The organism is Flavobacterium sp. 103 (genome assembly GCF_003096795.1).
GTDB lineage: Bacteria > Bacteroidota > Bacteroidia > Flavobacteriales > Flavobacteriaceae > Flavobacterium.
The window spans coordinates 3,840,242-4,025,000 of the sequence record NZ_QENX01000001.1; the positions used below are offsets into that span (position 1 = coordinate 3,840,242).

The following is a 184,759-nucleotide window of genomic DNA, read 5'->3' on the forward strand; positions in this document are numbered from 1 at the left end:
CATACTATCCAAGATGAAAAGGAAGTAAAAAACGAGTTAAAATATTGTTTATTAATACTTTAACTCGTTTGTTTGTTGTTTTTTTGTGATGTTTTGTTTTGCTATTTTCCGATGCAGAAAATAACATTCCTTATTTTAATAGGGTTTTCAACTTTAGTGGTACAATTATGGTACAATTTAAAGCAAACTATCGCAAAACAAAACAAAGTATCCTTATCAAGATAACATAAACTCATAGGAGTTGTTTACACAAAAATAGTTATAAACTTTTAATATTGATTATATCATTGATATAAAAAAAGCTGAGTAATATATGATTAGAGTACTTACACATGAAGGTTAAAAAGTAAAAAGGTCAAAAATCTAAATATTAGATTTTTGACCTTTTTTCAATATCGTTTTGGATTTCTAAATAAGTTTTTACCCGACCAGACTTAATCCATTTCATTAACTCATGTCTATAAAAATAAATACGTTTACCTTGTTTATTAACTGGGATTTCCCTTTTACACACTTTACTATAAATTGTTGATACCGATAGATCCAAAAGTTTTGATGCTTCTTGAATGTTTAGAACTTCTTCTTTATTTTCTTCTACATTGGAAATTCTTACAATAAGTTTTTCTAAATGCTCTAATTTATCATGAATTTTGTTCATCATTATAGGTATTTGGTCAAAAGTAAATGGCTTCATGGTGATCGGTTATTTAAATCTCATGTAAAAGTATTTATTACCGACTTTGAAGATATAAGATGTCCTTAAAAAGGGGAGTTTGGCTTTTAATTTCTAATCATTATAGGTTATAGGACTATAAGAAATCTAATCCATTAAGGAGAAATGTTGGCTCTAATATTTGGTTTATTAGCCCCATCCGAATAAATTTGAACTATTGCATCGAAGATTTGTAAAAATTGAAAAATATTTCCAAGTAGTATTTGTTCTTATCTTTAGTTACTGTTAAGTTATCTTATTCAGTATTTTAAAATTTTTAATTTCAAAAGCATAAAATAAAAAAAAACTATTTTTACAGTCTTGAAACTTACAAACACCATATTGTCAATTATAATTCTGATTCTTTCCTGTATGCCTTGTGCAGATAAGGAACAAGATGTATCGTTTGAAAAAATGACTATAAACAATACTTCAAAGCAACATCACAATAAAGATATTTGCTCCCCTTTATGTGTTTGTAGTTGCTGTGGATGTCAAGGTTACGTTCACAACACTATTTGTTCTTATAATATCTTTTCGGTTAAAACTATAATTGATAAAAATCTTCCTGAATACAAATCAATTATTACTTCCAATTTCTTCGGGAGTATTTGGCTGCCCCCACAAATTATTGCTTAATTTTTTTGATGATTAAAAGAATACAATTCTACTTGATAGAGTTAGTTACAAAGTTTTCTTTATTTAAATTAATTACAGTTATAGATATAATAATGGCAATGCAAAAAACAAAAAGACCGAACAACCCTAAACCTAAATCCAAAAAGCCAATAACGGTTTACACTGTTATTCGTACTATAATGATAATACTACTTTTGTTGCTTTTGTTATTGGGAGTTGCTGCAAAATATTGGTACTACTACAATAAATATTACAAATAATTAATAATCATTATAAATAATTTATTAATTATAAAAATAAAAATCATATTTTTACAGTCTTGAAATTTACAAACATCATATTGTCAATTATCATCGTAGTACTTTCCTGTATGCCTTGTGCAGACAAGGAACAAGGCGTTTCGTCTGTAAAAGTAACTATAACCAATAGTTCAAAACAGCACCAAGATAAAGACAGCTGTTCTCCTTTATGCATTTGTAACTGTTGTGGCTGTCAAGGTTTCGCATACAATTCAATATGTAATTACAATTTTTTGGCCGTCAAAAACATAATTGACAAAAAACTACCTGCATACAAATCAATTTTCACTTCCAATTTCTACGGAAGCATTTGGCAACCGCCTCAAATTAATGCTTAATAATTTATCGATTAATGAATAAATAAAGTGAATAAATGCCATGCGCATTCATTTTGCTATTGTTTTACATTAATCATTTCGCAGTATTTGAATTTATCATTACCGTGAATTATAATTTATTATTAAACATTAATCATTACAAATAGTGTTAAACAAAATCATTCATTTTAGTATAAACAATAAATTCATCATTGGGTTGATGACTTTATTCTTGATCATTTGGGGAGGGTGGAGTGCTTCCAAATTACCTATTGATGCAGTACCGGATATTACAAACAATCAAGTACAAATTATTACGCTTTGCCCCACTTTGGCAGGGCAGGAAGTAGAACAATTGGTAACTTTCCCAATAGAACAAAGTATTGCAAATCTTCCCGATTTGGAAGAAACCCGAAGTATTTCACGCTTTGGTTTATCAGTAATCACAGTCGTTTTTGATGATGATGTCAATATTTATTTTGCACGACAACTTATTAGTGAACGCCTTAAAGAAGCGATTAGTCAAATACCACAAGGAATAGGAACACCCGAATTAGGTCCCGTTAGTACAGGACTTGGCGAAGTGTACCAATATATTTTACATCCAAAAAAAGGAAGTGAAAATAAATATTCGGCAATGGATTTGCGTTCTATGCAAGATTGGATAGTAGCAAGACAACTAAACGGAACTCCCGGAATTGCTGAAATAAATAGTTTTGGTGGTAAATTAAAACAATATGAAGTTGGGGTGAATCCAAATCGCTTAAAAGCAATGGGAGTAACTATTCCTGATATTTTCAACGCTTTAGAAAAAAACAATCAAAATACAGGTGGCGCATACATTGACAAAAAACCAAGTGCCTACTTTATTCGTGGTGTTGGATTAGTCACTTCTTTGGAAGATGTAAAAAATATTGTTGTAAAAAGCAATCCAAACAGCGTTCCGATTTTTATAAAAGATGTTGCCGATGTAAAGTTTGGCAGTGCTGTACGTTATGGAGCAATGACTTATAACGGAAAAGTTGATGCAGTTGGTGGTATTGTGATGATGCTAAAAGGGGCAAACAGTAATGAAGTCGTACAAAGAATAAAAGACAAAATGATTGTCATACAAAAATCATTACCTGATGATGTAATCGTTGAACCATTTATTGATCGAAGCACCTTTGTAAACCGTGCCATTTCTACGGTTGAAAAAAACCTAATCGAAGGAGCATTAATAGTAATTTTTGTATTGGTTTTATTTCTTGGAAATCTTCGTGCAGGACTTATAGTAGCTTCGGCTATACCGCTTTCTATGTTGTTTGCTTTGGGATTGATGAAAGTTTTTGGAGTAAGTGCAAACCTAATGAGTTTGGGAGCTATAGATTTTGGATTAATTGTAGATGGTGCCGTAATTATAGTGGAAGCTTCTCTCTATTTTTTAGAACACAATAAAACTAAGGTAAAGCTGACCCAACCACAAATGGATCACGCCGTAGAATATAGTGCTAAAAAAATGATGAGTAGTGCAGCTTTTGGTCAAATCATTATCATGATTGTTTATTTCCCTATTTTATCTTTAGTGGGAATTGAAGGGAAAATGTTTGGACCAATGGCAAAAACAGTTTCGTTTGCCATTATTGGAGCAATGATCCTTTCATTGACCTATATTCCTATGATGAGTGCCTTGTTTTTACCTAAGCTTATCAGTCATAAAAAAACATTTTCAGACAAGATGATGGACTTTTTGTATAAAAAATACGAGCCTCTTTTGGTAAAGGTTATTGAGATAAAATACAAAATAGTTGGAATTACTGTTGCATTACTATTAGTTACCTTTTTTATTTTCAGCAAAATGGGCGGAGAGTTTATCCCAAATTTAGCGGAAGGAGATTATGCGTTTGAATTTAAAATGCCTCTCGAAACTTCTTTATCCCAAAGTATTGAAACCTCGATGCAAGGCGCAAGAATTGCAAAACAATTCGACGAAGTAAAAATTGTAGTGGGAAAAACGGGAGCTGGTGAAGTACCTACTGACCCAATGCCACCTGGAGCAACAGATATGATGATTATTCTAAAGCCGCAAGACGAATGGAAATCAGGTAGAACTTATGATGAATTGGGTGATGCAATAGAAGAAAAATTAAGTGTGATACCTGGTGTTTTTATCGAAAAAAGTCAACCGATTCAAATGCGTTTCAATGAATTAATGACTGGAATCAAACAAGATGTCGCTATAAAAATATTTGGAGAAAACTTGGACAGCCTTTCCGTATATGCAAAAAAAGTCGAAAATGTGATTGTAAATGTAAAAGGGGTTTCATCTCCTCAAGTAGAACAAGTAGATGGTTTGCCACAAATCAATATAGAATATGACCGTTTGCGAATTGCTAATTATGGTCTAAATGTAGAAGACATAAATAGTATTGTAAGTACTGCTTTTGCAGGAAAAGCTGCAGGTGTAGTTTACGAAAACGAGCGAAAATTTGATTTAGTGGTGCGGTTGGACAGTACATCAAGAAGAAGTATTGAGGACGTGAATAATTTATTGATACCGACACCTTCAGGAAATCAAATACCATTATCACAAGTGGCAAAAGTTGATTTTAAATTAGGCCCTGCGCAAATTAGTAGAGAAGCTGGAAAACGTAGAATCGTTATTGGTTTCAATATACAGGATAGAGATGTACAAAGTGTTGTAAAAGAAATTCAAGACAAATTAGCAACAAAAGTAAAATTACCATCTGGTTATTATTTTACTTATGGAGGAACATTTGAGAACTTACAAAAAGCGTCTAATCGATTGATGATTGCAGTTCCTATTTCCCTATTATTGATTTTTATGCTTTTGTACTTTACATTCAATTCTATGAAACAAGCCAGTTTAATATTTTCTGCAATTCCAATGAGTGCAATTGGAGGAGTATTCGCATTAATCCTTCGCGGAATGCCTTTTAGTATTTCAGCAGGAATAGGTTTTATTGCATTGTTTGGAGTAGCTGTATTGAATGGAATTGTACTTATAGGTACATTCAACCAACTCGAAAAAGAGGGCTGGGATGACGTTATCAAACGCGTTATTGAAGGAACAAAAATCAGACTGCGCCCCGTTTTAATGACGGCTACCGTTGCCTCATTAGGTTTCTTACCAATGGCAATGTCACACAGTGCAGGTGCCGAGGTGCAAAAACCATTGGCAACTGTAGTAATTGGCGGACTGCTCTCAGCAACATTTTTGACTTTATTTGTGTTGCCTTTACTATATATCATATTCAATACAAAAATTAAAATAAAAGGAAAATCGATAACAACCATTTTAGTTGTCGGACTGTTTCTTTCATTCAGCAATGGTCAGGCACAATCACGCAAATCTATCGATGAAGTCTTGAATTTGGGTCTAAAGGATAATTTGCAATACAATATCAATCAGTCACAAATAACAAAAAACCAGCTTTTGATAAAAGGAAATAAGGAGTTTCCTAAAACTGGCATATTTGTCGAGAACGAAGATCTTCGCCCTTCGGATAAAACCGGTATTTGGAAAATTGGTTTACAACAAGCTTTCTATATGCCGCAAGTAAACCAAGCCAAGAAGAATTACTATAGTGAGCAAACCAAGTACTACGAGGTTAACAAAGAAGTAATCAATACAGAGCTGAAAAAAAACATCCGTTCTGTTTATTACCAATTATGGTATTTGCAAGACAAGGCAGCTTTATATCAGCAATTAGACACTATTTATGCAGGCTTACTAAAAACGACCACCATAAAAGTAAAAACTGGAGAAAGCGCTGGTATTGAGAAGATTTCAGCAAACGTGAAGTTGAAAGAAATTGAAACAAACATCACGCAGCTTCAAAAAGAAATGGTAGTGCAACAGCAAGTACTAATGCAATTATTAAATAGCTCAGAAGCCATTTTGCCTCTTTCAAAATCTTTAGAAAAGTTGGAATATGGTTTGCAGAATTCAACCGAAAATCATCCAAGTCTTCTGTTATTGCAACAAAACATAGCGATTGCCAATAGTGAAATTGCTATTCAAAAAAGCAATAATTTACCTGAATTTTCCGGTCGTATTTTTTCACAGAAATTATATGGTGTAGATGACCCGTATAGTGGTTTTTCATTTTCAACATTATTCCCAATATTCGGAAGCGGTGCCAATCATAATAAAATAAAAGCCGCCAGAACCGAAAAGGAAGTACAAGAACAACAACTGCAATACAAAACGCAAATACTTAAATCTGACCTGACTCAACGTCAAACCGAAGTGGAAAAAAGCTTATCTGGTTTACAATTTTATGAAACTTTGGGTTTGCAGCAAGCTGATGAAATTATCAAAGCCGCTAACCAATCCTACCGAGCTGGAGAAACAAGTTATGCTGATTTCTCATTGTATTTGAGTCAAGCCATCGAAATACGGAAAAATTATTTAGACAATCTAAATGCCTACAACCACGCCATAATTGAATTCAATTATTTCACAAATAAATAAATTAAAAAAAAAATGAAATCTTTAAAAGTATATAAGAATCCCCTTTTGTTATTTGCCTCTTGTCTTTTGCTTGTTTCTTGCGGTAAGACCGAAACTAAGCCAGAAGAAGAACAAAAAGCAACAACAGAAGAAGCTGCTCCTACAATCGCATCACTCACAGCCGAGCAAATAAAAACGGTAGACATACAATTCGGGACTATAGAACAAAAACAATTAACGGCAACACTCAGAGCCAATGGTGCATTGCGAGTGCCTAACAATAACAAAGCCAATGCAACTTCGCTGTACGGCGGTGTAATAAGAACCATTAATGTACAGTTAGGTGATTTTGTGAAAAAAGGTCAAGTAATTGCTACAATCGCCAATCCGCAATTTATACAACTACAGGAAGAATATTTGAGTACTTCCAGTAAAATAGTCTTTGCCGAACAAGAATTAGCGAGACAGAAAGAACTCAATGCAGGGAATGCGGGGGCACTAAAAAACTATCAAAATGCAGATGCAGAACTAAAATCAATTAGAACTCGCCGCGCTTCTTTACAACAACAAATCCAGTTAATGGGTATCAATCCAAATAGTTTAAATAATAGTAATTTGCGTTCTGCATTGTCAGTGACCAGTCCAATAACTGGCACCATCAGCAATGTGTTTTCTAAAATTGGAAGTTATGTTGATGTGTCTTCACCCGTTGCCGAAATTGTAGACAACTCACAATTGCATTTGGATTTGAATATTTTCGAAAAAGATTTACCTATGCTAAAGGTGGGGCAAATTATACATTTTAGAATTACCAATAACTCAGGACAAGATTACAATGCTAAAGTGTATTCAATAGGTGCAGCCTTTGAGAATGACAGTAAAAGTATTCCTGTGCACGCTACTGTTCAAGGGAATAAAACGGGACTGATAGACGGAATGAATATAACTGCAATTGTAAGTTTAAATAATGTTACTACTGACGCAGTCCCTACTGATGCCATTGTAAGTGCAGATGGAAAGGAATATATTTTCGTTGTAACCGATAAAAAAGCGGAAGAAGAACCACAAGAAGAAGAAAACAAATCCGAAGAACCAAAAAGCAAGGAACCGACAACAAATTTTGAAAAAATTGAAGTGGCAATAGGCGTTTCTAATATGGGATATACCGCTATAACATTGGTAAAAGAGATTCCTACTAATGCGAAAATTGTAACAAAAGGCGCATTCTTTGTAAATGCAAAATTGACCAACAAGGGAGAAGAATAAAGAGTAAACAACCCATTGGTGTAATTATTATAAATAGCAGTTCACTAAAATTTTAAAAACTAATTACCCTAATGGGTTAATAAATCAAAAAAAATGAAACACCAACACAAATACGATGCAAACGGCAAACAGCTTTGTTGCACATTGGAAGAAAAAATAAATCACAAAACCGACAAACGAACTGGCTGTTGTACAACTCACAATGAACCTGAAAATCATTCGGACGATGATGGACACGACCATGATCATTCAACCGAAGGAAAGTCTACTTTTCAATTGTTCTTGCCAGCAATAATAAGTTTTGCGTTATTACTCATTGCTATTGGTTTTGACAGCTATTTTCCTCAATCGTGGTTCACAGGATGGGTGCGTATTGCTTGGTATGGAGTAGCTTATGTACCTGTGGGTTTTCCTGTAATAAAAGAAGCTTTTGAAAGCATTCGTAATGGCGAAATATTTTCAGAATTTTTATTAATGGTAATTGCAACTATTGGAGCATTTGCCATTGGTGAATATCCCGAAGGTGTTGCTGTTATGTTATTTTATGCTGTTGGTGAAGTATTTCAAACATTAGCTGTTCAAAGAGCAAAAAGTAACATCAAATTATTATTGGATCAAAGACCTGATACCGCTACAGTAATCAAAGATGGAAATACTATTGATAAAAAAGCATCTGAAATTACTATCGGCGAAATCATCCAATTAAAACCTGGAGAAAAATTAGCTCTCGACGGAAAATTACTTTCTGACAATGCTTCCTTGAATACATCTGCTTTAACGGGTGAAAGTAAACCCGATACGAAACAAAAAGGAGAAACTGTTCTTGCCGGAATGATTAATCTAAATACTGTTGTTCAGGTGGAAGTTACAACTGCCTATTCTGATAGTAAGCTCTCAAAAATCTTGGAAATGGTTCAGGATGCAACAGCGAAAAAAGCACCAACAGAACTATTCATCCGAAAGTTTGCTAAAATTTATACGCCTATAGTTGTTTTTTTAGCAATTGCAATTTGTGTGTTACCTATGCTTTTTGTCGATAATTATGTGTTTAGAGAGTGGTTATACAGAGCATTAGTTTTCTTGGTTATTTCTTGTCCTTGTGCGTTAGTAATTTCGATTCCTTTAGGATACTTTGGTGGAATTGGTTCAGCCAGTAAAAACGGAATCTTATTCAAAGGTTCTACTTTTCTCGATATAATGGCATCCATTCAAGTAGTGGTAATGGATAAAACAGGAACGTTGACCAAAGGTGTTTTCAAAGTTCAAAAAGTAGTAGCCGTTGATATTCCCGAAGCCGATTTAGTAAAATATACATCGGCACTCGAAACCAAATCTACTCATCCTGTTGGAACTGCTATTATTGAATATGCAAAAGGTGCTGAAAAAAATGTAAACGTTACCGATGTGGAAGAAATCGCAGGACATGGACTAAAAGGGAAAGTAGATGGAAAAGAAATTCTAGCGGGAAATGTAAAATTGATGAAGAAATTCAACATCAGTTACGATGCAGAAATTGACAATACGCCATTTACAATAATCGTTATTGCCATCAATCAAAAATATGCAGGTTACTTTCTCATTGCTGATGAAATCAAAGAAGATGCTAAACAAGCTATCGAAAGTTTGCATAAAATAAATGTAAAAACAGTAATGCTTTCAGGTGATAAACAAGCTGTTGTTGATGCTGTGGCCAAAGAGTTAAATATAGATCAGGCTTATGGTGATTTATTGCCTGAAAACAAAGTCGAAAAAGTCGAGGAATTAAAATCTCAAAACTTAAAAATTGCCTTTGTGGGCGATGGTGTAAACGATGCCCCTGTCGTTGCTCTTGCTGATGCAGGAATTGCAATGGGAGGTTTAGGCAGTGATGCCACTATTGAGACCGCTGATATTGTAATACAAAATGACCAGCCTTATAAAATATTTACAGCGATAAATATTGGTAAAAAAACCAAACAAATAGTTTATCAAAACATTGGACTGGCATTTGCAGTAAAAGCGATTGTTCTTGTTCTTGGGGCTGGCGGTCTGGCAACAATGTGGGAAGCCGTTTTTGCAGATGTAGGTGTAGCATTGCTTGCCATTTTAAACGCAGTTAGAATACAACGAATGAAGTTTTAAAAATTCGATTAAAATAATGCTCTTTTCAACGAGAAGCATTCAATATTTCAAGAAAAGAACAAATCGAATAAAAAATAAAAGGATTCAAACTATAATTAATAAAAAATCAGATATAACGGTTCAAAAACTTACAAATTGAGTTGATCTATAATAGCATTCATATAAATACTTTTTCCTGCTCAAATAAATCTATTTAAGCAGGAAATTTTTATATGCTATTTGAAAGACGTCAAATCTGAGATATACACCTGATAACAATATTAAATAAAATATTTTTAACATTACCAATGATTCAAACAAAGAAAAATATTTACAGCTTACTTTTTACATTGATGGGAATTGCAACATTTGCACAACAAATCAGCACCAGTAGTACTAACCAATTCTCATTTGACAACTCTTTATTAACTTTTAATTCTAGTATTGATAAATTAGAAAATGACAATACTAACAGTTATCCTTTTGACAAAGAGGATTCATTTCAATTAGACTCTTCTTTTTATGTTAAAGATTCCCTTGTATATCCACCTACAACAAAAGATTATAGAAAATTAGGATATAATACCGCTCTTTTCGCAGGTACTACTGTTGTTATTTACGGTGTTTTATTGTTGCTTCCTGAAAGCGTAACGAAATGGGACAAAGAAGAAATGAGAAAAAACGGAATTACAACCAAATGGAAAGAGAATGTGAAAGCGGGTCCTGTAGTAGATAGTGACAACTTTTTTTTTAATTATGTTACCCATCCCTATGCTGGAGCGGTGTACTATATGACAGCTCGTAGTTGTGGCTTTAATATCTTTGAATCCTTTACTTATTCGGCTATAATGTCAACTTTCTTCTGGGAATACGGTGTTGAAGCTTTTGCAGAGATTCCTTCAGTGCAAGATTTAATTATTACGCCTATTGTTGGTTCTGCAATGGGTGAGGGATTTTTTTATGCGAAGAAAAGCATTCTTAAAAATGATTCCAGAGTTTTAAATTCGCGATTCTTAGGCAAAACGTCTTTATTTTTTATGGATCCGTTTAATACTATAATGGATAGTTTTGGCTACAAGCAGAAGATCAAAACAAAGCTAAATGTTGCCCCTGTAGGATTCAATCCATATACAAAAAATACCGCATGGGGACTTAGTTTTTCGGCAAGCTTTTAGTGTTCAAGTTGGCTGTTTTTTTTGAAGGTACTTAACATGACTGCAATATAATATATTATGCAAATTTTTCATGAAATATGTTATAAGTAAGAGCGCTAAATTTGAGCACTCTTTTAATTAATTAATTCTTTTTCGGAGCAGTTTTAGATCCTCTACAATAATATCCATATGGTTTGCAGGACTTGGGTAAAGCTTTAGATTTCGCTTTTTCATCTGTAGTGCAAAGCCTAATTTATATTAATAAATTGTTAAGTTATGAAATATTGTTTTTTTATAATTAATATATCGTAATATTGCAATATAAATATAATACTATGGGGGCAACAAAAACAGACAGCTTTACAGATAAACAAAATGAGTTGGCCATTTTAGCCAAAGCATTAGGACATCCTGCGCGTATCGCTATTATTGAATATTTACTCAAAGTGGACTCTTGTATCTGTGGAGATATTGTAAATGAGTTGCCATTGGCACAACCTACGGTTTCACAACACTTAAAAGAGCTAAAAAATGCTGGGATAATCAAGGGAAACTTTGAAGGAAATTCAATTTGCTATTGTATCAACGAACCGGGTTTTGAACAAATAAAAGGTTTCTTCCAAGACATCACAAAACATTTGGATAAAAAGAAAAACGACTGTTGTTAAATTTTTAAATTAAAATATTATGAAACTATCACAAGTAAAAAACATCTTGAAATCGGTTGAAGCTGTAAACTTCATCTTGGATGACGGAACTTCAGTACCGGAACATTTTCATGTAACCGAAGTAGGTTTAATTACCAAAAACTTTATTGATTGCGGAGGAACAGTTCGAAAAGAAACTGTGGTCAACTTCCAATTATGGGATGCCAACGATTTTGAACATCGATTGAAACCTCAAAAATTACTCAATATCATTGAGTTATCGGAGAAAGTGCTGGGGATAGAAGATTTTGAAATCGAAGTGGAATATCAGGCACAAACCATCGGTAAATACGATTTGGATTTCAACGGAAATGATTTTGTTTTATTAGACAAGAAAACGGCTTGTTTGGCTCAAGACCAATGTGGCATTCCATCAGAAAAGCCAAAAGTGAGATTATCCGATATGAATAATGAAGCTAGTTGTTGTACTCCCGGTGGAAGCTGTTGCTAATGTTAAACTATAAAAATTGATATAATAATGACCTTAACCAAAACAAACGTTTTTACTGAGATTGCAGCTGTGATCAATACTTTTAATTTCGAAAGCATTACTGCAGAACGTAAAATTATTTTGCAGCCACTTGTAGATTATATACAAGGTAAAGCGACTAATCAACAAGAAATAAGACTAAACTTAATTTGTACTCACAATTCAAGAAGAAGCCATTTGTCTCAAGTCTGGGCACAAACAGCTGCTGCATATTATGATATAAAAAATGTATTTTGTTATTCTGGCGGTACTGAAGCGACAGCTATGTTTCCTATGGTATCTAAAACACTTACTAAACAAGGGTTTGAAATAAAAACTATTGCAGAAGGAAGCAATCCAATATATACTATAAAATATGCTGAGAATGAGCATCCGATTATTGGCTTTTCTAAAACTTATGATGACGATTTTAATCCGCAAGATGAATTTGTTGCCATTATGACCTGTTCACAAGCCGATGGAGGTTGTCCTTTTATTGCCGGAGCTGAAAAGCGTATTCCAATCACTTTTGAAGATCCAAAAGCATTTGACAATACACCTCAACAAGAAGAAAAGTATGAAGAGAGAAGTTTGCAGATAGCAACCGAAATGTTTTACGTTTTTTCACAAATTAAATAATAAGTATGTCAGCAAATAATTGTGCTCCGGTTGTGGGGCGAAAAAAATTAAGTTTTTTAGATAGTTATCTTACGCTCTGGATATTCTTGGCAATGGCAATTGGAGTTTCAATAGGTTATTTAATTCCATCAAGTAGCGGTTTTATCAACTCCTTTTCAAGTGGTACGACTAATATTCCATTGGCCATCGGATTAATCCTGATGATGTATCCTCCATTAGCAAAGGTAAAATATGAGCAAATGGGAGAAGTATTCAAAAACACAAAAGTGTTGGGCGCCTCATTATTTCTAAATTGGATTGTTGGTCCAATATTAATGTTTTCTTTGGCATTATTGTTTCTTAACGGTTATCCGGAATATATGATTGGTGTTATCCTTATTGGATTGGCACGTTGTATCGCTATGGTTGTCGTTTGGAATGATTTAGCCGACGGAAATAGAGAATATGCAGCAGGTTTGATTGCCTTGAACAGTATTTTTCAGGTATTGCTTTACAGTGTTTATGCCTATGTTTTCATTACAATTTTGCCTCCTTATTTTGGATATACTGGTTTTGAAGTTAACATCAGCATTGGACAAATTGCTGAAAGTGTAGGTATTTATTTAGGAATCCCTTTTGCACTTGGAATTATAAGCCGTTACGCTTTAATTGCTCTTAAAGGAGCCGAATGGTTTGAGACCAAATATGTTCCTTTTATTTCGCCAATAACATTAATATCATTGTTGTTTACCATCATTTTAATGTTCAGCCTCAAGGGAGAATTGATTATACAAATACCTATGGATGTAGTGCGAATAGCCATTCCATTAGTTATCTATTTTGTAATAATGTTTGTCATTAGTTTTTTCATCGGGAAATATTTTGGTGCAGATTATTCAAAATCTACAGCTATTGCTTTTACCGCTACAGGAAACAACTTCGAATTGGCCATTGCAGTTGCAATCGGAGTTTTTGGAATTAATAGCGGTCAAGCCTTTGCTGGTGTAATTGGACCATTAGTTGAAGTGCCTGCACTTATTGCATTAGTAAATGTTGCTTTTTGGTTTAGAAGGAAATACTATACTGTAAAAGCATAATTTTTTTTAAAGTGAATAAATAATTGTCTTAACAGTATAACATGAGAATTGCAATAATATCAGATATTCATGCCAATTTCCCTGCATTGGAAGAAACATTAAAAAGCATAGAACAACAGAATATTGATGCAGTTTATTGCTTAGGGGATTTGGTCGGTTATAATTTATGGCCAAATGAGGTCATCAATGAAATCCGTAAGAGGCATATACCTACTCTGGAAGGCAATCATGACGTAAAAGCTGTGGATATACATAGTATGGCATCAAAAGATTCTGATAGTTATGCGTATCAAATCGTTGGTAAAGAGCAAATAGAGTACCTTTCAACGCTACCGGCACATATAAAATTGGAATATCAAGTTATTAATAAACTGATTATGATATTAATGGTGCATGGTAGTCCTTACAGCAATAGGGAATACTTACTTGAAGATAAGGATGAAAAAGACTTCACTGATATTTTCCTCGATAGTGGAGCTGATGTCATTCTTTGTGGACATTCCCACAAGCCCTATCATCGGGTAATGAAAAATCCCGATAAATTAGGCGGTTATTTTCATGCTATTAATGTTGGATCTGTGGGTAAGCCCAAAGATGGAAATCCAAAATGTTGCTATGCAGTAATCACCATAAATAAAGACAGTGATTTTTCAAAAAAAGAGAGCATAGAAGTAGAATTTGTCCGAGTGGCATATGATATTGAAAAAGTAGCTAAAGCCATTGAAGATAGTGAATTGCCAAATAGTTATGCGCAAATGTTAAGAGAGGCATACTAACTTTACCCATATAAAATTAGCATGGAAAGCTTAAAAATGTTTTTGCGTACTATTACCAATATTAGCGATGCTGACTTTGAAAATACAATTAAGTATTTTCAAAGTCAGCATTTAGCTAAAAACAGCTATTTTGTATTACCCGGAAAAATATGCCAACAGGTTGCTTTTATAAAGAAAGGAACGCTTAGAACATATTATTTAAATGAAAATGCCGAGGAGGTAACGTCTTGTTTTTGCATTGAGAATAGCTTGACGACTTCATATAAAAGTTTCATTTTACAACAACCTTCAGAACTTGCTATTCAAGCCATTGAAGATACTGAGCTTTTAGTTATTGATTACGCTGATTTACAGAATCTATACCAGCAAAGCGTGGTTTGGCAGAAAATCGGAAGAACAATAGCAGAAAGACAATATATTGTAATGGAACAATATGCTAGTGTTCTATGCAATGAAACGGCAAAAGAGAAGTATTTACGTCTGCTCAAAGAACAGCCATCTATTTTAAACAAAGCATCTATAGCGGATATTGCCACTTATCTTGGCGTAACCCGCAGAACACTCAGTCGGATTAGAAAAGAAGTTACACAATAACATTTGAGGACAAATGTCCTCAAAGATATAATCGCTGTCCATTACTTTTGCTTTATAATAAAATCAAAAACAAATGGAAACAGCAATTGTCATTACATCTATTTCACTAATACTATTTTCAATTCTGGCTCTCTATGACGGTTTTTATCTACATATTTTCAAGTATAAGCTTCACAATCAATCTGAAAGTAAAGCAGAACATTACACACATACCATAAGAGCAGTCTTATTTCCTGCAATTCTATATTTCTTATTCTTAAAACAGGACTGTATTATGAGTTTTATAATTGGTTTGACAATTGTAGCTCTTGATATTTTTGTTATGGCAGTTGATGCTTTTATAGAAAAAGACAGTAGGGAATTTATGGGAGGACTTCCACGCTGGGAATATATACTTCATCTATTTGTCAATGGATTCCATTTTGCTTCAATTGCAGTTTTTCTATCCATTAAGGTAAATGTTAAAAATGATAAAATAGCAATTTTATCTAATTTTGACCAATATCAAAACTATCAAATTTTTGATGCAATAGTAATTAATCTTTTGCCAGGTGCTATTCTAATTGCACTTCTACATCTATTTTTATGCATACCAAAAACAAGATATGTTTGGGATAACTTAAGAGCCAAAATTCAATGTTGTTGATCTTTTTAAAAGAGATAGCTCCTATACAATCACAGTCTGGAATGATTTAAGTATCATAAGTACTTCTCATCATTTAGCTCTTCTTCATCGGGTTTTTTAAAGTAGTTTAATTCCCGTTCCAATTTTTTTTCATCTTTTATGTTTTGCTTTATTAGTGCTATAATTAATAGAATAGCACCAATAAAGACTATCGATAATATTAGCCAGTTGATTTGCATAATATTTGTATTTAAGCGTAATAGTATATTTTGTCAAGTATTAAACGAAACTAAATAAGTTGTTTCGTTCTCAATTTAATAAAGCTCTTCATTTAGGAGTGTGGCTTGGGGAGCGGTCTTATTTTAGCGGTTACTTTTCATTTTTGAGTAGTATAGTTTTTTTATTCTTAGCAATCAGTAATCATGAGAATTTAGATGTCATAAAGATAAGTATAATAGTCAATGTTTAGTCATAATGTATTGATAATAAGATGTTTGTTGTGTGCTAATGATAAGTTAAAAATCAAAATTAATCTTTTGAGTAATAGAAGATTTGTATGCAGTAAATATGAAAACATTCATCTTCGATAGGTAAATTTGTATTCTTGATGGGTAATTATATTCTTCCGTGTATAATCTTAAAATAGAAGTTAAAAAGGAGTGACATTTTTTTGTAATTTGTAGTATATTTACCTTGATATAGGAGTTTTTTCAAAAGAACATTTTTAAAATAGTATAATATGTTATCAAGAACAATTGAAACGCTAAAATACATACTACAGGAATATCGTTTTTATTTCTGCATTATTATATTTTTATTATCTCTCTTAGTTTATAATCGATATGAGATTTTAATTGTAGAGAAAAAACGTCTTGAGATAGACAAAGAACTGTATCAGCTTGAAGTCAAGTCCGAAAGAAGACAAAAGGAATATGATGAAAAAATGAAACAGCAGCAGGCAGAAATTGAGCGTATGATTAAAGAGATCAAGTCGCATGAGTAGAACTTGTAATCGATTTCGTTCAACACAGATTTTTTGCCAGCTACACTCCATAATATGATAGATTACTAAAGCCTAAACTTTCGGTTAAACTATTTTCAAGTACAAAACCAATTTTTCATTAAGTCTACTGCTCAAATCCGTTATAACAGATATTGTGCATTATTGCTTTAATTATTCTATTTTTATAAGGCAATATTTAAAGTTTGTTTTCTCAACTATTGAAAAATTTTTCCAAGTTATTTTATAATCTTTTAATAAATCCAATTTATAAAAATGTTGTTTTTTGCATGTCCAGTGTTCTTTTGATTGAATGTTACACCAAATATTATTTTCGTTTAATGTGAATTTCGTTTTATCAATTTTACTATAATTCCAACTTGAATCAATACGATTAAGAAGAACCCCATTATGAAAGGAAAAATGTTTATCAATATTTTCTTTTTCAAAAACATTTTTTTCAAAATAGGATTTATCATTTGTTAAAATAAATACATACCCGCATTTATAATTCAAATTCTTTAACTTATAATTTTCAATTCTAAAGATATCTTTTCTAAAACTAAATCTTCCAACATCGGCAGCTCCATGCTCCGTTAAAATGTAATTTTCTTCATTAAACAAAGTGTTTGTTTTTTTCGTTTTGTATTTTAATTCGATAGGATAATAATTGCCATATGTATCGATAACTATTATATCTATTGGAGCCCTAACAGTTGTTTTCATACCATTTCTATTTACCATTTCTAATTCTACAGGTCTTTCGAGACGAATTTCAAACTCAGGATTAATTTCTTTAATTTTAAATGCTAAAGCTAATTTTAAATCATCTTCAGAATGAAATATTGGTCTCTGTTTTTGTAGTTCAATAACTGATTTTTCAAAAAAATCCATATTTATATTTTAGTTGTTTTTTTTGCAATTATACACAAAATCAGTCTGTTTTAAAAAAAAACACAAACCTCGTGAGAATACTATAATTGAGTTTTTTTCTTTGGTAGCTTTGCAAATACTTTCTGAATTTAAAGTTGATTTTTTACAGTCTGACTTTTAGCTGTAGGCTTTGGGACTAAAGTAAGCCCATTCGGTGTATTTTTCACCTGATCGCGAATTGAAGAAGCAAATCATTCCAAATACAGAACCAGCTTTACATTAAGTTAGCAGCTGTATGCACAGTTTTTTTTATTTCTTATTCAAATTAGGTTCCGTATTTGTTACTTCTTTTATATATGCTAATAAGTAATATTCTAATCGACATATATCTCCCATAATTCTTAAATCGTTCGGAGTTCGACTAAGTTTGTTCACATCACATTTAAAAGTTGAACTGATTATATAAAATTTTTCAAGATGATTACATTCTGAAAATGCAATCCCTTTTGAATTTTCTTTGTAAAAACGCATTCCAGCACTATGACTACCGTTTTTTTCTATACCATTAATAAATTGCTGAACTCGGCTTGTCAATCCTTTTCTAGCATTACTCATACCTACATAAAAAATGTCACTGGGTTTAACTACTTCTCCCTCAAGATTTCTGTCAGAAAATGCTAAAAGATATATTCCAGGATAATTTCCATCTTCAATATTTTTACAATTTTCAAGAAGTGGCTTCCATTTCTTACCTAAAATTTGTTGGATTTTCTCTTCCATAAATTAGGATCTCTTTTTTTAGTTTTTTTTATTGAAATTATATATTAGGTTCTGGTAATCAGTAAGTTTGTGTTAAAATAAGCCCATTCTTCGGATTTGCCCAATCATACCAAATACAAAACCAACACCTTATTAAGCCAAATGCCCAAATCCGTTGTAGCTGTTGTAGGATGTTTTATTTATGCGCAACAAATTTTTCACTCGTTGCAAATACAGGTTCAATATTAGCTCTATAAATTACTTTTTGATTACCGGTAACTTTTAGTTCAGAACTCTTCACCATAGATATATAATGAATTGAATAATCTTCGTTTAACGAAACAAAAACTAACAAGTCAAAATTGCAAGTCTTTACATTTCCTAAATGTGGCGCTCCTTTTTGCCAATAACGAGTTTTTACTTCTACACCAACAGATTTTGGTAATTCCCATTTGTTAGAAAACTCATCTTTCAATATTCCATTTAGATCGCACTCACTAACGCGATTTTTTGAAAATTCTAGTTTTTCAAAGAAATATTCTACGTTTTTCTTGGCATGATATTCTCCGAGATCTGCAATTAGTTTTTTGTAACTAAATCCCAAGTTTTCTTCTTTTATAATCTCCGTAATTTTTTTATCGATAGAAAGTTTTTGTTCTGCGAGAGCAATAATTTCATCATTGTCAACTTTCGGCTTTATAATCATTTAGTTTCTTTTTAAGCATTATTGTCACAAAATATCGCACGTCTTGGCACTAGCGGGTTTGGGACTAAATTAAGCCCATTCTTCGGATTTGCCAAATCATCCCAAATACAAGACCAACTTTCTATTAAGCCAAATGCCCAAATCATAGGAGTGGCTGTTGTGAGCTGGCTATTTTATGGACTGTAATTCAGTTAAATATTGTCTGCAGTATTTTCTTTCGTGATTGTTATTAATATTCTTAACTATGTTTTTTCCAGCACATATTACTAAACCTACTTCTAAAGCTTCTTTTATATATTCTAAGTTGGTTGCATTAGCATTTTCTAAAAGGATATATGCAGATAATCCACAAGCAACAGTTTCAATGCCATATTCTGTTAATTCTCCTGACCAATCCGCAAAGTTTTTTTTATAAGAATCACTAAACTCATTCGGACTTATACCTTTTCCAATTTTATCATATATTTTATCCAATTCACTTTGAAAAGTAGACCGTTTGACTTTAAAATCAGGTTTGTTTCTTATTTCAATTACTTTATCAATACTAATTTTAGAAAAGTCTAATGGTAAATTATATTGAATTATGCTTTTAGCAACTTCTATTTTATTGTCATTAGCGACATCTTTTGACCTTATTGTCATAGATAAATTATCTAAATATCTGTTGTCAGTTATTGGTGAAGCCTCTTTTTCGTAAGCTTCTTCTTGAGCTAAAAAAGTCATATATACTTCACCTAAACTTTTGGAAATATCAATTCCGTATTTAGAATCTTTTGCTAATCCGTTTTGTTGACAAAACCATTTCCAATTCGAAACATATTTTTCGTCAAATAGGGTATAGGTTTGTTGTTCTTTATTCATCCAATTTCTAACAATATTTGGTGAATGTAATTCATCAGCAAATGAATGAGGATTTTCCAAAACTTTAGTTACATAATCAATTGCTTTGTTTGTTGCTCTCATTCCAGCTCCAACGCCAAGTCTTTGTAAATTCAATAAATCTGTTTCAGATTGCAATTTTTTATATAATTCTGATAGAAAATCTATTCCAGTGTCTGGAATTATTGGACTAAAGTTGTCTATATACAAAAGTGCAAACTTGAGCCAATTTAAATCACTAGATTCAAAATTTGGATAATATATTAGGTTTTTCATTTATTAGTTAGGTTTTTCTTTAGCTTGCTCACAACGGTTTGAAGCTACCCGAAGGTGGCGATTACGAAGCACTTCACTGTCAGCCAAGCACAAACTTTGATAGATGCACAAAGCTTGATTTAACCACTGAACCGCCACTTTTGGGTAGGTGCTGTTAGGTGCTGCCCTTCTTTTCTGTCGTGTTGTTGTCTGCCTATTTTACTCCTGTCTTGGTGCGTTGGCTTGGTGGCTCTTTTGCAAAACTTGGCTTTAGTGGGGGGGTGTGCGGTTTTGCAAATGTGCCACCAAATGCGTTGGCTAAAATTAATGAACTATTGTTTGATTTTTACAACTCATATTGTACAAGATAGTTTAAAATATCAAATGCGTAAACAATTCTTTCTGCTCGTTCAGATGCTGATAATTTATTTTTTTAGTTTTCATTTTTTGTTCCATACTATCTAAATCTGAGCTGTGTTTTAATTCTACTCCAACTACCGCTGGGCCTTCTTCTCTATTATTTTTTTTGGTAAACTGGAAATAGGTAATATCATCATTTTCTCCTAAAACATCATTTACAAATTCTTTTAATGCTCCTGGTCGTTGTGGAAAGTTAATGATGAAATAATGCTTCAATCCTTCAAACATCAAGGATCGCTCTTTTATTTCTTCCATTCTTGTGATGTCATTGTTGCTTCCGCTAACAATGCACACCACATTTTTACCTTTGATTTGGTCTTTATACGAATCCAACGCTGCAATACTCAATGCACCGGCTGGTTCTACAACAATGGCTTCTTCGTTGTACAATTGCAAAATTGTGGTGCAAACTTTCCCTTCGGGGGCTAAAACGATATCATCTAAAGAGTTTTTACAGATTTCAAATGTTTTGTCGCCCACTCGTTTTACGGCTGCTCCATCTACAAATTTATCAATGTCCGTCAATGCAGTATTTTTACCGTTTTCCAACGATGTTTTCATAGAGGCTGCTCCTTGTGGTTCTACGCCGATAAGTTTAGTTTCTGGACTCAATTGTTTAAAAACCGAAACGACTCCTGCAGCCAAACCGCCACCACCAATTGGAAAGAATAAAAAATCAATCTTACATTTGCTGTCTTCCACAATTTCCAATCCTACAGTTCCTTGTCCGGAAATAACCAATTCATCATCAAACGGATGAACGAAAACCGCCTTATTCTTCTGGCTGAAAAGAAGGGCTTCATTGAAGGCATCGTCAAAAGTATCACCTTTCAACACAACCTCTACATTTTCTTTTCCAAAGAGTTTTACCTGCTTTATTTTTTGTGCAGGCGTAGTAATAGGCATATAAATAACGGCTTTTATGTTCAGTTTTCTACACGCAAAAGCCACTCCCTGAGCGTGATTTCCGGCACTTGCACATACCACGCCTAGTTTTATATCATTTTCGGAAAGCGAACTGATTTTATGATACGCACCACGCAATTTATAGGATCGTACAGGTTGTAAATCTTCCCGTTTCAAATAAACCTGAGCAGCAAATCGCTCGCTCAGGTTTTCGTTTTTTACAAGAGGCGTATGCACCGCCACACCTTTCAGATTTTCGGCTGCCTTTTGTATTTGTGCTAAATGTATCATTTGGTTTGAGGTCTTAATTTTCGTACTTGCATTCCAGTTTGCCACAACTCACTTTGTTGTATTTCTTTAAGTTCTGCGTTGAGTTTTTCTCTGTAATCAGGCTTGCTGTTGGCTTCGATAACGATGGCTGCTTCTTTACCTGAAAGCACGTCATCATACAGTTCATTAAAAACAGGCGTGGTAGCTTCTCTAAATTTACCTTTCCAATCCAATGCTCCTCGTTGTGCAGTGGTACTGCAATTGGCAAACATCCAATCCATTCCGTTTTCAGCTACCAAAGGCATTAAACTTTGGGTCAATTCTTCTACGGTTTCGTTAAACGCTTCACTTGGCGAATGTCCTCGCTGACGAAGCACATTGTATTGTGCTTCAAAAATACCTGCGATAGCTCCCATCAAAACGCCTCGTTCGCCAGTCAAATCGCTGTACACTTCTTTTTGAAATGTGGTTTCAAACAAATAGCCAGAACCGATAGCGATGCCTAATGCCAATGCTTTTTCTTCAGCTTTTCCGGTTGCATTTTGAAAAACGGCATAACTGGAATTTAAACCCTGCCCTTTTAAAAATAAGGTTCTTAACGAAGTTCCCGAACCTTTGGGAGCCACCAAAAACACATCTACATCTTTAGGTGGCACGATACCTGTTTTTTCATGAAAAGTAACGCCAAAACCATGTGAAAAATACAGGGCTTTTCCTGTTGTCAAATTTTTTTTCATCGTTTCCCATGCTTGTATTTGCCCTGCATCTGATAATAAATTCATGAGTAAAGTGCCTTTTTCGCAAGCGGTTTCCACTTCGAAAAGGGTTTCATTTTCTACCCAACCATCAGCAAGTGCTTTGTCCCAACTCTTTGTCCCTTTTCGTTGTCCTACAATTACTTTTACGCCATTATCTTTCAAATTTAAGGCTTGTCCCGGACCTTGCACGCCGTATCCAATGACTGCAACAGTTTCGTTTTTTAATATTTCTCTTGCTTTCTCTAATGAAAACTCTTCTCGTGTTACGACATTTTCCATTACGCCGCCAAAATTTAATTGTGCCATTTTTTATTGTATTATTTGTTTATTATTTTTTTTCAAATTCTTTTAAATAAGAAGTTAAGTCTTTCATAGGTTTGGTAACTGCCACTCGACCTGAACGGGCAAATTCCAGAATGCCAAATGTTTTCAGTTTTTCAAACAAAACTTGTATTTCTTCTTTGTGCCCTGTTTTTTCAATGACGATAAAGTCGGGATCTACGGTGAGAACTTTGGCACTATTTTCTCTAACCACTTGCTCTACATTGTTAGATTTAAGTTCTGTTGTTTTGATTTTATATAGCGCAATTTCCTGATGTACTACTTCATTATCTTCATGTACAAAGGCTTTCAGAACATCAATTAATTTATCGATTTGCCCAACAACTTTATCTATTTGTTCTCTGTTTGTTCTCAAAACGATAGTGTAACGATGCACATTTTTAACCTCTGTTTCAGAAGCTGTGATGCTGTCAATATTCAAATGTCGTCTTGTAAATATGATGGTGATGCGGTTGAGCATTCCGATTGTATTTTCCGTAAATATGGATACGGTAAATGTTGTGTCAATTGTTTTCATTTTTTATTTTTAATTATTGCAATCGTATTTCAGCTACCGAAGCTCCTGTGGGAATCATTGGGAATACATTGTCTTCTCTAGCCACTTTCACTTCCAACAGGTACGCATTTTCTGTGTTTAAAAGTTGGTCTAATGCGTTGTTCAACTCCTCCTGTCTTTCAACTTTTTGACCTTTGATATTGTAAGAGGCTGCTAATGCAACGAAATCAGGACTTTGTATGTCGGTAAACGAATATCTTTTTTCAAAGAACATTTGTTGCCATTGCCGCACCATTCCCAAGTAGCCATTGTTCAAAATAATGATTTTAACGCCAATGTTATTTTGCATCATCGTTCCCAATTCCTGCAAAGTCATTTGGAAACCACCATCGCCAATAATGGCCACCACTTGTTTTTCGGGATTAGCCATTTTCGCTCCAATTGCTGCCGGTAGCGCAAAGCCCATCGTTCCCAATCCACCAGAAGTAACATTGCTTTTGGTTTGGTTATACTGATAGAACTGTGCCGCCATCATTTGGTGTTGCCCCACATCGGTTACAACGATTGCATTGCCCTTGGTTTTTTGAGAAAGTAAATCGATCACCAAATCCATTCTAAGTTCATCTGAAAATTCTTTTTCTCTATTTTCTGAAAGTACCTTCAATTCATTTTGCTTAGCCTGATGAAATTCATCCAACCATTGTTGATGATTTTGTTTTTCTACCAAATCCGTTAAAACGGTTAGTGCTTCTTTGGCATCGGCTACAACAGGAGCATCGGCTTTTATGATTTTATTGATTTCGGCAGTGTCTATATCAACATGAACCACTTTTGCTTGTGTTGCATACCGGGAAACATCACCTGTAACACGGTCGTCAAAACGCATTCCCACGGCAAGCAACACATCGCACTCATTGGTTTTTACATTGGGTGCATAATTGCCATGCATGCCTACCATTCCAACAAATAAAGGGTGATGACTTGGAAAAGCTCCTAATCCCAAAAGCGTAGAAGCCACCGGAATACCCGTTTTTTCAACAAAATCCAATAGTTCTTCTTCCGCATTGGAAAGCATAATTCCTTGTCCGACAATCATCAAAGGTTTTTTTGCCTCGTTCAGTAAATTTGCAGCAACTTGCACTTGTTCTTCATTCAATTTTGGCCTTGGCTGATAACTTCTGACAGAGTTACATTTCTGATAAGAAAACTCAATCGCTTCAAACTGAGCATCTTTGGTGATGTCCACGAGTACTGGACCAGGACGACCGGATGAGGCAATGTAAAATGCTTTCGCCAATGTTGTTGCTATGTCTTCTGCTTTAGTTACCTGAAAATTCCATTTGGTTACTGGCATCGAAATACCCATGACATCGGTTTCCTGAAAAGCATCCGTTCCCAAGAGGTGAGAAGCCACTTGTCCGGTGATGCAAACCAGTGGTGTAGAATCGATTAAAGCATCGGCTAAACCTGTAATTAAATTGGTAGCTCCAGGGCCCGACGTAGCAAATACAACCCCTGTTTTCCCTGAGGTTCTGGCATAGCCTTGAGCTGCGTGTACAGCACCTTGCTCGTGTCGTGTCAAGATGTGATTTACTTCTTCAAGATGATGAAATAAGGCATCATAAATTGGCATGATAGCACCGCCTGGATAACCAAATATCGTTTTTACTCCTTCAGCTTTCAGGCTTTGTATCACCGCTTCTGCACCTGTTATTTTTAATTCCGTTGTTTTCATTTTTTAATTATTTATCGGTTACACACCCCAATGAAGCACTCGAAACGCATTGTGCATATTTGTACAAAACCCCTTTACTTGCTTTCAATGGAGGTTGTTTCCATTCTGCTTTTCGTTTTTCCAATTCCTGTTCAGATACTTTTAAATTGATCGTATTATTTTTTGTGTCAATCGCAATTAAATCTCCATCATTTACCAAGGCAATTGTTCCACCTACAAAAGCTTCCGGAGTGATGTGTCCTACCACAAAACCATGCGTTCCACCCGAAAATCTACCGTCGGTAATTAAAGCCACTGAATTTCCCAATCCTGCACCCATAATGGCGGAAGTAGGTTTTAGCATTTCGGGCATTCCCGGTCCGCCTTTTGGTCCGCAATAACGGATTACTACCACATTACCGGGTTTTACTTCTCCGTTTCTCACACCATCAATCACTGCATATTCATCGTCAAATACTTTGGCTGTTCCTTCAAAATAATCGCCCTCTTTGCCACTTATTTTAGCTACACTTCCCTCGGTAGCTAAATTTCCGTAGAGCATTTGCAGATGTCCATTTGCTTTCACTGGATTTTCCAATGGAAGAAATACTTCCTGACCTTCGGTTAAATCTTCCACAGCTTCCAAATTTTCAACAATTGTTTTTCCTGTAACAGTTAAACAATCTCTATGTAATAAGTTGTGTTTCAATAAATATTTCATTACTGCTGGAACACCACCTGCTTCGTGCAAATCTTCCATGAGGTATTTTCCACTCGGTTTTAAATCTGCTAACACTGGAACACGGTTACTTACCTTTTGGAAATCATCCAAAGTCAATTCCAAATCCACCGAATGTGCCATAGCTATCAGGTGCATTACGGCATTGGTAGAGCCGCCCAAAACCGTTACCATGGTCATGGCATTTTCAAAGGCTTTTCGGGTCATGATGTCTTTGGGTTTAATATCTTTTGCCAACAACACTTTGATGGCTTTTCCTGTATCAAAACATTCCATTTTTTTATTGCTGCTCAACGCAGGATTGGATGAACTGTAAGGTAAACTCATTCCCAAAGCTTCAATAGCCGAAGCCATCGTATTTGCTGTGTACATACCGCCACAAGCACCCGCGCCAGGACAAGCGTTTTTGATTATACCTTTGTAATCTTCATCGGAAATGGTGTTGCTGAATTTTTTACCTAAAGCTTCAAAAGCTGAAACGATATTGAGCGATTCTCCTTTCCATTTTCCAGAATGGATCGTTCCGCCATAAACCATGATTGCAGGACGATTTAATCTTCCCATGGCGATGATAGAACCAGGCATATTTTTATCGCAACCTACTACCGCCAATACTGCATCGTACCATTGGGCACTCACCACCGTTTCTATGGAATCGGCAATCACATCTCTGGAAACCAAAGAAAAACGCATACCGTCAGTTCCGTTTGATATACCGTCACTCACACCAATGGTGTTAAATATCAATCCTACTAAATCCTCTTGTTGCACACCAGCTTTTACTTCTTTAGCCAAATCGTTGAGGTGCATGTTGCAGGGATTTCCTTCGTAGCCCATACTCACAATTCCCACTTGTGCTTTTTGCAAATCGTCTTCGGTTAAACCTATTCCATAAAGCATGGCTTGTGCTGCAGGTTGGGTTTCATCTTGTGTGATGGTTCTACTGTATTTGTTGAGTGTTTTCATTAGTTTAAATTGAGCTGTTTTAAAGGTTCTCGTACCAAAAGTGAATAAGCATCTTGAAGTTTTTTACCTAAGGAATCATTCCATTTTTTTGGAAATTGATAAGTGTCCACCGATAATATACCCACTACCTCGGCAGCCGTTCCGCAGTAAAAGGCACTATCAGCTTGAAAAAGATCTTTTCTGGTAAATTTTCCTTGATGCAGTTCCAGACCTAATTGCTCGGCTAACTCCAAAACAGTGGCTCTGGTGATGCCCGGAAGGATGTTTCCTAATTGAGGCGTGAATAATTTTCCGTCTTTTTCAAAGAACAAATTCGCACCCGGACCTTCGGCTAAAAATCCATCGCTATCCAAAAGAAAGGCTTCGTCGAATCCATTGTCTTTTGCTTCGTTGGTTGCCAAAATCGAATTGACATAATGACCGCAGACTTTCGCTTCAATGTGGATGGATTTTGGATGTGGACGGCAATAGGAGGAAACCGTTAATCGTAGTAATTTTTCTCCCAAATACGCTCCCCAGTCCCAAGCGGCAATCATCACCGAAACGCTGGTAGGTTTTGACAAACTCATATTTTGTCCACAATACACCAATGGTCGGATGTAAGCATTTTTTAAATTGTTTTTTTCCAGTAACTCGTAAGTAGCTAGGACTAATTCTTGAACAGTGTAATCGAAAGGGATTTTTACCAATTCGCAGGATTTTTTCAAGCGTTCATAATGTTCTTCGGCTTTAAATACTTTAGTTCCATTTTTGGTTTCATAAGAACGAATACCTTCAAATGCACCGTAGCCATAATGAAGCGTTTGACTGTACAAATCGGTTGTAGATTCGTTAGCCTTTACAAATTTTCCGTCCAAAAAAAGGACTGTTTCGCTGTTTGAATACATATTTATATTTTTTATTGAGTTGATAATTGATTTTTGGGAATAAAAAAAGCCTTTCCCGAAATGAGAAAGGCTTACAATTTGGCATAAAGCAGCATCTCTCACGGTGGCGAGCTAATAATAATGCTGATAATAATAGTGTTGTTATATGATTTCATTTTGTTCTTTTTAGTTTAATGTCAATAAAAAAAGCCTCCTGATTTCTCGGGAGGCTTTCAAATATATCTTTTAGATTATATCAAAATTATTCCTCCCCAATATGTGAAATCACATCCGCAATAATAATAGAAGAAATAATAATTGAATTGTACATTTTTTTCTGTTTTCAGGTGCAAATTTAAGTGTTTTTTTTTGATTTGCAAATTTTTTATACCTTTTTTGAAAGTCGTTAAAATTCTGAAGTCAGATATAGGTGTGGGTGAGGTTGGGCAAAATAAAATGTGCTGTTTTGTGTAGGCTTATGGTTGGGGAAACAGCTCTTTTAATTTTGCGAAGCGTTGGCATTTTGTCTGTCGGTTTGTTGTCGGTTGAGTCTTCTTTTAGGGTTGCACCTAACTTGTATATACACGAAACAATACTTCGTATATACATCTCCATATTGAGTGGATTAGCGAAGGTTTTGCGTGTTTTTTTATACAAAATCAAACTTACAAAATAGATTCAATTATTCACTATCTTTTCTTGCATTACTATTATCATAAAATAAAAAAGACGCCATCACAGCATCTCCTTATTTCCAATTCCTCCAGCTTACATTATAACCTCTATTCTTCAATCTCTCATAAAACCTGCCTTTTACGTAAATTCCCTATAAACCATAATACAATAAACCCTACTATTTCATACCATTTCATCCCTCAAAGATAAAACGGCAACTCCAGTAATAATGTAGGCTAAATTCAAATACTCCTGAATTAACAACTTTTACTCCCAAATTGACAAGTCATTGTCATAAAACAAAAAAAGATGCTGTAAAGCATCTTCTTGGTGGTATTGGATTTAGGTCAAATCTTATTTTTGGTTATTTATCTTTATTTATCTATCAATTTAAAAAACTCTGAAAGTTTTACATTTCTAGATACACAAATTTTATTTAAAGTATAAAGAGTTATTGTGTAGTTTTTATCATTAGAAATTCTTCGAGCAGTTTTTTCGTCAATATTATGATTTAAAGCAAACTCCGTTTTAGGTTGAATATCTCCAATCCACTCAGTTGCTATATAGTCACATATTTTCCTATTTAAATCACTCATAGTAACAAATTAACATAGTAATAATTAAAATTAATCGGACAGCTATCCGATTGTAAAAAAAAATTCTTATATTTGTTTTGAATTTTTATATTTGCGATTCTTCATATTAAAATATTTGAAGCATTCGCTTAGAATCTAGCTCTTGAAAACTGGTAATTTTTGCAACTAGATAATAAGTATGATGCTCACGCCCCATGGCGTGGGCTCACTTATTGTTGCACGGTATACCAGTACCTCAAGGGCAGTAAGCTGAGTTCCATGCCATTTTTTTGTCCATTATTTAGGCAAAACTCAACTTCAATTCTTAGCACAGCTTCCTTTTTTAAGTTTCGCAATACCATTATTTATAATGAATTAGTTGGGAAAGGCACTGCCAGCGTCTGGCTGCAACAGGCAACGGCAGTAGGCTTTCCTGTTTAAAAATCTTTTAAAAAATTGCCAATGAATTAAAAAAAACACAAAAAAAACTTTGTGCCTTAGTGGCATTACAAAAAAAATGGCCCTCTAACTCGTCGGCAAAACTAGACTAGAGGACCGTAGCTAAATTAACTAACGTTTCACTTAACCAACCCAATATTATGAATAATTTTTCATTATCTATGGGTGGAAGGGCTTTTTGTTTCCTGTTTTTAATGGGTAACATCCTGTCTTTTTCCCCTATACAAGCCAAAAATTCACTACGCCATAATCTAAGAACTGCTCAACAGTTTCAAGTTCAGGGAACTGTCACAGATGGTGGCAATCCTTTAGCTGGTGTAAGCATTTCGATAAAAGGGAAATCAATTGCCACCGTAACGGATTATAATGGTCATTACACCCTTTCTGCCTCACCACAAGACATTTTAGTTTTTTCGTATATCGGATACCGAACACAACAGGTTTCCGTGCAAGGGCGAACCACAATCAACATCAGCTTACAGGAAAACACGACCAAACTTCAGGAGGTGAAGATTAATGCGGGATATTATTCGGTAAAGAACAGCGAACGAACTGGTAGCATTTCCAAAATAACTACCAAAGACATCGAGAAACAACCTGTTACCAATGTATTGGCCACGATGCAGGGGCGTATGGCGGGAGTAGATATCACGCAAGACACAGGAACTCCCGGCGGTGGGTTTCAAATAAAGATACGAGGACTCAACAGTCTTCGTGAAGAAGGCAATGAGCCACTGTATATTATTGATGGCGTGCCGTATTCGTCGGAAGTCATCGGATACAGCAATACTACTAGTGGAATACCTACACCCACCAGTCCGTTAAACAGTATTAATCCCAACGATATTGAGAGCATAGAAGTCCTCAAAGATGCCGATGCAACGGCTATCTACGGTTCACGCGGTGCCAATGGTGTGGTACTGATTACCACCAAAAAAGGTAAGGCAGGAAAAACCAATGTAACAGTTTCTGCCTCCTCAGGAATTGGAAAAGTTACCAAAATGATAGACCTGATGGATACCCAGCAGTATCTGGAAATGAGAAGACAGGGTTTTGCCAATGATGGTGTTACTACATATCCCGATTGGGCGTATGACATTAATGGAACCTGGGATCAAAACCGTTATACCGATTGGCAGAAAGAACTTTTGGGCGGAACTGCGGTAATTACCAATATGCAGGCGTCTGTATCGGGCGGTTCCGATTTAACTCAATACCTGTTGAGTGGTACGTATCACACTGAAACAACGGTACTCCCGGGAGATTTTGAGTACGATAAAGCGGCTGTCCATTTTAGCATGAACCATAGGAGTGAAGATAAAAAGTTTAAACTCACTTTTTCAACAGGCTATACCGCCCAAGACAATGTACAGCCTGAAACCGATATTAGCCGCACTGCACGAAATCTGGCTCCAAATGCCCCCGTTTTATATGATGCCGACGGTAACCTGAATTTTGAAAACAGTACCTTTAGAAATCCATTGGCAGCACTTCGCGCCATCACCACTGCAAAAACAAATGATCTTATTGCCAATACCGTACTTAGCTATCAAATATCCCCCAGTTGGGAACTCAAGGCTAACTTAGGCTTAACGGATTTAAAGAATGCAGAACAGCGACTATTGCCTTCGACGATGTATGATCCTGCCTATGGATTGGGAAGTAACCGCTCATCGATGTTTTCCAACAATACTCAAAGAAAATCATGGATTGTGGAACCACAACTCCGCTGGAACCATGATTTTGGAATAAGTAAAATTGACATACTGGTGGGGGGTACTGCGCAGCAGCAAACTTCTTCAAGGCTGTACCAGTTCGGATATGGTTTTGCCAGCAACAGCCAGATTACAGATATAGCTTCTGCCACGCAAAAATCCATTTATGTAAGCGATGAAACTCTGTATAAATATCAAGCCTTTTTTGGGCGGCTCAATTACAATTGGGATCAAAAATACATTGTGAATATAACAGGAAGAAGGGACGGCTCCAGCCGATTTGGTCCAGGTAAGCAGTTTGCCGCTTTTGGAGCTGTGGGAGCCGCATGGCTGTTCTCGAAGGAAAATTTCCTCAAGGAAAACACCGTTTTTAGTTTTGGAAAGCTTAGAGCGAGTTATGGGAGTTCGGGCAGTGATCAAATAGGGGATTATCAGTATTTGGATACTTATACATCCTCTGGTCTAAACTATAATGGTGCCATCGGTTTGGATCCTACACGACTCTACAATCCGGATTTTAGTTGGGAAATCAATAAAAAATTGGAAGCTGCATTGGAAATGGGGCTTCTAAGTGATCGCATATTCTTTACGCTGGCTTGGTATCGAAATCGATCGTCCAATCAGCTGGTGGGAATTCCTTTGCCTGGCACCACTGGATTCAGCTCTATTAATGCCAATTTAAACGCGACCGTCCAAAATATGGGTCTGGAATTTACACTGCGAACCTTAAATTTTGAAAGTAGCAATTTTAAATGGACAACTAACTTTAATATCTCGGCTTCCCACAACAAACTGCTTTCTTTTCCGGGACTCGAAGGATCTACTTATTCTAATCGCTATGTTATCGGAGAATCTACAAGCATTGTAAAGACATATCAGTTAAATGGGGTCAATCCGCAAACCGGACTCTATGAAGTGGAAGATATCAATAAAGATGGAATGATTACTTCTTTGGAAGACAAAAAAAATATTGAGGATCTCACTCCAAAATATTTCGGAGGTTTAGAAAACCAGTTTCAATATGGAAATTGGCAATTGGATTTTCTTTTTCAATTTGTAAAACAGAAAAATTATGACTACAGTCCCAGCGTTCCTGGAGGAAGTTTCTTTAATCAGCATTCGGATATGACCAATGCATGGCAACATGCAGGCGATCAAGTTCCCTTTCAAATGAATACATCAGGTGAAAATGGGGATGCCGTAAATGCCTATTATAATTATCTGGACAGTAATGCCTCCATTGTAGATGCCTCTTTTATTCGATTAAAAAATGTTGCACTAAGTTATGACTTGCCACAACAGGCCATCAAAGGGGTGCACTGCAAAATCTCACTGCTGGGACAGAATGTGTTAACATTTACCCCATACAAAGGCGGTGATCCCGAATTTAAATATACTGCCTACCTGCCTCCGTTAAGAATAATCACGGCTGGCGTACAGCTTACTTTTTAACCTTAATACATACAGCCATGATATATATACTTATTATTTTTAAAAAGCTACTTCATAAAAGTGCTAAAGAATTGACTGCTAATAGTTGTTTGCTTATAGCGGTATGTCTAACACTAGCTGGCTGCGACAGCTTTGTGGAAGTGGATCTTCCTGCTTCACAACTGACAGCCAAAACCGTGTTCGAAGATGCAGGAACTGCTAATGCCGCAATGGCGGGTTTGTATGCCAAAATGAGAGATGGCGGCTTGTTAAATGGAAATTCAAATGGTGTTTCCTGTAATCTTGGCCTCTACGCCGATGAATTTGACTACTACTACGCATATGACGTAAGCAATTTTTATACCAATTCGCTATTTCCTGGTGAACTAGGTGTAAACGATATCTGGAACAAGAGTTACAGCCAGATTTATAGCGCCAATGCAGTTCTTGAAGGATTGGATAATTCCATATCCATTGCCGAAGCCAATAAAAAACAGTTGCAAGGGGAAGCTATCTTTGTGAGGGCATTGCTTCATTTTTATCTGTTAAATCTCTATGGCGATATTCCTTATATCACCACAACGGATTATCTGCTGAACAGCAAAGTGTCCAGAATGCCAGCCGATAAAATCTACAGCCTAATTCTGATGGACCTGAACAAAGCTGTTGAATTACTATCAGAGGATTATGTTTCGCCTGAGCGCATTCTTCCCAACCGAAGTACTGCTAAAGCACTTTTGGCAAGGGTCTATTTGTATATGGGAATGTATCCTGAAGCATCCAATGCCGCCTCTTCTGTGATTAATAATCCACTCTATAGCTGGGAAACGGATTTGGATAAAATCTTTCTAAAAGGAAGCAGTACTACAATCTGGCAATTTATGCCTAACACCTCCGACAGTAATACTGCAGAGGGTAGTCTGTACATTTTTACTTCTGGTCCACCACCGGTCGTGGGACTTAAACCGGAGTTTGTAAATGCTTTTGAGCAGGGTGATCAGAGAAAAACGCATTGGACAACCGAAGTAACTGATGGAGTCTCCACGTGGTACCATGCCTCTAAATATAAACAACAATCGACGACCCCGAGTTCAGTGGAATATTCCATAGTGTTTCGTTTAGCGGAACTATATTTGATTCGAGCCGAGGCCAGAGTTTATCAGGGCGATCTGATTGGGGCGAAGGAGGATCTAAATCGGATTAGAACAACGGCAGGACTTAACCCTACAAATGCTGTGACAGCCGAGGATATTAAAACCGATATTCTTAATCAGAGGCGTTTTGAATTGTTTACTGAATTTGGGCAACGTTTTTTTGATTTAAAACGAACTGGAAAACTGGACGAAATACTATCTGTATCCAAACCGGGATGGAATACTACTGATAGTTTGTGGCCATTACCTGCTCTTGAATTGAATTCCAATCCAAATCTTAATCCACAAAACCCGGGATATTAAAATCATTATGAAAGCAATACTAATAATAAGAAAAAAAATTGACTTCGAAATTTTGAGTTTAGTATTGGCTACACTTCTTTTGTTACTGTCCTGTCCCTGTATGGGGCAGGTACAACGAAAGAAGGCATTAACCGAGAACGATTACCAGAGATGGGGAACACTAGAAGTAAAAGCCATTTCTGACCAAGGGAAATGGGCAAGTTATGCGATGCGTTACGAAAACCACAGTGATACTTTATTTGTGCAGAACATCGCTAAAAATAAAAGCTATGTTTTCCCAAAAGGAAATGACGGTCGTTTTGGAGGGGAACAACTCTTTGCTTTTCTAGCTCCCGATTCAAAACTAAAAGTAATGGAGCTGCCCACAGGCAAAATTGCGGTATATGATAATGTTAAGCGGTATGAGCTGGCAAAGGATGGCCAATATATAATCACCCTGAATAAAGGATACGGTGAAAGATGCCTGATGCAGATACGCAACTCTAACGGGAAGGTAATTGACAGTATCGAAGGTATCTCTGAATATGCGTTAAATGCAGATAAGGATGCAATTATGTATACTTCGAGTCAAAAGGATTATAGCGAGCTAGGGATTATTCATTTTGCTCGCTATTCACATACTGCTATTTCAAAAGCAAACGGCAGTCACTTTTTTAACTTGATGTGGGCTAAGGACTCTAAATCGGTGGCTTTTTTACGGGAGACAGATTCAGCTACTAAGGAAGTTACCGTGAATTATTATAGAATTGCTGATAAAAAGCTCTTCTCACTGGATTATGCCTCTAAAGCGGATTCAAAGAATATGGAAGTTTTTAAAAGGACCACATATGCCATTTCCGACGATGGAAAAAAAGTATTTTTTATGGTAGCCAAAAAGAAGGATCCTAATGCAGAAAAACCGGATGTGCCTGAAATTTGGCACGGCAACGACAAATGGCTTTATGCAGACAGACAACGGCAGCAGACTGAGGGTGATATTCCCAAAATAGCTCTCTGGTATCCTGATACGGGTTTGTATTTACAGATCAGCGATGACGAGCTGCCGTCCATTATGTTGAGCGGACAACAGGGGTATGCTGTTTTATACAATAAATTTTCCTATGGCCTGCAATCCAAGTATTATGAGGAAGCGGATTTTTACCTAACCGATCTAAAGAATGGTTCCAAAGAGCTGATACTGAAAAAGCAATCCGTTGATTTGAACCAGATGGGCTTTGATCCTTTCAGCAACAGAATACTGTATTATCGGGAAAGTAATTGGTGGATGTATGATCCTGTGGAAAAAACACATACCAACCTGACTAAAAAAGTTACAACTCACTGGGACAACTATAATACTTCTGATGCTCCCCATCAATTTGGAGCCTATGGCAATCCGGGCTGGACCAATGATGGAAAGAATGTTTTATTGTATGATGCCAATGATATCTGGCTGGTGGCTATCGATGGTTCTTCTTCCAAGCGATTAACCAGAGGATACGAGAAAAACATAGTTTACAGGATAACTCCCATTGAATATGACTGGCGATCACAGAGTAACTATGATGGAAGGAACCCCACCATTTTTGATCTATCCAAAGACCTGCTGCTCGAAGCCACCAATAGAGAAAACTGGTCAACGGGATATTTTATTTACAATGATAAATCGAAAGAACAACCCATAGTATATGAAGCTAGTAAAATAGATGAAATCCGTAAGAGTAAAAACAGTGCTTATATCTTCCAGACTCAAACTTTCAATCAGTCGCCGCGATTGGAATTCAGAAGGAAAAACCAGACCGCTTCCAAAATTTTATTTCAGTCCAACAAACAGCAAAAAGAGTATTCTTTTGGGAAATCAGAATTACTGTATTACTACAATAGTAAAGGTCAAAAACTAAAAGCGGCGCTGTTCTATCCTGCCCATTATAACCCAACAAAAAAATATCCAATGGTAGTCCATATCTATGATGTAATGTCTGATGAACTTCATCAGTATGTCAATCCCAGCTTCTTGAATCGGGAGGGTTTTAATGTAACCAATTATACGCTCAATGGTTATTTTGTGCTGATGCCCGATATCATCTACCAGATGGGTAATCCTGGAAGTTCGGCCGTTGATTGTGTAACAGCCGGAGTCAATGCGGTTACAGGCAAAGGATTGGTGGATAAAGATAAGATCGGTTTGTTCGGGCATTCTTTCGGGGGTTATGAAACCAATTTCATCATATCGCAGACCAATATTTTTAAAGCCGCCGTTTCCGGAGCCGGAGTGAGCGACATCATTTCTTATTACTTTAATATCAGCAGGAATGGTTATTTTCAGTCTGATATGTGGCGATTTGAAAATCAGCAGTTCCGCATTGGAAAATCGCTGTATGAAGATAAGGAAGCATATGTCAGCAACTCACCCATTATGCACGCCGAAAACGTAAAAATCCCGCTGTTGCTATGGGCAGGTAAAAATGACAGGATTATTCCGTGGAATCAAAGCATTGCCTTTTATCTAGCGCTTCGAAAATTGGGAGTTTCAACCCAGATGCTCGTTTATCCTGACGAAGACCATTCACTAGAGAATCCAGAAAACCAGAAGAATCTCAGTCAGCGAATGATGGAATGGTTTGATTATTGGATGAAAGGGGAAGCTGAATTTAAAGCAGTATCAAAAGAAACGGAATAGGGAATAAACATAAAAAAATAATGCAGTTTTTCAAAAAAAAACTGCATTATCTTCATTGAAAAATGATTTTACTAATTGCGGTGCAATTGTTGGTTACAAGAAGTTTTACTGCCACCATAGGCGATATTACCACCGCTGAGACAGGCAGGGCCATTACCTGGAGCACAGTTAACATCAGGAACTTCCTGACAGTCGTTCACTGATGGATTGTGAATAAAAGCCGGAATCAATACATCGGCTTTACTTACTTCTGAAGTGTTAGTACTTACTGCACCAGCACTGGCCAGAGCAAATGCTGCAATTGGCAGCACAAACGCTCTTAAAATGGTTGTTTTCATAATATTAAAATTTAAATTAATAGAATTTTGATCTACTCTTTTCTACAGGTTTTCGATCGTTACTCCTGTCACCGGCCGGTATCTTTCAATAATATTTATACTTTACTAAATTTTGGATTGGATTCTTTTCCCGTATCCGTATTTCAGTATATAATGTCCCGAAAGGATATACATCGCTGAATCGCCAGCGAAAAAGTTTTTCATTCGCCCCGCTTCTTCATCATACACGTAAAAACTCAAAAGATAAGTCTGTTTTGACAAATCATAAACGTCAACTACAGAAGCATACTTCCACACATCAATCTCTTCATATTTGCCTCGTAACAGGGAATTAACGAAAAGTAAGTTACCCCGTACTGTTGTGTGACGATTAACCATATACGGTGGTGCTGCCAATTTTATGTCCCCGGATTGTTTTATTTTTACCACTTCTAATTTTGCTTTAGTAGTAGTGTCAATGGTATTGGCGCGATGCTCAACGGTTAGGTTTTCCTTTGTAATAATATATTGGTTGCGATAGTAGTAAGTGTAAATCAGTTTATGCAATGTGGCGCTATATTGTAGTGTACCATCGGTATCAAAAATTCCTTCCATCTGTTTTTGCAACACCTGTGGATTGTATTTGATTTTTGGATTCTCATAGTTGTTGGCAATCCCCAGAATATTTTCTCCTGTTGGAGGTTTTTGGGTTCGAAAAGCCAGTTGCTTATCATTGATAAAGACTATATCTGAAAAATAGAATTGTTTTTCCATCATTACTTTGGCTTTCCAGTGGGAAATCAAACCTCTGTAAATGACAGGAACCGTCCCATCAATTACATAGAAATATGGAGCGTTAATCCGAATCTCGACTGCCTTAAAATTAAAATTCTCACGGTCAAGTTGTATAGTATGCTTCTTTTTACTTTTTAAATTGGAATCAATTTCAAGAATCTGTAAAGGAGCCAAACGATTGGCTAAATAAATTTTATTTTTATTAGTACCAGCAACATAATAAGATGTATTTCTTAAATCAATGCTGCCTACTTTGGCAGCCGTAGCCTGTGGAAAGCGTCTAATAAAAGGGTTTTCCTTTTGCATAATATCTTCTGAGAAGAGAAATAATCCTGTTATTACCAAAACGCTTCCTAAAACTAACAAGGATAGTCGAATCAGAATGCGGTTATTCATGGATCGCAATAAAATGGCGAATATTGCCAAAAACAGGAATGCCAGATTAAAAATAAGATGTTCTTTCCATCCTAACTTTTCCAAAATACCACCGCATGAACAGGGAATAAAATAACTGAAGTGCAGTATGATAACTATATAAGTAGTAAACATACTCATCAAGGCTACTGCAGCACATAAAGCAAAATATCTAAATCTAGGGACACTCAGTAGAACTGCTATAATCAGTTCCAGAACAATTACTGTAATAGACACAAAATCTGCAAAGGGACTTAAAAGGGGAGACTGTCCCAACTGAGCCTGAAAGTTTTCAAAATCCAATAGTTTACTGACTGCTGCATAGACAAAAAGTATAATATAGAGCAAACAAGTAAACTCTAAAAACAAGTTCTGTATTTTGATATTAAATCTCATAGCTTCATAGATTTTAGTTCTACAAAGCAAAATTCTGAATTCAAAAGCCAAAACACTTGTCTTATTGGGAGCAAAACTTGTCCAAAACGGATAAGGTTTGAAAAGCTAAAATTTAATCTTCCGGTACAGAAGTAGAACCGGTTTCATTTCGCTTTATTTCATATGGAGAAAAACCAAATCGTTTTTTAAAGGATTTTGAAAAATTGGGATAATCGTTAAAGCCATTCATCACCGATATATTTTTCAAAGGTATCGTAGTGTGTTCAATCATAAAATAAGCTCTTTTCAAACGCTCATCATTATAAAACTGGTAAATACTGGTCTTAAAAAAATGACGAAAGCCATCTTTTAATTTATGTTCATTAGTACCAAATTCAGATGAAAGCACTTTTAGCGATGGAAGCGGTTCTTCAAGGTGTGACAATATATAGTCATAAAGTTTTTGAATCAATAGTGCATCAGCTTTTCGAGTTTTAAAATATTTCTCGTTTTCATTTTCGTACATCAAAGGACGATAAGAATCTTTACGTGCAGGAGTAACAAAATTTAATATAATTTCCGAACTATTAACTAACCTTCCAATAGTACAGGAAACAGAAACAGGCAAATGTTCATTAGGTGTAAAATCTAAAGCAATAGTTGTAGGCAATGAAACATTTGCATCGAGTACATCATGAAGTTGTTGCAAAGAAACTGTAGTAATAATGCCCGCCAAAGGCAGGTCTATCAATTCGGATTCCGAATAACCTAAAAAATAAGCAATTTCAGGAGTAAAGCTCTTGATTGAAAAAGAGACATCTAAAACAAGTGTACTTTGAGCTATAAATTGAAGTTTTCTATGGGCATTAACATAGCCGACATTAAAAATCGACTCTTTCATTTCTTCCGCAACCATATTAATTAAAACAACAAGCGTTTCCAATTCTTCATCATTGGAACTTAAGGGAATGCGACTGTTAAAATTGCCACGTGCCATCTCAAATAGCATTTGATGAATGGTAACAATACGTTCTTCGTTGTATGCTTTTTTCATAAGATTCAACTCTTAATTCTTCTTTTAATAAACTAAATCCTAAACAAACCTTTTCAGATAAACCAAAGCATCATCTTCTTTAGTGAAAATTTGAGTAGGTACAGAAGGCTTACTAATCTCTACATAAAAAGTGCTAATAATTAAGGAAACTTTTTCATGTACAATAAGCGCTACTGCTTTTGTCAATATGGAGCCCGATTGTGCCAAATGATCTCTTCCAGCTTTCTCAGTTGCAACGATACCTCGAATATCACATAGAATAGGATAAGACCTTTCATTTTGAAAATGAATTCTATCAGTTACAACACACTGGGCTACCTTAAGATCAATAATAGTATTGGGCTTATATTCAAAAAAAAGAATACCATCGGTTATCCAAAACCGCGCAAAATCATTCTCATAAAAATCATGTGCTGCAATCATGTTCTATGAATTAAAGTTTTATAATTTAACAAAAATATAAACATTTATTAAAATGGTAGTTGTTCATTTGGGATTATTTGTTGCTTTTTGTAGTATTTGTTGTTAATTCGGGAATTTGACTTGTCAATTTGGGAGTATTGAAGAAGTAGTTGAAATAACTTTCATTTTTTTTATGAAATTTATGACTCTATTTTAATAAACCACCAAAAAAGAAGTAACCAATGGCAAAAATCAAACACAACAACTTTATCGATACTGTGGATGAAGTTTTTTCGGAAGCAAAGAAAGAAGGCATACTGCACTTATATGCAGAAGACAAGGTTTTAACGGGCAGGACAATCCAGATCAAGGGAAAGGAAATGTTACATTTCGGAACAACAGGATATCTGGGTTTGGAACAGGACGACAGACTTAAAGAAGCTGCTATTCAAGCCATACGTAATTATGGTACACAATTCCCTCTTTCAAAATCATATATTTCACATCCATTATATAGTGAATTGGAAAGTAAAATCGAACAAATGTATGGTATACCACCTATTATAACCAAGAACAGTACATTGGGGCATTTAGCTATTATCCCAACGCTCATTAGAGATGAGGATGCAGTAATAATAGATCACCAGGTCCACTGGAGTGTGCAAAATGCTTGTCAACTTTTAAAACTGCGAGGAATTCCGGTAGAAATGATCAGACACAGCAATTTGGATATGTTGGAAGATAAAATAAAACAACTAAGTACTAAATGCAACAAAATTTGGTATATGGCCGATGGAGTATATTCCATGTTTGGGGATTATGCACCCATACCTGAATTATTGGCTTTAACTCAAAAATATACACAGCTAAATCTTTATTTTGATGATGTTCATGGAATGAGTTGGAAAGGCAAAAACGGTACTGGTTTTATTTTTGATGCTATCAAAGAATTACCTGAAAATTGCATTGTAGTGAGTACACTAAGTAAAACCTTTGGAGCCAGTGGGGCAACATTATTTTGCAAGAATCAAAAATTGAGAGACAAAATCAAAAATTTTGGAGGACCCTTAACTTTTTCCGCTCAGTTAGAACCAGCGTCAGTTGCAGCAGCAATTGCCTCTGCAGACATACATTTATCTCCTGAAATACAATTGAAACAAAAAGATTTGGCGGATAAAATTTTCCACTTCAATCAATTATTGACATTAGGAAGTCTTCCAATAATTTCAAAAAATGATTCACCAGTTTTCTTTTTAGGAATGGGTACACCCGCAACTGCTTATAACTTTTCGAAACGTTTATTCAAGGAAGGATTTTTTCTAAATTTGGGGATTTATCCTGCCGTACCAATCAAGAATACCGGAATTAGAATTACGCTATCCAGTCACAATCAGCAACAGGACATTACAGCCTTGTCCGAAGCGTTGGAATTCCATTTTCCTAAAGCGTTGGAAGAAACAAACAACAGTGAAAACAAAATCAGACAGGCTTTTGGAATTGACAGTAAAAAAGTAGAAAAGATTGTCGACTCAAATAATCAGCAACTTTTTATTGAAGAAAAAAATACCATTCAAGATATCGAAAAATCAGAATGGAATCAATACATGGGAAAACAAAATATTTTCGATTGGGAAGGACTGGTTTATTTAGAGAATGCATTCAGCCAGCATCCAGACCCGACAAACCAATGGGATTTTTATTATTACACTATTAAAGATAATAAAGGTGATACAATACTTATGACCTTTTTTACTTATGCCCTTTGGAAAGACGATATGTTGGCAACTGAATCTGTCTCCATCCATTTGGAAGAAATTAGAAAAACCAATCCCTTATACCTCACTTCAAGAGTATTGAATATGGGGACTCTATTTACTGAAGGTAAACACTGTTTCATCAATCAGGAACATCCTTTAGCAGAAAAGGCATTGAAAGCACTATTGGATAAATTAGAAGAAAAATACAATGCCTTAAATGCCGACATGTTAGTATTGAGAGATTTCGAAAAAGACAATTGCTTCAACAAAACAATTGTAGATCAAGGATATTTTAAAATAGACATGCCTGAATCTTGTGTAGTTCAAAACCATGTTTGGCATACCTACGAAGAGTTTACAGAAACATTATCTCCGCGTTCCCGTAAACATTTTAGTAAAGAGATAGAACCTTATGAAAAGTACTATGATGTTACAATAAAAGATAAATTGAGCAAATCAGAAATAGAAAGAGCATACCAACTCTACAACAATGTAAAAGACAATAATTACGCTATCAATACATTTCGATATTCTCAAGAAGTTTTCGAAAACATGAATGAAAGTCCAAACTGGGAGTTCATATTATTAGCATTGAAAATAGATAATGAAAATCCATTTGTAGGAGTTATGTTTTGCTACAAAAATAATAATCACACCTATGTCCCGGAATTAATAGGGATGGACTATAAATGGGCTAAAGAATACCAACTCTACAGGCAACTGTTATTTCAAACCATAAAAAGAGCTAATGCACTGCAGTTTCAAAAAATAGATTTTGGAGTATCAGCTTCCTTTGAAAAAAGAAAATTAGGAGCCCAAATAATTCCAAAAGTAGCCTATGTTCAGGCAAGAGACAATTACGCGATGGAAGTTATGAATACTTTGCAAAATGATTACAAATCAATTGCAAAATGACGAAGGCATATTGACAACTAATATTAAAAAGATGTTTGAAAAAGCAATTGAATCATTTAATACTGTCTGTAATGAAATTTTAGAGGCAAACGAAACAATGCAAAATAAGGCTTGCAATGGAATTGTATTGTGTAATAAAACATTAACGAACTTAAAAGAGATAGTCGATAAAAATGACTTCAACACTGTTCCAGAGGAGATTGATTTTTTCAAAAATATCAAACCCGTTCCTATGAGTTTATTGATTTATTTCACCGAAGTACGCTCCTGTGAATTAAGAATGCCTAAGGCGGGCAACACTTATAAGGTCCAATTCCTCCAAAAAGAACTGCGAAAAATCAATAAGTTTTTTTACAGAAATGCCGATTTTGTGCATTATATGGAACAAGGATACTGTTACCTAGACCATCAATTCTTTACCAGAAACCATCGGGATAATTTTCCTTTTACCCCCATGACAGATTACTACCAGTTTCCCGAATTTTCAACATCACAAGACATGCTTTGGGCAAAAGTAAAGGCAATGTACCGATTCATTCACTACATCCGGCAAGCACTAAAAAGACTAAAAGTCGATGATTCCGAAATATTTGAAGAAAAAAAACACAAAGTATTGGTATGGACAGGGCCAAAAACAGCTTTAACAGAATTGATTTATGCATTGTTTTCTAATGGGACAATCAATCATGGTGCTGCAGATATTAATACGATAACAGCATCTTTTGAAGATTTTTTTAACATCAAACTAGATAACATCTATAAAACCTATACCGAAATCAAAGCCCGTAAAAGCAGTAAGACAAAATTTCTAGAAGAATTAACGCTAAACTTACAGCAAAAAATGTCGAGAGAAGACCAAGAGTAAAGTCGTAACTACGAAAGCGCACAAGCAGTAAATCCATATTTAAAAGGATATACTGCTTTTTTTTATGCTAGAACTAATCAAAGAATAATTCTCTATAAAAATAAGGTTTTTACCGATTTTGAATGTTAATTTTTTTCGTACTACGAAAGCCATTGGGATAAAATCCAATAATTACCACTAAATTTTGTGGAAATGAGACTGACCGGTATCGATCTAGGAGGGGATTCGTGGTTCACTCATTTTTCATGACAGAATCACTTAAATAATTGAGGCCTAAAAAGAGAATATTTTAAATCGAATAAGAAATCATCATTTTTTAGAGAATTATTTTTCAGTAAAACCAAGGCTTTAAGAATTTTAAATGTTAAAAATTTTCAGTACTACGAAAGCCATTGGGATAAAATCTAACAAAAGCTACTGAATTTTGTAAAAGCATATTAAACAGTATCTGTATCTGGAAGAATTGCTACATACTGCGTATTGAACCTAAAATATTGATTATGAATGTTGATAGAATAGAATTTATGGCTTGGATGGAGCGAATAATCGAGAGGTTCGACATCCTTATGGAATTGGTAAGCGGGGCTAAAAATCAAAGTACTATTATTGATGGAGAAGAGCTGCTGGACAATCAGGATATTTTGCAGATGTTGAAGATAAGTGCACGATCACTTCAGCGTTACCGCTCTTCTGGCAAGTTGCCCTATTATACAATTAGTGGAAAAATTTATTATAAGCTCTCAGATGTGCACCAGTTCATCAGAGAAAGCTTTACTGCTTCCATGCCCAAAGTAAAAGTCAATGGGTGACAAATAGTGCAAATAAATGACATTTAGTACAAAACAGTGGAAGGTTCTTTTACTTTCGATATCGAACTTAAATATTTCAAATTATGAGCGAACAAACTTTAGATAAACCGCAATCTCCCGAACAATTATCCGAGATATTACTGGTACTGGATAAAGAGAAAAAAAAAATTCAGGCTGTAAAGGGAATCGATGAAAATGGCAAGCTGGAAACCGTTGACCCTACAAAGAAGAACCAGAACCAGTTTATGCGGGTTGATAAGCAGGGTGATTTCTTTTCCAACTTCTTCTCTAATTTCTTCAGCCAGTTGAAGAACCCTACCAATTTCTCGTTCTTCAAAGTCCCTGTACCATTGGCTATTAATATGGCAAAAGAAATGCAAAAACAGTTAGATCATCCAACATTTGAAGGAGAACAACTAATGAAGCAACACGAAGTGAAAACTGAACTAGATAAAAATAATAAACAAGAAAATAAAAATAGTATGGAAACAAAACAGACAACATCGGAAACAAGCGAGTACCGCTATAAACCGGAACAGATTGATTGGGAAACAATGAACAATCTCGGACTGAACAAAGAAAAACTTGAAAAGATGAACCTCCTTGATCCTTTACTGAGAGGTTTTAAAACCAATGAGCTAGTGCCTGTAAGCCTTAATCTCGGCACAGCTGTTACCCGTATGGATGCACGGCTGTCTCTGCAACAAAATGATGAAGGGGCGGTTGTGGTTGCCATTCATGGTATCCGCAAAGAACCTAACCTGAATTTTCCTTTTTTCGGTCACGAGTTCACTAAGGAAGATAAAGACAACCTGCTTCAGGCAGGCAATATGGGTCGTGTAGTCAATCTGACCAATCCAAAAACGAATGAGAGCATTCCATCCATTGTCAGCGTGGACAGGCTTACCAATGAGCTTGTAGCACTGCGAACAGACAAAATCAAAATCCCTGATGAGATCAAAGGCGTGAAACTAGATGATGTACAAAAGCAAATCCTAATGGAAGGCAAACCACTTTATATAGAAGGAATGACTTCCAAAAAAGGAACTGCGTTTGATGCAACCGTACAATTCAATGCTGATAAACATTTTGTAGAGTTCCTGTTTGACAGGGGTAACTCCAATAAGCAGATGCAAGGTAATCAGCAAGCCCAATCGCAGGAAGTTCCGAAAACCTTTAGGGACAAAGAGCTGGATAAGGGGCAATATCAGAAATTCAAAGACGGACAAACTGTTTATGTCAGCGGATTGGTAGATAAGAAAGGTAAGGAATATAATGGTTACATCACCTTTAACAAGGAAACCAATAAAACAGATTTCTCTTTTCAAAATCCGAATAAGGTTAAAGAGCAGGCGAAGCCCACCGAAGCATACAAAACACAGACAGCTGTTAATTCAGAAGGTAAAACCAATGAAGCAACCAAGAATATCAAAGAGCCTTTGAAATCAGGCCAAAAAAATCCCGACAGTAAGGAACAGCAGGAACAACAAGAAGCAGCTCAAGCACCTGCCAAATCCAAAGGGCGTAAAATGTAATTACCTAAATACATTCATTGCGAAAAACTCTGGACTGCGTTACTTAATAAACTTAAAAAGCATTGATTATGAATAAACTAATGATAGATGGACAACAATCTGTGGAAAAAAACTCTAATCTACTATTATTAGTAGATATGGATAAAGTAGATAAGATAGTACTCGGAATGAAGGGAGTTGGAAAATATGATGAATATGAAACGGCAGAAGTAAAAAAGGAAAATCATAGAGAGTTTAAAAGGTTTGATAAGAATGATAATTTTCTTCTCTACTTTCTTATGGATTTTTTTGCAAATATGCATAATCCAACACGTTATAAACTTTTCATTGTGCCAGAATCAAAAGCAGTTGAATTAGCAAAGGAAATTCAAATTATTATCAATAATCCTTACAAGGAAGGTGGATTATTGTTGAAGAAATATGAGTTACAGACAGAACAATTACAAAAGCAATTGCTGTCTGAACAGGAAAAGCTACAGACACCAATGAAATCAAGTGGAAGAAAAATATAGTCACGTGAAATTTAAAAATGCCAAAGGTATTTTATGTGACAAATAGAATAAAAAGATACATATGAAAATAGTAATTGCAGAAAAACCAAGTGTAGCCAAGGAAATAGCAGGCCTGTTGGGAGCATCTGAAAAGAAGGATGGCTACCTGACAGGCAACGGCTATTATGTTACCTGGGCTTTTGGACATTTAGTAGGATTGGGTATGCCGGAAGATTACGGCATTTCTGGATTTCAGAAATCATGCCTGCCGATACTGCCCAATCCTTTTTTATTGACAATACGTAAAATAAAAAAAGATAAAGGCTATACGACAGATATAGGTGCATTAAAGCAACTGAAAGTAATAGAACAGCTCATTGGCCTTAGTGAAAAGATTATCGTAGCAACCGATGCCGGACGTGAGGGTGAATTAATATTCCGTTACATCTATGAATATCTGAAATGCAACAAACCGTTTGAACGCCTTTGGATTAGTTCGCTAACCGAAAAGGCAATCAAGCAGGGTTTTGACAACCTGAAACCCGGTAACGATTTTGATGGATTATTTCAAGCAGCGCAAGGCAGGAGCCGTGCTGATTGGCTGGTGGGCATCAATTCTTCGCAGGCACTGTCAATTGCCGCAGGCAACGGCATTTATTCGCTCGGAAGAGTGCAGACACCTACACTTGCTTTAATATGTAGGCGTTATCAGGAAAACAGAAATTTTTCGGTGCAACAATACTGGCAGATACAGTTGTCCCATACAAAAGAGTTCATAGATTTTAAAAGCCTTTCCAAAACCAAATGGGAAGACAAAAAACTGGCAGAAGATACGTTGAAGTCCATCCAAAGAAACAGCAATATTTCTACTGTTACGTCAGTAGAAATCAAAACTGTAACGGAGCAACCGCCTTTGTTGTTTGATCTGACAGGCTTGCAAAAAGAAGCTAACAAGACATTGAACCTGTCTGCTGAAGAAACTTTGAATATAGCCCAAAGCCTGTATGAAAAGAAATTTATTACTTACCCGCGTACCGGAAGTAAATACATTCCGGAAGATATGTGGGCAGAAATCCCTAATCTTATCAGGGCTTTGCAAGATATGGGAGTCTTCAAGCAAGCAGTAACCAAAGTGAAATGGGGACATTTCAATAAACGTATAGTGAATGATCTTCGTGTTACAGATCATCATGGTCTGCTGATTACGGACAAAATCCCTTCGGCTTTATCGGCAAGGGAAAATGCAGTTTACAATATGATTGCCTTTCGACTACTGGAAGCAATTTCACAAGCTTGTACAAAAGAGATTACCGATATTACTTTACAGGTTTTGCATTATGATTTTGGTCTGAAAGGTTGCAAGATATTGGAGCCAGGCTGGCATTTCATCAAAGGCAGTTTCTCTGATAATGATGCCGAACCTCTGCAGGAACTACCCGAACTGAAAAAAGGTGATGAACTCAAAATCAAAGATGCTTCGGTTCTGGAAAAGAAAACCAGACCACCTGTGCTTTATACTGAGGCCGGACTTTTATCGGCTATGGAAACTGCTGGAAAGGAGATTGAAAATGAAGAGGAACGAAAAGCAATGCAAAACATAGGTATTGGTACACCAGCCACAAGAGCCACCATTATTGAAACCCTGTTTAGCCGTAACTATATTCAAAGGGAAAATAAATCCCTGATACCTACCGGTAAAGGATTACAGGTCTATGAACTTATAAAAGATAAAAAGATTGCGGACGTAGCGATGACTGCAGAATGGGAGTTGACTTTGCAGAAAATTGAAAACAACGAAAGTAATGCAGATGATTTCCAAAAAGAAATGGAAAACTATGCAGCATTAATTACCAATGAATTATTGCAAACTGCCATTGCACAAGAAAATCGGGCTATGCTTGACTGTCCCAAATGCAAAAATAGGCAACTGATTATAAGGGATAAAATTGTCAAATGTCCTGATGAGAACTGTAATTGGGTACAATTTCGAAATGTGTGTGGTGTACAAATCAGTATAGCCGATATAGAATGCATTGTCAACAAAGGAAAAACTTCTCTCATCAAAGGGATGAAAAGCAAATCCGGAAAGAAATTCGATGCCTATATCGTATTAAATGAGAAAGCCGAAAGCTCTTTTGAATTTGAAAAATCTAAACTTCCGAAGAAATAATGAGTGATTCTATCATTACCCGTCAGGAAATTGAGAACCGAATTTATACTATAAGAGGACAACAGGTTATGCTCGACAGTGATCTCGCAAGGATTTATCAGGTAGAAACCAAAGTCTTTAATCAGACTGTAAAGCGTAATACAGACCGCTTTCCTGAATCCTTTTGTTTTCAATTGACACAGGATGAATTTGATGCAATTAACTTGAGGTCACAATTTGTGACCTCAAGTTTGAATTACGGGGGAAGACGTTATCTGCCTTATGTTTTTTCCGAACAAGGAATTGCGATGCTTTCAGCTGTACTCCGTAGCAATATTGCCATAAAAGTAAGCATCGAGATAATGAATGCCTTTGTGGAAATGCGCAAGATACTTGTTAATAACGCAGCCTTGTTTCATCGACTGAATAAGATAGAACTGAAACAGATAGATGCAGACCAGAAATTTGAAGAAATCTTTAAGGCACTGGAAAGCGGAAAGTTGTACAGTGAAAAGGGCATTTTCTATAATGGGCAAATTTTTGATGCCTATGCTTTTGTCTCTGATATTATTCGTAGTGCCCAAAGTTCCATTATCCTTATTGATAATTATGTGGACGATACTGTGCTAACCTTGTTGGGTAAGAGAAATAGTGATGTTACCGTAACAATCTATACTAAAAGCATAAGTAATCAGTTACTGATGGATGTGAAACGATACAACAGTCAATATCCCCCGGTTGAAGTTGAAATTTTTTCTAATGCGCATGACCGTTTTCTAATCATTGATAATACCGAACTCTATCATATCGGAGCATCATTAAAAGACTTGGGTAAAAAATGGTTTGCATTTTCAAGAATGGATATTGAGGTTGGCAGGATGCTCCAAATTTTGAATAAACAATAAACCCTCTGAAAAATTCAAAGGGCATATTTTATCAGATCAATCCCAGTGTTAAATCGGCATCAGATACAAACACGACTACAATCAAATATTATTTAATCCTAATTCTTTTAAAAATTCATTGTGTCGATCTGTACTCTTCTTTATGCTTTCATTAATTGAAGTCAATTTTTTGTTTACCTCTTTTAAATCAATTTTTATTTCGTCAAGTGATGTACTCACATATCTTGAAATATTCAGATTATACCCATTCTTTTCAATTTCTTCCATAGAAACCCTACGAGCATATCTTTCTATGTTTTCTGGACGATATTTATATGTATCTATGATATCTTGAATGTCATTGGGTTCATCACCATCTCCTTCTCTTAATGTATTTTGTCGCTTTCCTTTTTCATAACGTTCACTGGCATTGATGAATAAAACATCATCTTGTTTTTTGCATTTTTTCAATACTAAAATACAAACAGGAATGCCCGTTGAATAGAAGAGATTAGAAGGTAAACCAATTACGGTATCAATATGATTGTCTTTTAACAATTTAGTACGAATTCTTTCTTCTGCACCACCACGGAATAAAACACCGTGTGGTAATATGATTGCCATTGTGCCTTCTTTTCCTAAAAAGTGAAAACCGTGTAATAAAAATGCAAAATCTGCTGCTGATTTTGGGGCTAAACCATAACTTTTAAAACGGAAATCATCTGCTAAAGTATCGTTTGGTTCCCAACGCAAACTAAAGGGGGGATTGGCAACAATTGCATCAAACTCTATCTTTTTTGTTGGATTCATTTCATTTAGTAAATCCCATTGATTGAGTAACGTGTCCCCATGAAATATTTCAAACTCGGTATCTTTCATACCGTGCAATAACATATTCATTCTAGCAAGGTTGTAGGTGGTGATATTTTTTTCTTGTCCGAATATTTTACCAATACTACCACCGTTATCCTTAATTCTCGTTCTAACATTCAACAATAAAGAACCTGAACCACAAGCAAAATCCAATACTTTGTCCAATTTATTTTTCTTACCCATTGTTGGGTCTTGGCTGTCTAAGGTTACAATTTCAGATAAGATGGTTGAAATTTGTTGTGGCGTATAAAACTCTCCTGCTTTTTTACCTGAACCTGCTGCAAACTGACCAATCAAGTACTCATAAGCATCACCGAGAGTATCGGAATCAGCAGAAAAATCGGCTATTCCTTCTGAAATCTTCTGAATAATAGTACAGAGTTTTTTGTTTCTTTCATTAGAAGTCTTACCTAATTTTTCAGAATTCAAATTAATTTCAGAAAACAAACCTTGAAAAGCACTTTCAAACGATTCGTTTTCAATATATCTGAAACCATTCTCCAGAGTTACTAATAAATCTGCATTTTGTGTACGTGCCAATTCGGTGATGTTACTCCACAGATGATGAGGCTCAATAACATAATGCACTTTACGGCGCATTTGTTTTTCAAAGTCTTCAATATCATTAGGGTTTTCTTTATACCAAATTTCTAAAGGAGTATTAACTTTTAGCCTAGACATAACATCCTTTGGAGTATCGTCTGGGTAATCTTTTCCTAATTCCTTTTTTGCTGATTCTTCGTAATTGAAAGATAAATATCTAAGGAATAGAAATGAAAGCATATAATCACGGAAATCATCTGCATTCATCGCACCTCTTAAATTATCTGCTATATCCCAAAGGGTTTTACCTAGTTGCTGTTGTTCTTTTTGAGTCATTGACTTGTTTTTATATTATGCTAATATTTCAGGTAATTGGAATTCGAATTTCTCCAAAAACGCATTCAATATTCTATTAAATAATTCTTTGTTATCTTCATTCATTTCAACAGGTTGGTATATTGAATATTTTCCGTGGCTTAATAAATTTAAGGCACGTGAAAAAAGTACTTCATCTTCTATACCATATATACATTTGGAAAATTCATCATACCCAAAAAAAGTTGAAGTCTTTTCTAATATGCTACGTAACATATTAAAATGATATGTATTTACTTTTTGTGTAGTTGATACTTTTTTTAATTCAGTTAACAAAGCAACGTGATGAAAAAACGGGGTGTCATCAGTAGCCCTTAATATATAACCCTCTGAGCTATTTTTATGTAAAAAGTGACTTTTATGTTCAATATTTCTTAGTTCATTATACATTACATTAAAAAATAATGAATGGTGGGATGAAATTACAACTTTTACTTTGTCCTTTCCTTTTTTTAATAATTGAGCTAAATCGCTAGCTACAGCTATAGTGTTATTGTCATCCAATGAAGAAATTGGGTCATCAATATATATGTTTTTAACCCAACTATACGACTCAGCATCGTCAATGGTTAACTCACATATAGCAAGAAAAATGCACCAAATAAAAATATTTTCTTCTCCTCTTGATACTTTAATATGGTCTTGAATTATGTACTCTAATTCTTCTGTTTCAGGCTTGTATCTCGGATTTTTAACTTGCTTACTAAAAACAATAGTCCAATTTTCATAATCAATTCTAAAATCAAAATCAGCATATCGTTCCAGAAAAGCGAATATTTTTTCTTCGAGTGCTAATTCTCTGAATCCTTCAAAAAATCTTGAATTTCTATTAATCATCAAATGTCTTTCAGTATCGTTTTCAAGGTCATTATTCCAATGGAAAAGATCTTCTGTGAAAGCATTATAATAGAGTGTGTCAGTTACAGGGTTTTTCTTTCGCTTTTTACTTTGGTCTTTAAACTCCATTGACAGGCGAGTTTTACCCGTTCCATTGTAGGCAAATAACAATACAAAATGATGGTTGTTTAAATCATCTCTTAACCTAACCGCTACATTTCTTAATGTCTTGTATTTAAAAATTTTTATATTGCCACTCATATTTTAATCGTTAATTTTTGGAAATAAAACTTGTATCAAGCCTTTTTTATGTAACTTCAACTGTTCTATTTTCTCCACTTGTGTTGTGATTAATTCTTCTAAAGAAGAAAGACATGAGGCTATTTTTTGTTGCTCTAAAGGCTTAGGAATATTAATTATTAATGTTTTTAATTGATTAGGATAAAGGTGAACTACAGAAATACCTTGAGCCATTTGTGCGATATCCTTTCTCTTAACATTATTCAAGTAATAAGATAAAAAAACACCATTAATCTTTGTCCTAATAATATTTAGATCACCACCAAGGGCGATTCCTTTTTCTAAAACACAAGATGCTGTGGCAATATCAATTTGAGTTTCACCTGATGCAGGAATAATTACATCATTAGCTTTACTCAACACTAAATCGGTAGCATTTAAATTTGTATAAGATTTAACAACACTAACAGTCTCTTTGTAATGAGTATAAAGCTCTCCATATCTAATACAAGGTAAACTTCCGTTTTCAATTATATCAGCTTTGGATATTCCTTTTCCTTTTAAAAAGGTGGCTACTTCATCCAAATTATTCTGTACCCAACTCCCATCATTCACAAACTCAGGAAAACGATATTTAGGAACAGTTTCCCCTTCTTGCGGGAATAGTTTTTGCATTAAGCCTTTTTTATGTTCTTTTAAGGTATCTAATTTTTGGTTATGAGCTGTAATTAGTTGATCTAAGGAAGAAAGGCAAGAAGCTATTTTTTGTTGTTCCTCGAGTGATTTGGGAATGGTTAAAGAAATTCTTTTTAATTCATCTAAACCAATTCTTTTTCTTGTTGATCCTGTTGCTTTCTTATCGATTGCTTCTCTTACTTCCTTCGAATTTATTAAGGAGTAAATAAAATATTTAGAATACTTTTTCTCATCAACAACTAATCTTATTCCATCGGAAGCCATAACACATCTTTCTATGTTTAGAGGTATCATACAAGCTCGTCCAACAGGATCTCCCATCTTGGATATGATTATATCTCCGCAATAAATATTGCAACTCAATAATTCATTAGCCTTCTCTATCGATGTATATATTTTGTAATTATCCATAAATTCACCATCACCAATATTTTGAAGTTGAATTATTCTAATTCCGTTCGTAGTGTAGTCACTCGCCTTTAGATTTGAACCAAATGGACCGCCCGTAAAACTCCATTTAATTTTCTTGTCTGTGGTTTCTATTAATTCTTTTTCATTCCAATTTCCATCATTCATGAACTCGGGAAAGCGAATTTCAGGTATCAATATATTTATCTTCTTAGTCATAAGCTGTTAATCCTGATATTTCTCGCCCTTGGGCAATTTTATTTAAATGGGGTGCTAAGTCTTCCATCAAAGCCAGTTCTTTTAATCTACGTTCTTTCCAACTTAGTTCTAGTGGTTCTAAAAGGTCTGTCAGTTTCTCACCGTCAAAAATCATTCGGCTCATTATAGTATCTACAAAGGCTTTTAAGTCTGCTGTTTGTAAGCCGTGTTTGTTAGCAATGGTAGCTAATTCTTTTTCGTTTTTATCAAATTTAAAAGTTTCATAACCTTTGGTCAAAGTATGTACATCTTGCCCGCTATTCCAGTCTAAGTTATTAATATATTCCGCTAAATCTTCTTGTTCGTCCATCAGATTAGCATTTGCACTCAGTAAACTAATTACCTGTGCTTTGGTCATTTTTTGCTTGGCAGGTTTCTTTTGTGTACTGTCGGCAATCAAGCTCATTATGTAATCGTAATCAATAACAGCAGAGGCAAAGAGTACAAATTCAAAATCGAGTTGTTGCACTTCAGGAGGTGCATCATCGCCTTCATCTTGTTGTATTTTCCTTAACTTCTTAGCAGTTTCTATGTACGAACTTCTATACTCTTGCAGAGTCCCAGTTGGGAGAATGGTTTCAATTTTTAGCTTTTGTTCTTCGGTGATGTCTGTATATTGGTCTAATTCGACTTTTAATTTTTGAACCGCTTTAAACTTCTTTACAAAGTCAATTCGTGCAGCATCGCCTTTTAGGTTATATACTTCTTGGGGTTCGTTTACTAAATTGTTTTCCTGCATAAAAACATCCAGGGCTTCTACTGCTTTTTGGTAATTTTCAATTACCACAGGAGCAGGGTCAACCAACCATATTTCTTTTGCTTTTCCGCTATTTTCACCCGAGAAAAGTGCAATAGCTTGGTTTACTGCCTCTTGTTGAGATCGGAAGTCTAGAATATTGCCATAAGGCTTTGTATCGTTTAGCACTCGGTTGGTTCTAGAAAAAGCTTGTATCAAACCGTGGTATTTCAGGTTCTTATCTACATACAAGGTATTGAGGTACTTAGAATCAAAACCAGTGAGTAACATATCAACTACAATTGTAATGTCAATTTTATCTTTATGCGGAATTTCTTTATTGGTGTATTTTTGGTCTTTGATACGTCGTTGCACATCTTGGTAATATAAATCAAATTCATTTATAGAATGATTTGTACCAAACTGCATATTGTAGTCGCTAATAATTTCTATTAAAGCTCTTTTCTTTTCTTCAGGATTTTGTTTGTTGTCTTCTTTTTCCTGAGTTAAATCTTCTTGTAATTGTTTTATATCTGCTGCATTCTTTTGACTTTGTTGGTCCCCTTCTTTTGCTATTAGTTGAGAAGGAGGAGAAAATACACAAGCAATATTAAGTACCACATAATCCTCGTTTTCGGCTTTCTTTTGCTTTTGAATTGTTTTGAATAACTGATAATATTCTATAGCGTTATTTATTGAAGCCGTTGCCAATGTTGCATTGAAACGTCTTGAAGCCGTTGCTGCATTGTGTTTGTCGAGAATGGCTTCTACTACCGCTTGTTGTGCAATAGCTTCGCCTGGTTTGGCATTCAAATAGCCTTTACCTTTAAAATAGTCAATATGAAACTTCAATACGTTTCTATCATCTATGGCGTTGGTTATGGTATAAGCGTGTAATCTTTGTTGAAATATGTCTTCAGTGGTTTTATATGAAGCCTCTTCACCTTCTCTTATTTGATAGGAGGCATTTTCATCAAAAATAGGAGTACCCGTAAAACCAAATAATTGCGCATTTGGAAAAAACTCTTTTATGGCTTTGTGATTATCTCCAAACTGTGAACGGTGGCACTCGTCAAAGATGAAAACTACACGTTTATTGCGTAACGGCTCTAAACGTTCTTTATAGTTTTTTTTGTACGTACCGTCTAATGCCAATCCTAATTTTTGAATGGTAGTAACAATTACTTTGTCGGTATAGTCGGTAGATAATAAACGCCTTACCAATGTTTCGGTATTGGTATTTTCTTCTACACTACCTTCTTGAAATTTATTGAATTCCTCACGAGTTTGGCGGTCAAGGTCTTTACGATCCACCACAAAAAGGCATTTTTCAATATCCGGATTGTCTTTCAATAGCGTAGATGCCTTGAAAGAGGTTAAGGTTTTACCACTTCCCGTAGTGTGCCATATATAACCATTACCTCGGTTTTGGTGAATGCAATCAACAATAGCTTTTACTGCATATATTTGATAAGGTCGCATTACTAACAATTTCTGTTCGCTTTCTACTAAAACCATATACTTGCTTATCATTTCACCAAGTGTACATTTTTTAAGAAATTTATCGGCAAACTCTTCTAAGTAATTAATTTTTTTATTGCTTTCGTCTGCTAATTCATAAATCGGCAAAAACTGTTCATCAGCATTAAAACTGAAATGTTGATTTTTATTATTAGCAAAATAATAGGTTCTATTGCTGTTACTCACAATGAATAATTGCATAAAACACATTAATGTGTTGTTGTATCCGTTTCCAGAATCATTTTTGTAATCCACGATTTGCTGCATTGCTTTTCGTGGCGAAATTTCCAATTTTTTCAATTCAATTTGTACCACAGGCAAGCCATTAATCAACAAAATAATGTCGTAGCGGTGATTACTGTTCTCCGTATTGATGCGTAACTGATTTATAACCTCATAATCATTTTTACACCAGTCTCTTATATTTACTAATGTGTAATGTAGAGGAGTTCCATCTTCTCGTTGGAAGTAATTTTTTTCACGCAATAGTTTAGAAGCTGCAAATACATCAGGATTAATGATTTCCTCTCGTAAACGTATAAATTCACTTTCGGTTAAATGAACACGATTCAATGCTTCAAATTTGGTTTTGAAATTTTGTTCTAGTGTTTTTCTGTCAATAATATCTTTTCGATAATTATATTTCAGATCCGCTAGTTGCTTAATTAGATTTTCTTCTATTTGTGATTCTTTGGTCATTCTTCTTTCAATAGATCTTTAGTATTAACTTCCAGAATTTTTGCAATTCGTTACAAACATTTGATTCTAGGTTGTTTCACATTTCGGGCATACTCGTTAACTGCGTTATAATTTTTTCTAATTTTTTAGCAAGCCAAGTTTGTGAGATAGCTTTCTTTTTCAGAATGTATTCAGTCCAGTTTATTCAAAGCCTAGTTAGATTTGTAGCGTCAAATATAGTAAAAATGAACTAGCAAAGGGTGTAAATAATCATTGTATGTTTTGGATTGAAATAATAAATTATTGAGAAAAACACAGCGGTTGGGTGTCTTAAGCACCAGTAAAAATGATTTCCAGTTATTTAAGGTGTTGTGGAGCTCTTTGTGAACTTACTAAAAACTCTTAAGTCTACTTAATTCGAATTCGTACTGAAATTTTTATTGATATAAGTTAAATTCTGTGATTAATTTCCTAATTCCAAATTCTGCTTCTTAAAGCCAAACTGCGCCACATCTGCAAAAGCTTTTATTGCCTTCTTTAAATTTATCCATTAAGCAAATCATAAACATTTTATTGTATGGATACACAGCAAAAAGACCTGTCATATTTCAGGTTACGACTGCAAGAATTATTAACTATAAGCTTTCCCGAAAAAGCGTATGATGTTAAATTTATTGACCAGCGTTCAAGTTGGGCTTCCAATGCTTATGAAGATGCTTTTCGAGCAGGAAACCCAATAAACCAATGTGATCATATTGCCGATTATGTCTTATTTGAAGGATTGCACTTTTCAAAATTTGATACCCTTTTTCAAGTAGTCTGCAATGAGTTTGATGCGAGAATGGCAGATGAAGAATTACGACCGTTTGCCTTAAAGATGTTGCCTATTTGCTACCCTGTTTTTACAAACTACAAATTAACGGATGACTTCGCCTATACAACGGAGTTTGATTTGCTCTATACGGAACTGACAGGAACCATAGCAATATGGATAGAGGAACATGGGCTTCAGTAAACGTCAACATCTCCAATCGAATATTGATTCCCTGCGAATTGCTTTTAAACTGGAAAAGGAGAACAGAAAAGCCTCCGCAGGCGAAAGACTGCTAATGATGCAATACAGCGGATTTGGTGGTCTAAAATTTGTGTTGAATCCTGCCCAAAATCCGATAGACATTAACCATTGGAGAAAGACCGAACATGAACTTTTCCCAGTAACACAGGAACTCCATCAGCTACTAAAAGAAAATTCAACTGATGAAAAACAATACCGTAGATATGTGGACAGTATGCGGAGTTCTGTATTGACTGCATTTTACACACCACCTTTGGTTATTGATGCTATTTCCACCACATTAAAAGAAAATGGTGTAAGCATTCAAAAACTTTTAGAACCATCTGCCGGTAAAGGTTCTTTCATACAATCCTTTGCAGATAAAGATATGCCACAGGTTACCGCTTATGAAAAGGACTTGCTCACTGGAAAAATTTTAAAACAGCTCTATCCCGATAATACGATCCGCATTAGCGGCTTTGAAGAAATACCCGAAAAGGAAAAAAACAGCTATGATGTGGTAGCTAGCAATATCCCTTTCGGTGATACGTCCGTTTTTGACCTTTCCTATTCCAGAAGCACGGACACTGCAAAAGTACAGGCTGCCCGAAGCATACACAATTACTTCTTTATGAAGGGAGCCGACATGCTCCGTGAAGGTGGTGTGCTGGCTTTTATCACTTCACAAGGTGTGCTGAACAGCCAGAAGAATGAACCCATACGCAGGGCATTAATGCAGGATAACAACCTGGTTTCAGCAGTCAGATTGCCCAATAACCTCTTTACTGACTATGCAGGTACGGAAGTGGGAAGCGATTTGATAATTCTGCAAAAGAATACTGCAAAACAAAGTTTGACCGAATCGGAGGAACTGTTTTGTCAGAGCCAAATAACTCAATACAATACACCAAGCAATGCCTTGTTTCAGGATAGCGGAAGGATTATACATACTACACGTGTGTTAGATACCGATCCTTACGGTCAACCTGCATTTATCTATACGCACAGGGATGGCGTGGAAGGAATTGCCAGAGACCTTAAGCAAATGCTATCGGAAGATTTTGGAAAGCATCTGAATATTGGCTTGTATAAAGGCGAACGAAGCGATACGCCTGTCAAACAAATTCCTGCAACACCAAAGGTTGCACTTTCCACTTCTGAACCTATAAGCATTACAAAAGAAACACAGACATTATCTGCTCCAACAACAAATAAGGGCATTGTAAAAGGAGAAAGGCAACTGAGCATTTTTGACCTCTTTGAAAATTTAGAAGAGCCAGTGGCTGTTGTTACTCTTGTTAAAGCAGTCAGAGCAAAAAAACAGCCAGCCAAAATAAGAAGGGCGGAGAATGGGTATCAGCCAAACCTGTTCAGCGGTTTGATGCAGCAACCTCCTGTTTCTATTTCTCCTGTAAATAAAAATACCCCAAATCAAAGGAAAACACAGGAAGTTATCGGCGATTTGTTTTCAGGACTGAAAGGAAATAATCTCTCCGAAAAGATTACTGCAGGTAACACCATTCCCGAACCTGCAATTTATTCCAAAGTAATACAGTCTTTTCATCGTAACGATAGCCTTGCAGTGGATAACGGCTGGGTCGGCTATCTTAAAGATTTTGATAGCGATAAGAAACAGGCAATGTTTCATCCTTTGCAATTATCGTCCTTACAGAAAGGAAGAGCTGAAGCATATATTTCTGTACGAGATAACTACCTCGATTTATATCAGAAGGAAGCCAAACTGCAAACCGAACATAAAGAAGAGAGAGAAACATTTAATAAGGTTTACGATGCCTTCGTAAAAAGGTACGGCAACCTGAACAGTGCCGATAATATCAAGCTTATCAAAACAGACAGTTCCGGTAAGGAAATGCCTTATTTGGAACGTATTGTGGGCGGTGTGGTACATAAGGCGGATATCTTCCACCGTCCGGTAAGCTTCTCCATTACCACATTAGCTACCGATAATCCCGATGAGGCGTTAGCCGCATCGCTGAACAAATACGGGAACGTTGATCTAGGTTTTATGTCCCAAATCAGCGGTATATCATCCGATGATTTGAAAGAGGTATTACATGGACGCATCTTTTATAATCCTTTGGAAAAGGAATATGAAATAGCTGAAAGATGGGTAGCTGGCAATGTGGTGGAGAAAGCTAAAGCCTTAAAAAGCTATCTCGAAAGCAATCCCGATGATAGGCAGGCCAAAGAAAGCCTTACGTCTTTAGAAGAAGCCCGACCAAGACGTATCGAATTTGAAGAGCTGGATTTCAATCTTGGTGAACGCTGGATACCTACAGGGATCTATGCCCGTTTTGCTTCTTATCTTTTCGATACGGAGGTGCGTATCCAGTATTCTGAAACTTCCGATGACTTTTCTATAAAATGCGATCAGAAAAATATACATATATGGGATAAATATGCCGTCAAGTCTGATAGCCGAACATTTGACGGGATTGCTCTGCTGAAAAACGCATTAGTCAATACTACTCCTGATATTACCAAAAAAGTAATGATTGATGATAAGGAAGTAAAGGTACGGGATATGGAAGCTATACAGATGGCGAATACCAAGATTGATGAAATACGTACCGCCTTTACCGAATGGCTTCACACTCAAAACGATGAGTTTAAAAAAAGGATGACCGACCAGTATAACGATACCTTTAACTGTTTTGTGCGTCCGCAGTACGACGGAAGCCATCAGGAATTTCCAGGACTGGACAGAAAAGGCTTAGGCATTAACGATTTGTATTCGAGCCAAAAGGATACAGTATGGATGATCAAGCTGAACAACGGTGCGATTTGCGATCACGAAGTAGGAGCCGGTAAGACATTGGTGATGTGTACCGCAGCACAGGAGATGAAACGTTTGGGAATGGTACACAAACCTATGATAATAGGATTGAAAGCCAATGTTCATGAGATTGCAGAAACGTACCGTAAAGCCTACCCACATGCTAAAATTATGTATCCTGGCAAAGAAGATTTTACCCCACAGAAAAGGCAACGGATTTTCGGAGATATTAAAAACAACGATTGGGACTGCGTGATATTGACCCATGACCAGTTTGGCATGATACCCCAGTCGCCAGAAATGCAAAAGGAAATCCTACAAGTCGAACTGAACAGCGTGCAAGATAATCTTGCCGCTTTGGAAGCACAGGGCAAAGAGATTTCAAGGGGTATGCTCAAAGGTGTAATCATCAGGAAACAGAACCTTGAAGTTAGGCTGAAAACTTTGGAACATGACATCGAAAACCGAAAAGATGATGTAGTGGATTTTAAGATGATGGGCATCGACCACTTATTTGTTGATGAAAGCCACCAGTTCAAAAACCTGATGTTCAATACGCGTCATGACCGGGTTGCAGGTTTGGGCAATATGATGGGAAGCCAAAAGGCCATGAACCTGCTTTTTGCCATCCGCACCATTCAGGATCGCATACAAGACGATATGGGTGCTACCTTTCTTTCAGGTACAACTATCAGCAATTCCTTAACCGAGTTATATCTCTTGTTTAAATATCTCCGTCCAAGAGCATTGGAAAAACAAGGTATTAACTGTTTTGATGCCTGGGCGGCTATCTATGCAAGGAAAACGACTGATTATGAGTTTTCGGTAGCGAATAATATCGTGTCAAAAGAACGCTTCCGCTACTTTATCAAAGTGCCGGAACTGGCACAGTTCTATTCGGAAATCACGGACTACAGAACGGCTAAGGATATTGGTATAGATCGTCCGGAAAAGAACGAGGTGCTTTATAATATACCGCCTACACCAGATCAGGAAGTATTCATCCAGAAATTGATGGATTTTGCTAAATCAGGTAATGCTACCTTATTGGGAAGACCTCCGCTGACAGATAGGGAAGAAAAAGCAAAGATGCTGATTGCTACGGATTATGCCCGTAAGATGTCCCTCGATATGCGGATGGTAAGCAGTAAATATAATGACCACCCGGATAACAAAGCTTCCCATTGTGCAGCCAATATTGCAAAGTATTACCAAAAATTCCATGCACAGAAGGGAACGCAGTTTATCTTTTCTGATTTAGGTACTTACAAGTCTGGAGAATGGAACGTCTATGGGGAAATCAAGCGCAAACTTGTAGATGATTACGGTATACCGGCACATGAAGTCCGTTTTATACAGGAAGCTAAAAATGATAAGCAACGCAAGGAGCTTATAGGCGGTATGAATGAGGGGAAAATCCGTGTGTTGTTTGGTTCTACCGGCATGTTGGGAACTGGTGTAAATGCACAGAAAAGAGCTGTTGTCGTTCATCATTTGGATACCCCGTGGAGACCAAGCGATCTTGCTCAACGTGACGGAAGGGCTGTCCGAAAAGGCAATGAAATTGCCAAATTTTTCGCCGATAACAAGGTGGATGTAATTATCTATGCAGTCGAAAAATCGTTGGACAGCTACAAGTTCAATCTGCTCTACAATAAACAGCTTTTTATTGACCAGCTTAAAACCAATAATCTCGGAAAGCGAACCATTGATGAGGGTAGTATGGATGAAAAATCGGGAATGAATTTCTCTGAATACGTAGCTATACTTTCGGGCAATACCGACCTTTTGGAAAAAGCAAAGCTGGAAAAACAGGTTGCTGGATTGGAAAGTGAGAAGCAGGCATTCAATCGTTCCAAGTTCAGCTCCAAATACAAGCTGGAAGATATTTCTGCGACACTAGAGTCTGCCAAGTCACGATTGGAACGAATGAGTCACGATTGGGAAAATCTGCAACAGCGCTTACAAAAAGGGCAGGATGGAACGATACTGAACCTTGTACAGCTAGACGGATTGTCACCTAATGCCGATGTGAAACAGATTGGAACCAAACTTAACCAGATTGCGGATAAAGCCCGTACTGGAGGTCAGTATGACGAAATAGGCAGCCTGTATGGGTTTACATTATTGGTTAAAACTGAAATATCCGAAAAAGAGGGTGTTGATATAAAAGTCAATCGTTTTTTGGTACAGGGTGAAGGCAACATAAAATACACTTATAATAATGGCTTGATTGCTAATGACGCAAAGCTTGCATCAATGAATTTCCTTAGTGCTTTAGAAAAAATTCCCAGTTATATTGAGCAGGAACAAAAGAAGATTGCTGAGTTGCAAAAAGACTTGCCTGTACTTCAGGCAGTGGTCAATGGTATATGGACAAAGGAAAATAAGTTGAGCGAACTAAAAACCGAATTGGCAGCCATTGATAGGAAAATACAATTATCTATTGCTTCCGAGCCCAAAGAGCAGGAAGAAGCTATAAAAATCAGTGATATTAAGGAAAGGTCTTCTGTAGGTTTGAAAGCAATGTAATTTCATTGGTAAAAAAAAACATTCTTTTTTATTTGGTAGTAAATTTTGAAAAACACCTTAATTTTTTGTCTTCTGATGCGTAACTATGATAGCTAAATTGTTAAGAAAAGTGTAGCAAAAATGTGATTTTTAACACGTTGTTAGTAAAAAATCAATATAAATTGATTAATTTTGATTCAAATTAAACTACAATGAATAAATTTCACATTTTAGTAATAGTATTATTTGGTTTCTTATTGATACCAAGTAATTCTTTTGCCTGTGAAAATAATTCAACAAAACATTCTTCTACAAAAGAGACATCTTCAAATATGGATAAAGATGATTGTTGCAAAAATGACAATCATTCCAAAACGAAAAATCACGAAGGTTGTGGAGGAAAATGTAACCATTCTAGATGCAGTTGCGCTACTTCTTGCAACAGTAGTACTGTTGCTATTAATGAATTGAAATTTAATAGCAATCTTTTTAATTTCTCTTCTGAAAAACAAAAATTTTATAATTACAAAACCACTATTTCTTCTGGTTTTAATTCTCTATGGCTTATACCTAAAATAAGCTAAAATCTATAGTTGATAGCCATAATTATATCTTATTGATAACTATTATTGGTCTCCAAATCATTTATTTTATCGGTTAATTTCAATTTCAAGATGATGCGTATTCTATGATTTCATTTTTGTTATTGCTTAACTAATTCAATTTAACATTATTTACATACAATGAACTCATTAAAAAAAATAATGATAGCAATACTTCTATTGTTATCAGTAGTGGTATCCAACGCACAAATTAAAAATGCTAAAATAGAGTCCGTTAAAATTTACGGAAACTGCGGAATGTGCGAAGCCAAAATAGAAAAAGCAGGTAGTCTAAAAAATGTCGCAAACGTTGACTGGAACGCAGATACAAAAATGGCTGTCCTTAGTTATGATTCTAAAATAACCAGTCAAGACGAAATACTCAAACGTATTGCATTGTCAGGTTATGACAGTGATAAATTTCTTGCTCCAGATGATACATATTCAAAACTTGCAGGATGTTGTCAATATGATCGTGAGGCAAAAGTTCCTGTTAAAACAGAACCAAAAAGCGAAATGACAGGAATGGAAAGCAACAGACTTTCAACAACAGCTGAAAATCAAACCGTAAATCAACTACAGCCAGTTTTGGACAATTATTTTTTACTGAAAGATGCTTTAGTAAAAACAGATGCTAAAACAGCTTCTGAAAAAGCAGCAGCATTATTATCTTCGATTACTGCAGTGAAAATGGAAATATTAAAAATGGATGAACATGTGATTTGGATGAAAATCTTAAAAGATTTAACTGCCGATTCCAAAAGTATTTCTGAAACACAAGATATTAAGAAACAAAGAGATTTTTTCAAATCATTATCTAAAAACATTTATGAATTGATTAAAGTTTCCAAACCTACTGAAGCGATCTATTACCAATACTGCCCAATGCAAGATGCCAATTGGCTAAGCAAAGAAAATGCTGTTAAAAATCCTTACTATGGCTCACAAATGTTGAGTTGTGGTAAAACTATAGAAACAATAAAATACTAAAAAGATGAAAACACTAATTATTGTATTAAGTGCATTTTTTGCATTTAATTCAGCAGTAACAGCACAAACTGTTACAAAAAAGGAAGAACAAAAAACAATTTACGTTTGTCCTACACATCCTGACAAAACAAATTCAAGCTCAGGTAAATGCCCACAATGTGGGATGGATATGGTAAAAGTCACCGAAAAAATTGATTTGCACCCGCTAAAAGGAAGTCAGCCTCAAAGTAAAATTGTGACAAAATATGTTTGTCCTATGGATGGATCAACTTCTGATAAACCTGGTAAATGTTCTAAATGTGCAATGGCAATGGTAAAAACCACTGAAAAAATTGATTTGCACCCGCAAAAAGGAAGTCAGCCTACGAATAAAACTGTGACAAAATATGTTTGCTCGATGGACGGCACAACTTCTGATAAACCTGGTCAATGCGCTAAATGTGGAATGGGTTTGGTAAAAGTCACCGAAAAAGTTGATTTGCACCCTCAAAAAGGAAGTCAGCCTCAAAGTAAAATTGTGACAAAATATGTTTGTCCTATGGATGGTTCCACTTCAGATGTACCTGGAAAATGTCCTAAATGCGGTATGGATATGACGCAAACAGAAGACCATAAACACTAATCTAATCTTTCAATAACAAAAAAAATAAAAATGAAAAATATAATTCTTTCAGCAATAGCAGTAGCAATCACAATGGTTTCTTGTAATCAAAAAAATAAGCAAGAAGAAACAGTTAATTCAGAAACAAGTAAACCTGAAACTGCAACTGTAAAAGTCAATCCTACTTCTTTTTCCATTAAAGAAATTGTAACGAATTATTTGTCTTTAAAAAATGCTTTGACTAAAGACGATTCTAACGCTACTGCCGATGCAGGAAAAGCATTGGTGGAGACTTTGGGAAAAATCGATATGAAAAAATTATCTGGTGAACAGATGAAAACCTATATGGATATTGCCGATGATGTTAAAGAACACGCTGAACATATTGGGGATAATGCGGGGAATATAGCACACCAAAGAGAGCATTTTGTATTGATGAGCAAAGACATCAACGATTTGATAAAAACTTTTGGAACAGAACAAAAGCTGTATCAGGATTTTTGTCCAATGGCTGATGAAGGAAAAGGAGCCATTTGGATAAGCGAGCTGAAAGACATCAAAAACCCTTATTTTGGTTCAGAAATGCTTACTTGTGGTTCAGTGAGAAAAGAATTCTAAGATGAAAAGAATCTTCAAAAAAATACTTTTTATTGGATTAATTATTTTTTTGCTGATGCAGTTATATCAGCCTGCTCGTAATTTAGGTTATAGGCAGGATATAACTGCTAATTTCACAAAAGTATATAATGTGCCTAAAAATGTAAAAAACATTTTACGAACCTCTTGTTATGACTGCCATAGCAATTACACCAACTATCCTTGGTATTCAAACATTCAACCCGCTCGTTTTTTAATGGAGAGCCATATCAAAGAAGGAAAAGAAAATTTGAATTTTAATGAATGGGGAAACTATAGTAGCCGAAAGCAAAAGAATAAATTAGATAGAATTGTTAAAGAAATAAAATCTAATGAAATGCCTTTGGCTTCTTATACTTTAATCCATAAAAACGCAATACTTTCCAGTAGTCAAAAACAGGAAGTAATGAATTGGATTGAGAAAACTAGCGATAGTCTTTCATCTAAATACTAAACATTATGGTAGAAAAATTAATATCATTTTCATTAAAAAACAGATTACTCGTCTTGCTCGTTTCGGCCTGTTTATTTGCTTGGGGTGTTTATAGCGTGCAACAAAATCCCATTGATGCCATTCCTGATTTGTCCGAAAATCAAGTAATTGTATTTACGGAGTGGATGGGAAGAAGTCCACAGGTTATTGAATCACAGGTAACTTATCCTTTAGTTTCTAATCTTCAGGGAATTCCAAAAGTTAAGAATATTCGTGGTGCTTCTATGTTTGGAATGAGCTTCGTATACATTGTTTTTGAGGACAATGTTGATATTTATTGGGCAAGGACAAGGGTTTTGGAAAGACTTAATTACGCCCAACGTCTTTTGCCTCAAAATGTAGTTCCTACACTTGGACCTGACGGTACAGGTGTTGGTCACATTTTTTGGTATCATTTGGATGCTAATGGTATGGACTTGGGAGAACAAAGAGCCTTGCAGGATTGGTACGTGAAATTTGCATTGCAAACTGTTCCAGGGGTTGCTGAAGTGGCTTCTTTTGGAGGTTTTGAAAAACAATACCAATTGGTTTTGGATCCTTTGAAAATGCAATATTATAAAGTCACTATGATGGAAGTGATGAATGCCGTCAAAGCCAATAATAATGATGTGGGAGGACGGAAATTCGAAATGAGTGATATGTCATACATCATAAGGGGTTTGGGGTATATAAAAAACATAAAGGACGTAGAAGAAATTGCCATCAAAAATTACAATTCTATTCCGGTGCGGGTAAAAGATATCGGTTCCATTCAAATGGGAGGCGATTTGCGTTTGGGTATTTTTGATGAAAATGGCACAGGAGAAGTCGTTGGTGGTATCGTAGTTATGCGATACGGAGAAAATGCAGATAATGTCATAAAAGCGGTCAAAGCCAAAATGAAAGAAGTGGAGAAAGGACTACCCGAGGGCGTAACTTTTAAAACCTCTTATGACAGAAGCGAATTGATTGAGAAAGCAATTGAATCTGTCAAAGGAACGCTAATCGAAGAAATGATTGCCGTTTCAATAGTGGTGTTGCTTTTTCTTTTTCATTGGCGAAGCGCATTAATTATCTTGATACAAATACCAATTTCGGTGGCGGTTGCCTTTATCTTCCTGCAGGCTTTTGGAATTTCTTCAAATATTATGTCGCTCACGGGAATTGCTTTAGCAATTGGTGTTTTGGTTGATGACGGAATTGTAATGGTAGAGAATGCGTATAGGACAATTTCTGAGAAACAGGAAGAAATGGATAATAACCAATAAGTTACGTAAAATGAAAGATAAACTGAAAAATATATTCAAAAAAGAAAATGACCCGTTATCTTCCGATGAGAAACTGAAGCTAATTGAATCCTCTTCCAAATTGGTTGGACCGGGTGTTTTTTATTCGACAATAATAGTAATTGCTTCATTTTTACCCGTATTCCTGCTTACGGGAATGGAGGGTAAATTGTTTAGTCCATTGGCTTGGACAAAATCTTTTATACTAATTGTGGATGCGTTTTTTGCGATTACACTTACTCCTGTGCTGATTAGTTTTTTACTTAAAGGCAAACTTCGTACAGAAAATAAAAATCCGATAAACAGAAAATTGGAAAGCATTTATACTCCAATTTTGACGCTTTGTTTAAAATGGAGAAAAACAGTTTTGGCAGTCAATATTGTGGCGCTGTTAATTGGTGTGTTAATGTTTACAAGACTTGGTTCTGAATTTATGCCTCCGCTCGACGAAGGTTCTGTTTTATTTATGCCTGTAACATTGCCCGATGTGTCCAATTCTGAAGTGAAACGAATTTTACAGGTTCAGGACCGATTGATAAAATCAATTCCCGAAGTGGCTCACGTTTTAGGAAAAGCAGGAAGAGCCAATACAGCAACGGACAACAGCCCCATAAGTATGATTGAAACAATTATTTTGCTGAAGCCCCACAACGAATGGAGAGAAGGCAAAACAAAAGCGGATATTATAAATGATATAAACAATAAACTGCAAATACCGGGAGTAACTAATGGATTTACACAGCCTATTATCAATCGTATCAATATGCTTTCGACAGGTATCAGAACCGATGTGGGAATAAAAATCTACGGGGAAAATTTAGACACCATTAATGCTTTATCACAAAAAATAAAAATGGCATTGGATGGAACTTCGGGAGTAAAAGACTTGTACGCTGAACCTATTACGGGCGGAAAATACATTGATATTGAACCCAAAAGAGAAGTTATTGGCAGATACGGACTAAGCATCGATGATATTAACAATGTAGTGGAAGCTTCAATTGGAGGTATGAAACTCACCACAACCATCGAGGGAAGACAGCGTTTTTCGGTAAACGCACGATATGCACAAGAATATCGAAGTAGTATTGAAGCCTTGAAAAAGCTACAAGTACAAACAATGGATTTTGGCCCAATTCCTTTGGAAACGGTTGCCGATGTAAAAATAAGCGATGGCCCGCCAATGATAAACAGCGAAAATGCAATGCTTCGTGGAAGTGTATTGTTTAATGTTCGTGACCGTGATTTAGGAAGTACCGTCAAAGAAGCACAGAAAAAACTGAATGAAATGATAACCAAAATGCCCAAAGGGTATTATGTGGAATGGAGCGGTCAATGGGAAAACCAAATCAGAGCCAACAAAACATTGGGTTTAATTCTGCCAATTGTTGTCGTGATTATTTTCCTCATTCTCTATTTCACTTATCATTCTATGAAAGAGGCTTTGATTACAATGATAACGGTTCCGTTTGCATTAATCGGGGGAGTTTTTATGGTGTATTTCTATGGGATTAATTTATCGGTGGCTGTAGCAGTCGGTTTTATTGCTTTGTTTGGTTTGGCTGTCGAAACAGCTATGTTAATCACTATATATTTGAATGAAGCGATGAACAAAATGGTCGAAAAACACGGTAACAGCAAAGAAACCCTAACAGAAGAAATAGTGAGAGAGTATATTATTGATGGTTCTGCCAAACGATTACGTCCAAAACTGATGACAGTTTCTGTTTCATTATTTGGATTAATCCCCATTCTTTGGGCAACGGGAACAGGAGCAGATGTGATGCTCCCAATCACTGTTCCGCTCATAGGAGGAACAATTACTTCAACAATTTATGTATTATTAGTAACCCCGGTTGTTTTTGAGATGGTGAAACTTCACGAGTTAAGAACAAAAGGAAAAATTAGTCTCATAGATGCAAAACATTAAATTTTATATCGCCCTGAGTTGTTTGGTTTTAAGCTTTACAAATACTAAAGCCCAAACACTTACTTTGGATAATGTCTTGAGTACCATCAAGACAAATAATCCCCAACTGAAAATGTACGATGCCGATATTCAGAGTATGGATGCTTCGGCCAAAGGAGCCAGAAGTTGGATGCCACCGCAAGTGGAAACGGGTTTCTTTATGACTCCGTACAATTCCAATCTATGGAAAGCCGACGAAATGGGGCCAGGAATGGGGAGTTATATGTTGGGAGTAACTCAAATGATTCCGAATGCTTCTAAGCTAAATGCCAATGAAAATTTGATGAAAGCAATGTCATCAGTCGAAAGTGAAAATAAAAACTTCACGCTCAATCAATTAAATGCATTGGCCAAAACCTATTATTATGAATGGATTATCATTAAGAAAAAAATAAAAATTGCCCAAGACAATCTTTTGCTTTTAGATTATATGATTAAGAGTATGGAAATACGCTATCAATATAATATGGACAAATTGCCGTCCTATTACAAAGCGAAATCGCAATATGCCACTTTGCAAAGTATGATTGTGATGTTGGAAAATGATGTATCACAGCGAAAATATATGCTCAATACATTAATGGCTCGTAATAAAAACGAGGATTTAGAAATTGATTCCAATTACGAGATTAAAGATTTCAATCTCTTCGAAACCGATTTGTCTCCCTACATCAACAACCGTAGTGATATCAAAGCCATTGATAAAACCAAAGAAATCAACAACCTGAAAATAGAGGTTGAAAAAGTGGCAACCAGACCTGAATTTGGTGTAAAATACGACCATATGTTCGCTTTTGGCAATCAGCCACAACAATTTTCATTGATGGGAATGGTCACTATTCCAATGCCTTATTCAACCAAAATGAACAAAGCCAATATGGAAAGTTATCGCATCAAAAACGAAAGTTTGGATTGGCAAAAACAGATGATTGCGAACGAAGCAAGCGGTATGATAAAAGGAATGAATGCTGAGTTTTTGAACCTGAAAAAGCAATACCAAATTACGCAAGAAAATATTATTCCGGCTTTGAAACGAAATTATGATACAGCTATTTTAGCTTGGCAAAATAACACCGGAGATTTATTTGTGGCATTAGAAGCTTGGGAAGCTATGAATATGACTCAAATTGATGCTTTAGACAAATTAAAGTCGATTTTAGCTACACAAGTAGAAATAGAAAAACAACTTGAAATCGAAAAATTATGAACAGATATTTAAAATTTGCAATACTATTTTTGGTCGTAGTTTTTATTGGAATTGCAATCTATTTCTTTGCAACAAAATCAGGAAAACATTCTGAAATGGAACATCAAAATGAGGTTTACACTTGCTCGATGCACCCTGAAGTTATCAAAGACAAACCGGGCAGTTGTCCTATTTGCGGAATGACTTTAGTAAAAAAAGTAACCGAAGACCATTCTGAAAAAAATGACTCTATCAACGATCTTTTGAAACCTACTGATAGTTTTGTTGTGGGAAATTATCAAACCACAACGGTAAAAGACACAGTTATAAATAGCGAAATCAGTTTACCCGGAATAGTGAGTTACGATCCGAATTCATCTGTAAATATTTCAGCGAGAATAAGTGGTAGAATTGAAAAAATGTACGTCAACTATAAGTACCAAAAAGTAACCAAAGGACAAAAAATATTTGAAATATACAGCCCTGAATTATTGAACGAACAGCAAAATTTTATCTATTTGATTTCCAATGACAGTCAAAACACATCGATTATTAATTCCGCCAAGCAAAAATTATTACTTTATGGAATGTCCAATAATCAAGTTAACACATTGGCTTCCGCTAAAAAAGTGAATCCTGTAATCGTTATTTACAGTCCCGCTAACGGAATCATCACGGGAACCGAAAAGATGACTAGTTCTAGTGTTTCTCCTATGTCCAATACAAGTAGCAACACAGAAACTTTGGATATCAAACAGGGAAACTATATTAAAAAAGGGGAAGTTGTTTTCAAGTTAGCGAATACCGATAAAGTTTGGGGTATTTTCAATGTTTTGCAAGGTTACAATAGCCTTATTAAAATCAATCAGTCTATTGATATTTCTTCTGAATTGGATGAAAAGAATAGTATTTATTCAAAAATAAATTTTGTGGAAACACAGTTGAATCCAACTGATAAAACCAATAGGATTCGGGTGCATTTGAATAATTCAACTATAAAATTGCCCATTGGAACAAGATTACAGGGTGTTGTGCAATTAAATTCCACAAAGGGAATTTGGTTGCAAAAACAAACTTTGGTTAGTTTGGGCAACAAAAAAGTTGTTTTTATAAAATTGGACAATGGCTTCAAAGCAACAGCAATACAAACGGGTATTGAAATTGATGATTTTGTTCAAATTATTGGAGGCGTTTCTGTGGGAGATACAATTGCTAAAAACGCACAATATTTAATTGACAGCGAAAGCTTCATTAAAACCGAATAAAGATGAAGACATTAAAAATAATAACTTTACTATCAATACTACTTATGGTAATGATAGCTTGCAATTCGAAAAACAAGGAAGATCATAGTGGACATAAAATGACTGATGAAACAACTTTCTACACTTGCTCGATGGATCCTCAGATAAAAGAAGACAAACCAGGCAAATGTCCCATTTGTCATATGCATTTAACTCCCGTAAAACTCGATAAAACTAACTCAAATGAAATAAGTTTAAGCAAACAGCAAATCCGATTGGGTAATATTAGTCTTCAGTCTATTACAACATCCCAAAGTAGTGTAAACCAAAATTACACGGGTACTTTAGCTATAAATCAGGATAAAATCAATTCCGTTTCATCAAGAGCGATGGGGCGAATTGAAAAATTATTTTTCAAAACAGTTGGAGATTATGTTGCCAAAAACCAAGCGGTTTATCAATTATACAGTGAAGATATCGCCATAGCCAAACAGGATTATTTCACGGCATTCAAGCAACTGTCAATGCCAGGAGATTTTGGGAAAAACGCAAAAAACATGCTAGCCAGCGCGAAGCAAAAACTTCTTTTTTATGGTCTTACCAATGCCCAAATTGAAAACATTAAAACCAATAAAGAGGTTTCACCAAATACCATATTTTACAGTTCTCATAGCGGAACAATTTCTGAAATTGTAGCTACAGAAGGAAGTTATGTAATGGAAGGTTCGGGAATAATAAAAATCGCTGATTTAAACAGCCTTTGGTTAGAAACACAAGTAAACGTAAACTATGCCAAAAACCTTAAAATAGGTCAAAAAGCCAATGTTACTTTTAGTGATTTCCCAGATAAAACAATAAATACCCAAGTTGCCTTTATCAATCCTGAAATAAATCCAGATACCCGATTGCTGTTAATTCGAATGGAAATTCCAAATCAGGGTTTACAGTTAAAACCGGGAATGCAGGCGGTTGTAAAATTGACACAATCAAATGCTAAAGGACTTTTTATCCCGATTGATGCAGTTATTCGAGAAGAAAACGCTTCCTATATTTGGGTTGAAAAAAGACCGGGAATATTTGAAAATGTTATGGTAGAAACAGGAATAGAAACCAATGGAATGATTGAAATCAAATCCGATTTGGATCCGTCAAAAAAAGTAGTGATTACAGGTGCTTATGCCATAAACAGTGAATATAAATTCCGAAAAGGAAGTGACCCAATGGAGGGGATGAAAATGTAAAAATACTCATTGGGCATCGAAAATAATCAAGCTCTTAAAAAAGAGTAAAATGGTTGGGGAGAATTACATAAATCAAAAAAATAATAGTATAACAATTTACAAAACAGTAAACTATATATTTATATAACAGAAAGTAATCTGTAAATTAAAATCCGATAAAATGAAAAAAATAATCTTTTCAGCCATAGTAATGGTATTTGTATTGGTTTCCTGTAACCAAAAAAACAAAGAAGCTTCAACGGATCATTCTAATATGATGAGCAACGATAGTACAATGATGGATAATGACAGTATAACGATAAACGACAAAAACAGTACAATGAAAAATCATGAAAAAATGTATGCATGCCCAATGCACCCGGAAGTGCAAGGAAAACTGAATGACAAATGTTCAAAATGTGGGATGAAATTAACAGAACTTGTTCCTGAGAAAAAAGAAGAAAACAAATAACACCTAATTTGGGGAAGAAACTATAATTAACCTTGTTATGAACTTAGCAGGGTTAGTTTATATTAATTAAACCTGTTTACTATGAAAATTTATATCAAAAATATGGTATGCGGCCGTTGTAAAATGGTAGTAAAGTCTGTATTTGAAAGTATGGGAATTAATCCTTTTTCAGTTGAGTTAGGGGAAGTTGAATTGAAAAGTGATATTAACGAAAATCAAAAAAGCGAATTGTTAAAAAAACTTCGTGCAATTGGCTTTGATTTAATTGACAATAAGAAAAGTAAAACAATCGATAAGATTAAAACATTGATTATTGATTTGGTTCAAAATAAAAACAATGATTTGAAAAGTAACTTATCCAGTTATATTTCACAAGAACTCCATCAAGACTATAACACCTTGAGTAATCTGTTTTCGGAAGTTGAAAATACTACTATAGAGAAGTATTTCATCAATCAGAAAATTGAGAAAGTAAAAGAATTGATTATTTATGATGAATTATCTTTAAGCCAAATTGCCTACTCTTTAAATTATAGTACTGTTTCGCATTTGAGTAATCAATTCAAAAAAGTAACTGGCTTTTCGCCAACTTACTTCAAGAACATAAAAACCATTAAAAGAAAGCAAATAGAAGATTTGTAAATCTTGCATATCATACCCAAAATTGTGCAAATGCAAAAAACAATTATGATAGAAATTTGTATTAAAATAATATAGAAGATGATACATACTTACAGCATTACCGGTATGACTTGCGATGGTTGTCGCTCTAAAGTCGAAAAAGCATTGAATACTATTGAAGGAGTTGAGGCAAAAGTTGCATTAAATCCACCCATCGCAACTATAACTATGGAAAAACATATTCCAACAACACAGTTACAAGAAGCATTGACAGCAGTTGGGAAATACACCATAGAAATGAATAATGGCAAGATCCTAGTACAGGCACCAGCTAATGAAACTACAGCAAAATCCTGCTGCTCTACGCATTCTCATGAGCATAAAAAAGAAACTGTTATACCAAGCAATGCTCAGGGAAAATACTACTGTCCAATGCATTGTGAAGGCGAAAAACTATATGACAAAGCAGGCGACTGTCCTGTATGTGGAATGGATTTAGTAAAAGCACCCGATTTAACAGTTAATAAAGCCTTATATACTTGTCCGATGCATCCTGAAGTAATTAGTGAAATACCAGGTTCGTGTCCTATTTGCGGAATGGATTTGGTACCGATGGAACCTAGTGATAGTGAAGACCAAAAAACTTATAAAAATTTAGTCAAGAAAATGAAAGTGGCAGTAATTTTTACCGTTCCTGTTTTTGCTATCGCAATGATAGAAATGATGCCAAACAACCCATTACTTAAAATAATGGATGCTACAAAATGGAATTGGGTACAATTTATTCTGACACTTCCTGTTGTTTTTTATGCGTGTTGGATGTTCTTTGTTCGTGCCTTCAAATCTATTATTACTTGGAATTTGAATATGTTTACCCTTATCGGTATAGGAACTGGAGTTGCTTTTTTATTTAGTTTGGTCGGCATGTTTTTCCCAGACATTTTTCCTAGTGAATTTAAAACAGAACATGGGGCAGTATTACTGTACTTCGAGGCTACAACAGTTATTCTGACTTTAGTTTTATTGGGGCAACTACTCGAAGCCAGAGCACACAGCCAAACCAGCGGAGCTATTAAAGCATTACTTAAATTGGCACCAACTGAGGCTACTTTAGTAGCAGATGGAGGTGACAAAGTAATTTCTATTCATGATATCAAAAAAGGTGATTTACTGAGAGTAAAACCCGGAGATAAAATTCCAGTTGACGGAAAAATTACCGATGGAGAAAGTAGTATTGATGAAGCTATGATTACTGGCGAACCAATACCCGTTGACAAAAAGAAAGATGATAATGTTATTGCCGGAACCATAAACGGTAACAAGTCCTTTGTAATGATTGCCGAAAAAGTAGGTTCAGAAACTTTGCTTTCCCAAATAGTGCAGATGGTAAATGATGCCAGTCGTTCAAGAGCACCAATTCAAAAATTAGCCGACAGTATCGCTAAATATTTTGTGCCAGTAGTGGTGATTATCTCCGCAATAACATTTTTCGTTTGGGCAAAATTTGGCCCAGAACCAGCATTGGTTTATGGATTCATTAATGCAATTGCGGTATTAATTATTGCTTGTCCTTGTGCATTAGGATTAGCTACGCCAATGTCGGTAATGGTTGGTGTTGGTAAAGGTGCGCAATCTGGTGTACTTATAAAAAATGCTGAAGCTTTAGAAAACATGAATAAAGTTAATGTGTTAATTACTGACAAAACAGGAACAATAACCGAGGGGAAACCTTCTGTTGAGAAGATATTTTCTTCAAATAATGAAGAAAATAATTTGCTTAAAAACATAGCTTCATTAAACCAATACAGCGAACATCCATTAGCACAAGCTGTAGTCAATTATGCTAAATCAAAAACAGTTTCATTAATCGAGGTAAAAGATTTTGAAGCCATTGCAGGCAAAGGAGTTATTGGAACTGTTGACGCTAAAAAAGTAGTATTAGGAAATAAAAAACTAATGGAACAAGTCAAAGCAATCGTTTCAGATGATTTAGAAAATAAAATTATTGCTGAACAAAAATTAGGTAAAACGGTTTCATACATAGCTGTTGATGGTATTGCTGTTGGTTTTGTATCAATTTTCGATGCCATTAAAGAATCAAGTGCAGTAGCCATTAAAGAGTTAATGCGTCAGGGTGTTGAAGTAGTAATGCTTACTGGAGACAATGAAAACACAGCTAAATCGGTTGCTGATGAATTGGGGTTGACGTCATATAAAGCAGGATGCTTACCCGAAGACAAACTCAAAGAAATTAAAAAATTGCAAGCAGAAGGCAAAATTGTGGCGATGGCAGGCGATGGTATAAATGATGCTCCAGCATTGGCACAAGCAAATATTGGAATTGCAATGGGAACAGGAACAGACGTAGCTATAGAAAGTGCTAAAATAACTCTAGTAAAAGGCGATTTGCTAGGTATCGTAAAAGCCAAGAATTTGAGCCACGCTGTAATGCGAAACATCAAACAAAACTTATTTTTTGCTTTCTTCTATAATGTTTTAGGAGTTCCAATTGCAGCGGGAGTTTTGTATCCATTTTTTGGAGTTTTATTATCGCCAATGATTGCAGCTTTAGCAATGAGTTTTAGCTCGGTTTCTGTAATTGTAAATGCTTTGCGATTAAGAAGTTTGAAATTATAAAAAGCATTAGAAATAATTTATAGCTGTATAAAAAATGAACAACCTTACTCAAATAATCCAACAATACAAAGTTGATACCGAAAGTGTTTACAACACTTGGTTTGTAGATAACGACCAACGATTAAAAGCATTTAGGACTATTCGGCGAGGTGTTTTACAAGTTATTGAGGATATTAAAAACAAATCGTTTCCAAATGATTTTAAAGGCAGTAGTTTAGAATTTGTATTAAGTTGTATAGCAGAACAAAAACAAGTCTTTGTTGGCGTAGCACATCCTTTTTATTGGAAACCAAAATTAAGAATTCCAGATATTTACGAAAACCAAAACAATAAAATTGCTTTTGGTCAATTTCTCGAAAACTGCATTAATGCCAAAACGGAAGAACAAGTAGTAAAAGAAATTGTAAAATTGGATGAATTAAAAATAAAAGGTCTTGGCCCGGCTGTTGCAAGTATTTTATATTTTTTGCATCCAACTTGGTTTCCTCCATTCAATACGGCCATTCTTAATGGATTTAATTTTATATACAAAGACAAAAAGAAATTAGGCAGTTGGACAGAATATTTAAAAATAAGAGAAACTTTAATCGAAACTAACAGTAAACATAAATCTGAATTATCAAATGATTTAGGAGCCATTGCGGGATTATGTTTTGAAATTGGAACACAAAAAATGCTTATTGGGAACGATGAATATTTAAGCGAAGAAGAACGCAATAAATTTGAAAAGAACATCTTAAAACGCCAAAAAGAAATCCAAGAAGAAAAGTTAGCAGAAAATCTTCATAACGAAATGCAATATCATTTATTAAAAATTGGAGTTTCATTGGGTTTTGATGTAACACCAGCGAGTAATGATAAGAGCAAATCGTTTGGTGGACAAAGTTTTTCATTTATATCAATAAATAAATTTCCAGAACTTCACACAGATAAAGACACACAAAATACCATAAAACTAATCGATGTTTTATGGTTTCAAAAAGGAAGTAACAAAATTATTGGAGCATTTGAAGTCGAAAAAAGCACTAGTATCTATTCGGGAATATTACGTTTATCCGATTTGTATTTTAGTATTTCTAATGGAGAAGAAGTCTTTTATATTATTATTCCAGACAGTCGGGAGAAAGATGTTATTCAACAACTCAACCGACCAGTTATAAAAAACTCAAAAATGAACATCAAATACATACTGTTTTCAGAATTAAGGGCGAATTGTGATGCGATTTGCAAGTTTGGAACTGACCATTCTATTATGGAAAAAATCGCAAAATCAATTTAAAAAATAACTATGAAAAATAAAACACATTGGGAAAACGTGTACGATACGAAACTGCCTAACGAAGTAAGTTGGACTCAAGAAAAACCTGAAACTTCTTTGCAATTAATTGCAAATTGCAAATTACCCAAAACAGCCAAAATTATAGATATCGGAGGAGGAGACAGTAACTTGGTAGATTATCTTTTAGAACAAGGTTTTGAGAATATTACAGTTTTGGATATTTCTGAAAAAGCTATTGAAAAAGCCAAATTCCGATTAGGTAAATTATCCGAAAAAGTGAAATGGATTGTTTCCGATATTACAGAATTTCAACCCGAAGAAACGTATGATATTTGGCACGACAGAGCAACCTTTCATTTTCTCACTGAAAAGGAACAAATTGAAAAGTATAAAACACTTGTTCAAAACTATGCAAGTAATTATTTAATAATGGCTACTTTCTCTAATAATGGACCATTAAAATGCAGTGGATTAGAAATTAAACAATATACCATTCGAGATTTAGTTGGTTTATTTTCGGATAAATTTAAAATTATTGACAGCTTTTATCAAGACCATCAAACACCATTCAATACAGTGCAAAATTTTGTGTTTTGTATTTTTAAAAGAATTTAAAAAATCAAATAATGAAATTAAAATTATCAATTATACTATTATTTCTTGTGTTGAGTGCATCAGCCCAAAAAATCGTTCGCTACGATTTATATGTTCGAGATACAATTGTAAACTTTACAGGCAAACCAAAAAGAGCCATTGCCGTAAACGGACAAATACCAATGCCTACTTTAACATTTACTGAAGGCGACATTGCAGAAATTTATGTGCATAATGAGTTAAATGAAGATACTTCTTTACATTGGCACGGCTTATTTTTACCCAACAAAGAAGATGGTGTACCGAATTTGACACAAATGCCAATAAAACCTCATACTACACATTTGTATAAATTTCCAATAATACAACACGGCACACATTGGTATCACAGTCACACAGGATTACAAGAACAAATCGGAATGTATGGAAATTTTGTAATGCTCAAAATAACGACTGACCCAACTTTTAGAAATGGAATTGATGATTTACCAACCGTTCCAATTGTTTTGAGCGAATGGACGGATATTAAACCGGAAAACGTACACCGGATGTTGCATAACGCAAACGATTATCCAGCAATAAAAAAAGGAACAACCCAAAGTTACACAGAAGCTATAAAGCAAGGGTATTTTGGTGTAAAAGTAAAAAACGAGTGGAAGCGGATGAATGCAATGGATGTAAGCGATGTATTTTATGATAAAATCCTCATGAATGGTAAGCAAAGTACGGACGTTAAAAGTATTGATGGCAAACCTTTAAAAGGAGGTGATAAAGTTCGTTTGAGAATTTCCAACGGTGGGGCATCTTCCTATTTTTGGCTTACCTATGCAGGAGGTAAAATTACCGTTGTTGCAAACGATGGTAACGATGTCGAACCAGTAGAAGTCGATAGATTAATTGTTGGAGTTTCTGAAACTTACGATGTAGTTGTGACTATTCCTGCGGATAAAACGGCTTACGAATTTTTGGCTACCACCGAAGATAGATTATATTCAGCCTCTTATTTTATTGGCGATGGTATCAAACAACTTATAGAGCCTCTTCCTAAGCTTAAATATTTTGAAGGGATGAAAATGATGAACGGAATGATGAAAATGAACGGCGACCTTGACGATATGGGAATGCAAATGAGTCTCAATCAAATGGATATGAACGTGGTGATGTACCCGGAAATTACAGGTGAACAAAAAAAGAAAGCCGATAAAAAAATGGTGGATATGAAAATGACCGAAGCCGATTATAACAGTAATGCTCTTTCGGATATTACAACCTTAAATTATGCAATGCTGAAATCGCCAACTAAAACTACACTCCCAAAAGATGCTCCAGTAAAAGAGTTAAAATTTGAACTCACAGGAAATATGAACCGCTATGTTTGGAGTTTAGATAACAAAGTTGTCTCAGAAGCTGATAAAATTTTAATTAAAGAAGGTGAAAATGTCCGCATTACAATTTATAATAATTCGATGATGCGACACCCAATGCACTTACACGGGCACGATTTCAGATTATTGAATGGTCAAGGCGATTATGCACCATTAAAAAACATTGTGGACATTATGCCAATGGAAACCGATACCTTGGAATTTAATGCAAATGTAAAAGGTGATTGGTTTTTTCATTGTCATATCTTGTACCATATGATGAGCGGAATGGGCAGAGTTTTCAGTTATGAAAACCAAGCACCAAATCCCGAAATCCCAAACCCAAAACTTGCACAACGTAAATTGTTTGCAGACGACAGGAAATTTCATTTTATGGCAGAAAATGATTTTGCAACAAATGGTAACGATGGAGAAGCAATGTACCAAAGTACTCGTTGGAGCATTGGAACAGAATGGAGATTAGGATATAATGATATGCACGGTTACGAAACCGAAACCCATATTGGAAGATACATTGGCAAAATGCAATGGTTGATGCCGTTTGTTGGTTTTGATTGGCGTTACAGAGTAATGCCTGATGGTGAAGTTGAAAAAAATATGTTCGGACAAACAAATACAAAGGATAATCGGCATTTTTTAAGTGTTGGTGTAAATTATACTTTACCATTGTTAATTGTAGCACAAGCAGAAATATTTACGGGAGGTTATTTTAGAATACAATTTGAACGAAAAGATATTCCTATTTCAAAACGATTAAGAATGAATTTAATGTGGAATACGGATTATGAATATATGGCAGGTTTACGATATATTCTAGGAAAAAATATGGGACTGACAACACACTATGATAGCGACATGGGTTGGGGTATTGGAGTAAGTTTGAATTATTAATTCAATTAAGCATATAGAGCTTCTTAGTTTCTAGGATAATCAAATTGAAACTAGGATAACACGCCCAAATGGCGTCAAAATCTCGAAAATCTTATAATTTTCAGTTTTTTGTTTTGCGAATTGCTTGAATGGATATCTTTTTTTATTATCTCTTTTTAATCAGGTATTCTAAATCAGGATCATTTTTAATACGCTCCAATTCAGTTTCAATAATCTGAACAATATCCTGTTTTATCTGGCGGTAATTGGCCTCTATTTCCTGTTTCATATTGTCTTCTCCATTCTTCGTTACAAATGATAAAATCTCTGGTATCTTTTGATATGCTTTGGTTTCAGCAGCTACTTTTTCATTGTCGACAAGAATTTCAGCATGGAATATTTTCTGCTCGATACGTTCGTCAAAATTATCCGAAACTGCTCCCACAAAGATACCTTGTGTCAATGTAGATATTTTAGATGCAGGAATGAGGCTGTCCAATTGAGTAGAAATTGATGTCGAGGTATCATTACGGTTGATTGATAAACTTTGTCTTTTCTGCAATACTTTTCCAAAACGCTCCGAAAGGTTTTTGGCAGTTTCACCAACTACTTGACCACTGAAAATATTACCTACAGTATTCTGAATTACCTTGCTTTCTTTGTCGCCATAATCACGGGTTAATTGCGAAAAATCCTGAAAGCCGAGACATACTGCAACCTTATTGCTTCTTGCTGTTGCAATCAGATTATCCAGTCCTCTAAAGTAGATTGTGGGCAGCTCATCTATAATAACCGAACTCTTTAATTGTCCTTTTTTATTAATGAGTTTTACAATACGTGAATTGTACAATCCCAGCGCAGCAGAGTAAATATTTTGTCGATCTGGATTGTTTCCTACGCATAAAATTTTAGGTTCTTTAGGGTTGTTTATGTCTAGTGAAAAATCATCTCCAGTCATAACCCAATACAATTGTGGACTAATCATTCTTGATAAAGGGATTTTTGCTGATGCAATCTGTCCCTGCAATTGGTCTTGTGCTCCGCCTTGCCACGCGTCCATAAAGGGTGATAGATAGTTTTCCAGATCAGAATAGGAAGTTAGAATAGTGAATACGTCCGAATACTTTTTATTTAGTAATTCAATGGCGTGAGGAAACGTACAGTATTTGCCGTTTTCATAGATTTTCAGATACCAAATGATGGCAGCCAATAAAATAATTGGAGATTCTACAAAGAAATCTCCCTGTTTCTGTATCCAGCTTCTGTTAAGATTCAGCATAATAGTGTAAGCGGATTCATAAGCATCGGATATGTCTGTCATAAAATCAGGATTTATGGGGTTGCAACGGTGGCTTTTTCTTGGGTCGTCAAAGTTGATGATGTAGAATTTCGGTTTTACCTTGTATTTATTTGCATGTTTTAGCAAATGGTTATAGGCAATTGTAGAAAGGTCGTCGAATTTAAAATCATAGATATAGATTGAAAAACCTTTTTCAATATGCTGTTTGATATAGTTATTTACAACAGCATAGGATTTGCCTGAACCGGGTGTACCTAATACAATGGTTGCCCTAAAAGGGTTTACAATATTAATCCATCCATTATGCTGTTTTTTATTGTACCAGAACTTAGTCGGCAGATTCACGGAATACTCGTTTTCCATTAGTTTGGTTTCCTGCATAAAACTTTCGTTCTCATTATTGAATACATCGTCCATTAGGTTGGTACGGAGCAGCCGGCTAATCCAAACTCCTGTTACCATCAGCGAGATATAACCCAAACCTGTGGTAAGGATATAAAGAAATGTAGCGATGTTTAATGGCAGTTTTAATAAAGGTGTGTTCAGAAAAAACAGCACAAACCCAATTCCCAACGTCACATATATTTTAGACCATGTTATTTTTTCATTCTTGACACCTTTTGTTCCCAAACAACTCAAAGCCAGCAAGAGCAAAGCAAATATTTTGGTATAAAGCGTATGGGAAAACAGGCTCACCGTTCGATCAAAGTTTCTCAATATTTTATTGACTACCTCCAGTGTCCAGCTTCTTTCTAAAAAGAACCCATAACAGAACCAGTAAAAGTGCATCAGCACAATCAGTATACTTACCGCTCTCATAAATGCCATAATCTTGGCTAAACCTCTTAAATCGTCTTCTCCCTGCATTTTTCAAATATTAAATGTTCGGTCGTTAATTTAAAGGATGTGCAGAGTGGCTATAAAAAAGTGGCAGACATTAGCGGTGCGTGACAGTGTTTGGCGTTAATTGGTTCCAATCAAGTTCAGATTTTATAACGATTTTTTTATTAAATTTAAACTCTTGATTTTTTTGACTTACTCATCAATTTGATAATCAATATTAAAGGAAATAATATGAATTGGAATAATCCTGACGCTGATCCTGGAGAAAGTGAAGAGGACTATGAAGCCCGGAAAAGAGAAGAAAGTGAGGCTGCTACAGGGCTAATGTTTATGGTCGTTGAGGGTTTTATTTTTGTCTTAAAAATAACTGCTATTTTCGGTATGTTTTTTTATGTCGGATTTTTACTGTCTCAAAAGTTCTGGGGAGAGGAAACCGACAAATTTAAAATTTGGAGTTTCTCCTTATTATTTACCTACCTTATTTTCTGCATTATTTATTTCTTTAAAGGAACTATCATTGGCTTGCAGGCAAAGAAGAGGAAATTATGGATATTACCGTGGGTAATCTGTGTGTTAATATGCTGTATTATTCCCGCATTTATAGTAAAATCATTCGTTGCTGGTATGTTCAATCTAACAGAACGACAAGGTTTATTGTGTATTGGATTGAGTTGGGGAGCATTTATACTTTTTTCATTATATGTTTATGGTATTTATCAGTTCAAGACGCCAACTGTTCCGAAGATTTTGTACTGGAGCTATGCTTTGGGATTGAAAGTGTCTTTATAATCATGAGTTCAAAATAAACAACAAAACCTACTGACCTCTTTTACGTTTTCTCTTCTTTTTCATCTTATTGGCAAAATCCTGTTCTTCGTAATCTTCTCCCTTTGCTTCGGGAAGTAAGCCACTAAATGTTTCGATCAAACTGTCCTTGTGCTTATCAGTATCAAGGAAGTCGAACAAATGATGTGGTTGTTCTACAGGAAGATCTGTATCATTTGGTTTTGATATTTTAGATTGTAGTTCAACTGGCTTTTTAATGTCGGGTTTGATATTATGGTTCCAATAATCATTAAAGGTATTGGCAGAAAGTTCTTTGCCCAAACGTGAACCGTTCCAAATTGCTTTAGAATTATGGTCTATAAAAGTTATTCCGTAAATACGTCCTGTGTCATTTCTTCGTACCACTACGTTAATGCCCTGTTCGCCTAATCGCTTTTTAAAAGCCTGCTCATCACTTGTTGATTGCAGGGCAATGGTAACAGTAGCTTTAATGGTTGGCTTTGTCGGGTGGTCTTTCAAAGCCTCTTTGCTTTTTGCAAAATGTAATTCCAAAGTCGGTAGCCCTGCATTCTTTCCGAATAAGGAAGCCTTGAACGGATGTCCAGCTCTTTCTCCTTTTTCATTTAAAGGAATGTACAATAAGCCTTGGCGAATTTTCCCCTGCAATTCTCCCTCTACTTTTTCAATAGTAATATTAAAAAGGGAAAGCAGTGCATTGTATTCTCCCAGTGTCTGGAACTTATAATACTTAGTTAGGTGACGGACAACCGAAGCAATCTGGCTTTTTATATCTCCTATTTGGTAATTCACAGGATGGAAAATATTATCATTTTGCTTGTGCTCTTTCTCTGTAGCTGATAGAAGTCCGTATTTACTTTCGAGTTCACGACATACATTCATAGATCGTCTTTTTTCGAACTTATCCGAAATCTTTTTGCCTTCTTCATCCACACAAACTGATACAATATGAATATGGGTGCGATCAATATCCGTATGCTTGAATACTACAAAAGGTTGTTCCCCATAACCCATTTCCTGCATATACTCCTGAGCTATTAGTTTGAACTTTTCATCACTTACATTATCCTTTGGGTCAGGATTAAGAGAAATATGCAAAGTTTGCTTTTCGGTATTACGGTTGGCAATCAGATAAGGTTCAAAAGAGCGAACCAACTGAGCAACGGAATACTGTCCATTAGGTGTTTCTATTATTCTGTTAGTAAATAGAATTTGCCCGTTTTCTTTTTCCACTTTGAGTTGATTGTATGCCAATGCACCATATAAATTGCTTCCTCTTCCGATTTTTGCTATCATTTCAGTACTATTTTTTCAAATGTTTGGCTTCAAATTCTTCTGTGAGCTGGATTATTTTTTGACATAACACTGCCATTTCAGCCGTTTGCTTTTCCAATTTGTAGAGATAAGCTGCCGCTTTTTTCTCTGAAAAATTGCGATAAAGTAGTTTTACAATTTGATTGTAATTCACGCCAATAGAGCGGAACTGGTTGTGAAAAGAGGTTAGCCTCATATAAAAATCCAACACAGCTTTGTCTATTTTAACCGTTTTAATTTCCCTTCCAAACAATACGAAAATGATAAATTTTGCTTTATTGGTCATTCCCGATGCTTCAAAAAGAGATAATAATTTGATATTTTCTTCGTCCGTAAGACGAAAAACGTGGCGGTGAATACTCGGATCGTTCTTCGGAGTTCGTCCGCCTTTATTCTGTTTTTTATTACTGTTTTCGTTCATCACTAATCCATTTTTAACTTCAACAAAAATCCTGACTTCGGAAGGGTTTTCAGCTCCCGGCAGGGCAAGTTGTTTTGAGGCACGAACGGAGTTTGGAGTGCCTCAAAACACAACTTGCCGTGTTCTGGCGAACACAAAAATCCGCCCTGCGGGACGGATTAAATAAAGCAGGGAAAAACGGCTTCGGGTCGTTCACTTTATAATCTGATCTATCGAAGTGCTCTTGCATAAATCCATTAATAAAAATCATTTTACAAAGTAAACTTCTCTTAAGTAGAGTGTTGCACAGTGTCGTAGTGCCAAACAGTGTCAATGAGCGCCAATTCGTACCACTTTAAAATAAGGACGTATATATCTACATTTCTTTGTGCCTGCAAGCGGATGTAAACAGATAATTATGTTGGTACGTAGTTTCTCAATTATGTATTTAGTCGCCTATGTATATACAAGCGTAAGGGTGTGGATAGATGCAGATGAGGATATAAAATTACATAGTTGCATAAGTGCAGATTTACAGATCTGAGTTTGTACACAAATAGGTCTGATAATGCAAATTTATTTGTATACCTACCTAAAGACAGATGTACATATGTCAGTATTCAAGTAGTGTAATACGTGCTTAAGTGGCTATATAACTATCTACAAAATTACATATGTATGGGCGATAGTTGATAAGTATCTATCTATGTAGAGATATAAGTGAATAATTAAATAGAGTTAAAAATGAAAACAGAACACAAAACAGTATTCATTGCTTTTTCTTCCCAAAAGGGAGGTGTAGGCAAAACCACCTTTACGGCACTTGCGGCCAGTACACTACATTATCGTCTTGGCTACAATGTAGCCGTATTCGATGCTGATTTTCCACAACATAGTTTAATGAAAATGAAGACTCGTGATTTGGCTATGGTGATGGAAAATGAGTTTTTAAAACGGGTGGCATTCAAACAATTTACGACTATTAACAAAAAAGCTTATCCGATCATTCAGCATAAAGCAGAAGGTGTATTGGAGGCTGCGCATGATTTTTTAGAATCCACTTCCGTTCCGGTTGATTTTATCTTTTTTGACCTTCCGGGAACAGTAAACACTCCCGGTATTTTGAAAGCTCTGGCGGGGATGCACCATATTTTCACGCCTATTGTAGCAGATCGTGTAGTTATGGAAAGTACACTCATTTTTACCCAGCTGATGAAGGATGTTATTATGAAAAAAGGAGAAACCTCCATTGAAACCATTAATCTGTTTTGGAATCAGGTAGATGGTCGTGAACGCTCGCCCTTGTACGATGTTTATAATAAACTTATTGATGAGTTGGACTTAAGTCTAATGCAATGTCAGATTATGAACAGCACACGTTTCCGCAAGGAGAGTGAAGCCAATGCCAAAACTGTTTTTCGATCAACTTTAATGCCTCCCGATGAACGGTTGATGAATGCTTGCCGCTTAGACCAGTTTATGACGGAATTTTTAAGAATCGTTCAATTGTAATAGTATGGAAAAAGACAATAAGAAAAAAGCAATTCCCGAAATCAACGAAGAGTTAATGATGAATCTGATGGTAGATGGAGTAAAAAAGGAAGGATTGGAACTTCCGCTGGAAGAACGCAAAGCTCCGATAAAACCATTTCAGGAAAAGCCTTTAGCGAAGGAACGGAACAGAGGAAAAAAAATAAATGATCAGGATTATGAAAGCATATTTTTCAAAAGGCCAGACACCAATGCCCGTGATGGTAAAACGGTATATATCCGACCGGATTTCCATGAGAAACTCTCACGGATTGTACAGGTAATAGGCGAAGATAAAATAACCATTTATGCCTACTTAGACAATCTTCTTGAATATCATTTTCAGGAGTTTGGAGAGCAGATTATCACAACTTTTAATGATAAATACAAACCTATTTTATAATTATGGAAACACTAATTGTAATATGCCTGCTCATTGTTATTGTGCTACTCCTGGAGGATAAGATCGTTATCAGAAAAATGACAGAACAAAAAACAAAGCATGGAAAACCTAATCCGAAGTTACCCGATATTATGGGGCAGCCAAAGTCAATGAGGAGCCTTTCAGTGCCAAAAAGTGCTATCGAAAGCCAAAGTAAAAAGCGGAAACATGAAATGAATAATTTTGATATTGAAATCGACGAGGTAGATGTCGATATACAAATTCCGCAGGAAGAACTGGATGAAGTTTTTGGAAATATGCCTGATTTTGAGGAAGAGGAAGTAGAATGGAACAGGTACGGAATATCTGGTGGGAATAACGGTTTTGCCCAAGGGGTTACCTTTGAAGAATTAAGTTCCGTGGGGATGTTGCTGCAAAAAGAAAATTTGGAGCAATCTCAAAAGGAAACAGCGGTTGCTATAGTTCAGAAAATACAGGGAACCGAATTATTCAGCCTACTGGAAAATTCCATAGAAAATGCTTCCCGTAAAATAGCCGAGCTATTAGACAGTAGTCTTACTTCTGATGCGGATGCTGGTTCTTCCACTTTGCGGAAAAATGATTTGGAGGAGTTTGATATTGGGGAGTTTGTATGAAACTCGCTCATAAAACCCTCAAAAATTAAAACACCAAACGGTAAAAGTTTGGTGTTTTTTATGCATAAACACTCACTACAAACCACTCACTGCCAAATCATTCCTTTGAATGCCACTTTATTATAGCACCCTGATTTCTGAAACATCTTTGTCCCGAAAGTCCGCAAGGTGCGGGTTAACAATAACAAATTAATGTGTTTCAATTATGGAAAAACAGAGAAAAAAAGTTTTGCTGGCAGCCGTGGCAATGCTGCCAGGAATTGGTGTGTTCGCACAGGAAAACGGTTCGGCAGGTATCAAGTGGCTACCCAAATGGTGACGTCTTATTTCGACCCCACACATAGCTCATCTAAGCCATTGGAGCTGTGGTCGGTCTCTTCGAAACTGCAACCATTCTTCCTTTAATTCTTTGTCATATGACTAATTACAATATCAACAAAGGCATCGGAAAAACGGTGGAATTTGAAGGGCTGAAAACACAATATATATTTATTTTCGCTGGCGGACTACTAGGGACACATCCTGGTCATTTTAATTGGAGAGGCTATCTGAAAAGTCAAGACAGCCTCTCCTTATATTCGGGTAGATTATAAATACGTAAATCTTACAGTGCTATTTTTTTTTAGATATCAGACTTATATAAATATCAACTTGCACAACAACTCAACTTTGAAGCGTCTTTTCCGAATGTGATAGCTGCTAATTTTATTCCTTCTCCTAATGTCAAATATGGATAAAAACTCTCAGCTAAGTCCTTTACTGTTATTCCGTATTTTATAGCCATACTTAATTGTTGAATAAGTTCTCCGCCCTCTGGTGCTACTATTCTAGCTCCTATTAGTTTGTCTGTCTCGGTGTTGCGAATAAGTTTTATAAAACCTCTTGTGTCATTTGCTGCAATGGCTCTCGGCACATCTTTCAATTCTATTTTAGAAACTTCAAACGGAATATTTTGTTGTTCTGCTTGTACTTCATCCAAACCGGCACCTGCAACTTGTGGGTCGGTAAATACTACCCATGGCAAAGAAGTGTAATCTGCTTTATTTTCTGCTCCAGAAAAAGCATTTTCTACGGCAATTTTTCCTTCAAAAGCGGCTGTATAAACAAAAGCAGGTGTATTGGTTACATCGCCTACGGCATAAATGTTTTGCAAATTAGTTTCCATTTTTTCGTTTACCGAGATATGTCCCGTTTTGTTCAATGCTAAACCGATGTTTTGCAATCCTAGTTTTTGTGTATTGGGTTTTGTTCCTGACGCAACTACTATTTTTCCTTTTTCTATGATTTGTGTAAACGAACCGTCAGGACATTTACAATGAATAATCGTTTCGTTTCCTTGTTTCTCAAATTTAACAGCTCTGAAATTGGGTAAAATTTCAATGCCTTCATTTCGCATTTGGTTTTCCAATACTTCGCTGATGTCAGGTGTTTGTGTTCGCAAAACTCGGTCTGTAAATTCTATGATACGAACTTTAACGCCTAAACGATTATATGCCATAGCTATTTCCAAACCAATGTAACCTGCTCCCATAATAGTGATGCTTTCGGGCTTTTCTTCTAAATCAAAAAGCGAAACATTGGTCAAGTAGCCAATTTCATTTAATCCTTCAATGTTTGGAATATTGGTAGTAGCACCAGTTGCAATGATAAATTTCAAGGAAGTATATTCTGTTTTTCCATCAACAACAATTGTTTTGTTGTCCTTAAACTCCGCCCAACCTGTAATCATTTTTAGGTTTTCAAAATCGCTTACCACATCCATATATTTTTTTCCTTGAAGTGTGGCAACTAATTTTTTCTTGTCTTTAATAACTTGTGCAAAATCAATATCAACTCCTTTGGGTTTAATACCTTCAAAGTTGGAATGGGTAGCGTGATAAGCCGTTTCGCCTGCACGAATTAGGTTTTTAGAAGGCACGCAACCCACATTGACACAAGTACCGCCAAAGCCCAAACCACCGTTTACCATTAAGGTAGTCAGCCCCAAACTCTCTGCTTTGATAGCTGCCGAAAATGCAGCCGAACCACCACCAATAATTATTAAATCAAAGTGATTATTCCCACTGTTTCCATTTTCTGGGATTTCACCTTTTACACGATAGTTTTTTGTACCGTTGATGGTATTGATTATTTCTTCCCTGCTTGTTTTTGAAGGGTCAAAAGAACATTCACAAGTGGATTTTGGATAGCCTACCTTAGCTTCTGTTACTCCTTCATTTTTTGAAAGAAGTTTTTCAATTCCTGTGGCACAATGGTCGCAGGTCATCCCTACGATGTCAAGTTTTATGGTTTCTTTGTTCATTACGCTTTCTTTTTTTGAGTTTCTTTGATGATTTCAGCTTTATAGCCTATTTTTTCAACTATCCTAATGATAGTATCAGGATTTGTTTTCTTTGGGTCGTATTGGATGGTTGCCAAATCGCCCGGATATTTCACTTTGTGTTCAATAATGCCGTCCACTTCTTTGAGGGTATTTGAAATGTGGTTGGAACAACCTGTACAAGTCATTCCCGTGATTTTCAGTTTCACGGTTTTACCTTCTTGTTGTGTTGTGTTTTCCTTTTTTACTTTACTGTCAGTCGGTTTGCAACATTGGGCATTGACCTGAGTAATTCCAATTAGGAACAAAGCACTCAATAAAATCAAATTCTTTTTCATTGTGTAATTATTTAATTAAATTCTTAAATATGAAAAGCAAAAAAATACTATTTCTTGCCAACTACTTTGTAACCTGTACCGTTGATGGCTTCTTCAATTTGAGCCAAGCTCACTTTAGTTTGGTCAAATTTCACTTTGGCAGTTGCTTCTTCGTAACTCGCATCTACCTTAACAATACCTGGCAACTTATTTACGTCATTTTCTACGTGTGAAGCACAACCATTGCAAGTCATTCCTTTTACATCAAAAGCTACTGTTTGGATGTCCGAAGCATTGACGATTACAACTTCTTTTTTATCGTTTGAAGGGTATAAAATCTGTGCATAGTATGGAAAAGCAAGCATTAAAACAGCAAACACGGTTACAATTCCTAAAAATGTTTTGGTCTGCATAAAAGGTTTCTTTTCGTCTTCTTCGCAATCGCATTGGATTTCTTCGGCTGTTCTTGGTTTGAGTTTCTGATACCAAGCAAAGCCCAATACCAAAACAGTTATACCAATAAGATAAGGTCTTGCAGGTTCCATCCACGAAAAGGTAGCTGCCACTCCTGATGCTCCTGAAATAAGAGCCAATACAGGTGTTATGCAGCAAAGTGATGCTGCTATTGCCGAAAGCACTCCCGCTCCGGCAAGTTTGTTGTTTTTCTTGTTCATACTGTTTCCTTTTTTGAATTGTTAATGTGTTTAAAAAATGGTCGAAGTAAAGTCAGTTGCTCTTGTTTCAAAGAGTAGAAAATGGTCTGTCCTTCTCTTCTTCCTTCAATGACGTTTCCGTCTTTGAGTTTTCTAAGATGTTGGGAAACGGCTGGGATACTCATTCCGAGAATGTCTGAAAGGTCGCAAGGACAGAGTTCGTTTTCTTCTTCTAAGAGAAATAAGATTTTCAACCTTACTTCGTTTGCTGCCAATGCTAAAAGTCCACTCAGTTGACTGAATGCCTTGCCGTTGGCTTGAAGTATTTCCCGACAATTGTCTATTTGAACCTTGTCGGCAAACACTCTGATACACGATTGATTGTTTTCCATAATTTTCCTGTTTAGGATTTAATAACGCAGCAAAGATACAAATAGTTTTCTTATTTAAGCAAATGATTAAATGTATTTTTCAACAGCTCTTAATTTTTGTATTCAGTGAGTAATTTAGCTCATTTGGTCACACACCGCCAAACAATTCCACTTACTGTCACTTTGTTATAGCGCCTCGTTTTCCGAAACATCTTTGTTCCGAAAGCCCGTAAGGTGCGGGAAGACAATAACAATTTAAAATGTTAAAATCATGGAAAAACAAAGAAAAAAAATCCTGCTGGCAACAATGGCAATGCTGACAGGCTTCAGTGTGTTGGCACAGGGAGACGGTTCAGCTGGTATCACCGAAGCCACACAAATGGTTACGTCCTATTTCGATCCTGCCACACAACTCATCTACGCTATTGGAGCCGTGGTAGGTCTCATTGGAGGGGTTAAAGTGTACGGTAAGTTCAGTAGCGGAGATCCCGATACAAGCAAGACTGCAGCAAGTTGGTTTGGTGCGTGTATCTTCTTAATCGTAGCCGCTACCATTTTACGTTCATTCTTTCTTTAATCCCTTGCCTTATGAATTACAATATCAATAAAGGCATCGGAAGAACAGTAGAATTTAAGGGGTTGAAAGCACAATACTTGTTCATTTTCGCAGGCGGACTGCTTGGTACACTGATTCTTGTAATGATAATGTATATGGCTGGCGTAAACTCTTATATCTGCCTGTTGCTTGGAGCAGGCGGTGCTTCGCTGATTGTATGGCAGACCTTTTCATTGAACAAAAAGTATGGGGAACACGGGCTGATGAAAATTGGGGCAAGAAAAAGACACCCACGATATATCATCTGTCGCAAGCCGTTACACCGCTATTTACAGTTCACTTCTAAATCGAATGCCTTATGAGAAATGTAGCCAAGACCACTACGCTGGAAAATAAGTTTCCCTTACTTGCGGTAGAAAACAATTGTATTCTGTCAAAGGATGCAGACATTACCGCTTGTTTTGAAGTACGTTTGCCGGAACTCTTTACGGTGGCTTCTGCGGAATATGAAGCCATTCATTCCGCTTGGCACAAAGCAATCAAGACGTTGCCCGATTATACAGTTGTCCATAAACAGGACTGGTACATCAAGGAAAACTATGCGCCCGACATTGCGGGTGATGGTTTGAGTTTTTTGGGTAAATCCTACCAACAACATTTCAATGAACGCCCTTTTCTCAACCATTACTGCTACCTGTTCCTGACTAAGACCACTAAGGAAAGAATGCGGATGCAAAGCAATTTTTCATCACTTTGCAAAGGTACTCTTATACCAAAAGAAATCAGGGATAAGGAAGCAATCCATCGTTTTATGGAAGCGGTAGCACAGTTTGAACGTATTGCAAATGACAGTGGATTTGTCGGATTGCGACGTTTAACGGAAGAAGACATCATAGGTACGGATGAAAAACAGGGACTGCTGGAACAGTATCTAACGCTGTCGAGGGAGGTCGGGACACCAATGCAGGACATCGGATTGGGAGCCGAGGAAGTACGTGTTGGCAACAAAAGATTGTGCCTGCATACCTTATCCGATACAGATGACCTGCCCTCAACAGTATCAGCAGATACTCGTTACGAAAAACTATCTACCGACCGGAGCGACTGCCGTTTGTCGTTTGCTGCTCCAGTGGGCTTGTTGCTAAACTGCAATCACATCTACAACCAATATCTGTTTTTGGATAACAGCGAAGACAACCTGCAAAAGTTTGAGAAGTCCGCAAGGAATATGCACTCATTGGCTCGTTACAGCCGTGCTAACCAAATCAATAAAGAATGGATAGAACGCTATCTGAACGAAGCACACAGTTTTGGACTATCATCTATTAGGGCACACTTCAACATCATGGCTTGGTCGGATGACTCCAGTGAATTTAAACAATTAAAGAACGACTGCGGTAGTGCTTTGGCACTTATGGAATGTAAACCCCGTCATAATACCACCGATGTAGCTACGCTCTACTGGGCAGGAATGCCGGGAAATGCGGGAGATTTTCCAAGTGAAGAAAGCTTTTATACGTTCATTGAACCGGCATTGTGCTTCTTTACAGAAGAAACTAACTATCACAATTCACCATCGCCGTTCGGTATCAAGATGGCAGACCGCCTAACTGGAAAGCCCATCCATCTGGACATTTCTGACTTGCCGATGAAGCGTGGTATTATCACGAACCGGAACAAGTTTATATTGGGTCCTTCAGGAAGTGGTAAGTCTTTTTTTACCAACCACATGGTTCGGCAATACTATGAGCAAGGTGCACACGTCCTGCTTGTGGATACGGGTAACTCGTATCAGGGGTTATGTGAACTTATTAAGGGGAAAACCAAAGGCGAAGACGGGGTTTACTTCACTTACACAGAAGACAATCCCATTGCCTTCAATCCTTTCTATACTGATGATGGTGTTTTTGATATTGAAAAGCGAGAAAGCATCAAAACGCTGATAGTGACCTTATGGAAGCGTGATGACGAACCGCCGACCCGTTCCGAAGAAGTAGCATTATCCAATGCGGTAAGCGGCTACATTGAACGTATCAAACAAGATGAGGTATATCCTTCTTTCAATGGATTCTATGAATATGTTCAGGGCGATTACCGTAAGGTATTGGAAGAAAAACAGGTTCGGGAAAAAGACTTTGATATTGCCAACTTCCTGAACGTACTGGAACCTTATTACAAAGGAGGCGAATACGATTACCTGCTCAATTCCGATAAACAGTTAGATCTGCTTTCCAAACGCTTCATTGTGTTTGAAATTGATGCAATCAAAGACCACAAAATCCTCTTCCCAATCGTGACCATCATCATCATGGAGGTGTTCATTAACAAAATGAGAAGACTCAAAGGTATCCGCAAACTCATACTGATTGAAGAGGCTTGGAAAGCGATTGCCAAGGAAGGTATGGCAGAATATATAAAGTATCTCTTCAAAACGGTTAGGAAGTTTTTCGGTGAAGCTATTGTAGTAACACAGGAAGTCGATGACATCATCCAATCGCCCATTGTCAAGGAAAGTATCATCAATAACTCCGATTGTAAAATCCTGCTCGACCAGCGCAAGTACATGAACAAGTTTGATGACATACAGGCTATGCTTGGACTTACAGACAAGGAGAAGGGACAGGTACTTTCCATCAACATGAATAATGATCCGTCACGACTTTACAAGGAAGTGTGGATTGGTCTGGGGGGAACCCATTCAGCGGTATATGCCACAGAAGTTTCCGTTGAAGAATATCTCGCCTATACCACCGAGGAAACGGAAAAAATGGAAGTGATGCGGATTGCTGGTGAACTGGATGGAAATGTAGAGCAGGCTATCAAGCGAATAGCCCTGCAAAGAAGAGAAAAGTAAAACAAATTATTAATCATTTTAAAATCAAAGAGCAATGAAAAAAATACTATTCATGGTGTTGACAGTACTAATGCTGGCTGTAGCACCGTCCGCAAAAGCCCAATGGGTGGTTACCGATCCTGCAAACCTGGCTTCAGGTATTCTTAACAGTGCCAATGAAATTGTACAGACTTCAAACACGGTATCCAATGTTGTCAAAAATTTCAAGGAAGTGGAAAAGGTATATAAGCAGGGCAAAGAATACTATGATAAGCTACAAGCTGTAAATAATCTAGTCAAAGATGCACGCAAGGTACAGCAAACAGTACTGCTGGTTGGTGATGTGTCAGAAATGTATGTGCAGAATTTTGGAAAAATGATGAACGATCCCAATTTTTCTGCCCAAGAATTAATAGCTATTGCCAATGGTTATGCAGCACTGCTTAACGAAAGTACCGAACTGCTGAAAGAACTCAAACAGATCGTAAGTTCTTCCAGCTTGTCTTTGAATGACAAAGAACGTATGGATATTATTGACCGTGTATACAAAGAAATTAAGGAATACCACAGCCTTGTACGCTATTACACGAACAAAAATATCTCAGTAAGTTTTGTTAGGGCAAAAAAGCAGAACAATAGCAAAAGAGTACTTGAACTCTACGGAACCGCTAACCAAAAATACTGGTAAGCTATGGAATTTGATAATCTTCACGAGGTTCTGCGCTCCTTGTATGATGAGATGCTTCCACTGTCCGCCGATATGGCGGCAGTGGCTAAAGGAGTGGCAGGCTTGGGATCCTTATTCTATATAGCTATTAAGGTGTGGCAGGCACTAAGCCGGGCAGAGCCGATAGATGTGTATCCTTTACTACGTCCTTTTGCTTTGGGTCTTTGCATCATGTTTTTCCCTACTATGGTACTTGGAACAATCAATGCAATCCTTAGCCCGATAGTGCAAGGGACGCATGCCATCCTCGAAAATCAGGTGCTTGACCTGAACGACCTACAGACAAAAAAAGATCTGTTGGAACGGGAAGCTATGCTTCGAAATCCTGAAAATGCCTATTTGATATCAAACGAAGAGTTCGATAAAAAACTGGAAGAACTGGGCTGGTCGCCATCGGATCTGGCCACGATGTCGGGGATGTATATGGAAAGAGGGATGTATAGCATTGAGCAGTCTGTAAAAAACTGGTTCAGGGAATTGCTGGAAATTCTATTTCAAGCAGCTGCTTTGGTGATTGACACCATACGTACATTCTTTTTGATTGTGTTATCAATTTTGGGTCCGATAGCTTTTGCTATATCGGTCTGGGATGGTTTTCAATCCACACTTACGCAATGGCTTACGCGATATGTCAGTGTGTATTTATGGTTACCTGTAGCCGACCTCTTCAGCTCTATGCTTGCCAAGATACAATCCCTGATTATAGAAAGGGATATTGAAATGCTTGCTGACCCGACTTTCATTCCCGATACCTCAAATACCGTGTATGTAATTTTTATGATCATTGGCATTGTGGGATATTTTACCATTCCTACAGTGACAGGCTGGATCATTCAGGCTGGCGGAGCGGGAAATTTTACCCGTAACGTGAATCAAGCCGCAATGAAAGCTGGAAATATTGCTGGAGCTGGGGCAGGTTCGGCAGCAGGAAATATCGGCGGACAGTTACTCAAATAATGTAAAACTATTAATCAGTAAAAAATGGAATTTAAAACACTAAGAAATATCGAAAACAGCTTTCGTCAAATAAGACTTTACGCCCTTGTATTTGCCGTTCTCTGCATAAGTGTTGCAGGATATGCCGTATGGCAATCCTACCGCTTTGCAGAAGAACAACGCCAAAAAATCTATGTGCTGGACAATGGAAAATCACTAATGCTGGCTCTTGCACAGGACGCATCCATCAACCGTCCGGTCGAAGGGAGGGAACACGTAAGGCACTTTCATGAATTGTTCTTTACGCTGGCTCCCGATAAGAATGCTATCGAAAGTAATATGAGACGGGCGTTTAATCTTGCCGATAAAAGTGCCTTTGATTATTACAAAGACCTTTCGGAAAAGGGATATTACAACCGTATTATATCAGGTAATGTGCAGCAGCGTATAGAAGTGGATAGTGTGGTCTGCAATTTCGACAGGTATCCCTATGCGGTTCGCACCTATGCCAAACAGTTCATCATCCGTTCCAGCAATGTGACTAAACGTAATCTGGTTACTTCCTGCTATCTGGTCAATTCCGTCCGTTCGGACAATAACCCGCAGGGCTTCAATATAGAAAAATTTTCGGTGGTCGAAAACAAGGACATTGAAGTCATCGAACGCTAAAAATAATCGTATGGAAACATTTTCAGATTTAAACACTTTCGCTATAAACCTTACCGAAAAAGGATATAGCGGTTATTTCCACACTCAGGGCGCGTATCCCGGAAAGCTAAAAGACAGTATCTATGAATACCTCGAAAGTTGCCAAAAGGATGCCGATAATTTGCCTAAACAGGAATTGTTGCTGACAAGCTATCTGCAATGGTCGGGAGAAGATAAGCCTCGTGTAGAATGCAATATGTGGGTAAAATACCTGAACGGCAAATTCTCTCTCAACAGAATGGAGGTAGCAAAAAAAGATGGCTTCGGACAACTGATGAAAAAATCAGCTCTGACAGACCTTTCTATACTATCCGTACCCAAAGCAATTGCTTCAATCGCTTTGGTTAGTGAAGAGCCGAAGCAGGAGGCAGAAAAAAGTCCAAAGCGTTTCAAGCTATAACAAAAAGAAATTAGAAGGCTATGAAAAAATTAAGAACAACTATGGACAGGTACTTTGACAAGCTGGATGAACGTTGGCGGGTATTGCCAATACAAAAACAGCATCAATGTATGCTGTACTTCTTGGTGGGTTATCTGCTGCTTACTGCGGTGGTCATTGGCAAAGTATGGTATGAAACTTCAAAGTCCCATAACGATATAGGTATTGAGCATATCGAGAACCCCATCCACAAAAAAAAATGAAAGTCCTACAAAATTGCAGGATACATTAACAACAATTTATAAAAATAAGATTTATGAAAGTAAATGAGAACAAAAAAACGATTGTTCGGGTAACGGAAGGTAACCCTGCAGCAACCGATGATGTATTGCAAGACAGTACACAGAATAAAATTCAAAAGCTTAAAAAACCTCTTATATTCGGTTTGATGGGTGTTGTGTTCCTCTGCTGTATGTACCTGATCTTTAAACCGTCTTCCGAGAAAAAGGAAATTGATAAAATCGGACTGAACGATGTCGTACCACAAGCTACTGGTGGAGGAATGCCTGATGATAAAGGTAAGGCATACGAGGAGGAAATGCTGGAACGTAAGAATCAAAAAAAACGGAACGATCTCACATCTCTTTCTGATTACTGGAATGAAGACGGAAAAGGAGAAGCGGGAGAGGAGCTGCCTGAGGAGCAAGAAAGCTACAGTAGTGCCAACGGATCTGGAAAACAAAATAATCCCGCTTTGAACAGTTACCGCAACGTGCAAAGCACTTTAGGTTCTTTCTATAAGGACGATAATTCTGAAACACAGGAACTCCACAAACAATTGGAAGAATTAAAGGAAAAACTAGCTGAGAAAGATGTTCCAGCCAGAGCAACAGTAGATGACCAATTGGCATTAATGGAGAAATCCTATCAGATGGCTGCAAAATATCTTCCTTCAGGCACAAATACGGGAGAAGCAGTACCTGCCAATGGTGTTGTTTCTAAGTCTTCTTCTTCTACTAAACAAAAAGAGCAGTTTGTGGCATTCACTTCTACAAGAAAGAACACCGTATCCGTCTTGTACCGTGAGCCTACCGATAGTGTCTTTTTAGCTGATTGGAATCAAAACAAGAACAGCCGTTTTTATACTGCAGGTGCTTTAGAGCAAGTGGTACAACCCAAAAACAGTATCAAAGCCTGTGTACAGGAAACGCAGACCATTATCGGTGAAAGCGGTGTACGCCTCCGCTTATTGGAACCGGCCCAAACGCCTAATCGTACCATTCCCAAGGGAACAATTTTAACGGCTAACGCCAAACTTGAGGGAGGACGTTTACAGATGAAGGTTATTTCCATAGAATTGGACGGAAACATCCTCCCGGTTGATATTACGGTTTATGATCTGGACGGTCAGCAAGGTTTGTATGTGCCGTATTCGCCCGAAATGAATGCCCTTAGCGAAATGGCAGGCAATATGAGCCAGCAATCCGGTACAAGCCTGATGCTTACCCAATCGGCAGGACAACAGGTTGCCGCTGATTTGAGCCGTGGCGTAGTTCAGGGCATTTCGGGTTATTTCTCCAAAAAAGTGAAGACACCGAAAGTTACCTTAAAGGCAGGTCATCAACTGTTTCTTGTCTCCAAAAAATAATGTAAAACATAAATAGAATTAAACAATGAAAAATCATTTTAGAACCTTGTGGGCATTTGCCCTGATCATTGGCTTTGCCATTTCCTCTTTTGCACAGGACAGTGCAAAAAGTTCCCTTACTTTAGGTAAGATAGAACCGTTCTGTATGGAAGTTACTTATGACAAAACTTCACATCTGATTTTCCCAACTGCTATACGCTATGTGGATTTGGGCAGTGAATACCTGATTGCAGGAAAAGCAGAAGATGCGGAAAATGTACTTCGTGTAAAAGCATCGATAAGAGAGTTTGCACCAGAGACAAATTTTTCTGTAATCACCAATGATGGCCGCTTTTACAGCTTCAATGTACATTATAATTCATGCCCAGAGGCATTGAGTTATGACCTGCTATCAATGCAAAAGGCAGTGGATAAAGCGGGCGGGAACGATGTGCTTTTTGAAGAATTGGGAAACAATTCTCCATCTCTGGCAGGTTTGTTATTGGAAACCATTTACAAAAACGATAAGCGCATTGTAAAGCATATCGGAGCGAAAAGTTTCGGCATACAGTTTATTCTCAAAGGAATTTACATCCATAATGGTAAATACTATTTCAATACAGAACTCGCAAACCGTACCAATGTTCCTTTCCAGATTGATTTTATCAATTTCAAGGTAGTGGACAAAAAGATTGCAAAGCGAACCGTGGTACAGGAAAAGCCAATGATACCACTACGCACTTACAAGCCACTGAGTGAGATTGACGGAAAAAGAACTGAACAAAATGTGTTCCTATTAGACCAGTTTACCATTGCCGATGACAAGATGTTGTTGATTGAGATTTTTGAGAAAAACGGTGGTAGACATCAAACACTTCAAGTAGAAAATTCCGATTTGATCAAGGCTCGTTTGATTAACGATATGCACCTGAAATTTTAGTAATCCATTAAAAATAACAACAGAAAAATGAAAAAGTATATTTATACGATGATGTTTGCCCTTATAGGTATCACTGTCGCACAGGCACAACGAATGCTGCCTAAACAAAAAGGGTTGGAAGTAAACGCAGGAACCTTATCCGATGACCATCCAGGCAGGAACTACTATCTCAATATCGGTATGACTGTAAACGGTAAAAATGGCAATTACCAGCTTTGGGCTTTGGAATACACGCACCAATATGATGAGTATAAAGACCTCTGTTTACCACAGGAAACCTATACAACCGAAGGTGGTTACAGTTTCTTTCTGCTGGGTGACGCCCGTAAGAGCATTACCCTTAATACAGCCATAACTGGTGTACTGGGTTATGAAAGTATTAACCGAGGCAAAAATCTGTTGTATGATGGGGCAAAAATATTGACTGAAGACAACTTCATTTACGGTGCAGGCGGACGGCTGTCTTTTGAAACATATTTGTCCGACCGTTGTGTATTGATCCTTCAGGGGCGCACTAAAGTTTTGTGGGGTACGGATCTGGAACAGTTTCGACCTTCAGCGGGTCTGGGGTTGAGGTTTAACTTCTAAAATATAAAACTATGATAGCATTTTTTAATAAATTCAGAATAGGGTTACTGCCAATGTATGTATTGCTGGCAATCCTGATAAGTTCTTTTACATCCTGCAGTAAAGACGAACTTGAAATACAAAATGATTTCCCTTTTGAGCTAAAGGTGATGCCCGTACCCAAAGAAATTGCTAATGGCAATACCGTGGAGATTAGGCTGACGATACAGCCAACCAGCAATTATAGTAACGCGCAATACTATCTTCGCTACTTTCAGTTTGATGGACAAGGAACTTTGCAGTATTATGAAGAACCGCCGTATCTGCCAAACGATTTGTACCCGTTGCAGGCGAAGCAATTTAGGCTCTATTATACTTCGAACTCCACTGTATCGCAATCCTTTGACGTATGGATTTCGGATAATTTTGGAAACGAAAAGCAATTAAGCTTTGAGTTTAACAACAGTGACTAAGATGAAAACGAAATAAATCAAAACCGGCCTGCTGATTTTACGTGCAAGTCGGTTTTTTGATTTTCAACTTTTCTCATAAGATGATTTTGTTTAAATTTATTTGGATTATAATCTTTGTAATTATGGATGCAGTTACCTCTCAATTGGTACTGGGTATTATTCCCCTTGTTACAAGCATAGGACTTATCTACTGGATAAGCCGCAGAAAGTTTTACAGACGTAATATGGCTGGTTTGGAAGGTTTTTCGAGCTTTGAGGCATCTGTGTTTGTCCGCTTTTTGGAACGTATAGGTAAGTGGCTTGCATATGGCTTGATCGTTATTAGCATTCTTTTTTTGTGGTCATATTCAAGGATGAAAAAGGATAAGGAAAAACAACAGCAAGGAGTAAAAACAGAGCTGTCTGTGTAACGTTAATATTCAAAAGCGCAAAAAAAATTAGCTAAAAGATGGATATTAAATTTTTAAATACTTTGTTTAAATAAAAATATATAAAATATTGTTATTTAAATATTTAGGATATATTTGTAAATGTAATTCTATATTATCTATCATAGGCATAGGAACATTTGGTAATTCCGATGTAACTGTTTTTTTTAATTATAAATTTAAGAAATAAAACCTTAAACTGTAAAAAATTAAAATTCAACTTTAACCAAGCGACCTTCTTTTGCTTCTTTTCTTTGGTCGCTTATGCGGAAAGAAAAGAAGTCCGCTAAAACAATGAAAGGGATAATGAATATCCCTTAGAAATTAGATTACAACCTGTTTGGTAAAATATATGAGAGAAATTTATGGATTGACATATATTTTACCAAAGTGGTTGCACCGATTTGACGCAAAAAGACTGTCCCGACCATTAGGAGGGAGTGTCTTTTTGCCGCCCAATTTCGGTTATCAGGCGACTTTTATGGGATGGGTGCGAAAGTCCTTCAGATTGTGGAAAAAGCCCCTGTACGGTGTCATACCATATCGGAATAAGTTCCATAAAAGGGAGCATCCCATTTGGGTTAAAGAGGAATTGATAAACAAATCCTGTTTCTCCAATGCTTCCGCCAAACTGCAACTCGGTGTGTCGTCCTCTTGTTCGGACTGCTTCAATAATTCTCCAAATTCTTCCGTAATCATTGGCAGGCTTGCCACCGTTTCGTATTTCTCCGAATTGGGTTGATGAATGTTTCCTACGGTAGATAGTAACACTTGCCCTGTATGCTGGCTGTTGCCAAAATCCAACCAATATTTCGGTTCGTCCCTGTGGTGTCTACGGTTGCTTATTTCTTTCAGTATTTCAGCAACTCCAAACCTCGCCTGTACATTGTCCACGCACGTAATGTAAAGAGTTGCCTGTGCTTCTTCGGGTATCCTGCCTAAACTGTCCTTTTCAAACTTTACGGTTTTGGCTTTCCAATTTGTACCAGAAAAGCGGTTTGCACGGTTAATGAGGGCAACGGATTTGTACAATCCTGTTTCACTTTCTGCAAAACGCTGTCTTCCTAAATTGGCATTGGTCACAATATCATCATCCCACAAACGGACACATAACCCAGCGTGTCCCAATTCGATTAAGCTGTGGTTCATTTCCATTAAAGCGGTCAAAACCTTTGAGCCTGTGCCGCCTGCACCGATTAGGTTTACCGTAATGGGATTGGTCGGGCTTATCAGATAGTTATCTGTAAAATGTACTTTTAGTTTCTCGGTATTCATCACAAAAGATTTTTAAGGGTTTTGTTGTTCTTTTTTAATACATCTTTAGGAAAGGCTTCGTTTGTTTCAATCAGCTTTTTCCAAAGGCTTACGCAATTCCCTTTTATGGGATTTTGTTTTCCTAATAAATGGCTGAAATAGCTGTTGAAAAAGTAGTCTTCCCATGCACTTATAAATTCCTCTACAGAAGCGGAATTTTTAATGTCTATACTTACAGTTCCCATACATACTTTGCCGTCTTCATAAATGTTGAAGAAAGGAGCATAATACAATGATGTATTTTCCGTTGGTCTTCTGTCAGTAGTAAGTGCAAATACCGAGAGGCTGTTTTTACTGGCATACCAAAGCATTGGCGGTACATATGCTTTGCCGTTGGTTATGTCCAAACCGCTGACAAAATACAATTGCTGTTCCTGTGCTTTGGTGTACCAAAGCACCGTGCCTTTTTCACTCGGATTGATGTGCAGTATATTGGTTGGCAAAATTCCTTTTGGCTTTAAAAAGGCTTTGTCTTTTTCTTTATCGGTGTGTAAAGCCTTTGCCAATATTTTAGCTTCATTTACGGTCAATGGGTGGGCATTGACAGGATTTCCGTTTTTATCCATATCAAAATGCTCTACGTACATATCGGTATTCGTTCCTTTGGTTTGGTAAAAAACCAATGCGGATTTTGGGTGGTAAAGCGTTCCGAAATTCTCGGTTATGTCGTTTACATTATTCATTTTCTTGTCGTTTTATAATCATACAAAAGTGTACAGAGTTCATCCAATAGGGCAAATAGGCGGTTCTCAAAATCAAGGTTGGTTTGTGCTATGTTGCTTGCGTCAAAGCGTTTGCAAATGGTCGGTTCTTCCATTGCTCCATACTCGTTAAACTCATTGTTAATACTGTCGGCAAGTCTCTCATATAACCAACCTGTGGTATCTGCTATAAAGGAGATGTATTTTTCCATTCCAACAGTTTCGGAGTCGTTTTCATCATTATAGGGGTCTTCTTCGGGTCTTGGGGCGTTTCGGAAAATGCTCTCGTGTGGATATTGCGTGTAGAGGGCAAAGGCATTGTAAGCCACTTTTTGACACTCCTGTTCGAATGTGTCACGGCTTTTAAAATGGTTTAAACGATGTTCAAAAACTTGTAAATTGATACGGTTGAACAGTTTTTGTTCTATCCGTTCGCCTATCCATTCGGCTTTTACAATCTCTGCAATGTAGCTTTCCGTTTCTTCGGTACAATCATCCTGTTCGACCCAATCGTTCATCATTTCGTACATCCAATATAGATAGCTGTTTTCCTGTCTGTAATAGGGTATATCGACAATATGGTACAGATAACTGCAAACCGAAACAAGCAATTGAGCCGTCTTTTTACGCTTTGGGTCATTAAGCATTTGAAAGAGTGGCACAATTGGAATATAGTACAGGGTTGTGCCTGTGCTGTATCTTTCTTCGCTTGTAAAAAATGTTTTCTTACTGTCCTGTACCAAACGTAGATTATCCCAATTGATATTGTTTTGTTTTAATTTGGTTTCAGTATCCCACATAGCCAAAGCTATATTGTAGGGATAGCCATAATCTTTCGTTTGTAACGGTTCAATGCCATAATGTTTAGTAAGTTGGGAAAGGGACTTGTAAAAATACCTCTCCGTTTTTGCTGTTTTCTTACAAGCTTGTACGGATTGCACTGCTTTCAGTTTAGGCAGAAACGTACACTTTAGAAAAGCATTGGTAGCATAGCTATCGGTACAGATTTCTGCTTGTCTTTGAGTACTTCGTTTGTGTCTTTGGCTCTCTGCATCCAATTTGCGAACTCGCCCAATTGTCGGTGCAGTTGCCGTTGTGTTTTCTGTTCGGGTATGCTGATAGTTCCCGATAGGATATTGCGTTGCATAGTTCATCATTTTTGATTTTTGGTTTAACCTTTCGTTCCCATTACGCTTTCGAATTTGTATTCTATCCTATCATCACGGATAATAGGGGCAGATACTTTTGCCGTGGTTAGTATGGGATAAGTGTTGGCGTAAAAATTCAATACCGCTTCCACACTCCAACGTGCTTCGGGGTCGGTCAGTCTGATGTCCTGTCCTTTATCTTTAAGTATAAATACTCTTTCTAACTGTGTTGCTAATAACATAACTCTTGGATTTTGTATTAAACATTAGGTTGCTCTGTTGCAAACAGACCTGTTGAAGAAAACTTGTCTGATAGTTCCGATTTGCGTTTTCGTATCTCGTCAGCCTTTTCGGGGAACTCCGTCATTTCGGGTACTTTCATCCACGCATCACGGAATTTGCCTTCTTTTTCCAATTCATCCGCTTTTGCCATTCCCTCTTTAAATTTCTTGTCTTTGGCTTCCTGTTCCTTTTTCTCTTTTTCTCCTTTTTCCTTTTCCATTGCCGATTGCTTTTTAGCTTCTTCCAATTGCTTCATAAAGGCTTCCATATTGACCATTAAACCTGAAGCCGTTTCCAAAGGCGTTGTTATCTGCTGAAAAAATCCCTCGTCTAATTCTTCTGCCGTTCCCCTTAAATTAAGCGGTGGTATCAGTTGTTTTGCGTTATCTCCGCATTGTTCGTTTTGAAGTATTATAGAAACAATAAGATTGTTTTCTATGCCCTTTGAAATAGTGAGTTGTAAATCTCCTGTAATGCCCATTTGCGCTATCTGATTGAAAAAATTTGTGTTCATCGTTCTAAAATTTAATTGTTTTTACATGGCTCTTTTTTAAGACTATCTACGGTCAACGAACGACTCAATTTTCAAAGTTGCTCTTCTGTTTGCCCAATAAACATACTCAAGGGCTCCTTTCTTCGTTCTGAACCTTCTACCGTTTACGTTCCAACGTACTTTTATCCTGCGGATAGTCGATGGTGTTCTGAATGCATCATACGTAATTCCAGTAATTTCTGTCTCTTTTTTAATCTTGACAACTTCGATATATACCCCCTTTTGTTCAACATTAGGATAGTATGTTGACAGTAAGAGGTTGTTGTTTGGGTCAAAGATTTCAAAACGGACAAAATCTTTGTTATTCAACATAATGCGGAGCAGTTCTGATAAATTAAAATTCCAATTAAGCCCTATGTTTTTTGTCTCGTATTCCCTGTATGTAATAATTCCGATATTCATAGCTTTAGTTCATAAAGACTACCGCCATTTAAGGCAGTAGCCTGTGGTTATTTAATTAAGGGTTAAGATTATCGCTCCATCTGTTGCAAAAGAGGTGCATAGTTCAAAAGCTTTTTGAGACTTTAGCTGTGCCGTTCCACCCATTACAATACTCTGTAACTTGGCTTCATTATCCTTGTAACTGCGTACATTCTGATAGTATCCTGTCACGGCGTTGTATGCTCCAAACAAAGTACCTTTGGTGGTGTCCATCTGTTGTGTATCACTAACCATAGCATAGGTAAAAGCATCTTCTACTGTGTTTTTGAACAAGGTGGAAACTTCATCTTCCGCACCTTTTTTTAATAAATCAAATGTTTCCTTATTTGGACAAAGTGCTAATTGGATTAGCTTTCTTACCTCTTGGTCTGTTACCTTTACTTTAGCCCATTGGTTAAATATGCCCTCTAATTGCGTGCTTAGGGTATTCGCCAATCCCATAATCTTGTATGCGTTCTCAATACGTTGTTTTGCTCCCGAAGTATGTTTGATACGCACTACATTTGTCATATTTCGCAATGAAGCGTTAAGAGTGTTTTGGCATACGATACGGACAGGCGTAAATGCGGCTGTGATGCTTCCGCTACCATCGTGCGAAGTGGTCAGGAAAATGTACTTTTCTGTAACGTCATCTCCATTGCCCACACGGATATAATCGGGCAGTTTGGCTGTGATAAATATGCGTTCGCCCTGTCCCAATGCCCCTGCGGTTTCATACATTATGCCTTCGCCACCCCCTACAATAGAATCAAAGAAATTGAATGCCTCACGATTTTGTACGATGTGGTAGTCTTTGCCCACCACACCCAATACGGCATTGTTATCGGTACGAATATTGGCGTAATAGTTGGGTACTTCCAGTTCACTACTGCCTATTTCGATACCGTTTGCCGTTTCAATAATGCCCGAGCCTTTGGTATATAAAGGTGTTTTAATGACTTCATAGTCTAACCCTGCGTGTTTTATGGCTTCCGAACTTGTTGGGTAGTCTTCTACAATTTGACCTAAATTGTGCCACGCTTTTTGCTGAACGCTGAAAAATGAATAACGCCCTGTACTCTCGTTAAAATTGATATTATGTGCCATGATAAAATGATTTAAAAAGTTTAAAAATTGTTTGAAAAACCTGTAGTTAAAATGGGAGGTCGTTCTCTGTTTTGTTACTATTGATTCCCATGGCAGTTTGTGCCGTTTCCGATTTTTTACTGCTTCCGTGCAGTTTGATTTGCGAGGTGTTGAAGTTCAGACCTGCGTGTGCTTCTCCATTATTGCCTGTCCACGCTCTTGCGCTTACTCTGCCTGTGAGTTCCACAAGAGAACCTTTAGTTAGTATTGTCGCCACTTTTGCGCTAAGCCAGTAAGCACAGTCGAAGTAGGTTGTCTGCTCTACTCGTTCGCCCGCTTTATTTCGGTAGCTGTCGTTGATGGCAACTGAAAAATTTACTACTTGTTTGCTGTTTGACAATGTGCGTACCTGCGCATCTTTTGTCACTCGTCCGATAATGTTCATGATTTCTGCTTTTTTAGTGGATTAATTTTTTTTGAAATTTTATTCGGCAATGAGAGGAGGTGCTGTTTTGTTTCATCAAATCCATTTTTAATATTTTACTTTTCATTGCTGACATTTTTTTTATTCGTCTAAAGAGCCGGAGTATGCTATGTTTCGTTTCGGGAGCATAAAAAGGTTAGTGTTTAGCAATAGCAAGGTTTTGACAAAAAATACAACCCGGATGGGTGGAGATTTTTTGTCAAACCTGAAGGGCCTGGCCTTGCTATTGCGTTAAGGACACGGAAATACCTTTGCTGCTGAAATGAGACAAAAGCATACTGGTTATTGAATTTAAAAATGAACGGGAAGTAATGAAATTGTAGTAGATAAATGCAAATGAGATTAAAGATGCACCTGTAGTGGCGGAATTAGCAACTCCCCTAAGTTGTTAAAGATTGTTTTTAAGCACTCCCCAGATAGGATGTTTTGATTTAACCTAAGTTTTTGCTGTTAGGAGACCGGAAGATATTCAGCATTTCGTTTAGTGTCTTCTTTGTTGGATATTTCTTTCGTAAATTTTGAGAGATCATCTCTAATTATCTCAATGTTCTGGTTAATTGATTTTTTAAAATAGAGTATAGCGTTTGCTGCTAAAAGTCAGCACGGTATAAGGAGTACAATTCTTTAGGAGAACGTTAACGAAGTTAAAAGTAAAAGAAGATTCTTTTCACCGAATATTAGTTTTGAAAATTACTTACTGCTATCTGCAGTATTATTTTTTAGAATTTTTTTTATATCGCTAAATTTAATATGGATGTTTGTAATTGCCTTGTTTATCTGTTCAGTTGTCAAAATGGATTTTGAATTAAATCCAGAAAGACGTGTTCTGTGGAATTCGTATTCAGAACAAATAAAATATCTGTCAATATTTGTTCCTTTTGATTTGAATAATGAAGCAACTTGCCTTAATTTGTTTCTAGAAGCGATTGTAATTTTTGCAACCAATAGATCCTTTTTGCTATTTAAGTCTATGTTTAGTGGCATACAAGTAGCATTGCTATACTGGACGAACTTTAAATTCTCTTTGTATAAGACGTAATCATTATTGAATTTGATTTGAATTACAAGAACATTGTCCTCATATATGTCATTTCTAGTCATCCAATAGGAATAAAGACCATTGATTTGAGAATCATCAATGAAAATGCCTTTTTCCCCCGATAGTGAGTCAATAATGGGTTTCGTAATATTATCTATATCTCCAATTTTATCCGTTTCCTGACGCTCAACAGCATTTAAATACCAAGTCAAATCAACTAAAATGCTGCCAACAATTATCCATTTGAATTGCGAAAGTTCGGACTTAATTAGAGCAGATAATTGATCTATACTAGCTTTTCTAGATTGTCTACTTATTATTTTATCGAACCTTAAAGTTATTTTAATCTGGCTATCTGCAAATTCTTCAATATCGTAGTATTTATGAAGAGTGCAGTTTACTGTTTCAACTTGAATTTTCATGTGATTGATTTAAATATTCTAACTAACGTTTTGCAACAAGGTAAAATTTGTTGATAATGGAGTCCTAGTTATCTCCCGGAAGATAGAGAAAAACCGTAAAGAAAAACTAACGCGAGTTAAGTGATACCATCAAAATATCAATTAGCTATTTCAAATTCTCAGGTGGATGTTTCAAGTTTTTTACTTGGATGTGCACCTTTTTACATCCTTTGTTGCTTAAATTATAGTTTGCACTAACAATTATATTTTGGCTTCATATTATTTTAAAATACTATCATAAACAAGATGTTTTAAGAATAAGGCACTGGTTTTCGCTGCAAATTTCTTAGCTTGGTCATCTTTATTAGTCATATTGTCCATCACTGATTTAAAAATGATCCATTTGGTATTTCCAAAATTTGCAAACTTGCAGGCCCTTGCAATACCATAGCTTTCCATTTCAACTGCTACGATTTTTCGATCAACTGTTTTAATACTCTCTTCGAAATAACCTTTATTGTTTATTACCATTGTACTACATGCAATTTTATCAAAATGCACTTTGACTTCATCCTTCTTGAACTTATTCTCAATTTCAGAATCTGCTTTAACACTGATATTAATTTGATCTATAATTCTATTTAATTCAGGCTGGACCGAATCTTGTAATTCAAATTCAATGATTGTATCATGCTCAACTTCAAAATTTTCTACGGTAATTTTAATTTGATTACCATTTTCATCATATACGTGATTATAGTCGACAGGTTTATTATTCCGATCGAATAAAGTGATCGGAGATTTATCTGCATTACCCATATTCGAAACCTTGCCCTTTTGAAAAGTAAGTATACTTTTTGCTAAAACGATATCTCCAAAATTTGTCCCCTTTTTTCCACCGCATACACCAGACATTATCAAGAATTTAGGCTTAAATACTTCTAACATTTGTGTTGCCATAATCGCAGAATCAACCATTCCAGTGGCATAAGGTATAGTTGCAACAACTTTTCTGTCCGGAAACCCAATTAGATGTCCTATCCAATACCTTTTGCTTCCCAGATATATATCTTCGTGATTATCCCAAGTAAAATATTTTTTCACCTCTTCAAATTCATCGTCATATAGTGCAGTTATAATTCCAAATTCATATTCAATATTTTTTGATTGCATAATATTATTTTTTGTATACGTTGTAATTTTGTCATTTTTAATTCCTTCTAAAATGCCACTGTAGCCATAAATTACCCTATTCTCCATTTCATCTTGTAACATTGATTTATAAACATCAGCATTATCACCTGAAGAAACAAATATTGCTTTGATTTCATATTCATCTTCAATACCATCACCTCTAAATTTTAAATAACCGGAATGTCTTACACCATTGATTTCTTGATGAAATACATGGCAAATCAGAACAAATTTCTGTGCTTCATTTAATTTTTCAAGCTCTCTTTTAAAATCCTCAATGCTTTCAATTAGGAGCACACTTTTAAAAACTTTATTTCCTAGTCTTAACTGATTTGTTTCATTTCTAAAATTTTCATCAGTATCATATATAAACAAAACAACGTCGTTTGGCTTCATGCTATATTATTTTAATTCTTAATTGTTGAGTGAAAATAAAATTATTTTCTTCATGGATATAATTAACTATTTGGTCTGGATATGAATTTAAATTTTTAAGAAGATTCAATCCCATTCCTCCTCCAATCTCTATACTCTCTTTTGTTTTTTTACTGTTTTTTATAGTTAGCACGACGCTATCTTCCTCATTTAAAACATCTAGCATAATAGGTTCTAAGACATTTGCATGTCTTAAATTGCTTTCAATCTGTTCAAAAAAAATATTCTTAAGCATATACAAAGGAATAGCCAGAATAATATTAGTCGGGCAATTCATACTTTCCTTAATTTCAACTCCATATTTTCCAGTTATATTTTCTTTAAAGATTTCATATTCGTCAAAAAATCTATTTGTTGAAATATTGCAGAAGATTTGGTGGTAGATAGATTCACTTTTTATAAATTTATTCAACACGTAACTTAAGTCATTTTGAATTTCTTCAAAATTCGATGATGTATTTAATTTAAGAATTTTGTCTGATAATTTTCCATGAATAATTCTCAAAGATTTTTCTTGTCCTTCCACTAAGTCATATGTTGATTGTCCAAATGACAGTAGAAAATGCGGGTAACTTATTGTAAATGAAAGTAGATCTGCTAAAAACATATCTATTTCATTCCAAGCAGTAGTTACTGCTTTTTCGGAATCAGCATTATACTGAGCATTTAAACTTTCAATCTGCATTATTGAAATTTCGAATTGAGTTGATACAGATTCAGTATGATATCTATCGTCAGTAATCTTATCGTAATTATATTTTACACGAGCGATTTTTGACTTAAAGCTCTCACTTTTATCTCTTAGAGTAGAGATAAAACCTCTAAACCTCTTAAGTTTAATTAGTTTCCAATCGTGAATCAAATTGTTCTCAATGACAGTATTAATAATAGTCTTCACCTCAGTTTGGCTAATTGATTTATCTTTTATTCTATTTTCGTCGTTAATATCGAGATAATAGCACAACTTAAACAATATATAATCCAGGTCGGTTTGAGATTCGACAAATGAATTAATTAGTATTGAAAGGTTTGTGGTCGTTAGGTTATCAAACAAATTATCTTCTTTAAAAACTATAAATATTAGATGAAACAAATTTTTCTTATCCCATTTGTAATATAGGTCATCCCATTCTATAGTTTCTTCAGTCCAAAATATTTTAATTACAAATTCTTGAATTTTTTCAACTATATCAGGTACGACGGTTTTTATCTTATCAAATAAATACGGTTCATGAAGTATTATTCCGCAGTAAACTTCTATCAATCTATATGGATACTTTCCTCTCACTTCTCGACTTTTAGATTCGTATATTGAAATAAAATCATCGAAGTGCTGGAAATACTCTTTATAAAAGCGAAAATCTGTAATTTTTCCGAAATGATCCCTAGCAATTATAAGATCTCCAAACGTGCTACTGCCATCCTTGTTTTGTATGAGGTGTACATTATTATTTTCATTGATACCTTTTGCTTTTAGTTCAAATGAAACTCTTTTTGCAATTCCTTTAACTGTCTCAGGAGTGTTGGGAAACTCATTTAATTTTTTTAGCCAATATCTTTCTGCCACAACAGGGCTTTTAGCTAAATAGTAGGTTGGAACATGCCATTGCGAGCCAAAAAATATTTTTATCTCAACATTTCTAATGCCTTTAGTGTTTATGGAATTAATTCTAGAAAAAAACTCCCTCTTATGTTCGTTTACTCTTCCTATGATTGATAAGACAGATATTCTTCTCACGTCTAAAAATGCAACTTCATCAATCATTTGTAAAATTGATTCCCCTGAACATGACCCGTCATCTAATATTAGCACACATTTATCCTTGCTTTTATTTATGAGGAATTCTGGGGGGTGGGAAAACCTCCAACCTTCATTTGTTGCGAACCTTTCTAGTTCATATATTTCAACTTTATGATTTTTCAATACATTATTTTTCAAAAAATCGAAATCAATATGTTGTATTGCTGAGTTTTTGGGGTAAAAAATTATTTCAATTTCATCGGTTGAAATTTGCTGTCCTAAATTTTCAAATAATTTTTTCAGCAACTCTTTAGAATTAGTCCCATCGATCAAAATTTTCTGCATATCAAAAAAGTAGGGGTGTATCAAATTATTAAAATTAAAGTATCCTACTTTTATGTTTTTTGGATCGATAAAATTTAAGAAATCTTTGTTATCGATTAGAACAGACCTCTTATAATTTGTGTGATCAATTGATTGACTAATGGGAGTGTTACTTAGTGGATTTATCCTTATAACATTTAACTGTTTATCTTGTAATAATTTAGAAATATCAGAACGCTCAAATTTTTTCATCACGAACGGATAGATTGTTGTCAGCTTGTCCTTAATGTTTTTATAATCTAAATTTTTGAATTTAATATCGATGGCATCTACTAAAACTCCAATATGCGCTAAATTTGCTCCATGTCTTTTTAATTGGATTTCTAACTTATTAACCATGTAACCGGTCGAAATCACATCACATATCAAAATGACTTGATCTCCTTTTTTAAAATAATCAACAAATCTTTGTTCCTTCTCAAAGGAAAAATAATTGTTCAATAGCATACATTTTTCTGGATCTACGTCTTCATTATCTATAAAAGATTGGATAATTTTTTGACTACTGGCCGTTATTCCAACAAAAAAAAAGTTGTGAATGTCTATAACCTTAGTTTTCAATTCCTGAAACAGTTCACTGGTAAGATATTTTAAGCTTTCAAAATCGCTTAACAAGTCAAACAGTTGAAGATACTCATACTGGTAATAATTTCCATTACAAAGAAATATTGATCCTGGTTCTTTTTTAATATTTGGTCGTATTAAAGTATCGATCTCCTTATTTCTTGATTGTAAAACCTTGTCTTTGTAAAATTCTAAAATATGAGTGGAATTTATCACCGAAACTAAATTTCCACTTTTATCATATTTATTAATGTGGCTAATCAAATCGTCTGGATTTTCAAAGTCTGTATAGCTTAAATCATGAGTGTCGTATAATAGTTTGTTTAACTTATCTATATCACTTTCTGAATATACCCCTAGCCAAAATAATTCTAAATTGTCTTTAAACCTATCTATATAAACAAATACAGTGGGATGGATTTTAAAGTTTTTTTCAACAGTACTTAAATTTAAGATTTCATCTCTTATGGATTCTAAAAATGTTATTGGTGGAGGATTAATTACTATAATGTTTTTTGAAGAATTGATTCCATAATCCGAGGTTAAATAGAAAATAATCTTTTTGGTTATTCGCTCATCGATTTCGTATCCTTTAAAATCTACATAAATTAAATTTCCATCAATACTTTCAACTTCATTAATTAGTTGCTTAAATACCTCATTATAAATATGCTCTTTATCTTCCTTAGAACGAATTAGATTGTTTTGTAATTCAAATAGGTTAATGTAATTTGCTTTTGTGCTTACAAAGTTAAATTTGATATTTTCTGCTGGTAATTTAATTGATGAATTATCAAACCTTTTCTCCAAATTTCGTTCAGGTATAAAAATAGTAATTAATGTCCCGGGAAAAAAACTACTATGCCCATCAAAATGACGAACTGCCAATGAAAAATCATTGTTATTAGAAAAATCAAAAGCAACTTTACCGTTATTGCTTCTTGCAACAACTAATCCTTCAAAACGTTTAACAATAGAAAGTAAATCAAAAAGTCCACGCGGAGAAATAAAGGAATTAACATACCTGTCATGTAATCTATGCTGAGATGAAGTCGGCATAAAGGAATATTCTAAAATATTCGAATCAATATTGCTGCCTACGGATTTTGAAAAAACACTTTTATTACTTGCCTCATAGGAATTTAAAAGCGACTTAGGAATTCCCTCGCCAAAGTCCAAAAAAGAGATTTGAAGTAATGATTCGTTTTTAAACATTTTATTTTTACTGTCGAAAAAAAAATCCTTAATCTCTGGCATAGATTCCTCTTCAAAGTTTCGTTGAAGAATATGTTGTATATTCGATTTTTCTCCAAAAGTTGAAATTTTTCTCTTCAGAGCTATACTCATAAATGCATAGTCATTTTTAGCTAAAAAAATTGAAGTCTTAAAATGATCTAAAAAATTTTCGTAAAGTTCTTTGGTTATAATAGAACTAATAGTTTCGTTTTCGAAGGGAAGAAAACAATGATTATCCTTTAAAATCTCATTAGTTGCTTCGTTTAATGTATAAATTTTGGAAATCATTTCACCGATTTTCCTGTCTTCATATTTTTCAATTTTGTCTAAAGTCAAAAATGGAGTAATACCATGCCTATCATAAATTTCCTGATTGTTAATTTTAATAGCATATCTTTTTTTTAAGCGATCTATAGTATTCCCATCTATATCAAAAAAGTCCATATACTTTTGATCAGATACAATTTCGTGAATTTTCCAAACTTCCCAAATTTCAATAAATTGTTTGGCTATCCTCTTATCTGTTTCTATACTTGAACCATTTTTTAAAAAATGAAACTTAAATGGGATATTTGTGTCTACCAAATATTTTAATAATGCTGTCACAACCAACATTCCTTGGTTATCAATCCACTCAACATTTGAAAAATCAAATACATATTTATTTGAGGAACTCGAATCTTTAATAAAAGAAACGTAAAAATTATTTATGATTGAATCAATTTGATTATCGCCGATCTTATTGGGAAACTTGATGGTTTTGGTATTTTCCATTTACTAAACTTTTATTTGCAATTTTGGCAGATTACCGTTAACTTACTTTGTATTTCTCACAAATTTTGCCAATTCAACTAAATAGGCTTATAAGTTATGAGACTTATCTTAGTTGTAAATATACTTTTTTATAAATTATTATAAAAGTTTTCATGCTTGCAGGATTTTCATCATTCTTTTAAAGAAAGCCATAATAAAATTATCGGCTTTGGATTTGAAAATGACTAAGGAGGCCACCTTATAAATGAACAGCCAGAATTCACCTTCCTGCAACATTACTAAAAACTGCACTTTACTTAAATGTTATTTTGTTTGTTGTTTCCCTTTTTTTCTCGTCGATGATTTTCGTATATATCTGAGTGGTCTTTATATTTTTGTGCCCAAGCATCTTCGATACTGTAAAGATATCCGTCCCAGCCGCCATTTGCAATGTTGCATACGAATGGCGAAAGCAGTGAAATGTAATGTGTTTTTCAATTGATGCGTCTCTAACCCAAATAGGCAGCAAACGGTCTACGTCCCATTTTTTTAAATCATAAAAGACTCTCTTGTATTGTTCCGCTTTTTCTCCTAAACACTCGAACGCTTCCTGAGAAATAGGAAGAGTTACCGGTCTGTCAGTTTTTTGCTGCTTAAATCTAATGTAATATCCTTCACTTTTACTATACTGCACTTCTTCCCATGTAAGTTTTGCAATGTCGGAATAGCGTATTCCTGTTAGCAGAGAAAACATGGAGATGCGTTTGACAATTTCTTTTTTGCAAGGTGTTCTAAACAGCCTTGAAGCTTCTTCCATAGTAAGGAAATTCCTTTGGGACTCTTGTTCCTTGATGCTTTCAACCGCAGCATTAACATCAGTTGGCAGTAATCCTTTTTTGTAAGCTTTTCGTAGGGTGGCCTTGATCTTGTTAAAATAGGATAGGGCAGTATTTTGAGCCAAAAACTGGTCTTTTTTCTTTAAACATTTTGCTTTCAAAATGAATTCCCTAAAGTCCTCAATAATTGTTACATTAATTTCCTTCATTAATATGTCTTCGTTTTTAAGAAACTTTTCAAAGTGGATAATTGCATATTTCCAAATTTCAGCATTAATGCCGATCCTGCTTTCTGCTGTATCTTTTAAATATTGCAGAAATGATTTTTCTCCTATTTCCTGTAGACGAAGCCGCTCTCGCTCAAATGGTGTATAGATTTGCAGTTTATTTAATTCATTAAGCCTATTTGCGCAAATCATCTCGGCTTTCTGCAAGTTTTCTGAATTCATTGCTTTATCAATATTATTTGTTGGTTTTGAAACCAGATATAGACCTAAATACTCTCTGCGCGAAAATTCACGAGTTTTAGTGTTATAGATTGGAGGGAAAAAATCAAGATATAGTGTAATCTTTCCACTTGGCAGCGTCCTTTTTCTTAGCGTAACATTTATATTTTTCATCTTCCCGCACCATTAAAAATTATATCAATATCCTGTTTGGCTACACAGGTGAATTTTCCAACAGAATATTTTACTATACCCTGCCGTTGAATCAATAGATAGAGCGCTCCTGAAGAAATATTGTACTTCTGCTGAATTTGCGTGATAGTATAGCAATTGTCAAAGCCAGGAAATTGCTGTCCAGTCTTCAAGGTAACATCCTGAATGGGAATGGCAAAGAAAGCTTCAAGGTCGCATCTGCGGAGAACAGTCCTTTTGCCAAACTTTGCAATGTCCAGATATCCATTGTTAACTAACCTGTAAATGGTACTCCTGCTGATTCCGAAAAGAAGGCTGGCCTGAGTAATTTTTAGAAACTCAAGTGGCTTTATTTTTTCCAAATCTGTGTTTAAAAGCTGAACGGTTTCGTTATTGCTTTTTTCTACTTTTCCTTTACGTACCAATGCTTTATAGCCCCGACTGTTGCAAATGGGTGAACAATATCGCGTTCGTGTTGTTTTGGCTGTGAACTGTTTTTTGCAGTGCTCACAAATTCTGATAACCTCAATTTTAGAACTCATAATGTGATTAATTTTGTATCCCATTGTGTCTATGTGTGTCAGATTGTGTCATCATCTCACCAAAAAAAAATCTTGATTCAGATTTTTTTTTCGTGGTACAATAATGGTACAAAAAGGAACAAACTATCTGTAAATAAAGCTAAATAAACAGAAAGAAGAATCCCAGTTAAAATGCCGTTTTATGACATTTTAACTGGGATTCTTTGTTTTATTTTGTTATGTTTTGTAAGATTTATTTTCCGATGCAGAAATTAGCAAAAATATTCCCCAACAACTCATCATTGGTAACCTGACCTGTAATCATTCCAAATTGGTATAAAGCTTCTTTAATATCTAATGCCATTAAGTCACTGGAAAGATTGGTCTCCAATCCAAATTTTACTTTCTGAATTTCGTCCAGTGCTTTGAGTAGCGAATCATAATGTCTGGTGTTGGTAACGATAGTTTCGTTATTTCGTAAAGCGCCTGTATTTACAAAAGATAGCAGTTGATTTTTAAGTTCATCAACGCCTAGTTTCTCTTTGGCAGAAATTTTTAAAAGTTTCAGGTTTAAAGTTTCAAGTTTTTGATCAATTTTTTCGATTTCATTTTCACTTAATAAATCGACTTTATTTACAACAACTAATATTGGTTTAAGTGGATATTTATTTTTAACTTTTTCAATTTCTATGATGTAGTCAGAACCTGAAACCTGAAACCTGAAACCATCAAACAAAAAAACAACAACCTGAGCTTGTTCTATTTTTTCGAAAGTCTTTTTAATTCCAATACTTTCAACCACATCAGCCGTTTCGCGAATTCCAGCTGTATCGATGAATCTAAAACCAATACCGCCTATTACCAATTCGTCTTCGATCGTATCACGGGTAGTTCCCGCAATTTCCGAAACAATGGCGCGTTCCTCGTTCAGTAAAGCATTCAATAAAGTTGATTTCCCAACATTAGGTTCACCTACAATTGCCACTGGAATTCCGTTTTTGATAACATTCCCAACTGCAAACGAATCAATTAATCGTTTGAGAACAAACTCAATTCGGTTCAATAGTTCGTGAAATTGGGTTCTGTCAGCAAATTCTACATCTTCTTCAGCAAAGTCCAATTCAAGTTCAATGAGCGAGGCAAAATTCAAGAGTTCCTCACGCAGTTTGGCAATTTCATTGGAGAAACCACCACGCATTTGTTGCATCGCAATTTGGTGTGAAGCTTCATTATCAGAAGAAATCAAATCGGCCACGGCTTCGGCTTGTGATAAATCTAGTTTTCCGTTCAGGAAAGCTCTAAGGGTAAACTCCCCAGCATCGGCCATTCGACAGCCTTTTCGCAATAATAACTGGATTATTTGTTGCTGAATATAGGTGGAACCGTGGCACGAAATCTCAATTGTATTTTCTCCCGTGTATGAATTTGGTCCTTTGAAAACAGAAACCAAAACCTCGTCCAGGGTTTTTTGGTCATCAACAATATGCCCCAAATGAAGGGTATGTGATTTTTGCTGCCTTAAATCTTTGTTTTTTATGGATCGAAAAACAGAGTGCCCTATAGCAATGGCATCTTCGCCAGAAATTCGAATTACGGCAATTGCTCCCGCTCCCGAAGGAGTGGCCAAGGCAACTATTGAATCGTTTTGGATCATAACAAAAAATTTATGCAAAAGTAAGCAAAACTTACCACCTTACAAGTCTACCAAATCAATGCATTTTATGTTATTTTTTTATTAATTATAAATCAAAATGACAATTATCATGCTTTCTTTTTAGAAGTTTTGTAACTTTATATAAAATATTGATATTCAGTAAATTATTAAGGATATGAAAAAAATATTGTTCCCTACAGATTTTTCAGAAGTTTCGAAAAATGCCTTTATTTACGCTTTAAAACTAGCCGATGCGATACATGCCGAAATTATTACTTTGCACGTTTATGAATTAGATTCGCCTACTTACTTAGATGTTTCCATCTACTTGCAGGATATCTATGAGTACGAAGAGTTAAGTGATTTTGAAAATTATAAAGACGAAGTTCCTCTGTTGCGAAATATTGCCGAAGAAAATAATATGGGGCATATAAAAATTAGTAACGTTCTTATAAAAGGGTTTTTAGTGAAAGAAGTAGTCAAGCTTTCCAAAAAGGAAAATATAGACTTTATTGTCATGGGAACCAAAGGAGTAACCCATTTGCGGGAAGTGTTTTTGGGAACGGTGGCTACAAAAATAATGAATGAATGCGATGCCACAGTTTTGGCTATTCCCGAAAAATGTAGTTATATGCCTATTGAAAAAATATTGTTCAACACAAGATTCCATATGGACGATATTGAGCCGTTAAAAAAAGTAGTGACTTTGGCTAATGTTTTTCACTCTCACATCGATTGTTTGAACATAAAGGCACCACATACAGTCTATAAAGATGATTTTGTGGTCGATTTCAAAAACATTTTCAAAGACCAGAATATTACTTTTCATTCCGTTTTAGCTAACGATATAGAAGGAGAAATTTTAAGCTTTATTGAGAAAAATAAAATAAATATGGTAGCCATTCATGAACGGCACAGAGGTTTCTTCGAGAAAATTTTCCAGATAAGTCTTAGCAAAAAGCTGACGTTTCATATCAATATACCAATTTTGTCCGTTCATTAAAACTATTAATTTTAAAATAATTTGGGCGTGCCCCAGTTGAGCAAAGGGGCTTATGTGTAGAGTCGCTTATACGCCCCTTTGCTCAACTGGGTCGGGCTATCCGCGCTACTTCGGTAGCTAGCTTTTATCCCTCACGCGCAACCTGCAAAACAACAAATAACCGTATAAAAGAAAAGAGCTTTCGGTTAGTTTTGTAAGAGTATTGAATTAGTAAACAGCATCGTTTATCATAAACTAAACATTTAATTTATACAACAATGAAAAAGATTTTATTCCCCACCGATTTTTCTGAAGTCGCCAATAATGCTTTTATCCACGCATTAGAATTTGCAAAAATTGTAAAAGGAGAACTATTGTTATTGCATACTTTCGAATTGCCCATTGTCGACAATCAATTTATTCCTGATAATTATTATAGTATTTTTGATTCTTTGCAATTGGCACAATTTGACATGTTCAAAGAGGAAATCCCTAAACTCAGGGAACTGGCCAAGAAAAGAAACTTGGATGATATTAAATTAAGCCACAAACTTATGGATGGCGATTTAATTTATGCCATCAAGAAAGTTGTCAAAGAAGAAAGTATAGATTTCGTTGTGATGGGTACTTCTGGTGCTACAGGTTGGGAATCTTTTTTCATTGGTTCCAATACTGGAGCAATTGTTACTGCTATAGATGTTCCTGTACTTAGTGTACCTGCTGAAGCCCAATTTGAAAAGATTGAAACCATTGGTTTTACCACACGTTTTAGAGAAAAAGACAAAGCGCCATTAAGACAAGTTATCAAAATAGCCAAAAAAACACACGCAATCGTGAAATGTTTGTATGTAAAAACGGCTAAATCAGATATTTCAGAAGAAACGATAAATCAATGGAAAACTGAATTTGAAAACGAACCCGTTAAGTTTTCAGTTGTAAAAAGTGATGTCGTTAAAGATAGCATCTTGGATTTTGTTTCGCATAAAAATATCGATATTTTGGCAATGATAACCCATAAACGCAATTTTTTCTCCGAGTTGTTTAAACCAAGTTTGACCCAAAAATTATCCAATATTTCGATTGTGCCTATATTGGCCATGCATGAGGAGGGGTGATTTAAGATTGCCGAATGCAGATAACAGAATGCAGATAACATTTCTATTGCAATTGATATTGTAATTGATATTGTAATTGATATTGTAATTGATATTACCATTGATATTGCCATTGCTATTGCTATTGAGTTTCCTTACATTTGTATATCATTAAATCAAACAATGGAAATATACAAAGGCAATAGCCAAAATTATTCAGAGGAGTTAAAAGCAATCAATACTAAATACAATGCAATCAGCTTTTTTAGGTTTATTAGTATCTTACTTTTTTTAGCAAGCTTATTTTATTACATAAAAACCAGCGAATCAGTATTTGTCATATCGGCAATTTTACTGTTCGCTGGTTTTCTTGTTTTGATGCGTATCCATTCCAAATTATCATTTCAAAAAAAGATAAAAAGTGCTTTGGTTCAAATCAACCAAAATGAAATTACTTATTTAGAACGTAAATCAATTCCTTTTGAAAACGGCTTAGAATTCAATGATTTTCACCATCCGTATGCTTATGATTTGGATATTTTTGGGGAGCATTCATTATTTCAAAATCTGAACAGAACCGCTACTTTTATTGGTAAAAAGACCTTGGCCAAACAATTGCTAACGCTTTTGCCAAATGATGAAATACTAAATAATCATCAAGCAGTTCAGGAATTAAAAGAGAAATTAGATTGGCGTCAGGAGTTTTTGGCTGTTGCCAAAGTTGGACAGGATAATGAAACATTTTATAAAACCTTATTACAATGGAGTGTCTTTAATAGCAAGCCTTTGTCCAAAGTAGCTGTGTTTATTTCCTATTTGTTTCCGGCATTGCTTTTAAGTTGCTTTTTGGGGTATTTATTAACTTCAAATATTGTTTTTCTTTCTTATTTTTCATTTTTGTTTGTTTGTAATTTGACCATTTTAGGGAATTTCGTAAAACGAATCAAAATGGAAATTGCTCAGGCAGATAATATCAATGTGATTATCAGTCAATACAGTTTATTAGTGCAAAAAATTGAAAATGAAAGCTTCAAATCTGAAAAATTAATTGCTTTACAGCAAAGACTGAACTTTCAAAATGAGAAAGCGAGCGTTCATTTGGAGCAATTGGCCGAGTTATTTTCCAAAATGGATAGCATTGGAAATTTTGTGACCTCCATACTGTTCAATGGAACTTTTCTATTTAATGTGCACGTCTTGAAATCAATGATCGCTTGGAAAAAACAGCATGCCATTGTTTTGGAAGAATGGCTTGAAGTGATAGGCGAGTTTGAAATGCTGAACAGTTTGGCAAATTTCTCGTATAACAATCCTGAATTTGTATACCCAAAGTTAAATTCCAATTATGAGATAGATTTTTCCAATTTAAGTCATCCTTTATTGAACCCGACAACAAGAGTAGGAAATGAGGTTAAATTCCACCCACAGTCGTTTATGATTCTGACAGGTTCGAATATGTCTGGAAAAAGTACTTTTCTGCGTAGTTTGGGAGTAAATATGGTACTTACTGGAATGGGTTCTCCAGTCTGTGCGAGTCAGGCAAATGTGCATCCTTTGCCTGTTTTAGTGTCTATGAGGCTCTCGGATTCCTTATCCGACAGTGAATCTTATTTCTTTGCTGAAATCAAGCGTTTGAAGCAAATTATGGATGAATTGGAAGGAAATCCTGCTTTTGTCCTTTTGGACGAAATCTTGCGTGGAACCAACTCTGATGACAAACGCAATGGAACGATCGAAGTTGTCAAAAAAGTAATTGCCAAAAAAGCAATCGGAGCCATCGCAACGCACGATATTGAAGTTTGTCTAACTACTAATGAATTCCCCGATATTCTGACCAATAAATGCTTTGAAGTTGAAATCAGCAACAATGAATTGCATTTTGACTATAAACTTCGCGATGGTATTTGCAAAAATAAAAGTGCTACTTTCTTAATGAAGAAAATGGGAGTTATTTAGGAGTGGTCAGTCACAGTCATCTTAGTCAAAGTTCAAAACTTTGACAAAGATTAATTGAAACGATTTCCTGCAAGGTTTTTTTCAACCTTGTAGGAATTGCTGTTTTGCGTTATGTTTCATACCTACAAGGTTCCAAAAAAACCTTGCAGGATAGTAAACGATTAAAATATATTAGTTCTTTTGAAATACAAAATCTTATAATTTTTCTTAGAGTTCTTGTGTACGCGTAAGTGATAGAAGCAAGCTACCGAAGTAGCGTGGATAGCACGACCGCCGGTAGGAAAAAGGGCAATGACGACAAAGCAGCTTGCCCTTTTTTCTAGCGGGGGTTACGCCCAAGTGATTCTTTAACAGAATAATATTTACCGTCCAAACCTCGGTTGCGATAAGCCCAAAAAAAACCAAAACTCTGGTTAGGAATTTTGGTTTTTTCAAATATAAAAATGGTTTTGGTTAGTTTAGTATTTTGAGGTAACTAGCTGTTTAGCATTACTGGCATCACAAGCATTGTTACGGTTTCGCCTTCTTCTAGTCCATCTATTGGAGTTAAGATTCCGGCTCTGTTTGGTAATGACATTTCAAGCATAATCATGTCTGATTGTAGGTTGTTCAACATTTCGGTCAAGAAACGGGAGTTAAATCCTATTTGCATATCGTCTCCTTGATAATCACAAGTCAATCTTTCTTCTGCTTTGTTAGAGTAGTCAATATCTTCGGCAGAAATGTTCAATTCGGCTCCGGCAACTTTCAAACGAATCTGGTGCGTTGTTTTGTTGGAGAAAATTGCAACACGACGAACAGAACTCAAGAATTGAGAACGATCCATCATCAATTTGTTTGGATTTTCTTTTGGGATAACCGCTTCATAATTTGGGTATTTCCCATCGATTAAACGACATAATAAAATGTAGTTATCGAAAGAGAAAGTAGCGTTTGAATCGTTGTATTCTATTTTTACTTCAGCATCTGAGCTGCTTAGGATACTTTTTAAAATATTCAAAGGTTTCTTTGGCATAATAAATTCGGCCACTTGTGATGCTTTTACATCAGTGCGTGCGTATTTTACCAATTTGTGGGCATCAGTCGCAACAAAAATCAAACCTTCTGGAGAAAATTGGAAGAAAACTCCCGACATTACCGGACGCAAATCGTCGTTTCCTGCTGCGAAGATAGTTTTGCTGACAGCAGTCGCCAAAACATCTGCAGGTACAAGTGTTACTGATGGTTCGTCTAAGTTTACTGATTTTGGAAATTCTTCACCCGGAGCATAAGCCAAAGCATATTTTCCTGAGTTGGAACTAATTTCTATAGTGCTGTTTTCTTCAATTGTGAAAGTTAAGGGTTGTTCTGGAAAGGTTTTAAGGATTTCCAATAATAATTTTGCAGGTACTGCAACACTTCCTTTACTTTTGGAGTCGATGGTCAATGTGGCTGACATTGTAGTCTCCAAATCGGACGCCGAAACAGTTAATTCGTTATTATTTAATTCAAATAAGAAGTTATCCAAGATTGGCAAAGTGTTGTTACTGTTGATAACGCTACCTAAAACTTGTAATTGTTTTAATAAGTACGAACTCGATACTATAAATTTCATCTGTATTGTTTTGTTTTTTATGGTGTGCTTTTTCTGAATTAAAATTTAGAATACACTTTACAAATATATTGTAAACTATTCTAGTATTGCAAATTTTTTATTAACATCTATTTACTGTATTTTCTTTTTCTGAGGAATGTAAATCCAAGGCCAAACAGTAGCAAAATTAAGATTGGAAGCCCGATAGTTATGAATTGAGTAAAGGTATAGTTTTCATATACTTTTTCTTTATCCAATAATGGTAAATCAAGATCCTTGCTTCGAATGTTAATAAGTCCGGTGTCGTCCAAAAGATAATTTACACAATTCATCATAAAATCTTTGTTGTCATATAAATTCCCAGAACGTTGGTCATAGCCCAATTCTACTGGTTGTCCTGTTTTATCCAATTGATTTTTTATAATATCTCCATCCGAAATCACAATCATTTTGTTTTCTTTTCCACTGGCTTGAAATGATTTTTCTTCAAAAGGCAAAATGCGATTCTCAAACATGGAGTGAAAAGAACCTTCCAGTAAAACGGCCATTGGGATATTTCCTTTATTAAGGTAATCCGCTGGCGAAGTTTGCTCTGAAACCATATTCAGGCTGATTTCTACAGGAGTTCCTATTTTTTTGGAATATGCGGAAGATTGCAGTAAAACTGTTTTTTTGATTCCGTTTTTCAAAGTGTCCATTGCATTGGCAAAATCAAATTTGATTCCTCCAAGATTTTTTACAATCGGATGTTTGCTGATAGGATAAACCTGCGGAGCAAATTTCCAATTAAAATCCTGGTATTGCGTTCCACTTCCTTGTTCTCCACTAGCTAGTTTTATTGGACTTCCTTGTTCATCTTTGACTAAGTCAGGATTGATACGAACTCCATATTTGAAGAACATATCATTTAGATTCAAGTCTTTTGGAAATGCCAATGTAGCTCCTGAAGGGTTATAAAGACTGTCCATTTCGGCATTGACTTGATCGATTAGCCAAAGCGTTTTTCCTCCATGGATAATGAATTGGTCTAAAACCAGTTTTTCTTCATCAGTAAAAGCTTCAGTTGGTTTGGCAATGACAGCCAAATCATAATTTTGCAAGGATTTTAATGTTCCTTCTGGATTTTTGGCAACAGAATCTAACGTAAATGGACCAATGAAATAACTTTCGCGTACTTGCATTAGGAATTTAGCAATGTGACGTTCCTGAAGTTCTCCGTTTCCTTTTATGATAGCAACTTTCTTTTGTTTGTCTTTGGAAATTTTATTGATTCCATCCGAAATAGAATATTCAAGATGCTGAACAGACCCAATCACTTTTTGAGTTGTAGAAGCTCCCATGATGTTTTTCAACAGTGGAATATTGACTTCTTTGTTATTGTAAACAGCAATCGCCCAAGGGAAAACCATTGATTGCGACTGTTTTCCTTTGTCGTCAACAGTAATATTTATTGGCGTTAAGCCTTTTCTATACAATTCTTTGATATTGTCCATACTTTCGTCTTTGTTCTCCAAAGGATCTACAAATTCGATAATGATATTAGAATTATAGGCTTGAAATTCTTCCAACAGTTGTTTGGATTCCAGTTGTAATCGTTTGAATTCAGCAGGTAATTCCCCTTGCAGATACACTTTTATGGACAAAGGATTCTTTACGTCTTTAAGAATTTTTAAAGTCGTAGGGGATAGGGTATATCGATGGTCTTGGGTTAAATCAAAACGATGAAAAAAGAAATTACTAATGATGTTTAAAAGGAATACTACCGCAACAGTAATCAATAAGGATTTAGCGTTTTTTATATTAAATACTTTCATTACGATTTAATAGATTTTAAATTGAAGACTGTAAAAGAAAGGAACAAAATAGCAATGCTAATAAAGTAGATTACGTCTCTTGTGTCTATAACACCTCGACTCATACTCTTGTAATGGTCTTGCATTCCGAAATAAGAAATAAAAGATGAAAAACTAGGCAACACAGATGCCAATCCTTGAAATCCAAAATAGAAAAAGAAGCAAAGGAAAACTGCAATAATAAAGGACACAATCTGATTCTCGGAAACAGATGAAGTAAAGATTCCAATGGCAGAATAAGCGGCTATTAAAAACAATAAACCAAAATAGGAACCTAAAGTACTTCCTAAATCAAGATTTCCTTCGGGTGAACCCAAATTCCAAACCACTTCCACATAAATAAAAGTGGGGATGATGGCCATTACAATTAATAGAAAAGCGCCTAAGAATTTTCCATTTACAATTTCCCAAAGACTAATTGGTTTGGTTAATAATAATTCAAGTGTTCCTTGTTTCTTTTCGTCCGAAAAACTGCGCATGGTTACCGCGGGAATCAAGAAGATTAAAATCCATGGAGCTAAGGTGAAAAAAGGAGTTAAATCGGCAAAACCGGTGTTCAAAATATTATAATCACCTTCGAAAACCCAAAGGAATAATCCATTTCCAATTAAGAAAAGAGCAATTACTAAATACCCGATTGGTGAACCAAAAAAGGATTTTATTTCGCGAAATACGATTGACTTCATTTATTTATTTTTTGTTTAAAAAGTTTAATGTTTAAAAAGTTTAATGTTTTTTTTTTTTTTTTTTTGAATTTGGTTCCAAATTAAACAACTTTAAACGTTAAACCAAAGAAACTAATTTATCTACACTCCAAGCTTCTGGTTTTGCATTGAATAATTGTTTGGTAAATGTCCAAACGGTATTGAAAAGCTCTGAATTTCGATAGTTTTCCAAATCCGCTTCGGTTTCCCAATAACTATAAGTAAAGAAAATGCTTTTGTTGTTTTTGTCCTGATATAGTTCCAGAAAACTATTACCGGGAGCATTTCGTATTTTATCTTTCATTAATTCGAAGTTTTCCAAAAAGGCAGGAATATTTTCCTCGTGAAAACTCAGTTTTACTATTCGTACAAACATTTGATTGCTGATTTTAGATTGCAGATTTTTGATTTTTAGATTTATTTCAGGGCTTGATTTTTATTCAATGAAATGTAATTTTTGCTTTTAAAATTTTATGATTTATTTCTATAGGTTTCTTTCGTCTACTAATTTTTATTCTATGTTCTTTTCTTAAATCTTCAATCAAAAATCGTTAATCTTCAATCATAAATCTTAGTTCTTAAATTGTATCGAAATCACATCTCTATAATTAAGCCCTAATAAAGTACTTGCAGAACCTACTGTTAAAGGATTGCTTCTGAAAATGGCAATTTCGAGAAAACCAGCCTCGTTGAAAATGGCTAATCTTTGACCTTCATAATATTTTACCGGATATTTATCGGAACTGGCAATGGCAGAATAATAAGGTAAAATAGTTTTGATAGATTGGTTTCTGTATATAATTTCATAGTCTCTTCCTTTCACACATTCCAAAAACTGCTTTTTTGAAATATTGGTGACCACATTCCCAAAATGATCAATGTAAATTACATTTCCTTTTAATTGGTTCCCGTCGTCGGAAAGAGCTACTTGCAAATCGGTTACTTGTTTCAGGCTTTTAATTTCTTTCCCAATTACATTAAGAACACCGCCTTTGGCAATATGACAAGCCACTTTGACAAAAACATCCAAATCGGTGGCATCGCTATGAAGTCGATCGTGAATGGTTATTACAACTATTTTTTGAGGAATAATCTTTTGCGAAAGCATACTTAAAATGCCATTATCGGCAGCAATAAAGTAATGATCATTCCATTGCATGGCAATATGTTGATTCTCTTTGTTTGCTTCTAAATCGACTCCAATAATATGAACAGTCCCTTTTGGAAAGCTGTCATAGGAGGCCGAAATAATATAACTGGCTTCAACGGTGTTGAATGGATCGATGTAATGTGAAATGTCAATAATTGTAGCGTCAGAATACTCAGATAATATTTTCCCTTTCAAAGCACCAACAAAGTGGTCTTTCAAGCCATAATCGGTAGTAAGGGTAATTATTGACATAAAATTGTTTATAACTATTGGGTTTTGTAGCGTCTGAAACTTATTTTTTCTTAAATTTGAGAAATGCAAAGCTAAAGTATTTTATACTTTATTTGAACAGAATTTAATTAGAATTAAAAACAAAAATTTATGCCTAAGTTTATTGTGATTTTATTTCTTTTCTTTTGTAGCCTGCAATGTTTTAGCCAGAACGATTTGTCAAATACCACAACCGATAAGTCGATTTTTTTAGGTAAATCAGGGGAAATTGAAAAAGAAAAAATAGAAGCTATTACAGTTAGAGACATAAACGAAACTGAGATTGAATTACTTTTAAAAGACAATCTTTGTGAAATTTTATCTATTAAAGCTTCTGATTTCTTGAATGAATCTATGTTAAAAAAATTAAAAGCTAACGTATAATTTAGAACTAGAACGACCCAGATTCTAGAAAGATGTTTTTTAGTATTATTTACCGGTTTAGTAATTAAAAACTGTAATGGAAGTATTGCAGCGTAAATATTGAAATTGATTTAACTCAATTAATTAACTTAAAAACTTCTTATTTTGAACGAAAGAATCATCGAGCTCATCGACATTGCTCCAAAAGATTTTTGGGGCACTCACGACTCCCACCTAGAGTCAATTAAGAAATATTATCCAAAACTAAAAATTGTCGCAAGAGGTACTACTCTTAAAGCTTTTGGAGATAAAGATGTTTTAGACGAATTTGAAAAGCGGTTTCAGCGTCTGATGCTGCATTTCACCCGATACAATACTATTGATGACAATGTAATTGAACGAGTGATTCAAAGTGATGATCAGGAGGAAAGAAAAGCTTTAGGTCATGACAAAATTTTGGTTCACGGCGTAGGTGGCAAAATCATTAAACCTATGACTCCCAATCAACAGTTGTTGGTGGATACAATGGAAAAAAATGATATGGTTTTTGCTGTTGGACCCGCGGGTACCGGAAAGACCTACACAGGTGTTGCCATGGCTGTAAAAGCATTGAAAGAAAAACAAGTCAAGCGTATTATTCTGACCCGTCCTGCGGTAGAAGCTGGAGAAAATCTAGGTTTTCTTCCTGGTGATATGAAAGAAAAGTTGGATCCTTATATGCAGCCATTATATGATGCGTTGCGCGATATGTTACCAAATGAAAAATTGGAAGACTATATATTAAAGGGCATTATTCAAATAGCACCTTTGGCTTTCATGCGTGGACGAACTTTAGATCATGCTTTTGTGATTTTGGACGAAGCACAAAATACAACGCATTCGCAAATGAAAATGTTTCTGACCCGTATGGGAAAAAGTGCCAAGTTTATGATTACCGGTGACCCTGGTCAGGTAGATTTGCCTCGAAGAACAATTTCAGGACTCAAAGAAGCGATATTGGTTTTGAAAGATGTTGACGGAATTGGGATTATTTATCTGGATGATAAAGATATTGTGCGTCATCGACTGGTGAAAAAGGTAATTGATGCTTACAAGCAAATTGAAAATAATGATTATTAAAATTAGAGCAGTTATAAGTATAAAGATATAAGTAATAATAAAATTAGAAAAAGGAGAAATTCAATTATAGAGTTTCTCCTTTTTCTTTGGAAAATGTAGAAGATTCTTAGTTCTGTATTTGATTTCCCAATTAAACTTAACATATCGATATAATTAAGTTAAAAGCGGTTTATATATGGGTAACTTTTTGGGTATCTTCTTGAAATGCAATAAATTTGGAATATGTTAAAAATGAAAATGAAATAAGAAATGTCGAAACAAAAAATTAAAGTAGTAATTAGCGATTTAGACGGGACATTACTCAACTCCGATCATACAATATCTGCTTATACCAAATCTGTTTTTCAAGAACTGCATGAACAAAACTATTTAATTATTGTTGCAACAGGGCGTCATCACATGGATGCTATGGCAATAATTAGCAGTTTGGAACTTCCTGTATATTTGGTGACTTCAAATGGAGCTAGAATCCATTCACCCAAAAAAGAGCTTTTGTATTCTTTTAATTTGGAAGGAGATGCGGTCAAATCGATTTTATCATTGGATATAGATCCAGAGATTACTACGGTTTTATTCAAGGAGAAAGTTTGGCAAACTTCAAAAACGAATAAAAAACTGAATGCTTTTCAAAAAGACTTGGCATATCCTCCAGAAGTGGTCGATTTTGCGGCATTGGATGATTATAGCGCCATAAAAATATTTTTCACTCATGATGATCATCAAAAATTGGTGGATTTGAGAGATAAAATCCTTGAAGATCATTCTGATGTATTTAGTCATGCTTTTAGCTTGCCTATTTGCTTAGAGTTTATGGATAAATCGGTGGATAAAAGTGTTGCGATTGCCAAGATTCTTGAAAAAGAAGGTTATTCTTTTGATGAAGCCATTTCTTTTGGTGATGGATTTAATGATGAGAAAATGCTAGACGCAGCAGGAATCGGATTAATTATGGGTAATGCACCAGAAAATTTAAAAAGTAAATTACCTCATTTAGAAGTGATTTCAACTAATAATGAAGATGGCGTTGCCAAATATTTAACCGAAATTTTAGAAGGATTTAGTGTTTCATTTTAATATAAATAGATATGTCCAGTTATTTTGAAAAAGTTAAGCAAAACTGCATCTCAGGGATTTTATTTTTATTGCCTGTTTTAATTTTATTTATCTTAATAAAAAAAGTCTTTGGCTACTTCGCAAAGTTTGGAGGTGGAATTGCCAAAATAATTGGTTTTGATAAAATATTAGGACCGAATGCTGCCAATTTTTTTGGAGCATTAATTTTACTGGCACTTGTATATGTATGTGGTTATTTAGTACGATTGGCTTTTTTTCAAAGGATGAGCGATTCAATTGATGCAAAACTTAAAGAAGTGATTCCAGGTTATGAAAAGCATAAAGAAATGGCCAAAAAGCAGTTGGTGGATGAGCCAAAAATAGAAACTGACATTCCTGCTTTAATACAATTTGGAGAGTATTGGCAGCCTGGTTTTTTGATAGAACAGAATGATGAGGGAAATGCAGTAGTAAACATCCCCAACTCAGATGGGAGTGAAATATATATAGTTCCAATTCAAAAAGTAAAAATCTTAAAAGAAACTACATTGAGCACACTCAAAGCTTCTATTAAAGCATCAGGAAAAGGACTTTTGGCTTGTAAATAGAACTTTTGGTTTTGTTTGCGTTCTCTATTAATTAGTTTTAAATTTGCATCCATAAAAATAACAACAACACACTACTAATGAGCAATACAATTACCACAACCAATTTTAATTTTCCGAATCAAAAATCAGTGTATCGCGGAAAAGTAAGGGAAGTTTACAATATAAATGACGATTTACTTGTAATGATAGCTACTGATAGACTATCTGCATTTGATGTAGTTTTACCAAAAGGAATTCCATATAAAGGTCAGATTTTGAATCAAATTGCTACAAAATTTATGGAATTGACTCAAGATATTGTGCCAAACTGGTTAATTGCTACGCCAGATCCAAGTGTTGCTGTTGGTCATTTGTGCGAGCCTTTCAAAGTAGAAATGGTTATTCGTGGATATCTTTCTGGACATGCTGCTCGTGAATATGCTCTTGGTAAAAGACAAATTTGTGGAGTAACAATGGCTGAAGGTTTGAAGGAAAATGATAAGTTTCCAGAACCGATTATCACACCAACTACAAAAGCGGATAATGGAGAACACGATGCCGATATTTCAAGAGAAGCTATTCTAGAAAAAGGAGTCGTTACTGAAGAAGATTATTTGGTATTAGAAAAATATACTCGTGCTTTATTTCAAAGAGGAACTGAAATTGCTGCAAGCCGCGGTTTGATTTTGGTAGATACAAAATATGAATTTGGAAAAACTAAAGACGGTGTTATTGTATTGATTGATGAAATTCACACTCCAGATTCTTCTCGTTATTTCTATTTTGAAGGATATCAAGAAAGACAAGATAAAGGGGAAGAGCAAAAACAATTGTCAAAAGAATTCGTAAGACGTTGGTTGATCCAAAACGGTTTTCAAGGTTTGGAAGGACAACAAATTCCAAATATGACTGATGAATATATTGAGACTGTTTCCGATAGATATATTGAGTTGTATGAAAATATTCTTGGTGAGAAGTTTGTAAAAGCTGATATCTCGAATATTAATGAAAGAATTGAAAAAAACGTTTTGGCTTATTTGGCACAAAGATAATTAGATTCAAATCGCTAAATAGCGATAAGTATATAAACCATAATTCAGATTTTGAATTATGGTTTTTTTATGCAATTTCGTAGCGTTTCCAAAAATAGACAATGCTGGCTTTATAGCCCCGATGGGAGGGAATATTCTTTTGGGAACTTTGTCAAAGTTCAAAACTTTGACAAAGTTCCCAAAAGAATTGGAAGGACAGCGGGAATCCTGTTTACTTATAGAGCCAATTCTTTCGCTCCTTACTATTTTTTTGATAAAAAAAACTCTTCGAAAGGAAGAGTTTGATATGCTTATTTTTTATTGATGTCTTCAAGAACAGCTTTGTTCTCGTAGTTAATCACTTTGATTATGATTTCTTGGTTTTTTCTAGTTTTGCCTTCAATAACGTATAGTTTTCCTTTTTTGTAGGGAACATTACTTTGGTCAAAATCGACGTCTCCAAGTTTAAGTGTATTTTTAATATCGGTAGTGTCAATCCATTTTTGGGATAAAATAAGGGAAGCTTTATCGGAATAGAAAAAAGGTTTAGTGCTTAAATCCTTCAAAACTCTGGCATTTGGGAAATAATTACAACGAGTGTCTTTTCCACTGAATATTGCTGCAACTACAAATAAACCCATTATCAAACCTACTAGATAGTAAGCAAAACGTTGTATGAAATTCATATTAATATTTATTGTTTTTTATTGGTTATATGTAATTCGCATAGTTACTGTTGGTGTTTGCAACCTATTGAAATTTATGCTCATTTCATATTTTAATTTTTGCGCAAAGGTATGGGAAAGTTTAGTTAAAAAACAATTAAATTAATGTCGTTATCCGGTAAATCAAACCAATCGCCAATGGCTTTGTTGGTGAGTATTCCGTGATACAAATAAATACCGTTTTTTAGACCTGCATTACAGCGTATAGCGCTTTCTATACCACCATCTTCAGCAATTTGTAATAAATAGGGAGTGATAATGTTGCTTATGGAAAGCGAAGCTGTTTTCGAGTAACGGGAAGGAATATTAGGCACACAATAGTGTAAAACATTATTCTTTATAAAAGTGGGTTTTTCGTGGGTTGTAACTTCAGATGTCTCGAAACAACCTCCTGTATCAATGCTAATATCAACAATTACGGCGCCTTTTTTCATGTGTTCGACCATGGTTTCACTCACTACAACCGGGCATCGTTCTGCACCTCTCATAGCACCAATCGCTACATCACAACGTCTTAAAGCTTTGAGTAATGCTTTTTGCTGAATGGTTGATGTGAAAATTCGTTGATTCAAGTTGTTTTGTAAACGACGAAGTTTGGTTATCGAATTGTCAAAAACTTTCACGCTTGCTCCAAGTCCGATGGCTGTTCTGGCGGCAAATTCTCCGGCAGTTCCGGCTCCAAGTATTACTACTTCGGTTGGGGCAACTCCTGTAATGTTACCAAACAATAATCCTTTTCCGAATTCATTGGTGATCATTAATTCAGCAGCAATAAGTATGGAAGCAGTTCCTGCAATCTCGCTCAATGATTTTACGGCAGGGTAGGAGCCATCAGTATCTTTTAGATATTCAAAAGCAAGTGCGGTTATTTTTTTTCGGGATAAAGCTTCGAAGTATGATTTTTTTCTGGTTTTTAATTGAATCGCAGATAAAACAATTGTTTTTGGATTCATCATTTCGATTTCGGCGACTGTTGGCGGCTCTACTTTTAAAAGCATTGGGCAACCAAAAACTTTTTTTGTGTCTTGGGTAATTTCGGCACCGGCTTCGCTATATTCTTTGTCAGTGTAACTGGAACTTACACCAGCTCCAGCTTCAATCATTACTCTATGTCCTTGATAGGTAAGGGAATTCACGGCATCAGGTGTAAGGCAAATGCGTCTTTCTTGATAACTGGTCTCTTTTGGAATTCCTATAAAAAGTTGGCTTTTATGTCTAGCTATTTCTAGTTTTTCTTCTTGAGGCAGTAATTGTTCTTTTGTGAATGGACTTAGAGACATTGATTTCATGTAATTAGTGGTACAATTTACAAAAAAGATTCAAAGTATTATGTTTTACCAGTACCAAATTCAGAACAAGCGCTTGAGTTTTTTACCGCAGATTCGCAGATTTTAATGCAAAATTAATAGTGAATTAACCGCTTTCTGCTGAATTAACGCAAATTAGTTTTTATGAAATAAGGAAATTCTAATTTTTTAAAAAAAATAAATCAGCGAATCTGCGGTCATTTTTTTTGCTTATGAGTTTGCTCTAGCATCTAATTAAATTATTTAATAATAACAGGATTAAGATAATATTTTCTCCATTTTGATATCGGCTCTTTCATAAACACCTTCTTCGACAGGAATTTCGATGAAGCCAAAACTTTCATATAGATGTATCGCAGGCAGTAATTTTCTATTGGAATACAGAATCAATTTTTGAATTCCTTTTTCTTTTGCCTCATTCAAACAATGTTCCATCAATTTTTTACCAATACCTAATCCCTGATTTCCATCAGAAACAGCCATTTTTGTTAATTCAAATGTGGCATCATCTATTTTTAATAAAGAAACCGTACCCACAATTTTATTGTTGTATTGGGCATAAAAAATCATTCCGCCTTTGTCTATTATTTCACCTTGGGGATCGGATAATACTTTTTCATCTTTGGGTTCAACTTTAAAGTATTTATGAAGCCATTCTAAATTTAAGGTTTTGATTGGCTCCTTTAATTCAATTGAAAAAGGGATGATTTCGACTTTATTGGTATCTAAACTCATGATTCAATTACTTTAATTCTAATAAACGCTCACCATTTGGCAGTAATTCGATTGTAATTACGGTGTGTTGTAGTGGAATCAAATTCTCAATTTTTTCAGACCATTCGATAAAACACCAATTTCCGGAATATAAGTAATCGTCAACCCCCATATCCAATGCTTCCGTTTCTTTGTTTAATCTGTAAAAATCAAAATGATAAACGGTTTGATTATTGTCTGTTTGGTATTCATTTACCAAAGAAAACGTTGGACTGCTGGTTGCATCATTTACGCCCAATGTTTTACAAAGCTGTTTGATTAAGGTTGTTTTTCCAACGCCCATATCCCCATTGAAAAGGATTACTTTATTGGGATTTTGATCTAAAATTTGTTGAGCAACCTCTGCAAGTTGTTCTATAGAAAAAGTGATAGTCATTCTTTTTAGTATTCAGTTTTGAATTATCAGTTTAAATGCAGTTTTCAATTTTTTCATCAGTATAATATCTGATTTCTGAAAAACTGAAAACTGCCTTCTTTTTTTATTTTGGGTTAAAAACCAGAAAAGGAATAATCATTTCTTCCAATGAGATTCCACCGTGTTGATAGGTGTTTTTGTAATAACTCACATAATGATTGTAGTTGTTTACATAAGCCAAAAACAAATCATTTTTTGCAAAAATATACGAACTACTCATATTTATTGCAGGCAAACCAATAAGTTTTGGCTCTTTTACGGCATAAACATCCTTTTGTTCGTAAGTCAAACTGCGTCCTGTTTTGTAACGCAAATTCAAACTGGTGTTTTTGTCACCTACCACTTTTGATGGGTTTTTTACATTGATAGTTCCGTGATCGGTAGTTAGGATTAATTTGAATCCTAATTTTTGTGCCTGTTGAATAATTTCAAGCAACGGCGAGTTTTTAAACCAACTCAAAGTCAAGGAACGATACGCTTTATCATCAGAAGCTAGTTCTTTCACCACATCCATTTCTGTTTTGGCGTGTGAAAGCATATCAACAAAATTATAAACCACAGTTACAAGATCATTATCTTTTAGGGATTTAAAGCTTTCAGCTAGTTTTTTTCCTCCGGCCAAATTGGTGATTTTGAAATAATCTTCTTTTAAGTCCAGTCGTAGACGCTTAATTTGAGCGGTTAGGAATTCGGCTTCATAAAGGTTTTTACCTCCTTCTTCCGGGTCATTTTTCCAATACTGTGGAAACTGTTTTTCCATTTCAAGAGGAGTTAATCCAGAGAAAATAGCATTTCTGGCATATTGCGTAGCCGTAGGAAGTATAGAGAAATAAGGAACTTCTTTTTCGAGTTTGTAGTAATTGCCAACAACGCTTTCAAATGATTTCCATTGGTCATAGCGTAAATTGTCAATTACAACAAAAAGTACGGGCCTGTCTTTTTTAAGAATCTCAGGTACGACCAATTCTTTGAATAAATTATGGGATTGAATCGGTTTGTCCGCTTTTGGTGCAAACCAATCTTCATAATTGCGTTCAATGTATTTTCCGAATTGAGAATTAGCTTCGACTTTTTGGGATTCCAGAATTTCAATCATTCCTTGGTCATCGATGTTTTCCAATTCAAGTTCCCAAAAAATAAGTTTTTTGTATAATTCCACCCAATCTTCATAGGAGTTGACCATTGCCATTTCCATCGTGATTTTTCGGAACTCTTTTTGGTAATCCAAAGTCGTTTTTTGAGAAATCAATCGGGAATGGTCTAAGTTTTTCTTCAAACTCAACAAAATCTGATTAGGATTTACGGGTTTGATAAGGTAATCGGCGATTTTGGAACCAATGGCTTCTTCCATTATATATTCCTCTTCACTTTTGGTAATCATTATCATCGGAATAGAAGATTTCTTCTCTTTCATTTCAGATAATGTTTCCAAACCACTCATTCCAGGCATATTTTCGTCAAGAAAAACAATATCAAAATTGTTTTCGTCAAAAATATCTATGGCATCACGACCATTATTGCAAGTAGTAACGCTGTAGTTTTTTTTCTCAAGAAATAATATATGTGGTTTGAGCAAATCGATTTCATCATCAACCCAAAGTATTTTTATGTTCTCCATATTCAATTTATTTTAGTGCAATTTAGTTTTATAGAACTTAAATAATATTAAAAATAGTATAAAATTGATTAAAAATAAATGTAATAAAATTGTTAGTACTATAATTTAATGCATAATCTAGGTTTAAAAAACGCATAAAATATTTTTTTTAAACACATAGAAACATAGATTTTGTAATCTTAAAAGCAGGCGTTTCACTTATTATTAGACACGCATAGATTTCTATGTGAAGAAATGTATTTCTTTTTATATTCTTTATTTACATATAAAATCTATGTTTCTATGTGGTAAATTATGCTTTTGTAAATTATATCCAACAGGTTTTTAATACTATTTTTGCAGGAATAAAAATAGAACTATGTTATTTCTTATTCTGTCTGTTATTTGCAGCGTGACTGTAGGTGTTATTTTCAAAATTGCTCGCAAATATCAAGTGTCTGCCACACAAATTGTGGGGTATAATTATGTATTCGCTTTAGCGTTGTGCTATTTGTTCTTTAGCCCTGATTTTACGGTTTTGGACGCATCTTCGCCTTGGGGAATCTTCATTTCATTGGGTATTTTGTTGCCTGTTGTATTTCTTTTTCTGGTGACTTCCATAAAACATATGGGGATTGTAAAAACCGATGTAGCCCAACGATTATCACTAATTATCTCCATTATGGGAGCTTGGTTGTTTTTTGGAGAGCAATTCAGCGGACTTAAATTGACGGCTCTTTTGTTTGGATTTCCGGCAATCATCCTTATTTTGGATAAACCCACCGAAAACAAAGAGAATAAATGGATTTACCCAACACTCGTATTGCTTGGTTTTGGAGTGATAGACCTTCTTTTTAAGCAAATTGCGTTAACTTCTACACTGCCATTTACCACTTCGTTATTTGTTCTTTTCTCGATAGCTCTTGTTATAATGATACTTTTTAATATCTATGAAATACTTTTTAGAAAGGCTAAAATGGATTTCAATAGTGTCGTTTTTGGAGGTTTGGTTGGGATTTTTAATTTTGGGAACATCCTGTTTTATCTAAAAGCGCATCAAGCATTTGCCGAAAATCCTTCTACCGTTTTTGCCGGTATGAATATGGGAGTTATTATGATTGGCAGTCTTGTGGGGATTTTTATTTTCAAGGAAAAAGTAACCAAGCTGAATATAACAGGTCTTTTGCTGGCCTTGATTGCAGTAGTTTTTATAGTGATTTCCCAGTTGAAGTAATTTAAGTTTCAGGAGCGAAAGAATTGCTTCGCCTTTTCGCTATCGCTCAATGTCATTAAGTTAAGCTTTGTTTGTTCTCGCAAAGGCGCTAAGTCGCAAAAGTTTAGAGCCGATTCCTTCGCGTCTTTGCGAGAGTTATGTTTAGAAAAAAGTAGCGACAAATCCTTAACTTAATGATATCTCCCTTTAACCCCGATAGCAGTGGAAATCCTTATGTGCCGGTGTTCGGTATATAAGATTGTAACGAATTGCTTCGCCAGTTCGGCTTTCAGCCTCGTGTGCGGGACCAATGCCTCCTGAAAAACTCAAATGTTTCTGCTCCAAGTTTATACTAGAACTCGATTGTAAAAACGGTAGAATTGAAATTGTAATTTTTTTCATTCCGCATTTTTATTATATATTTGACGAATGTTATTAGCCCCGATAGCAGTGGAAATCCTTTTGTGTTTTTTTTCAAACACAAAAGATTGCAACGGATAGCGGGAATAGCTCCTAATAAAAATTAAAATTATTTTAGAATATGAAATTACTAGAAGGAAAAGTAGCCATTATTACTGGCGCAAGTCGTGGAATTGGAAAAGGAATAGCCGAAGTTTTTGCTAAAAACGGTGCAAATGTTGCCTTTACTTATAGCTCATCAGTAGAATCTGCAAATGCTTTGGAAAATGAATTGAATGCTTTGGGGATTAAAGCCAAAGGATATAAATCTAATGCAGCTGATTTTAATGAAGCACAAACTTTTGTTGATGCAGTTTTGGCTGATTTTGGAACTGTAGATATTTTGATAAACAACGCCGGAATCACTAAAGATAATTTATTAATGAGAATGTCTGAGGCTGATTTTGACCAAGTTATCGATGTTAACTTGAAATCGGTTTTCAATATGACTAAAGCGATTCAGAAGACATTTTTGAAAAAACGCGCTGGTTCTATTATCAATATTAGTTCTGTAGTTGGTGTTTCTGGTAACGCAGGTCAAACGAATTATGCAGCTTCGAAAGCAGGTGCTATTGGGTTTACTAAATCAGTAGCTTTGGAGTTGGGTTCACGTAATATTCGTTGTAACGCAATTGCTCCAGGTTTTATTGAAACTGAAATGACTGCAAAATTGAGCGAAGATGTGGTAAAAGGATGGAGAGAAGGTATTCCTTTGAAACGCGGAGGTTCTACAGAAGATGTTGCAAATGCTTGTTTGTTTTTGGCCTCTGATATGAGTGCTTACATTACAGGTCAAGTTTTGAATGTTTGCGGTGGAATGTTAACTTAAAAGGTTAATTATTTATAGTTTGTTGTTTATTGTTCTGCAACCAAAAACTATAAACTCACAACTATAAACTAAATAAATATGACAGCAAGCACAATTCTATTACTTCTACTTTCTTTAATAATAGCGGGTTGCTTGTCATTTTTTCAATATTTATACAAAGTCAAAAACAAATCGAATGTGTATTTGTTTTTGACTTTTTTGCGTTTTCTGAGTATTTTTTCGATTTTGTTGCTTTTGATAAATCCTATTATTACAACGAGTAAACTGGAAATTATCAAAACGCCATTGCCTATCATAGTTGATAATTCAAGCTCCATTTCTTTTTTGAATGCCAAAGAGAAAGCAACTGAATTAGCCAAAAAACTAACTTCAAATAATGCCATTCAGGAAAAATTTGAAGTGCAATCCTATCTTTTTGATACCGATTTTCGACAATCGGATAGTATGACTTTTAAAGGGAACCAAACTAATTTGGATTTGGTGGCCAAAAACTTGAAGAGTATCTATAAAAATGCGTTTTATCCAACGGTAATCATAACCGACGGGAATCAAACTTCGGGCAATGATTACGTCTATAGTTTTGATGAAAATAATAAAGTGTATCCTTTAATTTTAGGAGATACGACCAAAGTTTTTGATTTAAAAATCAATCAGCTGAACGTTAATAGATACGCATTCTTGAAGAATAAATTTCCAGTTGAAGTGTTTTTGCAATATGCTGGAGACAAAAATGTGACTGCTAATTTTAGTATCACACAAGGAAATGAAGTGTTGCATAAAGAAAGCGTTTCGTTGTCTCCATCTAAGAAAACGGCTGTTGTAAATGTGCTTTTACCTGCAAATAAAGTGGGATTACAGATTTATAAAGCTAAAATTGAATCGAAGGAAAGCGAAAAAAACACTTTCAATAACATCAAGAATTTTGCGGTTGAAGTTATTGACCAAAAAACAACCGTTGCTATTGTTTCGGCTATAAATCATCCTGATATCGGTGTTTTAAAAAGAGCGATTGAATCCAATTTACAGCATAAAGTGGTATTATTGAAACCGAATGATGTGAAGTCGTTGGAAGATTACAATGTTCTTATTTTGTATCAACCAACCACAGCTTTCAAATCGGTTTTTGAAGCCAATAAAAAGGCCAATTTAAATACGTTTATAATAACTGGAACTGCAACCGATTTTGCATTTTTGAACCAAGAGCAAAACAAGTTTGTTTTTAAAATGAGTAGTCAGGAAGAAGATTATTTGGCTGATTTTGATTCGCAGTTCAATCTTTTTGCGGTGGATAATTTGGGTTTTGAAAATTTACCGCCTTTGCAGAATAATTATGGTTCAATAACCTCAAATGGGGAAGTCAATATATTGCTTTCTGCCAAAATTAGAAATATTGATACCAAAGCACCTTTATTGTCTTTTACGGAGAATCAAGGTAAAAGAGCGGCTTATTTGTTTGGAGAAAACAGTTGGAAATGGAGTTTACAAAGCCATATCGACAATCAATCTTTCGAAAAATATGATGTTTTCATCAATAAGATCATACAATATTTGGCTTCTAATAATGCCAAAAAATCATTGGTTGTCAATCACGAAAGCTTTTACAATTCTGGTGAAGCTATCGAAATCACTGCTCAATATTTCAACAAGAACTATGATTTTGATGAAAAAGCAAATTTGACAATCGCAGTTACCAATGTTAAGACGAAGCAAACGAAGAACTTTGACCTTTTGAAAGGAAACAATACCTACAAAGTGAATCTAGACGGGCTTTTGGCGGGAAGTTATAATTTCTCAGTAAAGGAACTGAATTCGAAAACGTCATATTCTGGGCATTTTGAAATCCTGGATTTTGATATTGAAAAGCAGTTTGTAAACCCGGATGTTCAAAAAATGAAACAATTGGCAGCACAAACAAAAGGAAAGGATTTTTACCCAAATCAAATCGATGTTTTGATAAAAACATTGTTGGAGAATGAGGAATACAAAGCCGTTCAAAAAGATGTTGTGACCAAATCTCCTTTGATTGATTGGAAATGGTTACTGGTTTTGATCGCTGTTTTCCTTTCTACGGAATGGTTTGTTCGAAAGTATAATGGGATGTTGTAGCTTTTCAGAGTGATTAGTTAATGGTTCTTAGTGATTAGTTGGTAGATAACTTTCAAAAAAATAAACTATCTTAGCTTTATGAAAATGAAAGAGTCCATACAAATGAAGTTAGCTGAATTTTTAGCATTATGCAAAAGTCATAATGTTAAGAATATTTATGCTTTTGGTTCTGCTGTGACTGAAAATTTCAATGATGAATCGAGTGATATTGATTTATTAATCGAAATTGATAACGAAGATCCAATTGAGCGTGGAGAAAACTTAATGGATATTTGGGATAAACTCGAAGAATTTTTTCAAAGAAAAGTTGATTTATTGACTAATTCATCCATTAAAAATCCTATTCTTAGAAAAAATATAGACACCACAAAAAATTTACTTTATGACGGAAAAGAGCAAAAAGTATATTTCTGATGTCTTAATGGCGATACACTTAATTCGCGAATTTACTATTGATATTGCAGATTTCAATATTTATGATAAAGACAAAAAAACTCAAAGTGCTGTCGAAAGACAATTGGTTATTATTGGGGAGGCTTTAAATAAATTAAGACAGGTTGAATCTGAAATCGTGATTGAAAATGACAAACAAATTATCGGTTTTCGTAATCGTTTAGTTCACGCTTATGACAGTATTGATAATTCCATAGTTTGGGCAATAATAAATCGTCATTTAGAAAATTTAAAAATTGAAATAGAAAATATAGAAGATTAGTCTTCTATATTTTTTTTTGATTTTATAGAATAGATTGCTAATAAATTAGAATTCAAAGAGCAAATATGGATTTTAGACTAAAAGTATTTTACACTGTAGCTACGCGATTGAGCTTTACCAAAGCCGCTGCCGAATTATTCATCACGCAACCCGCAATTTCCAAGCATATTCAGGAATTGGAAGAGGAATACAAGATCAAACTTTTTGAAAGAAATGGTTCGAAAATAGCACTCACTAACGCTGGAGAAGTGTTATTGAAACATACCAAAAGCATCTTTGAGATTTACAGGGAAATAGACTTTGATATGAGTACGTTTATCAATGAACGTAAAGGCTTGCTGCGATTGGGAGCGAGTACTACGATTTCTCAGTATATTATTCCGCCGCTTTTGGCTCGTTTTCATCAAAAACTGGAATCTGTCAAAGTGAATTTACTTAACGGCAATACGGAGCAAATCGAAAATGCCTTATTAAACAAAGAAATTGAAATTGGAATTGTCGAAGGACAATCCAAAAATCAATCCATAAAATACACCCAATTTATTAGAGATGAGTTGGTTTTGGTTTGTAATTCCGATAATCCATTGGTTAAAAGAAAAGAAATCGATCCAGTTGATCTTAAATCGTTGCGATTTCTTGTGCGGGAACAAGGTTCTGGAACACTTGAAGTTATTGAATATGCCTTGAAACCTTTCCATATCAAAATTGACCAATTACAGATTGAAATGCAACTAGGAAGCACCGAAAGCATCAAATCCTATTTGATGAATTCGAATTGTGTTGCTTTTGTATCGATACATGCTGTCGAAAAGGAATTGAAAAACAAGGAATTACAAATTATTGACGTAAATAATTTGGCGATTGAGCGTTATTTTTACATAATCACTTTACAAGGAAAATCAGATTCTCTATCTGAATTATTCATAAAAAATATTTCGAGCTACTATAACCTAAAGTTATAGTGGATTATTTTTTACAATTGGCAACACACTAGATTTATAGCGATCTTTGTGGTGTTAAAAAGAACAATATTAATGAAAGCTGCTATAGTTAATATCCAACAATTATTGAAAATGAATGCTGTAGTACAGCAAGTTATTTTTGTTTTAATACTTCTTCTTTGTTTATTTCCGATTATTTCTCCTCCTATTGCTTTGATATTAGGTTTGGTTATAGCTAATGTCTCTGGACACCCATTTTTACATTTAAATCATAAAGCGACCAATATATTGCTGCAAGTTTCAGTAGTGGGTTTGGGTTTTGGTATGAATGTCCATAGTGCTGTTGCTGCAGGAAAAGAAGGTTTTCTTTTTACAATTGGTTCCATTATAGCAACCATAACTTTGGGTACTTTATTAGGGAAATGGTTTAAAGTTCAGAAGAAAACATCTCATCTTATTTCTTGCGGAACGGCAATTTGTGGTGGAAGCGCCATTGCCGCAATTGCTCCCGTAATCCAATCAGATGAAAAGCAGACTTCGGTGGCGTTGGGAGTTATATTCATTCTTAATTCAATTGCTCTTTTTGTATTTCCATTGATTGGGCATTGGTTGAATATGTCTCAAAACGATTTTGGCTTGTGGTGTGCCATTGCAATTCACGATACGAGTTCTGTAGTTGGAGCGGCCAATAAGTATGGTGCAGAAGCCTTGCAAGTGGCCACAACAGTGAAATTGGCAAGAGCTTTGTGGATTATTCCCGTAGCTTTGATTACTGCAGTGGTTTTTAAAAATAAAAAGAGCAAAGTGAAGATTCCTTACTTTATTGGATTGTTTATTTTGGCTATGATTTGCAATACTTATTTTTCTCCTGTTGCGAGTGTAGCACCTCATTTGGTTTCAGTTGCAAAAATAGGCCTTACTGTTACTCTATTTTTGATTGGGGCAGGACTGAATAGTACCGTTTTGAAATCTGTTGGGTTATTACCTTTGCTACAAGGTGTTTTGCTTTGGGTGAGCATTGCTGTTGGGACTTTATTGGCAATATTGTATTTCTAAAATACCTGTTGGGTGAAATTCAATTAAATTTAAAAATGAACCACATAGATACATAGATTTAATATCAAATCATTTAAGAACGAATAGAAATGGCACTATTTTTCACATAGATTGCTATGTGAATAGTAAAACGTCTATCAAGTTCTTTTAAAAACTATAAATTCTATGTTTCTATGTGTTTAAAATAATTGCAACCAACGGGTTCTAAAATGTTTTTTTCTTTCGTTTAATAGCGATAAAATGCAATCGAATATAGTCATAATAAAGAGCAACCAAGAGAAAAAAAGCCGCAATCAATAGCGTTTGAAGTGCTAAATAGCCATAAATAAATCCACCGATAAAGCAACCCAGAAAGAAGAAAGAAATAATAGATAGTCTCAAGTAAATACTGGTTTTTAAAGTTTTTCTTTCCTCTGGTTTTTTATAAAAAAACAATTGTGATAATTCAATTCCTAAATCGGTAAAGAGTCCCGTTAGATGCGTTGTTCTGACGGTTGATTGCGAAATTTTAGTAACCAAAGCATTTTGGATTCCCATGGCAAAAAGAAGACCGAAGGCAATCCATTTTCCATTCAATAAATAAAAATTTGAATGTGTGCCCAAAAGCCCCAAAATAACCAAAATAAAAAATTCAATTGTAATTGAGGGTAAATGGGAAAGTTCCTGTTTCTTTTTGGAAATCAATTCGGCTAAAAAATTGGATGTGAATGCTCCTGCCAAGAAGAATAGTGTATAGATTAAAAACACAATGGCAGCTTGGTAATCGTGTTTTGTTACTTCTTCGGCAAAATAGGCGAAATGTCCAGTAACATTGGTAGTCAATGTTTTTACGGACAAAACCCCCGTTACATTCACGATACCAGCTACAAATGATAATAATGTAGCGAGACGTAAATTATGTTTAGAAGTTCTGCTTCTGCCTTTATGTCTAAACATTTTAATTTATTTTCTTTGGATTAACATAAATTTAAACCTGATTTGTTTAATTTATCTTTAAAAAAAATACTTTTGTATTTCAATTAAATAAATATAATGAAAAATTTTAAATTAAAACAGTCAGTCCTTACTTTTTCAGCAATTGGTGTTGCTTTTATTACTTTGTCTTGGGGTATTTTTGGTCATGAGCATATTAATAATGCAGCAGTTATGGCCTTGCCAAAGCCAATGCAGACTTTTTTTTACAATCACCTAGATTTTATTACCCAAGAATCAACAGTTCCGGATTTGCGTAAATATACTTTACGTGATAAAGCCGAAAATCCACGTCATTTTATGGATTTGGAGAATTTTGGTGATGTAGAATCTATTCCGTTGCCTTTTGAAGAAGCAAAGAAAAAGTACGATGAGAAATTTTTAGCCGATAATGGTATTCTGCCTTGGTATATTCAGGAAGTAATGACCAAATTGACAAAAGCAATGAAAGACAAAAGAAAAACTGAAATTTTGTTTTTGGCTGCTGATTTGGCCCATTACATAGGTGATGCAAACATGCCATTGCATACTTCCGCCAACCATGACGGACAGCTTACCAATCAAAAAGGAATTCATTCTATGTTTGAATCTCGTATTCCGGAAATGTTTGGAAAAAATTATAATTACTATACTGGAGAAGCCAAGTATGTTGATAATGTTGAAAAAGCAACTTGGGATATGCTAAAAGACTCCCACAGTCAAGTAGAGCCTCTTTTATTAATTGATAGAAAACTTCGCGCAACCTTTACTCCAGAGACCCTGTATAACAAGGATGAGAAAGGAAATATTGCCAAAAACAAGTTTGGAGATTTAATATATTCTAAAGAATATGTAACTCAATTCCATACTGCCTTGAATGGAATGGTGGAGAGCCAGATGAGAAAAGCAATTGTTTCAACGGCTAATTTTTGGTACACTGCTTGGGTCAATGCAGGAAAACCAGATTTGGATGGATTAGATTCTAAAGAATTGACCAATCGCCATAAAAAGAATTTAAAAAATGATTTAAAACTTTGGAAAACCGGAAAACTTTTTGGTTTGGAAAGTGAGAATGATTTTTAATTAGTATGTAGCCTTAAATAAATAGAAAAGCCTGTAAATTTTTAGTTTTACAGGCTTTTCTATTTCTGAATGATTGAAATTTAATCAACAATCACTTGGTATTTCTTTTTCTTCAATATGTCCGAAGCCGTTTGATAATAAGATATGGTTTCGTTTATAAGATCAGTTCTCTTGTTGGTCAAAGGAACTTGATCGTAATAAATTTGAAAGTCTGAAGCTGTTTTTTGATCCGGTTTCAAAGTCAATTGAAACTGTTTTACGGTTTGTTTTGGAGAAAGTATAGTCAAAACATTGTCTTTTATTAATCCCAAATCCTGATAAGTTGCAATCAATGCTCTTGGTTTATAATCGGATTTCAAAACATCCTGTCCGTAAAATTTACTTTGGTAATTAAAATGCAATAATCCAAAAAGCGTCGGCATAACGTCTATTTGAGACATTACATTAGTATACTTTTGAGGCTCAATAAAACCTGGGCTGTATATCATGGCCGGGATTCTGTATTTATCAACAGGAAGTTCAGTTTTTCCAGCACTCGAAGCACAGTGATCGGCAAGTATTACAAACACGGTATTTTTGAACCAAGGTTGTTTGCTTGCCATTGCAAAGAATTTTCTCAAAGCGTAATCAGTATATTTTACACCACCGTCACGAGATTTTGCGTCGCCAGGAATATCAATTTTATCGTTAGGATAAGTAAAAGGACGGTGATTACTCACGGTCATCCAGTGATTAAAAAAGGGTTTACCTGTTTTAGCCTCTTCATTCATCACTTTTATGGCTTTATTGGCCATGTCCTCGTCACAAACGCCCCAAATATTGGCAAAAGTAACTTCTTCGGGTGTAAATGATTTTTTATCGACAATGTCATAACCATTTCCAGAAAAGAAATCTTCCATATTATCAAAAAAGGCATCTCCTCCGTAAAGAAATTTCACATTGTATCCTTTTTGTTTAAAAAGAGCTCCAGTAGAGAATTTGTTTTTGTTGTCCTCCCTTTTTACTACACTTTCTCCGGCAGTAGGAGGAAAGCATAAAGTTACTGCTTCAAGACCACGAACGGTTCTGTTTCCAACAGCGTATAAATTGGTAAACAACAAACTTTTTTGAGCAATACTGTCTAGGAATGGAGTGATATTTTGCTCGTTTCCGTATGCTTTCATAAAATCAGCACTGTAACTTTCAATAGTGATTAAAACTACATTTTTAGTATTTTCAGCCGTGTTGCTTTGTATTTGTCTTATGGTCGATATCCCAGATATAGAAGGTATTTGTTTGTCCAGCAAAGCAAAAGCTTCATTTTCGGGCATTGTTTTATAAAATTTAAAATAATCCAATTCACTGTTCATAAAGGCCAAGTAGAAACGGTACATCCCATTTGACTGTAGTTCATTGGCAAATACATTTTGGGAATTTTCTTTTTTTGCTAAATAAGGAACTGCCAACAAGGAAACACCAAATAAGGCTAGATATATTACAGATAATTTTAATTTATCATTAAAAGTTGGAATGTCATCAATGTAGTTTCTGGTTCTTTTGACAATAAAATAAGTTACTGTACCCGCTATTAGAAATAATGCCGAAAACAAAGGAATTACAGGGTAAGATTCCATGATATTTCCGATTACTTCATTGGTGTAAACCAAATAATTTACGGCTATGAAATTATATTTAACCCCAAATTCATTCCAGAAGAAGTATTCACTAATCCCGTTTTGAAGAATAAGGACAACATATAAAAACATCACAAAAGTGAATAACCAAAATCTGATTTTGCTTCTGTATTTTGGTAAAAAAAGCAATAAACCAAAAAGCAAAGTTTTTATTCCCACGAAAATCAATCCGATTTTTGGCAATGCTCCACCATATTCATTCAGAATAGTTTTTCCCGATGCAACATAAAGCAATAATGCCACCAAGAATCCAAATATAATATAGCCATAAGGCTTATAATATTTTGAATTGGATATAAAAATAAGGTACAGCCATAAAAAACCGGTTGCTATCACAAACACAAAAGTGTCCGAAATCAATCCCATTGAAAAGATTTTGAAACTATCGATAAAAGAAAAAGAGGTTTGTGTAATGGGATGGAAGATCAAAACGATTCTTAAAACAAAGCTTACAAGGATATAGAAAAGAGCAAGGTTATAAAAAGGAGAAAACTTTTTTAAAAAATTCATAAAGTATTATTTTTTTGCAAAAGTACAGAAATGAATCTAAAATGGTATTTATTTAACAATTCTTTGATTCTTAAATTTGGCTTAAGACCCATTTATTCATGCAATTAAACGAAACTATTTGAGTTATTTTTGTAAAATAAATTCCTTTTTGGAAAGTAAAACATTGCGAGATAAATGCAATAGACAAAAGTGAATAATATATAAACTACTGATAAATAAATTTTACACATATGAAATCCATAATCACTTTCTTTTTGTTAATTACAGTAAGCTTTGGTTATTCCCAAAATTGGAATACCAACTTTGAAGATGTAAAAGTAAAAGCCGAAAAAGAAAATAAAAACATTTTGCTGGTTTTCTCTGGTTCAGATTGGTGTGGCCCTTGCATAAAATTGGATAAAGTAGTTTGGCAATCCCCCGAATTTCAAGCCGAATCCGATAAAAATTGGGTTGTTTATAAAGCGGATTTTCCAAAGAAAAAAGCCAATCAACTTTCACCAGAATTAACAGAAAGCAATAATAAATTAGCTGAAAAATACAATAAGAACGGTAGTTTTCCATTGGTCTTGCTTTTGGACAAAAAAGGAAAAATACTTGGAATCACAGGTTTCAAAAATGTCTCTGCACAAGACTATATTAAACTCATTCATTCATTCGAAAAATAATGAAAAAAATACTATCTCTTGTTTTTTTGTTTGCTGCATTCTCATCCTTTGCACAAATAATCCATAAGCGAAAATTATCAATGTTGGGCAGCCCATTTGAGATGACGGTTGTGGCCAAAGATACTACTGAAGCCAATATTTACATCAACATGGCGGTTGGTGAAGTAAGAAGAATTGAAAATGAAATCTCGGATTGGATTCCAACAACTCCCATTTCAGAAGTCAGCAGAAACGCTGGGATAAAACCTGTAAAAGTGCCTGTTGAAGTCTTTGATTTGGTGGAAAGAGCAATTAAAATTTCGGAAATTACATCTGGAGCATTTGATATTTCCTATGCTTCCATGGATAAAATTTGGAAGTTTGATGGTTCTATGAAAGAAATGCCAACACCGGAAGCCATTAAGAAATCGGTAGAAAAAATTGGTTATAAGAATATTATTTTGGACAAAAAGGAGCATACCATTTTCTTGAAAATGGAAGGAATGAAATTAGGTCTTGGAGGTATAGGTCAGGGTTACATTGCCGATAAAATTCATGTTTTGTTGATGTCAAAAGGTTGTAATTCTGGATTGGTAAATGTTTCTGGCGATATTTTTGCCTGGGGTACACAGCCTAATGGGAAACCTTGGACTGTTGGAATAGTGAACCCATTGAACAAAAATAAAATTTTTGCCACTTTCCCGTTGGAAAACAGTGCAGTAGAAACATCGGGAAGTTATGAGAAGTTCGTCATTTTTGACGGGAAAAGATATTCACATATTATAGATCCTAGAACGGGTTATCCGGCTATGGGGGTTGTAAGTGTATCCGTATTTGCCAAACAAACCGAAATTGCAGATGCTCTGGCAACGGGAATTTTTGTTTTGGGGGTTGATGTAGGTTTGGATTTAGTCAATCAGCTCAAAGGAATTGAATGTATTATTGTTGATGATAAAGGTAAAATCTTTGCGTCAAAAGGTATAGATATTAAGAAATACAGTAAATAAAAGTAGCATGAAGAAAGTTGTATTAGTAATAATGGTCATTGTTTTACAGTCCTGTAATTCGGTTAAAGAATACCAAAAAGTGAACATCAATGATCCTGAGATGAAATTGGGAGCAAAGACAACAGAACGGTATGAGACTACTTTTCAGGTGTATAGAGAGGCTGCGGCTGGAGCTAATGGAGGTAAATCGGGTGGAGGTTGCGGTTGTAATTAATTCTTTAGTTGCTAAGAAACTAAGATGCTAAGTATCTCAGATTTAAGCATGAAATTAAAAAGATAAAATAAAAAGCATAAATATTAACATTAACATAGAATCTCAGCGACTAAGAATCTTAGAAGCTTTTTATCTAATAAAGTACCCAAAATGAAAATTATAAAAGTATTATTTCTTTTTCTCTTCTTAATAGCTTCTATTTCTTACGGGCAAGAGAAAGATTCAACCGTTGTATTTAAAAAGAGAGTTTTAGAAAGTACCGAAGTTGATTTTTTGGCCAGTTATTATGATCAAGATGGGATCCATTCTGCAGTTTCAGGAGGAATAGGTTCTGAAAAGTTGAATGATTTTGCTACCAATATTACCGTTGCTATGCCATTGAATGATGATGATGTATTAACTGTAGATTTAGGTTTGTCAGCATATTCATCGGCCTCATCCAGTAATATCAATCCATTTAATTCCACTTCTACTGGTGCCTCTGGATCATCTGGTGGTGATGATGATAATGGAACTAATTTTAGCAATCCAACTCCTTGGTTAGCCTCATCTGGAGCTTCAAAAAGTGACCAGTTATTATCTGCAGTAGCCACTTATACACATAACAGTGACGATCGAAATTTTATTTGGAATGGAGATGTTTCCTTTTCTAATGAATTCGATTATACATCAGTTGGTTTTGGCGGTGGAGTTACCAAGCTTTTTAATGATAAAAACACAGAAGTAAGTTTGAAAGGTAATGTTTATCTCGATCAGTGGAGACCAATTTATCCAACAGAGCTTCATGAATATTCCCTTTACGGATCAAATTTTCAAAACCAAGGATATCTCAATGGTGTAACTATTTTGGATCAAAATGGTCAGCCTTCAAAAGATTATTTACCTTCCAAGTTTGAAACCATTAGTTCTGTTAACAGGAATTCTTATTCGGCTTCATTCGCTTTTTCTCAAGTGCTGACAAAAAACTTCCAGTTTTCGGTGTTTTTTGATGTATTGCAGCAACAAGGTTTATTGTCAACCCCATACCACAGAACCTATTTTGCTGATAAATCGCATTATTACATTGGTCAGCCACAATATATAAACGAGTATACGAGTCCAGGTAATGTCGGTGTTTACGAGCTGGCAGACGATATTGAAAGGCTTCCCGATAATCGTTTTAAGTTGCCTATTGGTGCCCGTTTCAATTATTATATTAATGAACATTTTATTGTTAGAACATATTATAGGTATTATACTGATGATTGGGATCTAAAAGCTCATACCTTTAACATAGAAATACCAGTAAAAATTTCGGATAAATTCACTGCTTACCCTATGTATCGTTATTATACACAAACCCAGGCCAAGTATTTTGCTCCTTATCAGACGCATTTGTCAACAGAGCAATTTTATACTTCTGATTTTGATTTGTCAACGTTTTCGGCTAATCAATATGGTTTTGGAGTTTCATATACTGATCTTTTTACAAAAGCCCAGATATTTTCTTTTGGATTAAAAAATATAGATTTCAGGTTCAATCATTATGTGAGAAGTGATGGTTTAACTGCAAATATTGGTACTATTGGATTTAAATTTGTGTTTCAATAAAATATGAAAATTTTAATTGTAGAAGATGAAATTGGAATTGCTAATTTTCTAAAACAAGGTTTGGAAGAGGAAGGCTATGAAGTAGTAGTAGCGAATGATGGAAAATCAGGACTCGAAAGTGCTATTAACCAAAAAGTGGATATTATTTTGCTGGATTGGATTTTACCTCAAATGTTAGGAATTGACGTATGTAAAGAAATCCGAAAAGAAGATTCGAAAACACCTATTTTGTTTTTAACCGCCAAAGATACCATTCAGGAAACAATTGAAGGTCTGAAAGCTGGAGCCAATGATTATATCAAAAAACCATTTAGTTTTGATGAATTGGTAGAACGTATCAAAATTCATTTTAGAAATGAAAACCAAAATGAAGTGCTTACGCTTGGAAAAATTAAAATTACCCCGTCCAAACATCAAGTGACAGCAAATGACATAGAAGTTTCGCTTACACAAAGAGAGTACGAGTTACTTAATTACTTGATAAAAAATAAAGGTAAAGTGTGTACAAGAAATGAAATTATTAATGATGTTTGGGATATACATTTTGAGTACGATACAGGAGTAATCGATGTTTTTATGAATGCTATCCGAAAAAAACTCAATTTAAGTAAAGAAGAAGATCTTATAAAAACCATTCGAGGTGTCGGGTATATAGCAAACGATATAAATTAAATTAATGTATTTATTATCCTATAAAAACAGAATTGCTTTTAATTATATTCTCAGTACAGCACTATTGATATCGGTAGTGTTTTGTACTATATATGGAATCACTTTATACAGTATCAACAAACATATTAATGATGATATTTTAGAAGAATCCAGTGAATATTTGGAACAGATTGAAATGGATGATAATAACGCCTATCTGATTCAGGTTGATCAATGGAGAGAAAGCGACAATAATAGAGTGAATGTAAATCCTGTTTTTGTTCAGTTTTTAGATAATAAAAACAAATTAATTGATAAGTCTCCCAATCTTAAAGGATTACAGCTTAAGTTGCACAAACACACTAAAGACAATCAATTTGTGGATTCCTATTTGAATAAAAAACCAATCAGGCAAATCCAAATTCCGCTTTTTGATAAACATAAAAAAGTGGGATATCTTTTTGTAGCGATGTCCTTGGATGAAGCTACATTAATCTTGACCAATCTTAGGAATACACTTTTTATAGCTTTCCCATTAATTTTAGTACTCTTGTTTTTTATAGCCAGACTCATTGCTGGGCGCAGTATAAAACCAGTAACGCTAATTACCGAAACCTCAAGCAGAATAACAAAAGACAATCTGAAAGACAGAATAATTTTGCCTCAAAATAAGGATGAATTATTTGTGCTTTCGAAAACAATTAATGATTTATTGGATCGAATAGAAAATGCAGTCGAAAGAGAAAAGCAATTCACGTCCGATGCTTCCCACGAGTTGAGAACTCCTTTGACGGTTTTAAAAGGGACTCTGGAAGTTTTGGTACGCAAACCAAGAAGTCAAGCTGAATATGAAGAGAAAATTAATTTCAGTATTTCGGAGGTAAATCGATTGAATAATTTGGTCGATCAATTGCTTTTATTGGCTCGATTCGAAAATCAGAAACAAAGTTTACGAATAGAAAAGATTTATTTGAATGCTATAATTCTTGACGTTCTTTCTTTGTATTCAAATAAAATAAATGATAAAAAGCTTCAGGTTTCGTATGATTTTTCAAAAGATTATTTTGTTAAATCCGATAACTATTTGGTCTCGACAATTATCAGTAATTTAATTTCGAATGCCATAAAATATTCCTATGATAATGGCAAAATTTCGATAAATATTTCCAAAAGCGGTTCGAAAACCATTTGTTCTATCTCGGATAGTGGAATGGGAATCCCTGCAACAGATTTGGATAAAATTGTGAATCCGTTTTTTAGATCAAATCCAACATTTCATCCTGAAATTAAAGGATCCGGTTTAGGACTTTCTATTGTTGAACGAATAACACAATTATTAGATGTTGAATTCAAAATTGAAAGTGAGCTAAATAAAGGAACTACAGTAATTTTGATTTTTAACTGAAGTTATTAAGCATTTTTTGGTTGCTATTAGTTCATTCTTAAGGTTATAAGTCCAAACAAAACATTTTATTTAAATCACTTCTATTTAAGGTGTTGCTAAGCTTGTTTTAATTTGTTCTTAAGTTTTTCCTTATTTTTAAGGTGTAATTTTATACTCAATAAATAATAAGGTTAAAATGTTAGAAAAAATTATCGCTTTCAGTTTAAAAAATAAAGCAGTTGTTTTACTTTTTACGGCTTCGGTATTGGGATTTGGATTGTTTTCGGTTTTCCAAATTTCTATTGGAGCTGTACCTGATGTAACCAATAATCAGGTACAGGTGATTACAACTTCACGAAACCTTTCCACGCAAGATATCGAACAGTTTATTACGTATCCTGTCGAAATTGAAATGGCAAACTTACCTGGTGTTGAAGAAATTCGGTCGATATCAAAATTTGGATTATCAGTTGTGACTATTGTCTTTAACGATAATATTGGTACTTACCTGCCAAGACAATTGATTGCAGAAAAGTTGAAATCTGCTTCCGAAAAAATTCCACAAGGTTTTGGAGTTCCAGAGATGGGGCCAATTACAACAGGATTGGGTGAAATTTATCAATATACATTGGAGGTAAAACCAGAATACAAAAAACAATATTCGGTTACCGATTTACGTACACTTCAGGATTGGGTCGTGAAACGACAATTATCAGGAATAAAAGGAGTTGTTGAAATTAATACTTGGGGAGGTTTTTTAAAACAGTATGAAATTGCCATTGTTCCATCTCGTTTGAAAGCGATGAATGTGGCTATGAGAGATGTTTTTACTGCTTTGGAAAAAAACAATAGTATTGCAGGTGGTGCCTATATCGAAAAAGTAAATCAAAGTTATTTTATTCGTGGTGAAGGAAAGGTTAATTCAATAGAAGATATCGAAAATATTGTGGTAAGTAATACTAACGGTATTCCTATTTACATCAAAAATGTAGCTCAAGTTCGCTTTAGTCACGCCAATCGTTTTGGAGCCATTACCGGTAATGGAGAGGGAGAAAAAGTTCTCGGTCAGGTAATGATGTTAAAAGATGCCAATTCGAAACAAGTGATTAGTGCTGTAAAAGAAAGAGTGGCCCAAATTCAAAAAACATTGCCAAAAGGCGTTTATATCAATGGTTTCTTGGAACGCAGCGAATTGGTAGGGAAAACCACTTTCACTGTTGCCGAAAATTTAATTTTGGGTTGTCTTATTGTAATTTTTGTTGTGGTTCTTTTGTTGGGTAATTGGCGTTCGGGCTTGGTGGTTGCTTCGGTAATACCATTGTGTTTGCTGTTTGCGATTTCATTTATGAATGTTTTTGGTATTGATGCCAACTTGATGAGTTTGGGAGCTATAGATTTTGGGATAATCATTGATGGAGCTGTAATAATAGTGGAATTTATTGCTTTTCAAATAGCCAGTAAATCGGCAAATTTGGCTACTTTGACTAAAGAAGACAGACAATTGGAAATTGATCAAATTACTTATAAAAGCGCTTCCAAAATGATGAATTCTGCTATTTTCGGACAACTTATCATTTTAATCGTATTCATTCCTATTCTTTCTTTGACAGGAATTGAAGGAAAAATGTTTAAACCGATGGCTATGACTTTCAGTTTTGCATTATTGGGAGCTATGATTTTTTGTTTTACCTATGTTCCAGTGGTATCTTCTTTGTTTTTGAAACCCACAAAAGAAAATCCAAATTCAATATCCTCCAGGCTGATTCAAAAATTAAATTCTTGGTATGTTCCAGTAATTACTTGGGCCTTGCAGAATACCAAAAAAGTGCTTTACAGTTCAGTAGCCCTTTTGGTTTTTGCCATCGCATTGTTTTCTACTATGGGAGGTGAGTTTATTCCAACGCTTGATGAGGGAGATTTTGTGATTCAGCCCGTATTGAAAACAGGTACGTCTTTGACTAAAACAATCGCCACGACTACAAAAATTGAAAAAATTATTTTGAAAAATTTTCCCGAAGTACTTCAGGTTGTGAGTAGAATTGGGGCCGCGGAAGTTCCGACAGACCCGATGTCTATGGAGGAAAGCGATGTTATTGTGAAATTGAAACCTAAAGAAGAATGGGTTTCAGCTTCGAGTAAAGATGAATTGGCAGATAAGATAAAAGCGGCTATTACAGCCCAGATTCCAAATATGGAAGTTGAGTTTACACAACCAATCGAAATGAGATTCAACGAATTGGTATCCGGTACACGTTCGGATGTAGCCATTAAAGTTTTTGGTGAAGACTTGAATATTTTAGCAGAAAAAGCCCATGAAATAGAAAGAGCAATCAAAAACGTTGAAGGAGCTTCGGACGTTATTATCGAAAAAACAGCTGGATTGCCACAAATGTATGTGCAATATGATCGATCGAAAATTGCAAGATATGGACTCAATATTTCAGATCTGAATGATATGATTGCATTGAGTTTTGCAGGGAAAACTGTTGGAAATGTTTTTGAAGGAGAAAAACGTTTTGACATGGTGGTTCGTTTGGATGAGGCCAATCGTCATGATATTGAGGATTTGAGAAATTTGTATGTTTCGGTGCCTAATGGACAACAAATTCCGTTGAGTGAATTGGCCAAAATTGAATATACTGAAGGTCCTGCCAAAATTTCAAGAGATAATACTAACAGAAGGATTGTTGTAGGAGTAAACGTTAGAAATCGAGATTTGCAAAGCGTAGTGACAGATATTCAAAAAATTGTAGATACCAAGATAAAATTACCTTCAGGCTATTACGTAAAGTATGGAGGACAATTTGAAAACTTAAATAGTGCCAAAGCCCGTTTGACTATTGCCGTTCCTATTGCTTTGGTATTGATATTTATACTGTTGCATTTTGCTTTTGGTTCGATTAAAGAAGCCATGATGGTCTATTCGGCGATACCGCTTTCGGCTGTTGGGGGAATATTGTTTTTGTGGATTCGCGATTTGCCTTTCAGTATTTCGGCAGGAGTTGGGTTCATTGCCCTCTTCGGAATCGCAGTGCTGAACGGGATCGTGCTTATCGAGCATTTTAAAGAACTCAAACATAAAGGAATGACAGATTTAGATGAATTGATTTTAAAAGGAACGACAGACAGATTGCGTCCAGTTTTATTAACAGCAGCAGCGGCGGCTTTAGGTTTCTTACCAATGGCTATTTCTTCTTCTGCAGGAGCCGAAGTTCAGAAACCACTAGCAACGGTTGTTATTGGTGGGCTTTTCACGGCAACAATATTAACAATGATCGTTTTGCCAATTTTGTATAAGGTCATGGATGAAAAAGAAAGTAAAAAACCAAAATTCAAATTGCACAATAAATCGAGTCTAATTATATTAATGTTGTTGAGTACTTCATTGGCGTTTTCTCAAAACACTAACCCGGAATTAGACACTTTGGTATCAAAAGCCATGGCAAACAACAAAGGGATAAAAGCGGCTCAACTTCAAGTTCAACGAATGGATGAGAATACAAAAACGGCTTATTCTTTTGATAAAACCAATGTGTATTATAGTTACGACCAGAATAATTTGGCCTTGAATAATGTACCGTTAAAAGTATTTGGAGTACAGCAAAAGTTTGAATTCCCAACTGTTTATGGCGCTCAAAAAAAGGTTTACAATTCAGAATACGAAAAAGAAAAAGCTAATTATGATATTCAAAAAATGAAGCTTTCCTTAGAGGTTTCAAAAGTTTATCAGCATATTGTTTTTTTGCAAAATCAAGAAAAATTGTATGTGTATTTGGATAGTTTGTACCAAAATTTTTCTAATGCAAGCGGAAGAAAGTTTGAATTGGGAGAAACCAATTATTTGGAGAAAATTACGGCTGAATCAAAATTCAGACACATCAGATCAAAACTTTCCCAAATTGAAAGCGACAAAAGAGCGCATTATGAAATATTATATTCTTTGATTCAGGCGGATGAAAAAGTTATCATAAAAAACAATCAAATTAAGCCACTTGAAAAATCAACAAGCGAGACTGCCAAATCATTTTACAATGCTTATTTGAATAATGTAACCGGTGTTTATGAGAATCAGGTGAAATTAAGAAAGCAAAATTGGTTGCCGGATATTAATGTTGATTATTTTCAGGGGAAAAATAGTGGTTTGACTCAGTCTTTATATGGATTTCAAGTTGGTCTGGCTATTCCTGTTTTATTCTCGGGAACTGTATCTAAGACAAAGGTGGCGGAGCTTGAATTGCAAAGTTGGCAACAAAAGAAACAAAACGAAGAACTAAAAATTGATACTTATATAGCGCAAAAAAATGAAGAACTTACAAAATACCAAGAAGCCATTAATTACTATAACCAATACGGAAAAAAATTATCTGAGGAGATTCTTAAAGTAGCCAACAAGAGTTATAAGCAGGGTGAAATTGACTTTTTTCAATATATTCAAAGCTTAGAAAATGCAACTACCATTCAGATTGAACATCTTGATACCGTTTTGCAATTCAATAGTACCCAATTGGATTTACAATATCTTAATTTTTAAATTTTACATACATGAAACGAATCATATACACCCTTTTAATTACGTCATTATTGTTTTCTTGTAAGGATGCAAAAAAAGTTCAAGATACACCTAAGGATGATGGATTAATTACGGTAACTAAACAACAATTTGAATCTTCGGGGATGCAAATCGCTTCACCAACTCAGCAGGATTTCAATGTAGTTGTCAAATGTTCCGGAAAAATAGATGTTCCTCCACAAAATAGAGCCCAGATAACCACTTTTATTGGAGGATATGTTAAGTCAACTCATCTTTTGGTAGGTGATAAAGTAACCAAGGGAGAAGCTTTGTTGACTTTACAGAATACAGAATTTTTGGATATTCAAAAAGAATATCTGGAAGTCGCAGAACAAATAAATTATTTGAAATCGGAATACGAGCGTCAAAAAACATTGTATGACGAGAAAATTTCTTCACAAAAAAACTATTTGAAAGCAGAGAGTGATTATCGTAAAACAAAAGCAATGTATCAAAGTTTGCGCGAAAAATTATTAATGCTCAACATTAATCCTGCTCAAGTCGAAAAAGGAAAATTAACTTCTGTGATTACCATTTATTCACCAATTTCAGGAGATATTGTCATTATGAATGCTAATGTGGGTATGCCAATTGCACCTTCTGATGTAATATTGGAAATTGTGGACACCCAACATTTACATTTGGAATTGGCTGTTTTTGAAAAAGATATTTTAAAAATTAAAGAGGGTCAAAAAATAGAGTTTACCGTGCCTGAAGCAACAAAAGAGGTGTTTAACGCAGAAGTCCATTTGGTGGGAAAATCAATTGAAGGCAATGATAGAACTATAAATGTTCATGGACATTTGGAAGATAATATAAAACAGAAATTATTGACAGGCATGTTTGTGGAGGCAGGAATATCGGTGGACACAAAAAAAGGTTTAGCAATCCCTATTGAAGCTTTAATAACAGAAAGTAATAAAAATTTCGTACTTTTATTAGATAGCTCCAAAAAAGAGTATTCATTTAAAAAAGTCAAAGTTTCAATTGGTGAAAAAACCGAAAAATATGTTGAGATACTCCCAGATAGTGAATTTAATGCTTCTTCAAAAATTTTGATCAAAGGTGTGTTTGATATTGCAAACTAAATAAAACCAATTATGGATTTAAAGAAACTCAAAGAGCAATTGCAGATAGAAGTCGATACTGCATTTTTATATGAAAGTATTGCTGCAATTCAAGAAGATGAGAATTTAACCAAAGTGTTACAAAGCTTATCTTCAATTGAAAAGGGACATGCTAAGCACATGTTGGATAAAATTTTGACTTTTGACTCAAAATGCAAAATGCCATTTCCTTCTTCAAAAGCAAAGTTTCAATTGAAATTGGGTAAACTGTTTGGTTACAGTTCGATTATTAGTAGTTTGTCCAATGTGGAAAAGCAATTTGCAATCAATACATTAAAAAATAAAATTGAAAAAGGGGAGAAACTGACAGGCTTTGAACACAATCATCTTAATATTATTGAAGCCATAAATAACAATTCGGCATTGAACGTTTCTGGAGGTTTGTTGTCCAAATTTGAAAGCAGACATAAATCAGTGGGTGGAAATGCATTGAGAGCAGCAGTTTTGGGTTCCAATGATGGACTGGTTTCCAATATGAGCTTAGTGATGGGAGTTGCGGGTGCAGCAGTTTCTAATGGCACTATTTTACTAACGGGTATCGCGGGTTTATTAGCTGGCGCAATTTCAATGGCATTGGGGGAATGGTTGTCTGTTCAAAGTTCAAGAGAATTGAATCTACGACAGATAGAACTGGAGACAGAGGAACTCGAAGCTTCTCCCGAAGAGGAGAAAAAAGAACTTGTTTTATTGTATCAAGCTAAAGGAATGGATGCAGGTGAAGCTCAAAAACTTGCAGATAAAGCATTCGAAAATCCTCAAACCGCCATTGATGCAATTATTACCGAAGAATTGGGAATTGACAAAGAAGAATTAGGGGGCTCAGCTTGGGAAGCGGCAATTGCTTCCTTTATTTTGTTTTCTATAGGGGCAATTATTCCACTTTATCCTTTTATGATCTTGGATGGGAAAAATGCCATTTTACTGAGTATTGCAAGCAGTGTAGTTGGTCTTTTTGGGATTGGGGCGGCTATTACATTGTTGACAGGAAAAAGTATTTTGTTTTCAGGTTTTAGACAAGTGGCATTTGGATTGGCTGCCGCCGCAATCACTTATGGAATAGGTTCTCTAATTGGAGTTTCTTTGGCGGCATAAAAGAAGGTTTGAATAATATAATGCACAATGTAGATAGCTACTACAATTTAACTAATGAAATTTATTAAAAACTTTAATTATTAATATTATGAACGATGCACATTTACACATGGTAGTAAACCATTTTCCAATTATTGGAACCATTTTTGGATTTGGTATTTTAATTGTTGGACTGGTTTTGAAGAATAAAACATTGATAAATACTTCCTATGTATTGTTCATTGTCGCCGCTATTTTCGGAGCTTTTAGTATGGGAACCGGGGAGGGAGCAGAGGAATTGGTTGAAGATATGCCGAATATAGGAAAACAGATTATTCACGAGCACGAAGAATTGGCTGAAAAATTAGCCATATTGCTTTATGTTTTGGCTGGATTGTCGCTTGTAGGTTTATATTTGAACTATAAAAATAATGCAAAATCAAAGCTACTTTCCTTTTTGATACTGGGTGTGGCAACTGCCGGACTGTTTTTGGTGCAAAAAGTTGGAACTTCCGGTGGTGAAATTCGCCATACAGAAATTCGTGCAAACGCCAACACATTGGTTAACGGCTCTGTAAAACAATCAGAAGAACACGACGATTAGGTTTCTGATTTAAAGGTTATAACAGAAAGCGATTCAAAATGAATCGCTTTTCTGTTTAAGAATGTATTGAAAGTTAACGATTAATCAACTTCGCTTTTTCTTTTATGATATCACTTATTTTTCGATTTTCGATTTTACTTTCCAGCCAAGAAATAATGTCAAGATAGAGGAAAGCTCTTTTTTCATAAGTGTTTTTTTCCAATTCAATAAAACGTTCTCTCATTTTTATGAACTCTTTTTTGATATCACTCGGATACAAATTGCTTAAATTCTTTAGAAAACGAATAATCTCTTTTTGTACTTCATGCAAATCATTCATTTTGAGTAAAAACTTGTAGGTGTTTTTAAGTTGATTCTCCAAATAATAATCTCTACCTAGCTCATAATGTGCAATCAAGCATAAAATCCTTGCAAAACACATCAAATCTTCCCTCATCGTGAGGTTTTTATTGTTGATGATTTTCTCAAGATAGACGATACACTCTTGGTACTTTTCATTTCCGAAATAAATACAGGCAATCTTGTAATAGAACATCATTTCGTGGTGCTCATCCAAGTGTTCGCTGTGAACTTTCATTTTATTTAAAATAACAGGAACCAAATATTCGCTTTCATCAAAAGTGCCTTCGAGAATATGATAATTTAATTTGTTGTTATACAAATAAAGAAAGGACAGTGAAGCGATGTTATCGTTTACGGGAAAACGAGGGTCATTGATTGTTTCTTCCAGTAATTCTAAATATTTTTTGAAATTTGATTTGTATTTGAGCATGAATAATGACTCTAATAAATAATGATTTCCTTTCAAGAAGAAAACAGGATTTAGGAAAATCATATTTCTATTGTCATAAAATAAAGTCACCCATTTGTAGGCATATTTATAACAAGAAAGAAAATCTTGTACCAAGAAGCTTCTCCATAAATTGGCATTATAAAACCAATATTTTTCTCTAAACTCAAATTTAGATTGATCTAAGTGAGAAATGTGTTTATTGAAATAGTCATCAATGTATTTGTATTCCTCATCGCTTTTGACAAACCCGGTTTTTAGCATAATACCATACAATTGAAGAGATAAATTAGATAATTTACTCGAAATAGTGTTGCGATAATTCAATTCTTTGGCCTGAATAACTAGTTCATCAGCTCGGCCTTGAATACTTCGCGTGATGTATTGTGATTCGATTAGTTTTTCAAACTCAACAATTTCAAAAGCCATGTATTTTTCATCATTTTCAATGGCTTGTTGTTTGGTTTTGTCCAATATTTTTAAACTTTGCTTGTAAAGTCCTTTGTTGTAAAGGATTGCTGCAAAATCAATTTGTTCTCTTAGCTGGTAACGAATGTTCTGACTTGGGATATTCAAGCGAATGCTCACTAAAATTTGTTTGTATAAATACGATTTTAGGTTTGATAACTGTACTTTTTTGATCAAACCATTCTTCAAGATCAGTTTCTCATCATACACTTCTGATTTATCCAAAATATTAAATAATTCGATAAACTTAGTATTAGAACTTGTTTCAAGCCGACTTGCAAATATCTTAAATTGTCTTTTTTCAGATTTGGAAAGGGATTTTATTAATACAAATAAAAAATCTTTTTGATGGTTAGCCATTGTATTATAAAAGTATTTAACTTATTGATTAGTAGGTTATTACGATGTTATTTTTTGCTTTATAAGTAGTATATTTATTCAAAAACAGGTTTAGTTCTATGTAAATGAAAACTATTTTTGTTTTAAGATGTGAAATTACATTAAATAAATTAAAATGAATAGAGAGAAAGTCCAAATTTTTGATACCACTTTAAGAGACGGAGAACAGGTCCCAGGATGTAAATTAGACACCAACCAAAAACTCGTTATAGCTAACCGCCTTGATGAAATGGGGGTAGATATCATTGAAGCTGGTTTTCCCGTTTCTAGTCCAGGTGATTTTTTATCTGTTTCTGAAATATGTAAAATTGTTAAAAATGCAACGGTTTGTGGTCTTACTAGAGCTGTAGAAAATGATATCGATGTTGCCGCAGCCGCATTGAAACATGCAGTTAGACCTAGAATACATACTGGAATCGGAACTTCTGATTCACATATCATCCACAAATTGCAGACAACTCGTGAGGATGTAATAGCAAGAGCAAAACACGCAGTTGCCCATGCCAAATCTTATGTTGAAGATGTAGAGTTTTATGCTGAAGATGCCGGTAGAACCGAAAATGCATTCTTGGCAAGAGTTTGCGAAGAAGTAATCAAATCAGGAGCTACTGTTCTTAATATACCGGATACAACTGGATATTGTTTGCCGGAAGAATACGGTGCAAAAATAAAATACCTTAGAGAAAATGTCAAAGGTATTGAGAATGTTGTCCTTTCCTGTCATTGTCATAATGATTTAGGAATGGCAACTGCCAATTCAATCGCAGGAGCTGTAAATGGAGCTCGTCAAATAGAATGTACTATCAACGGAATAGGGGAGAGAGCTGGAAATACAGCGCTTGAGGAAGTGGTTATGATTTTCAAACAACATCCGTACTTGAATTTATATACAGATATTGACAGTAAACAATTGAACGAAATGAGTCGATTGGTTTCTGAAAGTATGGGAATGATTGTGCAACCCAATAAAGCAATTGTTGGAGCCAATGCGTTTGCACACAGTTCTGGAATTCATCAAGATGGTGTGATTAAAAACAGAGCGACTTATGAAATCATGGATCCTTTGGATGTTGGCGTCAATGAGTCGTCTATTATCTTAACGGCAAGAAGTGGAAGAGCTGCTTTGGCTTACAGAGCCAAAAAAGTCGGCTACGAACTTACAAAAGTGCAATTGGATATCGTTTATGTTGAGTTTTTAAAATTCGCCGATATCAAAAAAGAAGTTTTGGATGACGATATTCATCAAATTATTGAAGCAAGTAAAATAAGCGTCTATTAATTTTATTTGATACAATTACTTTTAAAAATAAATAATTATGAACTTAAAAATAGCAGTACTTTCAGGAGATGGTATAGGCCCAGAGGTTATTTTACAAGCTAAAAAAGCATTGTACGCTATTAGTGTTGCCTATAATCATGAGTTTATTTTTGAAGATGCCTTGATAGGGGCAACTGCCATCGAAAAAACAAGAAATCCATTGCCGGAGCAAACATTGAATCTTTGTTTAAATACAGATGCAGTATTGTTTGGAGCGATTGGAAATCCAAAATACGATAACAATCCGGAATCAAAAGTTCGTCCAGAACAAGGATTATTAAAGCTTAGAAAAGAATTAGGGCTTTATGCTAATATTAGACCTATTAAGCCTTTCAAAAATCTATTGGATGCTTCTCCTATAAAAAGAGAGGTTATTGAAAATGTAGATTTTGTGATTTTTAGAGAATTGACGGGAGGTTCTTATTATGGTGAGAAAGTGATTAATGAAGAAGGTACTTTCGCATCAGATATATGTGAATATTCTGAAAATGAAATTAACCGTATTACGCATCAAGCATTCAAAGCAGCACAAGGTAGAAGAAAAAAAGTGACATTGGTGGATAAAGCTAATGTGTTGGAAACTTCTAGATTGTGGAGAAAAATTGTTAAAAATATTGCTCTTCAATATCCAGACGTGAAATTGGAATGTCAATATATTGATAATGTTGCCATGCAAATAATCACGGATCCAAAACAATACGATGTAATCTTAACCGAAAATTTATTTGGTGATATTCTGTCAGATGAAGCTTGTGCTATTATGGGATCTATCGGTTTGATGGCTTCGGCATCTGTTGGAAATAATAAAGCGCTTTTTGAGCCTATTCATGGCTCTTATCCACGAGCAAAAGGTAAAAATATAGCTAATCCTATAGCTTCTATTTTATCTGCAGCGATGTTGTTAGAACACTTTGGATTAGATAAAGAAGCCAAAAAAGTATATGAAGCTGTTGAGAAAGCTATTGAATATAAAGTGGTTACCATTGATTTGAATCCAGGTTCAAGATTCGGGACTAATGATGTTGGGGATTTTATCTCAAATGTCATATTAAGTAAAGATGATTTGTACTTCAAAAACGATAATGTTCAAATTGGACAATCAACTATCGTTTAGTTAATAAAAATCATAAAATATTGCGTTATATCACTAAAAACTCTTAGTTTGTTGATAAAATGTTTTTTTATTGGATTTGTTTTTTATACTTTTGCAGAGTTAAAAAACAAGAAAATGAAACGCATTACCAACGTCCTTTTAGTTATAAGTGTCATTGTGATTATCACATATGAAAAGGGATTGGTATAAATATAAGTGAAAACATATTTAAAACCTCCCATAATTTTGGGAGGTTTTTTTTTTAGATAAAATTTAAAATACACAAATTAATAATAGAATGGAATTAAATAAATACAGCAAGATAATCACGCAAGACGAAACACAACCGGCTTCTCAAGCTATGTTCTACGGAATTGGTTTGACGGAAGAGGATCTTAAAAAAGCACAGGTAGGAATTGTGAGTATGGGGTACGACGGAAATCCTTGTAACATGCACTTAAACGACTTGGCTAAAGATATTAAGACTGGCGTCTGGAAAGAAGATTTGGTTGGATTGATTTTTAATACTATTGGTGTAAGTGATGGTATTTCAAATGGTAATGATGGAATGCGTTTTTCTTTGGTTTCTCGTGATGTAATTGCCGATTCTATCGAAACAGTTATGGGAGCGCAATGGTATGATGGTCTGATTGCAGTTCCGGGCTGTGATAAAAATATGCCGGGAGCTTTAATGGCTATGGGTAGAGTAAATCGCCCTTCTATTATGGTTTATGGAGGATCTATTCACCCAGGAAAATGGAAAGGTGAAGATTTGAATATTGTTTCTGCTTTTGAAGCTTTAGGAAAAAAAATTAAGAATACAATTACTCCTGAAGATTTCAAAGGAGTAATTCAAAATGCTTGTCCAGGTGCAGGTGCTTGTGGTGGAATGTATACTGCAAACACAATGTCATCAGCGATTGAAGCATTAGGTATGAGTTTGCCTTACAGTTCTTCTAACCCTGCTTTGAGCGCTGAAAAGAAACAAGAATGCGTTGATGCTGGTAAAGCAATCAGAATATTATTAGAAAAAGATATTAAGCCTAGAGACATCATGACCCGTAAAGCATTTGAAAATGCAATTACAATGGTAGCTGTTTTGGGTGGTTCTACAAATGCGGTAATGCACTTAATTGCAATGGCACACGCTGTAGGTATTGAATTAACATTAAAAGATTTCCAAGACATCAGTGATAAAACACCATTATTAGCTGACTTGAAACCAAGCGGTAAATACTTAATGGAAGATTTACACAATGTAGGAGGTGTTCCTGCAGTAATGAAATATTTATTAAAAGAAGGTTTATTACACGGTGATTGTTTGACAGTAACAGGAAAAACAATAGCAGAGAATTTAGCTTCAGTTCCTGATTTACATGATGGTCAAGAAGTAATTCATGAAATCCAAAAAGCATTAAAAGCGACTGGTAATATTCAGATTTTGTACGGAAACTTAGCAACAGAAGGTTGTGTTGCTAAAATCAGCGGTAAAGAAGGTGAGTTTTTTGAAGGTACAGCAGTAGTTTTTGAAGGTGAAAAAGATGTAATTAGAGGAATACAAGCAGGTGAAGTGAAGCCAGGTAATGTGGTCATTATTCGTTACTGTGGTCCAAAAGGAGGTCCTGGTATGTCTGAAATGCTAAAACCAACATCTGCAATTATGGGAGCTGGTTTAGGAAATTCGGTTGCTTTGATTACTGACGGACGTTTCTCTGGAGGTTCTCACGGATTTGTCGTCGGACACGTCACTCCGGAAGCTTATGAAGGTGGTGGAATTGCATTGATAGAAAATGGTGACGTTATTACAATTGATGCGGTAAATAATACTATTAACATGAAAATTTCTGATGAAGAATTGGCACAACGTAAGGCCAATTGGAAAAGACCAGAATCACCAATCAAACAAGGAGTTTTGCTTAAATATATGCGTTCGGTCTCCAGTGCCTCTGAGGGATGTGTTACCGACAAATAATTTAATAAAAACTAACAAGCCTCTAAGTCTAAAATTATAAAGATTTATAGGTAAAAAATATAAATAAAATGAAAATATCAGGAGCAGAAGCCGTTATAAGATGCTTATTAGCCGAAGGAGTTGACCTAGTTTATGGTTATCCTGGAGGAGCGATAATGCCTGTATATGACGAATTATATAAATTTCAAGATCAATTGCATCACGTTTTGGTACGTCATGAACAAGGTGCAACGCATGCTGCACAAGGGTTTGCAAGAGCTACAGGAAAAGTTGGAGTTGCAATTGCTACTTCTGGACCAGGAGCAACTAATTTAGTTACAGGAATAGCCGATGCTCAAATAGATTCTACCCCAATGGTATGTATCACAGGGCAAGTTGGTAAACATTTATTGGGATCGGATGCTTTTCAGGAGACTGATATCATTGGAATATCTACTCCAGTAACTAAATGGAATTATCAAATTACCGAAGCACATGAAATTCCGGAAATTATTGCGAAAGCATTCTTTATAGCAAGATCAGGCCGTCCAGGGCCAGTATTGATAGACATTACAAAAAATGCTCAATTTGACGAACTGGATTTTAGTTATGAAAAATGTACTAGTATTAGAAGCTATACACCAAGACCTACTTTAAATCTTGAAAAAGTTAAAGAAGCAGCCGATTTAATAAATAATGCCAAAAAACCATATATCATTTTTGGTCAAGGAATTATCTTAGGCGAGGCCGAAGAACAATTAAAAGCATTGATCGAAAAAACTGGTATTCCTGCAGCTTGGACAATTTTGGGTCTTTCAGCCTTACCAACAGACCATCCTTTGAATGTAGGTATGTTAGGGATGCATGGAAATTATGGGCCAAATATCTTGACCAATGAATGCGATGTATTGATTGCCTTGGGAATGCGTTTTGATGACCGTGTGACAGGAAATTTAGCTACTTATGCCAAACAAGCCAAAGTAATTCATTTTGAAATTGATCCTGCTGAAGTGGATAAAAACGTAAAAACGACAGTAGCTGTGTTGGCAGATGTGAAAGAATCATTGAACGCTTTGATTCCTCTTGTTGAAAGTAAATCTCATGATGCTTGGCATAATGAGTTCAAAGAAAAATATAAAATTGAATTGGATTCAGTTATTAATGAAGAGTTGGCACCTTCAAATAATCGTGGCATTTCTATGGGAGAAACTATAGAAATGATTAATAAACACTCTAATGGTGATGCCATTATGGTTTCGGATGTGGGGCAACACCAAATGTTTACTTGTCGTTATTCTAAATTCAATAAATCTAAAAGTAATATTACCTCAGGAGGTTTAGGAACGATGGGATTTGCTTTACCAGCAGCTATTGGTGCAAAAATGGGAATGCCGGATCGAGAAGTGGTCGCAATTATTGGTGATGGCGGTTTTCAAATGACGATTCAGGAATTGGGAACCATTTTTCAAACAAAAGTTCCAGTAAAAATTGTGGTATTGAACAATGAATTTTTAGGAATGGTACGTCAATGGCAAGAATTATTTTTTGATAATAGATATGCTTCTACCAAAATGATAAATCCAAATTTTATTGCAATTGCTGAGGGGTATTATATCAAATCCAAAAAAGTAACCAAACGAGAAGATTTGGACGCTGCAGTAGCTGAAATGATGGCTTCTAAAGAATCTTATTTCTTGGAAGTAATGGTTGAGAAAGAAAATAACGTATTTCCGATGATCCCAACAGGAGCTTCAGTTTCTGACATAAGGTTGAATTAAAATAGTTTAAAGTTTAAGGTTTAAAGTTGTTTAATAAATGCAACAGAAGTAATTCAATAGCGATTATCAACTTTAAACTTTAAACAAAAAAAACTTTAAACAAAAAAAAAATGGAAAATAAAATGTTCACCATTTCTGTTTATTCAGAAAATAATGTTGGCTTACTAAATAGAATATCGGGTATATTCTTGAAACGCCACATCAACATATTGAGTCTAAATGTTTCCGAATCTGAAATTGAAAATGTTTCAAGATTTGTAATTGTTGTAAATACCACTGAAAAATGGGTGCAAAACATTGTAGGTCAGATAGAAAAACAAATTGAAGTTATCAAAGCATTTTATCACATCGATGAGGAGACTATCTTTTTGGAAAGTGCAATCTTCAAAATAGAATCTAGCTTGCTTTTTGACGAAAGACAAATTCAGAACATCATAAAAGACAGTAAATCTGAAATTGTTACGGTATCAAGAGATTTTTTTGTGATTTCAAAATCGGGCAAACGTTCAGAAATTGAAGAACTATACGCAAAGTTAAAACCTTTTGGAATTATGCAATTTGTTCGTTCGGGTAGAATATCGATTTCGAAAGAAAAAATGGAAATATCAACATTATTAGAAGCATTAAAATAAACTCAATCTGTAGCAGTCATAAGGAATTATTGCAGATTACAATTTTCAATTATTAAATTTTACATTCATTAAATATTAAAAAAAAATGGCAAATTATTTCAATTCATTACCACTTAGATTACAATTAGAACAATTAGGAGTTTGCGAATTCATGGATCAATCAGAATTTGCAAATGGGATAGAAGCATTAGCAGGAAAAAAAGTAGTCATTGTAGGTTGTGGAGCTCAAGGTTTGAATCAAGGTTTAAACATGAGAGATTCAGGTTTAGATATTTCTTATGCATTGCGTGCTGACGCTATCGCTGAAAAAAGAGCTTCTTTTAAAAATGCTACTGATAATGGTTTCAAAGTGGGTACTTATGAAGAATTAATCCCAACTGCTGATTTAGTATGTAACCTTACACCAGATAAACAACACACCGCTGTAGTTACTGCAATCATGCCATTGATGAAACAAGGAGCTACTTTGGCTTATTCTCATGGATTTAATATCGTTGAAGAAGGAATGCAAATCCGTAAAGACTTAACTGTTATTATGTGTGCTCCTAAATGTCCAGGATCTGAAGTTCGTGAAGAATACAAAAGAGGTTTTGGAGTACCTACTCTTATCGCAGTTCACCCAGAAAATGATCCAAATGGTTTTGGTTTAGATCAAGCAAAGGCTTACGCTGCAGCTACCGGAGGTCATAGAGCTGGGGTTTTGAGATCTTCTTTCGTAGCTGAAGTAAAATCAGATTTAATGGGTGAGCAAACTATTCTTTGTGGATTATTGCAAACTGGATCTATTTTATGTTTTGATAAAATGGTTGAAAAAGGAATCGAGCCTGGTTATGCTTCAAAATTAATTCAATACGGATGGGAGACTATCACCGAAGCTTTGAAACATGGTGGTATCACAAATATGATGGATCGTCTTTCTAATCCTGCAAAAATTGAAGCTTATGAATTAGCAGATGAATTAAAAGATATCATGCGTCCATTATTTCAAAAACACCAAGATGATATTATGTCTGGAGAGTTTTCTAGAAACATGATGATTGACTGGGCAAATGATGATGTTAACTTATTGACTTGGAGAGCTGCTACTGGAGAAACTAATTTTGAGAAAACAGCGCCAACAACTGCCGAAATTTCTGAGCAGGAATATTTTGATAATGGTGTATTGATGATTGCAATGGTAAAAGCGGGTGTTGAATTGGCTTTTGAAACTATGACGGAAGCTGGTATTATTGAAGAATCGGCATACTATGAATCTTTACATGAATTGCCATTGATTGCAAATACGGTTGCAAGAAAAAAATTATTTGAAATGAATCGTGTTATTTCGGATACAGCAGAATATGGTTGTTATTTATTTGATCACGCTTGTAAACCATTATTGACTGAATTCATGAAAACAGTTGAAACCAATGTTATTGGAAAACCGTTTTCTACTACTAATGGTGTTGATAATGCAATACTTATCGCAGTTAATAAAAGTATTCGTCAACATCCAATTGAAGAAGTTGGAGCTTGGTTGAGAGAATCTATGACTGCAATGAAAAAAATTGGATAAATAAAATAAAAATTAGGATTACCACACATGAGGGTGTGCTGGGATTTGCATAATATCAAATAGGTTTAAATATTTTGAATTAGTAAGCACTTATTGGACAATTGATGATATTTTATGCTTTTACATTCACTTAACTTCATACGAGCTGTAAGTTAAGTGAAGTAATCCCTAGTTTATTATTTTATAAAAAGATTCTTTTGATTTAAAAGAAAGAATATAATTGTTGTTAAATATTGTTAATAAAAGGGCATTTTAGTTTTCTATTATGTCCTTTTCTTGCTTTAAATACGCAGATAAAACTAAAATGTTATTAAAAATTCATAAAATTTTGAAGAAGTGCCGTTTTTTATTATTTTTTTAAAACATTTTACAAATTAATAGTTTTGAAAACCGAACAGATTTAATACTTTTATACAAAAATTAAAAAAGATGAGTTATTTTAAAATTGACAGTTTAGAACAGTACTTTAAACATTATAATAAATCAATACGTGAACCTAGAAAATTCTGGGGAAAAATTGCCGAAGAAAACTTCACATGGTATCAATACTGGGACAAAGTTGTCGATTTTAATATGGCTGATGCCGAAGTAAAATGGTTTGTTGACGCAAAAGTTAATATTACAAAGAACTGTATCGATAGACACTTGGCAAAAAAAGGTGAAAAAACAGCTATTATTTTTGAACCGAACGACCCTTCTGAAGAAGCATTACACATAAGTTATAACGAATTATACGAACGAGTTTCAAAAATGGCCAATGTTTTAAGAGAACAAGGTATTAGCAAAGGAGACCGTGTCTGTATTTATTTACCAATGATACCTGAATTGGCAGTTTCAGTTTTGGCTTGTGCCAGAATTGGAGCGATACATTCTGTTATTTTTGCTGGTTTTTCAGCGTCTGCTGTGGCTTCAAGAATAAATGACAGTGAATGTAAAATGGTTATTACTTCTGATGGTGGATATCGTGGAAATAAAACCATTGATTTGAAAGGAATAATTGATGATGCTTTAGTAAATTGTCCAACTGTTACTTCAGTTTTGGTAGCCAAAAGAACCAATGCCGAAATCAAAATGAAAGCAGGTCGTGACCAATGGTTGGCACCGTTACTTGACAAAGCAATAAATAATAGTGTTGCAGAAATTATGGATGCCGAAGATCCTTTATTCATATTATATACTTCGGGATCTACAGGGAAACCAAAAGGAATGGTGCATACTACGGCTGGTTATATGGTTTATACAGCCTATACATTTAAGAATGTATTCAACTACGAAGAGAATGATATTTTTTGGTGTACTGCTGATATAGGTTGGATTACTGGTCACTCTTATATATTATATGGCCCATTATTGAATGGAGCTACTACTGTAATTTTTGAAGGAATTCCTTCTTATCCTGATTTTAGTCGTTTTTGGGAAACAATCGAGAAGCATAAGGTTACTCAATTCTATACTGCACCAACAGCCATTCGTGCTTTGGCGAAAGAGAACTTATCTTATGTTCAAAAATTTCCTTTAAAATCACTGAAAGTTATTGGTTCTGTAGGAGAACCTATTAATGAGGAAGCTTGGCACTGGTTTAATGACCACGTAGGAGGGAAGCGTTGCCCTGTTGTAGATACTTGGTGGCAAACTGAAACTGGTGGTATTATGATTGCACCATTGGCATTTACTACACCAACAAAACCAACATATGCTACATTGCCTTTGCCTGGTATTCAGCCAGTTTTAATGGATGAGAAGCGCAATGAAATTGAAGGAAATCAAGTGGATGGTAGTTTGTGTATCAAATTTCCATGGCCAGGTATTGCTAGAACTATTTGGGGAGATCATCAAAGATATAAAGACACTTATTTCTCTACTTTTCCAGGTAAATATTTTACTGGAGATGGTGCTTTACGTGATGAAGTAGGTTATTACAGAATCACAGGACGTGTGGATGATGTAGTGATTGTTTCTGGACATAATTTAGGAACAGCACCTATTGAAGATGCTATTAATGAACACCCAGCTGTTGCTGAGTCTGCAATTGTTGGCTTCCCACATGATATTAAAGGAAATGCATTGTATGGTTATGTAATATTGAAAGAATCTGGAGAGTATAGAGATAGAGACAATTTGATTAAAGAGATTAACCAACATGTGTCTGATCACATTGGACCAATTGCTAAGCTTGACAAAATTCAATTTGTAAACGGTTTGCCAAAAACTAGATCAGGAAAAATTATGCGACGTATTTTGCGTAAAATTGCCGAAGGCGATTATTCTAATTTTGGTGATATAACAACATTACTAAATCCTGAAATCGTAGATGAAATTGTACAAGGGAAAATAGTGTAAAGCTATTTATTTTTTAATATCTATAGAAACTGCTTCAAAATTTGAAGCAGTTTTTTTTATTAATTAATTTCTAATATAATGGTTCATGTAATCTAATGCAAAAAAAAAGTATCAAAAACTAAGATGTTTTGTGCCAATGTTAAATTTTTATTAATTGCAGTAACATTATAAAAAAAATAAAGTCTATTGAATATCAAGTTATTATAAAACAGATTATTATGATACTTCATTTAAATAGTACAGCATTTATTTTTCCAATAAAAACACCACATAAGTTAATAAAAAGTTAAAATTAAGTACTATGTGATGCACAATACCTTTTTTAAGACATATATTTGTATAGGATATTATTATATGAATCAAGTTTAATAAACCAAAAATCAATCATCAATCAAAAAAATCAATTATTATGAAAAAATCAATCGTTTATTTAGGAGTAGCTTTAGTAGCTTTTGCAAATGTTTCTTTAGCATCAAATGGAAATTCATTTTCTGAAATCAAAAACAAAATCGAATTTAGCGGAACAATGACGCCTTTAAGCGTGGCTATTAGAAAAGGGGATTTCGAGACTGTGAAAAAATTTATTGAATACGGTGCAGATGTAAACGAAAATTCTGACGGCTTAAGTCCATTAATGATTGCAGCTCGTTACAACAAAACCGAAATAATTAAATTTTTACTTTCAAAAGGAGCTCGTCTTAACGAAAAAGATGAAAATGGATTTACTGCTTTGAAATATGCTGAATTATCAAATGCAAATGAAGCTATTCAAATTTTGAAACAAAATTAAAAAAAAATTAATGGGACATTATCAAATGTGATGTCCCATTAAAAAAAAACAATCAAAACAATCAAAACAATCAAAACAATCAAATCAATCAAATCAATCAAATCAAATCAATCATGAAAAATTCACTTTTAATTTTAGGAATAACATTAGTGTCATTAACTAATGTTTGTAATGCAACAAATACCGTTGACAGACCAGTTAATTCATTTAAAGAAGACGTTTTGGCAAAAGAAAATGATGGAATAGTATCAACTGAGAGAGTAAAAATAACCAAACCTTCATTAAGCGGAGATGCAGAAGTGTTTAACCCAGAAACGGTTATTGCTTTTAATCTCAAAACAGTGAAGGAAGCTATAGCTGAAGGGGACAAAATCATTGAGAATACAAATTCAGATGATTTGGCGTTTATAGCCTATGAAGAATCAATGAAAGAAATAATCGCTCAATCTGATTTAATTATTGAGAATACTGTTTCAAATGAAACTTGCCCTCTTTATGGCGAAAGAACATTAGAAGATGAAATTACCGAACTTGAAATGATCATTGAAAGTACTGAAAGTAATGAAGCAAAACCATTGAATTTCAAGGAAATAAATAACAATTCTTTGCTGATTAGCACATTTAATTCTAAAAAAATTATTGGAATGAATTAACAGAAGACTTGGTGAAACAGGCAAAAGCTTATTTAGGGATATAAAAAAGCACCATTATGAAGAGTATAATGATGCTTTTTTTTATGAACTATAATTAAAATTACATTTTTATAAGTTGCTTGTCTTGTATTTTTGAAAATAGTATTAAAGCAGCTATAGCTCCAATAGTTGCAAACAACATATCCTTGTGTTCCTAAAAAAGCATCTCCACCATTTCCGGTAGCGATAGAAACAAACCATTCAATCCATTCGTAGGCTGCACTAATTGCCAAACAAATGGAAACTATAATAAAATTGAAAAAGCTTTGGTTTGCAATTACTTTTTTTCGGATAAATAATTCTCGAATAATCATTGCAGGAACAAAACCTTGTGCAAAATGACCAACCTTATCATAATTATTCCGGCTTTGATGAAAGATCTCTTTGATATAATCAAAAAAGGGAACTTCGGCATAGGTGTAATGTCCACCAACAAAGAGAATAATGCAATGAATTAGAATTAAAGTATAAGTGAAATCGGTAAATCGAAATTTTTTAAAAGTCAAACTCAAGATCAATAACCCAATTATTGCGGGAATAATTTCTAGGAAACAAGTAAATCCTTCTTTGGGATTTATAATTGACCAAAGTAAAGTTGCACTAAATAGGATTAGTAGTATGTAGATGTATTTCATTTTTTTGATTTTAAAAATAGGTTAAATTAGTAGCTGGTATCATCAAGTTTTACTTTTCCATTGAATGTTCTGTACAAAAAGAAAAAATAAGCGGCTAATAATGGTGCACCAATGGCAACAATAGTTAACATGATTCCTAATGATTTTTGAGAAGAAGCTGCATTGTAAATTGTCACACTAAATTTTGGGTCAATTGTAGAGATTAGTAGGGTGGGATATAATTGCAAAGCAACAAGAATCAACAAAAAGGCCATTGTTAAAGACGAGAATATCAATGCCAGCATGTATTGTTTTTTTGAAACTAATCTAGGAACATTGGCTACAGCCAAAAAAGAGATGACAGGAACAACAAAATAAACGGGATTAGCCCTGAAATTGGCAGTAACTTCGGGGATAAAAACCAAAGTGTAAAGCGTTGTAATTCCGAAGCTGATGATGAAAAATATCATTCCTTTTTTTAGCAAGAATGTCAGCCTAGCATGTAATCGCCCTTCTGTTTTCAATAAAAGATAGATAGCGCCCTGTGTCATGAAAATAGAAAGTGTAGTTAATCCAACCATTATAGCGTATGGATTTAAAAAAGAAAAAAACACACCGCCTTGGTAACTAAAATTTGGGCCTAAAGCGAAACCTTGCAAAATATTACCTAAAACAACTCCCAGTAAAAAAGCAATCAGAATACTTGAAACACTGTAGATGATATCCCAACTGTTTCTCCACCACTTCATTTCTTCGACACTTCTAAATTTAATGGCTGCAGCCCGAAGTACATTTAGCATTAAAAAAAGCATAAACGGAACATACATCGCCGATAGCATGGTGGCATACATTATTGGAAATCCAGCAAATAATGCTCCACCACCAATAATTAACCAAACCTGATTGGCATCCCAAACGGGAGCAATTGCGTTTATTGCAATTCTTCGGCTTAAATCTTTTCTAAAAAACAAGTGCCAAGCGCCTGCTCCAAAATCAAAACCTTCCAATATCGCATAACCCGAAAACAGTAATCCGATTACTAAATACCATAATGTTGGATAATCAATTCCTAGAAATGTATTCATACTATAAGATTAAAAGGATTTGAATGCTATTGTTGTTTTAGCTTCGTCATACGGTCCATGTTTTATTTTTTTGTTCACTGTGTATAAAAACAAAGCTAACAACAGGGAATAGACAACTGTGAACATAACTAATGAAAATACAATTTGATTCGAGGCAACTTCTTGGGAAAAAGCATCACTGGTTCGTAATTGTCCATAAACGACCCAAGGTTGTCTGCCCATTTCGGCTGTGAACCATCCTACTTGATTGGCTATTTGAGGTAAAATGACAGCAAAGGAGAAAATCCATAAAAGCCATTTGGTTTCAAATAACATACCTCTCCACCATAAAAAACTGGCGTATAATGAAAGCCCGATTAATGCCATTCCTATCGCAACCATAATGTGATAAAATTGAAAAACGGCATTTATTTGACTAGGTCTGTCTTCAACCGGAAAATTATTTAATCCTTTTATGGGTGCATTAAAATCCTGATGGACCAAGAATGATAATCCGCCTGGAATTCCAATTCCGGTTACTTTTTGGTTTTCTTTATCTACCCAACCCAAAAGATATAAATCGGCAGGTTTGTCTTTTTCAAAATGCCCTTCCATTGTAGCAAGCTTTGCGGGCTGGTTTACAGCAACTCCGTCAGCCGTGCTGTGACCTGAAATCAATTGTGAAAGTGAAAAAATGGTTGCAACTACCAGAGCAATTTTGAACGCTTTTTTAGATATTTCTACATATCGGCCTTTTCTGATGTAATAAGCATGCACGCTTAAAACCAAAAAAGCTCCTGCTAAAATAGCTCCCTGCCAAGTATGTACAATTCTATCGACACTCGAGGGATTGAAAACCATTTCCCAAAAATCGGTTACTTCGGCACGAGCATGTAATCCTGTGCCAACAATATGATAGCCCGCGGGAGTTTGCTGCCACGAATTTGCAACTACAATCCAAACAGCAGAAAACATGGAACCTAAAAACACTCCTAAAGTAGATACAAAATGCACCCAGGGTTTCACGCGATTCCATCCAAAAAGCAATATTCCGAGAAAAGTACTCTCTAAACCAAAGGCAAATAATCCTTCGGCTGCTAATGCGCTACCAAATATATCTCCTACGTAACGCGAATACACAGCCCAATTGGTTCCGAATTCAAATTCCATAATAATTCCGGTGGCTACACCAATACCAAAGGTCAACGCAAATATTTTAATCCAAAATCGAGTCAAAATCTCGTAATCTTTATTTCCAGTCTTAAGGTAAAGCCCTTCCATTATTACCATTATCAAACCAATACCAATACTTAATGGAGGATAGATATAATGAAAGGCGATTGTAAAAGCAAATTGTATACGGGCTAGTATTTCAACGTCCATGATAAGAATATTTATTTTGAAAGTATCTGTAATTTTATGGTTTGTCTAAGCTAAATCTATTTGATTTAAAACTAAAGAGAATTTTATAAAAAAAGCACCATTATAAAATGATGCTTTCGTTTTTATTTAAAATAAGAGAAGGTTTCGTTATTCTCAATCTTTAATAACGTTTCATAAATCAATTTAATTACGTTTTCTACATCCTCACGGTGGACCATTTCGACAGTTGTATGCATGTATCGCAACGGAAGCGAAATCAAAGCCGAAGCTACACCGCCATTACTGTACGCAAATGCATCAGTATCCGTACCTGTAACCCTTGAAGAAGCCAAACGTTGAAACGGAATATTTTTTTCAATAGCAGTGTCTAGAATTAATTCTCTCAAATTATTTTGAACAGCAGGAGCATAAGTAACAACAGGTCCTTTACCTATTTTAGTATCACCTTCAATTTTTTTGTCAATCATCGGAGTTGTTGAGTCATGACAAACATCTGTAACAATAGCCACATTCGGTTTGATGGTTTGGGTAATCATTTCAGCACCTCTTAAACCCACTTCCTCTTGAACGGCATTAGTGATGTATAGACCAAAAGGTAATTTAACTTTGTTCTCGTGTAATAAACGGGCAACTTCGGCAATCATAAATCCTCCCATGCGATTATCTATGGCGCGACAAACGAATTTATTTTCGTTCATAATCATGAATTCATCAGGATAGGTGATTACACAACCTACGTGAACTCCCATTTTTTCGACCTGTTCTTTGGTTTCACAACCCAAATCAATAAAAATATTACTAATCTTCGGATTTTCTTCTTTATCTCTGTTTCGAGTATGAATGGCGGGCCATCCAAAAACTCCCTTTACAATTCCATTTTTAGTATGGATATTAACACGTTTCGATGGAGCAATTTGGTGATCAGAACCTCCATTACGAATTACGTATACCATTCCATCATCCGTTATATAATTCACATACCAAGCTATTTCGTCAGCATGACCTTCTATAACTACCTTGTATGGTGCATCCGGATTAATAACTCCTACAGCAGTTCCATAGGTGTCGGTAATAAAAGTATCTACGTATGGTTTTAAATAATCCATCCATATTTTTTGACCTTCGCTTTCATAGCCAGTTGGGGAGGCATTATTCAAATAGTTCTCCAAAAAAGTTATGGATGATGCTTTCAATATTGATTCAGTACTCATATAAATTATTTTTTCGCTAAATTAAAAATTTGTCTTTATAGTTCTATATTTAATGTATAATTTTGTGTTAAAAATATTTCTTCATGAAGCTTTATAGAATCTTAGTTTTTTCTTTTTTCATATCACTCTCTGGTTATGCGCAAGAGACGAAAACCCAAAATGACAACACTCAAATGGGGTATGTCTTAACAGAAGCCGATAGCATATTTGGAGATACCATAGTACTACCTGAATTGGTAATTGAAAGGCATAAGATGAGTGATGAAGACAAAAAGCAATTTTTGTTACTTCAAAAAAGGGTTTACGCTACTTATCCTTATGCCAGAATCGCAGCCGAAAGATTAACATCGCTGAATAGGGGTATGGCGAAATTTACCAATAACAAGGATAAAAAGAGATATTTTAAAATTGTAGAAGATTATTTAAGCAATGAATTTGAAGCAAGATTAAAAAAACTTTCCAAAAAGCAAGGTCAAATATTGGTCAAGCTAATAGACAGGCAAACTGGAACTACGACCTATGATTTAATAAAGAATCTCAAAAGTGGTTGGAAAGCATTTTGGTCCAATACAACGGCTAGTATGTTTAATATTGATTTGAAATTAAAGTACCAGCCTTATGAGGTCAATGAGGATTATTTAATAGAGACTATATTGGTCAGGGGGTTCGAGTCGGGTAGACTACGTAAGCAAGAGGCTGCAAATCCAATAGATTTTGATAAGTTAGAGGAGTCTTGGAGTAATAAAGTAAAATAAATAAACTTTTGTATTGAGTATAAAAGAGGTAATTACCAAAGTAGTTGCCTCTTTTTTTTGTTTTCAGGCTAATCCAAATACTCAGGAGCTATTTCCCGCTATCCGCTACAATCTTATAAGCCGAACCCCGGCTTATAAGGATTTCCGCTTTTATCGGGGCTAGGGGTCCAGGTTTTTCATAAGAAAGAAAGTGAAAGATTCATATCATATATATAGGAGATACATTTACAGAAGGAAATCCGCACCTTTATATATAGAATACGAGGTTTGAAAAGGAAAGATTCGTGGAAATGTGTTTTCTCTATATTTTATTCATGCCTCCCCAGTCCCAAAACAAACCAAAAAGGATCAAAAGCGATTAAATTATCAGAAACGGCCTATTGAAATTTTGAAATCCACAAAAAAGGTTATCTGTAAATTTCAATATATCAATGTATTAAAAATTAATTGTAAAATTAAAGTAAAATAATTGCAAAAAGCCATTGTTTAAACGAATAAACTAGCTACTTTTGCACCCGCAACAACGCACAAGTTCTTTCACATACTGGCAAGCAAACGAATTGAAACTGAAAATTTATTTTAAAAAAATATTCAAAAAAGCTTGTGAGAAAAGAAAAAGCTTTGTACTTTTGCACCCGCTAATCGAGAGACTGGCGCACAAAAACAAGAAGAACACGTTCCTAGACATATTGAATTGACAGCCGTTTTTATCGAAAGATAAGAACAAAAGAATAAGAGTAATAGAATCGGAAGATTTGAATAAAGAACCACTAGAACTTCAGTCAAACATTAATAGCTTAAGCAATTAAGCAAACAATATACGATGAAGAGTTTGATCCTGGCTCAGGATGAACGCTAGCGGCAGGCTTAACACATGCAAGTCGAGGGGTATTGGTTTTCGGACCAAGAGACCGGCGCACGGGTGCGTAACGCGTATGCAATCTACCTTTTACAGAGGGATAGCCCAGAGAAATTTGGATTAATACCTCATAGTATAGTACAATCGCATGATTGAATTATTAAAGTCACAACGGTAAAAGATGAGCATGCGTCCCATTAGCTAGTTGGTAAGGTAACGGCTTACCAAGGCTACGATGGGTAGGGGTCCTGAGAGGGAGATCCCCCACACTGGTACTGAGACACGGACCAGACTCCTACGGGAGGCAGCAGTGAGGAATATTGGACAATGGGCGCAAGCCTGATCCAGCCATGCCGCGTGCAGGATGACGGTCCTATGGATTGTAAACTGCTTTTGCACAGGAAGAAACAACGCTACGTGTAGCGTCTTGACGGTACTGTGAGAATAAGGATCGGCTAACTCCGTGCCAGCAGCCGCGGTAATACGGAGGATCCAAGCGTTATCCGGAATCATTGGGTTTAAAGGGTCCGTAGGCGGTTTGGTAAGTCAGTGGTGAAAGCCCATCGCTCAACGGTGGAACGGCCATTGATACTGCCAGACTTGAATTATTAGGAAGTAACTAGAATATGTAGTGTAGCGGTGAAATGCTTAGAGATTACATGGAATACCAATTGCGAAGGCAGGTTACTACTAATGGATTGACGCTGATGGACGAAAGCGTGGGTAGCGAACAGGATTAGATACCCTGGTAGTCCACGCCGTAAACGATGGATACTAGCTGTTGGGAGCGATCTCAGTGGCTAAGCGAAAGTGATAAGTATCCCACCTGGGGAGTACGTTCGCAAGAATGAAACTCAAAGGAATTGACGGGGGCCCGCACAAGCGGTGGAGCATGTGGTTTAATTCGATGATACGCGAGGAACCTTACCAAGGCTTAAATGTAGATTGACCGGTTTGGAAACAGACTTTTCGCAAGACAATTTACAAGGTGCTGCATGGTTGTCGTCAGCTCGTGCCGTGAGGTGTCAGGTTAAGTCCTATAACGAGCGCAACCCCTGTTGTTAGTTGCCAGCGAGTCATGTCGGGAACTCTAACGAGACTGCCAGTGCAAACTGTGAGGAAGGTGGGGATGACGTCAAATCATCACGGCCCTTACGCCTTGGGCTACACACGTGCTACAATGGCCGGTACAGAGAGCAGCCACTGGGTGACCAGGAGCGAATCTACAAAACCGGTCACAGTTCGGATCGGAGTCTGCAACTCGACTCCGTGAAGCTGGAATCGCTAGTAATCGGATATCAGCCATGATCCGGTGAATACGTTCCCGGGCCTTGTACACACCGCCCGTCAAGCCATGGAAGCTGGGGGTGCCTGAAGTCGGTGACTGCAAGGAGCTGCCTAGGGTAAAACTGGTAACTAGGGCTAAGTCGTAACAAGGTAGCCGTACCGGAAGGTGCGGCTGGAACACCTCCTTTCTAGAGCCTTAGTGTTAGTAGCAATACACGCTAGGGAAAGAAGACGAAAAGAACTATTGGTTACAAATATTGAAGGTTATATTACTCTTGCTGTTAATTTAAAAAACATGCGTAAAATAAAAAAAGCGCAAAAATAAGAATGAAGAGTGTCTCGTAGCTCAGCTGGTTAGAGTACTACACTGATAATGTAGGGGTCGACAGTTCGAGTCTGTCCGAGACAACTATTTTCACCTTTAAAAAGGAAATTCTAGAGTTGAGAAGTTAAGAGTTAGACTAATAACTAATTACTAACAACTAATAACTCAAAAAATTGGGGGATTAGCTCAGCTGGCTAGAGCGCCTGCCTTGCACGCAGGAGGTCAACGGTTCGACTCCGTTATTCTCCACAGATCCGAAAGGATAAAAGTTCATTGACATATTGAGATAAGAAATAATAAAAAGTAGAAAGCAGTTTTTTCTAATTTATTAGAGAAAACGAAAAAAAACGGTCGTAATTGATTTTACGATTGGTACAATAAGCAAAATAAGGGCGTATGGGGGATGCCTTGGCTCTCAGAGGCGATGAAAGGCGTGATAAGCTGCGAAAAGTTACGGGGATTGGCACACACGATATGATCCGTAAATACCTGAATGGGGCAACCCACTATGTTGAAGACATAGTACACCGATAGGTGGGCAAACCCGCTGAACTGAAACATCTAAGTAGGCGGAGGAGAAGAAAACAAAAGTGATTCCGTAAGTAGTGGCGAGCGAACGCGGATTAGCCCAAACCAGTGTTGTTACGGCAATGCTGGGGTTGTAGGACCACGACATTTTATGCACAAAGAATTAGAATCTACTGGAAAGTAGAGCCAAAGAGAGTGATAGCCTCGTATAAGTAATAAGTGTAATAGATAGTGGTATCCTGAGTAGGGCGGGGCACGTGAAACCCTGTCTGAATTTGGCGGGACCATCCGCTAAGGCTAAATACTCCTGAGAGACCGATAGTGAACCAGTACCGTGAGGGAAAGGTGAAAAGAACCGTGAATAACGGAGTGAAATAGATCCTGAAACCATACGCTTACAAGCGGTCGGAGCCCTTTTGTGGGGTG

General features: G+C 35.2%; 154 protein-coding genes, 2 tRNA genes, 2 rRNA genes and 1 pseudogene (1 of these 159 only partly in view). 99 read left to right on the forward strand and 60 right to left on the reverse strand.

The features are described from left to right. Positions 1–370 precede the first annotated feature (370 nt). A complete protein-coding gene (locus tag C8C85_RS16240) occupies positions 371–694 on the reverse strand; it encodes a helix-turn-helix domain-containing protein (RefSeq protein ID WP_100844376.1) in 324 nt (107 codons plus the stop codon). A 976-nt stretch (positions 695–1,670) separates the two neighbouring features. Between C8C85_RS16240 and C8C85_RS16245 the strand changes: the two genes are divergently transcribed. The 12 genes from C8C85_RS16245 to C8C85_RS16300 all read left to right on the forward strand — a co-directional run bounded on the left by C8C85_RS16245 (position 1,671) and on the right by C8C85_RS16300 (position 15,850). After that, complete coding sequence (locus tag C8C85_RS16245) at positions 1,671–1,988, forward strand: DUF6660 family protein (RefSeq protein WP_165818130.1); 318 nt, start codon at positions 1,671–1,673, stop codon at positions 1,986–1,988. Between the two features lie 145 nt (positions 1,989–2,133). Further along, on the forward strand, positions 2,134–6,444 hold the full coding sequence (locus C8C85_RS16250; protein WP_111410125.1) for a CusA/CzcA family heavy metal efflux RND transporter: 4,311 nt from the start codon (positions 2,134–2,136) through the stop codon (positions 6,442–6,444). A 12-nt stretch (positions 6,445–6,456) separates the two neighbouring features. Continuing rightward, positions 6,457–7,689 (forward strand): efflux RND transporter periplasmic adaptor subunit, encoded by a 1,233-nt coding sequence (locus tag C8C85_RS16255; protein WP_111410126.1) that lies wholly within the window; start codon positions 6,457–6,459, stop codon positions 7,687–7,689. A gap of 93 nt (positions 7,690–7,782) precedes the next feature. Further along, complete coding sequence (locus C8C85_RS16260; RefSeq protein ID WP_111410127.1) at positions 7,783–9,810, forward strand: heavy metal translocating P-type ATPase; 2,028 nt, start codon at positions 7,783–7,785, stop codon at positions 9,808–9,810. A 287-nt stretch (positions 9,811–10,097) separates the two neighbouring features. Continuing rightward, positions 10,098–10,964, forward strand: a complete 867-nt coding sequence (locus C8C85_RS16265) for a DUF3943 domain-containing protein (protein WP_111410128.1) — start codon at positions 10,098–10,100, stop codon at positions 10,962–10,964. A gap of 314 nt (positions 10,965–11,278) precedes the next feature. Next, on the forward strand, positions 11,279–11,611 hold the full coding sequence (locus C8C85_RS16270; protein WP_111410129.1) for an ArsR/SmtB family transcription factor: 333 nt from the start codon (positions 11,279–11,281) through the stop codon (positions 11,609–11,611). A gap of 19 nt (positions 11,612–11,630) precedes the next feature. After that, a complete protein-coding gene (locus C8C85_RS16275) occupies positions 11,631–12,101 on the forward strand; it encodes a DUF6428 family protein (RefSeq protein WP_111410130.1) in 471 nt (156 codons plus the stop codon). 27 nt (positions 12,102–12,128) lie between these two features. Continuing rightward, positions 12,129–12,758: a low molecular weight phosphatase family protein gene (locus tag C8C85_RS16280; RefSeq protein ID WP_111410131.1), complete on the forward strand. Its 630-nt coding sequence runs from the start codon at positions 12,129–12,131 to the stop codon at positions 12,756–12,758. Positions 12,759–12,763: 5 nt separating this feature from the next. After that, positions 12,764–13,834, forward strand: a complete 1,071-nt coding sequence (gene arsB, locus C8C85_RS16285) for an ACR3 family arsenite efflux transporter (protein ID WP_111410132.1) — start codon at positions 12,764–12,766, stop codon at positions 13,832–13,834. A 41-nt stretch (positions 13,835–13,875) separates the two neighbouring features. Next, positions 13,876–14,610 carry a metallophosphoesterase family protein gene (locus tag C8C85_RS16290; protein ID WP_111410133.1) on the forward strand — a complete coding sequence of 245 codons (735 nt, stop codon included), beginning with the start codon at positions 13,876–13,878 and terminating at the stop codon, positions 14,608–14,610. A gap of 21 nt (positions 14,611–14,631) precedes the next feature. After that, entirely contained in the window at positions 14,632–15,204 is a 573-nt protein-coding gene (locus tag C8C85_RS16295; RefSeq protein ID WP_111410134.1) for a Crp/Fnr family transcriptional regulator, read from the forward strand. 73 nt (positions 15,205–15,277) lie between these two features. Continuing rightward, positions 15,278–15,850, forward strand: a complete 573-nt coding sequence (locus tag C8C85_RS16300; protein WP_111410135.1) for a hypothetical protein — start codon at positions 15,278–15,280, stop codon at positions 15,848–15,850. Positions 15,851–15,903: 53 nt separating this feature from the next. Here the strand turns inward: C8C85_RS16300 and C8C85_RS18490 are convergent, their stop codons facing one another. Then, complete coding sequence (locus C8C85_RS18490) at positions 15,904–16,068, reverse strand: hypothetical protein (protein ID WP_165818131.1); 165 nt, start codon at positions 16,066–16,068, stop codon at positions 15,904–15,906. Between the two features lie 500 nt (positions 16,069–16,568). Here C8C85_RS18490 and C8C85_RS16305 point away from each other — a divergent pair, with 500 nt between their 5' ends. Next, positions 16,569–16,832 (forward strand): hypothetical protein, encoded by a 264-nt coding sequence (locus C8C85_RS16305; protein WP_111410136.1) that lies wholly within the window; start codon positions 16,569–16,571, stop codon positions 16,830–16,832. 171 nt (positions 16,833–17,003) lie between these two features. On the opposite strand, the gene C8C85_RS16310 is transcribed toward C8C85_RS16305, so the two are convergent. The 12 genes from C8C85_RS16310 to C8C85_RS16360 all read right to left on the reverse strand — a co-directional run bounded on the left by C8C85_RS16310 (position 17,004) and on the right by C8C85_RS16360 (position 29,049). After that, positions 17,004–17,723 carry a hypothetical protein gene (locus C8C85_RS16310; RefSeq protein ID WP_111410137.1) on the reverse strand — a complete coding sequence of 240 codons (720 nt, stop codon included), beginning with the start codon at positions 17,721–17,723 and terminating at the stop codon, positions 17,004–17,006. Between the two features lie 288 nt (positions 17,724–18,011). Beyond that, entirely contained in the window at positions 18,012–18,482 is a 471-nt protein-coding gene (locus C8C85_RS16315; RefSeq protein WP_111410138.1) for a hypothetical protein, read from the reverse strand. A gap of 175 nt (positions 18,483–18,657) precedes the next feature. After that, positions 18,658–19,167, reverse strand: coding sequence for a hypothetical protein (locus C8C85_RS16320; RefSeq protein WP_111410139.1), 510 nt, complete (start codon positions 19,165–19,167; stop codon positions 18,658–18,660). A 168-nt stretch (positions 19,168–19,335) separates the two neighbouring features. Beyond that, positions 19,336–20,322: a hypothetical protein gene (locus C8C85_RS16325; RefSeq protein ID WP_111410140.1), complete on the reverse strand. Its 987-nt coding sequence runs from the start codon at positions 20,320–20,322 to the stop codon at positions 19,336–19,338. Between the two features lie 351 nt (positions 20,323–20,673). Next, a complete protein-coding gene (gene ilvA, locus C8C85_RS16330; RefSeq protein ID WP_111410141.1) occupies positions 20,674–21,918 on the reverse strand; it encodes a threonine ammonia-lyase IlvA in 1,245 nt (414 codons plus the stop codon). Next, a complete protein-coding gene (gene ilvC / locus C8C85_RS16335) occupies positions 21,915–22,961 on the reverse strand; it encodes a ketol-acid reductoisomerase (protein ID WP_111410142.1) in 1,047 nt (348 codons plus the stop codon). Before ilvC (C8C85_RS16335) ends, ilvA begins: the two co-directional genes overlap by 4 nt. 22 nt (positions 22,962–22,983) lie before the next feature. Next, a complete protein-coding gene (gene ilvN, locus C8C85_RS16340) occupies positions 22,984–23,514 on the reverse strand; it encodes an acetolactate synthase small subunit (RefSeq protein WP_111410143.1) in 531 nt (176 codons plus the stop codon). Between the two features lie 13 nt (positions 23,515–23,527). After that, positions 23,528–25,228, reverse strand: a complete 1,701-nt coding sequence (ilvB, locus tag C8C85_RS16345; RefSeq protein WP_111410144.1) for a biosynthetic-type acetolactate synthase large subunit — start codon at positions 25,226–25,228, stop codon at positions 23,528–23,530. 7 nt (positions 25,229–25,235) lie between these two features. Continuing rightward, a complete protein-coding gene (ilvD, locus tag C8C85_RS16350; RefSeq protein WP_111410145.1) occupies positions 25,236–26,912 on the reverse strand; it encodes a dihydroxy-acid dehydratase in 1,677 nt (558 codons plus the stop codon). Beyond that, on the reverse strand, positions 26,912–27,799 hold the full coding sequence (locus C8C85_RS16355) for a branched-chain amino acid transaminase (protein ID WP_111410146.1): 888 nt from the start codon (positions 27,797–27,799) through the stop codon (positions 26,912–26,914). Before C8C85_RS16355 ends, ilvD (C8C85_RS16350) begins: the two co-directional genes overlap by 1 nt. A 399-nt stretch (positions 27,800–28,198) precedes the next feature. Beyond that, complete coding sequence (locus tag C8C85_RS18500; RefSeq protein ID WP_124020634.1) at positions 28,199–28,393, reverse strand: hypothetical protein; 195 nt, start codon at positions 28,391–28,393, stop codon at positions 28,199–28,201. A 434-nt stretch (positions 28,394–28,827) separates the two neighbouring features. Continuing rightward, positions 28,828–29,049 carry a helix-turn-helix domain-containing protein gene (locus C8C85_RS16360; protein WP_111410147.1) on the reverse strand — a complete coding sequence of 74 codons (222 nt, stop codon included), beginning with the start codon at positions 29,047–29,049 and terminating at the stop codon, positions 28,828–28,830. A 578-nt stretch (positions 29,050–29,627) separates the two neighbouring features. On the opposite strand from C8C85_RS16360, the gene C8C85_RS16365 reads away from it, so the two are divergent. The 3 genes from C8C85_RS16365 to C8C85_RS16375 are packed head-to-tail and all read left to right on the forward strand — an operon-like array spanning position 29,628 to position 36,749. Then, positions 29,628–32,654 (forward strand): SusC/RagA family TonB-linked outer membrane protein, encoded by a 3,027-nt coding sequence (locus C8C85_RS16365; protein WP_111410148.1) that lies wholly within the window; start codon positions 29,628–29,630, stop codon positions 32,652–32,654. Between the two features lie 17 nt (positions 32,655–32,671). Then, on the forward strand, positions 32,672–34,090 hold the full coding sequence (locus C8C85_RS16370; protein WP_111410149.1) for a RagB/SusD family nutrient uptake outer membrane protein: 1,419 nt from the start codon (positions 32,672–32,674) through the stop codon (positions 34,088–34,090). Positions 34,091–34,097: 7 nt separating this feature from the next. Next, positions 34,098–36,749, forward strand: a complete 2,652-nt coding sequence (locus C8C85_RS16375) for an alpha/beta hydrolase family protein (protein ID WP_111410150.1) — start codon at positions 34,098–34,100, stop codon at positions 36,747–36,749. Between the two features lie 71 nt (positions 36,750–36,820). Here the strand turns inward: C8C85_RS16375 and C8C85_RS16380 are convergent, their stop codons facing one another. The 4 genes from C8C85_RS16380 to C8C85_RS16395 form a co-directional block, all read right to left on the reverse strand. Next, positions 36,821–37,060 (reverse strand): hypothetical protein, encoded by a 240-nt coding sequence (locus C8C85_RS16380; RefSeq protein WP_124020635.1) that lies wholly within the window; start codon positions 37,058–37,060, stop codon positions 36,821–36,823. Between the two features lie 132 nt (positions 37,061–37,192). Continuing rightward, entirely contained in the window at positions 37,193–38,671 is a 1,479-nt protein-coding gene (locus tag C8C85_RS16385; RefSeq protein ID WP_124020636.1) for a MauE/DoxX family redox-associated membrane protein, read from the reverse strand. Positions 38,672–38,783: 112 nt separating this feature from the next. Beyond that, positions 38,784–39,704: a helix-turn-helix domain-containing protein gene (locus tag C8C85_RS16390; protein ID WP_111410152.1), complete on the reverse strand. Its 921-nt coding sequence runs from the start codon at positions 39,702–39,704 to the stop codon at positions 38,784–38,786. Positions 39,705–39,743: 39 nt separating this feature from the next. After that, entirely contained in the window at positions 39,744–40,127 is a 384-nt protein-coding gene (locus C8C85_RS16395) for a hypothetical protein (protein ID WP_111410153.1), read from the reverse strand. Positions 40,128–40,348: 221 nt separating this feature from the next. Here C8C85_RS16395 and C8C85_RS16400 point away from each other — a divergent pair, with 221 nt between their 5' ends. The 7 genes from C8C85_RS16400 (at position 40,349) to C8C85_RS16430 (ending at position 49,532) form a co-directional block, all read left to right on the forward strand. After that, a complete protein-coding gene (locus tag C8C85_RS16400) occupies positions 40,349–42,778 on the forward strand; it encodes an aminotransferase class I/II-fold pyridoxal phosphate-dependent enzyme (protein WP_111410154.1) in 2,430 nt (809 codons plus the stop codon). After that, positions 42,753–43,643, forward strand: a complete 891-nt coding sequence (locus C8C85_RS16405; protein WP_243412124.1) for an RteC domain-containing protein — start codon at positions 42,753–42,755, stop codon at positions 43,641–43,643. Before C8C85_RS16400 ends, C8C85_RS16405 begins: the two co-directional genes overlap by 26 nt. Positions 43,644–44,143: 500 nt before the next feature. Next, positions 44,144–44,452: a helix-turn-helix domain-containing protein gene (locus tag C8C85_RS16410; RefSeq protein ID WP_111410155.1), complete on the forward strand. Its 309-nt coding sequence runs from the start codon at positions 44,144–44,146 to the stop codon at positions 44,450–44,452. An 83-nt stretch (positions 44,453–44,535) separates the two neighbouring features. Continuing rightward, positions 44,536–45,987, forward strand: coding sequence for a DUF3945 domain-containing protein (locus tag C8C85_RS16415; RefSeq protein WP_116798008.1), 1,452 nt, complete (start codon positions 44,536–44,538; stop codon positions 45,985–45,987). A 68-nt stretch (positions 45,988–46,055) separates the two neighbouring features. After that, positions 46,056–46,499, forward strand: a complete 444-nt coding sequence (locus C8C85_RS16420) for a hypothetical protein (protein WP_111410157.1) — start codon at positions 46,056–46,058, stop codon at positions 46,497–46,499. A gap of 61 nt (positions 46,500–46,560) precedes the next feature. Continuing rightward, on the forward strand, positions 46,561–48,648 hold the full coding sequence (locus C8C85_RS16425) for a type IA DNA topoisomerase (protein ID WP_111410158.1): 2,088 nt from the start codon (positions 46,561–46,563) through the stop codon (positions 48,646–48,648). Continuing rightward, positions 48,648–49,532: an ORF6N domain-containing protein gene (locus C8C85_RS16430; RefSeq protein ID WP_111410159.1), complete on the forward strand. Its 885-nt coding sequence runs from the start codon at positions 48,648–48,650 to the stop codon at positions 49,530–49,532. The genes C8C85_RS16425 and C8C85_RS16430 overlap by 1 nt, the downstream gene beginning before the upstream one ends. An 81-nt stretch (positions 49,533–49,613) precedes the next feature. Here the strand turns inward: C8C85_RS16430 and C8C85_RS16435 are convergent, their stop codons facing one another. The 4 genes from C8C85_RS16435 to C8C85_RS16450 are packed head-to-tail and all read right to left on the reverse strand — an operon-like array spanning position 49,614 to position 56,697. Further along, entirely contained in the window at positions 49,614–51,263 is a 1,650-nt protein-coding gene (locus C8C85_RS16435) for a type I restriction-modification system subunit M (protein WP_111410160.1), read from the reverse strand. A gap of 15 nt (positions 51,264–51,278) precedes the next feature. After that, positions 51,279–52,400: an AAA family ATPase gene (locus tag C8C85_RS16440; RefSeq protein WP_111410161.1), complete on the reverse strand. Its 1,122-nt coding sequence runs from the start codon at positions 52,398–52,400 to the stop codon at positions 51,279–51,281. Between the two features lie 3 nt (positions 52,401–52,403). Next, complete coding sequence (locus C8C85_RS16445) at positions 52,404–53,702, reverse strand: restriction endonuclease subunit S (RefSeq protein ID WP_111410162.1); 1,299 nt, start codon at positions 53,700–53,702, stop codon at positions 52,404–52,406. Continuing rightward, the gene (locus tag C8C85_RS16450; protein ID WP_111410163.1) at positions 53,695–56,697 is read right to left on the reverse strand and encodes a type I restriction endonuclease subunit R; all 3,003 of its coding nucleotides are present in this window, start codon (positions 56,695–56,697) and stop codon (positions 53,695–53,697) included. Before C8C85_RS16450 ends, C8C85_RS16445 begins: the two co-directional genes overlap by 8 nt. A 556-nt stretch (positions 56,698–57,253) precedes the next feature. On the opposite strand from C8C85_RS16450, the gene C8C85_RS16455 reads away from it, so the two are divergent. The 18 genes from C8C85_RS16455 to C8C85_RS16540 all read left to right on the forward strand — a co-directional run bounded on the left by C8C85_RS16455 (position 57,254) and on the right by C8C85_RS16540 (position 81,123). Further along, complete coding sequence (locus C8C85_RS16455; protein WP_111410164.1) at positions 57,254–57,691, forward strand: DUF1896 domain-containing protein; 438 nt, start codon at positions 57,254–57,256, stop codon at positions 57,689–57,691. After that, positions 57,678–63,059 carry an N-6 DNA methylase gene (locus C8C85_RS16460; RefSeq protein WP_111410165.1) on the forward strand — a complete coding sequence of 1,794 codons (5,382 nt, stop codon included), beginning with the start codon at positions 57,678–57,680 and terminating at the stop codon, positions 63,057–63,059. Before C8C85_RS16455 ends, C8C85_RS16460 begins: the two co-directional genes overlap by 14 nt. Before the next feature lie 191 nt (positions 63,060–63,250). Further along, positions 63,251–63,622 carry a hypothetical protein gene (locus C8C85_RS16465; RefSeq protein ID WP_024981686.1) on the forward strand — a complete coding sequence of 124 codons (372 nt, stop codon included), beginning with the start codon at positions 63,251–63,253 and terminating at the stop codon, positions 63,620–63,622. 159 nt (positions 63,623–63,781) lie between these two features. Beyond that, entirely contained in the window at positions 63,782–64,630 is an 849-nt protein-coding gene (locus C8C85_RS16470) for a DUF3347 domain-containing protein (RefSeq protein WP_111410166.1), read from the forward strand. 4 nt (positions 64,631–64,634) lie between these two features. Further along, entirely contained in the window at positions 64,635–65,252 is a 618-nt protein-coding gene (locus tag C8C85_RS16475; protein WP_111410167.1) for a heavy metal-binding domain-containing protein, read from the forward strand. A gap of 30 nt (positions 65,253–65,282) precedes the next feature. Further along, positions 65,283–65,849 carry a DUF3347 domain-containing protein gene (locus C8C85_RS16480; RefSeq protein ID WP_111410168.1) on the forward strand — a complete coding sequence of 189 codons (567 nt, stop codon included), beginning with the start codon at positions 65,283–65,285 and terminating at the stop codon, positions 65,847–65,849. 1 nt (position 65,850) lies between these two features. Further along, on the forward strand, positions 65,851–66,321 hold the full coding sequence (locus tag C8C85_RS16485; protein ID WP_111410169.1) for a heme-binding domain-containing protein: 471 nt from the start codon (positions 65,851–65,853) through the stop codon (positions 66,319–66,321). Between the two features lie 5 nt (positions 66,322–66,326). Further along, positions 66,327–67,607, forward strand: coding sequence for an efflux RND transporter permease subunit (locus C8C85_RS18670; protein WP_111410170.1), 1,281 nt, complete (start codon positions 66,327–66,329; stop codon positions 67,605–67,607). Between the two features lie 10 nt (positions 67,608–67,617). Then, positions 67,618–69,555, forward strand: a complete 1,938-nt coding sequence (locus C8C85_RS18675) for an efflux RND transporter permease subunit (protein WP_024981693.1) — start codon at positions 67,618–67,620, stop codon at positions 69,553–69,555. Then, positions 69,542–70,801, forward strand: a complete 1,260-nt coding sequence (locus C8C85_RS16500) for a TolC family protein (protein ID WP_111410171.1) — start codon at positions 69,542–69,544, stop codon at positions 70,799–70,801. The genes C8C85_RS18675 and C8C85_RS16500 overlap by 14 nt, the downstream gene beginning before the upstream one ends. Beyond that, on the forward strand, positions 70,798–72,045 hold the full coding sequence (locus C8C85_RS16505; RefSeq protein ID WP_111410172.1) for an efflux RND transporter periplasmic adaptor subunit: 1,248 nt from the start codon (positions 70,798–70,800) through the stop codon (positions 72,043–72,045). The genes C8C85_RS16500 and C8C85_RS16505 overlap by 4 nt, the downstream gene beginning before the upstream one ends. A gap of 2 nt (positions 72,046–72,047) precedes the next feature. Then, on the forward strand, positions 72,048–73,265 hold the full coding sequence (locus tag C8C85_RS16510; RefSeq protein ID WP_111410173.1) for an efflux RND transporter periplasmic adaptor subunit: 1,218 nt from the start codon (positions 72,048–72,050) through the stop codon (positions 73,263–73,265). A 160-nt stretch (positions 73,266–73,425) separates the two neighbouring features. Beyond that, positions 73,426–73,716: a heavy metal-binding domain-containing protein gene (locus C8C85_RS16515; protein WP_111410174.1), complete on the forward strand. Its 291-nt coding sequence runs from the start codon at positions 73,426–73,428 to the stop codon at positions 73,714–73,716. Between the two features lie 81 nt (positions 73,717–73,797). Next, the gene (locus C8C85_RS16520; protein ID WP_100844404.1) at positions 73,798–74,358 is read left to right on the forward strand and encodes a helix-turn-helix domain-containing protein; all 561 of its coding nucleotides are present in this window, start codon (positions 73,798–73,800) and stop codon (positions 74,356–74,358) included. A 78-nt stretch (positions 74,359–74,436) separates the two neighbouring features. Then, positions 74,437–76,974, forward strand: a complete 2,538-nt coding sequence (locus tag C8C85_RS16525) for a heavy metal translocating P-type ATPase (RefSeq protein WP_111410175.1) — start codon at positions 74,437–74,439, stop codon at positions 76,972–76,974. Between the two features lie 34 nt (positions 76,975–77,008). Then, positions 77,009–78,253, forward strand: coding sequence for a hypothetical protein (locus C8C85_RS16530; protein ID WP_111410176.1), 1,245 nt, complete (start codon positions 77,009–77,011; stop codon positions 78,251–78,253). 9 nt (positions 78,254–78,262) lie between these two features. Continuing rightward, on the forward strand, positions 78,263–78,868 hold the full coding sequence (locus C8C85_RS16535; RefSeq protein ID WP_111410177.1) for a class I SAM-dependent methyltransferase: 606 nt from the start codon (positions 78,263–78,265) through the stop codon (positions 78,866–78,868). A gap of 11 nt (positions 78,869–78,879) precedes the next feature. Beyond that, complete coding sequence (locus C8C85_RS16540; protein ID WP_111410178.1) at positions 78,880–81,123, forward strand: multicopper oxidase domain-containing protein; 2,244 nt, start codon at positions 78,880–78,882, stop codon at positions 81,121–81,123. Positions 81,124–81,268: 145 nt separating this feature from the next. On the opposite strand, the gene mobC is transcribed toward C8C85_RS16540, so the two are convergent. Next, entirely contained in the window at positions 81,269–83,269 is a 2,001-nt protein-coding gene (mobC, locus tag C8C85_RS16545) for a conjugal transfer protein MobC (protein ID WP_111410179.1), read from the reverse strand. Positions 83,270–83,476: 207 nt separating this feature from the next. Between mobC and C8C85_RS16550 the strand changes: the two genes are divergently transcribed. Then, positions 83,477–84,034, forward strand: a complete 558-nt coding sequence (locus C8C85_RS16550; protein WP_111410180.1) for a hypothetical protein — start codon at positions 83,477–83,479, stop codon at positions 84,032–84,034. Positions 84,035–84,061: 27 nt separating this feature from the next. Here the strand turns inward: C8C85_RS16550 and mobB are convergent, their stop codons facing one another. Together mobB and mobA are read right to left on the reverse strand one after the other, a co-directional pair. Then, on the reverse strand, positions 84,062–85,345 hold the full coding sequence (mobB, locus tag C8C85_RS16555; RefSeq protein WP_111410181.1) for a conjugal transfer protein MobB: 1,284 nt from the start codon (positions 85,343–85,345) through the stop codon (positions 84,062–84,064). Positions 85,346–85,352: 7 nt separating this feature from the next. Next, complete coding sequence (gene mobA, locus C8C85_RS16560) at positions 85,353–85,784, reverse strand: conjugal transfer protein MobA (RefSeq protein WP_100844412.1); 432 nt, start codon at positions 85,782–85,784, stop codon at positions 85,353–85,355. A gap of 723 nt (positions 85,785–86,507) precedes the next feature. Here mobA and C8C85_RS16565 point away from each other — a divergent pair. The 4 genes and pseudogenes from C8C85_RS16565 to C8C85_RS18595 all read left to right on the forward strand — a co-directional run. Next, positions 86,508–87,275, forward strand: coding sequence for a ParA family protein (locus tag C8C85_RS16565; protein ID WP_111410182.1), 768 nt, complete (start codon positions 86,508–86,510; stop codon positions 87,273–87,275). A gap of 4 nt (positions 87,276–87,279) precedes the next feature. Beyond that, positions 87,280–87,696 (forward strand): DUF3408 domain-containing protein, encoded by a 417-nt coding sequence (locus C8C85_RS16570; RefSeq protein ID WP_024981707.1) that lies wholly within the window; start codon positions 87,280–87,282, stop codon positions 87,694–87,696. A gap of 2 nt (positions 87,697–87,698) precedes the next feature. Beyond that, positions 87,699–88,331, forward strand: coding sequence for a conjugal transfer protein TraD (locus tag C8C85_RS16575; RefSeq protein WP_111410183.1), 633 nt, complete (start codon positions 87,699–87,701; stop codon positions 88,329–88,331). A gap of 416 nt (positions 88,332–88,747) precedes the next feature. Next, positions 88,748–88,849: pseudogene (locus C8C85_RS18595) on the forward strand (DUF4133 domain-containing protein); the annotation flags it as partial. Between the two features lie 128 nt (positions 88,850–88,977). On the opposite strand, the gene merA reads toward C8C85_RS18595, so the two are convergent. From merA to C8C85_RS16605, 4 genes are read right to left on the reverse strand one after another with little or no spacing between them, the layout of a single operon-like run. Then, entirely contained in the window at positions 88,978–90,633 is a 1,656-nt protein-coding gene (gene merA / locus C8C85_RS16590; protein ID WP_111410185.1) for a mercury(II) reductase, read from the reverse strand. Next, a complete protein-coding gene (locus tag C8C85_RS16595; RefSeq protein WP_111410186.1) occupies positions 90,633–90,989 on the reverse strand; it encodes a heavy-metal-associated domain-containing protein in 357 nt (118 codons plus the stop codon). The genes merA and C8C85_RS16595 overlap by 1 nt, the downstream gene beginning before the upstream one ends. Before the next feature lie 47 nt (positions 90,990–91,036). Next, the gene (gene merTP, locus C8C85_RS16600) at positions 91,037–91,642 is read right to left on the reverse strand and encodes a mercuric transport protein MerTP (RefSeq protein WP_111410187.1); all 606 of its coding nucleotides are present in this window, start codon (positions 91,640–91,642) and stop codon (positions 91,037–91,039) included. Next, complete coding sequence (locus tag C8C85_RS16605; protein ID WP_111410188.1) at positions 91,639–92,013, reverse strand: ArsR/SmtB family transcription factor; 375 nt, start codon at positions 92,011–92,013, stop codon at positions 91,639–91,641. Before C8C85_RS16605 ends, merTP begins: the two co-directional genes overlap by 4 nt. Before the next feature lie 250 nt (positions 92,014–92,263). Between C8C85_RS16605 and C8C85_RS16610 the strand changes: the two genes are divergently transcribed. The 13 genes from C8C85_RS16610 (at position 92,264) to C8C85_RS16670 (ending at position 102,148) form a co-directional block, all read left to right on the forward strand. Then, positions 92,264–92,569, forward strand: coding sequence for a DUF4134 domain-containing protein (locus tag C8C85_RS16610; RefSeq protein WP_024981713.1), 306 nt, complete (start codon positions 92,264–92,266; stop codon positions 92,567–92,569). Positions 92,570–92,580: 11 nt separating this feature from the next. Beyond that, positions 92,581–92,910, forward strand: coding sequence for a DUF4133 domain-containing protein (locus C8C85_RS16615; RefSeq protein WP_111410189.1), 330 nt, complete (start codon positions 92,581–92,583; stop codon positions 92,908–92,910). Beyond that, positions 92,907–95,402 (forward strand): TraG family conjugative transposon ATPase, encoded by a 2,496-nt coding sequence (locus C8C85_RS16620; protein WP_116798009.1) that lies wholly within the window; start codon positions 92,907–92,909, stop codon positions 95,400–95,402. Before C8C85_RS16615 ends, C8C85_RS16620 begins: the two co-directional genes overlap by 4 nt. Positions 95,403–95,436: 34 nt before the next feature. Beyond that, complete coding sequence (locus C8C85_RS16625) at positions 95,437–96,069, forward strand: DUF4141 domain-containing protein (protein WP_116798010.1); 633 nt, start codon at positions 95,437–95,439, stop codon at positions 96,067–96,069. 3 nt (positions 96,070–96,072) lie between these two features. Further along, entirely contained in the window at positions 96,073–97,065 is a 993-nt protein-coding gene (gene traJ / locus C8C85_RS16630) for a conjugative transposon protein TraJ (RefSeq protein ID WP_116798011.1), read from the forward strand. A 24-nt stretch (positions 97,066–97,089) separates the two neighbouring features. Further along, positions 97,090–97,713 carry a conjugative transposon protein TraK gene (traK, locus tag C8C85_RS16635; protein WP_116798012.1) on the forward strand — a complete coding sequence of 208 codons (624 nt, stop codon included), beginning with the start codon at positions 97,090–97,092 and terminating at the stop codon, positions 97,711–97,713. A 10-nt stretch (positions 97,714–97,723) separates the two neighbouring features. Then, the gene (locus C8C85_RS16640) at positions 97,724–98,152 is read left to right on the forward strand and encodes a hypothetical protein (RefSeq protein ID WP_116798013.1); all 429 of its coding nucleotides are present in this window, start codon (positions 97,724–97,726) and stop codon (positions 98,150–98,152) included. A 20-nt stretch (positions 98,153–98,172) separates the two neighbouring features. Further along, complete coding sequence (locus C8C85_RS16645; RefSeq protein ID WP_243412125.1) at positions 98,173–98,394, forward strand: nitrogen regulatory IIA protein; 222 nt, start codon at positions 98,173–98,175, stop codon at positions 98,392–98,394. Positions 98,395–98,447: 53 nt separating this feature from the next. Further along, positions 98,448–99,779 carry a conjugative transposon protein TraM gene (gene traM, locus C8C85_RS16650; RefSeq protein ID WP_116798014.1) on the forward strand — a complete coding sequence of 444 codons (1,332 nt, stop codon included), beginning with the start codon at positions 98,448–98,450 and terminating at the stop codon, positions 99,777–99,779. Between the two features lie 25 nt (positions 99,780–99,804). Further along, positions 99,805–100,698, forward strand: a complete 894-nt coding sequence (gene traN / locus C8C85_RS16655; RefSeq protein WP_116798015.1) for a conjugative transposon protein TraN — start codon at positions 99,805–99,807, stop codon at positions 100,696–100,698. 27 nt (positions 100,699–100,725) lie between these two features. After that, positions 100,726–101,286, forward strand: a complete 561-nt coding sequence (locus tag C8C85_RS16660) for a conjugal transfer protein TraO (RefSeq protein ID WP_116798016.1) — start codon at positions 100,726–100,728, stop codon at positions 101,284–101,286. A gap of 11 nt (positions 101,287–101,297) precedes the next feature. Further along, entirely contained in the window at positions 101,298–101,738 is a 441-nt protein-coding gene (locus C8C85_RS16665; protein WP_116798017.1) for a DUF3872 domain-containing protein, read from the forward strand. 122 nt (positions 101,739–101,860) lie between these two features. After that, a complete protein-coding gene (locus tag C8C85_RS16670; RefSeq protein ID WP_116798519.1) occupies positions 101,861–102,148 on the forward strand; it encodes a molybdenum ABC transporter permease in 288 nt (95 codons plus the stop codon). A gap of 486 nt (positions 102,149–102,634) precedes the next feature. Here C8C85_RS16670 and C8C85_RS16675 read toward each other — a convergent pair whose 3' ends face one another. The 14 genes from C8C85_RS16675 to mnmE all read right to left on the reverse strand — a co-directional run bounded on the left by C8C85_RS16675 (position 102,635) and on the right by mnmE (position 119,550). Further along, complete coding sequence (locus C8C85_RS16675; protein WP_116798018.1) at positions 102,635–103,441, reverse strand: PRTRC system ThiF family protein; 807 nt, start codon at positions 103,439–103,441, stop codon at positions 102,635–102,637. Continuing rightward, positions 103,441–104,163, reverse strand: coding sequence for a PRTRC system protein B (locus tag C8C85_RS16680; protein ID WP_116798019.1), 723 nt, complete (start codon positions 104,161–104,163; stop codon positions 103,441–103,443). Before C8C85_RS16680 ends, C8C85_RS16675 begins: the two co-directional genes overlap by 1 nt. Beyond that, positions 104,160–105,335: a hypothetical protein gene (locus C8C85_RS16685; RefSeq protein WP_116798020.1), complete on the reverse strand. Its 1,176-nt coding sequence runs from the start codon at positions 105,333–105,335 to the stop codon at positions 104,160–104,162. Before C8C85_RS16685 ends, C8C85_RS16680 begins: the two co-directional genes overlap by 4 nt. A 17-nt stretch (positions 105,336–105,352) precedes the next feature. After that, positions 105,353–105,571, reverse strand: a complete 219-nt coding sequence (locus C8C85_RS16690; protein WP_116798021.1) for a PRTRC system protein C — start codon at positions 105,569–105,571, stop codon at positions 105,353–105,355. A 17-nt stretch (positions 105,572–105,588) separates the two neighbouring features. After that, positions 105,589–106,125 carry a PRTRC system protein E gene (locus tag C8C85_RS16695; protein ID WP_116798022.1) on the reverse strand — a complete coding sequence of 179 codons (537 nt, stop codon included), beginning with the start codon at positions 106,123–106,125 and terminating at the stop codon, positions 105,589–105,591. A gap of 42 nt (positions 106,126–106,167) precedes the next feature. Continuing rightward, positions 106,168–106,566 (reverse strand): hypothetical protein, encoded by a 399-nt coding sequence (locus C8C85_RS16700; RefSeq protein WP_116798023.1) that lies wholly within the window; start codon positions 106,564–106,566, stop codon positions 106,168–106,170. A gap of 51 nt (positions 106,567–106,617) precedes the next feature. After that, positions 106,618–107,691, reverse strand: coding sequence for a DUF932 domain-containing protein (locus C8C85_RS16705; RefSeq protein ID WP_116798024.1), 1,074 nt, complete (start codon positions 107,689–107,691; stop codon positions 106,618–106,620). 46 nt (positions 107,692–107,737) lie between these two features. Then, positions 107,738–108,115 (reverse strand): single-stranded DNA-binding protein, encoded by a 378-nt coding sequence (locus C8C85_RS16710; RefSeq protein ID WP_116798025.1) that lies wholly within the window; start codon positions 108,113–108,115, stop codon positions 107,738–107,740. Positions 108,116–108,844: 729 nt separating this feature from the next. Then, on the reverse strand, positions 108,845–109,615 hold the full coding sequence (locus C8C85_RS16715) for a RusA family crossover junction endodeoxyribonuclease (protein ID WP_116798026.1): 771 nt from the start codon (positions 109,613–109,615) through the stop codon (positions 108,845–108,847). Positions 109,616–109,873: 258 nt separating this feature from the next. Further along, complete coding sequence (locus C8C85_RS16720; RefSeq protein WP_116798027.1) at positions 109,874–111,184, reverse strand: hypothetical protein; 1,311 nt, start codon at positions 111,182–111,184, stop codon at positions 109,874–109,876. Between the two features lies 1 nt (position 111,185). Then, complete coding sequence (locus C8C85_RS16725) at positions 111,186–115,922, reverse strand: phosphoribosyltransferase (RefSeq protein WP_116798028.1); 4,737 nt, start codon at positions 115,920–115,922, stop codon at positions 111,186–111,188. Positions 115,923–116,214: 292 nt separating this feature from the next. Next, positions 116,215–117,357 (reverse strand): tyrosine-type recombinase/integrase, encoded by a 1,143-nt coding sequence (locus C8C85_RS16730; RefSeq protein ID WP_116798029.1) that lies wholly within the window; start codon positions 117,355–117,357, stop codon positions 116,215–116,217. Beyond that, positions 117,354–117,917 (reverse strand): helix-turn-helix domain-containing protein, encoded by a 564-nt coding sequence (locus tag C8C85_RS16735; RefSeq protein WP_243412126.1) that lies wholly within the window; start codon positions 117,915–117,917, stop codon positions 117,354–117,356. Before C8C85_RS16735 ends, C8C85_RS16730 begins: the two co-directional genes overlap by 4 nt. Positions 117,918–118,149: 232 nt before the next feature. After that, positions 118,150–119,550 (reverse strand): tRNA uridine-5-carboxymethylaminomethyl(34) synthesis GTPase MnmE, encoded by a 1,401-nt coding sequence (gene mnmE / locus C8C85_RS16740; RefSeq protein WP_116798031.1) that lies wholly within the window; start codon positions 119,548–119,550, stop codon positions 118,150–118,152. Positions 119,551–119,725: 175 nt separating this feature from the next. Here mnmE and C8C85_RS16745 point away from each other — a divergent pair, with 175 nt between their 5' ends. The 3 genes from C8C85_RS16745 (at position 119,726) to C8C85_RS16755 (ending at position 123,582) form a co-directional block, all read left to right on the forward strand. Next, positions 119,726–120,553 carry a universal stress protein gene (locus C8C85_RS16745; protein ID WP_116798032.1) on the forward strand — a complete coding sequence of 276 codons (828 nt, stop codon included), beginning with the start codon at positions 119,726–119,728 and terminating at the stop codon, positions 120,551–120,553. Between the two features lie 257 nt (positions 120,554–120,810). Beyond that, the gene (locus C8C85_RS16750; RefSeq protein WP_116798033.1) at positions 120,811–121,647 is read left to right on the forward strand and encodes a universal stress protein; all 837 of its coding nucleotides are present in this window, start codon (positions 120,811–120,813) and stop codon (positions 121,645–121,647) included. Positions 121,648–121,809: 162 nt separating this feature from the next. Continuing rightward, positions 121,810–123,582, forward strand: a complete 1,773-nt coding sequence (locus tag C8C85_RS16755; RefSeq protein ID WP_116798034.1) for a MutS-related protein — start codon at positions 121,810–121,812, stop codon at positions 123,580–123,582. Between the two features lie 475 nt (positions 123,583–124,057). Here the strand turns inward: C8C85_RS16755 and dnaN are convergent, their stop codons facing one another. The 5 genes from dnaN to C8C85_RS16780 form a co-directional block, all read right to left on the reverse strand. Beyond that, positions 124,058–125,176, reverse strand: a complete 1,119-nt coding sequence (gene dnaN / locus C8C85_RS16760; RefSeq protein ID WP_116798035.1) for a DNA polymerase III subunit beta — start codon at positions 125,174–125,176, stop codon at positions 124,058–124,060. Between the two features lie 107 nt (positions 125,177–125,283). Beyond that, positions 125,284–126,969 carry a gliding motility-associated ABC transporter substrate-binding protein GldG gene (gldG, locus tag C8C85_RS16765; RefSeq protein WP_116798036.1) on the reverse strand — a complete coding sequence of 562 codons (1,686 nt, stop codon included), beginning with the start codon at positions 126,967–126,969 and terminating at the stop codon, positions 125,284–125,286. After that, the gene (gldF, locus tag C8C85_RS16770; RefSeq protein ID WP_116798037.1) at positions 126,969–127,694 is read right to left on the reverse strand and encodes a gliding motility-associated ABC transporter permease subunit GldF; all 726 of its coding nucleotides are present in this window, start codon (positions 127,692–127,694) and stop codon (positions 126,969–126,971) included. The genes gldG and gldF overlap by 1 nt, the downstream gene beginning before the upstream one ends. A gap of 97 nt (positions 127,695–127,791) precedes the next feature. Continuing rightward, on the reverse strand, positions 127,792–128,088 hold the full coding sequence (locus C8C85_RS16775; protein ID WP_116798038.1) for a putative quinol monooxygenase: 297 nt from the start codon (positions 128,086–128,088) through the stop codon (positions 127,792–127,794). 195 nt (positions 128,089–128,283) lie between these two features. Next, on the reverse strand, positions 128,284–129,114 hold the full coding sequence (locus tag C8C85_RS16780; protein ID WP_116798039.1) for an S-adenosyl-l-methionine hydroxide adenosyltransferase family protein: 831 nt from the start codon (positions 129,112–129,114) through the stop codon (positions 128,284–128,286). Positions 129,115–129,243: 129 nt separating this feature from the next. Between C8C85_RS16780 and C8C85_RS16785 the strand changes: the two genes are divergently transcribed. The 5 genes from C8C85_RS16785 (at position 129,244) to C8C85_RS16805 (ending at position 133,306) form a co-directional block, all read left to right on the forward strand. Continuing rightward, positions 129,244–129,516 (forward strand): hypothetical protein, encoded by a 273-nt coding sequence (locus C8C85_RS16785; protein WP_116798040.1) that lies wholly within the window; start codon positions 129,244–129,246, stop codon positions 129,514–129,516. Positions 129,517–129,660: 144 nt separating this feature from the next. After that, positions 129,661–130,614, forward strand: coding sequence for a PhoH family protein (locus tag C8C85_RS16790; RefSeq protein ID WP_116798041.1), 954 nt, complete (start codon positions 129,661–129,663; stop codon positions 130,612–130,614). A gap of 249 nt (positions 130,615–130,863) precedes the next feature. After that, a complete protein-coding gene (locus tag C8C85_RS16795; protein ID WP_116798042.1) occupies positions 130,864–131,688 on the forward strand; it encodes a Cof-type HAD-IIB family hydrolase in 825 nt (274 codons plus the stop codon). Positions 131,689–131,699: 11 nt separating this feature from the next. Next, complete coding sequence (locus C8C85_RS16800; RefSeq protein WP_116798043.1) at positions 131,700–132,275, forward strand: hypothetical protein; 576 nt, start codon at positions 131,700–131,702, stop codon at positions 132,273–132,275. Between the two features lie 77 nt (positions 132,276–132,352). Further along, positions 132,353–133,306: a phosphoribosylaminoimidazolesuccinocarboxamide synthase gene (locus C8C85_RS16805; RefSeq protein ID WP_116798044.1), complete on the forward strand. Its 954-nt coding sequence runs from the start codon at positions 132,353–132,355 to the stop codon at positions 133,304–133,306. A 290-nt stretch (positions 133,307–133,596) separates the two neighbouring features. Here C8C85_RS16805 and C8C85_RS16815 read toward each other — a convergent pair whose 3' ends face one another. The 5 genes from C8C85_RS16815 to C8C85_RS16835 form a co-directional block, all read right to left on the reverse strand. Beyond that, a complete protein-coding gene (locus tag C8C85_RS16815) occupies positions 133,597–133,971 on the reverse strand; it encodes a DUF4258 domain-containing protein (RefSeq protein ID WP_116798046.1) in 375 nt (124 codons plus the stop codon). Between the two features lie 125 nt (positions 133,972–134,096). Then, positions 134,097–135,290 (reverse strand): alanine dehydrogenase, encoded by a 1,194-nt coding sequence (locus C8C85_RS16820; RefSeq protein WP_116798047.1) that lies wholly within the window; start codon positions 135,288–135,290, stop codon positions 134,097–134,099. A 285-nt stretch (positions 135,291–135,575) separates the two neighbouring features. After that, positions 135,576–136,052, reverse strand: a complete 477-nt coding sequence (locus tag C8C85_RS16825; RefSeq protein WP_116798048.1) for a GNAT family N-acetyltransferase — start codon at positions 136,050–136,052, stop codon at positions 135,576–135,578. A 7-nt stretch (positions 136,053–136,059) separates the two neighbouring features. Next, positions 136,060–136,467 carry a tRNA (adenosine(37)-N6)-threonylcarbamoyltransferase complex ATPase subunit type 1 TsaE gene (gene tsaE, locus C8C85_RS16830; RefSeq protein ID WP_116798049.1) on the reverse strand — a complete coding sequence of 136 codons (408 nt, stop codon included), beginning with the start codon at positions 136,465–136,467 and terminating at the stop codon, positions 136,060–136,062. Between the two features lie 103 nt (positions 136,468–136,570). Further along, positions 136,571–138,124 (reverse strand): bifunctional response regulator/alkaline phosphatase family protein, encoded by a 1,554-nt coding sequence (locus tag C8C85_RS16835; RefSeq protein ID WP_116798050.1) that lies wholly within the window; start codon positions 138,122–138,124, stop codon positions 136,571–136,573. 358 nt (positions 138,125–138,482) lie between these two features. Here C8C85_RS16835 and C8C85_RS16840 point away from each other — a divergent pair, with 358 nt between their 5' ends. The 7 genes from C8C85_RS16840 to C8C85_RS16870 all read left to right on the forward strand — a co-directional run bounded on the left by C8C85_RS16840 (position 138,483) and on the right by C8C85_RS16870 (position 145,422). Then, the gene (locus C8C85_RS16840; protein ID WP_116798051.1) at positions 138,483–139,337 is read left to right on the forward strand and encodes an EamA family transporter; all 855 of its coding nucleotides are present in this window, start codon (positions 138,483–138,485) and stop codon (positions 139,335–139,337) included. A gap of 520 nt (positions 139,338–139,857) precedes the next feature. Beyond that, complete coding sequence (gene fabG, locus C8C85_RS16845; protein ID WP_116798052.1) at positions 139,858–140,604, forward strand: 3-oxoacyl-[acyl-carrier-protein] reductase; 747 nt, start codon at positions 139,858–139,860, stop codon at positions 140,602–140,604. A 78-nt stretch (positions 140,605–140,682) separates the two neighbouring features. Further along, positions 140,683–142,710, forward strand: a complete 2,028-nt coding sequence (locus tag C8C85_RS16850; RefSeq protein ID WP_116798053.1) for a hypothetical protein — start codon at positions 140,683–140,685, stop codon at positions 142,708–142,710. A 78-nt stretch (positions 142,711–142,788) separates the two neighbouring features. Beyond that, positions 142,789–143,124 carry a nucleotidyltransferase family protein gene (locus tag C8C85_RS16855; RefSeq protein WP_116798054.1) on the forward strand — a complete coding sequence of 112 codons (336 nt, stop codon included), beginning with the start codon at positions 142,789–142,791 and terminating at the stop codon, positions 143,122–143,124. Further along, complete coding sequence (locus C8C85_RS16860) at positions 143,093–143,425, forward strand: DUF86 domain-containing protein (protein WP_116798055.1); 333 nt, start codon at positions 143,093–143,095, stop codon at positions 143,423–143,425. The genes C8C85_RS16855 and C8C85_RS16860 overlap by 32 nt, the downstream gene beginning before the upstream one ends. Before the next feature lie 65 nt (positions 143,426–143,490). Further along, complete coding sequence (locus C8C85_RS16865; RefSeq protein ID WP_116798056.1) at positions 143,491–144,387, forward strand: LysR family transcriptional regulator; 897 nt, start codon at positions 143,491–143,493, stop codon at positions 144,385–144,387. Positions 144,388–144,459: 72 nt separating this feature from the next. Continuing rightward, complete coding sequence (locus tag C8C85_RS16870) at positions 144,460–145,422, forward strand: YeiH family protein (RefSeq protein WP_116798057.1); 963 nt, start codon at positions 144,460–144,462, stop codon at positions 145,420–145,422. Positions 145,423–145,626: 204 nt separating this feature from the next. Here C8C85_RS16870 and C8C85_RS16875 read toward each other — a convergent pair whose 3' ends face one another. Then, entirely contained in the window at positions 145,627–146,358 is a 732-nt protein-coding gene (locus tag C8C85_RS16875) for a YoaK family protein (RefSeq protein WP_116798058.1), read from the reverse strand. Positions 146,359–146,454: 96 nt separating this feature from the next. Between C8C85_RS16875 and C8C85_RS16880 the strand changes: the two genes are divergently transcribed. Beyond that, positions 146,455–147,456, forward strand: coding sequence for a zinc dependent phospholipase C family protein (locus C8C85_RS16880; RefSeq protein WP_116798059.1), 1,002 nt, complete (start codon positions 146,455–146,457; stop codon positions 147,454–147,456). An 80-nt stretch (positions 147,457–147,536) separates the two neighbouring features. Here C8C85_RS16880 and C8C85_RS16885 read toward each other — a convergent pair whose 3' ends face one another. Further along, the gene (locus C8C85_RS16885) at positions 147,537–149,639 is read right to left on the reverse strand and encodes an LTA synthase family protein (RefSeq protein ID WP_116798060.1); all 2,103 of its coding nucleotides are present in this window, start codon (positions 149,637–149,639) and stop codon (positions 147,537–147,539) included. A gap of 230 nt (positions 149,640–149,869) precedes the next feature. Here C8C85_RS16885 and C8C85_RS16890 point away from each other — a divergent pair, with 230 nt between their 5' ends. From C8C85_RS16890 to C8C85_RS16935, 10 genes are all read left to right on the forward strand, one after another. Then, a complete protein-coding gene (locus C8C85_RS16890) occupies positions 149,870–150,304 on the forward strand; it encodes a thioredoxin family protein (RefSeq protein ID WP_116798061.1) in 435 nt (144 codons plus the stop codon). Continuing rightward, on the forward strand, positions 150,304–151,290 hold the full coding sequence (locus C8C85_RS16895) for an FAD:protein FMN transferase (RefSeq protein ID WP_116798062.1): 987 nt from the start codon (positions 150,304–150,306) through the stop codon (positions 151,288–151,290). The genes C8C85_RS16890 and C8C85_RS16895 overlap by 1 nt, the downstream gene beginning before the upstream one ends. A 7-nt stretch (positions 151,291–151,297) precedes the next feature. Further along, positions 151,298–151,504 carry a DUF4266 domain-containing protein gene (locus C8C85_RS16900; protein ID WP_116798063.1) on the forward strand — a complete coding sequence of 69 codons (207 nt, stop codon included), beginning with the start codon at positions 151,298–151,300 and terminating at the stop codon, positions 151,502–151,504. Between the two features lie 150 nt (positions 151,505–151,654). Continuing rightward, entirely contained in the window at positions 151,655–153,094 is a 1,440-nt protein-coding gene (locus C8C85_RS16905) for a DUF3570 domain-containing protein (RefSeq protein WP_116798064.1), read from the forward strand. A 3-nt stretch (positions 153,095–153,097) separates the two neighbouring features. Continuing rightward, positions 153,098–153,766 (forward strand): response regulator transcription factor, encoded by a 669-nt coding sequence (locus C8C85_RS16910; protein ID WP_116798065.1) that lies wholly within the window; start codon positions 153,098–153,100, stop codon positions 153,764–153,766. A gap of 4 nt (positions 153,767–153,770) precedes the next feature. Continuing rightward, complete coding sequence (locus tag C8C85_RS16915) at positions 153,771–155,150, forward strand: sensor histidine kinase (protein ID WP_116798066.1); 1,380 nt, start codon at positions 153,771–153,773, stop codon at positions 155,148–155,150. 175 nt (positions 155,151–155,325) lie between these two features. Next, positions 155,326–159,660: a CusA/CzcA family heavy metal efflux RND transporter gene (locus tag C8C85_RS16920; protein WP_116798067.1), complete on the forward strand. Its 4,335-nt coding sequence runs from the start codon at positions 155,326–155,328 to the stop codon at positions 159,658–159,660. Positions 159,661–159,671: 11 nt separating this feature from the next. Then, positions 159,672–160,787: an efflux RND transporter periplasmic adaptor subunit gene (locus tag C8C85_RS16925; RefSeq protein ID WP_116798068.1), complete on the forward strand. Its 1,116-nt coding sequence runs from the start codon at positions 159,672–159,674 to the stop codon at positions 160,785–160,787. Positions 160,788–160,799: 12 nt separating this feature from the next. After that, positions 160,800–161,918 (forward strand): VIT1/CCC1 transporter family protein, encoded by a 1,119-nt coding sequence (locus C8C85_RS16930; RefSeq protein ID WP_116798069.1) that lies wholly within the window; start codon positions 160,800–160,802, stop codon positions 161,916–161,918. A gap of 88 nt (positions 161,919–162,006) precedes the next feature. After that, positions 162,007–162,501, forward strand: coding sequence for a DUF2231 domain-containing protein (locus C8C85_RS16935; RefSeq protein ID WP_116798070.1), 495 nt, complete (start codon positions 162,007–162,009; stop codon positions 162,499–162,501). A gap of 73 nt (positions 162,502–162,574) precedes the next feature. Here the strand turns inward: C8C85_RS16935 and C8C85_RS16940 are convergent, their stop codons facing one another. After that, a complete protein-coding gene (locus tag C8C85_RS16940) occupies positions 162,575–164,119 on the reverse strand; it encodes a hypothetical protein (protein WP_116798071.1) in 1,545 nt (514 codons plus the stop codon). 154 nt (positions 164,120–164,273) lie between these two features. Here C8C85_RS16940 and C8C85_RS16945 point away from each other — a divergent pair, with 154 nt between their 5' ends. From C8C85_RS16945 to C8C85_RS16985, 9 genes are all read left to right on the forward strand, one after another. Further along, positions 164,274–165,437 carry a 2-isopropylmalate synthase gene (locus C8C85_RS16945; RefSeq protein ID WP_116798072.1) on the forward strand — a complete coding sequence of 388 codons (1,164 nt, stop codon included), beginning with the start codon at positions 164,274–164,276 and terminating at the stop codon, positions 165,435–165,437. Between the two features lie 37 nt (positions 165,438–165,474). Then, a complete protein-coding gene (gene leuB, locus C8C85_RS16950; RefSeq protein WP_116798073.1) occupies positions 165,475–166,590 on the forward strand; it encodes a 3-isopropylmalate dehydrogenase in 1,116 nt (371 codons plus the stop codon). Positions 166,591–166,867: 277 nt separating this feature from the next. Next, positions 166,868–168,541 (forward strand): dihydroxy-acid dehydratase, encoded by a 1,674-nt coding sequence (gene ilvD, locus C8C85_RS16955; protein WP_116798074.1) that lies wholly within the window; start codon positions 166,868–166,870, stop codon positions 168,539–168,541. 68 nt (positions 168,542–168,609) lie between these two features. Continuing rightward, positions 168,610–170,298: a biosynthetic-type acetolactate synthase large subunit gene (gene ilvB / locus C8C85_RS16960; RefSeq protein WP_116798075.1), complete on the forward strand. Its 1,689-nt coding sequence runs from the start codon at positions 168,610–168,612 to the stop codon at positions 170,296–170,298. Positions 170,299–170,408: 110 nt separating this feature from the next. Beyond that, positions 170,409–170,930, forward strand: a complete 522-nt coding sequence (ilvN, locus tag C8C85_RS16965) for an acetolactate synthase small subunit (RefSeq protein WP_077378789.1) — start codon at positions 170,409–170,411, stop codon at positions 170,928–170,930. An 85-nt stretch (positions 170,931–171,015) separates the two neighbouring features. Continuing rightward, the gene (gene ilvC, locus C8C85_RS16970) at positions 171,016–172,485 is read left to right on the forward strand and encodes a ketol-acid reductoisomerase (protein ID WP_116798076.1); all 1,470 of its coding nucleotides are present in this window, start codon (positions 171,016–171,018) and stop codon (positions 172,483–172,485) included. A 429-nt stretch (positions 172,486–172,914) separates the two neighbouring features. Further along, positions 172,915–174,825, forward strand: a complete 1,911-nt coding sequence (gene acs / locus C8C85_RS16975; protein WP_116798077.1) for an acetate--CoA ligase — start codon at positions 172,915–172,917, stop codon at positions 174,823–174,825. 409 nt (positions 174,826–175,234) lie between these two features. After that, positions 175,235–175,615: an ankyrin repeat domain-containing protein gene (locus tag C8C85_RS16980; RefSeq protein WP_116798078.1), complete on the forward strand. Its 381-nt coding sequence runs from the start codon at positions 175,235–175,237 to the stop codon at positions 175,613–175,615. A 113-nt stretch (positions 175,616–175,728) separates the two neighbouring features. After that, complete coding sequence (locus C8C85_RS16985; RefSeq protein WP_133243394.1) at positions 175,729–176,268, forward strand: hypothetical protein; 540 nt, start codon at positions 175,729–175,731, stop codon at positions 176,266–176,268. 32 nt (positions 176,269–176,300) lie between these two features. On the opposite strand, the gene C8C85_RS16990 is transcribed toward C8C85_RS16985, so the two are convergent. The 4 genes from C8C85_RS16990 to C8C85_RS17005 all read right to left on the reverse strand — a co-directional run bounded on the left by C8C85_RS16990 (position 176,301) and on the right by C8C85_RS17005 (position 180,579). Continuing rightward, entirely contained in the window at positions 176,301–176,942 is a 642-nt protein-coding gene (locus C8C85_RS16990; protein ID WP_243412127.1) for a DUF2238 domain-containing protein, read from the reverse strand. A gap of 26 nt (positions 176,943–176,968) precedes the next feature. After that, positions 176,969–178,006 (reverse strand): cytochrome d ubiquinol oxidase subunit II, encoded by a 1,038-nt coding sequence (gene cydB / locus C8C85_RS16995; protein WP_116798080.1) that lies wholly within the window; start codon positions 178,004–178,006, stop codon positions 176,969–176,971. A 9-nt stretch (positions 178,007–178,015) separates the two neighbouring features. Continuing rightward, positions 178,016–179,368, reverse strand: coding sequence for a cytochrome ubiquinol oxidase subunit I (locus tag C8C85_RS17000; RefSeq protein WP_116798081.1), 1,353 nt, complete (start codon positions 179,366–179,368; stop codon positions 178,016–178,018). 122 nt (positions 179,369–179,490) lie between these two features. Continuing rightward, positions 179,491–180,579 (reverse strand): M42 family metallopeptidase, encoded by a 1,089-nt coding sequence (locus tag C8C85_RS17005; protein WP_116798082.1) that lies wholly within the window; start codon positions 180,577–180,579, stop codon positions 179,491–179,493. Positions 180,580–180,662: 83 nt separating this feature from the next. On the opposite strand from C8C85_RS17005, the gene C8C85_RS17010 reads away from it, so the two are divergent. From C8C85_RS17010 to C8C85_RS17030, 5 genes are all read left to right on the forward strand, one after another. Continuing rightward, the gene (locus C8C85_RS17010; RefSeq protein WP_116798083.1) at positions 180,663–181,334 is read left to right on the forward strand and encodes a DUF4294 domain-containing protein; all 672 of its coding nucleotides are present in this window, start codon (positions 180,663–180,665) and stop codon (positions 181,332–181,334) included. Between the two features lie 820 nt (positions 181,335–182,154). Then, positions 182,155–183,668 (forward strand): 16S ribosomal RNA (locus C8C85_RS17015). A 147-nt stretch (positions 183,669–183,815) separates the two neighbouring features. After that, positions 183,816–183,889 (forward strand) — tRNA-Ile (locus C8C85_RS17020). Positions 183,890–183,980: 91 nt separating this feature from the next. Next, a tRNA-Ala gene (locus C8C85_RS17025) sits at positions 183,981–184,054 on the forward strand. A gap of 126 nt (positions 184,055–184,180) precedes the next feature. After that, a 23S ribosomal RNA gene (locus C8C85_RS17030) occupies positions 184,181–184,759 on the forward strand (it continues 2,307 nt past the right edge of the window). The 16S and 23S rRNA genes sit together here with 2 tRNA genes alongside, the layout of an rRNA operon.

Bases quoted from the DNA above. Each gene is read 5' to 3' on its own strand.
- C8C85_RS16240 (WP_100844376.1), bottom strand. From the start codon at position 694: ATGAAGCCATTTACTTTTGACCAAATACCTATAATGATGAACAAAATT.
- C8C85_RS16255 (WP_111410126.1), top strand. From the start codon at position 6,457: ATGAAATCTTTAAAAGTATATAAGAATCCCCTTTTGTTATTTGCCTCT.
- C8C85_RS16260 (WP_111410127.1), top strand. From the start codon at position 7,783: ATGAAACACCAACACAAATACGATGCAAACGGCAAACAGCTTTGTTGC.
- C8C85_RS16265 (WP_111410128.1), top strand. From the start codon at position 10,098: ATGATTCAAACAAAGAAAAATATTTACAGCTTACTTTTTACATTGATG.
- C8C85_RS16270 (WP_111410129.1), top strand. From the start codon at position 11,279: ATGGGGGCAACAAAAACAGACAGCTTTACAGATAAACAAAATGAGTTG.
- C8C85_RS16275 (WP_111410130.1), top strand. From the start codon at position 11,631: ATGAAACTATCACAAGTAAAAAACATCTTGAAATCGGTTGAAGCTGTA.
- C8C85_RS16280 (WP_111410131.1), top strand. From the start codon at position 12,129: ATGACCTTAACCAAAACAAACGTTTTTACTGAGATTGCAGCTGTGATC.
- arsB (WP_111410132.1), top strand. From the start codon at position 12,764: ATGTCAGCAAATAATTGTGCTCCGGTTGTGGGGCGAAAAAAATTAAGT.
- C8C85_RS16290 (WP_111410133.1), top strand. From the start codon at position 13,876: ATGAGAATTGCAATAATATCAGATATTCATGCCAATTTCCCTGCATTG.
- C8C85_RS16295 (WP_111410134.1), top strand. From the start codon at position 14,632: ATGGAAAGCTTAAAAATGTTTTTGCGTACTATTACCAATATTAGCGAT.
- C8C85_RS16300 (WP_111410135.1), top strand. From the start codon at position 15,278: ATGGAAACAGCAATTGTCATTACATCTATTTCACTAATACTATTTTCA.
- C8C85_RS18490 (WP_165818131.1), bottom strand. From the start codon at position 16,068: ATGCAAATCAACTGGCTAATATTATCGATAGTCTTTATTGGTGCTATT.
- C8C85_RS16305 (WP_111410136.1), top strand. From the start codon at position 16,569: ATGTTATCAAGAACAATTGAAACGCTAAAATACATACTACAGGAATAT.
- C8C85_RS16310 (WP_111410137.1), bottom strand. From the start codon at position 17,723: ATGGATTTTTTTGAAAAATCAGTTATTGAACTACAAAAACAGAGACCA.
- C8C85_RS16315 (WP_111410138.1), bottom strand. From the start codon at position 18,482: ATGGAAGAGAAAATCCAACAAATTTTAGGTAAGAAATGGAAGCCACTT.
- C8C85_RS16320 (WP_111410139.1), bottom strand. From the start codon at position 19,167: ATGATTATAAAGCCGAAAGTTGACAATGATGAAATTATTGCTCTCGCA.
- C8C85_RS16325 (WP_111410140.1), bottom strand. From the start codon at position 20,322: ATGAAAAACCTAATATATTATCCAAATTTTGAATCTAGTGATTTAAAT.
- ilvA (WP_111410141.1), bottom strand. From the start codon at position 21,918: ATGATACATTTAGCACAAATACAAAAGGCAGCCGAAAATCTGAAAGGT.
- ilvC (WP_111410142.1), bottom strand. From the start codon at position 22,961: ATGGCACAATTAAATTTTGGCGGCGTAATGGAAAATGTCGTAACACGA.
- ilvN (WP_111410143.1), bottom strand. From the start codon at position 23,514: ATGAAAACAATTGACACAACATTTACCGTATCCATATTTACGGAAAAT.
- ilvB (WP_111410144.1), bottom strand. From the start codon at position 25,228: ATGAAAACAACGGAATTAAAAATAACAGGTGCAGAAGCGGTGATACAA.
- ilvD (WP_111410145.1), bottom strand. From the start codon at position 26,912: ATGAAAACACTCAACAAATACAGTAGAACCATCACACAAGATGAAACC.
- C8C85_RS16355 (WP_111410146.1), bottom strand. From the start codon at position 27,799: ATGTATTCAAACAGCGAAACAGTCCTTTTTTTGGACGGAAAATTTGTA.
- C8C85_RS18500 (WP_124020634.1), bottom strand. From the start codon at position 28,393: ATGGAGATGTATATACGAAGTATTGTTTCGTGTATATACAAGTTAGGT.
- C8C85_RS16360 (WP_111410147.1), bottom strand. From the start codon at position 29,049: ATGAGTGATTTAAATAGGAAAATATGTGACTATATAGCAACTGAGTGG.
- C8C85_RS16365 (WP_111410148.1), top strand. From the start codon at position 29,628: ATGAATAATTTTTCATTATCTATGGGTGGAAGGGCTTTTTGTTTCCTG.
- C8C85_RS16370 (WP_111410149.1), top strand. From the start codon at position 32,672: ATGATATATATACTTATTATTTTTAAAAAGCTACTTCATAAAAGTGCT.
- C8C85_RS16375 (WP_111410150.1), top strand. From the start codon at position 34,098: ATGAAAGCAATACTAATAATAAGAAAAAAAATTGACTTCGAAATTTTG.
- C8C85_RS16385 (WP_124020636.1), bottom strand. From the start codon at position 38,671: ATGAGATTTAATATCAAAATACAGAACTTGTTTTTAGAGTTTACTTGT.
- C8C85_RS16390 (WP_111410152.1), bottom strand. From the start codon at position 39,704: ATGAAAAAAGCATACAACGAAGAACGTATTGTTACCATTCATCAAATG.
- C8C85_RS16395 (WP_111410153.1), bottom strand. From the start codon at position 40,127: ATGATTGCAGCACATGATTTTTATGAGAATGATTTTGCGCGGTTTTGG.
- C8C85_RS16400 (WP_111410154.1), top strand. From the start codon at position 40,349: ATGGCAAAAATCAAACACAACAACTTTATCGATACTGTGGATGAAGTT.
- C8C85_RS16405 (WP_243412124.1), top strand. From the start codon at position 42,753: ATGATTACAAATCAATTGCAAAATGACGAAGGCATATTGACAACTAAT.
- C8C85_RS16410 (WP_111410155.1), top strand. From the start codon at position 44,144: ATGAATGTTGATAGAATAGAATTTATGGCTTGGATGGAGCGAATAATC.
- C8C85_RS16415 (WP_116798008.1), top strand. From the start codon at position 44,536: ATGAGCGAACAAACTTTAGATAAACCGCAATCTCCCGAACAATTATCC.
- C8C85_RS16420 (WP_111410157.1), top strand. From the start codon at position 46,056: ATGAATAAACTAATGATAGATGGACAACAATCTGTGGAAAAAAACTCT.
- C8C85_RS16425 (WP_111410158.1), top strand. From the start codon at position 46,561: ATGAAAATAGTAATTGCAGAAAAACCAAGTGTAGCCAAGGAAATAGCA.
- C8C85_RS16430 (WP_111410159.1), top strand. From the start codon at position 48,648: ATGAGTGATTCTATCATTACCCGTCAGGAAATTGAGAACCGAATTTAT.
- C8C85_RS16435 (WP_111410160.1), bottom strand. From the start codon at position 51,263: ATGACTCAAAAAGAACAACAGCAACTAGGTAAAACCCTTTGGGATATA.
- C8C85_RS16440 (WP_111410161.1), bottom strand. From the start codon at position 52,400: ATGAGTGGCAATATAAAAATTTTTAAATACAAGACATTAAGAAATGTA.
- C8C85_RS16445 (WP_111410162.1), bottom strand. From the start codon at position 53,702: ATGACTAAGAAGATAAATATATTGATACCTGAAATTCGCTTTCCCGAG.
- C8C85_RS16450 (WP_111410163.1), bottom strand. From the start codon at position 56,697: ATGACCAAAGAATCACAAATAGAAGAAAATCTAATTAAGCAACTAGCG.
- C8C85_RS16455 (WP_111410164.1), top strand. From the start codon at position 57,254: ATGGATACACAGCAAAAAGACCTGTCATATTTCAGGTTACGACTGCAA.
- C8C85_RS16460 (WP_111410165.1), top strand. From the start codon at position 57,678: ATGGGCTTCAGTAAACGTCAACATCTCCAATCGAATATTGATTCCCTG.
- C8C85_RS16465 (WP_024981686.1), top strand. From the start codon at position 63,251: ATGAATAAATTTCACATTTTAGTAATAGTATTATTTGGTTTCTTATTG.
- C8C85_RS16470 (WP_111410166.1), top strand. From the start codon at position 63,782: ATGAACTCATTAAAAAAAATAATGATAGCAATACTTCTATTGTTATCA.
- C8C85_RS16475 (WP_111410167.1), top strand. From the start codon at position 64,635: ATGAAAACACTAATTATTGTATTAAGTGCATTTTTTGCATTTAATTCA.
- C8C85_RS16480 (WP_111410168.1), top strand. From the start codon at position 65,283: ATGAAAAATATAATTCTTTCAGCAATAGCAGTAGCAATCACAATGGTT.
- C8C85_RS16485 (WP_111410169.1), top strand. From the start codon at position 65,851: ATGAAAAGAATCTTCAAAAAAATACTTTTTATTGGATTAATTATTTTT.
- C8C85_RS18670 (WP_111410170.1), top strand. From the start codon at position 66,327: ATGGTAGAAAAATTAATATCATTTTCATTAAAAAACAGATTACTCGTC.
- C8C85_RS18675 (WP_024981693.1), top strand. From the start codon at position 67,618: ATGAAAGATAAACTGAAAAATATATTCAAAAAAGAAAATGACCCGTTA.
- C8C85_RS16500 (WP_111410171.1), top strand. From the start codon at position 69,542: ATGCAAAACATTAAATTTTATATCGCCCTGAGTTGTTTGGTTTTAAGC.
- C8C85_RS16505 (WP_111410172.1), top strand. From the start codon at position 70,798: ATGAACAGATATTTAAAATTTGCAATACTATTTTTGGTCGTAGTTTTT.
- C8C85_RS16510 (WP_111410173.1), top strand. From the start codon at position 72,048: ATGAAGACATTAAAAATAATAACTTTACTATCAATACTACTTATGGTA.
- C8C85_RS16515 (WP_111410174.1), top strand. From the start codon at position 73,426: ATGAAAAAAATAATCTTTTCAGCCATAGTAATGGTATTTGTATTGGTT.
- C8C85_RS16520 (WP_100844404.1), top strand. From the start codon at position 73,798: ATGAAAATTTATATCAAAAATATGGTATGCGGCCGTTGTAAAATGGTA.
- C8C85_RS16525 (WP_111410175.1), top strand. From the start codon at position 74,437: ATGATACATACTTACAGCATTACCGGTATGACTTGCGATGGTTGTCGC.
- C8C85_RS16530 (WP_111410176.1), top strand. From the start codon at position 77,009: ATGAACAACCTTACTCAAATAATCCAACAATACAAAGTTGATACCGAA.
- C8C85_RS16535 (WP_111410177.1), top strand. From the start codon at position 78,263: ATGAAAAATAAAACACATTGGGAAAACGTGTACGATACGAAACTGCCT.
- C8C85_RS16540 (WP_111410178.1), top strand. From the start codon at position 78,880: ATGAAATTAAAATTATCAATTATACTATTATTTCTTGTGTTGAGTGCA.
- mobC (WP_111410179.1), bottom strand. From the start codon at position 83,269: ATGCAGGGAGAAGACGATTTAAGAGGTTTAGCCAAGATTATGGCATTT.
- C8C85_RS16550 (WP_111410180.1), top strand. From the start codon at position 83,477: ATGAATTGGAATAATCCTGACGCTGATCCTGGAGAAAGTGAAGAGGAC.
- mobB (WP_111410181.1), bottom strand. From the start codon at position 85,345: ATGATAGCAAAAATCGGAAGAGGAAGCAATTTATATGGTGCATTGGCA.
- mobA (WP_100844412.1), bottom strand. From the start codon at position 85,784: ATGAACGAAAACAGTAATAAAAAACAGAATAAAGGCGGACGAACTCCG.
- C8C85_RS16565 (WP_111410182.1), top strand. From the start codon at position 86,508: ATGAAAACAGAACACAAAACAGTATTCATTGCTTTTTCTTCCCAAAAG.
- C8C85_RS16570 (WP_024981707.1), top strand. From the start codon at position 87,280: ATGGAAAAAGACAATAAGAAAAAAGCAATTCCCGAAATCAACGAAGAG.
- C8C85_RS16575 (WP_111410183.1), top strand. From the start codon at position 87,699: ATGGAAACACTAATTGTAATATGCCTGCTCATTGTTATTGTGCTACTC.
- merA (WP_111410185.1), bottom strand. From the start codon at position 90,633: ATGAACAAAGAAACCATAAAACTTGACATCGTAGGGATGACCTGCGAC.
- C8C85_RS16595 (WP_111410186.1), bottom strand. From the start codon at position 90,989: ATGAAAAAGAATTTGATTTTATTGAGTGCTTTGTTCCTAATTGGAATT.
- merTP (WP_111410187.1), bottom strand. From the start codon at position 91,642: ATGAACAAGAAAAACAACAAACTTGCCGGAGCGGGAGTGCTTTCGGCA.
- C8C85_RS16605 (WP_111410188.1), bottom strand. From the start codon at position 92,013: ATGGAAAACAATCAATCGTGTATCAGAGTGTTTGCCGACAAGGTTCAA.
- C8C85_RS16610 (WP_024981713.1), top strand. From the start codon at position 92,264: ATGGAAAAACAAAGAAAAAAAATCCTGCTGGCAACAATGGCAATGCTG.
- C8C85_RS16615 (WP_111410189.1), top strand. From the start codon at position 92,581: ATGAATTACAATATCAATAAAGGCATCGGAAGAACAGTAGAATTTAAG.
- C8C85_RS16620 (WP_116798009.1), top strand. From the start codon at position 92,907: ATGAGAAATGTAGCCAAGACCACTACGCTGGAAAATAAGTTTCCCTTA.
- C8C85_RS16625 (WP_116798010.1), top strand. From the start codon at position 95,437: ATGAAAAAAATACTATTCATGGTGTTGACAGTACTAATGCTGGCTGTA.
- traJ (WP_116798011.1), top strand. From the start codon at position 96,073: ATGGAATTTGATAATCTTCACGAGGTTCTGCGCTCCTTGTATGATGAG.
- traK (WP_116798012.1), top strand. From the start codon at position 97,090: ATGGAATTTAAAACACTAAGAAATATCGAAAACAGCTTTCGTCAAATA.
- C8C85_RS16640 (WP_116798013.1), top strand. From the start codon at position 97,724: ATGGAAACATTTTCAGATTTAAACACTTTCGCTATAAACCTTACCGAA.
- C8C85_RS16645 (WP_243412125.1), top strand. From the start codon at position 98,173: ATGAAAAAATTAAGAACAACTATGGACAGGTACTTTGACAAGCTGGAT.
- traM (WP_116798014.1), top strand. From the start codon at position 98,448: ATGAAAGTAAATGAGAACAAAAAAACGATTGTTCGGGTAACGGAAGGT.
- traN (WP_116798015.1), top strand. From the start codon at position 99,805: ATGAAAAATCATTTTAGAACCTTGTGGGCATTTGCCCTGATCATTGGC.
- C8C85_RS16660 (WP_116798016.1), top strand. From the start codon at position 100,726: ATGAAAAAGTATATTTATACGATGATGTTTGCCCTTATAGGTATCACT.
- C8C85_RS16665 (WP_116798017.1), top strand. From the start codon at position 101,298: ATGATAGCATTTTTTAATAAATTCAGAATAGGGTTACTGCCAATGTAT.
- C8C85_RS16670 (WP_116798519.1), top strand. From the start codon at position 101,861: ATGGATGCAGTTACCTCTCAATTGGTACTGGGTATTATTCCCCTTGTT.
- C8C85_RS16675 (WP_116798018.1), bottom strand. From the start codon at position 103,441: ATGAATACCGAGAAACTAAAAGTACATTTTACAGATAACTATCTGATA.
- C8C85_RS16680 (WP_116798019.1), bottom strand. From the start codon at position 104,163: ATGAATAATGTAAACGACATAACCGAGAATTTCGGAACGCTTTACCAC.
- C8C85_RS16685 (WP_116798020.1), bottom strand. From the start codon at position 105,335: ATGAACTATGCAACGCAATATCCTATCGGGAACTATCAGCATACCCGA.
- C8C85_RS16690 (WP_116798021.1), bottom strand. From the start codon at position 105,571: ATGTTATTAGCAACACAGTTAGAAAGAGTATTTATACTTAAAGATAAA.
- C8C85_RS16695 (WP_116798022.1), bottom strand. From the start codon at position 106,125: ATGAACACAAATTTTTTCAATCAGATAGCGCAAATGGGCATTACAGGA.
- C8C85_RS16700 (WP_116798023.1), bottom strand. From the start codon at position 106,566: ATGAATATCGGAATTATTACATACAGGGAATACGAGACAAAAAACATA.
- C8C85_RS16705 (WP_116798024.1), bottom strand. From the start codon at position 107,691: ATGGCACATAATATCAATTTTAACGAGAGTACAGGGCGTTATTCATTT.
- C8C85_RS16710 (WP_116798025.1), bottom strand. From the start codon at position 108,115: ATGAACATTATCGGACGAGTGACAAAAGATGCGCAGGTACGCACATTG.
- C8C85_RS16715 (WP_116798026.1), bottom strand. From the start codon at position 109,615: ATGAAAATTCAAGTTGAAACAGTAAACTGCACTCTTCATAAATACTAC.
- C8C85_RS16720 (WP_116798027.1), bottom strand. From the start codon at position 111,184: ATGAAGCCAAACGACGTTGTTTTGTTTATATATGATACTGATGAAAAT.
- C8C85_RS16725 (WP_116798028.1), bottom strand. From the start codon at position 115,922: ATGGAAAATACCAAAACCATCAAGTTTCCCAATAAGATCGGCGATAAT.
- C8C85_RS16730 (WP_116798029.1), bottom strand. From the start codon at position 117,357: ATGAAAAATATAAATGTTACGCTAAGAAAAAGGACGCTGCCAAGTGGA.
- C8C85_RS16735 (WP_243412126.1), bottom strand. From the start codon at position 117,917: ATGAGTTCTAAAATTGAGGTTATCAGAATTTGTGAGCACTGCAAAAAA.
- mnmE (WP_116798031.1), bottom strand. From the start codon at position 119,550: ATGATCCAAAACGATTCAATAGTTGCCTTGGCCACTCCTTCGGGAGCG.
- C8C85_RS16745 (WP_116798032.1), top strand. From the start codon at position 119,726: ATGAAAAAAATATTGTTCCCTACAGATTTTTCAGAAGTTTCGAAAAAT.
- C8C85_RS16750 (WP_116798033.1), top strand. From the start codon at position 120,811: ATGAAAAAGATTTTATTCCCCACCGATTTTTCTGAAGTCGCCAATAAT.
- C8C85_RS16755 (WP_116798034.1), top strand. From the start codon at position 121,810: ATGGAAATATACAAAGGCAATAGCCAAAATTATTCAGAGGAGTTAAAA.
- dnaN (WP_116798035.1), bottom strand. From the start codon at position 125,176: ATGAAATTTATAGTATCGAGTTCGTACTTATTAAAACAATTACAAGTT.
- gldG (WP_116798036.1), bottom strand. From the start codon at position 126,969: ATGAAAGTATTTAATATAAAAAACGCTAAATCCTTATTGATTACTGTT.
- gldF (WP_116798037.1), bottom strand. From the start codon at position 127,694: ATGAAGTCAATCGTATTTCGCGAAATAAAATCCTTTTTTGGTTCACCA.
- C8C85_RS16775 (WP_116798038.1), bottom strand. From the start codon at position 128,088: ATGTTTGTACGAATAGTAAAACTGAGTTTTCACGAGGAAAATATTCCT.
- C8C85_RS16780 (WP_116798039.1), bottom strand. From the start codon at position 129,114: ATGTCAATAATTACCCTTACTACCGATTATGGCTTGAAAGACCACTTT.
- C8C85_RS16785 (WP_116798040.1), top strand. From the start codon at position 129,244: ATGCCTAAGTTTATTGTGATTTTATTTCTTTTCTTTTGTAGCCTGCAA.
- C8C85_RS16795 (WP_116798042.1), top strand. From the start codon at position 130,864: ATGTCGAAACAAAAAATTAAAGTAGTAATTAGCGATTTAGACGGGACA.
- C8C85_RS16800 (WP_116798043.1), top strand. From the start codon at position 131,700: ATGTCCAGTTATTTTGAAAAAGTTAAGCAAAACTGCATCTCAGGGATT.
- C8C85_RS16805 (WP_116798044.1), top strand. From the start codon at position 132,353: ATGAGCAATACAATTACCACAACCAATTTTAATTTTCCGAATCAAAAA.
- C8C85_RS16815 (WP_116798046.1), bottom strand. From the start codon at position 133,971: ATGAATTTCATACAACGTTTTGCTTACTATCTAGTAGGTTTGATAATG.
- C8C85_RS16820 (WP_116798047.1), bottom strand. From the start codon at position 135,290: ATGTCTCTAAGTCCATTCACAAAAGAACAATTACTGCCTCAAGAAGAA.
- C8C85_RS16825 (WP_116798048.1), bottom strand. From the start codon at position 136,052: ATGAGTTTAGATACCAATAAAGTCGAAATCATCCCTTTTTCAATTGAA.
- tsaE (WP_116798049.1), bottom strand. From the start codon at position 136,467: ATGACTATCACTTTTTCTATAGAACAACTTGCAGAGGTTGCTCAACAA.
- C8C85_RS16835 (WP_116798050.1), bottom strand. From the start codon at position 138,124: ATGGAGAACATAAAAATACTTTGGGTTGATGATGAAATCGATTTGCTC.
- C8C85_RS16840 (WP_116798051.1), top strand. From the start codon at position 138,483: ATGTTATTTCTTATTCTGTCTGTTATTTGCAGCGTGACTGTAGGTGTT.
- fabG (WP_116798052.1), top strand. From the start codon at position 139,858: ATGAAATTACTAGAAGGAAAAGTAGCCATTATTACTGGCGCAAGTCGT.
- C8C85_RS16850 (WP_116798053.1), top strand. From the start codon at position 140,683: ATGACAGCAAGCACAATTCTATTACTTCTACTTTCTTTAATAATAGCG.
- C8C85_RS16855 (WP_116798054.1), top strand. From the start codon at position 142,789: ATGAAAATGAAAGAGTCCATACAAATGAAGTTAGCTGAATTTTTAGCA.
- C8C85_RS16860 (WP_116798055.1), top strand. From the start codon at position 143,093: ATGACGGAAAAGAGCAAAAAGTATATTTCTGATGTCTTAATGGCGATA.
- C8C85_RS16865 (WP_116798056.1), top strand. From the start codon at position 143,491: ATGGATTTTAGACTAAAAGTATTTTACACTGTAGCTACGCGATTGAGC.
- C8C85_RS16870 (WP_116798057.1), top strand. From the start codon at position 144,460: ATGAAAGCTGCTATAGTTAATATCCAACAATTATTGAAAATGAATGCT.
- C8C85_RS16875 (WP_116798058.1), bottom strand. From the start codon at position 146,358: ATGTTTAGACATAAAGGCAGAAGCAGAACTTCTAAACATAATTTACGT.
- C8C85_RS16880 (WP_116798059.1), top strand. From the start codon at position 146,455: ATGAAAAATTTTAAATTAAAACAGTCAGTCCTTACTTTTTCAGCAATT.
- C8C85_RS16885 (WP_116798060.1), bottom strand. From the start codon at position 149,639: ATGAATTTTTTAAAAAAGTTTTCTCCTTTTTATAACCTTGCTCTTTTC.
- C8C85_RS16890 (WP_116798061.1), top strand. From the start codon at position 149,870: ATGAAATCCATAATCACTTTCTTTTTGTTAATTACAGTAAGCTTTGGT.
- C8C85_RS16895 (WP_116798062.1), top strand. From the start codon at position 150,304: ATGAAAAAAATACTATCTCTTGTTTTTTTGTTTGCTGCATTCTCATCC.
- C8C85_RS16900 (WP_116798063.1), top strand. From the start codon at position 151,298: ATGAAGAAAGTTGTATTAGTAATAATGGTCATTGTTTTACAGTCCTGT.
- C8C85_RS16905 (WP_116798064.1), top strand. From the start codon at position 151,655: ATGAAAATTATAAAAGTATTATTTCTTTTTCTCTTCTTAATAGCTTCT.
- C8C85_RS16910 (WP_116798065.1), top strand. From the start codon at position 153,098: ATGAAAATTTTAATTGTAGAAGATGAAATTGGAATTGCTAATTTTCTA.
- C8C85_RS16915 (WP_116798066.1), top strand. From the start codon at position 153,771: ATGTATTTATTATCCTATAAAAACAGAATTGCTTTTAATTATATTCTC.
- C8C85_RS16920 (WP_116798067.1), top strand. From the start codon at position 155,326: ATGTTAGAAAAAATTATCGCTTTCAGTTTAAAAAATAAAGCAGTTGTT.
- C8C85_RS16925 (WP_116798068.1), top strand. From the start codon at position 159,672: ATGAAACGAATCATATACACCCTTTTAATTACGTCATTATTGTTTTCT.
- C8C85_RS16930 (WP_116798069.1), top strand. From the start codon at position 160,800: ATGGATTTAAAGAAACTCAAAGAGCAATTGCAGATAGAAGTCGATACT.
- C8C85_RS16935 (WP_116798070.1), top strand. From the start codon at position 162,007: ATGAACGATGCACATTTACACATGGTAGTAAACCATTTTCCAATTATT.
- C8C85_RS16940 (WP_116798071.1), bottom strand. From the start codon at position 164,119: ATGGCTAACCATCAAAAAGATTTTTTATTTGTATTAATAAAATCCCTT.
- C8C85_RS16945 (WP_116798072.1), top strand. From the start codon at position 164,274: ATGAATAGAGAGAAAGTCCAAATTTTTGATACCACTTTAAGAGACGGA.
- leuB (WP_116798073.1), top strand. From the start codon at position 165,475: ATGAACTTAAAAATAGCAGTACTTTCAGGAGATGGTATAGGCCCAGAG.
- ilvD (WP_116798074.1), top strand. From the start codon at position 166,868: ATGGAATTAAATAAATACAGCAAGATAATCACGCAAGACGAAACACAA.
- ilvB (WP_116798075.1), top strand. From the start codon at position 168,610: ATGAAAATATCAGGAGCAGAAGCCGTTATAAGATGCTTATTAGCCGAA.
- ilvN (WP_077378789.1), top strand. From the start codon at position 170,409: ATGGAAAATAAAATGTTCACCATTTCTGTTTATTCAGAAAATAATGTT.
- ilvC (WP_116798076.1), top strand. From the start codon at position 171,016: ATGGCAAATTATTTCAATTCATTACCACTTAGATTACAATTAGAACAA.
- acs (WP_116798077.1), top strand. From the start codon at position 172,915: ATGAGTTATTTTAAAATTGACAGTTTAGAACAGTACTTTAAACATTAT.
- C8C85_RS16980 (WP_116798078.1), top strand. From the start codon at position 175,235: ATGAAAAAATCAATCGTTTATTTAGGAGTAGCTTTAGTAGCTTTTGCA.
- C8C85_RS16985 (WP_133243394.1), top strand. From the start codon at position 175,729: ATGAAAAATTCACTTTTAATTTTAGGAATAACATTAGTGTCATTAACT.
- C8C85_RS16990 (WP_243412127.1), bottom strand. From the start codon at position 176,942: ATGAAATACATCTACATACTACTAATCCTATTTAGTGCAACTTTACTT.
- cydB (WP_116798080.1), bottom strand. From the start codon at position 178,006: ATGAATACATTTCTAGGAATTGATTATCCAACATTATGGTATTTAGTA.
- C8C85_RS17000 (WP_116798081.1), bottom strand. From the start codon at position 179,368: ATGGACGTTGAAATACTAGCCCGTATACAATTTGCTTTTACAATCGCC.
- C8C85_RS17005 (WP_116798082.1), bottom strand. From the start codon at position 180,579: ATGAGTACTGAATCAATATTGAAAGCATCATCCATAACTTTTTTGGAG.
- C8C85_RS17010 (WP_116798083.1), top strand. From the start codon at position 180,663: ATGAAGCTTTATAGAATCTTAGTTTTTTCTTTTTTCATATCACTCTCT.